At 69.2% G+C, this 225236-nt stretch carries 221 protein-coding genes, 1 tRNA gene and 2 pseudogenes (2 of these 224 cut by a window edge); 135 read left to right on the top strand and 89 right to left on the bottom strand.

Going from position 1 to position 225236, the window contains the following annotated elements; translation table 11 throughout:
* Together drmB and HNR40_RS05450 are read left to right on the top strand one after the other, a co-directional pair.
* Positions 1–565, top strand: partial view of an MrfA Zn-binding domain-containing protein gene (gene drmB / locus HNR40_RS05455; protein ID WP_184958801.1) — the 3' portion only. The gene continues 1301 nt to the left of window position 1, outside the view; 565 of the gene's 1866 nt are visible here — the last part of the coding sequence; its start codon lies off the left edge, out of view; it ends in the stop codon at positions 563–565.
* A gap of 45 nt (positions 566–610) precedes the next feature.
* Entirely contained in the window at positions 611–2692 is a 2082-nt protein-coding gene (locus HNR40_RS05450) for a UvrD-helicase domain-containing protein (RefSeq protein ID WP_184958799.1), read from the top strand.
* Here HNR40_RS05450 and HNR40_RS05445 read toward each other — a convergent pair.
* Positions 2673–4610 carry a DNA translocase FtsK gene (locus HNR40_RS05445; RefSeq protein ID WP_184958797.1) on the bottom strand — a complete coding sequence of 646 codons (1938 nt, stop codon included), beginning with the start codon at positions 4608–4610 and terminating at the stop codon, positions 2673–2675. The genes HNR40_RS05450 and HNR40_RS05445 overlap by 20 nt on opposite strands.
* 202 nt (positions 4611–4812) lie before the next feature.
* Here HNR40_RS05445 and HNR40_RS05440 point away from each other — a divergent pair, with 202 nt between their 5' ends.
* The 3 genes from HNR40_RS05440 (at position 4813) to HNR40_RS54215 (ending at position 8274) form a co-directional block, all read left to right on the top strand.
* Complete coding sequence (locus tag HNR40_RS05440) at positions 4813–5247, top strand: very short patch repair endonuclease (protein WP_184958796.1); 435 nt, start codon at positions 4813–4815, stop codon at positions 5245–5247.
* Positions 5248–5872: 625 nt separating this feature from the next.
* Positions 5873–6826 (top strand): hypothetical protein, encoded by a 954-nt coding sequence (locus HNR40_RS05435; RefSeq protein WP_184958794.1) that lies wholly within the window; start codon positions 5873–5875, stop codon positions 6824–6826.
* Positions 6827–7251: 425 nt separating this feature from the next.
* A complete protein-coding gene (locus HNR40_RS54215) occupies positions 7252–8274 on the top strand; it encodes a pentapeptide repeat-containing protein (RefSeq protein ID WP_312896193.1) in 1023 nt (340 codons plus the stop codon).
* A 118-nt stretch (positions 8275–8392) separates the two neighbouring features.
* Here the strand turns inward: HNR40_RS54215 and HNR40_RS05425 are convergent.
* Positions 8393–8466: transfer RNA gene (locus HNR40_RS05425), tRNA-Pro, on the bottom strand.
* Positions 8467–8538: 72 nt separating this feature from the next.
* A complete protein-coding gene (locus tag HNR40_RS05420) occupies positions 8539–9432 on the bottom strand; it encodes a metallophosphoesterase (protein WP_184958789.1) in 894 nt (297 codons plus the stop codon).
* A gap of 60 nt (positions 9433–9492) precedes the next feature.
* On the opposite strand from HNR40_RS05420, the gene HNR40_RS05415 reads away from it, so the two are divergent.
* Entirely contained in the window at positions 9493–9948 is a 456-nt protein-coding gene (locus HNR40_RS05415; protein ID WP_184958787.1) for a GatB/YqeY domain-containing protein, read from the top strand.
* A gap of 376 nt (positions 9949–10324) precedes the next feature.
* Here HNR40_RS05415 and HNR40_RS05410 read toward each other — a convergent pair whose 3' ends face one another.
* On the bottom strand, positions 10325–12541 hold the full coding sequence (locus HNR40_RS05410; RefSeq protein WP_312896192.1) for a transglycosylase domain-containing protein: 2217 nt from the start codon (positions 12539–12541) through the stop codon (positions 10325–10327).
* 241 nt (positions 12542–12782) lie between these two features.
* Here HNR40_RS05410 and HNR40_RS05405 point away from each other — a divergent pair, with 241 nt between their 5' ends.
* A complete protein-coding gene (locus HNR40_RS05405) occupies positions 12783–13079 on the top strand; it encodes a WhiB family transcriptional regulator (protein WP_148036282.1) in 297 nt (98 codons plus the stop codon).
* A gap of 41 nt (positions 13080–13120) precedes the next feature.
* Here HNR40_RS05405 and bagB read toward each other — a convergent pair whose 3' ends face one another.
* Together bagB and bagA are read right to left on the bottom strand one after the other, a co-directional pair.
* Positions 13121–14251, bottom strand: a complete 1131-nt coding sequence (gene bagB, locus HNR40_RS05400) for an ATPase BagB (RefSeq protein WP_184958783.1) — start codon at positions 14249–14251, stop codon at positions 13121–13123.
* Positions 14248–15249, bottom strand: a complete 1002-nt coding sequence (bagA, locus tag HNR40_RS05395; protein WP_184958781.1) for an ATPase BagA — start codon at positions 15247–15249, stop codon at positions 14248–14250. Before bagA ends, bagB begins: the two co-directional genes overlap by 4 nt.
* A gap of 77 nt (positions 15250–15326) precedes the next feature.
* Here bagA and sp36 point away from each other — a divergent pair, with 77 nt between their 5' ends.
* From sp36 to HNR40_RS05375, 4 genes are read left to right on the top strand one after another with little or no spacing between them, the layout of a single operon-like run.
* Positions 15327–15482: a Sp36 family protein gene (gene sp36 / locus HNR40_RS05390; protein ID WP_181019660.1), complete on the top strand. Its 156-nt coding sequence runs from the start codon at positions 15327–15329 to the stop codon at positions 15480–15482.
* Positions 15479–15940, top strand: coding sequence for a RidA family protein (locus HNR40_RS05385; RefSeq protein ID WP_184958778.1), 462 nt, complete (start codon positions 15479–15481; stop codon positions 15938–15940). The genes sp36 and HNR40_RS05385 overlap by 4 nt, the downstream gene beginning before the upstream one ends.
* Positions 15941–15999: 59 nt before the next feature.
* The gene (locus tag HNR40_RS05380; RefSeq protein ID WP_184959445.1) at positions 16000–16854 is read left to right on the top strand and encodes an NUDIX hydrolase; all 855 of its coding nucleotides are present in this window, start codon (positions 16000–16002) and stop codon (positions 16852–16854) included.
* A complete protein-coding gene (locus HNR40_RS05375) occupies positions 16851–17639 on the top strand; it encodes an MBL fold metallo-hydrolase (RefSeq protein ID WP_184958776.1) in 789 nt (262 codons plus the stop codon). Before HNR40_RS05380 ends, HNR40_RS05375 begins: the two co-directional genes overlap by 4 nt.
* A gap of 5 nt (positions 17640–17644) precedes the next feature.
* Here HNR40_RS05375 and HNR40_RS05370 read toward each other — a convergent pair whose 3' ends face one another.
* From HNR40_RS05370 to HNR40_RS57060, 3 genes are all read right to left on the bottom strand, one after another.
* Positions 17645–18169 carry a hypothetical protein gene (locus HNR40_RS05370; RefSeq protein WP_184958774.1) on the bottom strand — a complete coding sequence of 175 codons (525 nt, stop codon included), beginning with the start codon at positions 18167–18169 and terminating at the stop codon, positions 17645–17647.
* A gap of 124 nt (positions 18170–18293) precedes the next feature.
* Complete coding sequence (locus HNR40_RS05365) at positions 18294–18830, bottom strand: MFS transporter (RefSeq protein WP_184958772.1); 537 nt, start codon at positions 18828–18830, stop codon at positions 18294–18296.
* A 33-nt stretch (positions 18831–18863) separates the two neighbouring features.
* Positions 18864–19805, bottom strand: coding sequence for an Lrp/AsnC family transcriptional regulator (locus HNR40_RS57060; RefSeq protein ID WP_184958770.1), 942 nt, complete (start codon positions 19803–19805; stop codon positions 18864–18866).
* Between the two features lie 117 nt (positions 19806–19922).
* On the opposite strand from HNR40_RS57060, the gene HNR40_RS05355 reads away from it, so the two are divergent.
* Positions 19923–20789, top strand: coding sequence for an NAD(P)H-binding protein (locus HNR40_RS05355; protein WP_184958768.1), 867 nt, complete (start codon positions 19923–19925; stop codon positions 20787–20789).
* A gap of 385 nt (positions 20790–21174) precedes the next feature.
* Here HNR40_RS05355 and HNR40_RS05350 read toward each other — a convergent pair whose 3' ends face one another.
* A complete protein-coding gene (locus HNR40_RS05350; RefSeq protein ID WP_184958766.1) occupies positions 21175–21855 on the bottom strand; it encodes a Crp/Fnr family transcriptional regulator in 681 nt (226 codons plus the stop codon).
* Between the two features lie 62 nt (positions 21856–21917).
* Between HNR40_RS05350 and nth the strand changes: the two genes are divergently transcribed.
* Positions 21918–22619, top strand: a complete 702-nt coding sequence (gene nth / locus HNR40_RS05345; protein WP_184958764.1) for an endonuclease III — start codon at positions 21918–21920, stop codon at positions 22617–22619.
* 54 nt (positions 22620–22673) lie between these two features.
* Positions 22674–23324, top strand: coding sequence for an NUDIX hydrolase (locus HNR40_RS05340; RefSeq protein WP_312896191.1), 651 nt, complete (start codon positions 22674–22676; stop codon positions 23322–23324).
* On the opposite strand, the gene HNR40_RS05335 is transcribed toward HNR40_RS05340, so the two are convergent.
* Positions 23271–23591 (bottom strand): HEAT repeat domain-containing protein, encoded by a 321-nt coding sequence (locus HNR40_RS05335; protein WP_184958762.1) that lies wholly within the window; start codon positions 23589–23591, stop codon positions 23271–23273. The two genes, HNR40_RS05340 and HNR40_RS05335, sit on opposite strands and share 54 nt — an antisense overlap.
* 81 nt (positions 23592–23672) lie before the next feature.
* Between HNR40_RS05335 and HNR40_RS05330 the strand changes: the two genes are divergently transcribed.
* On the top strand, positions 23673–24863 hold the full coding sequence (locus HNR40_RS05330) for a MarP family serine protease (RefSeq protein ID WP_184958760.1): 1191 nt from the start codon (positions 23673–23675) through the stop codon (positions 24861–24863).
* Positions 24864–24868: 5 nt separating this feature from the next.
* Here the strand turns inward: HNR40_RS05330 and HNR40_RS05325 are convergent, their stop codons facing one another.
* From HNR40_RS05325 to acs, 6 genes are all read right to left on the bottom strand, one after another.
* The gene (locus HNR40_RS05325; protein WP_184958759.1) at positions 24869–25483 is read right to left on the bottom strand and encodes a pentapeptide repeat-containing protein; all 615 of its coding nucleotides are present in this window, start codon (positions 25481–25483) and stop codon (positions 24869–24871) included.
* 21 nt (positions 25484–25504) lie between these two features.
* Positions 25505–25951, bottom strand: coding sequence for a DUF309 domain-containing protein (locus tag HNR40_RS05320; RefSeq protein ID WP_184958758.1), 447 nt, complete (start codon positions 25949–25951; stop codon positions 25505–25507).
* Positions 25948–26862, bottom strand: coding sequence for an alpha/beta fold hydrolase (locus HNR40_RS05315; RefSeq protein WP_184958757.1), 915 nt, complete (start codon positions 26860–26862; stop codon positions 25948–25950). The genes HNR40_RS05320 and HNR40_RS05315 overlap by 4 nt, the downstream gene beginning before the upstream one ends.
* The gene (locus HNR40_RS05310) at positions 26852–27307 is read right to left on the bottom strand and encodes a phage holin family protein (RefSeq protein ID WP_184958756.1); all 456 of its coding nucleotides are present in this window, start codon (positions 27305–27307) and stop codon (positions 26852–26854) included. The genes HNR40_RS05315 and HNR40_RS05310 overlap by 11 nt, the downstream gene beginning before the upstream one ends.
* Positions 27308–27338: 31 nt before the next feature.
* On the bottom strand, positions 27339–28565 hold the full coding sequence (nhaA, locus tag HNR40_RS05305; RefSeq protein ID WP_184958754.1) for a Na+/H+ antiporter NhaA: 1227 nt from the start codon (positions 28563–28565) through the stop codon (positions 27339–27341).
* A gap of 144 nt (positions 28566–28709) precedes the next feature.
* Positions 28710–30683, bottom strand: a complete 1974-nt coding sequence (acs, locus tag HNR40_RS05300) for an acetate--CoA ligase (RefSeq protein ID WP_184958752.1) — start codon at positions 30681–30683, stop codon at positions 28710–28712.
* 239 nt (positions 30684–30922) lie between these two features.
* Between acs and HNR40_RS05295 the strand changes: the two genes are divergently transcribed.
* The 9 genes from HNR40_RS05295 to HNR40_RS05255 all read left to right on the top strand — a co-directional run bounded on the left by HNR40_RS05295 (position 30923) and on the right by HNR40_RS05255 (position 39682).
* Positions 30923–31639, top strand: coding sequence for a Fic family protein (locus HNR40_RS05295; protein ID WP_184958750.1), 717 nt, complete (start codon positions 30923–30925; stop codon positions 31637–31639).
* A gap of 674 nt (positions 31640–32313) precedes the next feature.
* Entirely contained in the window at positions 32314–33357 is a 1044-nt protein-coding gene (ssd, locus tag HNR40_RS05290; RefSeq protein WP_184958748.1) for a septum site-determining protein Ssd, read from the top strand.
* Positions 33357–34496: a TadA family conjugal transfer-associated ATPase gene (locus tag HNR40_RS05285; protein WP_184958746.1), complete on the top strand. Its 1140-nt coding sequence runs from the start codon at positions 33357–33359 to the stop codon at positions 34494–34496. The genes ssd and HNR40_RS05285 overlap by 1 nt, the downstream gene beginning before the upstream one ends.
* Positions 34493–35200: a type II secretion system F family protein gene (locus HNR40_RS05280; protein WP_184958744.1), complete on the top strand. Its 708-nt coding sequence runs from the start codon at positions 34493–34495 to the stop codon at positions 35198–35200. Before HNR40_RS05285 ends, HNR40_RS05280 begins: the two co-directional genes overlap by 4 nt.
* Before the next feature lie 321 nt (positions 35201–35521).
* A complete protein-coding gene (locus HNR40_RS54210) occupies positions 35522–36007 on the top strand; it encodes a type II secretion system F family protein (protein WP_312896190.1) in 486 nt (161 codons plus the stop codon).
* Between the two features lie 148 nt (positions 36008–36155).
* Positions 36156–36605, top strand: coding sequence for a DUF4244 domain-containing protein (locus HNR40_RS57055; RefSeq protein WP_221339922.1), 450 nt, complete (start codon positions 36156–36158; stop codon positions 36603–36605).
* On the top strand, positions 36602–36991 hold the full coding sequence (locus HNR40_RS05265) for a TadE family type IV pilus minor pilin (protein ID WP_246508339.1): 390 nt from the start codon (positions 36602–36604) through the stop codon (positions 36989–36991). The genes HNR40_RS57055 and HNR40_RS05265 overlap by 4 nt, the downstream gene beginning before the upstream one ends.
* Positions 36988–37431, top strand: coding sequence for an Rv3654c family TadE-like protein (locus tag HNR40_RS05260; RefSeq protein WP_281395041.1), 444 nt, complete (start codon positions 36988–36990; stop codon positions 37429–37431). Before HNR40_RS05265 ends, HNR40_RS05260 begins: the two co-directional genes overlap by 4 nt.
* A gap of 499 nt (positions 37432–37930) precedes the next feature.
* Complete coding sequence (locus HNR40_RS05255) at positions 37931–39682, top strand: hypothetical protein (RefSeq protein ID WP_184958739.1); 1752 nt, start codon at positions 37931–37933, stop codon at positions 39680–39682.
* 714 nt (positions 39683–40396) lie between these two features.
* Here HNR40_RS05255 and HNR40_RS54200 read toward each other — a convergent pair.
* Positions 40397–43441 (bottom strand): DEAD/DEAH box helicase, encoded by a 3045-nt coding sequence (locus HNR40_RS54200; protein ID WP_512699308.1) that lies wholly within the window; start codon positions 43439–43441, stop codon positions 40397–40399.
* A 169-nt stretch (positions 43442–43610) separates the two neighbouring features.
* On the opposite strand from HNR40_RS54200, the gene HNR40_RS05245 reads away from it, so the two are divergent.
* The 5 genes from HNR40_RS05245 (at position 43611) to HNR40_RS05225 (ending at position 50696) form a co-directional block, all read left to right on the top strand.
* On the top strand, positions 43611–43961 hold the full coding sequence (locus tag HNR40_RS05245; protein ID WP_020542579.1) for an STAS domain-containing protein: 351 nt from the start codon (positions 43611–43613) through the stop codon (positions 43959–43961).
* Positions 43962–43963: 2 nt separating this feature from the next.
* Positions 43964–44392 (top strand): ATP-binding protein, encoded by a 429-nt coding sequence (locus tag HNR40_RS05240; RefSeq protein WP_184958735.1) that lies wholly within the window; start codon positions 43964–43966, stop codon positions 44390–44392.
* Between the two features lie 1024 nt (positions 44393–45416).
* Positions 45417–47699: a sodium-translocating pyrophosphatase gene (locus HNR40_RS05235; protein ID WP_184958734.1), complete on the top strand. Its 2283-nt coding sequence runs from the start codon at positions 45417–45419 to the stop codon at positions 47697–47699.
* Between the two features lie 476 nt (positions 47700–48175).
* Positions 48176–48643: a SixA phosphatase family protein gene (locus HNR40_RS05230; protein ID WP_312896188.1), complete on the top strand. Its 468-nt coding sequence runs from the start codon at positions 48176–48178 to the stop codon at positions 48641–48643.
* A gap of 22 nt (positions 48644–48665) precedes the next feature.
* Entirely contained in the window at positions 48666–50696 is a 2031-nt protein-coding gene (locus HNR40_RS05225; RefSeq protein ID WP_184958733.1) for an FUSC family protein, read from the top strand.
* Positions 50697–50706: 10 nt separating this feature from the next.
* Here HNR40_RS05225 and serB read toward each other — a convergent pair whose 3' ends face one another.
* The 4 genes from serB to HNR40_RS05205 all read right to left on the bottom strand — a co-directional run bounded on the left by serB (position 50707) and on the right by HNR40_RS05205 (position 54571).
* Entirely contained in the window at positions 50707–51927 is a 1221-nt protein-coding gene (gene serB / locus HNR40_RS05220) for a phosphoserine phosphatase SerB (RefSeq protein WP_184958732.1), read from the bottom strand.
* Positions 51928–52241: 314 nt separating this feature from the next.
* Complete coding sequence (locus tag HNR40_RS05215) at positions 52242–52802, bottom strand: DUF11 domain-containing protein (RefSeq protein ID WP_184958731.1); 561 nt, start codon at positions 52800–52802, stop codon at positions 52242–52244.
* A 90-nt stretch (positions 52803–52892) separates the two neighbouring features.
* Positions 52893–53918 (bottom strand): S-adenosylmethionine:tRNA ribosyltransferase-isomerase, encoded by a 1026-nt coding sequence (locus HNR40_RS05210; protein ID WP_184958730.1) that lies wholly within the window; start codon positions 53916–53918, stop codon positions 52893–52895.
* On the bottom strand, positions 53915–54571 hold the full coding sequence (locus tag HNR40_RS05205) for an SDR family NAD(P)-dependent oxidoreductase (RefSeq protein WP_184958729.1): 657 nt from the start codon (positions 54569–54571) through the stop codon (positions 53915–53917). Before HNR40_RS05205 ends, HNR40_RS05210 begins: the two co-directional genes overlap by 4 nt.
* A gap of 92 nt (positions 54572–54663) precedes the next feature.
* On the opposite strand from HNR40_RS05205, the gene HNR40_RS05200 reads away from it, so the two are divergent.
* Both HNR40_RS05200 and HNR40_RS05195 read left to right on the top strand, forming a co-directional pair.
* Positions 54664–55779, top strand: a complete 1116-nt coding sequence (locus tag HNR40_RS05200) for a GAF domain-containing sensor histidine kinase (protein ID WP_184958728.1) — start codon at positions 54664–54666, stop codon at positions 55777–55779.
* The gene (locus tag HNR40_RS05195) at positions 55776–56405 is read left to right on the top strand and encodes a response regulator (RefSeq protein WP_221339921.1); all 630 of its coding nucleotides are present in this window, start codon (positions 55776–55778) and stop codon (positions 56403–56405) included. The genes HNR40_RS05200 and HNR40_RS05195 overlap by 4 nt, the downstream gene beginning before the upstream one ends.
* Before the next feature lie 507 nt (positions 56406–56912).
* Here HNR40_RS05195 and HNR40_RS05190 read toward each other — a convergent pair.
* On the bottom strand, positions 56913–57554 hold the full coding sequence (locus HNR40_RS05190; RefSeq protein WP_184958727.1) for a DUF11 domain-containing protein: 642 nt from the start codon (positions 57552–57554) through the stop codon (positions 56913–56915).
* 79 nt (positions 57555–57633) lie between these two features.
* Here HNR40_RS05190 and HNR40_RS05185 point away from each other — a divergent pair, with 79 nt between their 5' ends.
* Positions 57634–60132 carry a serine/threonine-protein kinase gene (locus HNR40_RS05185; RefSeq protein ID WP_246508335.1) on the top strand — a complete coding sequence of 833 codons (2499 nt, stop codon included), beginning with the start codon at positions 57634–57636 and terminating at the stop codon, positions 60130–60132.
* Here the strand turns inward: HNR40_RS05185 and HNR40_RS05180 are convergent.
* Positions 60119–60841 carry an Rv1486c family protein gene (locus HNR40_RS05180; protein ID WP_312896187.1) on the bottom strand — a complete coding sequence of 241 codons (723 nt, stop codon included), beginning with the start codon at positions 60839–60841 and terminating at the stop codon, positions 60119–60121. The genes HNR40_RS05185 and HNR40_RS05180 overlap by 14 nt on opposite strands.
* Positions 60842–60927: 86 nt before the next feature.
* Here HNR40_RS05180 and HNR40_RS05175 point away from each other — a divergent pair, with 86 nt between their 5' ends.
* The 4 genes from HNR40_RS05175 to HNR40_RS05160 all read left to right on the top strand — a co-directional run bounded on the left by HNR40_RS05175 (position 60928) and on the right by HNR40_RS05160 (position 63793).
* A complete protein-coding gene (locus HNR40_RS05175) occupies positions 60928–61716 on the top strand; it encodes an ABC transporter ATP-binding protein (protein WP_184958725.1) in 789 nt (262 codons plus the stop codon).
* Positions 61717–61805: 89 nt separating this feature from the next.
* The gene (locus tag HNR40_RS05170; RefSeq protein ID WP_184958724.1) at positions 61806–62720 is read left to right on the top strand and encodes an SPFH domain-containing protein; all 915 of its coding nucleotides are present in this window, start codon (positions 61806–61808) and stop codon (positions 62718–62720) included.
* Positions 62721–62776: 56 nt separating this feature from the next.
* Positions 62777–63532 (top strand): sulfite exporter TauE/SafE family protein, encoded by a 756-nt coding sequence (locus HNR40_RS05165; protein ID WP_184958723.1) that lies wholly within the window; start codon positions 62777–62779, stop codon positions 63530–63532.
* 30 nt (positions 63533–63562) lie between these two features.
* The gene (locus HNR40_RS05160; protein ID WP_184958722.1) at positions 63563–63793 is read left to right on the top strand and encodes a DUF8836 family protein; all 231 of its coding nucleotides are present in this window, start codon (positions 63563–63565) and stop codon (positions 63791–63793) included.
* On the opposite strand, the gene HNR40_RS05155 is transcribed toward HNR40_RS05160, so the two are convergent.
* From HNR40_RS05155 to HNR40_RS05135, 5 genes are all read right to left on the bottom strand, one after another.
* Positions 63772–64533 (bottom strand): Rossmann-fold NAD(P)-binding domain-containing protein, encoded by a 762-nt coding sequence (locus HNR40_RS05155; RefSeq protein WP_184958721.1) that lies wholly within the window; start codon positions 64531–64533, stop codon positions 63772–63774. The genes HNR40_RS05160 and HNR40_RS05155 overlap by 22 nt on opposite strands.
* A 33-nt stretch (positions 64534–64566) precedes the next feature.
* Positions 64567–65442 carry a Rieske (2Fe-2S) protein gene (locus tag HNR40_RS05150; protein ID WP_184958720.1) on the bottom strand — a complete coding sequence of 292 codons (876 nt, stop codon included), beginning with the start codon at positions 65440–65442 and terminating at the stop codon, positions 64567–64569.
* Positions 65443–65505: 63 nt separating this feature from the next.
* Positions 65506–66117, bottom strand: coding sequence for an HD domain-containing protein (locus HNR40_RS05145; RefSeq protein WP_184958719.1), 612 nt, complete (start codon positions 66115–66117; stop codon positions 65506–65508).
* Position 66118: 1 nt separating this feature from the next.
* Complete coding sequence (locus HNR40_RS05140; protein WP_184958718.1) at positions 66119–68305, bottom strand: molybdopterin-dependent oxidoreductase; 2187 nt, start codon at positions 68303–68305, stop codon at positions 66119–66121.
* A gap of 158 nt (positions 68306–68463) precedes the next feature.
* Positions 68464–69114 carry a hypothetical protein gene (locus HNR40_RS05135; RefSeq protein ID WP_184958717.1) on the bottom strand — a complete coding sequence of 217 codons (651 nt, stop codon included), beginning with the start codon at positions 69112–69114 and terminating at the stop codon, positions 68464–68466.
* 848 nt (positions 69115–69962) lie between these two features.
* Between HNR40_RS05135 and HNR40_RS05130 the strand changes: the two genes are divergently transcribed.
* Both HNR40_RS05130 and HNR40_RS05125 read left to right on the top strand, forming a co-directional pair.
* Positions 69963–70823: a helix-turn-helix domain-containing protein gene (locus tag HNR40_RS05130; RefSeq protein WP_184958716.1), complete on the top strand. Its 861-nt coding sequence runs from the start codon at positions 69963–69965 to the stop codon at positions 70821–70823.
* Between the two features lie 69 nt (positions 70824–70892).
* The gene (locus HNR40_RS05125; RefSeq protein ID WP_184958714.1) at positions 70893–71108 is read left to right on the top strand and encodes a DUF397 domain-containing protein; all 216 of its coding nucleotides are present in this window, start codon (positions 70893–70895) and stop codon (positions 71106–71108) included.
* A gap of 996 nt (positions 71109–72104) precedes the next feature.
* On the opposite strand, the gene HNR40_RS05120 is transcribed toward HNR40_RS05125, so the two are convergent.
* Complete coding sequence (locus tag HNR40_RS05120; RefSeq protein WP_312896186.1) at positions 72105–72635, bottom strand: tetratricopeptide repeat protein; 531 nt, start codon at positions 72633–72635, stop codon at positions 72105–72107.
* 163 nt (positions 72636–72798) lie between these two features.
* Between HNR40_RS05120 and HNR40_RS05115 the strand changes: the two genes are divergently transcribed.
* Positions 72799–73137 carry a hypothetical protein gene (locus HNR40_RS05115; RefSeq protein ID WP_184958713.1) on the top strand — a complete coding sequence of 113 codons (339 nt, stop codon included), beginning with the start codon at positions 72799–72801 and terminating at the stop codon, positions 73135–73137.
* 171 nt (positions 73138–73308) lie between these two features.
* On the opposite strand, the gene HNR40_RS05110 is transcribed toward HNR40_RS05115, so the two are convergent.
* Genes HNR40_RS05110 through HNR40_RS05095 form a run of 4 tightly spaced genes read right to left on the bottom strand, consistent with a single transcriptional unit; the run spans position 73309 to position 77671 of the window.
* Positions 73309–73977 (bottom strand): TetR/AcrR family transcriptional regulator, encoded by a 669-nt coding sequence (locus HNR40_RS05110; RefSeq protein WP_312896185.1) that lies wholly within the window; start codon positions 73975–73977, stop codon positions 73309–73311.
* Between the two features lie 31 nt (positions 73978–74008).
* On the bottom strand, positions 74009–75730 hold the full coding sequence (locus tag HNR40_RS05105) for an SDR family oxidoreductase (protein ID WP_184958710.1): 1722 nt from the start codon (positions 75728–75730) through the stop codon (positions 74009–74011).
* Between the two features lie 10 nt (positions 75731–75740).
* Complete coding sequence (locus HNR40_RS05100) at positions 75741–76802, bottom strand: CapA family protein (RefSeq protein ID WP_184958708.1); 1062 nt, start codon at positions 76800–76802, stop codon at positions 75741–75743.
* Between the two features lie 50 nt (positions 76803–76852).
* Complete coding sequence (locus HNR40_RS05095; protein ID WP_184958707.1) at positions 76853–77671, bottom strand: helix-turn-helix transcriptional regulator; 819 nt, start codon at positions 77669–77671, stop codon at positions 76853–76855.
* Positions 77672–77743: 72 nt separating this feature from the next.
* On the opposite strand from HNR40_RS05095, the gene HNR40_RS05090 reads away from it, so the two are divergent.
* Both HNR40_RS05090 and HNR40_RS05085 read left to right on the top strand, forming a co-directional pair.
* Positions 77744–79108, top strand: coding sequence for an MFS transporter (locus HNR40_RS05090; protein ID WP_184958706.1), 1365 nt, complete (start codon positions 77744–77746; stop codon positions 79106–79108).
* A gap of 99 nt (positions 79109–79207) precedes the next feature.
* Complete coding sequence (locus tag HNR40_RS05085; RefSeq protein WP_184958704.1) at positions 79208–80656, top strand: catalase; 1449 nt, start codon at positions 79208–79210, stop codon at positions 80654–80656.
* A gap of 86 nt (positions 80657–80742) precedes the next feature.
* Here HNR40_RS05085 and HNR40_RS05080 read toward each other — a convergent pair whose 3' ends face one another.
* The 6 genes from HNR40_RS05080 to dnaK form a co-directional block, all read right to left on the bottom strand.
* Positions 80743–81396, bottom strand: a complete 654-nt coding sequence (locus HNR40_RS05080) for a hypothetical protein (RefSeq protein WP_184958703.1) — start codon at positions 81394–81396, stop codon at positions 80743–80745.
* Positions 81397–81564: 168 nt separating this feature from the next.
* Entirely contained in the window at positions 81565–84144 is a 2580-nt protein-coding gene (gene clpB / locus HNR40_RS05075) for an ATP-dependent chaperone ClpB (protein WP_184958701.1), read from the bottom strand.
* 6 nt (positions 84145–84150) lie between these two features.
* The gene (locus HNR40_RS05070) at positions 84151–84501 is read right to left on the bottom strand and encodes a heat shock protein transcriptional repressor HspR (protein ID WP_184958700.1); all 351 of its coding nucleotides are present in this window, start codon (positions 84499–84501) and stop codon (positions 84151–84153) included.
* Positions 84502–84505: 4 nt separating this feature from the next.
* On the bottom strand, positions 84506–85693 hold the full coding sequence (gene dnaJ, locus HNR40_RS05065; protein WP_184958699.1) for a molecular chaperone DnaJ: 1188 nt from the start codon (positions 85691–85693) through the stop codon (positions 84506–84508).
* 15 nt (positions 85694–85708) lie between these two features.
* Positions 85709–86341 carry a nucleotide exchange factor GrpE gene (gene grpE / locus HNR40_RS05060; RefSeq protein WP_184958698.1) on the bottom strand — a complete coding sequence of 211 codons (633 nt, stop codon included), beginning with the start codon at positions 86339–86341 and terminating at the stop codon, positions 85709–85711.
* Positions 86341–88215 carry a molecular chaperone DnaK gene (gene dnaK / locus HNR40_RS05055; RefSeq protein ID WP_184958697.1) on the bottom strand — a complete coding sequence of 625 codons (1875 nt, stop codon included), beginning with the start codon at positions 88213–88215 and terminating at the stop codon, positions 86341–86343. The genes grpE and dnaK overlap by 1 nt, the downstream gene beginning before the upstream one ends.
* 144 nt (positions 88216–88359) lie before the next feature.
* Between dnaK and HNR40_RS05050 the strand changes: the two genes are divergently transcribed.
* Positions 88360–88896 carry an RNA polymerase sigma factor gene (locus tag HNR40_RS05050; protein ID WP_312896184.1) on the top strand — a complete coding sequence of 179 codons (537 nt, stop codon included), beginning with the start codon at positions 88360–88362 and terminating at the stop codon, positions 88894–88896.
* The gene (locus HNR40_RS05045) at positions 88880–89845 is read left to right on the top strand and encodes a hypothetical protein (protein WP_184958696.1); all 966 of its coding nucleotides are present in this window, start codon (positions 88880–88882) and stop codon (positions 89843–89845) included. The genes HNR40_RS05050 and HNR40_RS05045 overlap by 17 nt, the downstream gene beginning before the upstream one ends.
* A gap of 4 nt (positions 89846–89849) precedes the next feature.
* On the opposite strand, the gene HNR40_RS05040 is transcribed toward HNR40_RS05045, so the two are convergent.
* Positions 89850–90671, bottom strand: coding sequence for an SDR family oxidoreductase (locus HNR40_RS05040; protein WP_184958695.1), 822 nt, complete (start codon positions 90669–90671; stop codon positions 89850–89852).
* An 86-nt stretch (positions 90672–90757) separates the two neighbouring features.
* On the opposite strand from HNR40_RS05040, the gene HNR40_RS05035 reads away from it, so the two are divergent.
* Positions 90758–91234: a MarR family winged helix-turn-helix transcriptional regulator gene (locus HNR40_RS05035; protein WP_184958693.1), complete on the top strand. Its 477-nt coding sequence runs from the start codon at positions 90758–90760 to the stop codon at positions 91232–91234.
* On the opposite strand, the gene HNR40_RS05030 is transcribed toward HNR40_RS05035, so the two are convergent.
* A complete protein-coding gene (locus HNR40_RS05030; RefSeq protein WP_184958692.1) occupies positions 91227–94970 on the bottom strand; it encodes a LamG-like jellyroll fold domain-containing protein in 3744 nt (1247 codons plus the stop codon). The two genes, HNR40_RS05035 and HNR40_RS05030, sit on opposite strands and share 8 nt — an antisense overlap.
* Positions 94971–95089: 119 nt before the next feature.
* Positions 95090–95437, bottom strand: a complete 348-nt coding sequence (locus HNR40_RS05025; protein WP_184958690.1) for a hypothetical protein — start codon at positions 95435–95437, stop codon at positions 95090–95092.
* Positions 95438–95602: 165 nt separating this feature from the next.
* Between HNR40_RS05025 and HNR40_RS05020 the strand changes: the two genes are divergently transcribed.
* The 6 genes from HNR40_RS05020 to HNR40_RS04995 are packed head-to-tail and all read left to right on the top strand — an operon-like array spanning position 95603 to position 102086.
* Positions 95603–96484 carry a proline dehydrogenase family protein gene (locus tag HNR40_RS05020; protein WP_184958688.1) on the top strand — a complete coding sequence of 294 codons (882 nt, stop codon included), beginning with the start codon at positions 95603–95605 and terminating at the stop codon, positions 96482–96484.
* 54 nt (positions 96485–96538) lie between these two features.
* Positions 96539–97333 (top strand): pyrroline-5-carboxylate reductase, encoded by a 795-nt coding sequence (proC, locus tag HNR40_RS05015; protein ID WP_184958687.1) that lies wholly within the window; start codon positions 96539–96541, stop codon positions 97331–97333.
* A gap of 54 nt (positions 97334–97387) precedes the next feature.
* The gene (locus tag HNR40_RS05010; protein ID WP_184958685.1) at positions 97388–98593 is read left to right on the top strand and encodes an MFS transporter; all 1206 of its coding nucleotides are present in this window, start codon (positions 97388–97390) and stop codon (positions 98591–98593) included.
* A 33-nt stretch (positions 98594–98626) separates the two neighbouring features.
* Entirely contained in the window at positions 98627–99976 is a 1350-nt protein-coding gene (locus tag HNR40_RS05005) for an efflux RND transporter periplasmic adaptor subunit (RefSeq protein ID WP_184958683.1), read from the top strand.
* Positions 99973–100905, top strand: coding sequence for an ABC transporter ATP-binding protein (locus tag HNR40_RS05000; protein ID WP_184958681.1), 933 nt, complete (start codon positions 99973–99975; stop codon positions 100903–100905). The genes HNR40_RS05005 and HNR40_RS05000 overlap by 4 nt, the downstream gene beginning before the upstream one ends.
* Complete coding sequence (locus tag HNR40_RS04995; protein ID WP_184958680.1) at positions 100902–102086, top strand: ABC transporter permease; 1185 nt, start codon at positions 100902–100904, stop codon at positions 102084–102086. The genes HNR40_RS05000 and HNR40_RS04995 overlap by 4 nt, the downstream gene beginning before the upstream one ends.
* Positions 102087–102292: 206 nt before the next feature.
* Here HNR40_RS04995 and HNR40_RS04990 read toward each other — a convergent pair whose 3' ends face one another.
* The 4 genes from HNR40_RS04990 to HNR40_RS04975 all read right to left on the bottom strand — a co-directional run bounded on the left by HNR40_RS04990 (position 102293) and on the right by HNR40_RS04975 (position 105803).
* The gene (locus tag HNR40_RS04990; RefSeq protein WP_184958679.1) at positions 102293–103054 is read right to left on the bottom strand and encodes an ABC transporter permease; all 762 of its coding nucleotides are present in this window, start codon (positions 103052–103054) and stop codon (positions 102293–102295) included.
* Positions 103051–103941, bottom strand: coding sequence for an ABC transporter ATP-binding protein (locus tag HNR40_RS04985; protein ID WP_184958677.1), 891 nt, complete (start codon positions 103939–103941; stop codon positions 103051–103053). Before HNR40_RS04985 ends, HNR40_RS04990 begins: the two co-directional genes overlap by 4 nt.
* Positions 103942–104022: 81 nt before the next feature.
* Positions 104023–104676, bottom strand: a complete 654-nt coding sequence (locus HNR40_RS04980) for a response regulator (RefSeq protein ID WP_184958675.1) — start codon at positions 104674–104676, stop codon at positions 104023–104025.
* Positions 104673–105803 carry a sensor histidine kinase gene (locus HNR40_RS04975; RefSeq protein WP_184958673.1) on the bottom strand — a complete coding sequence of 377 codons (1131 nt, stop codon included), beginning with the start codon at positions 105801–105803 and terminating at the stop codon, positions 104673–104675. Before HNR40_RS04975 ends, HNR40_RS04980 begins: the two co-directional genes overlap by 4 nt.
* Before the next feature lie 92 nt (positions 105804–105895).
* On the opposite strand from HNR40_RS04975, the gene HNR40_RS04970 reads away from it, so the two are divergent.
* The 10 genes from HNR40_RS04970 to HNR40_RS04925 all read left to right on the top strand — a co-directional run bounded on the left by HNR40_RS04970 (position 105896) and on the right by HNR40_RS04925 (position 114027).
* The gene (locus tag HNR40_RS04970) at positions 105896–107059 is read left to right on the top strand and encodes an acetoin utilization protein AcuC (RefSeq protein ID WP_184958671.1); all 1164 of its coding nucleotides are present in this window, start codon (positions 105896–105898) and stop codon (positions 107057–107059) included.
* A gap of 7 nt (positions 107060–107066) precedes the next feature.
* Positions 107067–107849: a phosphatase gene (locus HNR40_RS04965; RefSeq protein WP_312896183.1), complete on the top strand. Its 783-nt coding sequence runs from the start codon at positions 107067–107069 to the stop codon at positions 107847–107849.
* Positions 107850–108161: 312 nt separating this feature from the next.
* On the top strand, positions 108162–108365 hold the full coding sequence (locus tag HNR40_RS04960; protein ID WP_026214222.1) for a helix-turn-helix domain-containing protein: 204 nt from the start codon (positions 108162–108164) through the stop codon (positions 108363–108365).
* 184 nt (positions 108366–108549) lie between these two features.
* Positions 108550–108648, top strand: coding sequence for a 30S ribosomal protein bS22 (locus HNR40_RS04955; protein ID WP_018654693.1), 99 nt, complete (start codon positions 108550–108552; stop codon positions 108646–108648).
* A 22-nt stretch (positions 108649–108670) separates the two neighbouring features.
* The gene (locus HNR40_RS04950; RefSeq protein ID WP_184958668.1) at positions 108671–109672 is read left to right on the top strand and encodes an NAD-dependent epimerase/dehydratase family protein; all 1002 of its coding nucleotides are present in this window, start codon (positions 108671–108673) and stop codon (positions 109670–109672) included.
* Positions 109669–110502, top strand: a complete 834-nt coding sequence (locus HNR40_RS04945; RefSeq protein ID WP_184958666.1) for a lysophospholipid acyltransferase family protein — start codon at positions 109669–109671, stop codon at positions 110500–110502. The genes HNR40_RS04950 and HNR40_RS04945 overlap by 4 nt, the downstream gene beginning before the upstream one ends.
* A gap of 63 nt (positions 110503–110565) precedes the next feature.
* Complete coding sequence (locus tag HNR40_RS04940) at positions 110566–111360, top strand: SDR family NAD(P)-dependent oxidoreductase (RefSeq protein WP_184958664.1); 795 nt, start codon at positions 110566–110568, stop codon at positions 111358–111360.
* 58 nt (positions 111361–111418) lie between these two features.
* Positions 111419–112000: an RNA polymerase sigma factor gene (locus HNR40_RS04935; RefSeq protein WP_184958662.1), complete on the top strand. Its 582-nt coding sequence runs from the start codon at positions 111419–111421 to the stop codon at positions 111998–112000.
* 2 nt (positions 112001–112002) lie between these two features.
* On the top strand, positions 112003–113019 hold the full coding sequence (locus HNR40_RS04930; protein WP_184958660.1) for an LCP family protein: 1017 nt from the start codon (positions 112003–112005) through the stop codon (positions 113017–113019).
* Between the two features lie 33 nt (positions 113020–113052).
* A complete protein-coding gene (locus tag HNR40_RS04925; protein ID WP_184958658.1) occupies positions 113053–114027 on the top strand; it encodes an alpha/beta fold hydrolase in 975 nt (324 codons plus the stop codon).
* Here HNR40_RS04925 and HNR40_RS04920 read toward each other — a convergent pair.
* From HNR40_RS04920 to HNR40_RS04910, 3 genes are all read right to left on the bottom strand, one after another.
* Complete coding sequence (locus HNR40_RS04920) at positions 114001–114873, bottom strand: HAD family hydrolase (protein ID WP_184958656.1); 873 nt, start codon at positions 114871–114873, stop codon at positions 114001–114003. The genes HNR40_RS04925 and HNR40_RS04920 overlap by 27 nt on opposite strands.
* A gap of 10 nt (positions 114874–114883) precedes the next feature.
* Positions 114884–115588, bottom strand: a complete 705-nt coding sequence (locus tag HNR40_RS04915; RefSeq protein ID WP_184958653.1) for a DUF5667 domain-containing protein — start codon at positions 115586–115588, stop codon at positions 114884–114886.
* A gap of 62 nt (positions 115589–115650) precedes the next feature.
* Entirely contained in the window at positions 115651–116289 is a 639-nt protein-coding gene (locus HNR40_RS04910; protein WP_184958651.1) for a sigma-70 family RNA polymerase sigma factor, read from the bottom strand.
* A gap of 178 nt (positions 116290–116467) precedes the next feature.
* On the opposite strand from HNR40_RS04910, the gene HNR40_RS04905 reads away from it, so the two are divergent.
* Positions 116468–117925, top strand: coding sequence for an antibiotic biosynthesis monooxygenase (locus tag HNR40_RS04905; RefSeq protein WP_184958650.1), 1458 nt, complete (start codon positions 116468–116470; stop codon positions 117923–117925).
* Here HNR40_RS04905 and HNR40_RS04900 read toward each other — a convergent pair.
* The gene (locus HNR40_RS04900) at positions 117922–118158 is read right to left on the bottom strand and encodes a glutaredoxin family protein (RefSeq protein WP_184958648.1); all 237 of its coding nucleotides are present in this window, start codon (positions 118156–118158) and stop codon (positions 117922–117924) included. The two genes, HNR40_RS04905 and HNR40_RS04900, sit on opposite strands and share 4 nt — an antisense overlap.
* 115 nt (positions 118159–118273) lie before the next feature.
* Between HNR40_RS04900 and HNR40_RS04895 the strand changes: the two genes are divergently transcribed.
* From HNR40_RS04895 to HNR40_RS04860, 8 genes are all read left to right on the top strand, one after another.
* The gene (locus HNR40_RS04895; protein WP_184958646.1) at positions 118274–118951 is read left to right on the top strand and encodes a redox-sensing transcriptional repressor Rex; all 678 of its coding nucleotides are present in this window, start codon (positions 118274–118276) and stop codon (positions 118949–118951) included.
* Complete coding sequence (locus HNR40_RS04890) at positions 118948–120216, top strand: glutamyl-tRNA reductase (RefSeq protein WP_184958644.1); 1269 nt, start codon at positions 118948–118950, stop codon at positions 120214–120216. Before HNR40_RS04895 ends, HNR40_RS04890 begins: the two co-directional genes overlap by 4 nt.
* Entirely contained in the window at positions 120213–121118 is a 906-nt protein-coding gene (gene hemC / locus HNR40_RS04885) for a hydroxymethylbilane synthase (protein ID WP_312896181.1), read from the top strand. The genes HNR40_RS04890 and hemC overlap by 4 nt, the downstream gene beginning before the upstream one ends.
* The gene (locus HNR40_RS04880) at positions 121115–122656 is read left to right on the top strand and encodes a bifunctional uroporphyrinogen-III C-methyltransferase/uroporphyrinogen-III synthase (protein WP_184958642.1); all 1542 of its coding nucleotides are present in this window, start codon (positions 121115–121117) and stop codon (positions 122654–122656) included. Before hemC ends, HNR40_RS04880 begins: the two co-directional genes overlap by 4 nt.
* Positions 122657–122668: 12 nt before the next feature.
* On the top strand, positions 122669–123652 hold the full coding sequence (hemB, locus tag HNR40_RS04875) for a porphobilinogen synthase (protein ID WP_184958640.1): 984 nt from the start codon (positions 122669–122671) through the stop codon (positions 123650–123652).
* Positions 123653–123788: 136 nt separating this feature from the next.
* Positions 123789–124430, top strand: a complete 642-nt coding sequence (locus tag HNR40_RS04870) for a bifunctional DNA primase/polymerase (protein WP_184958638.1) — start codon at positions 123789–123791, stop codon at positions 124428–124430.
* Positions 124431–124463: 33 nt separating this feature from the next.
* The gene (gene hemL, locus HNR40_RS04865; RefSeq protein WP_184958636.1) at positions 124464–125753 is read left to right on the top strand and encodes a glutamate-1-semialdehyde 2,1-aminomutase; all 1290 of its coding nucleotides are present in this window, start codon (positions 124464–124466) and stop codon (positions 125751–125753) included.
* Positions 125754–125806: 53 nt separating this feature from the next.
* On the top strand, positions 125807–126394 hold the full coding sequence (locus tag HNR40_RS04860) for a GNAT family N-acetyltransferase (RefSeq protein ID WP_221339920.1): 588 nt from the start codon (positions 125807–125809) through the stop codon (positions 126392–126394).
* On the opposite strand, the gene HNR40_RS04855 is transcribed toward HNR40_RS04860, so the two are convergent.
* Positions 126319–127209, bottom strand: a complete 891-nt coding sequence (locus tag HNR40_RS04855; protein ID WP_184958635.1) for an EamA family transporter — start codon at positions 127207–127209, stop codon at positions 126319–126321. The genes HNR40_RS04860 and HNR40_RS04855 overlap by 76 nt on opposite strands.
* A gap of 196 nt (positions 127210–127405) precedes the next feature.
* Between HNR40_RS04855 and HNR40_RS04850 the strand changes: the two genes are divergently transcribed.
* The gene (locus HNR40_RS04850) at positions 127406–128305 is read left to right on the top strand and encodes a LysR family transcriptional regulator (protein WP_184958633.1); all 900 of its coding nucleotides are present in this window, start codon (positions 127406–127408) and stop codon (positions 128303–128305) included.
* Between the two features lie 107 nt (positions 128306–128412).
* On the opposite strand, the gene HNR40_RS04845 is transcribed toward HNR40_RS04850, so the two are convergent.
* Entirely contained in the window at positions 128413–129270 is an 858-nt protein-coding gene (locus tag HNR40_RS04845; RefSeq protein ID WP_184958631.1) for an EamA family transporter, read from the bottom strand.
* A 237-nt stretch (positions 129271–129507) separates the two neighbouring features.
* Between HNR40_RS04845 and HNR40_RS04840 the strand changes: the two genes are divergently transcribed.
* The 5 genes from HNR40_RS04840 (at position 129508) to ccsA (ending at position 134006) form a co-directional block, all read left to right on the top strand.
* Entirely contained in the window at positions 129508–130146 is a 639-nt protein-coding gene (locus HNR40_RS04840; protein ID WP_184958630.1) for a histidine phosphatase family protein, read from the top strand.
* Between the two features lie 79 nt (positions 130147–130225).
* Positions 130226–130792 carry a TlpA family protein disulfide reductase gene (locus tag HNR40_RS04835; protein ID WP_184958628.1) on the top strand — a complete coding sequence of 189 codons (567 nt, stop codon included), beginning with the start codon at positions 130226–130228 and terminating at the stop codon, positions 130790–130792.
* Positions 130785–131507, top strand: coding sequence for a cytochrome c biogenesis CcdA family protein (locus HNR40_RS04830; RefSeq protein ID WP_184958626.1), 723 nt, complete (start codon positions 130785–130787; stop codon positions 131505–131507). Before HNR40_RS04835 ends, HNR40_RS04830 begins: the two co-directional genes overlap by 8 nt.
* Positions 131507–133069 (top strand): cytochrome c biogenesis protein ResB, encoded by a 1563-nt coding sequence (gene resB, locus HNR40_RS04825; RefSeq protein WP_184958624.1) that lies wholly within the window; start codon positions 131507–131509, stop codon positions 133067–133069. The genes HNR40_RS04830 and resB overlap by 1 nt, the downstream gene beginning before the upstream one ends.
* Entirely contained in the window at positions 133059–134006 is a 948-nt protein-coding gene (ccsA, locus tag HNR40_RS04820; RefSeq protein WP_184958622.1) for a cytochrome c biogenesis protein CcsA, read from the top strand. The genes resB and ccsA overlap by 11 nt, the downstream gene beginning before the upstream one ends.
* Before the next feature lie 4 nt (positions 134007–134010).
* Here ccsA and HNR40_RS04815 read toward each other — a convergent pair whose 3' ends face one another.
* Complete coding sequence (locus tag HNR40_RS04815) at positions 134011–134322, bottom strand: PLDc N-terminal domain-containing protein (protein ID WP_246508331.1); 312 nt, start codon at positions 134320–134322, stop codon at positions 134011–134013.
* A gap of 146 nt (positions 134323–134468) precedes the next feature.
* On the opposite strand from HNR40_RS04815, the gene HNR40_RS04810 reads away from it, so the two are divergent.
* Together HNR40_RS04810 and HNR40_RS04805 are read left to right on the top strand one after the other, a co-directional pair.
* Positions 134469–135509, top strand: coding sequence for a hypothetical protein (locus HNR40_RS04810; protein WP_184958618.1), 1041 nt, complete (start codon positions 134469–134471; stop codon positions 135507–135509).
* Between the two features lie 10 nt (positions 135510–135519).
* Entirely contained in the window at positions 135520–135762 is a 243-nt protein-coding gene (locus HNR40_RS04805) for a hypothetical protein (RefSeq protein WP_184958616.1), read from the top strand.
* 254 nt (positions 135763–136016) lie between these two features.
* Here the strand turns inward: HNR40_RS04805 and HNR40_RS04800 are convergent, their stop codons facing one another.
* Positions 136017–136238, bottom strand: a complete 222-nt coding sequence (locus tag HNR40_RS04800; RefSeq protein ID WP_157248821.1) for a BldC family transcriptional regulator — start codon at positions 136236–136238, stop codon at positions 136017–136019.
* 277 nt (positions 136239–136515) lie between these two features.
* Here HNR40_RS04800 and HNR40_RS04795 point away from each other — a divergent pair, with 277 nt between their 5' ends.
* Entirely contained in the window at positions 136516–136734 is a 219-nt protein-coding gene (locus HNR40_RS04795; protein WP_184958614.1) for a DUF4229 domain-containing protein, read from the top strand.
* On the opposite strand, the gene HNR40_RS04790 is transcribed toward HNR40_RS04795, so the two are convergent.
* Entirely contained in the window at positions 136731–137942 is a 1212-nt protein-coding gene (locus HNR40_RS04790) for a hypothetical protein (protein WP_184958612.1), read from the bottom strand. The two genes, HNR40_RS04795 and HNR40_RS04790, sit on opposite strands and share 4 nt — an antisense overlap.
* A gap of 109 nt (positions 137943–138051) precedes the next feature.
* Between HNR40_RS04790 and HNR40_RS04785 the strand changes: the two genes are divergently transcribed.
* The 17 genes from HNR40_RS04785 to HNR40_RS04705 all read left to right on the top strand — a co-directional run bounded on the left by HNR40_RS04785 (position 138052) and on the right by HNR40_RS04705 (position 156553).
* Positions 138052–138771 (top strand): demethylmenaquinone methyltransferase, encoded by a 720-nt coding sequence (locus HNR40_RS04785; protein ID WP_184958610.1) that lies wholly within the window; start codon positions 138052–138054, stop codon positions 138769–138771.
* 222 nt (positions 138772–138993) lie between these two features.
* Positions 138994–140232 (top strand): geranylgeranyl reductase family protein, encoded by a 1239-nt coding sequence (locus HNR40_RS04780; protein ID WP_184958608.1) that lies wholly within the window; start codon positions 138994–138996, stop codon positions 140230–140232.
* A gap of 76 nt (positions 140233–140308) precedes the next feature.
* Positions 140309–140704 carry an NADH-quinone oxidoreductase subunit A gene (locus tag HNR40_RS04775; RefSeq protein ID WP_184958606.1) on the top strand — a complete coding sequence of 132 codons (396 nt, stop codon included), beginning with the start codon at positions 140309–140311 and terminating at the stop codon, positions 140702–140704.
* Between the two features lie 2 nt (positions 140705–140706).
* Positions 140707–141258 carry a NuoB/complex I 20 kDa subunit family protein gene (locus HNR40_RS04770; RefSeq protein WP_184958604.1) on the top strand — a complete coding sequence of 184 codons (552 nt, stop codon included), beginning with the start codon at positions 140707–140709 and terminating at the stop codon, positions 141256–141258.
* Positions 141255–141926, top strand: coding sequence for an NADH-quinone oxidoreductase subunit C (locus tag HNR40_RS04765; protein ID WP_184958602.1), 672 nt, complete (start codon positions 141255–141257; stop codon positions 141924–141926). Before HNR40_RS04770 ends, HNR40_RS04765 begins: the two co-directional genes overlap by 4 nt.
* Before the next feature lie 49 nt (positions 141927–141975).
* A complete protein-coding gene (locus HNR40_RS04760) occupies positions 141976–143301 on the top strand; it encodes an NADH-quinone oxidoreductase subunit D (RefSeq protein ID WP_184958600.1) in 1326 nt (441 codons plus the stop codon).
* Positions 143298–143954 carry an NADH-quinone oxidoreductase subunit NuoE gene (gene nuoE / locus HNR40_RS04755; RefSeq protein ID WP_184958597.1) on the top strand — a complete coding sequence of 219 codons (657 nt, stop codon included), beginning with the start codon at positions 143298–143300 and terminating at the stop codon, positions 143952–143954. Before HNR40_RS04760 ends, nuoE begins: the two co-directional genes overlap by 4 nt.
* The gene (gene nuoF / locus HNR40_RS04750) at positions 143951–145240 is read left to right on the top strand and encodes an NADH-quinone oxidoreductase subunit NuoF (protein ID WP_184958595.1); all 1290 of its coding nucleotides are present in this window, start codon (positions 143951–143953) and stop codon (positions 145238–145240) included. The genes nuoE and nuoF overlap by 4 nt, the downstream gene beginning before the upstream one ends.
* Positions 145241–145263: 23 nt before the next feature.
* The gene (locus tag HNR40_RS04745; protein WP_221340071.1) at positions 145264–147612 is read left to right on the top strand and encodes an NADH-quinone oxidoreductase subunit G; all 2349 of its coding nucleotides are present in this window, start codon (positions 145264–145266) and stop codon (positions 147610–147612) included.
* Positions 147609–148946, top strand: a complete 1338-nt coding sequence (nuoH, locus tag HNR40_RS04740) for an NADH-quinone oxidoreductase subunit NuoH (protein WP_184958591.1) — start codon at positions 147609–147611, stop codon at positions 148944–148946. Before HNR40_RS04745 ends, nuoH begins: the two co-directional genes overlap by 4 nt.
* Positions 148933–149448 carry an NADH-quinone oxidoreductase subunit NuoI gene (gene nuoI / locus HNR40_RS04735; RefSeq protein WP_184958589.1) on the top strand — a complete coding sequence of 172 codons (516 nt, stop codon included), beginning with the start codon at positions 148933–148935 and terminating at the stop codon, positions 149446–149448. The genes nuoH and nuoI overlap by 14 nt, the downstream gene beginning before the upstream one ends.
* Positions 149441–150205 (top strand): NADH-quinone oxidoreductase subunit J, encoded by a 765-nt coding sequence (locus HNR40_RS04730; RefSeq protein WP_184958587.1) that lies wholly within the window; start codon positions 149441–149443, stop codon positions 150203–150205. Before nuoI ends, HNR40_RS04730 begins: the two co-directional genes overlap by 8 nt.
* Positions 150202–150498: an NADH-quinone oxidoreductase subunit NuoK gene (nuoK, locus tag HNR40_RS04725; protein WP_184958585.1), complete on the top strand. Its 297-nt coding sequence runs from the start codon at positions 150202–150204 to the stop codon at positions 150496–150498. Before HNR40_RS04730 ends, nuoK begins: the two co-directional genes overlap by 4 nt.
* A 70-nt stretch (positions 150499–150568) precedes the next feature.
* On the top strand, positions 150569–152416 hold the full coding sequence (gene nuoL / locus HNR40_RS04720; RefSeq protein ID WP_184958584.1) for an NADH-quinone oxidoreductase subunit L: 1848 nt from the start codon (positions 150569–150571) through the stop codon (positions 152414–152416).
* Positions 152416–153975, top strand: coding sequence for an NADH-quinone oxidoreductase subunit M (locus HNR40_RS04715; RefSeq protein WP_184958583.1), 1560 nt, complete (start codon positions 152416–152418; stop codon positions 153973–153975). Before nuoL ends, HNR40_RS04715 begins: the two co-directional genes overlap by 1 nt.
* Entirely contained in the window at positions 153972–155555 is a 1584-nt protein-coding gene (gene nuoN, locus HNR40_RS04710; RefSeq protein ID WP_184958581.1) for an NADH-quinone oxidoreductase subunit NuoN, read from the top strand. The genes HNR40_RS04715 and nuoN overlap by 4 nt, the downstream gene beginning before the upstream one ends.
* Positions 155556–155563: 8 nt before the next feature.
* The gene (locus HNR40_RS04705; RefSeq protein ID WP_184958579.1) at positions 155564–156553 is read left to right on the top strand and encodes a polyprenyl synthetase family protein; all 990 of its coding nucleotides are present in this window, start codon (positions 155564–155566) and stop codon (positions 156551–156553) included.
* A 14-nt stretch (positions 156554–156567) separates the two neighbouring features.
* On the opposite strand, the gene HNR40_RS04700 is transcribed toward HNR40_RS04705, so the two are convergent.
* Both HNR40_RS04700 and rarD read right to left on the bottom strand, forming a co-directional pair.
* The gene (locus tag HNR40_RS04700; RefSeq protein ID WP_184958578.1) at positions 156568–156894 is read right to left on the bottom strand and encodes a hypothetical protein; all 327 of its coding nucleotides are present in this window, start codon (positions 156892–156894) and stop codon (positions 156568–156570) included.
* A 2-nt stretch (positions 156895–156896) separates the two neighbouring features.
* Complete coding sequence (gene rarD / locus HNR40_RS04695; protein ID WP_184958577.1) at positions 156897–157811, bottom strand: EamA family transporter RarD; 915 nt, start codon at positions 157809–157811, stop codon at positions 156897–156899.
* Between the two features lie 114 nt (positions 157812–157925).
* On the opposite strand from rarD, the gene msrA reads away from it, so the two are divergent.
* A complete protein-coding gene (msrA, locus tag HNR40_RS04690; protein WP_184958576.1) occupies positions 157926–158588 on the top strand; it encodes a peptide-methionine (S)-S-oxide reductase MsrA in 663 nt (220 codons plus the stop codon).
* Positions 158589–158646: 58 nt separating this feature from the next.
* Positions 158647–159024 carry a hypothetical protein gene (locus HNR40_RS04685; protein ID WP_184958575.1) on the top strand — a complete coding sequence of 126 codons (378 nt, stop codon included), beginning with the start codon at positions 158647–158649 and terminating at the stop codon, positions 159022–159024.
* 474 nt (positions 159025–159498) lie between these two features.
* Here the strand turns inward: HNR40_RS04685 and HNR40_RS04680 are convergent, their stop codons facing one another.
* The 3 genes from HNR40_RS04680 to HNR40_RS04670 all read right to left on the bottom strand — a co-directional run bounded on the left by HNR40_RS04680 (position 159499) and on the right by HNR40_RS04670 (position 161686).
* Positions 159499–159831, bottom strand: a complete 333-nt coding sequence (locus HNR40_RS04680; RefSeq protein WP_184958574.1) for a hypothetical protein — start codon at positions 159829–159831, stop codon at positions 159499–159501.
* A 108-nt stretch (positions 159832–159939) separates the two neighbouring features.
* Positions 159940–161145 carry a helix-turn-helix domain-containing protein gene (locus HNR40_RS04675; RefSeq protein ID WP_184958573.1) on the bottom strand — a complete coding sequence of 402 codons (1206 nt, stop codon included), beginning with the start codon at positions 161143–161145 and terminating at the stop codon, positions 159940–159942.
* A gap of 4 nt (positions 161146–161149) precedes the next feature.
* On the bottom strand, positions 161150–161686 hold the full coding sequence (locus tag HNR40_RS04670; RefSeq protein ID WP_184958571.1) for a flavoprotein: 537 nt from the start codon (positions 161684–161686) through the stop codon (positions 161150–161152).
* A gap of 290 nt (positions 161687–161976) precedes the next feature.
* Here HNR40_RS04670 and HNR40_RS04665 point away from each other — a divergent pair, with 290 nt between their 5' ends.
* Positions 161977–163377, top strand: coding sequence for an AAA family ATPase (locus HNR40_RS04665; RefSeq protein WP_184958570.1), 1401 nt, complete (start codon positions 161977–161979; stop codon positions 163375–163377).
* On the top strand, positions 163374–163850 hold the full coding sequence (locus tag HNR40_RS04660; RefSeq protein WP_221339918.1) for a hypothetical protein: 477 nt from the start codon (positions 163374–163376) through the stop codon (positions 163848–163850). Before HNR40_RS04665 ends, HNR40_RS04660 begins: the two co-directional genes overlap by 4 nt.
* 20 nt (positions 163851–163870) lie before the next feature.
* On the opposite strand, the gene HNR40_RS04655 is transcribed toward HNR40_RS04660, so the two are convergent.
* Both HNR40_RS04655 and HNR40_RS04650 read right to left on the bottom strand, forming a co-directional pair.
* The gene (locus tag HNR40_RS04655; RefSeq protein ID WP_184958568.1) at positions 163871–165265 is read right to left on the bottom strand and encodes a replication initiator; all 1395 of its coding nucleotides are present in this window, start codon (positions 165263–165265) and stop codon (positions 163871–163873) included.
* A 669-nt stretch (positions 165266–165934) separates the two neighbouring features.
* A complete protein-coding gene (locus HNR40_RS04650) occupies positions 165935–167443 on the bottom strand; it encodes a recombinase family protein (RefSeq protein WP_184958567.1) in 1509 nt (502 codons plus the stop codon).
* 29 nt (positions 167444–167472) lie between these two features.
* Between HNR40_RS04650 and HNR40_RS04645 the strand changes: the two are divergent.
* Positions 167473–167580: pseudogene (locus tag HNR40_RS04645) on the top strand (peptide-methionine (S)-S-oxide reductase MsrA); the annotation flags it as partial.
* Positions 167581–167712: 132 nt separating this feature from the next.
* Here the strand turns inward: HNR40_RS04645 and HNR40_RS04640 are convergent.
* From HNR40_RS04640 to HNR40_RS04625, 4 genes and pseudogenes are all read right to left on the bottom strand, one after another.
* Positions 167713–168222: a PIN domain-containing protein gene (locus HNR40_RS04640; RefSeq protein WP_184958566.1), complete on the bottom strand. Its 510-nt coding sequence runs from the start codon at positions 168220–168222 to the stop codon at positions 167713–167715.
* Between the two features lie 34 nt (positions 168223–168256).
* Positions 168257–169354: a helix-turn-helix domain-containing protein gene (locus HNR40_RS04635; protein WP_221339917.1), complete on the bottom strand. Its 1098-nt coding sequence runs from the start codon at positions 169352–169354 to the stop codon at positions 168257–168259.
* Between the two features lie 226 nt (positions 169355–169580).
* Positions 169581–169842 (bottom strand): annotated as a pseudogene (locus HNR40_RS04630) (transposase); the annotation flags it as partial.
* 73 nt (positions 169843–169915) lie between these two features.
* On the bottom strand, positions 169916–170629 hold the full coding sequence (locus HNR40_RS04625; protein WP_184958563.1) for a MerR family transcriptional regulator: 714 nt from the start codon (positions 170627–170629) through the stop codon (positions 169916–169918).
* A gap of 60 nt (positions 170630–170689) precedes the next feature.
* On the opposite strand from HNR40_RS04625, the gene HNR40_RS04620 reads away from it, so the two are divergent.
* Together HNR40_RS04620 and HNR40_RS04615 are read left to right on the top strand one after the other, a co-directional pair.
* Positions 170690–171367, top strand: coding sequence for a hypothetical protein (locus HNR40_RS04620; RefSeq protein ID WP_184958562.1), 678 nt, complete (start codon positions 170690–170692; stop codon positions 171365–171367).
* Between the two features lie 103 nt (positions 171368–171470).
* Positions 171471–171770 carry a helix-turn-helix domain-containing protein gene (locus tag HNR40_RS04615; RefSeq protein ID WP_184958561.1) on the top strand — a complete coding sequence of 100 codons (300 nt, stop codon included), beginning with the start codon at positions 171471–171473 and terminating at the stop codon, positions 171768–171770.
* A gap of 332 nt (positions 171771–172102) precedes the next feature.
* Here the strand turns inward: HNR40_RS04615 and HNR40_RS04610 are convergent, their stop codons facing one another.
* The gene (locus tag HNR40_RS04610; protein ID WP_184958560.1) at positions 172103–172717 is read right to left on the bottom strand and encodes a GntR family transcriptional regulator; all 615 of its coding nucleotides are present in this window, start codon (positions 172715–172717) and stop codon (positions 172103–172105) included.
* A 9-nt stretch (positions 172718–172726) separates the two neighbouring features.
* On the bottom strand, positions 172727–173584 hold the full coding sequence (locus tag HNR40_RS04605; RefSeq protein WP_184958559.1) for a DMT family transporter: 858 nt from the start codon (positions 173582–173584) through the stop codon (positions 172727–172729).
* 81 nt (positions 173585–173665) lie between these two features.
* On the opposite strand from HNR40_RS04605, the gene HNR40_RS04600 reads away from it, so the two are divergent.
* Positions 173666–174043, top strand: a complete 378-nt coding sequence (locus tag HNR40_RS04600; protein ID WP_184958558.1) for a hypothetical protein — start codon at positions 173666–173668, stop codon at positions 174041–174043.
* On the opposite strand, the gene HNR40_RS04595 is transcribed toward HNR40_RS04600, so the two are convergent.
* Positions 174040–174525: a GNAT family N-acetyltransferase gene (locus HNR40_RS04595; protein ID WP_184958557.1), complete on the bottom strand. Its 486-nt coding sequence runs from the start codon at positions 174523–174525 to the stop codon at positions 174040–174042. The genes HNR40_RS04600 and HNR40_RS04595 overlap by 4 nt on opposite strands.
* A 113-nt stretch (positions 174526–174638) precedes the next feature.
* Here HNR40_RS04595 and HNR40_RS04590 point away from each other — a divergent pair, with 113 nt between their 5' ends.
* Positions 174639–175274 (top strand): TetR/AcrR family transcriptional regulator, encoded by a 636-nt coding sequence (locus tag HNR40_RS04590; RefSeq protein ID WP_184958556.1) that lies wholly within the window; start codon positions 174639–174641, stop codon positions 175272–175274.
* Positions 175275–175276: 2 nt separating this feature from the next.
* On the top strand, positions 175277–176056 hold the full coding sequence (locus HNR40_RS04585; protein WP_221339916.1) for a nucleotidyltransferase domain-containing protein: 780 nt from the start codon (positions 175277–175279) through the stop codon (positions 176054–176056).
* 3 nt (positions 176057–176059) lie between these two features.
* On the opposite strand, the gene HNR40_RS04580 is transcribed toward HNR40_RS04585, so the two are convergent.
* Together HNR40_RS04580 and HNR40_RS56080 are read right to left on the bottom strand one after the other, a co-directional pair.
* Positions 176060–177208: an FAD-dependent monooxygenase gene (locus HNR40_RS04580; RefSeq protein WP_184958554.1), complete on the bottom strand. Its 1149-nt coding sequence runs from the start codon at positions 177206–177208 to the stop codon at positions 176060–176062.
* Positions 177209–177260: 52 nt separating this feature from the next.
* On the bottom strand, positions 177261–180299 hold the full coding sequence (locus tag HNR40_RS56080; protein ID WP_184958553.1) for an AfsR/SARP family transcriptional regulator: 3039 nt from the start codon (positions 180297–180299) through the stop codon (positions 177261–177263).
* A 335-nt stretch (positions 180300–180634) separates the two neighbouring features.
* Here HNR40_RS56080 and HNR40_RS04570 point away from each other — a divergent pair, with 335 nt between their 5' ends.
* The 6 genes from HNR40_RS04570 to rfbD all read left to right on the top strand — a co-directional run bounded on the left by HNR40_RS04570 (position 180635) and on the right by rfbD (position 186069).
* Positions 180635–180997 (top strand): MmcQ/YjbR family DNA-binding protein, encoded by a 363-nt coding sequence (locus tag HNR40_RS04570; protein ID WP_184958552.1) that lies wholly within the window; start codon positions 180635–180637, stop codon positions 180995–180997.
* Between the two features lie 89 nt (positions 180998–181086).
* Positions 181087–181437 (top strand): hypothetical protein, encoded by a 351-nt coding sequence (locus tag HNR40_RS04565; protein WP_184958551.1) that lies wholly within the window; start codon positions 181087–181089, stop codon positions 181435–181437.
* 269 nt (positions 181438–181706) lie between these two features.
* A complete protein-coding gene (locus tag HNR40_RS04560; RefSeq protein ID WP_184958550.1) occupies positions 181707–183161 on the top strand; it encodes a sugar transferase in 1455 nt (484 codons plus the stop codon).
* 2 nt (positions 183162–183163) lie between these two features.
* Positions 183164–184234, top strand: coding sequence for a glucose-1-phosphate thymidylyltransferase (locus HNR40_RS04555; RefSeq protein ID WP_184958549.1), 1071 nt, complete (start codon positions 183164–183166; stop codon positions 184232–184234).
* 54 nt (positions 184235–184288) lie between these two features.
* The gene (gene rfbB / locus HNR40_RS04550; protein ID WP_184958548.1) at positions 184289–185218 is read left to right on the top strand and encodes a dTDP-glucose 4,6-dehydratase; all 930 of its coding nucleotides are present in this window, start codon (positions 184289–184291) and stop codon (positions 185216–185218) included.
* Positions 185218–186069, top strand: a complete 852-nt coding sequence (rfbD, locus tag HNR40_RS04545) for a dTDP-4-dehydrorhamnose reductase (protein WP_184958547.1) — start codon at positions 185218–185220, stop codon at positions 186067–186069. The genes rfbB and rfbD overlap by 1 nt, the downstream gene beginning before the upstream one ends.
* On the opposite strand, the gene HNR40_RS04540 is transcribed toward rfbD, so the two are convergent.
* Positions 186051–186626, bottom strand: coding sequence for a dTDP-4-dehydrorhamnose 3,5-epimerase family protein (locus HNR40_RS04540; protein WP_184958546.1), 576 nt, complete (start codon positions 186624–186626; stop codon positions 186051–186053). The two genes, rfbD and HNR40_RS04540, sit on opposite strands and share 19 nt — an antisense overlap.
* Positions 186627–186761: 135 nt before the next feature.
* On the opposite strand from HNR40_RS04540, the gene HNR40_RS04535 reads away from it, so the two are divergent.
* The 12 genes from HNR40_RS04535 to HNR40_RS04480 all read left to right on the top strand — a co-directional run bounded on the left by HNR40_RS04535 (position 186762) and on the right by HNR40_RS04480 (position 198920).
* Positions 186762–187967: a methyltransferase domain-containing protein gene (locus tag HNR40_RS04535; RefSeq protein ID WP_184958545.1), complete on the top strand. Its 1206-nt coding sequence runs from the start codon at positions 186762–186764 to the stop codon at positions 187965–187967.
* Positions 187964–188725 (top strand): glycosyltransferase family protein, encoded by a 762-nt coding sequence (locus HNR40_RS04530; RefSeq protein ID WP_184958544.1) that lies wholly within the window; start codon positions 187964–187966, stop codon positions 188723–188725. Before HNR40_RS04535 ends, HNR40_RS04530 begins: the two co-directional genes overlap by 4 nt.
* On the top strand, positions 188722–189360 hold the full coding sequence (locus HNR40_RS04525; RefSeq protein ID WP_184958543.1) for a PIG-L deacetylase family protein: 639 nt from the start codon (positions 188722–188724) through the stop codon (positions 189358–189360). Before HNR40_RS04530 ends, HNR40_RS04525 begins: the two co-directional genes overlap by 4 nt.
* 1 nt (position 189361) lies before the next feature.
* Positions 189362–190381 carry an NAD-dependent epimerase/dehydratase family protein gene (locus HNR40_RS04520; protein WP_184958542.1) on the top strand — a complete coding sequence of 340 codons (1020 nt, stop codon included), beginning with the start codon at positions 189362–189364 and terminating at the stop codon, positions 190379–190381.
* Complete coding sequence (locus HNR40_RS04515) at positions 190378–191616, top strand: DUF4910 domain-containing protein (protein WP_184958541.1); 1239 nt, start codon at positions 190378–190380, stop codon at positions 191614–191616. Before HNR40_RS04520 ends, HNR40_RS04515 begins: the two co-directional genes overlap by 4 nt.
* The gene (locus tag HNR40_RS04510) at positions 191616–192578 is read left to right on the top strand and encodes a hypothetical protein (RefSeq protein WP_184959429.1); all 963 of its coding nucleotides are present in this window, start codon (positions 191616–191618) and stop codon (positions 192576–192578) included. Before HNR40_RS04515 ends, HNR40_RS04510 begins: the two co-directional genes overlap by 1 nt.
* Positions 192575–194011, top strand: a complete 1437-nt coding sequence (locus HNR40_RS04505; protein WP_312896180.1) for a lipopolysaccharide biosynthesis protein — start codon at positions 192575–192577, stop codon at positions 194009–194011. The genes HNR40_RS04510 and HNR40_RS04505 overlap by 4 nt, the downstream gene beginning before the upstream one ends.
* Positions 194008–194868, top strand: a complete 861-nt coding sequence (locus tag HNR40_RS04500) for a glycosyltransferase family 2 protein (RefSeq protein WP_184958540.1) — start codon at positions 194008–194010, stop codon at positions 194866–194868. The genes HNR40_RS04505 and HNR40_RS04500 overlap by 4 nt, the downstream gene beginning before the upstream one ends.
* A 68-nt stretch (positions 194869–194936) precedes the next feature.
* Positions 194937–195803 carry a 2OG-Fe(II) oxygenase family protein gene (locus tag HNR40_RS04495; RefSeq protein WP_184958539.1) on the top strand — a complete coding sequence of 289 codons (867 nt, stop codon included), beginning with the start codon at positions 194937–194939 and terminating at the stop codon, positions 195801–195803.
* Between the two features lie 72 nt (positions 195804–195875).
* Positions 195876–196790 carry a hypothetical protein gene (locus tag HNR40_RS04490; RefSeq protein ID WP_184958538.1) on the top strand — a complete coding sequence of 305 codons (915 nt, stop codon included), beginning with the start codon at positions 195876–195878 and terminating at the stop codon, positions 196788–196790.
* 10 nt (positions 196791–196800) lie between these two features.
* On the top strand, positions 196801–197505 hold the full coding sequence (locus HNR40_RS04485; protein WP_184958537.1) for a GumC domain-containing protein: 705 nt from the start codon (positions 196801–196803) through the stop codon (positions 197503–197505).
* Between the two features lie 2 nt (positions 197506–197507).
* Positions 197508–198920, top strand: a complete 1413-nt coding sequence (locus HNR40_RS04480) for an O-antigen ligase family protein (RefSeq protein WP_184958536.1) — start codon at positions 197508–197510, stop codon at positions 198918–198920.
* On the opposite strand, the gene HNR40_RS04475 is transcribed toward HNR40_RS04480, so the two are convergent.
* Together HNR40_RS04475 and HNR40_RS04470 are read right to left on the bottom strand one after the other, a co-directional pair.
* The gene (locus HNR40_RS04475) at positions 198875–199915 is read right to left on the bottom strand and encodes a right-handed parallel beta-helix repeat-containing protein (protein ID WP_184958535.1); all 1041 of its coding nucleotides are present in this window, start codon (positions 199913–199915) and stop codon (positions 198875–198877) included. The genes HNR40_RS04480 and HNR40_RS04475 overlap by 46 nt on opposite strands.
* A 13-nt stretch (positions 199916–199928) precedes the next feature.
* A complete protein-coding gene (locus HNR40_RS04470) occupies positions 199929–200474 on the bottom strand; it encodes a dTDP-4-dehydrorhamnose 3,5-epimerase family protein (RefSeq protein ID WP_184958534.1) in 546 nt (181 codons plus the stop codon).
* Positions 200475–200500: 26 nt separating this feature from the next.
* Here HNR40_RS04470 and HNR40_RS04465 point away from each other — a divergent pair, with 26 nt between their 5' ends.
* Positions 200501–201331: a glycosyltransferase gene (locus tag HNR40_RS04465; RefSeq protein ID WP_184958533.1), complete on the top strand. Its 831-nt coding sequence runs from the start codon at positions 200501–200503 to the stop codon at positions 201329–201331.
* 2 nt (positions 201332–201333) lie between these two features.
* Here the strand turns inward: HNR40_RS04465 and HNR40_RS04460 are convergent, their stop codons facing one another.
* A complete protein-coding gene (locus HNR40_RS04460) occupies positions 201334–202524 on the bottom strand; it encodes a glycosyltransferase family 4 protein (RefSeq protein WP_221339915.1) in 1191 nt (396 codons plus the stop codon).
* The gene (locus HNR40_RS04455; protein WP_184958531.1) at positions 202514–203827 is read right to left on the bottom strand and encodes a nucleotide sugar dehydrogenase; all 1314 of its coding nucleotides are present in this window, start codon (positions 203825–203827) and stop codon (positions 202514–202516) included. The genes HNR40_RS04460 and HNR40_RS04455 overlap by 11 nt, the downstream gene beginning before the upstream one ends.
* 108 nt (positions 203828–203935) lie before the next feature.
* Between HNR40_RS04455 and HNR40_RS04450 the strand changes: the two genes are divergently transcribed.
* Positions 203936–204985: an acyltransferase family protein gene (locus tag HNR40_RS04450; RefSeq protein ID WP_184958530.1), complete on the top strand. Its 1050-nt coding sequence runs from the start codon at positions 203936–203938 to the stop codon at positions 204983–204985.
* Here the strand turns inward: HNR40_RS04450 and HNR40_RS04445 are convergent.
* From HNR40_RS04445 to HNR40_RS04420, 6 genes are read right to left on the bottom strand one after another with little or no spacing between them, the layout of a single operon-like run.
* A complete protein-coding gene (locus HNR40_RS04445) occupies positions 204977–205969 on the bottom strand; it encodes a GNAT family N-acetyltransferase (RefSeq protein WP_184958529.1) in 993 nt (330 codons plus the stop codon). The two genes, HNR40_RS04450 and HNR40_RS04445, sit on opposite strands and share 9 nt — an antisense overlap.
* On the bottom strand, positions 205966–206859 hold the full coding sequence (locus tag HNR40_RS04440) for a glycosyltransferase family 2 protein (protein WP_184958528.1): 894 nt from the start codon (positions 206857–206859) through the stop codon (positions 205966–205968). The genes HNR40_RS04445 and HNR40_RS04440 overlap by 4 nt, the downstream gene beginning before the upstream one ends.
* Entirely contained in the window at positions 206856–207512 is a 657-nt protein-coding gene (locus HNR40_RS04435; protein WP_184958527.1) for a polysaccharide deacetylase family protein, read from the bottom strand. The genes HNR40_RS04440 and HNR40_RS04435 overlap by 4 nt, the downstream gene beginning before the upstream one ends.
* Before the next feature lie 48 nt (positions 207513–207560).
* Positions 207561–208406, bottom strand: coding sequence for a Gfo/Idh/MocA family protein (locus HNR40_RS04430; protein ID WP_221339914.1), 846 nt, complete (start codon positions 208404–208406; stop codon positions 207561–207563).
* Positions 208403–209041 carry a class I SAM-dependent methyltransferase gene (locus HNR40_RS04425; RefSeq protein WP_221339913.1) on the bottom strand — a complete coding sequence of 213 codons (639 nt, stop codon included), beginning with the start codon at positions 209039–209041 and terminating at the stop codon, positions 208403–208405. The genes HNR40_RS04430 and HNR40_RS04425 overlap by 4 nt, the downstream gene beginning before the upstream one ends.
* Before the next feature lie 52 nt (positions 209042–209093).
* Positions 209094–209603, bottom strand: a complete 510-nt coding sequence (locus tag HNR40_RS04420) for a carboxymuconolactone decarboxylase family protein (RefSeq protein ID WP_184958526.1) — start codon at positions 209601–209603, stop codon at positions 209094–209096.
* Between the two features lie 133 nt (positions 209604–209736).
* Between HNR40_RS04420 and HNR40_RS04415 the strand changes: the two genes are divergently transcribed.
* Entirely contained in the window at positions 209737–210105 is a 369-nt protein-coding gene (locus tag HNR40_RS04415; protein WP_312896179.1) for a hypothetical protein, read from the top strand.
* Between the two features lie 40 nt (positions 210106–210145).
* Here HNR40_RS04415 and HNR40_RS04410 read toward each other — a convergent pair whose 3' ends face one another.
* The 5 genes from HNR40_RS04410 to HNR40_RS04395 form a co-directional block, all read right to left on the bottom strand.
* Positions 210146–211051 (bottom strand): NAD-dependent epimerase/dehydratase family protein, encoded by a 906-nt coding sequence (locus tag HNR40_RS04410; RefSeq protein ID WP_184958524.1) that lies wholly within the window; start codon positions 211049–211051, stop codon positions 210146–210148.
* 482 nt (positions 211052–211533) lie between these two features.
* Positions 211534–212580 carry a 2-oxoacid:ferredoxin oxidoreductase subunit beta gene (locus tag HNR40_RS04405; RefSeq protein ID WP_184958523.1) on the bottom strand — a complete coding sequence of 349 codons (1047 nt, stop codon included), beginning with the start codon at positions 212578–212580 and terminating at the stop codon, positions 211534–211536.
* Positions 212577–214412, bottom strand: coding sequence for a 2-oxoacid:acceptor oxidoreductase subunit alpha (locus HNR40_RS04400; RefSeq protein WP_184958522.1), 1836 nt, complete (start codon positions 214410–214412; stop codon positions 212577–212579). Before HNR40_RS04400 ends, HNR40_RS04405 begins: the two co-directional genes overlap by 4 nt.
* Before the next feature lie 195 nt (positions 214413–214607).
* Positions 214608–214682 (bottom strand): putative leader peptide, encoded by a 75-nt coding sequence (locus HNR40_RS57800; protein WP_376773454.1) that lies wholly within the window; start codon positions 214680–214682, stop codon positions 214608–214610.
* Positions 214683–214715: 33 nt separating this feature from the next.
* Positions 214716–216176, bottom strand: coding sequence for a polysaccharide deacetylase family protein (locus HNR40_RS04395; protein WP_184958521.1), 1461 nt, complete (start codon positions 216174–216176; stop codon positions 214716–214718).
* Positions 216177–216288: 112 nt separating this feature from the next.
* Here HNR40_RS04395 and HNR40_RS04390 point away from each other — a divergent pair, with 112 nt between their 5' ends.
* From HNR40_RS04390 to HNR40_RS04360, 7 genes are read left to right on the top strand one after another with little or no spacing between them, the layout of a single operon-like run.
* A complete protein-coding gene (locus tag HNR40_RS04390; RefSeq protein ID WP_184958520.1) occupies positions 216289–217635 on the top strand; it encodes a glutamate-1-semialdehyde 2,1-aminomutase in 1347 nt (448 codons plus the stop codon).
* Positions 217636–217654: 19 nt separating this feature from the next.
* Positions 217655–218026, top strand: a complete 372-nt coding sequence (locus HNR40_RS04385; RefSeq protein WP_184958519.1) for an NADH-quinone oxidoreductase subunit A — start codon at positions 217655–217657, stop codon at positions 218024–218026.
* A gap of 18 nt (positions 218027–218044) precedes the next feature.
* A complete protein-coding gene (locus HNR40_RS04380; protein ID WP_184958518.1) occupies positions 218045–219133 on the top strand; it encodes a M48 family metallopeptidase in 1089 nt (362 codons plus the stop codon).
* Positions 219134–219176: 43 nt separating this feature from the next.
* Positions 219177–219701 carry an NADH-quinone oxidoreductase subunit B gene (locus HNR40_RS04375; RefSeq protein WP_184958517.1) on the top strand — a complete coding sequence of 175 codons (525 nt, stop codon included), beginning with the start codon at positions 219177–219179 and terminating at the stop codon, positions 219699–219701.
* Entirely contained in the window at positions 219698–220219 is a 522-nt protein-coding gene (locus tag HNR40_RS04370; RefSeq protein ID WP_184958516.1) for an NADH-quinone oxidoreductase subunit C, read from the top strand. The genes HNR40_RS04375 and HNR40_RS04370 overlap by 4 nt, the downstream gene beginning before the upstream one ends.
* A gap of 5 nt (positions 220220–220224) precedes the next feature.
* On the top strand, positions 220225–221166 hold the full coding sequence (locus HNR40_RS04365) for a complex I subunit 1/NuoH family protein (protein ID WP_184958515.1): 942 nt from the start codon (positions 220225–220227) through the stop codon (positions 221164–221166).
* A complete protein-coding gene (locus HNR40_RS04360) occupies positions 221163–222533 on the top strand; it encodes a hypothetical protein (protein ID WP_184958514.1) in 1371 nt (456 codons plus the stop codon). The genes HNR40_RS04365 and HNR40_RS04360 overlap by 4 nt, the downstream gene beginning before the upstream one ends.
* A gap of 101 nt (positions 222534–222634) precedes the next feature.
* Here the strand turns inward: HNR40_RS04360 and HNR40_RS04355 are convergent, their stop codons facing one another.
* Positions 222635–223822 carry a serine/threonine-protein kinase gene (locus HNR40_RS04355; protein ID WP_184958513.1) on the bottom strand — a complete coding sequence of 396 codons (1188 nt, stop codon included), beginning with the start codon at positions 223820–223822 and terminating at the stop codon, positions 222635–222637.
* Between the two features lie 151 nt (positions 223823–223973).
* On the opposite strand from HNR40_RS04355, the gene HNR40_RS04350 reads away from it, so the two are divergent.
* Together HNR40_RS04350 and HNR40_RS04345 are read left to right on the top strand one after the other, a co-directional pair.
* A complete protein-coding gene (locus HNR40_RS04350; protein WP_184958512.1) occupies positions 223974–225077 on the top strand; it encodes a 4Fe-4S binding protein in 1104 nt (367 codons plus the stop codon).
* On the top strand, positions 225074–225236 hold the start of the coding sequence (locus tag HNR40_RS04345) for an NADH-quinone oxidoreductase subunit J family protein (RefSeq protein ID WP_312896178.1). The gene runs 431 nt beyond the window's last position; 163 of the gene's 594 nt are visible here — the first part of the coding sequence; its start codon is at positions 225074–225076; the stop codon falls past the right edge of the window. The genes HNR40_RS04350 and HNR40_RS04345 overlap by 4 nt, the downstream gene beginning before the upstream one ends.

Raw genomic sequence — 225236 nt, 5'->3', positions numbered from 1 at the left:
GCTGAAGCCGTGGGAACAGCGGCCCGGCCCCCGAGCGCGCGCCCGCAAGATCTGGACCAATCACACTGCGCTCCTGCGTGAGCGGGCTGAGAGAGCCGGCAGTAAGAGGCCACCGTCTGACATCAAATCCCCGGTGACCGCCCGCTACATACTCCTCCACACCCTTGCTCACGTCCTTGTCAACGAGTGGAGCCTGGACTGCGGCTATCCGGCCGCGGCCCTGCGCGAGCGGCTTTACGTCGACAAGGATATGGCCGGAATCCTGATCTACACCGCCACCAGCGACTCGGCGGGTTCCCTCGGCGGCGTCGTCGCCCAGGGGGAGCATCGCAAACTCCACGAAACGCTGGAGGCGGCCTTGGGCCGGACCGAGTGGTGCTCCCAGGATCCGCCCTGCATGGAGTCGGAGGCCAGCGGCCTCGACAGTCTCAATCTGGCCGCGTGTTACGCATGCGTTCTGCTGCCGGAGACGAGTTGTGAGACGAACAACGTCTTTCTGGACCGGGCGATGTTGATCGGCACCCCGGAGGACTCTTCGACCGGGTTCTTCAAGCAAGGCAACTGACTACCGTGGTCTCCCGGGTCCGTGAGACCACATGAGGAGGGGCGCATGCCACGACTGGGTATCCATCAGGATTTCCTGCAGGATCTCATTCGGCTGGAGCGCCCCATCCAAAGCAAGGTGCTCGAAGCGATTAAGAAGTTCGAGCAGAACGCGCACACCGGAGCGCACCTGGAAAAGCTCCAGGACATCCGTGATCCGCGGTTCAAGAGCATCCGGATCGACCTGAAGTACCGCGGTATTGTGCTCGTCCCCGAGCAGGGCGATCACTTCACCCTGCTCAAGGTGGACACGCACGAAGAGGCCTATGACTGGGTACGGCACCGGCGCGCCACGGTCAACATGGCCACCGGCCACATGGAGATTCGCGATGACGCGATCATCGACACAACCATCGAGACACTGACGCACGCGCCGGTGGAGGCCGCCCGCCCGCTGTTCGAGCACGTCGCCGATGCCGACCTGGCCAGGCTCGGCATTGATGACCAGATGCTCAAGTTCGCCAGGATGCTCACGGACGTGGCCATGCTGGAGGCGCTGGACGGCAAGTTGCCCCAGGTCCAGTTCGACGTACTCTTTGGGCTGGCAGCCGGAATGTCGCCGGAGGACGTCTGGGACGACGTGGTTGGCGCAGCCGTACCTGAGAAGATCGATCCGAACGATCTCGCGGAGGCCGCGAAGCGAATGCCACACAAGGTGGCACTCGTGGAGGGACCGGAAGAGCTCATGGAGCTGTTTAACAAGCCTTTCGCCCGATGGCGGGTCTACCTGCATCCGTTGCAACGGGAGGCCGCGTTCCAATCGCACCTAGGTCCGGCGCAGGTCACCGGCGGCCCCGGCACAGGAAAGACCGTGGTCGCGCTGCATCGGGCCAGACACCTGGCCCGGCAGGGCGGCCGGGTTCTGCTCGCCACCTTCACCGCTACGCTCGCCCGTTCGCTGGCCAAATCGCTGCGACTGTTGGAAACCGACGACGAGGTGCTCTCGCGCGTCGATGTGCTCACCGTGGACCAAGTCGCCAGGCGGCACGTAGGTAAGTTCACGCTACTCCGGGACGAGGAGGAGAAAGAACTCTGGCGGCAAGTGATCCGCCGTCGCGAGCTCGACTTCACCGAGAGGTTCTTGGCCGAGGAGTGGAGGCAGGTCGTCCTCGCCCAGGAGATTACTTCGTCCGATGGCTACTTGTCCGCCAGGAGAATTGGACGTGGGCGGCGGCTCGGATCGTTGCAGCGGGCGCAGGTCTGGCGGGCGATCGCCGAATTCGAGCAAGAGCTGGCGGAGAACAACTACCGCACCTTCGAAACGGTCTGCGTGGAGGCGACACGGGCCATGCGGGAACTGGACCTGTGTCCGTACGACCATGTCATCGTGGACGAGGCGCAGGACCTGCACCCGGTTCGGTGGCGGGTAGTTCGTGCGGCGGTGGCCAAGGGAGCGAACGACCTTTTCCTCGCCAGTGACACCCACCAGCGAATCTACGACAACCGCGTCTCGCTGAGTTCGGTCGGTATTCAGATCGCGGGCAGATCCACGCGTTTGAAGATCAACTATCGGACCACGGAAGAGATTCTCGCCTGGAGTTGCGTGATGCTTGCCGGAGAGAAGATCGATGATCTCGACGGTTCCCGGACGGGCCTCACCGGGTGTCGCTCCGAGGTGCACGGTGACAGGCCCAAGCTGTACGGCGCGGCGACCAGGAACGCCGAACTGTCCCGGCTGGTCGAGGAGGTACGCACCTGGCTCGACGCGGGAGTTCTCCCCGAGGAGATCGGCGTCGCGACACGGTCCGAGACCATCGGGCAGGCGGCGGTCGAGGCGTTGCGACGAGCCCGTATCGACGTCGGCTATCTCTCTCGCGACACGGACGGTGCTGAAGGCCAGGTGCGGGTCACCACCATGCACCGGATGAAAGGGTTGGAGTTCCGGTGCGTCGCGGTGATCGGTGTCGGCGTGAACCAACTGCCGGCCCCGAGCGCGGTCACCCCTCGAGAAGAGGACGCGACCCGCCACGCCAACGACCTCCAGCGGGAACGCTGCCTGCTCTTTGTCGCCTGCACTCGGGCCAGGGAGCGGCTCCACGTTTCTTGGCACGGAGATCCCTCATCGTTTCTCAACCTTGCCAGTGGTTGACGATCTCGCTGATCTCCCCGTCAGTGATCATGGCAAGTCTGATCCTGTACGGCTCGGACCCTCGACCCGGCACCAGTAGCCCTTCGTCCGGGCGCAGCGATTCGGCTCCGGCGCGGTCAAGCACGGTGGCGCTTTCCACGGCGGTTGCCATGGGAAGCGCGAGCCTACTCGGTAAGTAGCCCTTGAGCCGTCTGCTGAGCACGTGCGGCTTCTCCGTACGGACAATGACATGAAACCCGACTGCGCGCCCTTCCCTGGCCAGCTCGACGACAGGCTCTGGATCCTCCAACTTGGCCAACTCATCAATGACAACGACCACATCTGGATGCGCCAGGTTCACATCGCCCAACGCGCCGATGGGGACCGGGCTCTGTGAGTCTCGCACTTCCTTGTTGAACTGCGCGGTCGTACGGCACTGCCGCTTACGCAGGTCGGCGTATCGGCAGTCGATCTCGGAAATGGCCCAGGTGAGCGGCTCGCCGACAGCTTGCGGGATGAGGTGAGGGAGATCGGTGAAGGGGTTGTCGCGGGTGGACATCGCCAGACGGAGCTGCTTCGGTGAGCGGCGCACGGCCAACGAGGTGATGATGCTTTTGATCGGATCGAACGGGCCGCGATTCCCGGCAACCAAGAAATGTGGCCACTCGCGCAGGTCGAGGAAGGCGGGCGCGCCATCGTGAGCCCGACCGAGGCCGGCTAACAGATGGTCGCCCTCCGGAGCCTCCCGCAGAAGGTCGCCCAGGCTCAACAGATCAGGGGCGGCGTGCTGCACCTCCAGGCCGACTGCCGACACACCCGGCAGAGGGGAACTCGATCGTTTCATTGACACCAGTCGCGCCGAGCGATGGTTCGCGGCAAGTGCCATTCGATCGAACAGGGCCAGGACTGCGGACTCCGGCGTGACCGGGCCGAGGCGGATCTCGAAGAGAGTCAACGATGGTGTGCGCGTGTATCCGGCGACCCGAGCATCGACTCGGGCCTCCCATAGAATCCGGTCGATTTCCTTCGCCAGGTTGCCGTCGGAGCCGGTGTGTCGACGCTCCGGAGTATCGGACTTCAATAGCTGACGGGGCGGGAGTTGGTCGATGCTTCTCGCAATGAGCTTCGGGGAGCGCGGACGCATCGCTCGAAGCCGATCGGCTACTTCGGTCGCCGACTCAGGGCGATCGGAGGGGTTCTTGGAGAGGAGCTGGAGGATCAAGTCGCTCAGCGGTAGTGGTACCTCGGGGCGGATCTCCTGCGGAGGTCGGGGCTCATTCGTGGCGTGCTGAAACACCAGGTGCCAGATGTTGCCGTGAAACGGCCGGTCGCCGGTCGTCATCTCGAAGAGCACGCAGCCCATTGAGTAGAGATCGCTCCGCTCGCCTGGTGAACCGTCAGACTGCTCCGGGGCGGCGTAGGCGGGCGTGCCCGCCTGAGCGGTGGCCCTGCCGTCCTCGATCACTCTGGCGATGCCGAAGTCACAGACCTTGGGGCGATCGCCGGGCAGGAGCATGATGTTGGCCGGTTTGATATCCCGGTGGACGACCTTCTTGGCGTGCGCGGCGCTGAGCGCCTCGGCCAGCCGAGCACCGATGGTGATGACTCGGCCGATGGGCAGACCACCCCGATGCTCCTTCATCACCTTTGCCAGGTCCTTGCCGTGGAGAAGCTCCATGACGAAAAAGAGCTGCCCGTTGTCCTCGTCGGCATCGTGGACAACGACGATGCCGGGATGTTGGAGCTGTCCGCAGAGTTTGGCCTCGGCGCGGAACCGCTCGACCCGTCGGGGCTCGGGATCGAGGTGGCTCGGGAACACCTTGACAGCTACCTCGCGGGAAAGCCGCAGGTCGTAGGCATTCCAGACCTCGCCCATCGCACCGGCGCCGAGCTTTGAATCCAGGCGGTACCGACCAGCCAATGTGACCCCGGCGAGCACGACACCCTCCTGACTTCCGTCTCTTGAAACGCATCGTAGTTGGATGATGTCTATGCCCATTGTTGCGAGGGGGAAGACCCGCAACTGATGTGGTGCCCGTGGTCGGTTGCCGATCTCTTCGCAACGGCGGGTGGCACGCCGTGCCCAATCTCAACGAATCTCTGGACCTCTGCGTTCGGCAGATCGATATCCTCGAAGGGCCATGAGCACCGACCAGCCCGTTCCCCGTGACGAAGGTGTATCCCGGCGGATGCGCTCTCAGCGTGAGTTCGACACCGGGATCGAGGTTACGCTGCGCAAACTCCTGTGGAACCGGGGTCTGCGGTATCGCGTCCACGCGCAGGTGATACCAGGAACACGGCGGAAGGTCGACCTCGTCTTCCCGAGGGCCAAAGTCGCCGTCTTCGTCGATGGATGCTTCTGGCACGGCTGTCCGCGCCACTACACCGCGCCGGCCAACAACAACAGCTGGTGGCTCAAGAAGGTCACCGTCAACCGAGCGCGAGACATCGACAGCTTCAAGCGGCTACGCGCAGCCAACTGGCGTGTCATACGAGTCTGGGAGCACCAGGATCTTGTGCTGGCCGCCGACAGGATCGAAGTACTCGTTCGTGCGGGTGGGAAGCTTGATATGTAGGCAAGAGTGTCCGCCACCGGGCTGAGTGTGTCACTGGCCGGGTCAGTCCGGCCTCGTTCATGATTGCGTCGCACGTGGGCACCATTCGGGCCGCGGCAACCCTGAATGTGGCGCCTGGTGGTCACGCCTTGAAGAAGCCAAAAGTCGATCAGTGCCCGAGACCACATGATGCGCTGCGGGCAGGGCGCGACAAATCACTGCAACGCCACCTTCATCTCTGAAAGAGGTGCCCTATGCAGTGCTTCTGAGTCAAGGTGGTGGAATCGTGACCCCAATCTTTCGTGCTCATATCAGATGCGCATCAGTGGAGAGGGCTGGTTTCGCAGGGCTGATAGTTGAAGATCCTCTTCGGAAAAATGTTCAACTAGTTGAGAGGGATGTAAGTGCTCAGAATTCGCAAATTAGCCGTCTTCGTCGATGCCACTACCTTGGCCTGCTCCTTACGCTGACCCGTGGCCCGTTCGATGGCATCCCATCCGACAAAGCAGTCAAAGCTATTACTAAACCAGCAGCGTCGATACCCAACTGAAGCCAGATATTCCCGGTGTGATGGATTATCTGGCAGATGCCACCACTATTCCTGTCATAACCCTTCACTTATTGAGTTATGCACAGAACTCCAAAGGTGACGGAAGTCCGACCGCTGGCTGAAGTCTCATGGTTCAAGATCTATGTGGATCGCTCATGCGGAGATACTCCACGCAAGATCATAATTGCGATCAGCGTTAGCCAGGATCAACACGGCTGCTTCATGGATCTGGACCTACAACCAGCACCACATCAACGACGCCAATCCGTGATGGTCATGACGGGCGAGAGGCGGGCATCCATGAAGCAGCATCATGTCCCCGGCCTGATGCTTGTCGCTGCCCTGTTTCTGACCGCCTGCGGCGCCCCTCCGACGCAGGCCACGGAATCGGGACGTCCAGTTGCGGCAGCCGAGCGGATCGGGACTCTCGACGTCTCGCTCCTGCGGGTGTCGGAATCCGACTTCCCCGCGTACGACACGCCCGAGGCGCTCGCGGCGGACAGACCGATCGTCTTCGCCGGTGTGATCGACGGGTGGCAGCAGGGCCCTGCAACGGAGACCTATGCAGGCGGCCCTCTCGACTACCGCGTCATCCTCCGTATTCGCATCACGCAACCACTCAAGGGCGTCAAGGACACCAGTTCCCTCGCGGCCGGTACCGCCTACATCGCGCTGGACCAGGGCGCCGTCATTCGGGATGATTCCCTGCCCGCCGGCCGATGGAAGCCGGGCAAGAGCATCACCGACTTCGAGAAGGCCATGCCCTCCGGCACCAAAATCCTCGCCTACCCCCGGGAGATGCCAAAAGAGGCACTGACCGGCCCCATCAAGCTAGGTGGCGACGGGCTTCCCAGAGGTGCCCGCCTGATGACGGTCCCGCCCCAAGGACTGGTACTCGAAGATCCGGGACTGACGACACAACGGGCCACCGGCCAAACGTCGCTCGTAGGAGGCCGCGAACCCCTCGGAGTCGGAGGCAGCGGTTGGCTGGAGCCGAAGAGCATGGACGAGCTGATCGCCCGCCTGCGGCAACACGGCATCACGGAATAGCGACGCAGAACCGCAAGATGGCTGGTCAAGTTTCGGGCCGACTCTGACGCGCCCAACCCCAGCCGGGCTCCAGCTCAGACTGGCCACGCGAAGGGATCGGGCGAGTCCGTCCAGGCCGGGCGCGCTGGAAAGCGCGTAAGTACCGCCCCGGCCGACTACCACCACGCGGATCGGGTCGTCGGTCAGATAGGCCAGGAGTTGCGGATGCTCCACCGGGTGAAGGAGTGGCCGTCGTGACGATGAAGTCCTCGTAGCCGGAGGTGATGCGGCGGGGGCGGCCTCCCTCTCAGCGGTTGTGTCGAATGCCGTGCGGTGTTAGAACCGCAGGGGTGTCTCGCAGACAACCACGGCAGGCGGCTCGCCGAATTGCCACGGTGGCTGCCAGGGCCAGGGCCAGGGCACTGGTGGGCGGCCCCGGAGCTCAGGTGATCAAGCCTGTTCGTAGGCGTTGGTTGATCCCCCTGGTTGCGGCAATCGCATGCGTTGGCTGGGCTGCTACGAACGCGAGCATTCCGGTTTGGGGCCGCTGGGTTCTGACCGGGATCTTTCTGGCCGGCACAACGGGGCTCGGCATCGGTGTTCTGGTCGGGCCTGCCGCTCGCCGCCTCGCCGGGGAAAGCCGTCCACCTACCGAGGACGAGTTGCGGCAGATGACCGTCAGCGAAAGGGTGGAAGCGGTCAACGCCGCCCGTCATACCCTGATCCAGGCTGCCACCGGCCTGGTCGTCATCGGTGGGGTCGTTTTCACCGGCCTGAGCCTGTGGTTCACGGCACAGTCGCTAGACGCGTCACTTCAAGCTCAGCGAACCGCCGAACAAAGCCAGATCACCGACCGCTACACCAAGGCCGTGGAACAACTCGGCTCGGCAAAGCTCGACGTCCGGCTGGGTGGGCTTTATGCCTTGGAACGGTTGGCCCAGGACTCCACTCGTGACCATCAGACGGTCTACGACGTGCTGGCCGCCTTCGTCCACGAGCACGACCCCAGCGTGAAAGTCCGCGATGACGACCTGCCGCTTCGCCCCGCCACCGACGTTCAGGCCGCGCTGACGATCCTCGGACGTCGGGACACCAGGCAGGACAAGCAGGGGCAGGGGCATTATCTGAAGGGCATCCGCGCCCAGGGAGCGGACCTGCGGAGAGCGAACCTAAGCAAGGCGGACCTGACCGAGGCCAACCTGAACGGCGCGGATCTGGCCGAAGCGCGCCTGACGAATGCGCGCTTGGTGGATGTGCGCCTGTCACCCGCGTTCCTGAACGGAGCCGACCTGAGTGGTGCCGACATGCGCAGTGCGAACCTGACCGGCGCGGACCTTCGCACGGCCAACCTGCGGGGTGCCGATCTGCGTCGAGCTGATATGAGGGGCGCTGACCTGCGCGGACTGCCCGCAGATGTGGTGAAGCAGATCAGGGCGCAAGCGCGTTTCGACAAGGACACTCGCTTCTGACACCACGCGCCCCTGCAAGAGAGGGCTGGGGTCTCGGCCTTCATGAATGGGAGGGCAACTAGCTGCACTGCATGCAAAAAGGCCGCTTCCGATCTTCGGAAACGGCCTTCTAGTTGGGTCGGGGTGGCGGGATTTGAACCCACGGCCTCTTCGTCCCGAACGAAGCGCGCTGCCAAGCTGCGCTACACCCCGGTCGCACGCCGGTCTTGCGCGTGCTTGGGAAAGTCTAGCGGACTTCGCGGGTGCTTGTGACCGCATATTCCGTCAGCGGCGCGGTACCAGGGTGAGCAGGGTCGCCTCCGGGAAGCAGGCGAAGCGGACCGGGGCGTACGGGGAGGTGCCTAGGCCGGCGGAGACGTGGAGCCAGGCGTTGTCGTGTGTGCTCAGGCCCTTGACGCGGGCCCGGTCGATGCCGCAGTTGGTGACCAGGGCGCCGTAGAAGGGGATGCAGAGCTGGCCGCCGTGGGTGTGGCCGGCGAGCAGGAGCTGGTAGCCGTCGGCGGCGAAGCGGGTCATGTTGCGGGGCTCGGGGGAGTGCATGACGCCGAGGCGTAGGTCGGCGTCCGTGGGGGCGGGGCCGGCTACCAGGTCGTAGCGGTCGCGGTCGATGTGGGAGTCGTGGATGCCTGCCACTGCTACGTCCAGGTCCGCGACCTTCAGGCGGGCTGTGGTGTTGTTCATGTCCAGCCAGCCTTCGGCGGCCATGCCTTCGCCCAGCTCTCGCCACGGGAGCGACGGTACGTGCTGGCGGCGCTCGTTGCGGGAGGTGCGCCACAGGTAGCGGGCGGGGTTCTTGAACACGGGCGCGTACAGGTCGTTGGAGCCGTATACGAACAGGCCGGGGCGGGACAGGAGCGGCTCCAGGGCGTGGAGCAGCGACGGTACGGCGTCCGGGTGGGCGATCGAGTCGCCGGTGTTGACCACCAGGTCGGGTTCGAGGGAGCCGAGCGAGCGTACCCAGTTGATGAGTTTTTTGCGGCCGGGCGTCAGGTGCAGGTCGGACAGGTGGAGGATGCGCACCGGGCGCTGCCCCCGGGCCAGGACCGGAACGTCGAATCGGCGCAGCCGGAACCAGTTGCGCTCGACGACCGAGGCGTACCCGAGCCCGGCGATGCCGAGGCCCAGCAGGGACAGTGGTATGGCGGCGGCTTTCCTCACGTACTCATGATGCCCGACATCCGGCACGAGAGGTGCCGCTCAAGCGGCAAGATGGACCGCATGAGCGCATTGAAGGACAAGCTGAAGGCCGATCTGACGGCCTCCATGAAGGCCAAGGACGAGGTCCGCCTCCGCACCATCCGGATGGCCCTGGCGGCCGTCAACGTCGAGGAGGTTTCGGGCAAGCAGGCCAGGGAGCTCAGCGACGACGAGATCGTCAAGGTGCTGACCAAGGAGGCCAAGAAGCGCCGCGAGGCGGCCGAGGCGTTCGGCAACGCCGGGCGCGCCGCGCAGGCCCAGGCCGAGCTGGACGAGCAGGCGGTGCTGGAGGCTTACCTGCCGGCGCAGCTCTCGGACGAGGAGCTCAACGCGCTGGTCGACGCCGCGATCGCGGAGAGCGGCGCGACCGACCCCAAGGCGATGGGCGCGGTCATGAAGGTGCTCAACCCGAAGGTCGCCGGCCGCGCCGAGGGCGGGCGAGTCGCCGCCGCCGTGCGCGCGCGCCTGTCCGGGTGATCAGCGCTTCGTCCGGGTGATCAATGTCTCGTTCGGGTGATCAGCATCTCGTTCGGGTGATCGACGTCGCGTTCGGGTTATCAATAGCCATCCCGTACGGCGAAGCCGCCGCCACCCACCACCCGCCGCCGCCCCGCGGGGCCGCGCTTCCACGCCCGGCAGTCTGACGGGCGGGCCGCCGTGACGTCGCCCCCTTGGCCAGCCGCCCCGGCAACCAGCCCAGCCAAGGCCAGGCCGTACCGGAAAAGACGAGGCCGTACCGGAAGGGCAAGGCCATCTCAGAAGGGGCAAGGGCAGGAAAGGGCGGGCCCGTACCCCGAAAAGGGTCCTGAAACGCGTTGAGAGGCCTCTCAGAGGCCTCTCAACGGTTTGGTGGCTAGTTGCCCGGGGTGATGGGTCCGAAGTCGCCGTCGTCCATGTTGAACATGTCGAACGGATCCCCGCCCCTATCGTCAGGTTCGCCGTCCCCGCCCCGGTCCTTGTCCTTCTTGACCGGTTTGGGCGCGCAGATGTCGCCGCAACCCCCGAAGCGCTCCATGTTCACCGCCTCGAACTCCGCCGGCTCGATCCCCTTCAGCGCCGCCATCATGGACTGCTTCCAGATCGGGCCGGAGATGGAGGCGCCGTAGACGTAGGAGTAGCCGCGGCCGCCGATGGTGACGCCCATGAGGCGGTTGTCGAAGGCGCCGCGCGGGTCGCCGATGCTGACGGCGGAGGAAAGGTTCGGGGTGTAACCGGCGAACCAGGCGGCCGTGTAGCCGTCGGTGGTGCCCGTCTTGCCCGCCGCGTCCCGGCCGATGCCGCCGACGCCGCTCATGGTGCCCTTGGTGAACACGCCGGACAGGATGCCGCTGACGGCGTCGGCGACCTCTTCGTCCATGACCCGCGTGCACTTGGGCTTGAACCGCTTGGCCTTGCCGTAGCGGTCGACGATCTCGGTGATGGCCAGCGGCTTGCAGGACTGGCCGCGCGAGGCGAAGACGGCGTAGGTGCTGGCGACGGTGACCGGGTCGGTCTCGTTGATGCCGAGCGTGAAGGTCTCGAACTCGCGCAGCGGCTGTCCGTCGGCGCGCTTGAGGCCGAGCTTCTTGGCCATCTTGACGGTCTTGCAGAGGCCGACGCGCTCTTCGAGCTTCATGAAGAACGTGTTGACCGAGCCCCACGTGCCGGACTGCAGCGTCTTGAAGCCGCCGCCGCCCTCGCTGGAGTTGCGCACCTGGTGGGACGGCTCGCCGACGCGGTTGCCCTTGCAGTCGCGGAAGGCGCCGTAGCTGGGCGCGTTGTAGCCGGCCGGGGAGGGGAAGCCGTCGCCGTACTTGTAGCCCTCTTCGAGCGCCGCGGCCAGCGTGTACGGCTTCGCCGTCGACCCTTGCTGGAACCCGCCGCCGCCGCCGTGCTTGGCGTCGGCCACGACGTTGTAGCTGATCTCGTTCTTCTTCTTGTTGTTGCCGAACTTGCGGCTGGCGGCCATGGCCTTGATCTCACCCGTGCCCGGTACGATCATGGCCTGCGAGGCGACCGGCTTGTCCTTGGTGCTGACCCAGTTCTTGATCGCCTTCTCGGCGGCCTTCTGCATCTGCGGGTCGATCGTGGTCTTGATCGTCAGACCGCCGCGTTGCAGGAGCTTCTTGCGTTCCTCGGGGGTCTTGCCGAAGTCCTCGTTGTTGAGGATCTCGTACTGCACGTAGAGGCAGAAGTACGGATACGGGCTGGTCTCACAGCCGCCCGGGAACTTCGTGTCCTTGTAGCCGAGCTTGGTGGCCTTGGCGGCGTCACGCTCGGCGGGCGTGATCTTGCCGAGCTGAGCCATCCGGTCCAGGACGATGTTGCGCCGCTCCAGGAGCGCCGCGCGCGACTCCTTGCTGACGTTGGGGTCGGTCCTGTTCGGATTCTGTACGGCTCCCGCCAGCGTGGCCGCCTCGGCGAGGTTGAGCTCGGCGGCCGACTTGCCGAAAAAGCGCTTGGAGGCGGCCTGGACGCCGTAGGCTCCTGCACCGAAGTAGGCGATGTTGAAGTACTTCTCCAGGACCTCGTCCTTGGTGTACTTCTTCTCGATCGCCAGCGCGTAGCGCAGCTCGTTGAGCTTGCGCGAGACCGTCGGCGCGATGGCGGCGGCCCGCTCGGCGTCGGTCTCGGCGGCGTTGAACAGCACCTGCTTCACGTACTGCTGCGTGATCGAGGACCCGCCCTGGGTCACGCCACCGGAGGTCATGTTCTTGAGCAGGGCGCGGATGGTGCCCTCGATGTCGATGGGACCGTGCTCGTAGAAGCGGAAGTCCTCGATCGAGATCAGCGCCGTCTTCATGATCGGAGAGACCTTGTCGAGCGTCACCGACTGCCGGTTCTCGAAGAAGAACTGGGCGATCTGCTTGCCCTTGGCGTCCTTGAGCACTGTGCGCTCGGGAAGCGGAGGTTCGTCGAGTTCCTCCGGCTTGAGGTTGAGATCCTCCATGGCTGACTTGGCCGTCACCCCGGCGCCGCCCACTGCGGGCAGCGCGATGGCGGCCGTCAGCACACCCGCGGCCGCCCCCGCGGCGATGAGCCGGATGACGTTCGTGACTGGTGATGAACGATCTTTGCCCTGAGCTTGCACAGGACCAAGAGTACGTCGAAAGAGTGTCGTTATCGGTAACCGAACCCCATTTCGCCTTGACTGGAAGGGGTGACTAGTCATTCCCGGTCAACACTCGGGCGAGAAATTGGTCCTCTGGGGTCTGTCGGCCCGAACGTCTCGTTGCATACGTTCTCCTCTGCGGCAACTGAATACGGAGGCTCGGCGCCCGCGCCCGTCGGCCCCAAGTGACGACTGACCACCTAAGGGGAGTGGGGTCGAAATGTGGATCACGGATTGGACCTCCCGTGCCGCCTGTCGAGGTGCGGATCCGGACGCGTTGTTCGTCCAGGGAGCCGCGCAGAACAGGGCTAAGCTGATCTGCCGAGGATGCCCGGTCCGTACCGAGTGCCTCGCCGATGCGCTCGACAACCGCATCGAGTTCGGGGTGTGGGGCGGTATGACGGAGCGGGAACGGCGGGCGCTGCTGAGGCGACGGCCAGACGTGGACTCGTGGCGGGAGCTGCTCGAGTCCGCGAAAGAAGAGTACGAACGGACAAACGAGCTGATTGCGGGCTAACCCCGTGTGAGAAGCACGGCCGGCGAGCGTCGGCCGTGCTTTCATGCTCCCGAAGCCAGGAGCTCCCCGATCTGGTGCAGACCCGCCAGGTCGTGGACGTCCTCCGACATGGCGCGGACCTGGACGACAGGCACCGTGGGGTGCGCGGAGACGAAGTGCTCCTGCTCCCGGTGCTCACGGGCCGCGAGCTGCATCCGCCCGGTGTGGAGCCGCAACACGGCGGCGGTCAGCTCGTGCTCGCCCTTGGACTCCAGGTCCTCCGCCGCTGCCGCGCTGCGCGCCGCCGAGATGCCCGCCGCGGGCGAGAAGTGCACGCGGTTGACCACGAGCCCGGCCAGCGGCATGCGTTCCTCCGCGAGCCGTTCGACGAAGTACGAGGCCTCGCGCATCGCGTCGCGTTCGGGCGCGGCCACCACCACGAAGGCGGTGCCGGGCGCCTGCAGGAGCCGGTAGGTCATCTCCGCCCGCTGCCTGAACCCGCCGAAGACGGCGTCCAGCGCGGAGACGAACGTCTGCAGGTCCTTGAGCACCTGCGCGCCCAGCAGCTTGGTCATCGCGCCCGCGACGAGTCCGAACCCGGCGTTGAGCAGCCGGAAGGCGCTGCGGCCTCCGGCCTTGGCGGGCGCGGTGAGCAGCTTGATGAAGCGCCCGTCGAGGAAGCGGCCGAGCCGTTCCGGGGCGTCGAGGAAGTCCAGCGCCGAGCGTGAGGGCGGGGTGTCGACGATGATCAGGTCCCACTCGTCCGAGCGGCGCAGCTGCCCGAGCTTCTCCATCGCCATGTACTCCTGCGTGCCGGAGAAGCTGGACGACAGCGACTGGTAGAAGGGGTTCGACAGGATCTGCCTGGCCCGCTCGGGGTCGGCGTGGGCCTCGATGATCTCGTCGAAGGTCCGCTTCATGTCGAGCATCATCGCGAAGAGCTGGCCCCCGCCCTCGGCGGTGTGCACCAGTCTGGGGGTGTTGTCCAGCTCGGAGAGGCCCATGGACTGCGCCAGCCGCCTGGCCGGGTCCACGGTCAGCACGACCGCCCCCCGGCCGCGCTCGGCGGCCCGCAGGCCCAGCGCGGCCGCGGTCGTGGTCTTGCCCACGCCGCCGGCGCCGCAGCAGACGATGATGCGGGTCCCGCGGTCGTCGAGGATGGCGTCGACGTCGAGGGGGGCGGGCTTCTTCACGCGGCTCCCTGGTTTCGGATGCTTGCGGCCAGCTCATAAAGGCCGGCCAGATCTACACCGTCGGCCAGCAGGGGCAGCTCGTACCTGGGCAGGTCGGCCTGGTCGAGAGAGGCCCGCTCGGCGCGCTCGATCTGGGTACGGCGAGCGTGCTCGACCACCTCTCCCACGAGGGATTCGGCCACCGCCGCAGCGTCGGCCCCGTCGGCCAGCCCGGCCGCCTTGAGCCCCAGTGTGAGTTCCCCCACGTCGAATCGCCCCTTGACAGCGGAGTCAAGTACGGCCTGCGGGAGGAGTGATTCACGGACCATATTGATGAAAATTCCGCCAGGCGGAAGTCCGGCAGAACGCAATTCGGCGAGGCCGTCCAGCGTCTCCTGGACCGGCATCTCCTCCAAAAGCGTGACGAAGTGCACGGCCGTCTCGGGGGACTTCACCACCCCGCTCACCAGGTCGGAGTGGTTCTTGATCGGCCCGACCTTGGCCAGCCCGGCCACCTCCTGGGTGACGTTGAGGAAGCGGGTGATCCGGCCGGTCGGCGGCGCGTCGAGCACCACGGCGTCGTAGACGCGCTTGCCGTTCTTGGCCCGCCTGCGCACGGCCTCGGTGGTCTTGCCCGTGACCAGGACGTCGCGGAAGCCCGGCGCCACCGTGGTGGCGAAGTCGACGATGCCCATCCGGGTCAGCGCGCGGCCGGCGCGGCGCATGCCGTAGAACATCTCCATGTAGTCGAGCATGGCCTCTTCCGGGTCGATGGCCAGCGCGTACACGTCGCCGCCGTCGGGGGCCACCGCGATCTTGCGCTCCTCGTAGGGGAGCGGTGGCAGGTCGAAGATCTGCGCGATGCCCTGCCTGCCCTCCACCTCCACGAGCAGCACCTTGCGCCCGCCCGCGGCCAGCGCGAGGGCCAGCGCCGCGGCCACCGTCGTCTTGCCGGTGCCGCCCTTGCCGGTGACGACGTGCAGTCGCACGCCGTCCCAATCGGTGTCCCGAGAGTCCACGATTCGAGGCTACCTGGCGGTCACTTACTGAAAGCTCCTGCGGGGCCTTTGAGCTCCGTCACACTACGCTGAGCCGCATGAAGAAATGGGAGTACCTCACAGCCCCGCTGCTGATCCACAACACCAAGATGATCCTGGACAACTTCGGCTCCGACGGCTGGGAGCTGGTCCAGATCGTGCCGGGCCCCAACGCCGAGAACCTGGTCGCGTACTTCAAGCGGGAGAAGGCGTGACGACCCCCGAGGAGAGGATCGCCGAGCTCGGGCTGACGTTGCCCGAGGTCGTGCCTCCGCTGGCCGCCTACATCCCGGCCGTGCGCACGGGCAACCTCGTCTACACCTCGGGTCAGGTGCCCATGGTGGAGGGCAAGCTGGTCGGCTCCGGCAGGGTCGGCGCCGACCTGACGGCCGAGGAGGCCGCCGGCCACGCCCGCATCTGCGCGCTGAACGCGATCGCCGCCCTGAAGTCGCAGGTCGGCGATCTGGCGCAGATCGTGCGGATCGTCAAGGTCGTGGTCTTCGTGGCCAGCGCCCCCGACTTCACCGGCCAGCCGGGCGTGGGCAACGGCGCCAGCGACCTGCTGCGCGACGTCTTCGGCGACGCGGGCGTGCACGCCCGCAGCGCCGTGGGGGTGGCCGCGCTCCCGCTGGGGGCCTCGGTCGAGGTGGAGCTGATCGCCGAAGTTTCCTGACGGACCGGATATGTCACCATGACCGAGTGATGTTCTAGTTGGAGGTCATAGTGACTGGTATCCCCCTGCCGAAGGATCTGGCCGAACGCGCTCGCGACATCGCCGCAGGACGCATCGAACCGGTCCCCGCCCGGGACGCCGCCACCGTGGTGATCCTCAGGGAGGGGCCGTTCAGGGAGGGGCCGTTCAGGGAGGGGCCGTTCAGGGAGGGGCCGTTCAGGGAGGGGCCGGAGGTGTATCTGCTGCGGCGCAAGACCACCATGGCCTTCGCCGCGGGCGCCTACGTCTTCCCCGGCGGCTCCGTGGACCCGCGCGACACCGACCACGCGGTCGCCTGGGCGGGGCCGTCCCCCCGGGAGTGGGGCGAGGTCTTCAACGCCGACGAGCGCACCGCCCGCGGACTGGTCTGCGCGGCGGTCCGCGAGACGTTCGAGGAGTCAGGGGTACTGCTCGCCGGACCCGGCACCGATTCCGTGGTCGCCGACACCACCGGCGCCGACTGGGAGGCCGACCGCCTGGCGCTGATCGACAGAAGCCTGGCCTTCGCCGACTTCCTGGCCAAGCGCGGCCTGGTGCTCCGTTCCGACCTGCTGAAGCCGTGGTCGCACTGGATCACCCCGGTGATCGAGGAACGCAGGTTCGACACCCGGTTCTTCGCCGCGGTGCTGCCTCCCGGCCAGCGCACCCGCGACGTGGGCGGCGAGGCCGACCAGGTCGCCTGGAAACGCCCGTCCGAGGCGCTCGAACTGGCCCGCGACGGCGAGATCTTCCTCATGCCGCCGACTTACCACACGCTGAACGAGCTGGCCGCCTTCGCTTCGGTGACGGATGCGCTGGCCGTACAGCGAAAAATCATCACGATTCTCCCGCGAGCGGTAGAAATCGAGGGAGAGATGCGGTTGATGGTGTCATGAGCGGTCTCTACATTCCGATCGACACCCCCGACGGATCCCGTACGGCTCACGCCGAGAACCTCCTCGCCCCCAATCCGGGCATGATGACCCTCGACGGCACCAACACGTGGGTCATCGGCACCAACGAGGTGATCGTCGTCGACCCCGGCCCGTCGGACGAGTCCCACCTCCTCCGCGTCGTCGCCCACCTGGGCGAACGCCGGGTCCGCCACATCCTGCTCACCCACGGCCACCACGACCACAGCGGCGGCGCCAAGCGCTTCGCCGAACTCGTCGGCGCTCCGGTCCACGCCCTGGACCCGTTGCACCGCCTGGGCTCGGAGGGCCTCACCGACGGCGACGTGGTGAAGGCCGGAGGGGTGGAGCTCCACGTGTACGCCACGCCCGGTCACTCCTTCGACTCCCTGTGCTTCTGGCTGCCGGAGGACCGCGCGATGCTGACCGGCGACACCGTCCTGGGCCGCGGCACCACCGTCATCGCCCAGGACGGCGGCCTGACCGACTACCTCCACAGCCTGGACCGCCTCAGGAAGACCGCCGAGGACCTGGGGGCCGACGCCCTGCTGCCCGGCCACGGCCCCGTCCTGGCGAACCCGCTGAGCGCGCTCGACGGCTACATCACGCACCGCCGCGAACGCCTCGACCAGATCCGCCAGGCCAGGAAGAACGGCGCCAGGACCCCGCGCGAGGTCGTCGAAGTGGTGTACGCGGACGTGGACCGCTCCCTGTGGCCGGTCGCCGAGATCTCCGTCCGAGCCCAGCTGGACTACCTGGCCGGCGAGTGACCGCCTCAGGGCTCGATGAGGCCCACGGCGAACGCGTAGTCGTCCAGGGTGAACTGGGTGATGCCGGTCATGCGCAGGGCCTGCACCCGGACGGTGTAGTTTCCGGGGATCAGCGGTGCGGAGAAGCGCTCCAGGGCGTGCGCCTCCTCGGCGTCACCGGGGCTGTCGAACCTGTAGTCCGTGCTCGCGACCGGCTGCAGTTCAGTGGTCGCCCCCGCGGCGTTGACCACGACGATGCGCACGGAGCACCAGCCGGTGGCGGTGCCGACACAGACGGACTCGGCGGTGAAGCGGGCGTCCACGAACCGCGTCGTCCCCGCCGGCACGGTGACGTTGACCGACGCGGTCGGGATATTGCCCCAGGCTCCGACCGTCTGGGCGGTCCAGGGGCTGTTCTCGCCGGTGAAGTGCTGCGCGCTGGTCTGCGTGCCATTCTGGGAACTGGGTACGGCGCCGGCCGACGTGGCCAGCAGCGCGAGCGCACCGGACAGCGCCACCGTGGTGAACGCGGACTTGACGAGTCTGGACAACGGGATTCCTCTCTGCCCGCGCGGAGCCGTGCGCTCCGCGACCGGTCGTTCCAGGAATCACGCTGACAAGAACGTTGTGCCTGGTGAAGCCGCTGCGGAATTATCCGGACAAACCCGTACGCGCTTAGGTCGCGGGACGGGCACGCGGTGTGAAGAGCGCCACCGCCACCAGGGCGATGACGGTCAGCGGCACGCAGATCAGGAGGATCCATCGGAAGGTCGCGTATTCGGCGATGACGGCGCCGATCACGGGCCCGGAGATCAGCCCCAGCAAGGCCACCACCGCCGGGATCGCCACCACCGGCCACCACGTGGTGCCCCGGAAATGCGTCCTGGCGAGCTCGAACCCGGCCCGCAGCACGATCGCGGCCGCCAGCCCCTGCCCGAATCGGCAGGCGATGAGCATGCCGGCGTTCTCCGTGAAGGCGCCCAGGGCCGAGACCAGGCCGAAGGCGGTCAAGCCCCATACCAGCACGTTCAGGCGGCCCTTGGCGGGGATCAGCACGCCCAGGAGAGCCACGGGGTAGGCGTAGGTCAGCATGACGTCGGTCGCCGGGGTCAGGGGGAGGTCCGATCCAGCGGCGTTCAGCACGGTCCAGTTCACCGAGAAGATCGCCACGCATAAGGTCAGCGCCGCGATCATCTGCCATCGTCCAGTCATCGCTGGACCATAATCATGCGCGGTTGACAATCACTAGCAGCCAGGTGGTCCGATCCGTTTGAGTGTGCGCGTCACCGGGGCTGTCTCCATCGTCTGGATGGCGTCCAGACTGGCTATCCGCTCGGTCAGGTAGCGGTAGAGGTCGGCGTTGTCCCGGCAGATCACCTCGGCCATGAGGTTCGTGGCGCCCGTGGTGACGCCGACGAACGAGATCTCGGGATGGGTGGCCAGCGCTTCGGCGACGGCTACCAGGCCCGCGGGCCGTACCGACATCCAGAGCCTGGCCTGCGCCCGGTAGCCCAGAGCGCGCGGATCGAACTCGAGCTGGATCAGCAGCGCGCCGGAGCGGCGCAGATGGTCCAGCCGCCGCCGGACCGTCGACTCCGACCAGCCGGTCGCGGTGGCGAGATCTGCATGGCCCGTGCGCCCGTCGGCGGCCAGCGCGTCCAGCAGCGCGTGATCGGCCGAGTCGGTAGTGACCTGATCTTCGGGGCTGGACGTGAACCTGAGTCGTGCGGCGCGTTCTTCCTCCAGAACGGCCAGCCCCGCCCATCCACCGGGGATCACGAAACCGTGCAGGAGCGAATGCGCGCTCAACCCGAGAACCTTCCCGGTCCGCGGCAACCTGTCCAGCAGCGACGCCTCGCCGGCTTCGAGACGGGCCTGGGTGAAGCAGGAGATCTCGGTGCCGCCGGAGAGCAGATGGACATAAAACGTGTCGGCGCGACCGGCCAGCGCGGTGCCCAGGGCCAGCGCCGCGTCAGGGGTCGTACGCAACCGGATGGTCCACGAGGTGTAGCCCAGCCGCGCTCCGTCGGCGCCGCCCACCACCCGGATCGCTCCGGTGGAGCGCAGTTTCCGGTAGCGGCGGGCGACGGTCTGCTCGGACACGTCCAGGACCTTGGCGATCTGGCTGAACGGCGCTCTGCCGTCCAGTTGCAGAGCGTGTACGAGTCCTTCGTCGACCGAATCCACCGGCCGAGGCTATCAAGATGGAGGAATCCGCCGTCCTTCGCCCTGTCACTGGCGGGGTGGCGATGACGGCGGCGAGGCTTTCGCCCGTTCCCCGAATCGAGGCGAAAGGTGATGAGGATGATCCTGGTGACTGGTGCCGGCGGCAATGTCGGAGGTCAGGTTCTGGCCCAGCTTGCCCGGCGTGGGACAGCCGTACGGGCGATGACCCGCAGCCCGCTGACCGTGAAGCTGCCCGAGGGCGCTGAGGCGATGCGCGGTGATCTCGCCGATCCGGCGAGCCTGGAGGCATGCGTGGACGGGGTGGAGGCGGTCTTCCTCATGTGGCCCTTCCACAACGCCGGGCCGATGGCGGGGATTCTGGAGGTGATCAAGCGCCATGCCTGCCGCCGCGTGGTGCTGTTGTCGTCCGGGGCCGTTCAGGACGGGCCGGCCCCAGAGCGGAACACCAGCCCGGTGGGCCGCTCGCACGCCGAGGTCGAGCGGCTCCTCGCCGAGTCCGGCCTGCCCTGGACCGTGCTGCGACCGAGCACGTTCGCGGCCAACGCGCTGTGGTGGGCCGGCCAGATCCGCGCCGGTGACACGGTCGCCGGGCCGTACGGGGCGGTCGCGATGGCGATGCTGCACGAGGCCGACATCGCCGCCGTCGCGGTACACGCGCTGACCGAGGACGGACATGAGCGGGCTTGTTACCGGCTAACCGGGCCACAGGTGTTGACCCAGGCCGGACAGGTACACATCATCGGCCAGGCACTCGGCCGCCCGTTGCGGTGGCAGGAGTCGTCCCGAGAAGAGGCCAGGCAGCGCCTGCTCGCCGACGACTCCTTCCCGGATTCCTTCGTGGACGTCCTGCTTGACGGCTATGCGGCAATGCTCAACGCGCCCGCGCCCACCCTGACCAGCACGGTGGAAACGGTGACCGGCACTCCGGCACGCACCTTCCACCAGTGGGTACTCGACCACGCCGAAGCCTTCACTCCGCGCTGAGGGGAGTTGGAACCTGGCCTCGCTGGTGCGATCCCTCCGCCAGGTGAGCTATCGGCACTTCGCCGGTTGCCAGGAGGGCAGGATCAACGCTGGGGCTGTTCAGCGCGCGAGGGCGGTGCTCGGAGTCCGGGCATCCCGAAGGCGCACAGCGGTAGCTGGGCAACGCTCGGGGTCCGGGCATCCCGAAGGCGCGTAGCGCCCCTGGTGCCTTTGTGGCGGTGGCTGGGCGGCGCTCGGGGTCCGGGGGCCGGAAGGCCCAGGCTGGGGCTTGGCCCCCCACTTAGAACTGCCCGAGCCTTTTCGCGCGGAGCGCGCCTTTGCGAGGACCTTGCTCTTGCCTTTCGCGGAGCGCGACCCTGGTGAGGACCTTGCCTTTGGGGCTTGGTTAGCGGGAGCGGTTGTGGAGGCGGTCCATATCGAGGATCACTACCGCCTTGGCCTCGATACGCAGCCAGCCTCGCTGGGCGAAGTCGGCCAGGGCTTTGTTCACCGTCTCCCTGGAGGCGCCTACCAGCTGGGCCAGTTCTTCCTGGGTCAGGTCGTGGTGGACGCGCAGGCCGTCGTCGGTCTTGGCGCCGAAACGTTCCGCCAGGTCGAGCAGTTGCTTGGCCACGCGTCCCGGCACGTCCGTGAAGACCAGGTCGGCCAGCACGTCGTTGGTGCGCCGCAACCGCTGGGCCAGGGCGCGCAACAGGTGCAGGGCCACTTCGGGGCGGCCGGTCAGCCAGGGGCGCAGGTCGTCGTGGCCCAGTCCGGCCAGCCGTACATCCGTGAGAGCCGTGGCGGTCGCGGTGCGCGGGCGGGGATCGAACAGCGACAGTTCGCCGAACATCTCGCTCGGGCCGAGCACGCTCAGCAGGTTCTCGCGGCCGTCCGGGGACTGTCGGGAAAGTTTGATCTTGCCTTCGAGCACGACGTAGAGACGGTCGCCCGTCTCGTTCTCATGGAAGAGCGTCTGTCCCTTGGACAGCTGGACTTCGGTGATGCTCGTGCGCAGCGCCGCTGCGCTCTCACGGTCGAGCGCGGCGAACAGGGGGGCCTTGCCCAGCACGTCTTCGGTGTTCACTCTGCCTCCTCTGCTGCCATTGTGACTCACCCCACTCCCCGCCACGCACTTAGGCTAGGGAGATGCCCACTGAGTCGAGACTCGCCCTGGTGCGCAGGGCGCGCCGGATGAATCGCATCCTGGCGGAAACCTACCCCGACGCCCACTGCGAGCTCGACTTCGGTAACCCGCTTGAGCTGCTGGTCGCGACGATCCTCTCGGCGCAGTGTACGGACAAAAGGGTCAACATGGTTACTCCAACCCTTTTCGCGAAATATCCGACAGTGCAGGATTACGCCGCCGCCGACCGTGCCGAGATGGAAACGATCATCAAGTCGACCGGCTTCTTCCGCGCCAAGACCAATTCGATCATCGGCATGGCCCAGGCCGTCTGCGACCGCTACCGAGGCGAGGTCCCCGGCAAGCTCAAAGATCTCGTCACCCTGCCCGGCGTGGGCCGCAAGACCGCCAACGTGGTCCTCGGCAACGCGTTCGGCGTGCCCGGCCTGACCGTCGACACCCACTTCCAGCGCCTGGTACGCCGCTTCGGCTGGACCGAGGAGACCGACCCGGTCAAGATCGAGCACGTGGTCGGGGAGCTCATCCCCAAGCGGGAATGGACGATCTTCTCTCACCGGGTCATCTGGCACGGCCGCCGCATCTGCCACGCCCGCAAGCCCGCCTGCGGCGTGTGCCCGCTGGCCGTGCTCTGCCCCGCGTACGGCACCGGCCCCACGGAGGAGAAGGCCGCCCAGAAACTCGTGAGACCCGGCCCGTTCTCCTGATCGAGAAACAACCCGGTGGGAAGCTGCGAGGGCTCGATCGCGTTGGAGGTGTTCGTGACGCAGGTGCCCGACTGGCTCGACCAACTGGCGGCGAAAGCCGTACAAACTCCACCTCCCCGAGAGATGCACCCGCCCGCCAACGGCGCAGGCAGGCGGGCGGCGGTGCTGATGCTGTTCGGCGAGGGCCCCTTGGGGCCCGACGTGCTGCTGATCCAGCGCAGCTCGCGCGGACGCAGGCACGCGGGTCAGCCCGCCTTCCCCGGTGGCGGCGTGGACCCGGAGGACGGCGGCCCGGTGCGCGCGGCGCTCAGGGAAGCCGAGGAGGAGACCGGACTTATGCCCCAGGGGGTGACGGTCGTGTGCACGATGCCCGAGGTGTACATCTGGCGCAGCGACAACCGCGTCACCCCCGTTCTGGGCTGGTGGCACGCGCCGTCGGCCGTGCACGCGGCGGCCCCCGACGAGGTCGAGTCGGTGGAGCGCGTGCCGGTCGCCGAGCTGGTGGATCCCGGCAACCGGGTGACGCTGCGCCATCCGGGCGGCTACGCGGGCCCGGCGTTCAGGGTGCGCGGGATGCTGGTGTGGGGCTTCACCGCCAGCCTGCTGGACGGGGTGCTGGGGATGAGCGGGTTCGCGCGGCCGTGGGATCCGTCAGTGACCGAGGATCTGCCGCCCGAGGCCGTCAAGCTGGCCCGCCGAGGTTAGGGCGGCGTGCCGTACGCCGGGATCGTCGTCGCCGACGGCCAGGTAGCGCAGGATCGGCAGCGACCGGAGCCTGAACGCGCTCAGGTCGGCCATGATGTGCACCCCCAGCAGCCGCTCAGCCGCGCTCTCCGCCGCGCACAGCCGTCTGGCCAGGGTGAAGGACTCTGAGTCCCCACGCGCTCGCAGCGCGCTGATCGCGCGCCTTCTGACGGGTCCTGCGGGGTCCGGGTCGGTCAGGGCCGCCTCGACGATCTCGCGCACGCTCACGCCGTCACGCTAACCCGGAGGGTAAGCCCGTCCTGGCCGAACGCGTGCACACTTGACCCGGTTGCTGGTTACCTTTGAAGCGTGCGCGGTGATCTGCTTGACCTCATCTTGATCGGCCTCGTGATCGCCTTCGGGATCTCGGGTTACCGGCAGGGCTTCATCATCGGCGTCATGAGCTTCGTGGGGTTCGTGGGCGGGGCCGTGCTCGGGGTGTTCATCGCGCCGCCGATCTCCAAGGCCGTGGTCAGCGGCCCGACCGAGCAGGCACTCCTCGCCATCGTGATCGTCTTCCTGACGGCGACGATCGGCCAGTTCGCCTCCTCGACGATCGGCGCGGTGGTCCGCTCGCACGTCACCTGGGAGCCGGCGAAGCTGGCCGACGCGGTGGGCGGCACGTTCGCCAGCGCGCTGTCGGTGCTGGTCATCGCGTGGCTGATCGGCTCGCTGATCGTCTCGACGTCGTTCACGCCGCTGGTCACCCAGGTGAAGGACTCGCTGCTGCTGACCACGGTCGACGACGCGATCCCGCAGGCCGCGCGCAACTGGCAGCAGCCGTTCAAGCAGTTCATCGACAACTCCGAGTTCCCGCCGGTGTTCGACGCGATCGGCGGCGACCAGCTGGTGAACGTCGAGCCGCCCGACGTCAGCGTGCTGCAGGGCGCCAAGCTCAAGAAGGCCCGCGCGTCGATCGTCAAGGTCCAGGGCAACGCCGAGAGCTGCAACAAGCACATCGAGGGCACCGGCTTCGTCTACGAGCCCGACCGGATCATGACCAACGCGCACGTGGTCGCCGGCGTGACCCGCGACCTGGAGGTCATCGACCAGGGCGGCAACAAGCATTCGGCGACCGTGGTCCGCTACAACCCGCAGCGCGACATCGCGATCCTGCACGTGCCCGGCCTCAACCTGCCCGACCTGGAGTTCGACGGCCAGGCCAAGAGCGGCGACAGCGCGATCATCGCCGGCTACCCCAAGGGCAAGGGCTTCACCGCCGAGCCGGCCCGCATCCGCAGCAAGATCCCCGCCAAGGGCCCGGACATCTACCGCAGCATGAACGTCACCCGGCAGGTCTACCAGATCCGCGGCAAGGTGCTGCCCGGCAACTCCGGCGGCCCGCTGCTCACCGTCGACGGCAAGGTCTTCGGCGTGATCTTCGCCGCGGCCATCAGCCAGGAGGAGACCGGGTACGTCCTGACCGCCGACGAGGTCCGCCCCGACGCGACGGCAGGGCGCGCCGACGTCAGCCCGGCCAGCACCCAGCGCTGCGACTAGCGGAATCACCGCACGTCGAAGCCCAGCGCGGCGGCCACCACCGTCGCCTGGAACGAATCGATGATCGCCTTCTTGACCGTGGTGACCTGCGGGTCGAGCGCGGCCAGGTCGCTGCCGCGCAGGTCGCAGGCGGTCAGGTCGGCGCTGTGGAGCCAGGCGCCCGACAGGTCGCTACGCAGGATCTCGGCCTTCTCCAGCCGCGCCCCCGTCAGGTCGGCCTCGCGCAGCCGCACCCCGTGGAAGGCGCTGCCGCGCAGGTCGGCGCCGGGCAGCCCGACGAACGACCAGTCGCCGCCCTCGACCTTGAGCAGGCCGTAGGTGCAGCCGTCGAACATGCTGCCGGTGAACTTGCACGCCCGGAACGTGGCGTCGAAGAACGAGCACCGCCTGAACGTGCAGTTGACGAAGCTGGAGTCGTCGTGCTCGGAGACGTTGAAGCGCACCTGCGAGAAGGTGCACTCCTCGAACGTGGAGCCGCGGTTGATCATCTCGGTCATGTCGACGTCGACGAACAGCACGCGGCGGAACGTCTCGTGGTCGAGGTCGCGGCCGTCCCACTCGCCTGACCTGATCGCGGACTCGGTGGGCGGGGCGGGCACGCCGTGCTTGCGTTCGGCCATGCCCGTGAGGCTAGCCGCGGGCTACGACAGTTCGAGCTCGCGCAGGATCAGGGCGATGGCCGCGCTCGCGTCGCTGTCCTCGCCGAAGCCGGTGGCCGCCCTGCCCACCTGGTCGTACGGCGGGCCGTACCCCTGGATGCGGGCGGCGCCGCGGCTGAAGAGGGTCAGGGCCCCGCGCCCGTTGCCCCGTTGCAGGTGGGTGAGGCCGACGCAGATCTGCGCCAGGCCCTGCCACAGCTCGCGCTCCTCGTCGGGGGCGCATTTCCAGCGGCCCTCGAACACCTCGTGCGCGTGGAAGGGCTTGTCCTCGGCGAGGAAGCGGCGGCCGTCGTCGAGCGCCTGCTCGGTGGTGGGTGCGTAGTCGTCGGGGACGCGGGCCACCCCGGCCGTGCCGTACGGCATGGGACGGCCGAACTCGTCGCGGGGGCGTGCGTTGCGCGGCCTGCCCTCGCTGTCGCGGTCTCTCATCGATCAGGCTCCGGGTCGGCTAGCCACCCGAGCAGCTCAGCGTCGAACTTCTCGGGGGTCTCCTCGTGGGGGAAGTGCCCCGCTCCCTCGATCAGTCTCCAGCGGTACGGCGCGGCGACGTAGCGGCCGGAGCCCTGCGCGGTGCGCGGCAGGACGCAGGTGTCGAGCACGCCGTGCAGTTGCAGGGTCGGCGACTCGACTGCGGTGCGCATGGCCTTGGAGTAGCGCATGCCGTCGGGCCGCAACTGGGAGCGGCCGAACCAGCGGTGGTACTCCAGGGCGAGGTGGGCCACCGCGGGGATGCGGAAGGCCTCGCGGTAGGTGCGGCCGGTCTCCTCGTCGGGCCAGCCGGGCCGCGACCAGGCGTCCAGCAGGCTGCCGACGAGCGCGCCCCCGTGGGCGACGAGCCGCCGCTCGGGCAGGATCGGCAGCTGGAAGCGCAGGGCGTGGCGGTTGGCCCTGAACTGTCCGGGGGAGAGCAGCGTGCGGCGCAGGCGGCGCGGGTGCGGTGCGCCCACGGTGACCAGCCTGCTGACGCTCTTGGGGTCCATGACGGCCATGGTCCAGGCCATCAGGCCGCCCCAGTCGTGGCCGACGACGATCGCGCGGGTCTCGCCGAGCGCCCTGATCAGGCCGCTGGCGTCGCCGGCCAGGGTGGGCAGGTCGTAGCCGCGCGGCGGCTTGTCGCTGCCGCCATAGCCGCGCAGGTCGACCGCGACCGCCCGGTAGCCAGCGCCGGCCAGGGAGACGAGCTGGCGCCGCCAGGTCCACCAGAACTGCGGGAACCCGTGCAGCAGCAGCACGAGCGGCCCCTCACCGGCCTCCACGACGTGGAAGCGGGTGCCGCCCGCGTGCACGCCGCGGTGTGTCCAGGGTCCCTCGATCTGGACGAACGCCTCGTCAGGTGCCATCTGGCTTCACCGGCTCGCGATGTGTTCCGGTCAGGCCCGCGGTCGGCACCGGCACCAGGCCGTCGTCGGGGTCGGCGATCTCCTTGAGTCCCTTGATCGAGCGCGCGGTGCGCTTCATGCCGGCCAGCCCCTTGAGCCTGCGCATGCCGATGAACACCAGCAGCCCTGCGGCCAGCAGGTAGAAGACGGTCACGATGAGGAAGGCGGCCCACGTCGGCAGCCATTGGTCCAGCACGTACGCGATCGTGAACGAGATCAGGATCAGGCACAGGTGGGCCATGAACGCCGCGGCGGCGAACAGGCCCGCGGCGGTGCCGACGCGCTTGGCGTCGAACCTCAGCTCGGCCTTGGCCAGCTCGATCTCCGAGCGGACCAGCGTGGAGATCTGCTGGCTCGCCTGGGCGACCAGAGAGCCCAGGGATTCCTCTTCCGTGGTCTGCTGCATGAACGTCTCCTATCGGGGCCTGGTGGCCATGTCAAACATCATCCAGCGCCCTGCGGCGATTGCGTACCCGGAGGTTGAGGAGCACCGCTGCCAGAACCGAGGCGATCAGGCTGGCCGCGAGGATCCCCGTGGTGACGGCGTCGGCGCGCTGCGGATCGTGTCCGTAGGCGAGGCCGCCGATGAGCAGCGACACCGTGAACCCGATCCCGGCCAGCAGGGACACCGCCGCCATGTCCCGCCAGTGCAGCTCTTCCGACAGTCTCGCCAGGCCGAGCCGTACCGACAGCCAGGCGCCGCCGAAGACTCCGAGGAACTTGCCGAGCACGAGACCCGCCACCACCCCAAGAACTACCCGATCGGAGAAGATACCGCTCAGGCTCGACGAGTTGAGTTGCACCCCCGCCGACAGAAAGGCGAAGACCGGAACGGCGAAGCCCGCCGACAGCGGCCGGATGTAGTGGTCGGCGGCCTCCGAGGGCGATCGTTCCTCCGAGTCGTCGGTCCACACCCGCGTGAGCAGTCCCAGCGCCACTCCGGCGACGGTCGCGTGCACGCCGCTGACCTCGACGAAGTACCACGCCAGTACGGCCAGCGGCAAATAGATCCATACCCCCTTGACCCGCTTGTACTGCAGGAACCCGTACAAGCAGATCAGCAGCACGCCGATCGCCAGCATGATCAGGTCGAGGTTCTCGGTGTAGAAGATCGCGATGATGGAGATCGCGCCGAGGTCGTCGACGACGGCGCTGGTCAGCAGGAACGCCCGCAAGGCCGCGGGCATCGCGCTGGCGGTGACGGCGAGGACGGCCAGGGCGAACGCGATGTCGGTCGCCGTGGGAATCGCCCACCCTCGGCCGGCATCGGGCGCACCCCAGCTGACCAGCAGGAAGATGACCGCCGGGACGATCATGCCGGCGACGGCCGCGATGATCGGCAGGGCCGCCTTGCGCAGGTTGCTGAGCTCGCCGTGGACGAACTCCTCCTTGACCTCCAGGCCCGCCACGAAGAAGAAGATGGTCAGCAGGCCGTTCTGGGCCCATTTGACGAGTTCGAGATCGAGGTGAAGCGCCACCGGTCCGATCTTGGTGTCGCGGAGGGCGGCGTAGCTCTCGTAGGACACGTTGGCCCAGACGAGCGCGGCCACGGTGGCCGTCAGCATGACGATGCCGCCGATCGTCTCCGCGCGCAACGCTTCGGCGAGCGTGCGGGCATAGCGGACGGTGGGCCGGAACGGCCATACCTCGGCGGCGCGGCGCAACGTGGTTCCCCCTCGGGAGTGGCGGATTTTGGGGTCGGGTCCCCCTGTCGCCGACCAGACTTCCCGGCACACCCGTGATTAATGTACCCGCACGCATGGAGAAGGCCCCCACAGGGACTGTGGGGGCCTTCTTCTACCTCGTGCTCAGTCCTCGCTCTTGGCGGAGGGCAGCTTCTCCGAGATGAGGTTCATCACCGTGCTGTCGGCCAGCGTGGTGACGTCGCCGACGCTGCGGTTCTCCGCCACGTCGCGCAGCAGGCGGCGCATGATCTTGCCGGAGCGGGTCTTGGGCAGCTCGGGCACTACCAGGATCTGGCGCGGCTTGGCGATCGGGCCGAGGGTCTTGGCCACGTGGTTGCGCAGCTCGGCGGCGATGTCCGCGCTCTCCTCCACGCTGCCGCGCAGGATGACGAAGGAGACGATCGCCTGGCCGGTGACCGGGTCCGTCGCGCCCACGACCGCCGCCTCGGCCACCTTCGGGTGGCTGACCAGGGCCGACTCCACCTCCGTGGTGGAGATGTTGTGGCCGGACACGAGCATGACGTCGTCGACCCGGCCGAGCAGCCAGATGTCGCCGTCCTCGTCGCGCTTGGCGCCGTCGCCGGCGAAGTACATGCCGGGGAAGCGCGACCAGTAGGTGTCGATGTAGCGCTGGTCGTCACCCCAGATCGTGCGCAGCATCGACGGCCACGGCTCGCGGATGGCCAGGTAGCCGCCGCCTCCGTTGGGCACGCTCTGGCCCTGGTCGTCGACCACGTCGGCGACGATGCCCGGCAGCGGGCGCATCGCCGCGCCCGGCTTTCCGCTGGTCACGCCGGGGAGCGGGCTGATCATGACCGCGCCGGTCTCCGTCTGCCACCACGTGTCCACGACGGGGGTACGGCCGGCGCCGATGTGCTCCCGGTACCAGACGTATGCCTCGGGGTTGATGGGCTCGCCCACGGAGCCGAGGATGCGCAGGGACGACATGTCGAACTTCGCGGGGATGTCGTCGCCCCACTTCATGAACGTCCGGATCGCGGTGGGCGCGGTGTAGAGGATCGTGATCTTGTACTTCTGCACGATCTCCCAGAACCTGCCGCGGTGCGGGGTGTCGGGGGTGCCCTCGTAGATGACGCTGGTGGCGCCGTTGGCGAGCGGGCCGTACACGATGTAGGAGTGTCCGGTCACCCAGCCGATGTCGGCCGTGCACCAGTAGATGTCGGTCTCGGGCTTGAGGTCGAAGACCGCGTTGTGGGTCCAGGACGTCTGGGTGAGGTAGCCGCCTGTGGTGTGCAGGATGCCCTTCGGCTTCCCGGTGGTGCCGCTGGTGTAGAGGATGAACAGCGGGTCCTCGGCGTCGTGCGGCTCGGGGGCGTGCTGGTCGCTCTGGCGCTCGACGATGTCGGCCCAGAAGACATCGCGGTCGTACGTGGAAATTTCCTGATTTGTCCGGCGGACGACGAGCACGTGCTCGATCTGCGGGCACTCGGCCACGGCCTCGTCCACGGTCGGCTTGAGCGCGGACGGCGCGCCCCTGCGGTAGCCGCCGTCGGCGGTGATCACGAGCTTGGCGTCGGCGTCGTCGATGCGGCTCTTGAGCGCGCTGGCCGAGAAGCCGCCGAAGACCACGGAGTGGACCGCGCCGATGCGGGCGCAGGCCAGCATCGCGATCGGCAGCTCGGGGATCATCGGCATGTAGATCGCCACGCGGTCGCCCTTGCCGACACCCAGCTCCTGGAGCGCGTTGGCGGTCTTGTTGACCTCCCGCTGCAGGTCCGCATAGGTGAGGGTACGGCTGTCGCCCTCAGGCTCGCCCTCCCAGTGGTAGGCGACCTTGTCACCCCGCCCGGCCTCCACGTGGCGGTCGACGCAGTTGTAGGCGATGTTCAGCTGTCCGCCGACGAACCACTTCGCGAAGGGCGGGTTCCACTCCAACGTGGTGTCCCAGCGCTTGGCCCAGGTCAGACGGTCTGCGGCACGCTCCCAAAACCCGAGACGGTCGGCCGCCGCCTCGTCATACGCTTCGGCTGTCACGTTCGCGGCCGCGGCCAGGTCGGCGGGTGGTGCGAACCTGCGGTTCTCGTGCAGCAGGTTCGACAGCGCCTGGGGCTCGGTGCCAGGGGTTTCCGGGGCCACCTGAGTGCTCCTTCTATGGCCAGATTGGTTAGGTCGTGTCCCACTTCACCAGGTGGCGGGCGGCTCACACAAGAGGTCTAGACAGGTCCGTACCAGCCGTGGCGCTTATCGCTCGTCATTACAGTCGCTATTGAACCGTTGTCATCTTGAAATCTCAGAATGATGGAACGGGCCAATTTGTCGGGGTTTATGGGCCCCCTCAGCCGCCCCGCGAGTTACCCACAGGTAAGGTCGGACGCGTGAGTGACCCTCTGGCCGCAGTCGCGCGGCTTCCCGGCGTTCCCGAGGCCGTGGACGAGGCCCGTGAAGCCGTCGACCGCCTTTACCGGCATCGGGTGTTGAGGCGGGCCCGTCCCGCGGTTTCCACCGAGTCGTCCCTGCGTGGTGCGCGGGCCTCGGCGGCGCTGGAGGGCGCGGACGTCACGCTGGACGCGCTGCGCCGCGACGAGGTGTCCGACCCGATCGTCCAGGGCGCGCTGCGGGCCTCCGTCGAGGTCGGCCGGCTGGGCCCGACCTGGCGCAAGGCTCCCCGGCAGGTCATGGCCCGCCTCCACTCGGTGGCCGCGGCCGGCCTCGTCGGCCAGGACGCGCTCGGGCGGCCGTCGGCGGGAGGACCGCGGCTGGACGCCCTTTTCGGTCTGCTGGAGACGCCCACCAAGGCTCCGGCCCTGGTCCTGGCCGCGATCGTGCACGCGGAGCTCGCGGTGCTGCGGCCTTTCGGCAGCGCTGACGGGATCGTGGCGCGCGCCGCCGAACGGCTCACGCTGGTGGAGTTCGGCCTGGACCCGAAGTCGATCGTCGCGGTCGAGGTGGGGCACCTTGAGCAGGACTACGAGGCCGGGCTCAAGGCGTACGTGGACGGCGGGGTGGCCGAGTGGGTACGCCAGTGTGCCGCTGCGGTAAGCCTGGGTGTCCGGGAGACCACGGCGATCTGCGAGGCCATGCAGCGCGGCTGAACATAGCTGACGGCGCCTCGCTAGTGAGACGCCGTCTGCCGCGCATCACACCGGGTTACCAAGCGTGCACCTCAATTCGTCGGATCGGGTCAAGCCCGTCTCGACGCGCCTCCCGCGGCTGGTCGCGCGTGGGTACCCGGCTGACGCACCCGGACAAGTGGTCCGTGTCCCCTTTCTACGTCGGATTCGCCCTGATGGGAACCCCTGGGACCAAGACCTTTACTGCGGCGTGGGGCACCGGTCCGATCTCTGCCTGCCGTACGGGCGGGGTCGCGGGGTGACCTCCGCGGGATGATCACGCTGAGTGATCTCCTTTATGTGATCGTTAGCTTCCGAGGAAAAAACTTAGCGAAAATGCGAGATTGCTCCTCGACGAAACTCGAGTCGATCGGGCAGCATACGGTGGTATCTCCCGAAACTGGAGCGACTGTGCATGGGTTTGCTTTGCAAGTCCCTTGCCATGCTCTGGTTAAGTGTTGAAAGCTTTCTTCTGAAACGGGACCGGCTCTACCCCCCCGGAGCCGGACCGATCAGGCGACCCCCGCTCTCCCCCCCGGCGGGGGTCGCCCCTTTTCCACAGTCGGCGGCCCCATCCACAGAATCCCGCTCGGCTCCCCGCCCCGCCCCCGCCTCCCCGCATGGTTGTCCTCCCAACCCGCCCCGGGAGGCATCCGATGCACCGTCCGCTGGTCATCACCGAGGACCAAGACCTCATCGACGACCTCGTCCGCGTGGCCGCAGCGGCAGGCACGCAGCTCGACGTCGCGCACAACCCGGCCGTCGCCCGCCCCTACTGGGGCATCGCCCCGGTGGTCGTGGTCGGCGACGACCTGGCGGGGAAGGTGGCGGAGACCGCCCCGCCCGCCCGTGAACGCGTCTTCCTGGCCGCCCGCGAACCCGCCGACCCCGGAGCCTGGCGGCGCTGCGTGGAAGTGGGCGCCCAAGCCGTCATCGACCTGCCGCGCGACGAACGCCGCCTGGTGGAGGAGTTCGCCGAGGCCCTGGAGCCGGCCTCCCGCGCGGGCGTGGTGGCCTGCGTGGTCGGCGGCCGAGGCGGCGCCGGCGCCAGCGTCCTGGCCTCCTGCCTGGCCCTGAAGGCCTCGGCTGACGGCCTCGCCACCCTCCTCGTCGACGCCGACCGGCTCGGCGGCGGCATCGACGCGCTGCTGGGCCGCGAGGAGGCCCCGGGCGCCCGCTGGAGCGACCTGCTGGCCAGAGAAGGCCGCATCAACGCCGGCGCCCTCTCCGCCGCCCTGCCCGCCTTCGGCGACCTGGCCCTGCTGAGCTTCGGCAGAGGACGGGCCGCCCCGGTCCCGCCGGCCGCCATGCGCGCGGTGCTCGAAGCGGGGCGGCGCGGCTTCGACCTCGTCGTGGTCGACCTGCCGCGCCACCTCGACCCCGCCGCCGCCGAAGCCCTGGCCAGGGCCGACACCACGTTCGCCGTCGCCACGGCCGACGTGCGCGGCGTCCTGGCCACCGCCCAGGTCGTGCACGACGTGGCCGAACACACCGCCGACATCAGGGCCGTGGTCAGACCGGGCGCCCTCGACGAACGGGCCGTGGCCCACAGCCTCGACCTCCCGCTCGCCGGCACCCTCCCCGACCACCCCGGGCTCTCGGCCGTGCTCAACCGCGGCGAACTCCCGCGCCTCGGCCCGCGCACCGCCCTGGGCGGCCTGTGCGCCACGCTCGTCCACACGCTCGCCCAGGACCGCTGATGGAGTCCCCGCCCACCGACCTCGTCGAGGCCGTCCGCGCCCGGCTGGCGCGCACGGGTGTCGAGCCGAGCGCCGCCCAGGTCGCGCTCGCGCTGCGCGCCGAGAAGTCCGTGTACGGCGACGCCGAGATCCTGGCCGTCGCCCGCGCGCTGTGCGCCGACCTGATCGGCGCCGGGCCGCTGGAGCCCCTGCTGGCCGCGCCCGACGTCACCGACGTCCTGGTCAACGGGCCCCGCGAGGTCTGGGTCGACGACGGCGGGGGGCTGCGCCGTACCCGGGTGGCCTTCGCCGACGACGCCGCCGTCCGCAGGCTGGCCCAGCGCCTGGCCGCCGCCGCGGGGCGCCGGCTGGACGACGCCTGTCCGTACGTGGACGCCCGGCTGGCCGGTGGCGTACGCCTGCACGCCGTCCTGCCGCCCATCGCCTCCGGCGGCACGTGCGTTTCGTTGCGGCTGCCGCCTCGGCGGACGTACACGATGGACGCCCTGGTCGCCGCGGAGGAGGCGGCCGCCGTTCTGCGCCGCATGGTCGCCGCCCGGCTGGCCTTCCTGGTCACCGGCGGCACCGGCACCGGCAAGACCACACTCCTGTCCGCCCTGCTGTCACTCGCCGATCCCGGCGAACGCCTGCTGCTCGTCGAAGACTCCGCCGAACTCCGCCCGGAACACCCGCACATGGTGCGGCTGGAGTCGCGCCCGGCCAACCTGGAGGGCGCGGGCGGGATAGGCCTGCGCGATCTCGTACGGCAGGCGCTGCGCATGCGGCCCGATCGCGTGGTGGTGGGCGAGGTCAGAGGCGCCGAGGTCGTCGACCTGCTGGCGGCGCTCAACACGGGGCACGAGGGCGGTTGCGGCACGCTCCACGCGAACGCGGCGGCCGACGTGCCCGCGCGGCTGGAGGCGCTGGGGTGCGCGGCCGGGCTGAGCAGGGAGGCCGTCCACAGCCAGCTCGCGGCCGCGCTCGACGTGGTCGTGCACCTGGCCAGGAGCCGCGCCGACGGGCGGCGGCGGGTGGCGGAGATCTGCCTGCTCGACCGGACGCCGTCCGGGCTGGTGGAGGCACGGACGGCCATGACGATCTGCGAGGCCGGGCTCGTGCGGCTCGGCCCTGCCTACCGGCGTCTTGAGGAGGCGTTGTGAACGCCCTCGTCGTGGCCGCCCTGGCGGTCGGCGGATATGTCTGGCTGTGGAGCGGGTTCCGGCACGCCGCCGAGGTACGGCTGGCGCGGATTCTGGGGCGGAGATCCGCGGTCCGGCTTCGGTGGGCGTGGATGACCCGGCCGGTCCGGCGGCGGCGTTCGACGGCTGATGAGTGGCATCGGGCCTCCATCGAGCTTTGTCACGCTCTGTCCGCTGAGCTGGTGGCCGGACGCACGCCGGGGGAGGCGTTGGCGCGGGCCATCGCCTCGGTGGAGGTTCCCGGCGACCTGCGTGAGGTCACGGCGGCGGCGCGGGACGGCGGTGACGTCGCCGCGGCCCTGGTCGCCGCCGCTCCTGAGCAGGGTGGTGAGGGGCTGCGGCGGCTGGCGGCCTGCTGGAGCGTTGGGGTCGGGGTGGGCGGCGGGATGGCGGCGCTGGTGGAGCGGGTGGCTCTCGCGCTGCGTGCCGCTCAGGCGCATCGGCAGGACGTGGCCGCCCAACTGGCCGGGCCGCGGGCCACCGCTCGGTTGCTGGCCGGGCTGCCTGTGCTGGGGGTTGGCATGGCGGCGGCTATGGGGATGCGTCCGCTGGACTTCCTGTTCGGTGGGGTGCCTGGGCTGGCCTGCCTGGGGGCGGGGGTTCTGCTCGACATCGGCGGCCTGTGGTGGACCGGCCGCATGGCCAGGGCCGCGCTCGCCTCTTGATCCGTTCTTAAGGAGCTTGATCCGTTCTCGAGGAGCTGATCCGTGCATCTTCTGGCTGTTCTGTGTGCTGCTGTGGCCGTCTGGGTCTGGGTGCCTCCGGACACGGCCGCCCGTCGGCTGTCGCGCCTCCGTCCGCCCGGTGAGGGCTCGGCGCTTGACCCTGCCGAAGAAGTGCCTCGCTGGCATTCCTCCTCGGCCACCTGGCCTCCTGATCGGCGCACGCTTGTGTCCTCGGCTTGCGCCGGGCTTCTGACTGGGCTGGCGGTCGGCGGTGTGGTGGGTGTCGTCGCCGGGGTTCTCGCGGCTTTGGGGGCCGGTTGGGTGTTGCATCGGCAGGAACCTCCCGCCGTCCGGCTGGAACGTCGGCGGATCGCGGCCGACCTTCCCTTCGCCGTGGATCTGATGGTCGCCTGCCTGCTGGCGGGGCAGCCGGTCAGCGCCGCTACGGAGACCGCGGCCGGGGCCGTACCCGGGCCGTTGGCGGCCCGCCTGCTGTGGGTGAGCACCCAGCTGCGCCTGGGGGCGGACGCGGAACCCACCTGGGCCTATCTGGCCCGGGATCCGGCCACCGCGCACCTGGCCCGCGCCATGACCCGGGCCGCCCTCAGCGGGGCGCCCGTGGCCGACGTTCTCACCCGGTTGGCTGACGATGCCCGGGAGGCGGCTCGCGCCGCATCGCTGGCCGCGGCGCGCAGGGTGGCGGTGAAGGCGGTGGCGCCGCTGGGGCTGTGCTTCCTGCCCGCGTTCGTCCTGCTGGGAGTCATCCCGATCATCGCCGGGCTCGCGTCCACGATCGTCCTGCCTTGATCTCGCCGCCCGGTTATCCACAGCTGTGCGCATCCCCAAGGCCGCCAATCCCCAGAACCTCGTTCGGCCGATCGTCACCCACCCCCTCTCGGCGACTCTTGGACTCCCGCGCCGGTCAAGCCCCCAGCGCCCAACCCCAGGAGGCCCGATGAGCACCACAACCATCCAGCGAGACATCGCCGCCAAACCCCCCGCCCCGCCCTACCCCGAACCCCCCGAGGCTCCCCACCCCAACCCCAGCGTCGCTGAACCCGGCGCCCCTGAACCCGGCGCCCCCGACACCCCCGAACCCGGCGCCCGCGACACCTCACACCCCGATCACAGCGCCCGCGACACCCCAGAACCCGATCCCAGCGTTCCCAACATCCCAGAGCAGGCATCGCCAGACCTCAAGGCCCGCTACCGCCGCCTGTGGTCAGAAACCCGATCTCGTTACACGGCAACCAGGCCCGACGCCGGTATGTCCACCGCCGAATACGCGGTAGGCACGCTGGCCGCCGTGGCCTTCGCACTCCTGCTCATCAAGGTCATCAACAGCCCCGAGATCCTGGACGCCCTCACCGCCCTGGTCGACCGGGCACTCAACTCGGCCGGATGACGATGCGTACCTGGTGGCGTCCAACGCAAGCGCGGGCCGCCACCCCCTCCGCGTCGCGCGGCTCGGTAACCGCCGAAACCGCCGCCATGCTCCCCGCCCTGATCGTGGTACTGGCCGCAGCCCTCTGGGCCGTCCAGGCAGTAGGCGCCCAGCTGGAATGCGTAGACGCCGCCAGAGCCGCAGCCCGCGCCGCCGCCCGAGGCGAACCCCTGGACAAGGTCCAAGAAGCCGCCCAATCAGCCACCCGCACCGGGGCCCGGGTCCGCATCACCCGCTCCCAGCAATTGACGAAAGTCGAGATCACCATGGACGTCCGCCCCAGCTGGGCCACCCGCCTGCCCGTCGTCACGGTCACGGCCTCCGCGACAGCAGGCACCGAACAATGACCGACAACCCCCACCAGTTCCCTCCCAACCGCACTCCCAGCGATCACAGCGCCGGCGCCAACGGCAGGGGTGGCCGCGACCAGGGCTCAGCCACGATCTGGGGTGTTGCTCTCATGGCACTGCTCATGTCCGTGGCCATGACCCTGGCCGCGGTCGGCTCCGTCCGCGTGGCCAGGCACCGGGTGTACGCGGCGGCCGACCTGAGCGCCCTGGAAGCGGCCCGCCTGGCCCTGGCCGCCCCGGACCAGGCCTGCACCCGAGCCGAAAAGGTAGCCACGGCCAACGCCGTACGCCTGACCCGCTGCACCATCACCGACGAAACCGCCGACGTCTGGACATCCCTGGAAATCACCCTCCCGGGCATAGGCAAACGCACCCTCACCGGCCGAGCCCGCGCAGGCCCCTCCTGGATCACCGCAGAACCCACAACCCACCCATGACGCCCGCTCCGCCCCAGCCCTCGTCCCCGCGCCCGCCCCTGCAGCGGTCCCGCCCCGGTCCCAGCCTCACCGTGGACAGCTCGCGACCCGTGCTCCGTCCGCGTCGCACCCCGTATCCGCGAACCGTCCGTAAGCCGGACCCGCCAACCGAGTTCTGCCGCATAGCCGTGTCCGGCGCGGTCGTGGCCGCTTTTCGGCTCGGCGTCTGGGGTGTCTCGGGGCCGGGCTTGTGGTCGGTTGCGATGCCGCGTACCAGGGTGGTTTGGGGGTTATGGGTGGGGTTGTGGGGGTTGGTGGGAGGTAGGTCGCAATCGAATCACGACTTCTTGGACGCGGTGTCCAAGAGCTGGATATCTGGCGTAAGGTCGCGCTTACCCTCGGTTCATGCCTTCTGGGATTAGGCCTGGGAACGGCGCATCTCAGTCGCTATGGTCGCCGGGGAACCGGCACTTCCGGCCGCCCTGACAGGCGGCACGAGGCTCTCCTGAAGGGATGCGTCGTGACGGTGGTTGGCAGACTGATGACCGCCACGCTGGTCGTGGCCGGGTCCATCGCGCTTGGCGGCGGTACGGCGCTGGCCCAGGGGCAAGCGTTCGTACAGGGGCAAGGGTTTGCCCAGGCGCAAGGGAACGCGCTGGATGGGCAGATCACGTCGCCCTCCGATGGCCAGGTCGTCAGTGGTGGGTCGGTGCCGATTTCCGCGCGTACCCGGTTGGCGCAGTTGAGCATGGCGCTCTACGTCGAAGGGCCGTCCACGCCTCGGCAGAAGGTAGCCAGTGGGGGCGCGAACCAGACGTTGTCGGGGACGTTCGACGCCGGGGATGCGCCCAACGGGAGCTTCACCGTGACGCTCCGGGGTGAGATCAGCGGCAGCACCTATGAGACGAGCACGTTCAAGCTCCGGCGGGCGGCGGCGGCGCCCAGTGGGGTGGACGCCACGTTGCGGGGCGCGGACAAGGTTGTCGTGACCTGGAGCAAGGGCAGGGAGCCCGATCTCCAGTCGTACGAGGTGGCCACCACCCAGTCCGGGATCGTGGGGCGGATGTCGGCCGACGAGGCGTGCGGTGGGGGCACCTGCAAGGCGACGCTGGCCGTGCCGCCCAAGGCCGCCGGGCAGCGTGTGGGGTTCACGGTGAAGGCGTACCGGGGCGATGGTGACGGTGGCTCGATCGGATCGGGCAACTCGGGCGCGGCCTATGTGAACGTGCCCGCGCCGCCCGCCGCCAAGCCGACCACGAAGAAGGCGACCACCGCCCCCACCACCAAGCCGCAGACCAACAAGAACGGCGTCGACGAACTCCCCACGATCCCTAACAACAAGAAGAAGACCGAGCCCAAGACCACCAACCCCACCGGCAAGGTCACCGCACCCAAGAACGACACCAAGCTCCCGGCGATGCCGGAGACCGACAAGAACGGCAACCTGCCGCTCCCCACCGCCGACGAACAGTCCAAGGACGACGGGCTCGCACCGGCCGCCGACGAGAGCCAGGCGCCTGCCGACAGCAAGGTGACGGCGCAATCGTCGGAGTCGCCGCTGGGCAGTGTGGGGCAGTACGGGCTGTATGTCGCGGCCGGCCTTGTTCTTCTGCTGGTCGCCGTTCACTTCGGCGCTTGGGCACGGCGGCGGTCGCTGGCCAGCGCGGGCGGTCCGGGCGGAGGGTCTGGCGTCGGGGTTGGCGGGGGCGGCGGGGGCGGGTATGACGGGCCGCCGTCCGGTGACAGCGTGCCGTCCGCTACGACTGCGCCTCGTCGTCCGGCTGTGGTTCTGGCGGTGGCCAAGACCCGTCCCAAGCGTGATCAGCCGGGCGACCCGGCCTCATCTCGGGTGACGGGGTCGCCGCAGGTCTCCGGCCTGACGAGGGCGTCCGGTGCGCCGTCAGGTTCGGCCTCGGCGTCCGGTCCATTACCGGATGGACAGGTGCCAGTGTCCGGTTCGGTGGGCGCGGTCGAGGCCGGTCGGGGGGCTGTGGAGCCGCCTGCTGCCTTGCCGTTGTACCTGAGCGCCGATGACATTCGCACCGCGCAGAACCAGGCCGACGCCGCCCGTCACGAGCCGGTCCGTATTGCTCTGCCTAGTTCGGCGGTGACCGTGATGCCGGAGTCGTCGGTGCCTGCGCCTGCCGTACGGCTTGAGGATCGTTGGGATGACTACCTGCCGCCGACTCCCCGGGCGATGGAGGACAGCGGGTTCTGGGAGCGCCCCCAACCAGGCGACTTCTGGACGCCCGACGAGCGCGTGGAGAGCTGACCGCCCACCTCGTCGCTCTGCGGCCTCTTCTCACGTCCGCACCGGCCTCTTCTCGCGTCCGCACCGGCCTCTTTTCGCGTCCGCACCGGCCTCTTTTCGCGTCCGCACCGGCCTCTTCTCGCGTCCGCACCGGCCTCTTCTCGCGTCCGCACCGGCCTCTTTTCGCGTCCGCACCGGCCTCTTCTCGCGTCCGCACCGGCCTCTTTTCGCGTCCGCACCGGCCTCTTTTCGCGTCCGCACCTTTGAAGGGCCCTTTTTCTCTTACGGCCAGCCAACTTGCCCCACCCGCCGCACGGGGCTCGTGGCGTTCCAGGGTGACGGTCGTCGGCCGCGCATGGTCGGCCGCCGTTACGACGCACTGTGGGTCGGTCGCCGTGGCTCCGGATGCCCGAATCGCCCTGCCTTGATCGTCAACTGGTCCGTACCAGAGCGACCTCCGGCGGCTCCCCGGGCAGTCGCCAACTGCCTTGCTCCTGTGCAGGACCCTGGCTCGCTCCTGTCCAGCCGAGCCTGGGCACTCGCCAACCGCCTTGCCCCTAGCAACTGACCGCGCGGCACCTAGTCACCCGCCTCTCGGCTGGGCTCTGGCGGCCGATCTTGGACCGCCTGGACGGGCGGTTGCTCCGGGATGGCTCAACGCTGCTGTTTGTCTGGGATTGCCGGGTAGTGGGTGGGTTGTTGGCTTGCCGTACTGGATGTGGAGGGTTGTGGGGGTTAGGGGTCTAGGAGGGTGTCCAGGAGGCGGAGGGCGCCGGGTTTGCTTAGGGGTTCGTTGCCGTTTCCGCATTTGGGGGACTGGATGCAGGATGGGCAGCCGCGTTCGCACTCGCAGGAGCGGATGGCTTCGCGGGTCGCGGTGAGCCAGTCGGTGGCTCGGGAGTAGCCGCGTTCGGCGAAACCGGCGCCGCCTTCGTGGCCGTCGTAGACGAAGACGGTCAGGAGGCCGGTGTCGAAGTGGAGTTCGGTGGATACGCCGCCGATGTCCCAGCGGTCGCAGGTGGCGAACAGCGGGAGTAGGCCGATTGAGGCGTGTTCGGCGGCGTGGGCGGCTCCGGCCAGGTCGAAGCCTTCTTCCGCGAGGGCGGCGATCGTGTCCGCCGGGAGGGTCCACCAGACGGCTCGGGTGCGGAGGGTGCGTGGGGGGAGCTCCAGGGGCTCGTCGCCCAGCATTTCGCCGGAGTGGAGGCGGCGCTTCAGGTAGGAGACGACCTGCCGGGTGACCTCTACCTCGCCGAACGTCAGGGTGCCCGGGCCGATCGGGGTGGTGCGGAGGGATTTGAGTACGCGGATCTCGGTGATGTCGCGGGCGAACGTCGAGTAGTCGGGCTCGGCCGCGCCCACCAGGGCTACACCGGCCTCCAGGTCCAGCTCTTCCACCAGGAAGGTTTCGCCCTGGTGGAGGTAGACGGCGCCGGTGTGGACGGTGGTGTGGGCCGAGGGCTCGTCCACGGTGCCCAGCAAGCGGCCGGTTGTGGACTCCACGACCTGGACCGGGGCTCCGCCGGCGCCTCTGATGTCGGCTAGGTCGGTGGCGCGTTCGCGTCTGGTCCAGAACCAGCCGGCGGACCTTCGGCGGAGCAGGCCCTGCTCCACGAGGTCGTCCAGGACTGTCGCGGTCGTGTCGCCGAATGTCGCGAGATCCTCCTCCGCCAGCGGGATCTCGGCGGCGGCGGCGCAGAGGTGGGGGCCGAGGACGTACGGGTTGTCCGGGTCCAGGACTATGGCCTCCACCGGGCGGCCGAACAGGGCTTCCGGATGGTGGACCAGGTAGGTGTCCAGGGGGTCGTCGCGGGCGATCAGTACGGCCAGCGCGTCCTGGCCGTCACGGCCCGCCCGGCCCGCCTGCTGCCACAGGGACGCCCGGGTGCCCGGCCAACCGGCGATCAGGACGGCGTCCAGGCCGGAGACGTCCACGCCGAGCTCGAGGGCGTTGGTGGTGGCCAGGCCTATCAAGGTGCCGGCGCGCAGGGCCTTCTCCAGCAGGCGGCGATCCTCCGAGAGGTACCCGGCGCGGTAGGCGGCCACCTTGTCGGGCAGACCGGCCAGATCTGCCCATAGGTCGGCGTGGACAGCTTGGGCTGAGGCGGTGGTGTCTTCGGCCGGGAGGCTGCCTGGGGTGCGGTCTGCCGGGGTGTGGGCCGGGGTGGTGGCTTTCGGGTCGTGGGCCGGGGCGCTGGTTGTGGGGCTGTGCGCGGTGCGTCTTGCGCCGGGCTGCGCCGTCGGGGTGTTCGCCGCACCGGCGCCGGTGCGGCGGGGGGAGGGGACATCGCCTGCGCCCGTCGGCGCGGTGTCGTCTCGGCGCGTCGGGAGGCCGTTGTCCGGAGCGTCTGCAGCCGCGTTGCGCGGGGTCGGAGGGCCGTCGTTCGGAGCGTCTGCAGCAGCGTCGCGCGGGGCCGGGAGGCCGTCGTCCCTTGCGTCTGCAGCGGTGTCGCGCGGGGTCGGGAGACCGTCGCCGGGAGTGGCTGGATCGGTGTCGCTTGGGGTCGTGGGTGGACCGGAGGGTGTTGGGGTGGCCTGCGGAACCGTCCCGGTTGGGGGTGTGGAGACGGAGATTTCAGGGAGGGTGTCGGCGGGAGGGGTTGGTAGGGGGATGTCCTGGAGGGGGTCGGCGGAGGGTGTGAGGGCGGCGATGTCTTGGAGGGCGTCGGCAGAGGGGGTGGGGGTGGAGATGTCTTGGAGGGTGTCGCCTTGGGGGGGTGGGAGCGGGACGTCCTGGAGGTTGGGGAGTTGGGTGGGGAGGGAGGCACCGGGGAGGGGGCCTAGGTGGGCGCCGTGGGGGAGGGTGGCGGCGACGTCGGCCAGTTTTGCGCGGGCCGACAGGGCGACCGTCTCGGCTCCTCGGCGGCTGCGGACGAAGGCGAGGGTTCGGATGTCGGCCAGGACCAGGTCGGCGAGGAGGTCGGCGGTCTCGGCTGTGGCGGTGCGGCGGATCGGGGCGCCGCCCTCGCCCCGTAGCTCCGTCAGAGGCGGTTCCCACAGCGCGAAGGTGGTGGACCCCTTGGGCGAGGCGTCCAAGGTCACCTCGTCCATCTCAAGCCCCGTCAGCCGCCTCCCGAACACCCCCGGCTCACTCGCCGTCGCGGAGGCGAGCATGAAGACGGGCGCGGAGCCGTACCGGCCGCACACGCGGCGCAATCGCCGCAGGATCTGGGCCACGTGGGAGCCGAAGACGCCGCGGTAGCCGTGGCACTCGTCGACGACGATCATGCGCAGGCGGCGGAAGAAGGCGGACCACTGGGCGTGGCGGGGGAGGATTCCGCGGTGGAGCATGTCGGGGTTTGTCAGTACGTAGTTCGCGTGCTGGCGGACCCACGTACGTTCCTCGAAAGGGGTGTCGCCGTCGAAGGTGGCCGGCCGTACCGCGGAGATGCGGAGTTCGCGCACGGAGCGGAGCTGGTCGGCGGCGAGGGCCTTGGTGGGGGTGAGGTAGAGGACGGTGCCGCCGTTCAGGCAGGCGGCGATCGCGGGCGTGAGGTACGCGAGCGACTTCCCGGACGCCGTGCCTGTGGAAATGATCACGTTTCGGCCACGGTGCGCCAGGTCAGCCGCCTCGTACTGATGAGGCCACAAGCCCGTTACACCCTGGTTCGCCAAGCGCGTAACCAGGAGTTCCGGTGCCCATTTGGGCCATCCCACTTGACCCGCCTGACGTGCTGGAACATGCTCCACATGGGTGACGCGCTCATGACGTGCGGGAACGCCGAGCAGGTGCTGGAGGAGTGGACCTGGCCGGTGTGGGGAGGAAGCGGAGGAAGTCACTGTTTCCAGTCTGGCATCCGTGGGCAAAGTCGCCGGGAATCGTGATTTCGTATAGACACAAGGCAGACGCGTGGTTGAATGCCGCGCGTCAGGGTCCGACAGTCGGGAGCCCCGCTCCAGACTGCCAGGCCCGCAAGGGTACTTTCGCAGGCGAGGCGCTGGAGGATCTGTGGATCTGAAGCTGGATCACCACAACGAGGACCGACTCACCATCGTGGAGGTCGAGGGTGAGATCGATGTCTACACCGCGCCCAGATTGCGTGAGCTTCTGATCGACCTGGTCAACAAGGGCAACTTCCACCTTCTCGTGAACATGGAGAAGGTCGACTTCCTGGACTCGACCGGCCTTGGCGTCCTGGTCGGCGGGCTCAAGCGAGTTCGCGCGCACGATGGCTCTCTCGAGCTGGTCTGCACGCAGGAGCGCATCCTGAAGATCTTCCGGATCACCGGTCTGACGAAGGTCTTCGGGATCTACGCTTCGGTCGACGAGGCCAAGGAAGCTCACGGCAAAGACAAGTAGCCATGGCTACCGTCGAGCTGACGTTCAGCGCCCTCCCCGCCCACGTGCGGACCGCCAGGCTGGTCGCCACGGCCATCGCCCGGCGTACCGGTGTGGAGGAGTCGCTGCTTGACGAGGTCAGGCTGGCCGTCGGTGAGGCTTGCTCCCGGGCCGTGGAGGCGCACCGCGCCCACTGCCCGGGTGAGCCGATCCGCATCGAGCTTCGCGACGATTCCGGCCGCTTCGAGGTCACGGTCAGCGACCAGGCCCCGAGCGACGAGATCCAGCAGGAGCAGCCGGTCGATCTGGGCACGCTCTCCGATTCGTTCATGTCGGGTTTCGGCATCGCGGTGATCGCGGGGCTGGCCGACGATGTCGAGGTGTTCCCCAGCCCCAAGGGGATGCGTATCAGGATGAGCTGGCCGGCCTCCCTCAACGGCCGCGCCTCCTGAACTCCGGCGCCTGCCCCGAAAGGGACACGCTTGCCGGACTTGGTCGCTTGTCCTAAAAGGACACGCCTGTGACAGGGGATGCGCGCCCACACCCGTGGGTGCGCGTCCCTGGGCACATCACCGCCAGAGTGGGCACCCGTCTTTACAACGTGCCCTGGCGGTGTTGTGGTGCGCGTCAGGTCCCGGGGCGCGTGTCTTCACGACGCGCCTTAGGGGGACAATGTCCGTGGATGTGCGGTTCAAGCCAGCCCCACTCTAGGGGGTTCAAGCCTGCCCCACCCAAGGATGGAACCCACGCTACGCGGACGCGCAAGCACGTCCCGGCGAGGCCAGGCGGGGGAAGACAGGGCGAGGCAGGGTAGCGGCCGAGCAAGGCAACAGCGGAAGAGGCCCGGGTAGGGCAACGGCAGTCGCGGCCCGAGCAAGGGCGGGATAAGGCGGCCGGGCAAGGGCGGGGCAGGGCGGCGGTGGTAGCGGCTGCCGAGTGAGAGCAGGCGGGGAAGCCCGGCGGTGGTAGCGGCCGAGCCGAATGAAGCGGCGGTGGTAGCGGCCGGGTGGGGCGGTGACTGCCGGGCGGGGCAGGGCGGCGGCGGGTGGCCGCTGGGCGAGGCGGTGGTGGTGGCGGTCGCGGAGGGGTGGAGCGGGCGGAGTCTCCAGGGGGACGGTTCTGAAGCCGCATGTGCCCGGCCGGCGTGACGGGGCCCGGTGACCACCCAAGGCTTACCCTGGTTTCGGACAACACTTTTCTAGAAGTTGTCATGACCGTAAACCCACGGACATAACCCAAGCCAGTTCCCAAATCGGGTCCCAGTCTGGGGCTTACTGGACGTGGGCATAATTGCCCTCCTCAAGAGCCTTCATATCCGCGGAACCCCTGCGTAGACTCCCCCGCACCGGCCAAGGTGATCCGGCGACACTGCGGACTCAACCGGAAGCGGCACCCATTACCCGGATGGTGCCGCACCAACCGAGAACCTTGCAGCACCGCCCGGGCAGGACGTACCGGTCTTGCCGAGGAGAACGGATGTTTAGGCACTACCTGGCTGCCGAGCCAGCGTCGAATCTGACCCTGAGCGGAAGCAATCTGACCATCGTGGTCGTGGTGGCCGCCGTGGCACTCATCGCATTGGCCGTCGCCGGCGGCCTCGTACGCGAGGTGCTGGCGGCCGACCAAGGCACGGAGCGCATGCAGAACATCGCGCGTGCCGTACAGGAAGGAGCAGCCGCCTATCTGAAGCGGCAGTTCAAGACTCTCGCTATTTTCGTCGTCATCATCCCGATCGTGCTGTGGTTCCTGCCCGGGGCCACGGATGTGAAGATCGGCCGCTCGATCTTCTTCATTGTCGGTGCGGGCTTTTCCGCATTGACGGGATTCATGGGCATGTGGCTGGCCGTACGCGGAAATGTGCGTGTGGCGGCGGCGGCCCGAACGAGCGGTGAGAAGCGCGCCATGCGCATCGCCTTCAGGACCGGCGGCGTGGCCGGCATGTTCACGGTGGGCCTGGGCCTGCTGGGTGCTGCCGTCGTCGTGTTCCTCTACCAGGGCGACGCGCCCGGAGTGCTCGAAGGCTTCGGCTTCGGCGCGGCGCTGCTGGCCATGTTCATGCGTGTCGGCGGCGGCATCTTCACCAAGGCCGCGGACGTCGGCGCCGACCTGGTCGGCAAGGTCGAACAGGGCATCCCGGAGGACGACCCACGCAACCCCGCCACCATCGCCGACAACGTCGGTGACAACGTGGGCGACTGCGCGGGCATGGCCGCCGACCTGTTCGAGTCGTACGCGGTCATGCTGGTCGCCAGCCTGATCCTGGGCAAGGTGGCATTCGGTGAGCAGGGACTGATCTTCCCGCTCATCGTGCCGATGATCGGTGTCGTCACCGCCATCATCGGCATCTTCGTCACCGGCCTGCGCGACAAGGACCGCAACGGCATGGCGGCCATCAACCGCAGCTTCTTCATCTCCGCCGCGATCTCCGCGGTGCTCGTGGCCGCGGCCGCCTTCTGGTACCTGCCGAGCAGCTTCAGCGGCCTGGCCGGTTCCTCGGTCCAGTCCGACGCCGACCCGCGGATCATCGCGATCGGCGCCGTGCTCGTCGGCCTCGTGCTGGCCAGCGCGATCCAGCTGCTCACCGGCTACTTCACCGAGACCAACCGGCGTCCCGTCCAGGAGATCGCCGAAAGCTCCCGGACCGGTGCGGCGACCGTCATCCTGTCCGGCATCAGCGTCGGCCTGGAGTCCGCGGTCTACTCCGCACTGATCATCGGCGGCGCCGTCTACGGCGCGTTCCTGCTGGGCTTCGGCAACGTGACCGTGGCGCTGTTCGCGGTCGCGCTGGCCGGAACCGGTCTGCTGACCACCGTGGGCGTCATCGTCTCGATGGACACCTTCGGCCCGGTCTCCGACAACGCGCAGGGCATCGCCGAGATGTCGGGCGACGTCGAGGGTGAGGGCGCCCGCGTCCTGACCAGCCTCGACGCGGTCGGCAACACCACCAAGGCGATCACCAAGGGCATCGCGATCGCCACAGCGGTGCTCGCGGCGACCGCCCTGTTCGGCGCCTTCAAGACCGCCGTCCAGGGCGAACTACCAGATCCGTCCACCTTCGGCCTCGACATCGACCAGCCGAACGTGCTCGTCGGCCTGATCATCGGCGCCGCGGTCGTCTTCCTGTTCTCCGGCCTGGCCATCATGGCCGTCGGACGGGCGGCGATGCGGGTGGTCTACGAGGTCCGCGACCAGTTCCGCAAGAACCCCGGCATCATGGACGGCACCGTCAAGCCGGAATACGGCCGCGTCGTCGACATCTGCACCCGCGACTCGCTCCGCGAGCTGGCCACGCCAGGTCTGCTCGCCGTCATGACCCCGATCGCGGTCGGCTTCGCACTGGGCTACGCGCCGCTGGGCGCGTTCCTGGCCGGTGCGATCGCCTGTGGCACGCTGATGGCGGTCTTCCTGGCCAACTCGGGCGGCGCCTGGGACAACGCCAAGAAGCTCGTCGAAGACGGCCACCACGGTGGCAAGGGTTCGGCGGCGCACGAGGCCACGGTCATCGGCGACACGGTCGGCGACCCGTTCAAGGACACCGCCGGCCCGGCCATCAACCCGCTCATCAAGGTCATGAACCTGGTGGCGCTGCTGGTGGCCCCCGCCGTCGTCCTCTACGCGGGCAACCCGGCCGTGCGTATCGGGGTGACGACGTTCGCTGTCGTGGTGGTCGTCGTGGCCATCGTGATCAGCAAGCGCCGCTCGGTGCCCATCGACACCACCTCCGACAACGACCGCGACCCGGCACCAGTCGCCTCGTAGCGGTTCTGGATTTCCTCAGCCGCTTTTTGCGGTACTGCTCGGAAAGGCGTCCGTCGCTTGCGGCGGGCGCCTTTTCGCGCCCTCAAACCCTTCAACCTCGCCCTTCTGTTACGGCAAAGCCGCCGCCCCCACCCCCCGCCGCAGTGGGCGCGCGCCGATCGTCGGGCGCCGCGCAGGTCGCACGTGGTCATCGCCGCCACGACGCCCGTTGACCAGCCGCCACGGCAAGGAACAGCCCGAGCCAACCCAAGGCCCAACAGCCCGAGCCACCCATAGGCCAACAGCACGAGCCCACGGTCTGACCGGAAACCAGGGGCGGGTGGGTGCCGGGGCGGGGGGGTTGGGTGGGAAACTGGGCGGGTGGAAGAGAAGCGGCCCAACGGTGGCAGGACGCTGGCCCTGATTCTGCTGGCCATGGTGGTGATCCTGGGCGTTCTCGTCGGGCTCGCCGTCTGGGCGTCGAGAGGGTGAGTGGCGTGCGTACCCTCATCGTGCTGAGGCATGCCAAGGCTGCCCAGGTCCCCGGGCTGGCGGATCGGGATCGGCCGCTCACCGAGCGGGGTGAGCGGGACGCCGGGCGGGTCGGTGATGAGATCCGGGCTCTGGGGTACGAGCCTGACCTGGTGCTCTGTTCGCCGTCCCTGCGCACGCGGCGTACCGCTGAGCTTGCCTTTCCCGATCGGAGCGTCAGCTTCGAGCGGGACATCTACGAGGCCTACGCCGATGACCTGCTGGCATTGGTGCGGTTGCAGGATCCGGAGGCGGAGACACTGGTTCTGTGCGGGCACAATCCTGGGGTTCATGAGCTGGCGCTCGGGCTGGCGGGTGGGGATTACGGGTTCCGGCCGGGGGCGTTCGCGGTGATCCAGACGGGTTCGGCCTGGGTAGACCTCTGGCCAGGGGAGGGACGCCTGGTCACGCACTGGGATCCCAAGCAGGCCTAGGAGCTACACCGGGGGCGGATCCATGCGGGGGGCCGTTCGTTCGCTGAGGCGTGGATTCGAGCTGCCCGCCCGGCCGCCCTGGGGGTACGGGCTGCTGTGCGGGGTGGCGATCGCGCTCCCGCTGGTGATCGGGACCGTGGCCGGGATGCCGCAGGCGGGTGGGCTGGCGGCGCTGGGGGCGTATTTCACGGCTTTTGGGGATTCCTACGGGAAGCCGTATGGGCAGCGGGCCAGGAATCTCGCCGTCAAGGTGGGACTGATCGCGGCGGGGTTCTGGCTCGGGACGTTGATCGCGCCGCAGCCGTGGTGGGCGGTCGGGGTGATCGGGCTGGTGGCGGCGGCCGGTGGGCAGTGGCGGACCATCGGGATGCCGCCGGTGCTGGCCGTGGTGACCGGGTTCTACCTGATCCCTCGGGTGGGGTTCGACGGGGCCCTGATGGTCGGGCTCGGCGGGATCGAGTTCTGCGTGCTCGCGCTGGCGCTGTGGCCCGTGCGGCGGCTCGATCCGCTGAAGGACGCCTTCGACGAGGCGGTCGAGGCGCTGGCGGACATGCTGGACGGGCTCGGACGGCCCGAGGAGGACTGGGCTGAGCTGCGGGAGCGCGGGTCCCAGGCGCTGGACGACGCCGCCACCTCCTCGGCCGCGTATCGGGGTGGGGCGGATCTCGACCGGTCGCCGGACGCGTATGTGCAGACGCTGGTGCGGATCTTCCACGAGACGGTGGCGCTGCGGGCGTTCCGGGCCGAGGCGGGTGCGGAACGGCAGGAGATCGACAAGGTCGTCGCGGCGCTGACGGCCGCGTTGCGGCAGGTGGCCGAGGGCAGCGTCGTGGGCGTGCCGGTCGCGATGGCGGCCACGGCCGACTTCGCCGAGCACATCTCGCGGCTGCGGGCGCGGCAGCTGTCCGACCCGGAGTCGCTGCGGACCGTCGCGCTCCTCGGTCAGGTACGGCGCTGCCTCGACCGGATCGCGGTGGCGGTGCGGACGATCGGGGTGTTCACCAGCGAGGGCATCCAGGCGCCCGCCCGGCTGCCGAGGTTCACCTGGCAGCTCAAGTTCGGCGACGAACCCGAGCACGCCGGGCGGCTCGGCATCGCGGTGGCCGCCTCGATGGCGTTGATGGTGGGCATGCACGAGCACTACGGCAAGTGGTTCGTGTTCACCGTGATGATGGGCCTGCGCTCCACCTATGGCGACACCGTGGACCGGGTGGTGCTCCGGGTCGCCGGGACCGTGGTCGGCGCCGGTGCGGCGGCGCTGGTGCTGGCGGCGGTGCCGAGCGAGTACACGATCGTGGCGACGGTGCTGGTGTTCGGGACGCTCGGGTTCGCGCTGCGGGAGGTCAGCTACGGGTACTGGACGGTGTTCGCGACGCCGCTGGCGCTGCTGCTGACGGACTTCTCGACCCGGCTGGACTGGGAGGCCGCCGGAATCCGCCTCGTGCTGACCGCGGGCGGCGGCGTGCTCGCGCTGGTCGCCGCCCGGCTGCTGTGGCCGCGCGGCGAGGCGAGCGGGATCAAGGACCTGACCGTGGACCTGCTCACCGAGCACGCCGCGGTGATCCGCGCCCTGGCCGAGCGCGACCTCGACGCCATGGCCGAGCGCACCGAGGCCGCCGGTCAGGCCGCCGACCGGCTCGGCGCGTCCCTGGACCGGCTGGAGAAGGAACCCCACGGACGGGCGCCCGAGGAACTACGCGTCGCCCTCACCCTGTCCAGGAAGCTGCGCGACGACGCGCTGCTGCTGGCCGCTGTGCTGAGGGGTTCCGAGGTGGGCTCCGACGCCACCACCGCCGTGCTCGACGCGGTGGCCGACCGGCTGGTGGCGAGCGCGCGGGCCGTACGCGACAACACGCGGCCTCCGGAGGAGGACGCCTACGGCGACGGGCTGGACGAGGTCGCCAGCCACGTCGACGAGTTGCTGGAGGAGGCGGCCGAGGGCGAGCCTTCGTCGGTACGGCGGGCGTTGCGCCACGCAGTCACCGCCCACCCGGCGCTGCGCACCCTGAACGCCGACGCCCTCGAGCTCGCCCGATCGGTCACCCGGCGCTGAGCCGCCGCGGTCAGTTCGGCGCCAGGACGTTGTCCTCGGCGTCGGCGGCCTCGACCTCGTCGCGGGAGATGCCGAGAAGGTAGAGGATCACGTCCAGGTACGGGGAGTTGACGGCGGTGTCGGCGGCCTGACGGACGACGGGCTTGGCGTTGAAGGCGATGCCCAGCCCGGCGGTGGCGATCATGTCGAGGTCGTTGGCGCCGTCGCCGATCGCGACCGTCTGGCTGATCGCGATGCCGGCCTCGCGGGCGAAGCGCTCCAGCGCGCGCGCCTTGCCGGGACGGTCGACGATCTCGCCGACGACCCGGCCGGTGAGGTGGCCGTCGACGACTTCGAGGACGTTCGCCGCCGAGTAGTCGATGCCGAGGTCGGCCACCAGCGAGTCGGTGATCTGGGTGAAGCCGCCGCTGACGATGGCGAAGCGGTAGTCCAGGCGCTTCAGCGTGCGGACCAGCGTCCGGGCGCCCGCGGTGAGGACGACCTCCTGGCGCACCTGCTCGAACACCGACGCCGGCAGCCCCTCCAGCAACGCCACCCGGCGGCGCAGCGACTCGGCGAAGTCCAGCTCGCCGCGCATCGCCTCCTCGGTGACCCGCGCCACCTCGTCCAGGCAGCCGGCGTGGGCGGCCAGCAGCTCGATGACCTCGCCCTGGATGAGCGTCGAGTCGACGTCCATGACGATGAGCCGCTTGGCCCGCCGCGACAGGCCCGTGCGCTGGACGGCCACGTCCACCTTCTGGGCGGCGGCCTCGGCGGCCAGCTCGACCCGCAGCGCGTCGGGGTCGGCGCCGGACACGGACAGCTCGATACAGGTGACCGGCCACTGGGCCAGGCGTTCGATGCGGTCGATGTTGGCGCCGGCGGCGGCGATCCGGCCCGCGATGCCCGCGATGGCGGCCGGAGGGAGCGAGGGGCCGAGCACGCTGACCGACAGGCGGCCGCGGCGGCGCTGCTCCTTGGTGAGGGAGCCGGTGGAGAGCTCGACCTCCAGACCGAGGTCCTCCGCGGTGCGCTCGACGGCGGTCCACATGGCGCCGAGCGTGCTGCCGGTGCCGGTGGAGGGGCCGCCGACGTAGGCGACGAGCACGCCGAGGGTGAGACGGCCGCGGATGACGACCTGTTCGATGTCGGAGACGGTGACCGGGAAGCCGGCCAGGACGGAGAACAGGCGGCTGGTGACACCTGGCCGGTCGGGGCCGGTGAGCGTGATCAGGAGGGTGCGCTGGTCCACTTGAGCCACGGTACTGCGCGGCATCCCCTGCGCGCTCACCGGCCCGACTTTGGCGCGCTCTTCAACCTCGCCTATCCGTTACGGCAAAGCCGCCGCCCCCACCTCCCGCCGCAGTGGGCGCGCGCCGATCGTCGGGCGCCGCGCAGGTCGCACGTGGTCCCCGCCGCCACGACGCCCCGTTGACCAGTCGCCGCGGCAAGGAAAGGCAGGGCTGGACAGGCCAAGGGCAGGACAGGAGGGGGGCCTGGAAGGAGCCGCCGGGAAAGGGGCCGCCGGGGCGAACCCCGGTGTCGCCGGGGTTCGCTGGGGTCGTGTCAGCGGACGATCTTGGTCTTGACCTTCTTGCCGTAGAACCAGGACTTGAAGCCGCCGATCCGGTCGATCTCCTCCTTGTCCATGTTCTCCATGCCGATCGGGATGTCGTAGACCAGTGCCCCGAGCTGGGCGGTGGCGGTGCCGCGAGTGCCCTTCTTCAGGGTGACCTGGATGTCGAGCCAGTCGGTGTCACCCTTCTCCAGCTCCCACGGGCCCCAGCACCAGAAGCCGGTCGGGTCCCACTCGCACTGGGTGCCCTTGGGGCCGTTGTAGCGCAGGCCGTTGACGATGCCCTTGGGCAGCTTGCCGCCGACCCAGTAGTAGTCGGCCTGGTGGGGGCCGGTGTTGAGCACGTCGATCCGGTACCGGATCTTGCCGCCGCGCTTCACCGTCTTGGGCGCCTTGACGCCCACCTTCATGATCGAGTAGGGCTCGTCCGCGGCCTTGGTGGCGACGGTCGTGGCCGTGGCGGCGGTGTTGGCGGCCGCCGGGACGGCCGGAAGGATCATGGCCCCCGCGACGAGCGCGAAGGTGGCTACCTTCGTGATGGAGTTGCGCATGCAGCTGTCTCCGTGAGGAAAGTGGGACGAGGAAAACCCCCCGTGAACGTCGGCTGTTCCTATCACGCAGGCAAAATCTATGTAAAGCAATTACTTCTGAATCAAGTGCACATCACCAAACTCATGCCACAAATACCCCTCTCGAAGCGCCTCCGCGTACGCCTCCGCGAGCGTCTCCCGTCCCACGAACGCCGTCAGCATCAGCAGGTGGCTCGACCTCGGTTCGTGTAGCCCGGTGATCAGCCCCGTGACCGCCCGAGGCGGCGTGTCGGGCGTGACCAGGTGCCTGGTCCATCCGCTCGACGCCCTGACCAGGCCGTCGGCGCCGGTCGCCGTCTCCAGTGCCCGCACGACGGTCGTGCCGACGGCGACCACGCGCCCGCCGTTCCGTCGCGTGAGGTTGACCAGGCGCGCGGTGTGCTCGGGCACGTCGTAGCGCTCGGCGTAGGGCGGCTCGTCCTTCTCCGGGGAGGCGACGCCGGTGTGCAGGGTGATCGGCGCGACCCCCACGCCCCGTGACACGAGCGCCGTCACCAGCTCCGCCGTGAACGGCCGCCCCGCGCTCGGCATCTCCGCGCTGCCCGGCACGGTGCCGAACACGGTCTGGTAGTCGGCCAATGGCCAGTCCCGGTCCACGTAGGAGTAGCGGATCGGCACGCCCTTCCCGGCCAGGTACTTCTCCACGTCCTGGTCGAGCCGCGCCCGCCACAGCCGCGGGGTCTCGCGTTCGATCAGCCTGAGCGTCGCGTTGCCCGGCAGCGGCAGCCATTCGCCCGGTTCGCCGCCGCCGTAGGGCTCGGATGCCTTCGCGGTACGGCGCCGCAGCTCCACCAGCCACGTCCCGTCCTCGCGGGCGGTGGAGAAGTGCACCGAGAGCCGGTCGAGCCGCACCGCCGCGGGAAGCGTGGCCGAGTTGTTGACCACCACGAGGTCGCCGGGATCCAGTTGGCCGGGCAGGTCGATGAACGGGTGATGGGTGTGCGCGCCGCCCCTGCTCACCAGCAGGCGTACCCCGTCGCGGGACAGACCGCGGGCCTCGGGCGGCGCGTGGGCCTCCAGCGCGGCGGGCAGCCGGAAGTCGAGACCCGAGTGCCCGCCGTCCAGGGTGGCGGTCATTGCAGGTTCACCCGCCCGCTGGCCGGGCGGCGCTTGATGAGGTCGTGCAGCGCGATCGCGACCCGCGCCGGGTCGGCGGCGCCCGCGGCCTCGTCGGCGCCCACGGCATCGGCCAGCATCCTGGTGTTCATCTCGCCCGGATCGGCCCACCAGACGGCGACGTCGGGCTCTTCCGCGGCCAGGACGTTCGAGAGTTGCTCCAGGGCCGCCTTGGTGGCGCCGTAGCCGCCCCAGCCCTCGTAGGCGCCGGTGGCGGCGTCGGAGGTGATGTTGACGATCGCGCCCCTGGCGGCCCTGATCGCCGGAATGGTCGCCTGGATGAGGGAGAGCGGGGCGATCACGTTGGTCTCCAGCAGGACGCGGAACGCCTCCAGCGGGTAGCCCGCGATCTTGGGTAGCGGTGTGGCGCCGAGTCCGCTGGCGTTGTTGACCAGCAGGTCCAGCGAGGGGACCGCCTTGGCCAGCCGTTCGCGGTGCTCGGCCTCGGCCACGTCGCCGGGTATCGCGGTGGCGCCGATCTCGGCGGCGACCTTCTCCAGGTCCTCGGCGCCGCGTGCGGTGAGGACGAGGTTCCATCCCGCACCTGCCAGGGACCTCGCGAGGGCGAGGCCGAGACCGCGGGAAGCGCCGGTGATGAGTGCGGTGTTCGTCATGGTTCGACGCTAGAAAGGCGCGGCCCGCCGTACATCGGGCTGAAGTCCCGCCCGGGACTGGGCACATCGACCTAGGACCATAGAGTGGTCGGGTGACCCCCGATCGCGACGAGATCCTGCAGGCCGTGAGCTCGGCCGTGCTGGCGGTCACCCGTCACCTGTCGGTGCGCGAGGTGCTGCAGGTCATCGTGCGCTCGGCGCAACGCCTGCTCGACGCCCGTTATGCCGCGCTCGGCGTGCCCGACGAGGACGGCTCGTTCGCCGAGTTCGTCGCCGAGGGACTGACCGACAAGCAGTGGGACGCGATCGGCCCGCTGCCTCGCCAGCATGGCATGCTCGGCGCGATGCTCCAGGAGGGGACCCCCGCGCGGCTGCCCGACCTGCGCGAGGACCCCAGGTTCGAGTACTGGCCGAAGGCGCACCCGGTCATGAAGGACTTCCTCGGTGTCCCGATCCGCGACGGCGACGAGGTGCTCGGCATCATCTTCCTCGCCAACAAGCGCCAGCCCGGCGGTTTCACCCAGGACGACCAGGACCTGCTCACGCTGTTCGCCGCGCACGCCGCGATCGCGCTCACCAACGCCAGACTGTACGAGCAGGGCCGCGAGCTGGCCCTCGTCGAAGAGCGCAACCGCATGGCCCGCGAACTCCACGACGCCGTCACCCAGAAGCTGTTCTCCCTGCGGTTGACCGCCCAGGCCGCGGCCACGATGCTGCGCACCGACCCCGACCGGGCCGCCGCCGAGCTCGACCGCGTCCAGAAGCTGGCCGGTGAGGCCATGGCCGAGCTCCGGGCGGTCATCGTCGAGATGCGCCCGGCCGAGCTCGACCGCCACGGCCTGAGCGAGACGCTGCGCAAGCACGTACGCATGCTCGACCGGCTACAGCCCGCCGCCATCACCTTCGACAGCGACGAACTACCGCCGCTGGACCCGGCGGTCGAGGTCGTGGTGCTGCGGGTGGCACAGGAGTCGCTGCACAACGCGCTCCGCCACTCGGGCGCCACCCAGGTGTGGGTGCGGCTGGCGTACGACGGTGGCAAGCTGGCCCTCTCGGTGGCCGACAACGGCACCGGCTTCGACCAGGCCGACTCCAGAGGGCTCGGGCTGGCATCCATGAAGGACCGGGCGGAGTCGGTCGGCGGCACGCTGACCGTCGGCTCGTCCCGGGACGAGGGGACCACGGTCCTGGTGGAGGTGGGGATTTGATCAAGGTGCTGATCGCCGACGATCATCCGGTGGTACGGCAGGGCCTGCGCACCTTCCTCGACCTCCAGGAGGACATCACGGTCGTGGGCGAGGCCGGAGACGGGCAGGAAGCGGTCGACCTGGTAGGCGAGCTCAAGCCCGACGTGCTGCTGCTCGACCTCAAGATGCCGGTGCTGGGCGGCCTCGGCGCCCTGGAACGCCTGACCGGCTCGCCGACCCGGATCGTGGTGCTCACCTCGGTCAGCGACCGCTCCGACGTCGGCCCGGCGATGCGGGCGGGGGCGGCGGGCTTCCTGTACAAGGACGTGGACCCGTCGGCGCTGGTCCAGGCGGTCCGTGCGGTGCACGGCGGCCAGGTCCTGCTGGCCCCCGAGGCGGCCGAGGCCATGCTCGGCGCCGGCCCGGCCACCCCGGAGATGCACGTCCCCGGCCCAGTCCAGCTGACCGAACGCGAACGCGAAGTCCTCACCCTGATCGCCGCCGGCCGCTCCAACCGGGAGATCGCGCGGGCGCTGACGGTGGCGGAGAAGACGGTCAAGACACACGTGTCGAACGTCCTCATGAAACTCGGCGTCCAGGACCGCACCCAAGCCGCCCTCTACGCCGTCCGCCACGGCCTCGCCTAACCCACCCCAACCACCCGGCCAACCGCCACCGCCGGAACCCGGGCACAGCTACCCGGTCGGCCGTCATTGCTGGATCCGGGACGCAACCACTGGACCTCTTGGCGAGACCCCGACCCGACTACCCGGTCGGCCGTCATTTCCGAACTCGGCCGCAACTACCCGGCCAGACCTCCATGTGGGACCCCGGCCCGACTACCCGGTCGGCCGCCACCGCCGGAACCCGGGCCCAACTACCCGGTCGGCCGTCGTCGCCAGCTCCCGGGTAACTGGCCAGACCTCCTTGGCGGGCTCTTGGGTGTGCACATCTCGCAAGCTCGGGGGAAACGAGGGGTTGGTCGCGCGCCGGGGAACGGGGGTCGGTGCCCGGTGACCGGGCGCCGTTGCGGCGCCCGGCCCTGTGCGGGTCCAGTGGCGTCTTCCTGGAGGCCGCCGGCCATGGTCGGCGGGTGGCGGCTCAGTCGGCTTGCCGTAAAAGAAAGTGACGCCCTTAGAGGTCCTTCTTGTGGGTTATGTGTCCTTCTTCTTGTTGGACTCCTCGTGCACCACCGGCGGGTTGTAGTCCTTGACGACCGGGGGAGGCGTCCAGCCGCGGGTGGGGCGTTTGGGGGGCCAGACGATCTTGGTCTTGGTGGTCTTGAGCCACTTCCAGCCCTTGATGCCGATGCGCTCCAGCTCTTCCTCGTCGATGTTCTCCGCGCCCAGCGGCACATCGAAGGCGATCACGCCGAGCTTGGCCACGGCGGTGCCCTTGGTGTTCTTCTTGAGCGTCACCTGGAAGTTGAGCCATTCGGAGTCGCCGACCTCAAGGGCGTAGCGGCCCCAGCACCAGAAGAATTGGCCTTCCCAGTTGCACTTGGTGCCCTTGGCGGCGCTCCACCGCAGCGTCGGCACGACGCCCTTGGGGACCTGGCCGCCGACCCAGAAGTAGTCGGCGTAGTGGGGGCCGAGGTTCTTGGCCTTGATCTTGTAGAGGATCTTTCCGCCGCGCTTGGTGCGGGTGCTGTATTTGACGCTGACCTTGAAGTTCGAGTACGGCTCGCGGGCGGTTTGCGGAACAATGGTGGCGTTTGTAGTTGCCTGGGCGGGTATGGCGGTCAACCCGGTGACGGCCAGGCTCGCGCCTAAGAGCATGCTGAGAGACTTGCGCATATGCGGCTCCCCCTACGGTGCTGGAAATCCCAGATTCTTCAGCTGACTATTGCCGAGGGCAAATATCCCACAAAGAGTGATGATCTTTCGTGATCTGGCGGTGCTTGCGCGGGTTTGGGGTTGCTGGCCAGGCTTGTCTTGGGGGTTTCTGCGTAAGGGGGAGGGATACGTGCCGGATTTGCACCCCTTACAGCAGGGTGATCCAGTATCGCTGGGGAACTATCGGCTCTTAGGCCGGGTGGGCAAGGGCGCGCAGGGAGTCGTTTTCCAGGGCCAGGGCCCTGACGGCGAGATGGTCGCCATCAAACTGCTCAACACCCGGCTCGACCGTCCGGGCATCGACGGCGAGCGGTTCATGCGCGAGGTGGCCGCCGCCCGCCGCGTCGCGCAGTTCTGCACCGCGCAGGTCATCGGGGCGAACATGGACGGCGAATGGCCGTACATCGTCTCCGAGCTGGTCGACGGCGTCTCGCTGCAGCGGCTCGTCCAGACCGAGGGACCTCGGCGGGGCGGCGCGCTTTACCGGCTGGCCGTCGGCACCGTCACCGCGCTGGCCGCCATCCACCGGGCCGGAATCGTCCACCGCGACTTCAAGCCCAGCAACGTGCTCATCGGCAGCGACGGCCCCCGGGTGATCGACTTCGGCATCGCCAGGGCGCTGGACTCGGCGATCACGATCAGCAGCGGGGTCGTGGGCACGCCCGCGTACATGTCGCCCGAGCAGATCTCCGGCGAGCGGGTGGGACCGGCCGGCGACATGTTCAGCTGGGCCCTGACGATGACCTTCGCGGCCACCGGCCGGCCCGCGTTCGGCCAGGACAGCCTGCCCGCCGTCATCTACCGGGTGATGAACGAGGAAGCCGACCTCTCCGCCCTTCCCGACAACCTCCGCACGATCGTACGATCCTGCCTCAGCAAGCGCGCCGACGAACGCCCGACGGCCGCCGACACCCTCTTCGCCCTCCTGGAGAACGAGGGCCCCATCCCGGAGCGCGACGCCGACGTGGCCATGACCACGGGCTCCCAGGTCGCCGCCGACCCGCCCTCCATCCCACCCGCCCATGCGCCGCAGGGCCCGGCGGGCTTCCCGCCACCCGTGGCACCGACCGTATGGGCCAACCCTTCCGGCGGGTACGGCCGGCCGTACTCACAACCAGCCGCCCAGCCCACCCCGGGCCGGCACCCCCACGCCACACCACCCACCCAAGGCCCGCGCCCCAACGCCGCGCACCCGAACGCCGCGCAGCACCAAAGCCCAAGCCCGCACCCGAGCCCACACCAGAACGCGCACGCGAGCGCGCACCCTCACCCGGGCCCGCAGCAGGCCGGTCCGCCACGGCCTCCCTCGCTGCCTCCGGGTGACAATGACGCGTTCTTCAAGGGCGTCCCGCAGAGCCCGGCCACGCGCAAACGCACCGGCCTGGTCACCGCAGCCCTGGTGATCGCCCTGGCCATGAGTGCGACGCTGCTGGTCGTGGTGCCGAGGTGGTTCGCCTCCGGCGAGCCAGAGCCGGACAAGCAGAGCGTCGCGGGCGTCACCACCTCGATCACTCCGACGCCAACCCCAACCCCAACGCCGACACCGACCCCAACGCCCACACCCACGCCGCCACCGCCCCAGGTGGTCCCGGCCCTGGGCAAACAGGACGGCAAGTCGCTCAAGGGCCACTCCAAAGCCGTTCAGACCGTCTCCGCGATCACCATCGCCGGCAAACTGATGCTCGTCTCCGGCGGCCAGGACGGCCAGGTGCGGATCTGGAACGCCAAGAACCACAAGTACGTGGCCAGGCTGAAGGGCCACAGCCAGGAGGTGTACGCCGTCGCCTGCCTGACCATGGGCAAGACCCCGATGGCCGTCTCCGGCGGGTACGACGGAACGGTCCGCCTCTGGAACCTCAAGACCCGCAAGGGCAAGGTCCTCGGCTACCACGGCGACTCCGTCTACGCGGTAGCGGTCGGCAAGGCGGGCGGCAAGTGGTACGCGGTGAGCGGCGACGCGAACGGCATGCTGAAGTTCTGGGACCTGGGTAAGAAGAAGCAGGCAGGCAAGACCGTCCGCGCCCACTCCCGATCGGTCAACTGGCTGGGCGTGGGTCGCGTCGGCGAGCGCGTGGTCGCCGTCTCGGCCGGTGAGGACAGGACGCTGCGGCTGTGGGATCTGGCCAAGCGTAAGAAGTACGGCAAGCCGTACAAGGGGCACACCAAGGGCGTCTACTCGATCGCGGTGGGCGCGCTGGACGGCCGCCCGGTGGTGGCCTCCGGCGGCAAGGACAACAAAATCCGCCTCTGGGATCCGAAGACCGGCAAGTCCATCGGCAAGCCGATGACCGGGCACAAGAAGATCGTCTACTCGCTGTCGTTCGGCGTGGTGGGCGAGCGGGTGGTGCTGGTCTCGGGCAGCACCGACGGGACGATGCGGCTGTGGGATCCCAAGACCCGCAAACCGCTCGGCAAGCCGGTGAAAGCCCACAAGAAGGGCGTCCTGCTGGTCGCCGTGGTGACGATGTCGGGCAAGCCGGCCATCGTCACCGCCGGGAAGGACAAGCAGATCCGGCTCTGGAAGCTCACGGGTTCCTGATCGGCTCGAAGATCGCGTGGTGGGCGGCCACGGTGGCCCGCCGTACCGCGTGGTCGAGCTGTCGCAGGGCCGCGGACCTGGTCGCCATCTGCGCGGAGGTCAGCCCGAGGCCCTCGTCGGCCAGCCGGAGCATCACCGCCAGCCGCGCGGCCAGCGCGGACACGCGGTGGGCGCGGCCCGGGTAGCCGGGCGCGAGCTCACCGCCCGCGCGCTCCAACTGGCCGGGGTGGGCCTGGCCCGGCCCTTCGACCGAGGTGAGCGACTCGGTGGCGGTCCGGATGGCCTCGGCCAGATCGCGTTCGGCCTCGGCCACGGAGGGCAGGTCGGCGCGGACCGGCCCGGCCGGGTGCACCGTGAACGCGGTGCCCTGGTAGGAGGAGCCGCGCAGGTCGGGCTCCGGGACCAGGCCGACGTTCCGCTCGGCGAGTACGGCTATCGCCGCCTGCCCGGCGTCCACCGCGGCGGCGTTGAAGTCTGGCGGCCCGGACAGCCCCAGCGGGTCGCCGGGGGCCGGGAGGGCCAGCCGTACCTCGTGGAGACCTTGCGAGCGCAGGTCGGCGAGGTGCACACGGAGGGGGACGGTGGCGATCAACGTGGGTCCTGCGACGGACTCCACCTGGTCGGCGGCCTCGTCGAGGCCCACGTGACCGGCAAGCCAGGCGTTGCCCCAGGCCACGAGTGCGGGGGAGACAGGTGATTCAGCGCGCACTGATCCACGATATGTGCTCGCCCTGCAATAGGTTTGTCCCGTGCGTTCCGGCAACCGGGACAATCGGGCGCGAGGAGGTACCGGGGATGGGCGGTCAGGTGCTGCGGCTACAGGATGTCGCCGTCAGACGCGACGGCGCGACTCTCCTGCGTGGCATCGACTGGACGGTCAACGAGGACGAGCGCTGGGTGGTCATCGGGCCGAACGGCGCGGGCAAGACCACGCTGCTGCAGGTGGCGGCGACGCTGCTGTTTCCGAGTGAAGGTCTGGTCGAGGTTCTGGGCGAGCGGCTGGGGCAGGCCGACGTCTTCGACCTGCGTCCGCGGATCGGGCTGGCCAGCGCGGCGCTGGCCGAGCGCATCCCGGGCGAGGAGAAGGTCATCGACCTGGTGCTGACCGCGTCGTACGCGATCCTCGGGCGCTGGACGGAGGAGTATGACTCCAACGACGTCACCCGCGCGGTCGAGCTGATCGACATGATGGGCGCCGCCCATCTGATCCGGCGCAGGTTCGGCACGTTGTCGGAGGGCGAGCGCAAGCGGGTGCAGATCGCCCGCGCGCTGATGCCGGACCCCGAGATGCTGCTGCTCGACGAGCCGGCCGCCGGGCTCGACCTGGGCGGGCGCGAGGACCTGGTGCGCCGGTTGTCGTTGCTGGCCGGGGACCAGCGCTCGCCGACGCTGGTGCTGGTCACGCACCATGTCGAGGAGGTGCCGAGCGGGTTCACGCACGGGCTGCTGCTGAAGCACGGCTCGGTGGTGGCGCAGGGGCCGCTCGACGTGGTCATGACCGCCGACAACCTCTCCCGCACCTTCGGTGTGCCACTGTCGCTGGACCGCAGCGCCGAGGGCCGCTGGTATGCGAGAGCGCACTAGATCGTATTTGTGCGGTTACCGACCGCCTTCGGATAAAACCAAATAGGATCTCCGTGGTCGGGACCCCCACGACTTTCCGGGAGCGTGCCATGGCCACGGAGCTCATCGTCATCCTTGTCGTGGTCGTGCTGGTGGGCCTGGCTCTCTACCGGACCGTCCGGATCATCGGGCAGGCGACCGCGGCGATCGTCGAACGGCTCGGCCGCTACCACCGCACGCTCGGTCCCGGCCTCAACCTGGTGGTGCCGTTCATCGACCGGATCAGGGACGAGATCGACCTGCGTGAACAGGTGGTCTCCTTCCCGCCGCAGCCGGTGATCACCTCCGACAACCTGGTCGTCTCCATCGACACCGTCATCTACTTCCAGGTCACCAACCCCAAGGCGGCCACCTACGAGATCGCCAACTTCATCGTCGCCGTCGAGCAGTTGACCGTCACCACGCTCAGGAACGTGGTCGGCGGCATGGACCTCGAAAGCACGCTGACCTCCCGCGAGGAGATCAACACCGAGCTGCGCGGGGTGCTCGACGAGGCGACCGGCAAGTGGGGCATCCGGGTCAACCGGGTCGAGCTCAAGGCGATCGACCCACCTTCCTCCATCCAGGACTCGATGGAGAAGCAGATGCGCGCCGACCGCGACAAGCGCGCCGCCGTGCTGACCGCCGAGGGCCAGCGGCAGGCGGCGATCCTCACCGCCGAGGGCGAGAAGCAGGCGGCGGTGCTGCGGGCGCGCGGCGAGGCGGAGGCGGCCGTGCTGCGCGCGCAGGCCGACGCCGAGGCGCAGGCGATGCGGGCCAAGGGGCAGGCCGACGCGATCGGCATGGTGTTCAAGGCCATCCACGAGGGCAATCCGACCCAGCGGCTGCTGGCCTACCAGTACCTGCAGACGCTGCCCGAGATCGCCAAGGGCGACGCCAACAAGGTGTGGATCGTGCCGTCGGAGATGGGCAAGGTGCTGGAGGGCCTGGGCGGTCTTTTCAGCCCACCGAAGGACCCGACGTAAAAAGAAATCTCCCAGGTCTCTAAGCTCGGGAAACGAGTTCTGAGCGAGGAGGGGCAGTGACGCCGTGGGAGGTGGCCGCGGTGTGCGCGGCCGGGGTCGGGGCCGGAGCCATCAACGCGGTGGTGGGGTCGGGGTCACTGATCACCTTCCCCGCGCTGGTGGCGGTAGGCGTGGACCCGGTCGTGGCCAACGTCTCCAACAGCATCGGCCTGGTGCCGGGCTCCTTCACCGGCGCCTACGGCTACCGCGCCGAGCTGGCCGGGCAGCGGCAGCGGCTGGTCAAGCTGGGCGTGGCCTCGCTGATCGGCTCGCTGATCGGCGGCCTGCTGCTGCTCTGGCTGGACCCGGACGTCTTCCAGATCGTGGTGCCGATCCTGATCGGGCTGGCCTGCGTGCTCGTGGTCATCCAGCCCAAGCTGAACGGCTGGCTGTCGGCCCGGCGTGAGCACGCGCACCCCGACGGCGGCGTCGTCCTGTGGCTGGGCGTGCTGGGCGCGGGCGTCTACGGCGGCTACTTCGGCGCCGCCCAGGGCGTGCTGCTCATCGGCCTGCTCGGCAGCTTCCTCGCCGACGGCCTGCAGCGGGTCAACGCCGCCAAGAACGTCCTGTCCCTGATCGTGAACGGCGCGGCCGCCGTGCTGTTCATCCTGGTGGCGGAGGTCGACTGGTGGGCCGTGGCCGGGATCGCCGTGGGCGCCACGATCGGCGGCTACATCGGCGCCAAGGTCGGCAGGAAGATCCCCGCTCCGGTGCTGCGCGGCATCATCGTCTGTGTCGGAATCGCGGCGATTATCAAACTAGTGTACGCCTAAAAATAGGTCTTTCTGGGTATAAATCCAGACATGAAGGGTGACTGGGTAGAGATCGTCATCGACGCCGGGGGAACCCCGCGCACCTACGAAGTCAAGGCCACCCGCGCCGGCCGCAGGGTCGAGGTGGCCACCCGCCGGGGTCTGGTCGAAGTCAGCGAGGTGACCAGGAGCGGCAGCGCCGTACGCACCGCCCGGTTCATGTCCAGCCGCATCCTCGCCCTGGTCGAGCACCCCGCCGATCAGCGGAAGGCGTCCGCGTGATCGCGTGCCCACTCCCGGAATGACCGAGGCTCCCGGCCGGTCAGCACCCGCACGGTGTTGGTGACCGGCTCCGGTGAGTCCGCGAACTCGCCCCACGCCTTGAGCTCCGCGTCCACGTACTCCTCGTCCCCCCAGGCCCGCAGCAGGTCCGGCCGCGCCACCTCGGGCGCCAGTTCCTCCCACCGCACCTCCCTGCCCACCGCCTCGCCGAGGACGCGCACCTGCTCGACCTGGGTGAGCGCCTCGGGCCCGGTGAGCGCGTAACGCACGCCGCCGTGCCCCGCCGAGGCCAGCACGTGCGTGGCGACCGCCGCCACGTCCCTCTCGTGGATCAAGGACCTCCTGGCCATCCCGTACGGCCGGCGCACCACTCCGCTCCGCACCTGATCGGCCAACGCCAAGGTGTCGGCCGCCAGGCCGCCGGTCCGCAGGAATGTCCAGGAGGGACCGGAATGCTCGATCAGCCGCTCGATGTCGGCGTGGAAGCCGTGGGTGTGGGTCGAGAGAAAGACCACGCGCCGCGCGTGCCTGGCGATCAGCTCGATCACCGGTGCCGCCCGCTCCGCGTTCGGCGTCGGCCACACGAGGAAAACCGTCTCCACCCCGTCGAGGCGTACCGGATCGAGTAGGTCGACGTCCTTCCCGGACAGCCCCCGCACGGGCACTCCCGCCGCGCTCAGCGAGGCGAAGACGTGCCGGCCGACATGGCCGGAGGCTCCGGTCACCAGAATCTCGCACATAGATGGACCGTAGAACCTCAAGTAAGCTTTAAGTCAACCTCCCGGGCGCACCTGGATGGTCCCGTCGCGCCTGATCCGGGTCTCGAACGTGGGCGCGGGAGCGGTCGCCGGGCCGTGCTTGACGGTGCCGTCGCCGAGGCGGAAGGTGCTGCCGTGCCAGGGGCAGACCACGCAGGCCTCGCCGTCCTCCACGACCAGGCGGCCCTGGTGCAGCGGCCCGGCCAGGTGCGGGCAGCGGTCGGCCAGCACGGTCACCGACTCGCCGGTGCGCAGCACGAACAGCTGGATGTAGCCGAGCCGGCGCGCGACCGGCCGCCCGCTCGGCAGGTCCTTGAGCAGGCAGAGGTCGTGCCAGCCGAGCGGCACCAGGTGCGAGACCTGCGGCGCGTGGTTGGCGCCCGCCGCCTGCCGGTAGGCCAGGTGGCCGCCGAGATAGCCGCCCACGCCCGCCGCGCCCAGCCCGAGGAACGACAGGATCCGCCCGCCGCGCTCGTGGCCGCGCAGCCGGGCCAGCAGGGAGGCGGAGAACAACCCGAGCGCGCCGACGTTGGCCAGCAGGTGCACGAACCCGACCCGCTGCTGCTCCCGGTGGAGCGAGGACCAGTCGGTGAGCCCAGCGGCGGCGGTCGGCAGCGCGCCCGCGAGACCGGCCGCCAGCAGCAGCCGGACGGCCCGCCGGTCGGCGTCGGCCACGTCCAGGACACTCGCCGACAGCCAGCAGCCGAGCGTCACCGTGGCCAGCGGAGGGTGCAGCGGCTTGCCCGTGGGCACGCCGTGAAGCAGATCGCGCAGCCGCCCGGGGCGGACCTTCTCGCGTACGGCCTTGGCCAGCACGCGGATCGGCTCGTCCAGGGCTCTGGTCTTCTCCAGCCGGTCGGCCAGGTCGACCGGCCCCACGAAACGCCGCAAGTGCCGACGTCTCGCGCGTACTGTCTCTTTCACGACAAGTGCCCTACCCCGGGCATGGGCCGGTCACTCGGACAGGTGCCCTCTGGCGACCGACAGCTCCACCAGCTCCAGCGCGTACACGCCCAGCGAGGCCGAGCCCTCCTCGATGATGCGCACCTTCTCCCGCACCTGCGACGCCTTCACCTTGAACAGCGGCCAGGTGCCGCCCTCGGTGTGGTGGTTGGCCAGAATCGGCGCGAACCGGTCGAGCGCCTTGGCGAAGCGTGACTCCACCGTCTGCCTGGCCTCGAACTCCTCCCACAGCGCCCGCATCTGCGCGCCCTGCTCACCCGGCAGCATGGAGAAGATCCGGTCGGCGGCGGCCCGCTCGGCGTCGGCCTGCGCCGCCACCGCCTCGGCGTCGTAGATGAAGGTGTCACCCGCGTCGATCTCGACCAGGTCATGGACGAGCAGCATCGCGACCACGCGCTGGATGTCGGTGCCCGCCGGGGCGTGCTCTCCCAAGATCATGGCCAGGAGTCCGACATACCAGGAGTGCTCTGCGTCGTTCTCCCTCCGCGAACCATCCATGAGATGGTTGCGGCGGATCACCCGCTTCAACTTGTCGATCTCGACGGCGAAGGCGATCTGGGCGTTCAGGCGGTCCTCTTCTGGCGCGATAGTCACGCGCGACACCCTAATGTGCGGTGATCACACCGGTTGGCAAAATCGTGACCGGAACCCCGTTGAACACTGCGTTTCCGGACGGCAAATCCACGGTGGACTCGTCGGTCAGCGTGTTCGCGCTCACTCCCGGGTGCTCGGCCGCCACGCTCTGTGTACTGCCCGCGTGCCCCCAGCCATGCGGCAGGCTCACGACGCCCGGCATGATCGTGTCGGTCGGCTCCAGCGGCACGGTCAGCTCGCCGGTCGCCGACCTGACCCTGGCGTAGCCGTCCAGGCCGAGCCGGTCCACGTCCGCCGGGTTGATCTGCAGCGTGCACAGGTTGCTGCCGCCGACCAGCGGCGCGACGTTGTGCATCCAGCTGTTGTTCGAGCGCAGGTGCCGGCGCCCGATCAGCAGGAAGCCCGGCGGCTCCGCGCCCAGGCCGTCGCGCAGCCGTTCCACGTCGTCGATGAGCTGCGGCGGCGCCAGCTCGACCCGCCCCGACGCGGTCGTCAGCAACTCGGGCAGCCGGGGCTCCAGCGGGCCCAGGTCCAGGCCGTGCGGGTTGTCGAGCAGCTTGCGCAGCGACAGCTCACCGCGCCCCGACCACTCGCCGTAGGGGCCGAGCCGCAGCATCATGTCCAGCCGCCGCTCGGCGCCTGACTCGCCGTCGAGCAGCGCCGCCAGCTCGCCGGCGTCCCTGCCCTCCACGCCGGAACCCGGCGTGGACACCGCCTTCTCCAGCGCCTGCCCGATGATGAACGCGTCCAGATCCCCGTCCAGCCCCGACGCGATCACCGCCAGCCTGGCCAGGATCATGCCCTCGGACGGCCGGTCCGCCAGCGGCAGCAGCGGCCGCGAGTACCTCGTGTAGTTGCGCACCGCGAACCCCAGCAGCGCGAAGTCGTAGTGTCCCGCCTGCAGGACCCTCGGCGGCGGCAGGATGACGTGCGCGTGCCTGGTCGTCTCGTTCAGATACGGATCGACGCTCACCATGAACGCGAGACCGCCCAGCGCTCCGTCCAGCCGCCCGCCGTTCGGCGCGGACAGCACCGGGTTGCCGGCCACCGTCACCATGCAGCGGATCTGGCCCTGCCCCGGCGTCTCGATCTCGTCCGCGAGCGTCGCGACGGGCAGCTCGCCGTTCGCCTCCGGCAGGTCTCTGACGCGACTGCGCCACCTTCCCGTCTGGTACGGCTTGCGCCGCCGCCCGCCCTCCGTGGCCGGCATCGGGAACATGACGCCGCCCGGCCGGTCGAGGTTGCCGGTCAGCACGTTGACCACGTCCACCAGCCACTGGGCCAGCGTGCCGAACTCGGCCGTGCACGTGCCGATGCGCGCGTAGACCGCGGCCGTGGGGGCACCGGCCAGCTCGCGGGCCAGCCGTACGATCACCTCGGCCGGAACGCCCGTGCGGCGGGCCACGACGTCGGGGGCGAAGTGCTTGGCGGCCTGCGTGAGCTCGGCCAGCCCGTTGATCTCCTGCCGCACGTCGGTCAGGTCCTCGGCCAGCAGCGTGTGGACGATGCCGAACAGCAGGTACGCGTCGGTGCCCGGACGGATGAACACGTGCTCGTCGGCCAGCGCCGCCGTCCGGGTGCGGCGCGGGTCGACGACGACCAGGCGGCCGCCGCGCCCGCGCAGCGCCTTGAGGCGGCCGGGGAAGTCCGGGGCGGTGCAGAGCGAGCCGTTGGAGTCCAGGGGGTTGGCGCCGAGCATGAGCAGGTAGTCGGTGCGGTCGAGGTCGGGCACCGGGATGCTGAGCGGGTGGCCGAACATCAGCCCGCTGGACACGTGCTTGGGCATCTGGTCGGCGGTGCTGGCGGAGAAGACGTTGCGGGTGCCGAGCGCCCGGATCATCGGCGCCGCGTAGAGCGCTCCGGCCATCGTGTGGGCGTTGGGATTGCCCAGATAGACGCCGAACGCCTCCCGCCCGTGCTCCTCGGTGACCCTGGAGAAACCCTCCTGGACCGCCGCGAAAGCCTCGTCCCAGCCGACCTCCCGCCACAACTCGCCCTCGCGGACCAGCGGCCGGGTCAGCCGGTCCGGGTCCTCGTCCAGCTTGCCGAGGCTCGCGCCCTTGGGGCAGATGAAGCCCTTGCTGAACGGATCCTCCTTGTCACCGCGCACGCTCGTCACGTGCCCGCCGTCGTCGAGAGTCAGGGTCAGGCCGCAGACGGCTTCGCAGAGCGGGCAGGTACGGTGCACGGTCGTCATGAGAACTCCTGAGTTCGCTATCCAGACTCATCTTGACCTTTTGCCGTCCCGTCGTGAAGACCCCAACTCGCGACCGCGAAAGCCCCACAAAACCCTGGCTGGGCTTTGTGGGGCGGAAGCCCCGGAGCCCCCGCGGTCTCCGGGGCTTGCTCGGTGTTTCAGCCCACTAGGGGCACGAGGAGCGTCTGGGGAAGATCAGGCGGCTCCTCGACGTCGGGCCTGAGGCTGACCCAGGCCCTTCGGCCGTAGAAACGGTCAAGTCCGGGGGAGGCGGCGCCCGGGACCCCGTCTCTGCGTACGGTCTCCACGATGAGCAGGCTGGCCCACTTGCGGTGCCGGTAGACCCGCGAGCTGCGTGCCCAGCAGGCTGCCGCGATCTCCTCGGCGTAGGCCTCGAACTCCTCGGCGGAGATGCCCGCCCTGGTCATGATGAGCGCCTTCTCGCCGGTGACGGTCGGCGTGATCCACAGAACCAGGGGGATGCGGCCCGACCTGGTGTGCATGGTGGTCTCCAGGCAGGTCCGCTGCAACCGGTGCCGGGTGATGACGCACCAGAAGTGGCCGACGAACCAGCCGCGCCCGTAACGGGTGGCGGCCGGAAAGGAGACCGCGCTGCTCAGCATGATGAAGGGGAGCCAGACGCCGTCCTGGGTGGCGGCGACGACCGCCAGGACGAACAGGGCGAGTGCGGCGATCAGCAGGAGCTCGGTGCGGATGCGCCACAGGGCGGTGAGGATCCCGGGGCGACCGGCCGGGGGAAGGTCCTCGTATCCCGGGTAGATCTGGTTCCTGGGGTTCCTGGGGGACATCTAGGACACCTCCTCGGGAACTCGGGCTGTGACCTTGAGCTGGTCGAAGCGTGGGTCTCGGTAGCAGCGTGCTCCGAAGCCGGTTCTTGCCACGGTCCAGCCTCGCCGGTGGGCGAATTCGTCTGGCTCCATACAGATTTCCCGGTCGGCCCACGCGATGAGTTCCTGGATCCGGGACTTGATTCGGCTCAGGCCCTTGGTACCTTGTGAGTACATAGAAGACCCCTTTCGCGGCATTACTCGAGGTGGCTTCTTTCGCCGGGCCGAGTGCTGCAGCCGGGTCGTCGCAGGGTGGCAGCCCTTGAGCGGCGGGTTGGCAGTCAGCTTCGGTCCGGCATTTCTGTGCTCGAACGAGCTACGACGCGGCGCTACTTTCTTTTGGTGTCCTTCCGGCAAACGGCCTCCCTGGTGTTGTTGCACGTATCCGGGACGGCGACGTTGCCGGAGGAGCGGCCGTGGCCGCACGCGGTCAGCGGGAGATGCGGGGTGCGGGGCCGTATGTCCACTTCGGCCTCCCTTTTCCCTCGTCATCTCCTCCTGGCCTGATCGTCCTCCCGGGCCGTGCATGCTGCAATACTCTAAGCAAGAGAAGATTTACATTTCTTCGCATCTTGCTACCTGGCTTGCGGTGCAACTTGCATCAGAACTGTCAGAGGCTTGCCAGGTGCACTCCGGGTAGCACCAGCGAAGGTTCTTGCCTCCACCGTCCTCCCGTGGAACTCTTTGAGCAAGCCCAAGTGGCACTACACGTGCAAGTTGCAGTGTAAGATTGGGTGGACGGCCCAGAAACCCGGGCTCCAAACGGTCCTTTACCGCTACACCTTCATTCCCGATGAGGAGAGTGGACGGTGCCATCAGAGCAGGGCAGCCCGACTGTCCGCAGGCTCAGGCTAGGCCAGGAGCTGCGCCTACTTCGTGAGCGCCGAAAGCTGACCGGGGCCAAGACCGCCGAGCGCCTCGGCTGGTCGCCCAGCAAGGTGTCGAGGATCGAATCCTCCAAGACCATGCCAAGCACCGAGGACATCGAAGCGATGGCCCGGTTGTTCAAGGTCGACGACGAGAAACTCGACGAACTGCTGGGGCTCCTAAGGGATGCCGACCAGCGCGGCTGGTGGGAGGATTACGAGGACGCCCTGCCCTCGGAATACACGACATTCCTTGGGCTGGAAGCAGAGGCCATCGCTCATCGCGGCTGGGAACCCCAGCTGGTGCCGGGCCTATTGCAGACCGAGGACTACGCCAGGGAAGTCATCCTGGCGACCCGGGGCATCGCGCGGATCACGCACAGCGGTGTCCGGAGTCGTGTCGAGGCCCGCCTCGACCGGCAGCAGCGTGTCCTGCACAGATCCGATCCGGCCGAGGTCTCCGTCGTGCTGGACGAATCCGTGCTCACGCGGCGTTTCGGTGAGCCCTCGGTGATGCGTGAGCAGCTCGGACACCTACTGGAGATGTCCCTGCTTCCTCACGTGAGTGTCCAGGTGCTGCCCTTGGACGGCGAGCATCCTGTCAACACCGGTGCCTTCGTCCATCTCAAGTTCGTGGACCTCGACGATGCTGTTTACTTGGAGCTGCTCTACGGGGCTCGCTTCGTGGAAGCGCTTGAACTCGTGGCTGACTACGAGCAGGCATTTGAGCATCTTCGAGCCACGGCCCTGTCCGAGGACGAATCTCGGGTACTGGTCCAACGCAAGATCATGCAGTGGCGGTAGGGCCACTACAAAAAGCGCAATCAACACCAAAGGGGCTGTTGAAGCGCTATTCAGGATAAGGAACAACCAATGGACGTCACGCCCGCCTGGCGGAAAAGCCGTTTCTGCAACGGCAATTCCGCGTGTGTTGAATTCGCTCGCCTGGCCGACGGCAACGTCGCGCTGAGGGACAGCAAGGAGCAGGACGGACCGGTCCTGGTCTTCACTCCTGAGGAGTGGGACGCCTTCACCCTCGGTGTCCGTGCCGGCGAGTTCGACATCGACACGCTCGCCGTAGGCGCATAGATCAGAGCGGCCCGTGCACGTTGCTGACCACAACTTACAGGACCGCTCCGATAAGGGCTCTGACCAGCCCATTCGTTGTCTCCGACCAGCCCTGCACGAAGACGAAGACAATCATGGCACAACCAAGGTCATCTCTGGCAATGGGTGCTGGTGATCCGTTGCCAAGCTTCCACCCTGATGGCCACGCGAACCCCTGACCGCCGCCACCATGCCCGCGCCCTGGTGGCTGGCGAGGAAACACCCACGCGGCCCGAGCCCCTCATCGTGGCGCTCCAACCCCTTATCTCGTTATCTCGTTATCTCGCTCGCGAGCCTGCGCGCCGCCGCACGACCTCGCGTACCCCTCGTGACGAACGCGGGCTCACCCATGACATCTGCGCGCTCTTCGGTACTGCGCCGCCACCCACCCCCGAAACCACCCCAGTCCCCCCGCCACCCCACAACCCCGCCAACTCCCCACACCCCCAAGCCCTAACCCGGCCCCTTCGCTCCGGACCGGTGTTGACCCGTCCCGGCGTTTGCCTGTCTCACGGGATCGCGTTGCCAGAGCCGCCGCCCGCCTTGCCACGCACCACGCGACGCGGCCCGGCCACCTCCACGAGAGCCCCGCGCCACGCCAGCCAGGCCACACCGAGCCGCGTGCCTCTGAGTCGCGTGCCCATGCGCCGCCCCGCTCGCCAGAGGGCCCGTGCCGCCACCCGACGCCGCCCAGCCACCGCGCGCCACCGCTTGACGCTCCGTGGGCCGCGTCGATGCGCTCACGCGGAGCGCCGTGCCGGTGCACCGATGCTGTGCCGCCCGCCCTGACGTCCTGGTGGGCGGTCGTGGGTTGGGGGCATGCCGCAGTGCCCGGGGGCGAGGGGCTGGGCACTGCCGGAGGGGAGGTCTGTGCCCACGGCAGAGCATGGCCGGTGAGGTCCGGGGCCCATGGCAGGGCGCGGACAGAGGGGGTCGGGGCCCGGGGTGGGCGCGACCGGGTGGGGGTCGTTGGTTGGGTTAGGACACCAGGGCGTCCAGGTCGTCTTCTGGGAGGCCCAGGTCCACCCTGATGCGGTACCGGGTGCGCAGGAGGGCGACGTGTTCTGGGTCGTCCTTGTCGCACGACAGCACCGCCTGCGTCGCCCACTCCAGGCCGCCCCTCAGGTCGCCATAGGCCACCAGGGTTTCGGCGATGTTGTGGGCGGTGGCCGGCTGGATGGCCGGCTCGGCACGCAGGGCTTCGATGATCTCGCGGGCCTCGTCGGGACGCTCCAGTTCGAAGAGCGTGTCGGCGATCCCGGCGCGCGGATCGATGCTGGCCTCGCCGCCGTCTTCCAGCGCGCGCTGGAAACAGTCCATCGCGCGCGCCGGCTGTCCGGCAGCGCGCCACTCCTCAGCCGCAAGGACCAGGATGGACGCTCGGGAGACGTCGCCCTCGGAGTAGTCATGGGCGAGATCGTCGAGCTGCCTGGCCAGCGAGCTGTGGTCGTCTGCCAGGAGGGCCCGCTCCAGCAGGCGATCAAGGTGCTCACGGGTCACATACGCCACACCGCCGAGACTACCGAGCGACCAGGTGTCTTTGCTGGGCAATACGCAGGGCGAGACACGCACAGATTGAGTAACGCCTGGTACAACTCTGGTCACAGTCCGCGTGTTGTCCCAGGCGGCAGGGCATATAGCCGTCGCGCGAACCGCGACGGAGGGGGCTGTGATGGGCTTGTCCAAGCAGGTGACCTTCTCGCTGGCGTGTGCGGTGGTGCTGTCCGCGCTCATCCCCGGAGCCGCCGGCTACCTGTCCGCCCGCGTCGAGTCGATCGAGGCGGCCGAGCGTAATCTGCACGCCCAGGAGGCGCGGCTGAACGCCCGGCTCGCCCGCGAGACCAGACCGGTCTCCTACCCGGCGCCGTGCGACGTCCAGCCTGCCAGGCCGATACGCGAGCAGCCTGCCCCGGCGGCGTTCGTCCCGGCCCCGGAGTACAAGCCCGACTTCAAGCCCAGAAAGCGCGAACGCCAGCCGGTGGTGGTGCCGCCCGCATGGCTACCCGAGTGACGACGGACGAGGGGCAATGCGGGAAGGAAGGCTCCCTAGCGGGGAGTGAGCGGCGGTCGGAGGGGCTGAGATCGCTCCGAAGGGGCCGCGTGGAGGTGGGTGGCGTGTGGTGGGGGCCGGGGTTGGTGGCCGGGTGGACGCGACCCGCACGACTGATGCTCGGGTGGTGAGTTAACTGTCGCTCTGGGGTGACAGGTGGCGGAGCTGGCGGGAGAGGTAGCCGCGGACCATCTGCTTGGCGGCGTCGATCAGCTCCGGTGACCCGTCGGGGTCGCGGCGGAAGGCCAGCTTGAGCACCGCGTCCCCGGCCTCCACGGCGACCAGCACCCCGATGTCCAGTTCGTCGCTGTCGGCCAGGCCGTACTCCTTGAGCAGGAGGCCGCGCAGCCGTCCGGCGATGACCGCGTTGTTGTCGATGTCGACGTCGAGCAGGTTGAGGTCGACGGCGTCGCCGAAGTGCAGGCTTTTGAAGCCTGGAACGGTCCTGTGCATGTCGACGTACTCGTCGATGATCGCGTCGACCGCCTCCCACCAGCCGCGGTAGTCCTCTTCCATGAACCTGCGGCCCACCCTGGAGACGAACTGCTCCACGTTGCGCCTGGTCAGCTCCTGGGTGATGGCCCGCTTGTCGGGGAAGAACTGGTAGACCGAGCCGATCGCGACTCCGGCGCGTTCGGCGATGCGGGTGGTGGAGAGCGCCTCGTAGCCGATCTCGTCGAGCAGCGCCGCGCAGGCGTCGAGCATCCGCTCCACGCGGCGCGTGCTTCGTCGCTGGGTGGGCCTGCGGCGCAGCGGCTGGGGCTGCGAACAGTCGTCGTCGTGAATTTCGGGGGTGGACACGAAATCCATCTTCCCCCGAAGCGGGCGATCGTTACCGTCCAACGACGGGATTTCTCACGACACCGGATAACCGGGCGAAAGCCCGCATCGCCGAGGGCGAGATCCGCGACATCGCATATCCGATTTTCCCCTCCACATTGACCGGGACAACCGCCTCATTCCGGTGTACGGCCCGCAGGATGTGCGCCGCCACCCGCTCCGGCGGATACCCGCGCCGCTGGAGCCCCAGCTCGGCCAGCTCCCGCAGGTCGGACCCGACATAGGTGGCGTTGCGGGCGATGGCCGTGGACACGAAGCCGGGGCAGACCGTGGTCACGCCGATGCCGTGGCCGGCCAGCTCCGCCCGCAGGCAGTCGCCGAGCATCTTCACCGCCGCCTTGGACGTCGAGTACGCCGGCAGTTCCCGGGTCGCCACGAAGGCGGCCAGCGAGGCGATGTTGACGATGTGGCCGCCCTCGCCGCGTTCGACCATCTGGCGGGCGAAGAGCCGGCAGCCGTGAATGACGCCCCAGAGATTCACGTCGAGCGTGCGCCGCCAATCGTCGAGGGAATGGTCAAGGAACGGTCCGGCCACCGCGATTCCCGCATTGTTCACCACCACATCCGGCACGCCATACTGTTCCGCGATATTTCCGGCGAACTCCTCCATGGCCGTGGTTGAGGCGACGTCGAGTTGGACGGCGTGAGCCGTACGCCGGAAATCTTTGCCGATGTCCTCCGCGACCCGCACGGCCGACTCGTGGTCGAGGTCGGCGCAGACCACCTCGGCGCCGTGTGCGGCGAAGGCGCGCGCGGTCGCCCGCCCGATGCCGCTGCCGGCGCCCGTGATCACCACCAGGCGATCCTGGTAGGCGCCGCGGCCCTCGCGCACACGGTCGCGGCGCAGCGAGCGGGTGGAGGCGCCGCCGTCGACGTGCGCGGAGAACTCGGCGATCATCCTGGCCACGGCCTCGGGGTGGCTGCGCTGCGCCCAGTGGCCGGCCGCCAGCCTGCGGTGCCAGAACTCCGGCGCCCACTGGCGCATCGAGGCCAGCAGTCTGGGGGAGACGAAGATGTCGCGGCTGGTCTCGATGAGCTGGACCGGCACCTCAACGCCGGGGTCGGCGGGGGTGCGCAGGCGGGTGAGGAAGTTCTGGCGGTAGAGGCCCAGGCCGTTGCGGCCGTCGCGCTTCAGGGTGTCGGCCGGGTGTCCCTGCCTCGGCTCGATGCCCTCGGCCAGCCGCATCGAACGCGCCAGCGCGCGGGGCAGCGGGCCGCGCCAGGCCAGTTCGGGCAGGACGGGGAGCTGGAAGGCGCCGATGTACCAGGACCTGGCGAGCTGGCCGGCGACCTCGCGGCGGCCGCCGTAGCGCAGGAAGTGGGCGGCTTGATCGAGGCCGGGACCGCCGAACGTGGTGAAGGAGGCGGCGCGCTCGCGGATGCCGGGGCGGCCGATCGCCTCCCAGCACTGCAGCGAGCCCCAGTCGTGTCCGACCAGGTGGACACGCGGCTTGCCGATCTCGTCGAGCACCGCGCCGAGGTCGGCGGCCAGGTGGTCGAAGGAGTAGTGCCGCCGGTCGCGTGGCGCGCCGGAGCTCCCGGCGCCGCGCACGTCGTAGCGGACCACGTGGTAGCGGTCGCTGAGCAGCCCGGCGACCTCGTCCCAGACGCGGTGGGTGTCGGGGTAGCCGTGGACGAGCAGGATCGTGGGGTTCTCCCGCTCGCCTTCCTCGAAGAGCGCGAGCCGTACATCGCCAGACGGTATTAGACGCACGGTCCAATGATTAACGGGCGGACAGTCCTGTGCAAGAGCGGAGCGCCTTCCAGCTCGTGACGGCCTGGGTGCGGGCGGTGCCGGTCAGGGGGATGGGGGTGCCGCCCTGGATGGAGGCGGGGGTCCACTGGTCCTTGATGACCTTGCGGCCGTTGATCGTCAGGGTGAGGACGCCGCTGGGGCTGTTGCCGTACCAGAGGAAGTTGCCCAGGCCGTAGTTGACGTAGGACCTGCCGAGGTAGCCGCTGCCGAGCAGGACGTGGGCGTGGCCGCCGACGATGACGTCCGCGCCGGCCTTGGCCAGCTTGGGGGCCAATGAGCGCTGCGCGGGGTTCGGGCAGGTCATCCGCTCGGTGCCCCAGTGGAGGTAGACGATCACCGTGTCAGAGGTACGGCGGGCCTTCCTGACCTCCTGGATCAGCCGTTCCTCGTTCTTGGCCGAGGCCAGGCCGCCCTGGGTGTCGGTGGCCGTCCACGCCTGGATGAACTCGGCGTCCAGCACCTGGGTGGCGCCGATGATCGAGACGCGGTTGCCGTTCACCGTGGTGCGCCACGGCTTGTAGGCGGCGGCCGCGTTCCTGCCGATGCCCACGACCGGGTACTTCGAGCGCTTGATCGCGGCCAGCGAGTCGGTCAGGCCGGTCTGCATGTAGTCCATGCCGTGGTTGTTGGCCATGCTGACCACGTCGATCCCGGCCGCCTTCAGCGCGGAGAACGCGGTGATCGGCGCCCGGAAGGTGAACTGCTTGCCCGGCGCCTTGGTCCCGCCGGTCGTGATCGCCGTCTCCAGGTTGACCATGGCCAGGTCGGCCCGGCTCAGCACCCTGGCGATCGGGCCGAACGCGGTGCGCGGGTCGCCGTCCAGGCGGGCGCGTAAGACGCCCTCGAAGTGCACGTCTCCACCGAAGGAGATCGTGTACGGCTCCCGCTCCGCGGCGGTCTTGGTCGGCACCTCGGGGGAGGTCGGCATCGACTTGCGCGCGGGGGACTTATCCGGGTCCGACTGGGCTGCGGAGCATGCGGCCACGGTGACGGCCACGGCTAATGCCAGGAGGGCAGGGCGGTGTCTCATCTATGGCTACTTCTCCTCGATCCCACACTTCAGGGATTGAGCATGCCATGTCAGACGGATTCGCGGGTGTGTGCGGTCAACCACACCACTCCGGAGCGGGTGGTCTCGTTCGCGGGGGTATAGATGATCATGCGGGTTTCGGTGGCCGCGTCGCAGCTGAAGTTGGTGGTGGTGAAGTGGAGCTCGCCGACGGCGTCGTTGACGAAGACCTTGTCGCGGCGTCCGGGGTCGGCCACGTCCTGCCGCGCCCACATCCGGGCGAACTCGGGGCTGGCCGCGACCAGCTTCTCGGCGAACTCCTTCCAGCAGGGGTCGTGCGCGTGCCTGCTGTAGGCGCCGCGGAAGACGGCGACCGCCCGCGCCAGATCCTCCTCGCGGTTGACCAGTCGGGTGAACAGGTCGTCGCGGGTGAAGGTGAGCCACAGGGTGTTCGGCTCACTGTCGACGATCTCGGGGAAGATCGCGGCGTACGCGGCGTTCCAGGCGAGGATGTCGTGCCGGCTGGTGGCGATGCAGGCGGCCATCGGGCTGAGCTGGTGGAGGATCTGCCGCATCTCCGGGGTGACCCGGCCGGAGTCGGCGACGGGCACCGGATCCTGGTGTCCGGCCAGCCTGAACAGGTGAAGGCGTTCGGCGGGGTCGAGCTGGAGGGTGCGGGCGATGGCTTCGAGCACCTGGATGCTGGCGTTGATCGGCCGTCCCTGCTCCAGCCACGTGTACCAGGTCACGCCCACCCCGGCGAGCTGCGCGACCTCCTCGCGGCGCAGGCCGGGGGTGCGCCGGCGGGTGCCGGGCGGAAGGCCGGCCATGTCGGGGGTGATGCGCTCGCGGCGGCTGCGGAGGTAGGCGGCGAGGTCGGTCCGCTTCATAGCCAGGTACCTCCAATACCAGGATAAATGGGCTCTCGTTACTGGTATCCAGTGTGTCGCAATCTGGTAGTCATGACTACTGCCACCCTTGCTCCCCAACAGGAAAGGACGAAGACCAGCGGAATCCTCCTGGCGATCATCCTCGTCGGGCAGTTCCTGGCCATCCTGAACGTCAACATCGTCAACGTCGCCATTCCGACCATCGAGCGCGACCTGCACTCCTCCGGCGCGGGCCTGCAGATGATCGTGGCGGGCTACACCATCGTCTACGCCGTCCTGCTGATCACCGGCGCGCGGGTCGGCGACCTCTTCGGCTACCGCAACACCTTCCTGGCCGGGCTGGCCTTCTTCACCGTGACCACGCTGGGCTCCGGCCTGGCGCCCACCACCGGGTGGCTCGTGGTGTTCCGGTTCGCGCAGGGCGCCGGCGCCGCGCTGATGATGCCCCAGGTGCTCACGCTCATCCAGCGCAACTACCACGGCGCGGCCAGAGGCCGGGCGATGGGCCTGTGGTCGGCCGTCGTCAGCGGAGGCATCGTGGTCGGCCAGGCGCTCGGCGGCATCATGCTGGGGCTCGGGCTGGGCTGGCGGGTGCTGTTCCTGGTGATGGTCCCGATCGGGGCCATTTTGCTGATCGCCGGACTGCGGGTGCTGCCGGCCGACGGGGGCGGCGGGCGTACCGGCCTCGACCCGCTCGGGCTGGTCACGCTGTCGGTGGCCGTCCTGTTGTTCGTGGTGCCGCTCGTGCTCGGCCGCGACCTGGGCTGGCCGGTGTGGGGCTGGATCTCGATGGGGCTCAGCGCCGTGGTCTTCTACGTCTTCGTCCGCGTGGAGCGCTGGGTGTCGGGCCGCGGGGGGCGGCCCCTGGTCGATGCCTCGGTACTGCGGGCGCCGGGCATGCGGCCCGGACTCGGGGTGCTGTTGTTCGGGCCTGCCACGTGGGGCGCCTTCTTGTTCACCTCGGCGCTGCACCTGCAGGGTGAGCTCCGCCTGACGCCGTTGCAGTCTGGGCTGATGCTGGTGCCGTGCGCGGTGGCGTTCGCCGGGGTCGGGCTGCTGTGGCCGCGGCTGCCCGCCAGGTTGCAGCGGACGCTGCTGCCGTTCGGGTACGTGGTGGCGGCGCCCGCCTACTTCGGGCTCGGGCTGGTCGGCGGGGGCGGCTGGCCGTACGCCGTGCTGAGCGCGCTCATCGGCGCCGGGCTGGGCGTGCAGATCGCGGTCACCAACCTGGCCACGCAGTCGGTGTCGGACGAGTACGCCGCCGACGCCAGCGGCGCGCTGCTCACGGTGATGCAGTTGGGCCAGGTGATCGGGGTGGCGACCGTGGGGACGTTGTTCATGGCGCAGGGCGAGGGAGCCACCGCGGTGGCGCTGGCGGGGCTGGCCGTACTGGCCGGCTTGTCCTCTCTTTTCCTCGCCAGACCAAAACTTGGATGACTCCTTTACTTGAATCATTCGTGTTTGGGGCATAGGTTGCGAGGAGAGGGGCACCCGTCAGGGTTCCCGTCCACGTCCGGATTTCGGGAGGACCTCGCGATGACCACCAGGCCAATCAGCACCGACGGCGCCGGCATCCCCGCGCCGAGCGACGAGCACTCGCTCTCCGTCGGACCGAACGGCCCTCTGCTGCTTCAGGATCACTACCTGATCCAGAAGATGGCGCACTTCAACCGCGAACGTGTCCCGGAGCGAGTGGTGCACGCCAAGGGCGGCGGCGCCCACGGCGTCCTGCGGATCACCGAGGACGTCAGCCAGTTCACCAAGGCCAAACTTTTCCAGCGGGGCAAGGAGACGCCGCTCTTCCTGCGCTTCTCGACCGTGGCCGGTGAACTGGGCTCCGCCGACACCGCGCGCGACCCCCGCGGCTTCGCGATCAAGTTCTACACCGAGGACGGCAACTACGACCTCGTCGGCAACAACACGCCGATCTTCTTCATCCGCGACCCGCAGAAGTTCTCCGACTTCATCCACAGCCAGAAGCGCCGCGCCGACAACCACCTGCGCGACAACAACATGCAGTGGGACTTCTGGACGCTCTCACCGGAGTCGGCGCACCAGGTCACCTTCCTCATGAGCGACCGCGGCACCCCGGCCAGCTGGCGCAACATGCACGGCTTCGGCTCGCACACGTTCCTCTGGTACAACGCCGCCGGCGAGAAGTTCTGGGTCAAGTACCACTTCAAGACCGACCAGGGCATCAGGAACCTCACCGCGGCCGAGGCTGACGCCATGGCCTCAGCCGACCCCGACCACCGCATCCGCGACCTGCACCAGGCCATCAAGACGGGCCAGCACCCGTCGTGGACGGTCAACGTGCAGGTCATGCCGTTCGAAGCGGCGGCCGACTACCGGTTCAACCCGTTCGACCTGACCAAGGTGTGGCCGCACAGCGACTACCCCGAGATCACGATCGGCACGATGACCCTGAACCGGAACCCGGACAACTACTTCGCCGAGGTCGAGCAGGCCGCGTTCGAGCCGTCCAACCTGGTGCCGGGCATCGACACCTCACCGGACAAGATGTTGCAGGGCCGCCTGTTCTCCTACCCCGACACCCACCGGTACCGGATCGGGCCGAACTACCAGCAACTGCCGATCAACGCGCCGGCCGTACCGGTGAACAGCTACAACTTCGACGGCCCGATGACCTTCCGCAACCAGCAGGACCCCGTCTACGCGCCCAACAGCATGAACGGCCCCGCCGCCGACCCGGCCCCCTACGCCGGAGCGAACTACAACGTCGCCGGCGAGATCATCCGATCGGCCTACACGCTGCACGCCGATGACGACGACTACGGCCAGCCGCGCGCCCTGTGGGAGAACGTGCTGTCGGAGACCGACCGCGAGCACCTGGTCGGCAACATCGTCGGCCACGCATCCGCGCCCGAGGTCACCGCGGAGACGAAGAAGCGCGTCGTGGAGTACTGGAGCAACGTCCACAAGGACCTCGGCCAGGGCGTCTCCCAGGGCCTCGGCCTGTCCTGACCCCCGGCACGAGCGAAGGGCCGCGACCTGGCAGGTCGCGGCCCTTCCCATGGCTCGCGGACGGCGGGCGCGCGCCGCCCGCGCGGTCAGCTCAGCCTGAGACCGTTGAGCAGGTCGGCGATCCCCCCGGTCACCGGCTCGCTCTCGGGCACCGGCACCGCCTCCAGCGCCTTGCCAGGCGCCTCGGGCAGCTTGCCGGTGATCTCGTCCGTCACGGCCTCAGCCGGCTGCGGCAGGGAGATCGGGGCTTCCACGCCGGCCACCAGGCCGGACGCGTCGGGCAGCGCGGGCACCTCGCCCGCGACCGGCGCCGGCGGCAGCGCCGCCAGCGTGCCGGGAAGCGCCGGGGTGTTGGGCAGACCCGGCAGATCGGGCGCGGTGGGCACGCTCGCCACGCTCCTCAGGCCCGCCACACCCGGCGTGCCGGCGGGCATCGACGGCGCGCCGGCGGCCGCGGCAACGCCGCCCAGGTCCGCCAGGCTCAGGACCGCCGACGCCTTCGACAGGCCCGGCAGGCCCGCCTTCCTGGCCAGCGTCTCGGCGGACATCGCCAGGTCGCTGTCCTTGGGCGCGGTCATCCGCTCGCCGTAGTTGCCGCTCATCCGCAGGTCGAGCACTTCCTCGCAGACCGAGGCCACCGTGGTGGGCGCCCGCAGGGCCGCGACCCTGTCGGTGCAGTAGTCCGCACCCAGCGCGGGGCCCGCGACCAGCCAGCTCACCCCCGTGGTCAGAGTGGCCACCGCAAGGATGCTCCGGATGCTCCGAGATACCACTTCACGTCCCCCTGATCGTTTTCGGTGATCCGACGAACGCTGAAGCTAGTCACGCGGCCGGGGCAGGGAGGGGTGCTTGCCCGAAGGGTGGGCCAGACCTTACCCGGCCGCCCCGGCCGGAGATCGGCTTTGACCTCAGGCGGCGCGCTCCACGGTGAGCTCGTCGTCGCCCAGGTCCACCCGGACCGTGTCGCCGTCGACGACCGCCCCGGCCAGCACCTGCCTGGCCAGCTTGTCGCCGATCGCCGACTGCACCAGCCGCCGCAGCGGCCGCGCGCCGTACATCGGGTCGTAGCCGGTGAGCGTGAGCCACTCGCGGGCCGCCGCGGTGACGTCGAGGCTGATGCGCCGGTCGGCCAGGCGATGGGCGAGCCGGTCGATCTGCAGGTCGACGATCCGGCCCAGCTCCTCCGAGCCGAGGGCGTCGAACAGGATCACGTCGTCGAGCCGGTTGAGGAACTCCGGCTTGAACGCGTTGCGCACCGCGCCCATCACGGCCTCGCGCTTGGCGCCGTTCTCCAGCTTGGGATCGACGAGGAACTGCGAGCCCATGTTGGAGGTCAGGATGAGGATCGCGTTGCGGAAGTCGACCGTGCGGCCCTGCCCGTCGGTCAGCCGGCCGTCGTCGAGCACCTGCAGCAGGATGTCGAAGACCTCGGGGTGCGCCTTCTCGACCTCGTCGAGAAGCACCACGGTGTACGGCCGCCGCCGCACCGCCTCGGTGAGCTGCCCGCCCTCCTCGTAGCCGACGTATCCAGGAGGCGCGCCGACCAGCCTGGCCACGCTGTGCTTCTCGGAGTATTCGCTCATGTCGATCCGGGTCATCGCCCGTTCGTCGTCGAACAGGAACTCCGCCAGCGCCTTGGCCAGCTCGGTCTTGCCGACGCCCGTCGGGCCCAGGAACATGAACGAGCCCGTGGGCCGGTCGGGGTCGGAGATGCCGGCGCGGCTGCGGCGTACGGCGTCGGAGACGGCCCGGACGGCCTGGGCCTGTCCGATGAGGCGGCGGCCGAGCTCCTCCTCCATGCGCAGCAGCTTGGCGGTCTCGGCCTCCAGCAGGCGTCCGGCGGGGATGCCGGTCCAGGAGGAGATGACCTCGGCGATGTCGTCGGCGCCGACCTCCTCCTTGACCATCGGCTGGGACTCGGCCTCCTGGGCGGCGGCGCCGGCGATCTCCAGCTCCTTCTCCAGCCTCGGGACCTCGTCGTAGAGCAGCTTGGAGGCCTCGGCGTAGTTGCCGTCGCGCTGGAAGCGCTCGGCGGTGCTGCGGGCCTCGTCGAGCTGCTTCTTCAGGTCGCCGAGCTTGTTGAGCCCGGCCTTCTCCCGCTCCCAGCGGCCGACCAGGGCGTTGAGCTCCTCCTGGCGGTCGGCCAGCTCCTTGCGCAGGCGCTCCAGGCGCTGCTGGCTGGCCTCGTCGGTCTCCTTGGAGAGCGCGAGCTCCTCCATCTTCATCCGGTCGACGTTGCGCTGGAGCTGGTCGATCTCGACGGGCCGCGAGTCGATCTCCATGCGGAGCCGGGAGGCGGCCTCGTCGACCAGGTCGATGGCCTTGTCGGGCAGGAAGCGGTTGGTGATGTAGCGGTCGGACAGCGCCGCGGCGGCGACCAGCGCGCTGTCGGCGATCACGACCTGGTGGTGCGCCTCGTAGCGGCCCTTCAGGCCGCGCAGGATCGCGATGGTGTCCTCGACGGTCGGCTCGCCGACGTAGACCTGCTGGAAGCGCCGCTCCAGCGCCGGGTCCTTCTCGATCCGCTCGCGGTACTCGTCGAGCGTGGTCGCGCCGATCATCCGCAGCTCGCCGCGGGCCAGCATCGGCTTGAGCATGTTGCCCGCGTCCATGGCGCCCTCGGCGGCCCCGGCGCCGACGACCGTGTGGAGCTCGTCGATGAAGGTCACGACCTGCCCGTCGCTCTCCTTGATCTCGGAGAGCACGGCCTTGAGCCGCTCCTCGAACTCGCCCCGGTACTTGGCGCCGGCGACCATCGCGCCCAGGTCGAGCGAGATCAGCCTCTTGTTGCGCAGCGACTCGGGCACGTCCCCGGCCACGATGCGCTGGGCCAGCCCCTCGACGACGGCGGTCTTGCCCACGCCCGGCTCGCCGATCAGGACCGGGTTGTTCTTGGTGCGCCGGGAGAGCACCTGGACGACGCGCCGGATCTCCGAGTCGCGGCCGATGACCGGGTCGAGCTTGCCGGTCCGGGCCCGCTCGGTCAGGTCGACGCCGTACTTCTCCAGCGCCTTGTAGGTGTCTTCCGGGGTCTCGCTGGTGACGCGGGCGTTGCCGCGTACCTTCTCGAAGGCGTCGAGCAGCGCGTCGGGCGTGGCGCCCTGCGCCTTGAGCAGGTCGGCGGCCTGGCCGCCGTCGGCGGCGAGCGCGACGAGCAGGTGCTCGGTGGAGACGTACTCGTCCTCCAGCCGCTTGGCGCGCTGCGCGGCCGTGTTGATCACGGTGAGCAGCTGGCGCGAGCTCGACGGCGCCGACACCGTGGCGCCCTGCGCCTTCGGCAGCGCCGCGAGCAGCTCCTCCGACTTCGCGCGGATCGCCTTCCAGTCGGCTCCGACGGCCTCCAGCAGAGGTACGGCGGTGCCGCCCGTCTGGGCCAGCAGCGTGGTCAGCAGGTGAGCCGGCGCGATCTCCGGATTGCCCTCGGCGGCGGCGCGCCGCATGGCCCCCGAAAGCGCCTCCTGGCTCTTCTGGGTGAGCTTGTAGTCCATGTGTTCTTACGCCCCCGGTGGCAGCTCGTAGCGGATCAACGCCCTCACCATCTGCATCTCGGCCCTGAGCCGGTGAACCTCCTCACGCAGCCGCAGGGCCTCGTTCTCCAGCTCGAGGATGCGCTTGATCCCGGCGAGGTTGATGCCCTCTTCCTGGGACAGGCGCTGGACCTCGCGGAGCATGATGATGTCGCGCGTGGAGTAGAGGCGGCCGCGTCCGGCCGTGCGGCCGGGGCTGACCAGTCCGAGCCGGTCATACTGCCTCAGCGTCTGCGGGTGCAGTCCCGAGAGCTGCGCGGCCACCGAGATGACGTAGACGGGGGTGTCGTCGGACAGGTCGAAATAATTGGCGTCCATCGGCTTACTCGCTTCTGGCTCGCTGGATGAGTTCGGCGCGCGGGTCGTCGCCCGCGGTGGCCGTGCTGAACTCCGTCAGCAGATCGCGCGACTTCTCATCGAGCGTCTCAGGAACGAGGACTTCGACGCTGGCGAGCAGGTCGCCCTTGGTGCCGTCCTTGCGGGTGACGCCGCGGCCCCGGACGCGGAACGTGCGCCCGTTGGGCGTGCCCGCGGGGATGCGCAGCGTGACCGGCAGGCCCTTGAGGATCGGGACCTTGATCTCGGCGCCCAGCGCCGCCTCGCTGAACGTCACGGGAACCGTGATGGTCAGGTTGTCGCCGGTCCTGCCGAAGACGGCGTGCGCCTTCACGTGGGTGACGATGTAGAGGTCGCCGGCGGGCCCGCCGTTCTCGCCCGGCGCGCCCTTGGCCTTGAGCTTGACCCGCTGGCCGTCGCCCACCCCCGCGGGGATGCGCGCCTGGATCGTGCGGGTGCTCTTGGCCCGGCCGCTGCCGTCGCAGTCGGGGCAGGGGTCGTCGACGATCAGACCACGGCCCTTGCAGTCGCGGCAGGGCTCGGAGAAGGCGAAGTTGCCCAGGTTGCGGCTGGCCGCGCCGGTGCCCTCACAGGTCGGGCAGACGCGCGGCGTGGTGCCGGCCTTGGCCCCGGTGCCGGTGCACGACTTGCACGCGGCCGAGCTGGTCAGCCGGAGCGAGACCGTGCTGCCCTCCACCGCCTCGGTGAAGGTCAGCGTGACCTCGGACTCGATGTCCTGCCCGCGCCGCGGCCTGGTCGTGCTGCTGGTGCGGCCGGTGCTGGAGCCACCCCGGTTGAACAGCCCGCCGAACAGGTCGCCGAGCCGCTCGCCCGCGCCACCGCTGCCGCCGCCCTGCTGGCCGGCGGTGCCGCCGAACAGGTCGCCGAAGTCGAACGGGAAACCGCCACCGCCCGGACGCTGGCCGCCGACGCCGGACCCGAACAACGTCCGGGCCTCGTCGTACTCCTTGCGGCGCTTGGTGTCCGACAGGATGTCGTTGGCTTCGGAGATCTCCTTGAACTTGGCCTCTTTGACGGAGTCACCCTGGTTGGTGTCGGGGTGATACTGCCGGGCCAGCTTCCGGTAAGCCTTCTTGATCTCGTCTGCGGTGGCGGTCTTGGGCACACCAAGGACGGCGTAGTAGTCCTTCTCCAGGTAGTCCTTGGTGCTCATCGATGGCCCTTCGTCCTAGTTTTCGTCGATGTTGTCGTCAGCCGATGAGTCGTCCGGCTCCGCCACGGCCACTCGCGCCGGGCGCAGCACCCGCTCTCCGAGGCGGTACCCGGACTGCAGCACCTCGATGGCGGTGGGTTCGGACACTTCCGACGAGTAGCTGTGCATCAGCGCCTCGTGGATGGTCGGGTCGAAGGGGTCGCCCTTCTGCCCGAACGAGCTGAGCCCCAGCTTGGTGACGGCCGCTTCGAGCGACTCGGCCACCTTCGCGAAGCCGCCGGTGAGCTCGCCGTGGTCGCGGGCCCTGCCGATGTCGTCGAGGACCGGCAGGAACTCGGCGAGAATCCCGGCCATGGCCTGCTCGCGGACCGCCACGCGATCGCGCTCGACCCGGCGGCGGTAGTTGGTGTATTCCGCCTGGAGCCGCTGGAGATCCGCGGTGCGCTCAGCCAGCAGGATGGTGTCGGAGCCGGGGGCGCCGCTTGAGCTCGACTCGGCGCCGCCGTTGGCGGAGCCCGCGCCGGGCGCGGGGCTCGTGCCCGCGCCGGCGGCGTCCTGGGAGTCGGACCCGGCGCTCTGGCGCGCCTGGCCCGTCTCGGGGTCGATCTTGCGGTTGTCGCGGATCACCGGCTCGTCTGCCCCCGGCATCACTTGTCCTTCTTCGGCTGGTCGTCGTCGACGATCTCGGCCTCGACCACGTCGTCGTCGTCGCTCTTGTCCTGCTCGGGGCCGGGCGTGGCGTCCTGCGGAGCGCCCTCGCCGCCCTGCTGCTGCTGGTTCTGGGCGTAGATCGCCGAGCCCATCTTCTGGCTGACGGTCGCCAGCTTCTCGGCGCTCGTGCGGATGACGTCGGTGTCGGTGCCCTCAAGAGCCTTCTTCAGCTCGGTGAGCGCCTCGTTGACCTCGGTCTTGATCTCGCCCGGGACCTTGTCGTCGTTCTCACGCAGGAACTTCTCCGTCTGGTAGGCCAGACCGTCCGCGTTGTTGCGGACCTCGGCCTCCTCGCGGCGCTGCTTGTCCTCTTCGGCGTAGGACTCGGCCTCGCGCATCATGCGCTCGATGTCGTCCTTCGGCAGCGCGGAGCCGCCGGTGATCGTCATCGTCTGCTCCTTGCCGGTGCCGAGGTCCTTGGCGGAGACGTTGACGATGCCGTTGGCGTCGATGTCGAAGGTGACCTCGATCTGCGGGATGCCGCGCGGCGCCGGGGCGATGCCGGTCAGGTCGAAGGTGGCCAGCTTCTTGTTGTAAGAAGCGATCTCACGCTCGCCCTGGTAGACCTGGATCTGCACCGACGGCTGGTTGTCCTCGGCCGTGGTGAAGACCTCGGAGCGCTTGGTCGGGATCGTGGTGTTGCGCTCGATGATCTTGGTGAAGATGCCGCCCTTGGTCTCGATGCCCAGCGACAGCGGGGTCACGTCGAGCAGCAGGACGTCCTTGACCTCACCCTTGAGCACACCGGCCTGCAGGGCGGCGCCGATGGCGACGACCTCGTCCGGGTTCACGCCCTTGTTGGGCTCCTTGCCGCCGGTCAGCTCCTTGACGAGCTCGGAGACGGCGGGCATGCGGGTCGAACCGCCGACGAGCACCACGTGCGCGATGTCGGCGACCTTGATGCCGGCGTCCTTGATGACCTGGTGGAACGGGCCCTTGGTCCGCTCGAGCAGGTCGGCGGTGAGCCGCTGGAACTCGCTGCGGGTCAGCTTCTCGTCGAGGTGCAGAGGCCCCTCGGAAGAAGCGGTGATGTAGGGCAGGTTGATGTTGGTCTCGGACTGGCTGGACAGCTCGATCTTCGCCTTCTCCGCGGCCTCGCGAAGACGCTGGAGAGCCATCTTGTCCTTGGCCAGGTCCACGCCGTGGGCGTTCTGGAAGCGCTTGACGAGCTCGTCGACGACGCGCTGGTCCCAGTCGTCGCCACCGAGGTGGTTGTCACCGGAGGTGGCCTTCACCTCGACGAAGCCGTGGCCGTCCTCCTGGCCGACGTCGAGCAGGGACACGTCGAACGTGCCGCCGCCGAGGTCGAAGACGAGGATGGTCTGGTCCTGGTCCTTGTCGAGCCCGTAGGCCAGAGCGGCCGCGGTCGGCTCGTTGATGATGCGCAGGACGTTGAGGCCCGCGACGGTGCCGGCCTCCTTGGTCGCCTGACGCTGGGCGTCGTTGAAGTACGCCGGGACGGTGACCACCGCGTCGGTGATCTTCTCGCCCAGGTACGCCTCGGCGTCCTGCTTGAGCTTCTGCAGCACGAACGCGCTGATCTGCTGGGGGGAGAACTTCTTGCCGTCGATCTCCTGGGACCAGTTGGTGCCCATCTCCCGCTTGACGGAGCGGATGGTCCGGTCCACGTTGGTGACGGCCTGTCGCTTGGCGACCTCGCCGACCAGGACTTCGCCGTTCTTCGCAAAGGCGACCACGGACGGCGTGGTCCGCGAGCCCTGCGCGTTGGCGATGACGGTGGGCTCACCGCCCTCGAGGATCGAGACGACAGAGTTGGTCGTCCCCAGGTCGATACCTACCGCACGTGCCATGAGTACGTCCTTGTAGTCAAAGTTGAGTCCGTTAGGCTCAACTTACGAAGCCGAGTGGCCTTTGTCAAACGAGTTGAGCCTACCCGACTCAACCCGAATGAGCGTGAAAGCATTCCGCGGCATCGGGCAAGAACGGGTGTGATCGTGCACAACACGCGTAACGGGGCAGATCGGCTGGGGGTTCCACCCGATCTCTTCGCCCGATACTTCGGCGAGATCCACCGCTACATCGCCCGCCGCCTGACCGAGGACGTCGCCGACGATCTGGCCGCGGACGTCTTCGTGGCGGCGCTGCGCGGCGGCTACGACCCGGCGGCCGGCGAGGTCAGGCCCTGGCTGTACGGCATCGCCACCAACCTGGTCGCGCGGCACCGCCGTACCGAGAGCAGGAGGTGGAAGGCGCTGGCCCGCGCGGCCGAGCGCGACTGGGACGACCGGGAGGACGCCCTCCTCGACCGGATCGACGCCGCGCGCTACACCGGGCCGCTCGCGGGGGCACTGGCCGGGCTGAAGCGGCGCGACCGCGACGTGGTGCTGCTGGTCGCGCTGGCCGGGCTGAGCCACGCCGAGGTGGCCGCGGCGCTGGACATCCCCTACGGAACCGTCGCGTCCCGGCTCAACCGGGCGCGCAAGCAGCTGCGTGAGGCGCTCAAGGAGGAGTTCGGTGGAGTCGATGGATGAGCTTGAGTTGCTCGCGCGTGCCCTGCCCGACGCCCGGCCGCCGTCGGACGAGGTCGTGGCGAGAGGTCGCGCCAAGGTCGCGGCCGCGCGGACCCGGCCGCGGGCGGGCCGGCTCGCGTCGCGAGGGAGCTGGGTGCGGAGGAGCTGGCTTTGGGCGGGGCTGGCGACGGCGGCGGTCGTGGCGGTGGTCGTCGCGCTGGCCGCGAACCTCGCGTTGGCGCCCGCGCCGGTGCTGGCCCCGCAGCCCTCTCCGAAGCCGGGGCCGAACCAGGCCATGCTCGACCTCGCCGCGCGCATCGAGAAGCTGCATGAGCCACCACGACGGTACTGGCGGACATCCCGGATGTTCAGCAACAAGACGCTGAACGAGCAATGGGTGCCGCGGTCGGCCGGTGATCAGACCGTGTTGTGGCGGATGGGCGGCGGCAAGTGCGTGTGGAGCTTCAGCCGCGACCAGGGTGGCAAGTACGGTGACGCGAGCGTCGCGGACTTCACCATGGCCGATCTCGCGGCGCTGCCGGCGGAGACCGAGGCTCTGGAGCGGAAGCTCCGGGAGTACCACCGGATCTGGAACGAGCGGGGTTTCCGCGACTCCTTCGCGGAGTTCGCCCCCGTGCTCGGCAACATGTTGTACATGCCGATCAGTCCCCAGGTGCGGGCGGGGGTGCTGCGCGTGCTGGCCGGGCAGCCCGGCACCAGCGTGCACGGCACCGCGATCGATCCGCTCGGCCGCGAGGGCCTGGTCGTGGACCTGGGCAGGGAGGGCGGGACCGTCAACGACGTGCCGGTCCGCTACCGCCTCTTCATCAACCTCCAGAACGGCGCCTGGCAGGCCAGGGTCGCCTACGCCGTCAAGGGCGGCAGGATCGTCTCGTACGACGCGACCACCGTGAGCGGCTGGACGGACGTCCTTCCGCGGATACCGAAGAGCTGTCCGCGCAAGGGTTGAGCCGTCAGCGCACGAAGTCGGCGGTGTGGGTGCGGGCCCAGGTTTCGAAGGGGCGGGCGGGGTGGCCGGTCAGGTCTTCGACGGCCGTGGTCAGGGAGGCGGGCACGCCGTCGCACGACTGCCACCAGTCGAGCAGCGCGTCGGCGTAGGCGCCCCGGACGTACTGGGACACCTCGGCCTTCCACTCCTCGCGGGTGACGTGCTTGACGGCGATCTCCCGGCCGAGCGCGCGTCCCAGGATCTCCAACTGCTCGGTGAAGGTGATCGACTGGGGTCCGGTCAGCGTGTACGCGCGGCCGCCCAGCCCGGGATCGGCCAGCACCGCCGCGGCGCAGGCGGCCACGTCGTGCTCGTGGATCGCGTCGCTGTGCGCGCCGGGGTACGGCAGGCTGACCGGCTCGCCGGACTTGATGGCCCACGACCATGCCGTCGCGTTGCCGGCGAACGCTCCGGGGCGCAGCAGCGTGGCCGGGATCGGGGAGCGGAGCAGCGCGTTCTCGGCGTCGAGGTGGGAGACGGCCAGGGGGTTGGCGGTGGGGTCGTCGGCGAGCACCGAGGAGGAGGAGAGCAGCACGATGTGCCGCACGCCCGCCTTGGCGGCCTCGGCGGCGAAGGCGTCGGCGTGGGCCGGCTCGGCGTAGAGGAAGACGGAGCTCACGCCGTCGAGCGCGGCGGGAAAGGTGTCCGGGTCGGTGAGGTCGCAGCGGACGGTCCGGGCGCTGTCGGGCGCGCTGGAGGCCGCGCGGACCGGCAGGCCGCGTTCGCGCAGCATCGGGATGAGGGCGCGGGCGACGGCGCCGCGGCTTCCGGTGACGAGGGTGGTCATGCTGGGGTGTCCCTTCAGGACGATAGGATGAGTGCGTGGCGCAAACATTGCGCCACGCACGTAATTTAGCCGAGTGGAGGCGCACGGTGTCAAACCGCGCGGAGTTGTTCGACGTCCTCGTCGCCGAGAGCCAGCGGCACTACGCGGCGTACGTGCTGTTCAACCAGGCGCTGGCCGACAGCCTCGGCATTCACCCCACCGACCTGCAGTGCGTCGTGCTGCTCGACCTGGAGCCCGGTCCGGTGACCACGGGCCGGGTCGCGACGCTCACCGGGCTGACGCATGGGTCGGCGACCCGGCTGGTCGACCGGCTGGAGAAGGCAGGCCTCGTCGTACGGCAGGCCGACGAGCATGACCGCAGGCGCACGCTCGTCGCGCTGGCACCCGCGGCCAGGGAACGGATCGGAGCCGCCTGGACCGAGCCGGGCACCGACTTCGGCCAGGCGCTCACCGGCTACTCCGAGAGCGAGCTGGAAGTGATCGTCGACTACCTGCGCCGCACCGGTGAGGTGGGGCGCAGGCAGGCCGAGCGGCTGGCGGCCGGCAAGCGGGCCGTCAGGTGATGGGGGTGTTCATGTCGGTGGTGAGCTGGGCGGGGGTCAGCGCCCTGTTGTAGATCCGCACCTCGTCGATGAGGCCGTTGAAGTGCTCGCCCCAGACGGCGTTGCCGCCGATGCGCAGCACGCCGTTGTCGGTCCGGATGTTTCCTGACGCGGTGACGGAGCTCACCTCCGTCCCGTTGACGAACAGCTTCAGGTTGGCGCCGTCGTAGGTGGCCGCGACGTGGGTCCAGGTGTTCAGGGGCAGGGAGGCGGGGCCGTAGAGGCCGCGTTCGGAGGTGGTGTGGATGGTGCTGTGGGCGCGGTCGTTGAGGTCGAGGGTGTACGCGAGGTCGTTGCCGAACTGCTTCATCACGATCGTGCGCCAGCCGGTGCCGACCACCGGCCTGACCCACGCCTCCACGGTCATGCCGCCGGTCAGGCGCAGGCCCGGGGAGTCGGCGACCGTCACCCAGCTGCCGGTGCCGTTGAACGACAGGGCGTTGCCGTACTTGCCGGTGGTGGTCCAGGAGGTGGCGGTGGAGGCGCCGTTGTTGCCGCTGCCCGAGGAGTCGGCGACGGTGACGCCGGTGCCCTCGTTCATGGCGTACGCGGCCACCAGGCCCTGGCCGGTCGGCGGCGCGGTCACGGCCGCGCTCACCTCGCCGGACGAGGCGCTGGTGTTGGGTACGGCGTCGAAGGCGCGCACCCGGTAGTAGTACGTGCCCGCGGCCAGGCCCGAGTCGGTGAACGACGTGGACGGCGTGGAGCCGACCTGGTTCGCCCCGGACGGGGTGAAGTTCGGCGTCGCCGAGCGGTGGATCGTGTAGCCGTCCACGCCCACGTTGTCCGTGGAGGCGGTCCACGACAGGGAGGCGAAGCCGGCGCCGCCGGTGGCCGCAGGGGAGCCGGGCGCGCTCGGGGCCTCGGTGTCGGGCGGTTGCGGGGTGCCGATCGGAGTGTTCATGTCGGCGACGAGCTGGGCCGGGGTCAGCGCCCTGTTGTAGATGCGGACCTCGTCGATGAGGCCGTTGAAGTACTCGCCCCAGACGGCGTTGCCGCCGATGCGCAGCACGCCGCCATCAGTCCTGATATTTCCTGACGCGGCCACCGATCCGGCCTCGGCGCCGTTGACGTACAGCCTGAGCGTGGTGCCGTCGTAGGTGGCCGCGACGTGGGTCCAGGTGTTCAGCGGCAGGGAGCCGGTGCCGTAGAGCCCGCGTTCGGAGGTGGTGTGGATGGTGCTGTGGGCGCGGTCGTTGAGGTCGAGCGAGTACGCCAGGTCGTTGCCGAACTGCTTCATCACGATCGTGCGCCAGCCGGTCGTGGTGGTCGGCCGGATCCATGCCTCCACGGTCATGGCGTTGGTCAGGCGCAGGCTCGGGGAGTCGGCGACGGTGACCCAGCCCGAGGCGAACGACAGGGCCTTGCCGTACTTGCCGGTCTGGGCCCAGGTGGTCCCGGTCGTGGTCCCGTTGTTGCCCGAGGGCGAGGCGTCGCCGACGGCCGTGCCCGTGCCCTCGTTCATCGAGTACGCCGCCACGAGGCCCGGCTGGCCCGTCACGGTCTGGTAGGTCGCGGTGTAGGTGGCCGCGCTCGCCGGGGCGGTGATGTTGTGGGCCGCGGCGCCGCCGTCCGACCAGGAGACGAAGCCCTGGTCGCCCTGGGGAGAGGGCGCGGACAGGCCGACGCTCGAACCGACGATCACCGTCCGGGTGAACGGCGCGACCGTCTGTTCGGCGTTGAAGCCGAGCAGCAGGCCGGGCGGGTTCGTCTGGAAGGTCAGGTTCACCGTCTTGGGCTGCAGCAGCACGCTCTTGGTGTCGGTCAGGCCGTGCGCGTCGGTGACGGTGAGCTTGAGCTCCAGGTGTGACGGGTACTCGTGGTCGGGCGCCTGGAAGGAGCCGGAAGCGCCGGTGAACGTGGTGATCTCGTGCTCGTGGCAGCCGCCGGGGCAGTGGTGCATGATCAGCGACCAGTGCATGCGGGAGCCGGGGATGGTGCCGTCCTGGGCGTCGGTGCCGGTGCCGGAGAACCCGATCGACTCGCCCACCGCCCAGGTCGTCGCGGCGGTCGGGGTGGTGATCGCCGCGGTGGGCGCCGTGTTGCTGACGTTGATCGTCACCGTGGCGTCGCCCTGGCCGCCCCTGCCGTCGCTGACGCGCAGCCGTACCGTGTGGGAGCCCGGCTGGGTGTAGGTGCGCGAGGGGGTGGCGGAGGTGGAGTCGTCGAGCTCGCCGTCGCCGTCGAGGTCCCAGGCGTAGGTGAGCGGGTCGCCGTCGGGGTCGGAGGAGCCGGTGCCGGAGAAGTTGACGGCCAGCGGGGCCTCTCCCGAGGTCGCACTCGCCGTGATCGCGGCCGTCGGCGGGTTGTTGTCGTACAGGTAGCGCACGACCGTGCCGGCGTTGTAGTCCACCGCGAACAGGTCGCCGTTCGGCCCGGTCTCCAGCTCGACCGAGCCGACCCCGGAGTCGAACGTCGTGATCGTCGCGGGGTCGGGCAGCCCGTTGGCGCCCTTCGTCATCACCCACACGCACGAGCGGCTGTAGTCGGAGAAGAACAGCGCGCCGTCATACGCCGGCGGGTACGGCCCGCCCGGGTAGAACGCCACCCCGCTGGCCGAGGAGTTGCCGCTGGGGCAGGGGTCGTTGGGCGCCGGCCGGGTGCTGTGGTTCCAGCCGAAGTACGGTGCGGCGTGCGCGGACGGGCCGGCCGCGTAGTAGTTCTCGCACAGGGTCAGGTTGAGCGCGTCGTAGCCGCCCTGCCGGTTGGCGCCTTCGTAGCAGGGCCAGCCGAAGTTCGTCACGCCCGAGGTCGGGGAGGCGACGCGGTTGATCTCCTCCCACGTGGTCCAGCCGACCTCGCCCAGCCACATCTCCGGGGTGCCCGGCCGGTTGGTCAGCCGGAACGGGTTGCGCAGGCCATTGGCGACGATCCTGGCGGTGTTCTGGTCGGCGCTGCCGGCGTTCGGGTTGCCCGCCGCGGCGGCGCCGGTATCGGGGTTGACGCGGATCATCGTGCCGTCGAGGCCGCTCGGGTCGCCGCTGGTGCGCACGTCCTGGGCGCGCAGCGCGCCGCCCTCGGCCGACGGGGGCGACAGGGCGGTGCCGACCGAGTTCGGCGGGTCGCCGCAGGGGTTGTCCGGGGTGATGTCGGAGCTGGGCTGGTTGTCCTGGCCGTAGTCGGCGAAGTTGAAGCTGGCGCCGTCGCCGCCGGTCGCGTAGAGCATGCCGTCGGGGCCGAACTGCAGGTCGCCGGTGGAGTGGCTGGGGTGCTGCTGGCACCAGTCGGTGATCAGCGGCGTCTCCGCGCCGGCCGGCGAGATGACCGAGAGGCGGCCGGTGATCAGGCAGCCGTCACCGGTGGGTCCCGGCGGGCTGGGGCAGGGGTCGTCGGTGGCGCCGGCCGTACCCCATCGTGGAGCGTTCCCGCCGGGGACGGCGTCGCGGGCGTACAGGACGTACAGGCGCGGGTCGGCGGGGAAGTTCGGGTGGAGCGCCATCCCGAGCAGGCCGCGGTCCCAGAAGTTGTGCACCTGGGTGCGCAGGTCCGCGTAGACGGTGGGAGTGGTGTCGGTGAGAGAGTCGAAGACCTTGATGATCCCGCTCTTCTCGGCCACGAACACGCGGCCGTCGGCGGCGAACTCGATGTTCGACGGGCGCGTCAGGCCGCTGAAGACGACCTGTTTCTGGAACTGGGCCGGCAGGGCCTGCGCGGGTGGCGCGACCAACGCGACGATGCCGGCGGCGAGTAAGAGCACGGACGTGAGCGCACGTAAGAGCCGTGTCAAGACAAACCCCCCAGTGACCGTTTGTCTTGATCTATGCAATAAATCGCTTGGAAGTCACTGGGGATGTCCTCATCTGGACATGTCGTGAATTATCGGAGCTTGGCGCCGTCGACGATCTTCCGCTTGCCCAGCGGCGCCTTGAGCTTGACGGTCGTCGTCTTCTGGATGGCGATCATGATGCAGGCGACGTCCTTGGCCTTCCTCGGCGTGCCCTCGTACAGCGTGATCGTGACCTTGCCCCGCGTCTCCTTCACCTTCACCCGGGCGAGCACCGTGCACGGAGCCACGCCCGACTCCCAGGTGAGCCTGACCTTGCGGCCCTTGTCGAACGACTTGGCCTTGGCGAAGGGAACCTTCCTCGTGTTGATCGTGTCGGCGACCGGCTTGACCGGCTCCGGGCCCTTGGCCGGGGCCTGTTCCACGGGCGCCGAACTCACCGGGGCGGCCTTCGTGCCGCCGGGGGCTGCCGTCTGGGGCGGCGCAGCCGTACCGCAACTCGTTACCAGAACCAGGCATCCAGCCAGGAGGATTGTCCGCATAACCTTTCGACGGATCCCGCGTCGTACAGGTTCAGCGGTGGCGCTGAAGTTAAGGTGAGGGACGTGCTTCGTCAGGCCCTCATCGCCGTCTCCAAGAGCGAACGCGCCGAGCGCGTCGTCGCCTCCTCGCCGCTGACCAGGGATCTGGTCCGGCGCTTCGTCGCCGACGACATCGGCGCCGTCGTCACCGAGCTGACCGACCGGCGGCTGCTGGTCACCGTCGACCATCTCGGGGAGGAGGTGCGCGACCGGGCGCAGGCCGACGGCGCCGTGCGCGCCTACCTTGCCGTGCTCGACCGGCTGCCGCCCGGCGCCGACGTCTCGGTCAAGCTCACCGCGCTCGGCCTGCGCCTGTCCGAGCAGCTCGCGCTCGACAACGCCGCGACCATCTGCGACGCGGTGGCGGGCCGGGGCATCACGCTCACGCTCGACGCCGAGGAGCACGACACCATCGCCGGGCTGGAGTCGGTCCACGCCACGCTGCGCAAGGAACATCCCGGCGTCGGCATCGTCGTCCAGGCGTACCTGCTCGACGCCGCCGAGCGCTGCGCCCGCCTCGACGGCGCGCGTGTACGCCTGTGCAAGGGCGCCTACACCGCCCCCGGCGCGTACACCTCCGCGCGGGAGATCGACCGCTCGTTCGTGCGCTGCCTCAAGATCCTCATGGCCGGGAGCGGCTACCCGATGGTCGCCACGCACGACCCCCGGCTCATCGAGATCGCCTCCGCCCTCGCCGTGCTCAACGGCCGCGACGCGACCGCCTTCGAGTTCCAGATGCTGTACGGCGTGCGTCCCGCCGAGCAGGAGCGGCTGGCCGGAGTCGGCGCCCAGGTCCGCGTGTACGTGCCCTACGGCTCCGACTGGTACCCGTACCTGATGCGCCGCCTGGCCGAACGGCCCGCGAACCTCGCCTTCTTCGCCCGTTCCCTGCTCTCCAGAAGCTAGCTGCGGCCCGCCCGGTAGGCTGCGGCCAGCGTCTACACCAGCGAGGGACCTGACATGATCGCGATTCTGGGCACGGGCAAGATGGGCGAGGCCCTGCTGTCGGGGCTGCTGCGTGCCGGGTTCAAGCCGGGCGACATCGTGGCCACCGCGCGCCGGTCGGAGCGTTCCCAGGCGTTGCGCGAGACCTACGGCGTGCAGACGGTCGCCAACCCCGAGGCGGCCAAGATGGCCGACACCATCATCCTGGCCGTCAAGCCGCAGGACATGGCGGCCCTCCTGGCGGAGATCGCCCCCTACGTCGCGGCCGACCGCCTGGTCATCTCGGCCGCCGCGGGGATCACGACCTCCTTCGTCGAGGAGCGGCTGGACGTGGACGTGCCGGTGGTCCGGGTCATGTCCAACACGCCGATCCGCTTCGACGAGGCCATGAGCGTCATCTCGGCCGGCGCCCACGCGGGCGAGGAGCACCTGCGCCGCACCGAGGACCTGCTCAAGCCCGTCGGCAAGGTCCTGCGCATCCCCGAGTCGCAGCAGGACGCCGCCACCGCCCTGTCCGGCAGCGGGCCCGCGTACTTCTTCTACCTGGTCGAGGCCATGGTAGACGCCGGCATCCTGCTCGGCATGCCCAGGGCGGCCGCCCTCGACATGGTCACCCAGTCGATCGTCGGCGCCGCCATCATGTTGCGCGACTCCGGCGAGCACCCGGTCATCCTGCGCGAGGCCGTCACCAGCCCCGGCGGCACCACGATCGCGGCGATCGCCGAACTGGAGCGCCACAGCGTGCGCGCCGCCTTCCTGGCCGCCATCGAGGCCGCCCGCGACCGGGGCCGCGAACTCGCCTCAGGCTGAGCGCCCACCCCCCACTAACAGGAAACTTTCCTGTGTGGGGCAGGATGGGCGGCCATGTGGACCCGGGACTTCCGTCTCTTCTTCGTGGCCAGGACGGTCTCCATGGCCGGATTCGCCATGATGCCCGTGGCCACCGCCCTGGGCATGCGCCAGGCGGGCCACGGGGCCACCGGCGTGGGCCTGGCGCTGGCCGCCACCTCGGCGCCGATGGTCGCGCTGATCCTGTTCGGCGGCGTCCTGATGGACCGTTTCACACCCCGCCGGATGATGATCGGCGCCGACGTCGCCCGGGTCGCCACCCAGGCCACCACCGCGGTCCTGTTCATGACCGGCAAGCCCGCCCTGTGGCAGATCCTGGTCCTGTCCGCGGTCAACGGCGTCGCCACCGCCATGTACAGCCCCGGCGTCGCCGGAACCATCCCCAGGATCACCGCCGACATCCAGAAGGCCAACGCCTCGCTCCGCGTCTCCGAGTCGATCATGATGCTGGCCGGGCCCGGCCTGGCCGGCGCGCTGGTCGGGCTGGCCGGCGTCGGCACCGTGTTCGTGCTGGACGCCGCCGGGTTCGCCGTCAGCGCCGTCTGCCTGCTGCTCATGCGGGTCCGGGTGCCCCGTGTCGAAGCCGCCCGGCCGATGCTCCACCAGCTCAGGGAGGGCTGGCAGGAGTTCCGCTCGCGCACCTGGATGTGGAGCGTCATCCTGATGTGGATGATCTTCGGCATCACCCTGTTCGGGCCGCTCATCCCGCTCGGCTCCGAGCTCATCACCGGCGCGCACGGCGAGACCGCCTACGGCCTGGTCCTGTCCGCGGGCGGCGCCGGCACCATCGTCGGCGGCCTGGTCGCCATGCGGGTGCGCCCCGCCCGCCCGCTGGCCGCCGGCGCGACGGGCATGCTGCTGTTCGCCCTCGAACCGCTCACCATCGCCCTCGGCGCCCCGCTCCCCGTGATGATGGCCGGACACCTGCTCGGCGGCGCCGCGTGGGGCTTCTGGTCGGTCATGTGGGCCACCAGCATCCAGACCAACATCCCCGGCGACGCGCTCAACCGGGTCAGCGCCTACGAGATCGGCGGCTCCGTCATGGCCATGCCCATCGGCAACGCCGTCGCCGGGCCGGTGGCCGGCTTCGTGGGGGCGGAGAGCGTGCTCGGGTTCTCGGCCGCGATCGCGGTGTCGGGGTGTCTGGCGCTGCTGGCCGTACCGGCTGTCCGGGGGGTACGGCAGGCAGCTCCCCGACCGGTCGAGGCGGACGCCGTGTGAGGGGCGCGTGACCCTCTCTTTACGATGGGCCGGGTGACGATCCGTCGCGGATTACCCCCGCTGCTCGTCCTTCTCGCTCTGACCGGCTGTTCGGCTGACGCGCCGCCCGCCGTACAGCTCGCGGAAGTCAAACGCGCGCCCGTCACCGAGGTCGTCGAGGCCCCGGCCACGATCGGCGCGCGCGCCACCGCCACCCTGCGCTCGCCCGCGCAGGGCACCGTCGCCAAGCTGTACGTCAGCGACGGCGACCACGTGAAGAAGGGCCAGATCCTGGCCAAGATCCGCTCCCCGCAGGCCGAGGACCAGCTCAAGCAGGCCAAGAAGGCCGCCAAGCCGGCCCGCACGCCGTCGATCGGGATGCCGCGGATCCAGCTCGCCGCGTTCGACACCTCCGCGCTCGACCGCAAGGTCGGCGCGCACTTCACCAAGGCCGCCCGCGAGGCCAGGAAGATCGACGACCCGCGGGCGCGCAAGCAGGTGATCGCCGCCGTGGACCTGGCGCGCACCCAGTACCGGGCCCAGTCGAAGGCGCTGGCCGGCATCACCGCGCAGCTCGGACGGAGCATCTCCCAGGTGCTCGCGCAGACCGCCGGCGGCCTCAGCGCGTCGATGTCCTCGCTGCAGGCGGCCTCGCTGACCCAGGCCAGGGTCGCGGTCAAGGCCGCCGAGGGGACCGTCAAGGCACTCACGATCAAGGCCCCGTTCGCGGGCGTCGTCACGCTGGGCCGCGCCTCGGGAGAGAGCGGCGCCGCCACCCCCGGCCTGAGCGATCTGCTCAGCCAGCTGCCCGGCGGCGGGCAACCACTCCCGAACCTGCCCTCCAACGGCGCCGGGACCGCCGTCGCCACCGGCGTCCCCGTCTCGTCCGGCGACTCGATCATCACCGTCACCGACATCTCCAAGCTCACGATCTCCGCCGACATCGACGAGACCGACATCCTCCTCGTGAAGGAGGACGCCGAGGCCGAGGTCGAACTCGACGCCGTCCCCGGCGCCACCTACACCGCCGGGGTCGCCGGGATCGGCGTCACGCCCATGCAGTCCAGCACCGGCGGCGTCAGCTACCCCGTACGCCTCAGCCTGGGCGCCGGAACCTTCGACGACGGCACCAAGGCGCCCGCCCCCAAACCGGGCATGAGCGCCGTGGCCCGCCTCATCGTCCGCGAGTCGCCCGAGGCCGTCTCGGTGCCCGCCTCGGCGATCGTCAGCAGCGGGCGCGAGAGCGTCGTGTGGGCCGCCGCCGGCGGTGTGGCGCAGCGGCGCGTGGTCAAGCTCGGGGCCCAGGGCGAGGCCGTGGTCGAGGTACTGAGCGGGCTGTCGGTGGGCGAGCGCGTGGTGGTGAAGGGCGCTGATTCCGTACGGCAGGGCCAGCAACTGCCATGACGGACCCGGCGTTGGAGGCCATCGACCTCACGCGGCGCTACCAGCTCGAAGGCGTGTCCGTCGAGGCGCTGCGCGGCGTCACGCTCCGGATCGACCAGGGAGAGTTCGCCGCCATCATCGGCCCGTCGGGCTCCGGCAAGTCGACGCTCATGCACCTGCTCGGCTGCCTCGACCGGCCCTCGTCCGGCCAGCTCCGCGTGAACGGCGTGGAGATGTCCGGCCTGTCCGACACCGAGCTGGCCGAGCTGCGCAACCGGACCATCGGCTTCGTCTTCCAGTCGTTCCATCTGCTGGCCAGGACATCGGCGTTGGAGAACGTGGCGCTGCCGCTGGTCTACCGGGGCATGGGCAAGGCGGAGCGGCGCGAACGCGCACGGGCCGCGCTGGAGGCCGTCGGCCTGGCCCACCGGCTCGACCACCGCCCGTCCCAGATGTCCGGCGGCGAACAGCAGCGGGTCGCCATCGCCAGAGCTTTGGTAGGCGAGCCCACGGTATTGCTGGCCGACGAGCCCACCGGCAACCTCGACACCCGCAACGGGGCCGAAGTCATGGCCATGCTCGACCGCCTGAACTCCGACAGCGGAGTCGCCATCGTCCTCGTCACCCACGAACCCGAAATCGCCGCCCACGCCCGCCGCCAGATCCACGTCCGAGACGGCCTCATAGAACTGGACACCTCCACCCCCTCCCCAGCCCCCCACCCCGAGACCAACCCGCATCCCAAGAGCGCCCACCCCAAGCCCACCACCCACCCCGAGCGCGCCCACTCCGAGGGCGGCGATGCTGAGAGCGGCCGCCCTGAGGGTGACCACCCTGAGCGCGATCGCCCCGAGGTTGACCACTCCGAGCGCGACCATTCCGAGAGAGGTGCATCTTTCGGGACCGGGGGTTCTGAAACCGGGGACCGTTCGAGGGAGGAGGGGCGGTGAGGGCGCGTGAGGCGTTCGGGATGGCGTTGGAGGCGCTGCGGGTCAACCGGATGCGCAGCCTGCTGACCATGCTCGGCGTGATCATCGGTGTGCTCTCGGTCGTGATCCTCGTCTCCGTGGGCACCGGCGCGAAGGACACCGTCGAGCGGGAGATCTCCGGCCTGGGCAGCAACATCATCCTGATCGTCCCCGGCCGCCTGAACGTAGGCGCCGCCCCCACCCAGAGCCGGTTGGACCTGACCGACGTGGCATACGTACGCCGCGTGGTGGGCGATCCGGGCAAGGTGACCGTGTCGCTGCAGTCCGGCGAGACGGTGCGCGTGGGCAGGGCAGAGGTGTTCTCCACCATCGTCGGCACCGACGAGAACCTGCCCAAGATCTTCGCCCGCCCCCTGGACAAAGGCCGCTACCTCAGCGAAACCGACGTCGACACCCGCCGCCGCGTCACGGTCCTGGGCTCAGAGGTGGCGAACAAGCTCTTCGGCGACATCGACCCGATCGGCCGCCAGGTCTCGATCTCCGGCGCCCGCTTCCGCGTGGTAGGCGTGTACGCCCAGCTCGGCTCCGCCTTCGGAGTGGCCAGAGACCAGGAAATCCACATGCCGGTCACCACCGCGCAACGCCTGCTCGGCATCCCCCGCATCAACGGCATGGCGGTCGGCGCCAGCGGCCCCGACGAGATCGAGCCGCTGCAGCAGAAGGTCGTGGACGCGCTGGTGGACCGCTACCCGGGAGAGCACTTCTCGGCGGTGACCCAGACCCAGCTCCTGGGCACCATCGGCACGGTGATCAGCATGCTCACCGGAGTGCTGGCGGCCATCGCCGGCATCTCACTCCTGGTGGGCGGGGTGGGCGTGTCCAACATCATGCTGGTGAGCGTCCGCGAACGTACCCGAGAAATCGGCCTCCGCAAGGCACTGGGCGCCCGGCAGGGCGACATCCTGCGCCAGTTCCTGATCGAAGCGGTCCTCCTGACCACGATAGGCGGCCTGATCGGCATAGCCCTGGGCGTGGGCGGCGCCCTGGCCATAGCCACCTTCACCCCCGTCCCCGCCTCCATAACGTGGTGGTCGGTGGCACTGGCCTTCGGCGTCTCGGCCGCGGTAGGCGTCTTCTTCGGCGTCGCCCCGGCCCGCCGAGCCGGCAAACTCGACCCCGTAGTAGCCCTGCGCGCCGAGTAACCCACCCACACACCCCACCGCCCCGAGACGGCCGCCCACCCCTGTCCCCGCCGCTCACCCACAGCTGTCGCCCCACTGCCCTCACGCCCCGGCTGCTCCGCTCGCCCTGCTTGCGCGGGCTACACGCGTGGGTTGGTCCGCCCGCTCATGGGTGTGGGACCGCTGCCCTCACGCCGCGCTCGCGCTGTCCGGCCGGGGGGTGGGCGCTAGGCGTCGCGGCGGCGGAGGAGGGCGGTGCCGGCCAGCAGGATGACGGCCACCCAGATCAGGTACACCGCGAAGCCGGTCCATGGGGCCAGTCCGGCGGCTCGGGGTTCGACCATGGTGAGCTGGAGGCCGGCGTTGGAGGTGAAGTGCTGGGTGACGATCTCCCCGACCCTTCCCGGCAGCAGGCTGGTGAGCTGGGGCAGGACCAGGGTGAGCGTGATGACCGCGACGATGGCGCCGGGGGTGTGGCGGATCAGGGAGCCCAGGGCCAGGCCGAACAGGCCGCTGGCCGCCAAGTACAGGCCGGCGCCGGTTACCGCTCGCAGCACTTCCGGGGCGGTGATCGAGGTGTGAAGGTCCTTGATGGACAGCACGCCCTGGCTGACGAAGAAGGCGGCGTAGGCGGTCACCAGCCCCACGACCAGTGCGGCGATGGTGAAGACGACGGCTTTGCCGTACAGGAAAGTCAGGCGTTGCGGTACGGCCTGCAGCGACGTCCTGATCATCCCGGTGCGGTATTCGCCGGAGATGACCAGCACCCCCAAGGTAGCCATCGCGATCGCGCCGAACGGCAGCGCGACCAGCGCGATCATCACCGCCTGCGCCGCGGAGCCGGTGGCGCCGGCCGAGGCGTTGGACACGGCGCCCCAGGCGATGAGCGCGCCGAGGCCGACCATCATCAGGAAGGCCGCGACCAGCGTCCAGACCGTGGAGCGCAGCGAGCGCAGCTTGGTCCATTCGGAGCGCATCACGTCGATCATGAGGTGTATTCCAGGCTGTCCTTGGTCAGCTCCATGTAGGCCGCCTCCAGCGTGGGCTGGACGAAGGTGAGCTCTTCGAGCGGCAGTCCGGCGCGGGCGGTGAGCGTGCCGATCTCCAGGGGCTGCATGCCGGTCACCCGCAGGTGGTCGTGGTGGAGTTCGCCCACCTGGAGCAGCTGGGCGACCTCGGCCAGGCGCGGCGAGCGTACCTTGACGAAGCCCTGGGAGCTGCTGCCGATGAAGTCGGCCACGCTGGTGTCGGCGATCAGCTCGCCCTTGCCGATCACGATGAGGTGGTCGGCCGTCTGGGCCATCTCGCTCATCAGGTGGCTGGAGACGAAGACCGTGCGGCCTTCCGCGGCCAGTTTGCGCATGAAGGTACGGATCCACAGGATGCCGTCCGGGTCGAGCCCGTTGACCGGTTCGTCGAACAGCAGGATCTCCGGGTCGCCGAGCAGCGCGGCGGCGATGCCGAGCCGCTGGGACATGCCCAGCGAGAACCCGCCGATCCGCCGCTTGGCCACCTGGCTGAGCCCGACGCTCTCCAGGACCTGCTCGACCCGCGAGGCGGGCAGGCCGTTGCTCTGGGCGATGGCCAGCAGGTGGTTGCGCGCGCTGCGCCCGCCGTGCACGGCCTTGGCGTCGAGGAGCGCGCCGATCTTGCGGAGCGGGTGCTTGAGCTGTTGGTACGGCACGCCGTCCACCACCACGGAGCCCCCGCTGGGATGGTCGAGCCCGAGGATCATGCGCATCGTGGTCGATTTGCCGGCCCCGTTCGGACCGAGGAAGCCGGTCACCTGGCCGGGCTCCACGGTGAACGACAGGCCGGAGACCGCGGTGGTCTGCCCATAACGTTTGGTCAGGCCCGTGGCCTTGATGGAGGTCATGGATTCAAGGGTGCCGGGGAGATCGGCGGGGGGCGTCCTGCCGGAGGACCGTTCGTCTCGGCGTGAGGTAGGAGCCTGGTCCTACTCCCCGGGGCTGACCAGGCCCGCTTCGTAGGCGAGGATGACGGCCTGCGCCCGGTCGCGTACCCCCGTCTTGCCGAACAGGCTCGTCACATGGTTCTTGATCGTGGACGGCGAGACGTTCAGCCGGTCGGCGATCTCGGTGTTGGAGCGGCCCTTGGCGATGAGCACGAGCACCTCGCGTTCGCGGTCGGTCAGCTCGGGCAGCGCGGCGGGCGCCGGGCGGGGACGGGAGGCGCGGACGAACGTGCCGATCAGCCGGGTGAGCAGCCGGGGCGCGACGGCGGACTCGCCGCGGTGGACGACGCGCACGCCTTCGACGAGCTCTTCGGGCGAGATGTCCTTGGGCAGGAAGCCGCCGGCGCCGGCGCGGAGGGCGGCCACGACGTTCTCGTCGAGGTCGAAGGTGCTGAGCGCGAGCACCCGCGTCCCGGGGAGCTCGGCGGAGATCAGCCCGGTGGCTGTCACGCCGTCCATGACGGGCATGTGCAGGTCCATGAGCACGACGTCGGGCTTGAGCTCGCGGCTCCACGCGAGCGCCTCCTGGCCGTCGGCCGCCTCGGCGACGACCTCGATGTCGGGCTGTGCGTTCAGCATGAGCTTGAAGCCCGTGCGCACGAGCGCCTGGTCGTCGACCAGCAACACCCTGATCATGCGTTCTCCAGCGGCAGCAGCGCGTACACCCGGAACCCGCCTCGCCCGCGGGGCCCCGTCTCCAGACGACCGCCACACAGTGCCACACGTTCGGCCATACCGCCCAGTCCGAACCCGGATCCGGCGCCCGCGGTCCTGACCGGCGAGCCGTCGTCGAGCACCTCCACCTCGACGGCCCGGCTGAGGTAGGCGACCCGGACGCCGGCCCGCGCGCCGGGGGCGTGCTTGCGGGAGTTGGTGAGCGCCTCCTGGACGACCCGGTAGACCGCGTGGTCGACGGCGGTGGGCAGCGTCACCGGCTCGCCGTCCACCCGCAGCGAGGCGTTGCCCGACTGTTTGACCAGCTCGGGCAGGCCGGCGGCGCCCACGCCTGTGGCGGCGTCCGGGCCGTCGGTGGTGTCGGCGCGCAGGACCTGCAGCAGCTGGCGCATCTCCGACAGCGCCTGGCGGGCGCTGTGTTCGGCTGCCTCCAGGGCCTCGCGGGCCGGGGTCGGCTCGGGCGGCAGCACGGTGCGCGCGCCGCCGACGAGCGCGTTGATCACGCTCAGGTGGTGGGCGACGACGTCGTGGAGCTCGCGGGCGATACGGCGCCGCTCGCCGTGGATCGCCTCGTCGCGCATCTCCCGCTGCCTGCGCTCCTTCAGCTCGCGGCGCAGCCGTACGAACTGGCCGAGGCCCAAGCCGAGGAACGGGCCGGCGAAGCCGGTGATGACCGGCGCGACGGCGGAGCCTGGCTCGGCGGGGTTGTACTGGGTGAGCAGGCCGGTGACCGCGTAGGCCGTGCTCGCGGCCAGCCCGGTGAGCAGCACGCTCCGGCCGGCGCGATGGCGGCCCACGGAGTAGAGCGCGATCAGCGACGCGATCCCGAGAAGGACGTCGGAGGCGATGAGGATCGGGACGGCGGCGTCCAGCCCGATCACGATCGCGGCCACGGTGAGGGGGTGGCGCCGCCGCCAGATCAGCGGCAGGGAGCTGACCAGCAGCAGCATCGGCGCGACCCGGTCGACCTGCGGGATCGAGTACGCCACCCCCAGCGCGAACAGGCTGCCGACCACGAGCGGGGAGACCAGCGCGATGTCCCGCACCCAGGGGTTGCGCGCGAAGCGGACCAGCCGGGGGAAGCGCATGCCGCGGAGGATACCTCGCGATTTCCAGATCATGACGATGGGCGGTGGCGTGCGCCTGCGGTAACGTCGGCGAAAGGCTAGGAGGGAGACTCATGTCTGGTGCGGCGAGGGTGATCTGGGACGATGCCCTGACCTCCTACGACTTCGGCCCTGATCATCCGCTCGCGCCCGTCAGGGTCGAGCTGACGATGGCGCTCGCCCGCGACCTCGGCGTGCTGGAGCGGGTCGAGCTCGCTGGCTGCGCCCCGGCCACCGACGACGAGCTGGCGCTGGTGCACAAACGCGGCTACATCGAGGCGGTCAAGCGCGTCTCGGTCGCGGGCGAGCCCGACGTGTCCGCCGGGCTGGGCACCTCGGACAATCCGGCCTTCGCGGGCGTGCACGAGGCCTCCGCGCTGATCGCCGGCGCGACCCTGGCCGCCGCCCGCGCGGTCTTCGACGGTACGGCGGAGCACGCCGTCAACGTCGCCGGCGGCCTGCACCACGCCATGGCGGCCACGGCCAGCGGCTTCTGCGTCTACAACGACCCGGCCGTGGCGATCGCCTGGCTGCTGTCCAAGGGCGTATCGAAGATCGCCTACGTCGATGTTGACGTGCATCACGGCGACGGCGTGCAGGCGATGTTCTACGACGACCCGAGGGTCCTGACGATCAGCCTGCACGAGAGCCCCCGCACCTTGTTCCCCGGCACGGGCTGGCCGGAGGAGACCGGCGCCGAGGGCAGCGCGGTGAACGTGGCGCTGCCGGCCGGCTGCGGCGACGCCGGGTGGCTGCGCGCCTTCGACGCCGTGGTGCCGCCGCTGCTGCGCGAGTTCCGCCCGGAGATCCTGGTGACCCAGCACGGCTGCGACAGCCACGCCCTGGACCCGCTGGCCAACCTGATGCTCAGCCTGGACGGCCAGCGCACGGCGTACGCGGCCCTGCACCGGCTGGCGCACGAGACGGCGGGCGGCAAGTGGATCGCGACCGGCGGCGGCGGCTACGAACTGGTCCAGGTGGTGCCCAGGGCCTGGACGCACCTGATGGCCGAGGCGTCGGGCAGCCCGGTCGACCCGGCCACCAAAACCCCCGAGTCCTGGCAGCGTTTCGTCCGCGAGCGCACCGGTGAGACACCCCCGTTGACCATGACGGACGGCCGAAACCCGGAATTTCGTGACCTTTCCGGTGGTTATGATCCTGCGGATCCCATCGACCGTGCGATCATGGCGACGCGTAACGCGGTGTTCCCTCTGCACGGCATCGACCCGCTGCCCTAGGAGAGCTGTGCAGACCCGCGACGAACTCCGCGAGCACCTGGTTCGCACGCGCATCGCCGGTGACGTCGCGACCCCTCGTGAGAACAACCTCGACCACTACAGTTCGCTGGCCAACCGGGACCCGCACTACACGCTGGGCCTGACCGTCGCGCAGCCGTGGTCCTACCGCGACATCCTGGGGCTCATGGCCAAGTCGGCGGGCGTGGTGGCCGACGTCAAGCACCGGTTCGGGCAGGACACCATCGATCCGGAGCGGACGATCGACGCCCTGGACGCCATGGCCGACCGGATCGCCGCCGCGCTGGCCAAGCCGTCGCCCCGGCTGCTGTTCGCCACGGGGCATCCGACGGGGCTGCTGGCCGTACACCTGCCGCTGGCGCGGTTCGCGGTCGAGCGCGGCGCGCGGCTGCTGACGCCCGCCGAGGGCTGGACCTACTGGGGTCAGGGCTTCGGCCGCAAGCGCAAGATCCGCTACCTGCAGGACGTCGCGATGCTCGACGACCGCGGCGGGTTCGTGCACAGCCACGACCCGGCGCCGATGGTCGCGATGATCGCGGAGATGGGCGAGGAGCGCCCCGACCTCGTCGTCGCCGACCACGGATGGGCCGGCGCGGCGGGAGAGGCGGGCATCCCGACCGTGGGCTTCGCCGACAGCAACGACCCCGCGCTGTTCGTGGGCGAGGCCGAGGGCAAGATCGACGTGGTCGTCCCGCTCGATGACAACGTGCTTCCGCGCTATTACACACCGTTGACGGACCATCTGGTCACACGGGTCTCACGAGCCCTTTGAGTCGAATTCGGTCATCCCCATACCGTCTTTTCGCGCCTGCATTCCAAGAGGCTCGTCGTCCCTTTGCCAACTTTTGATGGGCCTGGGGCGACTCTTATGTGTACGAAGTTGGACAGTTCCAACGTCCTGGCGAGGTGCTCTGCCCGGCTGCTGGCCAGCGAGTTTGCTGGTTCGGCTGACAGATGGCTCCGCGAACTGAGAAAATAGGGGGTTTGCGCACTCGGAGTCCCGACTTACGCTGACGGCAGTAGACGTGCGTGAGCAATGGCACCAGTGGGGATAACCCGGAAACACGTGCGGAAGAGGCGTCCGATGGGTGCAGGCGAAAGACCTCTCAGCGAGGTGAAGTTCCTGACGGTGGCAGAAGTGGCCACGGTCATGCGAGTGTCCAAGATGACGGTGTACCGGCTGGTGCACTCGGGCGAACTGCCGGCCATTCGCGTCGGCCGCTCGTTCAGGGTGCCTGAGCAGGCGGTACACGACTATCTGCGAGAGGCCTACATCGAGGCCGGATGAGAGTTGGAGTAGCGGCGCGTTCGTACTCACGCCGTGAATACACGCCGTGGGACATGGCCCGGTCGCACGAACGCGGCCGGGCTCCCACCCCCGAGGGGCGATCTACCACCGATCGCCGGTAGTCTGTGAGCCGGCGTGCGCTCGCACGTCGATTCAGACTTGCTATCAGTTAACTGGGGGTCCCGTGGGCTCTGTGATCAAGAAGCGCCGCAAGCGGATGGCCAAGAAGAAGCACCGCAAGCTGCTCAAGAAGACGCGCATCCAGCGGCGTAACAAGAAGTAGTAGACGCAGCTGTGAGGCGCTGATGACCCGCACCGTGCTCGTCACCGGGGTCTCGCGCCACATCGGCGCCCGGGTGGCGAGCGTCCTGGCGACCGACCCGGACATCAGCCGCGTCATCGGAGTCGACACCGTTCCGCCCTCGTCGCCACCGCTGCCCTCGCTGACGCGAGACGGCGGCGGCTCCCTCGGCCGGACGGAGTTCGTCCGGGTGGATCTGCGCAGCCCCGACATCGCCCAGGTGATCGCGGCCGCGGACATCGACACCGTTGTGCACATGAGCCTGGTCAGCGCTCCTTCGCGGAGCACGGGCCGGGCACTGATGAAAGAGCACAACGTCATCGGCACCATGCAACTGCTCGGTGCCTGCCAGCGGTCGGCGACCGTGCGCCGCGTGGTGGTCCGTTCCACCACCGCGGTCTACGGCTCGTCGCCCAAGGATCCGGCGGTGTTCGACGAGGACGTGGAGCCGCACGACGGCCCCGGCCACGGCTATGCCAAGGACGCGGCCGAGGTCGAGGGCTACGTGCGCGGGTTCGCCCGCCGGCGTCCCGACGTGACCGTCTCCATGCTGCGTTTCGCCAATTTCATGGGTCCCGGCGTCGACTCGCCGGTAACCCGCTATTTCGCCCAGCCGGTTCTGCCGACGGTGTTCGGCTTCGACCCTCGGCTGCAGTTCATCCATGAGGACGACGCGGTCGAGGTGCTGCGGCGGATGGCCACAGAAGACCACCCCGGCACGTACAACGTGGCCGGGGCAGGCGTGCTTCTGCTCTCACAGTGCGTACGCCGCGCCGGCCGGTTCTCGCTGCCGCTGCCCTCACCCGCCTTCCGCGTGCTGGGCGAGATGGCCAGGAGCGCCGGGCTGGTCGAGTTCTCACCCGAGCAACTCCGGCTGATGAGCCACGGCAGGGCCGTCGACCCCGCCAAGCTCGCCGCCGAGCTCGGCTGGAAGCCGAAGTTCACCACCGCGGCGGCCTTCGACGACTTCCTCCACTCCCGCGGGCTTGGAGCCGTGCTGACATGAGCGAGCCCGATCGGGCGGCCGAGATCCTGGCCTTCCTGCGCCGGCGTCTCAACGGCGAATACGAGGTCGACGAGTTCGGCTACGACCCCGAGCTGACCGACAAGGTCCTGCTCGAACTCCTGCGGCCGATCTACCACCACTGGTTCCGGGTGGAGACCGTCGGCGTCAAGAACGTCCCCGAGGACGGCGGCGCCCTCGTCGTGGCCAACCACTCCGGCACGCTGCCCGTCGACGCGCTCATGACCCAGGTCGCGCTGCACGACGAGGCCGGGCGGGCGCTGCGGCTGCTCGGCGCCGACCTCGTCTACCAGCTCCCGGTGCTCGGCCACCTGTCGCGCAAGTCCGGCCACACGCTGGCCTGCCGCGAGGACGCCGACCGGATGCTGCGCAAGGGCGAGCTGGTCGGGGTCTTCCCCGAGGGCTACAAGGGGCTCGGCAAGCCGTACGCCGACCGTTACAAGCTCCAGCGCTTCGGCCGGGGCGGCTTCGTCGCCTCCGCGATCCGGGCCGGGGTGCCGATCGTGCCCACCGCGATCGTGGGCGCCGAGGAGATCTATCCCAAGCTCGGCGACATGAAGACGCTGGCCAGGGCGCTCGGCCTGCCGTACCTGCCGATCACCCCGCTCTTCCCGTGGCTGGGGCCGCTGGGGCTGCTGCCGCTGCCGTCCAAGTGGATGATCGGGTTCGGCGAGCCCATCCGCACCGACGAGTACGAGCCGGGCGCGGCCGACGACCCGATGCTCGTGTTCAACCTCACCGACCACGTGCGCGAGGTCATCCAGCAGATGCTCAACGAGCTGCGGCTGAGAAGAGGCCACGCCTTCGTCTGAGAAGGCTGCAACCGATCCTGCCCGGCGGGTGTTCACGAGGCGTAATCCAAGAAAGGAACCCTCGTGGACCTGCAGCTTTCCGGCCGTGTGGCCGTTGTCACCGGCGCTTCCAAGGGCATCGGCCTGGCCGTCGCCCGCACCCTCGCCGAGGAGGGCGCCCACGTCGTGGCGGCCTCGCGCACCCGCACCTCCGAGCTTCCGCCCGAGGTCGTGCACGTGCCCGTTGACCTGATGGATCCGCAGGCGCCCGCGCACGTGATCGCCACCGCCGCCGAGCGGTTCGGCGGGCTCGACATCCTGGTCAACAACGCCGGAGGGCCGCCGCCCGGCGTGACCCTGCCGCGCTTCGGCTTCCTCACGCCCGGGGACGACGACTGGCGGGCGATGTTCGAGTTCAACCTCTACTCGGCGGTGCGGGCGATGCGCGCGGCCGTACCTCTGATGCTGGAGCGCGGCGGCGGCTCGATCGTCAACGTCTCCTCGGGCGGCGCGCGGCAGCCCGCGCCGATGAACGTCGACTACAACGCCGCCAAGGCGGCGCTGAACTCGGTGGGCAAGGCCCTGTCCGAGGAGTACGGCCAGCGGGGCATCCGGGTCAACACCGTCTCGCCCGGCCCGACCCTGACCGCCTGGTGGACCAAGGAGGGCGGCGCGGCCGAGGTGCTGGCCGGGGTGACCGGCGGCGACACCGCGACCGTCATCGAGCGGACCGCGCCTGAGATGATGCGGCTGGCCACCGGACGCCTGGTGGAGCCGCAGGAGATCGCCGACGCCGTCGCGCTGCTGGTCTCGCCGCGCTCCGCGAGCACGACCGGCGCCGACTTCGTGATCGACGGAGGCTTCCTCAAGGAGCTGTGAACCTGATGGGCGGGTTGCGGCAAGACATCCCTGACTGATTCCCCACAGAAGGGCGGAGATGATCACGCAACCCGCCACCAGGGCCGCTGACGCAGAGCTCGTCAGCGCGTCCTGGACCGATCCGGAGGCGTTCGCCGAGCTGTTCGACCGCTACTCCGGCATGCTCTACAGGTACGTCGTGAAGCGGCTGGGCCCCGAGCCCGCCGAGGACCTGGTGGGCGAGACGTTTCTGGTGGCCTTCTCCCGCCGGAGGAGCTACGACACGGGCTACTCCGACGCCCGGCCCTGGCTGTTCGGAATCCTGACCAAGCTCATCTCCCGCCACCACCGCAGTGAGGCGGCCCGCTACCGCGCGATGCGGCGCGCGCCGCTCGACGGCGACGTGGAGTCCCCGGCCGACCGCGTGGCGGCCGGGGTCAGCGCGCAGGCCGCCAGGCCCGAGCTGGCCGCGGCCCTGGCCAAACTGCCGGCGAAGGACCGCGACGTCCTTCTGCTCATCGCGTGGGGCGATCTGACCTACGACGAGGTCGCACGGGCGCTCGACATCCCGATCGGCACCGTGCGCTCCCGCCTCAACCGGGGCAGGCGGAAGGTACGCGCGGCCCTGGGCGACACCAACCCGATGATCGAGGAGGAGTGACGATGGACGATCTGAAGTTGCTCCGCGACTTCGGCAGGGAGCTGGAGCAGGAGCCGCCCGCCACGCTGGTCCGCCAGCGGCGCAGGTACATGGGGACAGCGCCCAGGCGGCGCGGACGTGCCGGCTGGGCGATGATGGGCGCGGTGGCCGTCGCGACCGCGCTGGCCGTCGCGGTGCCCACGCTGCTGCTGAGCAACCGGGACCGGGCGCTGCCGATGGGGTCGGGGGACCGTCCGGTGAACGTCTCCGGCGTCCGGAACATCCTGCTCATCGGCTCCGACACCCGCGAAGGCCCGGGGAACGAGGATTACGGCCCGCGGGAGGCGCGGCAGGGGTCCAAGGCGCGGGCCGACACGATCGCGCTCGTGCACCTGCCTGCCGACCGGGGCAAGCCGACGGTGGTGAGCGTGCCGCGTGACTCGCTCGTGCAGATCGCCGCGTGCGAGGGTTCGCCCGCGCGCCGCGACATGATCAATGCCGCCTACACCACGGGCGGCGTCGAATGCCTGGTCAAGACGCTGGAAAAGCTGACCGGCGTCCGCGTCGACCACTACGCGGAAGTTGATTTTTCGGGATTCAAGAAGGTCGTTGACGCCCTCGGCGGCGTCGAGGTGACGATCAAGCAGCCCATCGAGGACCCGAAGGCGAAGCTGAGCCTGCCCGGCGGCCGCAGCACACTCGACGGCGAGAAGGCGCTCGGCTACTTCCGGCTGCGCCACACGGGCGACGGCTCCGACGTTCAGCGCATCAAGCGGCAGCAGAGCCTGCTCTACGCGATGCTGGCGAAGGCGAAGACCGCGCTGGTGACCAACCCGGCCGGGTTCCGCGAGTTCCTGGGCGCGGTGACGGCGGCGACCACGACGGACCTGAACGTGGAGGAGATGTACCAGCTGGCCACCAGCCTGCGGAAGAGCAAGCCGGTGTTCGTGACCGTGCCCTGGGCGCCCGCGCCCGACGACCCCAACCGGCTCGTCTGGAAGCAACCCGAGGCCAAGGAGCTCTTCGCGAAGCTCCGATAGTCTTATTAGACAAAAAGTCCTATAGTCGCGGGCATGCGGTACAAGGTGCTCGTGACCGGGCTGCTCCTCGGCGTCGCCGTGGGACTCGTCGCCCGGAAGAGGTCCAGCGAGACGCTCGGCGGCCAGCACGGCCGCCGGCTGCCCGTCGAGACGGACGACGGCGCCGTCATCGACGTCGACGTCAGGGAGTCCGGCACGCCCGCCTACGCCGTGGTCTTCGCCCACGGCTGGGTGCTCAACCGGCACAGCTGGCACTACCAGCGGGAGGTCCTCCCCGATGAGGCCATGCTGGTCGGCTACGACCAGCGCGGGCACGGGGCCTCCACGGCCGGCCCGGCAGGACCCTGCTCGATAGAACGGCTCGCCGCCGACCTGGAGGCCGTGATCGACGCGGCGGTCCCGCCGGGCCTGCCGATCGTCCTGGTCGGCCACTCCATGGGCGGCATGACCATCATGGGGCTGGCCGCCCGGCGGCCCGAGCTGTTCGGCGACCGGGTCGTCGCCGTGGCGCTCATCAGCACCTCGTCGGGAAGGCTGGCCGAGGGGCTCGCCGGCAGGACGGCCCCCGTGCTGCTGAACCGGCTGAAGGCCAGGGCGGCGCTCATCGACGCCAGCCCGGCGCTCCTGCGCGCCGGGACCAACTGGCCCGTCACCCGGCTGGCCGCCTTCGGGCCGAAGGCGCGCGGCCACCACGTGCGCTTCATCAACAAGATGGTCGCCGCGACGCCCACCGAGGTCATGGTCGGCTACTTCCACGCCATCCTGGCGCACGACAAGCTCGCCGCCCTCCAGGCGCTGAGCCGGGTCGAGACGCTGGTCATGGTCGGCGAGCGCGACCGGCTCACCACGCCCGCGCACGCCCGCAGGATCGCCGCCGCGCTGCCGGACGCCACGCTGGTGGTCGCGCCCGGCGCCGGTCACATGCTGGGGCTGGAACGTCCCGAACTGGTCAACGCCGCGCTCAAGGCGCTGATCCGGCGCTCACTTGGACCGGTAGTGGCGGCGTAGCGCGATCCCGGCCGCGATGCCGCCGGCGACGGCGCCCAGGCCCGCCGCTATCGGCAGCGCGGCCATCGTGGCCTTCCTGCCGGTGCGGAAGTCCTTGATCGGCCAGCCGTGCTTCCTGGCGTGCTCGCGCAGCTCGGAGTCGGGGTTGATGGCCACCGCCTGCCCGACCAGCGACAGCAGCGGCAGGTCGTTGGCCGAGTCGCTGTAGGCGGTGCAGCGGGTCAGGTCGAGCCCTTCCCTGCGGGCCAGCGCGCGCACCGCCTCCGCCTTGGCCGGGCCGTGCAGCAGGTCGCCCACCAGGTGGCCGGTGTAGACGCCGTCGCGGGTCTCGGAGACCGTGCCGAGCGCGCCGGTGAGGCCGAGGCGCTGGGCGATCACGTGGGCCAGCTCGACCGGAGTGGCGGTCACCAGCCAGACCCGCTGGCCGGTGTCCAGGTGCGACTGTGCCAGTGCCCTGGTGCCCGCCCAGATGCGGTCGGCCATGACCTCGTCGTAGATCTCCTCGCCGAGCCGTACGACGTCGTCGACCTTGCTGCCGGCGACGAAGGCCAGCGCGGTCTCGCGGGCGACCGCGATGTGCTCGGGGTTCTCGTTGCCGCGCAGCCGGAACGCGGCCTGCCCGACCGCGAACTTCAGCAGGTCGGAGGTGGTGAACAGACCGCGCGTGGCCAGGCCCCTGGCGAAGTGGTAGATGGAGGCGCCACGCATCATCGTGTTGTCGACGTCGAAGAACGCGGCGGCCTCGGGGTCGGGGTCGGCAGGTTGCGTCACGACCGCCGCCGCGGCGGCGACCTCGCCGGCGACCTGGGCTTCTGTCTCGTGTCGTCGTCGAAGTAGCCGCCTCATGCACAGCAGCTTACCTAGGCACCGCAAGGCCTTCGATGTAGTGCAAATAGGTATTCGCCTGGTCCTGCTCGGGGCCGTTGAGCTGCTCCAGCATGGGCTCGACCATGTCGCGCTGGTCCTGGGCGAAACTGTTGACCTTGGGGGAGCGCGGCTCGACCCGCTCCATCCGCTTGATGGCCGATTTCGTGGATTCGGCCATGTCACTCAGAGTAGCCGAGACGAGGGGCCCGTCGCCGGAGCCGCCGAGCAGCGCGGCCACCTCGGCGGCGCGTTCCTTGGCCGAGACCATCTCGCGCTCGGCCCGCTCCCTGTCGTCGGTGCTGAGACGTACCAGCGTGTGCTCCGCGGCCCGCTTGAGCGGGTAAAGCGTGTCGCCGGGCACCGACTGGTAGGTGAAGAAGGCCGACATCATCATGCCCGCGGCCAGGCCGAGCGTCGCGAGCTGCGACGGCCACGACAACCGCACCCTCCTGGTACGCCTGGCGTGCCGAGCCCTGCCAGGCGGCGCCTGAGCCTCGGGCACGGCGATCGCGGCGGCTTCGGCTTCAGCTTCGGCCTCGGCCGAGATCAGCCGTGTTCTCAGCCGCTCGCGGAAGTCGCCGTCCGGCCCGCCGCCCTGAGGCAGCCTGCGCAGCTCGTCAAGCTGGCCGAGAAGCCGCTCGTGCGACCCTTGCGCGGCTCCGAACGGCCATCGGCGAGGTCGCGCCCTACCCATGCCTGCTCCCTGTGGCCCCCGTCCGGTGTGACACCTGCCTAACGAGGCGCCGCGGGCGGAGGTTACGCGAGGTCGTGTTTGAGAGCCCTGGCCAGCGCCCGGATCGCACGGAACTGCAGGGCTTTGATCGCTCCACTCTTCTTCCCCATGATCAACGCGGTCTCCGCGAGAGACAGGCCGTGCAGGAAGCGCAGGACCACGCACTCCTGCTGCTCGGGATTGAGGTCTCGGACGGCGCGCAGGACGCGGTCGTTGATGATGGCCGTGACCACCGCGTTCTCCGGGATGTAAGCCCCGTCGAGCGGTACGTCGAGCACCTCGCCGGTAGTGATCTCCAGGCGGTAGCGCCCGGACTTGAAGTGGTCGGTGACGAGGTTGCGGGCGATCGTCACCAGCCAGGCGCCGAAGTCGCGGCCCTGCCAGGTGAAGTCGGCCACACGACGGAGGGCACGTAAGAATGTCTCTGAGGTGAGGTCCTCGGCCAGGGGGTGGGAGCCCACGCGGAAGTAGATGTAGCGGTAGACAAGATCGACGTAGCGGTCATAGAGCGTGCCAAAGGCTTCCGTGTCGCCGGTCTTCGCCCGCAACACCAGCGTACGCACGTCATCTGGGATCTCTTCGCGCACGGCAAGCTCGCTTGTCCGGGTGTTGCCAGCGACCGCTGGCGACAGAAGCCCGGCGAACGGCCACGAGTCAGGCATCCGGTGTCCCTGGGGGTAGGGGCTGCGGCGTGCTCGAACACTCTAGAAATCAACCGGAAATTCCACAATCCGCTTCAGGGTGGCGTCACTAGCCGTAATCGGCGGATACGGTGTGGACCGACCCGTTCCCTCTTCGGCTACCGGCTGGGAGGCATCGTCAGGCAGCATTGGAGTCACCATGGAGATCCTTGTTGCTGTCATCGCGTTCGCGGGCGCGCTCCTCGCCGCGATCGCAACCGGTGCCCTGATCCGTAGTCTTCGTGAGGAGCGCGAAGGGTGGCTGATCGCCTGGACGGTCGCCACGGCGATGCTCTGCATCGCGCTGGGCGCGATCGGCACGGGCTACCTTATCGGCTTCGGCGAGGGCACGTTCCGGATCTACCAACTGGCCGGATCCTTGATCGCCCCGCTGTGGATGGCGATCGGGCTCATCCAGTTGCTGGCGGAGAAGACGCCGCCGAAGTTCCTCGCCTGGCTGTTCGGGGTCGCGTTCACCATCGTCAGCTCGGTGGTGATCGTCTTCGACCCCGTGCTCAAGGCCACGGAGATGGCCAAGGCGCTGCCGCCCGGCTCGTCCCACTGGAGCCTGATCGCCAGCTCCGTCCTGCTCGGCTCGCACGTGATCGCCGCGCTCATCCTGCTCGGCTGTGTGGTGGTCGCCGCCCTGCGCTGGCGCAACGGCGACGACTACGACACCGACAACCTGCACGCCGCCGCCGTCATCGCGCCCTCGGCGCTGGCCCTGATCGGCGCGGTGCGCTTCGCCGTGCCCGGCGTCTTCACCACCGCGCTGCTCGTGGTGGCCGCCGCGGCGATCTGGTATGCCGTGCTGCGCCCGCTCGCGCCGTACGAGGACGAGGAGGACGACATCAAGAGCGAGAGCTGGGAATCCGCCTCCGCGGGCCGCAGAGCCGTGCCTGAGCGCACGCCGGCCCGCATGGAGGCGCAGGCGCCGCTGGAGCCCCCGCGGCCCAGGCCCTCGGGCCTGAGCGACCTCGTCGCCGAGTACCGCGCCGGTGACCAGGACGTGGGCTACAACCCGATGAACCCGGCAACCGGCCACATGAACCCGATGAACCCGATGAACTCGGCCACGGGCCACATGAGTCCCGCACCCGCGATGGACCCCGGCCCCTCGACCGGCTACATCATGAACGGCGGCGAGCAGGCCCTCGGCCGCCACAGCGGCGGCCCGCCCCAGCCCCAGCAGCCCGACAGCTACAACATGCCGAACACCGGCGTCGTCTACCCGGGCGCCGAGGTCTTCCAGCCCAGCGCGCCCCAGCCGGCCGTCGGCGGACGCCCGTCGCCCAGCATCTACGGCCTGCTGACCGTCTTCACGCTGATGGACGGATCCGGCGAGATGTTCGACCGCCTGGCCGACATGACCGTCGAGGCCGTGCGCCGCGGCGAGCCCGACACGCTCGTCTACGCCTGCCACGCGGTGAAGTCCGCGCCCCTGCAGCGCATCGTCTACGAGCTCTACCGCGACGAGGTGGCCTTCCAGGACCACCAGCGCCAGCCCCACGTCGAGCGGTTCGTCAACGAGCGCCAGGCCATGGTGCTGGCCACCAACATCATCGAGCTCAACGTCAACGCCGCCAAGGTCGTCCCCCTGCCGACGGCGCTCTTCTAACCTCCCAGGGCCGCCCGCAGGCGTTCCTCCGACACGCGCCAGAAGTCGTGCTGCACCCCGTCCACGAGCGTGACCGGAATCATGTCGTTGTACTTTTCCCGGAGCTCAGCGGAGCTGTCGATGTCCACCTCGGTCCACCTGACCCCCAGCTCAGCCGCGACTTTCGCGATGACGGCGCGGGCGTCGTCGCATAGGTGGCAGCCTTGCCGGCCGTACAGAGTGATCTCGTGCATGGGGTCAACGGTAGTGGCGACTTTGTGCGTCGGTTCACAAAGGGATTAACCTGAAAGACGGTTCGATTCCCATGACGCGGTCGAGAGGCCGCCCGTTCCCCTGGAGCTCCGGCACGTGAAGAGCCCGTCCCAGCCCCGTGACCGAGGCATACCCGAGGCAACGGTCGCACGGCTCCCGCTATATCTGCGGGCGCTGAACGGGATGGCCGAGCGCGGCATCGCCACGGTCTCGTCCGAAGACCTGGCGGCCGCCGCCGGCGTCAATTCGGCCAAGCTCCGCAAGGATCTGTCGCATCTGGGGTCCTATGGCACGCGGGGGGTGGGTTACGACGTTGAATACCTCGTGTACCAGATCTCGCGGGAGCTGGGCCTGACCCAGGACTGGGCCGTCGCCATCGTCGGCGTCGGCAACCTCGGCCGTGCCCTCGCGAACTACGGCGGTTTCGTGTCCCGGGGGTTCCGGATCGCCGCCCTGCTCGACGCCGACCCCGAAATCGTGGGCGACGACATCGCGGGGTTGAATGTTGAACACATCGACGAACTGGAAGCCGTGATCGGGCGGCGCGGGGTCTCCATCGTGGTGCTCGCCACACCTGCCGTGGCAGCTCAGGAGGTGTGCGACCGGGTGGTGTCCGCGGGCGTGACCAGCATCCTGAACTTTGCTCCTGTCGTACTTTCAGTGCCGGACAGCGTCGATGTCCGTAAGGTTGACCTATCAATAGAACTGCAGATCCTTGCGTTCCATGAGCAACGCAAAGCTGGGGGGCCACTCATGGCCGTGGACAGTCAATGAGTGTTCTGACGATCGGACTCAGCCACCGGACGGCTCCGGTGGCCATGCTCGAACGTGTCTCGGTGTCGGGGGACACTCTTTCCAAGCTCCTCTACGACGTGCAGCAGGACGTCTGCGTCGCCGAGGCGATGGTGGTCTCGACCTGCAACCGGGTCGAGGTCTACGCCGCCGTGGACCGCTTCCACGCGGCCGTGACGGCGGTCAGCAGGCTGCTGAGCGTCCATACCGGCGTGCCCGTCGACGAACTGACGCCGCACCTGTACGTCCACTATGAGGATCGCGCGGTCGAGCACCTGTTCTCGGTGGTGTGCGGCCTCGACTCGATGGTGGTCGGCGAGGGCCAGATCCTCGGCCAGGTGCGCAGGGCGCTCAAGCTCGCCCAGAAGCACGGCACCGTCGGCGCCACGCTGAACGAGCTCGTCCAGCAGGCGCTGCGCGTGGGCAAGCGGGCCCACGCCGACACGGGCATCGACCAGGCGGGCGCGTCCCTGGTCTCCGCGGGCCTGGCCTTCGCCGGATCGCTGGAGGGCAAGCGGGCGTTGATCGTCGGCGCGGGCTCGATGAGCTCGCTCGCCGCCGCCACGCTCGCCCGCGCGGGCGCCGGCGAGATCGTGGTCGCCAACCGCACCTTCGAGCGAGGCGTACGGCTCGCCGAGACGGTCGGCGGACGGGCGGTGACGCTGCGCGAGGTTCCCCAGGAGCTCGCGACGGCCGACCTTGTGATCACGTGCACCGGCGGAGGGTCGCACGTGGTCACCCCGGCCATGCTCACCGGCGGGCCGGCCGCAGAGGTGTTCCTGCTCGACCTGGCGCTGCCCCACGACGTGGACCCGGCGGTGCGCGAGCTGCCCGGCGTCACGCTGGTGGACCTGGAGACCATCCAGGAGTCGGGCATCGGCTCGCGGGAGGGCGACGCCGTACAGACGGTGCGCGCGCTCGTCGCCGACGAGCTGGCGGCCTTCCTGAACGCCGAGCGCGCGGCCAGGGTCACCCCGACCGTGGTGGCGCTGCGCAGCAAGGCGGCCGACGTCGTCGAGGCCGAGCTGGGCCGCCTGCTCATGCGCCTGCCCGAGCTCGACGACAGGGCGCGCGGCGAGGTGTCGCTGACCGTGCGGCGCGTGGTGGACAAACTCCTTCATGAGCCCACTGTGCGTGTCAAACAGCTCGCCACCTCCCCAGGGGGCGATCATTATGCGGAAGCTCTGCGCGAGTTGTTCGACCTGGATCCGAAGATGCCCGAGGCCGTGAGGGAGGTGGAGCTGTGACCCTGAAGCTGGGAACGCGCAGGAGCCTTCTGGCCATGACGCAGTCGCAGATGGTCGCCGACGGCTACACCGACGCGACCGGCCGGGCGATCGAGATGGTCGGCATCACGACCTTCGGCGACGTGACCAAGGCGCACCTGGCGCAGCTCGGCGGCACCGGCGTGTTCGTCAGCGCGCTGCGCGACAAGCTGGTCGATGGCGAGATCGATTTCGCCGTCCACTCGCTCAAGGACCTGCCGACCAAGCGGGACGAGCGCTTCACGCTGGCCGCCCTGCCCACCCGCCACGACCACCGCGACGCGCTGGTCGGCGCGCACAAGCTGGCCGACCTGCCGTCCGGCGCCAGGGTCGGCACCGGCTCGCCGCGCCGGGTCGCGATGCTGCGCGCGCTCAGGGCCGACCTGGAGTACGTCCCGATCCGCGGCAACGCCGACACCCGGATCGGCAAGGTAACCTCGGGCGAGCTCGACGCCGTCGTACTCGCCTCGGCGGGTCTGACCAGGATCGGGCGCGACACGGAGATCGCCCAGATCTTCGAGGTCGAGGAGATGCTGCCCGCGCCCGGCCAGGGCGCGCTGGCGGTGGAGTGCCTCGCCGACCGCGCCGACCTGATCGCCTTCCTCGGCGTGCTCGACGACCCGCGGACGCGCTCCGCGGTCGCGGCCGAGCGCGCCGTTCTGTCCGCTCTCGAGGCTGGGTGCTCCGCTCCGGTGGGTGCCTTCGCCGCTGATGACGGGCAGACTTTGAACCTGACCGCCGCCGTCGTCTCGCTCGACGGCCAGGCTGCGGTCCGCAAGTCCGCCGCCGGCTCCTCCTCGGACGCCGATCGCCTGGGCCGCCTGCTGGCGGCCGAGATGCTCGCCGAGGGAGCCGACAGATTGATGGGGGAGCATTCCCATTGAGCGCCGATAGTCCCACCTCCGGTTTCGTGGCGTTCGTGGGTGCGGGTCCAGGTGACCCGAACCTGCTGACGTTGCGTGGTGCCGAGCTGCTAGGCAAGGCCGACGCGGTGGTCCTCGACGAGGACCTGTTCGGCCCGTTGCTCAAGCACTGCCGCGAGGGCGTCGAAGTGGTCGAGGGCGACTACCTCAAGCGTGCCGGTGACGGCGGGCTGGTGGTACGCCTGTGCGAGGGCGACCCGATGCTGTTCTCCTCGATCACCGAGGAGGTCGCCGCCTGCACCGCCGCCGGGGTGGACTTCGAGATCGTGCCCGGTGTGCCGCCCGCGACCGCGGTGCTCACCTACGCGGGCATCCCGCCGGCGGACGATGTGCCGGAGTTCCGTGTGGTCGACGCCGCGCAGGACCAGGACTGGGCCTCGCACGCCGCCTGTCCCGGCACGCTGGTGATCTACAACGGCATCGGCGACGCGGTGGCCATCGGCAAGGCGCTCATCTCGGGCGGCAAGCCCGACAGCACGCCGGTCGCGGTCAGCAGCAGCGGCACCACCACCGAGCAGTTCACGGTGGCGACCACGCTGGGCAGGCTGCAGCCCGACCTGAAGCACGCCGGGTTCACCGAGCCCGCGCTGATCGTCGTCGGCGATGCCGTCGGGCTGCGCGACAAGCTGTCGTGGTTCGAGACCAAGCCGCTGTTCGGCTGGCGGGTCCTGGTGCCGCGGACCAAAGAGCAGTCCAAGGCGCTGTCGGAGCAGTTGCTCTCCTACGGCGCGGTGCCCGACGAGGTGCCGACCATCTCGGTCGAGCCGCCCCGCACGCCGCAGCAGATGGACCGGGCCATCAAGGGCCTGGTCACCGGCCGCTACGAGTGGGTCGCCTTCACCAGCTCCAACGCCGTCAAGGCGGTGCGCGAGAAGTTCGAGGAGTACGGGCTCGACGCGCGGGCCTTCGCCGGGCTCAAGGTGGCCGCGGTGGGCGAGGCGACCGCGCGGGCGCTGGTCGAGTTCGGCGTCAAGCCCGACCTGCTGCCCTCGGGCGAGCAGTCGTCGGAGGGCCTGGTCGCCGAGTGGCCGCCCTACGACTCGATGCTCGACCCGATCAACCGGGTGCTGCTGCCCAGGGCCGACATCTCCACCGACACGCTCGTGGCCGGGCTGACCGAGCTGGGCTGGGAGTGCGACGACGTCACGGCGTACCGGACCGTGCGGGCGGCGCCGCCACCCGCGCCGATCCGCGAGGCGATCAAGGGCGGCGGGTTCGACGCGGTGCTGTTCACCTCGTCCTCGACCGTGCGCAACCTGGTCGGCATCGCCGGCAAGCCGCACAACGTCACCGTCATCGCGGTCATCGGCCCGCAGACGGCCAAGACGGCCGAGGAGTTCGGCCTGCGCGTGGATGTCATGGCGGACAAACCGTCGGCCTCCGCGCTGGCCGCCGCCCTCGCCGAGTACGGTGCTAAGCAGAGGCAGGCGGCGATCGCCGCGGGTGACACCCCGCGTAAGCCCTCGCAGAACCGCCGTGGGGCACGCCGCCGCAAATAGGAGTTTCGTCACATGAGTGCTGAGTTCCCCGTCGCGCGTCCGCGGCGGCTTCGCCGTACCCCTGTCATGAGACGGATGGTCGCGGGCACGCGCCTGCACCCGTCGCAGCTGATCCTGCCGGCCTTCGTGAAGGAGGGCATCGCCGAGCCGCAGGCCGTGGCCTCGATGCCCGGCGTCTATCAGCACACCCGCGAGTCGCTGCGCAAGGCCGCCCACGAGGCGGCCGAGGCGGGCGTGGGCGGGCTGATCCTGTTCGGCATCCCGGCGGTGAAGGACGCCCGCGGCTCGGCGGGCGACGACCCCGACGGGATTCTCCAGCAGGCGCTGCGCGAGGTGAACGCCGAGGTCGGCGACGCGATCGTGGTGATGGCCGACACCTGCCTGGACGAGTTCACCGACCACGGGCACTGCGGGGTGCTGACGCCCGGCGGTGAGGTCGACAACGACGCCACGCTGGAGCGCTACGCCTCCATCGCGGTGGCGCAGGCCGAGGCCGGCTCCCAGATGGTCGCCCCGAGCGGGATGATGGACGGCCAGGTGGGCGTGATCCGCGCCGCCCTGGACGGTGCGGGCTTCTCCCACATTCCGATCATGGCCTACACGGCCAAGTACGCCTCGGCGTTCTTCGGTCCCTTCCGCGAGGCGGCCGAGTGCGCACCGCAGTTCGGCGACCGCGCCTCCCACCAGCAGGACCCCGGAGGGCCGCTGGAGGAAGCCATGCGTGAGGTACGGCTGGACCTCGCGGAAGGCGCCGACGTGGTCATGGTCAAGCCGGCGATGTCCTACCTCGACGTCATCCGCCAGTTCCGCGACAGCGTGGACGTGCCGGTGGCGGCCTATCAGGTCAGCGGCGAGTACTCGATGATCGAGGCGGCGGCGGCCAACGGCTGGATCGACCGCGAGCGGATGATCATGGAGTCGTTGATCGGCATCCGGCGCGCCGGAGCCGACCTGATCCTCACCTACTGGGCCACCGAGGTGGCTCGGCGTCTCTAGGTGGGGGTTTCCCGCTCACCCCTGCGACCTGTGCGTTAGAGTGCGATAACAAGTGCTGGTGTGTCCCAGGTGGTGCGTTGGAGCCCCGGGGTCAGGGACCTCCTCAGGCGCGCGGGAATTTCGAACGGGAGTCACCATGGTCGGGGTACCACTCGCTCGGCGTACGCGGAAGCGGGCCGCGAAACTCACGCGCCCGACCAGGATCGACACGGTGCTGAGCTATGCCGCTCTCGGCTGGCCCAGCGCGCCGGGGGCGCACCCGCTGCGGCACGGGCCGCGCGCGTGCTCCTGTGACCGCCTCGGCTGTCCGGACCCCGGCGCGCATCCGCTCTCCCCGGCCTGGCATCTGCAGGCCACGACCGACGCCACCCAGCTCACCCGCTGGTGGCAGCACGAGCCCGACGCCAATGTGATTCTCCCCACGGGACGCGTCTTCGACGTCTTCGACGTACCCCTGGCGGCCGGACTCGCCGCGCTCACGCGCATCGACGAAGCCGGCTCCCGCTCAGGCCCGGTCGCCGCCAACGGCGACCGGGTTCTGTTTTATGTGGCCACGCGCGGCAACCCGGACGACGAGGACGAGTGGTGGTCCTGCCATCTCGACTGCGACCCGGCGACCATCGACGACACCCCGGGGCTGCGCTGGCACTGCCGCGACAGCTACGTGCTCGCGCCGCCGTCCACGCTGCCGACCGGCCAGCCCGTCTCCTGGCTGCGCCCGCCGGACGGCCGCCCGCTCCCCGACCCGCTGCGTGTTCTGGAGCAGCTCACCGACTGACCGGGCTCGGGTGCCGGCCTCTACCCTGTAGGGGTGAGCCGTACTGACAAGTCTGAGAGCCTGTTCGACCGCGCCAGGACCGTCGTGCCCGGTGGCGTCAACTCGCCCGTGCGCGCCTTCGGCGCCGTCGGCGGCACGCCGCGCTTCATGGCCGACGGCCAGGGCCCCTACATCACCGACGTCGACGGCAACCGCTACGTCGACCTGGTCTGCTCCTGGGGGCCGATGATCCTGGGCCACCGCCACCCCGCCGTCGTCGAGGCCGTCTCCGCGGCGCTCTCCCACGGCATGTCGTACGGCACCGCCACCCCGGGCGAGGTCGAACTGGCCGAGGAACTGGTCTCCCGGATGGCCCCGGTGGAGAAGATCCGGCTGGTCAGCTCCGGCACCGAGGCCACGATGAGCGCGGTGCGCCTGGCCCGCGGCTTCACCGGCCGTTCCAAGGTGGTGAAGTTCGCCGGCTGCTACCACGGCCACGTGGACGCCCTGCTGGCCTCTGCCGGCTCCGGAGTGGTGACGTTCGGGCTGCCCGACACCCCCGGCGTGACCGGCGCGTCGGCGGCCGACACGATCGTGCTGCCGTACAACTCGCGCGAGGCGGTCGAGGAGGCCTTCGCCGCCGCCGAGATCGCGTGTGTGATCACCGAGGCGTGCCCGGCGAACATGGGTGTGGTGCCGCCCGCGCCCGGCTTCAACGCGTTCCTGAAGGAGATCTGCGCCCGCAACGGCGCCCTGCTGATCGTCGACGAGGTGCTGACGGGCTTCCGCGTCTCCCGCTCCGGCTGGTACGGCCTGGACCCGGTCGACGCCGACCTGATGACCTTCGGCAAGGTGATGGGCGGCGGCCTGCCGGCTGCGGCCTTCGGCGGGCGGGCCGACGTGATGGCCAACCTGGCGCCCGAGGGCCCCGTCTACCAGGCGGGCACGCTGTCCGGTAACCCTCTGGCCTGCGCCGCGGGCCTGGCCACGCTGCGCAACCTCGACGAGGACGCCTACGCCCGGGTTGACGCCGCGGCCGCCACGGTCGCCCAGGCGGCCGCCGAGGCGCTGTCGGCCGAGGGCGTGCCGCACCGGCTGCAGGCGGCGGGCAGCCTGTTCTCGATCTTCTTCACCGACCGCGAGGTGAACGACTTCGACGCGGCCAGGAGCCAGAACACCGCCGCGTTCACCGCCTTCTTCCACGCCATGCTCGACCGGGGCGTCTATCTGCCGCCGTCGGCGTACGAGGCGTGGTTCCTGTCGGCGTCGCACGACGACGAGGCGCTCAACCGCATCGGCGACGCCCTGCCCGCCGCCGCCAAGGCCGCCGCCGCGGTGGCCTGACCCGGCCGGATATTCGGAGGCGGCGAGCAGGCTCGTCGGCTACTGTCGAAGCCATGGTGATCACCTGGCGTCGCCTCACCGAGGACGACTTCCCGCTGGTGAAGCAGTGGCTGGAGCGGCCGCACGTGGCCCGGTGGTGGAACCACGAGACCTCGGCGGAGGCCGTCGCGCGCGACTTCGGCCCGGCGGCCCGGGGCGAGGAGCCGTCGGAGGACCTGCTGGTCTTCCTCGACGGCCGCCCGCTGGGTCTGGTGCAGCGTTCCCGCTACTCCGACTACCCCGAGTACGCCGAGGAACTGGCCCCGATCCTCGAGGTGCCCGGCGGCGCGGTCAGCATCGACTACCTGATCGGCGACGAGGAGCAGGTGGGCAAGGGCCTGGGCCCGTCGATGATCCGCGCGATCGTCGAGTTGACCTGGGCGGACCCGGAGGCGACGTGTGTGATCGTCCCGGTGTCCAAGGCCAACAGGGCCTCGTGGCGGGCGCTGGAGAAGGCGGGCCTGCGCCGGGTGGCCGAGGGCGAGCTGGAGCCGGACAACCCGGTCGACGACCGGGACCACGTCATCTACCGGCTCGACCGCCCGGCCAGTGCCGGTGAGGGCGCCGGCGAAGGGGCCGAGCGGGGCCGCGTACCGGCGTAAAGGACGCCGCAGACGATGAGAACGGCCGCGCCCGCTTTGACCCAGCCGATGGGCTCGCCGACGAACAGCGCGGCCGAGGAGATCCCGAACACCGGGATGAGCAGCGTGTAGGGGGCGACCACCGAGGCGTCGTAGCGGTGCAGCAGCCAGCCCCAGACGCCGAAGCCGCCGAGCGTGGAGATGAACGCCACGTAGCCCAGCGACAGCCAGCCCTCGAGCGGGGCGCTCAGCACGGGCACGCCTTCGACCGCGAACGACAGCAGGAACAGCGGCGGCGTCGACAGCGCGCTCACCCACACCATGAAGCGCAGCGAGTCGGGCGGCGCGGCCCGGCGCTGCATGATCGTCCCGACGCTCCACGAGGCGGCGGCGGCCACGCACAGCATGAAGGCGCCGAACGGGCCTGATGCGCCGAAGTCGACGGCGACGAGGACGAGGCCGCCGAGCGCGAGGGTCAGCCCGGTGATCCGGCGGCCGGTCAGCCGTTCGCCCAGCAGGGTTACCGCGAAGACGACGGTGAAGAGCGACTGGGCCTGCAGCACCAGTGACGCGAGTCCGGGCGGCATCCCCGCCCGCATGCCGATCAGCAGAAAGCCAAACTGACCCACTCCAACCGCCGCCGCGACACCCGCGACCCAGCGCCACGGTACGCCCGGCCGTCCCACGAACAAAAGCGCGGGGAAGGCGGCCAGGGCGAACCGGAGCGCCGCGTACAGCAGAGGCGGGAAGTGGCGCAGGCCCACTTCCATGACGACGAAGTTGAAGCCCCACACGGCCGCGAGGCCGACGGCGAGGGCCAGATGGCGCGGCCTCACTACTTGGAGGCGGGCTTCTGGGCGCGGATGCGCTGCTCGCGGGCCTGCTCGGCGAGCTTCTTGAGGTAGGAGGTCTCGGTCTTCTGTGCGGTGTTGTTTCTCATGCATATATTTTCTCTCGCTACACAATCAACCACAAGCGAGACTTTCTACGCTAAACCCTTTAGGATGGCTTACGAGAGGAGGCTCACATCGGATGCTGGATCTGAATCGGCTCAAAGCCCTGCACGCGGTGCACGTCTACGGCTCCGTGGGCGCCGCGGCCGACGCCCTCATGGTCACGCCCTCCGCGGTGTCGCAGCAGATCGCCAAGCTGGAGCGGGAGACCGGCTCGCGGCTCATGGAGCGCAACGGGCGCGGGGTGCGGCTCACGGACGCCGCCGGACTGCTCGCCGAACACGCCGAGCGCATTCTGGCCCTGGTCGAGACCGCCGAGGCCGACTTCGAAGCGCTGCGCGGCGAGGTCGTCGGCAAGCTCCACGTCGGCTCCTTCCCGACGGCCGCCCGCGGCCTGATGCCGCCCGCGCTCGGCGCGCTGCGCGAGCGCCACCCCGACCTTCAGGTCCTGCTCAACGAGCGGGAGCCGGAGCGCGTCGTGCGCGAGGTCGCCAGGGGCGAGCTCGACCTGGGCGTCGTCCAGGACTGGCTCAACCGGCCCATGGCCATCCCCGACGGGCTGTCCAAGGCGATCCTGCTCGACGACATCGCCGACGTGATCCTGCCCGCCGACCACCCCCTGGCCGACCGCAGGGAGATCGAGCTGGCGGAGCTGAGCGGCGAGCGGTGGGTCAGCTCCTCGCCTGGCACCATCTGCCACGACTGGCTGGTCTACACGCTGCGCAGCGCCGACCTCGAACCGGAGATCGTCTCGATGGCCGACGAGTACCCGACGCAGATGGCGCTGGTCGCCGGTGGCCTCGGCTGCGCGATCGTGCCCAGGCTGGGCCGCGACTGCATGCCGTCGCGGGTGCGCGCGATCCCCACCCTGCCCCGGCAGACCCGCCGCATCTACGCCATCTGGCGCACCGACGCGGCCCGCCGTCCCGCCATCCGAGCGATGGTCGAAGCCCTGAAAGAGGCCGGAACCCTCAACTGAGCCCTCAGCCCGGGCTCAGCTGAGCCCTCAGCCCGGGCTCAGCTGAGCCCTCAGCCCGGGCTCAGCTGAGCCCTCAGCCCGGGCTCAGCTGAGGGCTCACGCGGGGATCAGCTGAGGGCTATCGTCACCACGCCGCCGAGGATCACCCCGGCGGCCAGGAGCCTGCGGCGCAGGTCACCCTCGGCCAGCAGCCTGCCGCCGAGCAGGACCGCGATCAGCACGCTGATCTCCCGCGTCGGCGCCACCACGCTGACCGGCGCCATCGTGAACGCGAACAACACCAGCAGGTAAGAAAGCGGGATCAGCACGCCCGCACCCAGCACGTGCCAGCGGTGCTCGCGCCAGATCCCCCCGATCAGCCGCCGCCGACCGCCCCTCAGCATCGCCGGGGTCAGCGCCAGCGCCCGCCCCGCCTCACCCAGGTAGTTCAGCACCAACGGCGCCACCGCGAACGCGCCGACCACCTGCGCGTCCCACACCGTGTACGCGGCGATGAACACCCCCGTCCCCAGCCCGAACCCGAGCCCACGGGCGTCGGCCCGGCCACCGCCGCTCATCATGAACACCCCGATCCCGACCAGCGCGATCCCCGCGACCCCGGCGATCCCTGGCCGCTCGCCCAGGAACAGCACCGCCACCAGGCTGGCCAGCATCGGCCCGGTGCCCCGCGCCACCGGATACACCGTCGACAGGTCGCCGTACCGGTAGCCGCGCTGCAGCAGCACGAAGTAGCCCAGGTGGAGCGACGTGCTGACGCAGACCACCGCCACGTCGCTCCACCGCACCGGAGTGCCCGTGACGAGCAGGAACCCGGCGAACACCGGAGCCCACATGACGGTCGAGGCGACCGCGACCAGCCAGAGGAAGATCAGGCCGTCGGCCTGGGAGGCCTTCTTGCTGAGGAGGTTCCAGGTGGCGTGCGCCACGGCGGCGACGAGGACGAGAGCGAGGGCCCAGGCGTTCAAGCGGTGAGCTCCTTCCGGGTGTGCGGATAGGAGCCTCCAGGCTTTTGTCCCGTCAGCTGTACGGCCCAGGGCCGCGGCGCCGCTCGGACCTGTCCGCCGGCCCTGGTTGTGTGTCATCAGGACGGACCGGAACGCGGAACCCTAGGCGCAGTCAAGGCGACTTTACCGTCGGTGCCCTTTTCGGACGAGACCGGGTCGCCTATCGGCGCCATCGAAACGGATAGGCTGTCCCACACCATGGCTGAGACCACCGTCGTTCACCTGCTGCGCCACGGTGAGGTGCACAATCCCCACGGCATCCTTTACGGCAGACTTCCCGGCTACCACCTGTCCGAGACAGGTCAGCAGATGGCCGAGATGGTCGCCAAGGCCGTCGCCGGCCGCGACATCGTGGCCCTGTACTCCTCCCCGCTGGAACGTGCCCGCGAGACCGCAGCGCCGCTGGCCACCGCGTTCGGCCTGACCGTGACGGCCGACGACCGGCTGGTGGAGGCGGGCAACCTCCTGGAGGGCCGGACCGTCGGCGCCGGCCTGGCGATCCTGCGCAGCCCGCGTAACTACCGCTACTTCTACAACCCGTGGAAGCCGTCGTGGGGCGAGCCGTACCTGGAGATCGTGCAGCGCATGCGCGGGGTGATCGAGGACGCCCGCGCCGTCGCGCGCGGGCACGAGGTGGTGCTGGTCAGCCACCAGCTCCCGATCTGGGCGATCCGGCTCGCGGCCGAGGGGCGCCGGTTGTGGCACGACCCGCGGCGGCGTCAGTGCTCCCTCGCCAGCATCACCAGCCTCACCTTCGACGAGGACCGGCTGATCAGTGTCGGCTACAGCGAGCCGGCCGGGTCTCTGCGGAAAGGTCAGCGTCCGCCGGGAGCCTGAGCCCTGGTGTTCGGGGCGTGTGACCTCGCCGGTAGAGTTGCAAGCTCTACCGGTTGTAGTACAAGGAGATCATCCTCCCGTGCGCGCGACGTCCCTCGCCCTCGCCCTGCTGACTGTCCTGGTCGCGGGGTGTGCGGTCAACCAGAGCGGCCAGCCGCAGGCCGGTGACACCCGCTTCATCGCCGGCGACGGGAGGATGCAGGTCTTCCCCGCCGCCGAGCGCAAGCCCGCCCCCGCCGTCGAAGGACCGACGCTCGACGGCGGCACCGCCTCGCTGGCCGGGCACAAGGGCAAGGTCGTGGTGATCAACTTCTGGGCGTCGTGGTGCGGGCCCTGCCGGGCCGAGGCGCCGGTGCTCAAGGACGTCGCGGCCAAGACCAAGGCGAGCGGCGTGGAGTTCCTCGGCATCGACTTCAAGGACCGCAAGGCCGACGCGATCGCGTTCGAGCGCACGGAGCAGTCCGGCTACCCGAGCATCTTCGACCAGCCCGGCGAGGTGGCGCTGTCCTTCCAGGGCACGGTGCCGCCGGCGGCCATCCCGTCCACGCTGATCATCGACAAGCAGGGCAGGATCGCGGCCAGGGCGCTGGGCGCGGTGAAGTTCACCGACCTGATGAACACGGTCACCAGGGTCCGCGATGAATGAGGTCGTGGCCTCGGGGTCGCTGCTGCTGGCCGTGCCGATCGCGGTGCTCGCCGGGATCGTGTCGTTCCTGTCGCCGTGCGTGCTGCCGCTGGTGCCGGGCTACCTGTCGTACGTGACCGGGATGAGCGCCGACCCCAAGCGCGGGCGGCTGGTGCTGGGCACCGTGCTGTTCGTGGCCGGGTTCGCGGTGGTGTTCGTGCTCAGCGGGGCGCTGTTCGGCGGGCTCGGCTCGCTGGTGCTGGGCAACGCCCAGGTGATCACGCGGGTGCTCGGGGTACTGACGATCGTGCTCGGGCTGGCCTTCCTCGGACTCGTGCCGGGCTTCATGCGGGACGTGCGCATCCACCGCAAGCCCGCCGCGGGGCTGGCCGGGGCGCCGCTGCTCGGCATCGTGTTCGGGCTCGGCTGGACGCCGTGCATCGGCCCGACGCTGGCCGTCGTGCTCGCGCTCGGGCTGAACGAGGGCAGCGCGGCGCGCGGCGCCACCCTGGCCGTCTTCTACGCGCTGGGACTCGGGCTGCCGTTCGTCGGGGCGGCGCTGGCGTACAGCAGGGCGTTGCGGACGTTCGCCGCGATCCGTAAGCACTCCCAGCTCATCACCCGCATCGGCGGGGGCATGATGGTCGCCGTCGGAGTCCTTCTCGTCACCGGGTTGTGGGGACAGATGATCGCGAGCCTGCAGGGGCTCATCGGCGGATTCCAGCCGGTGATCTGATGGCCGTTCAGGAGATGGAGAAGCAGGCGCCCACGCCGCCCGGGTTCGGCCCGGTGGCCTGGCTGCGCTGGACGTGGCGCACGCTCACCTCGATGAAGACGGCGCTGCTCCTGCTGTTCCTGTTCGCGCTGGGCTCGATCCCCGGCTCGCTGATCCCGCAGCGCGGCGTCGAGCCGGACAAGGTCGCGCAGATCTACCTCAACGACCCGGTCCGCGCCGAGTGGTACCAGCGCTTCCAGCTCTTCGACGTCTTCAACTCGGTCTGGTTCGCCGCGATCTACCTGCTGCTGTTCACCTCGCTGGTGGGCTGCATCGTGCCGCGTACCACGACGTACTTCAAGGAGCTGCGGCGCAGGCCGCCCGCCGCGCCCCGCCACCTGTCGCGCCTGCCCCACCACACGGTCCTCGACGAGGGGCTCACCGTGGAGGTGGCCGCCCGCCGGCTGCGCAAGCTGCGCTTCCGCGTCGAGACCGGCGACGGCTGGGTCTCGGCCGAGAAGGGCTTCCTGCGCGAGACCGGCAACCTGCTCTTCCACGTCTCCCTGCTCGGCCTGCTGGTCGCCGTGGGCATCGGCGCGGTGTTCGGCTACCGGGGCAACGTGCTGGTCGTGGAGGACGAGGGCTTCGCCAACACCGTCGCCGCCTACGACCGGTTCATGCCGGGCAACCAGGTCTCGGCCGAGTCGCTGGAGCCGTTCTCCTTCACGCTCGACGAGTTCAAGGCCTCCTACCAGGTCGGCGGCGACCCGACGAAGATCGGCCAGCCGCTCGACTTCTCCGCCCACCTCAAGGTCAAGGACGCGCCCGGCGCGCCCCAGCGCGACTACGAGCTGAAGGTCAACGAGCCGCTGGAGATCAACGGCACCCAGACCTACCTGATCGGCAACGGCTACGCGCCGTTCTTCCGCATCACCGACGGAAAGGGCCAGGTCGCCTTCGAGGGCGCGGTCCCGTGCCTGATCGAGTTCCCGGCCACCCGCGTCTCCGGCTGCGTGCTCAAGGCGCCCGACGCACAGCCGGGTCAGCTCGGCTTCCTCATGCGCTTCCTGCCGACCGTCGCGCCCGCCCAGGGCGGCGGCTTCACCTCCAGCTTCCCCGGCGACCTCATGCCGAGGGTGCAGGTCCTCGGCGCCTTCACGGGCGACTTCGGGGTGCGCTCAGGACGACCTCAGTCGGTGTACGAGCTCGCGCCGCCCGAGATCATGAAGAAGCTCAAGCCGCTGGTCATGGGCTCCACGGCTCCCAAGCCGCTGGCCCCCGGCCAGTCGTTCGACCTGCCCGACGGGCTCGGCAAGCTGGAGTTCGTCGCGGTCAAGGAGTGGATGACGCTCCAGATCGCCTACGATCCGGGCCGGGTGCCCGCCCTGCTGGCCGCCGGGCTCGCCACCGTGTCCATCGTGTTCTCGCTGGTGATCCGCCGCCGCCGGGTGTTCGTCCGGGTCAAGGACGGCACGGCCGAGGTGGGCGGCCTCACCCGCACCGAGGGTTCCGCAGCGGGCTTCGCCGAGGAGTTCGCCGACATCGTCAAGGTCCTATCAGCTGGAGACAAGGATGTCCGCTGAAGTACTGGCCGAGGCGAGCGACCAGCTCGTCGTCGGTGCCGTGCTCCTCTACCTCGCCGCCATGATCGGCTTCGCTCTGGAGCTGGCCTACGGCAGGGCCCGCACCGACGCGCCCGCCAAGGGCCGCGTCAAGCAGCCCGTGACCGTCGGCGCCCCGCAGGACGAGGCTCCCGGCCAGGTCGCGGTCCCCGCCGACCCCGAGCCGCCCGCCTGGGCGGGCACCGCCGGCAAGGTGGGCATGGCCCTGGCCTGGGTCGGCTGGGCGGCCAACGCCTCTGCCATCGTCACCCGGGGGCTGGCAGTGGAGCGCTGGCCCTGGGGCAACATGTACGAGTTCGTGGTCGCCATCTGCCTGGCCGCCGTGACCGCGTTCCTGGCCACGCAGCTGCGCACCAACGTGCGCTTCCTCGGCCCGTTCGTCATGGTCGTGGCGGTGCTCGGGCTCGGCGCCGCGGTGAAGTTCCTCTATACCGCCGCCGGTCCCGTGGTGCCCGCGCTCAACTCCTACTGGATCGCCATCCACGTCTCCGCCGCGATCCTGGCCAGCGGCCTGTTCATCGTGGCCGGCGCGGCCGGGGTGCTCTACCTCATCCGCGGCGACGGCCTCTCACGCCTGCCCACCCGCTCTGACCTGGAGCGGGTCGCGCACCGCGCGATCGTCGTGGCCTTCCCGATCTGGACCTTCGCGGTGATCGCCGGCGCGCTGTGGGCCGACAAGGCGTGGGGACGCTACTGGGGCTGGGACCCCAAGGAGGTCTGGTCGTTCATCACGTGGGTGGCCTACGCCGCCTACCTGCACGCCCGGGTCACGGCCGGATGGCGCGGCAGGGCCGCCACGATCGTGCAGCTGGTCGCCTTCGCCTGCCTGATGTTCAACCTGGTCGGCGTCAACATCTTCCTCGGCGGCATGCACAGCTACGCCGACGTCGGCAACTAGCGGCTCATTCCTCCCCGCGCATCCGCTTGTCGAGGTCGCGCAGGAAGTCCGGGTCGTCCTCCGGTCCCTTGGGTGGATCCTGGCGCGGCGGCGCCGGGGGCCGAGGCATGCGCAGGGGACCGTCCTCGGCGGCGCCACGGGTGGGCCTGCCGAGCAGAAACCACAGAAGCCCGCCTACTACGGGGACGAGGATGATGACGAGCACCCAGAGGGTCTTTGGCACGTTCCGCACCTCGTCCTCCGGCGTCGTGATGACGTCGAACAGGGAGTAGAGCCAGAAAGCCAGCACCGCCAGGGTGACCAGGACACCTGCCATGCCCGAACTGTAAGCCATCCGAGGCGTGATCGTGCTTGCTCGGTGTCCCATTTCGGATGACTCGGGAAGATCGGCCGCGTACCGTGGAACCGGATCAGGTGGAGCGGAGGGGTTTCACCTGATGGGCAGGGTGGTCTAGGGGTGAGATGGCCTTCTCCAGCGACAAGGGCCGGCATCGACGTGGACGTTGGTGGCGGCGCGGGTCCTACCTCTTCTCGCGCCGCGGTGACGCGCCGCCGGAGGCGGACCGCTCGTTCTGGTCCCGTGACACGCCCGCTGAGGGCTTCCGCGAGGCCGAGCGGCAGCATGCGCAGCGGCCGCCCGGGGGAGACGCGCCGTCCTTCCGTGGACAGCCTCAGGCCGAGCGGAGCGGGTGGCCGTTTCGAAGACGCGAGCGACGCGAACGCGTCGAGCGTGCGGAAGAGGCGGAGCAGGCGCGGCGGCCCGAGCGGGCCGACGAGCCCGGCTGGCGGCGCGAGCGGCTGCCCGCCGCGGTCGTGGAGCGGCCGCAGTACACCTGGCACGACTTCGAGCTCACCGACCTGCCGCCGCGCGCGCAGCCCAACCGGCCCGAAGCGCCCGTCCAGGCGGACGGCTTACGGCACTGCGGCGAGCTGGAAGCCGTCCTGCACCGCCAGTGGGACGCCCGGCTCGGCCCGCCCTCACCGGAGGCCGTGCGCGCCGTGGAGAGCCTCGCCCGGCTGCCCGAACGGCTGAAGCGCAAGCTCGCCATCGGCCTCGAAGGCATCTACGTCGGCGCCGGCGGCGTCCCCGACCTCGACGACATGGGCTACCTGCGCGGCGCCCCGCTGCCCTCCGGCAAGGCCTCCTGGGACATCTGCGCCGGCGCGTACGGCGACCGCAAGATCGTCGTAGGAGATCGGCCCTCTCCCACACCCGACGTGATGATGCACGAGGTCGGCCACGCTCTGGACGACATCGACTCCCCGCATGGCGATTGGGTCTCCGACTCGCCCGAGTTCGTGGCACTCTACGAGAAGGCCGCTCCCATGCTGGCCTCCGCTTTCCACCGGCAGGGCGGGGGACTGGGCCGCAAGGAGTTCTTCGCGGACGCCTTCGCCGCCATCTCCTCGCGCCAGCGTCCCGCGCTGGTCGACATGCTGGGCGGTGACACGCGGATGGCCCTCGACGTCATGTTGTTCTTCAACCGGCGCTACGGAATCTAGGTGATGAGCGATGTACGTCATCCGGCTCGCTGACGGGACCCTGCGCGTGCCGCAGAGCCTGACCAGTGAAGACGGGCGTCTCATCGGCAACGCGTATGTGGAAGTGGAGCCCGGGGATCCCGACTACGAGCGATGGCTGCCGGAGTCGTGCACCGAGGAGGAGGCGGCCGAGCGGCGTGCGCGCTGGGCGGCGGAGAACGACGAGCTGGAGCAGGAGTTCCTGGCCTTCAAGGCTGAGCAGGAGGACGCCTGACATCGGGGGACAACCCTGACCGACGGGGGGTGGTGGTCACCGCGACGGCCTGAGGGGTGGAGGCCGGGTCGTGGTTCGGGTCGTCCGGGCAATGTACGTAGAGGGCGTGGGCACGCGTGCCGGGATTCAGCGCGGGGTGGGGCGCTCGTTTCGGTCCTCGGCCACTGGGGGCCGGGCCGTACCGGCGAGAAGAGCGTGCCTGTGGGATCCGTGGCGGTGATCCTGCGGCGCAGGATCACCGACCTGACGGAACGTCAAACGCGCGGGGACTCACCTGCCGGCCGTTCGGCCGTAAGAACATCCTCGCCTCTAAGAAGGGCGTGCACTTCCGACTCGCGGAAGCGACGGTGCCCTCCGGGGGTGCGGATACTGCTGATGCGGCCTGCCGCAGCCCAGCGTGTAACCGTCTTTGGGTCTACCCGGAAGAGGGCGGCAACCTCTCCTGGGGTCAGCAGACGCTCGCTGCTACTCTCCACCAATCTCTCCCCCTCGCATCCCGCTTCCTGCCAGCGGGCGGACAGGTAACCAGTGTGTCGAGCGAAGCCTGATTTATCCGTGGTTTTCGACAAAGATCACGGGTTGTTATCGGCTGACTGCCCGATTGTTATATGATAGAGCCTCTTTGGGGCTCTCGTGGGTGTTTCTTTACGAAACACCCTGACTGGGAACAGTAGCAGTGCTCGCGCCCGATGCGAAGAGCGGCAGCGGGTACGGCCCGCAGGGGCACGACCAGGGGCGAGTAACCTCTGACCTGTGCATCCCGTTCTCGTTTACACCGCGTCGCGCATCGGCTTGTTCATCGTGACCCTCGGTGTCCTGTACTTGCTCGGACTGCAAAATCCGCTGGTGCTGATCCTGGTGGCTTTCCTGATCAGCGGTGTGGCCAGCTACGTCCTGCTGTCCAAGCAGCGTGACGCCATGAGCGCCCGCATCAGCGACAAGATCGACCGGCCTAAGCCGCAGGACGACTAGGGCAGAGGGAACATGCCAATCCGGGCATGGTACTCCCGTCCGAGTCGAGTTGTGTCACTACCAACGAGTAGTCCGCGGTTGTACGCCAGAAATGCCTTGACGCCGATACCGCGTTCACGTCCCGGATTCCACCCGAGCGCCTTTCCGGTGCGCGGATCGAGGGCGGCGATGCCCTCTCTGGGCGCCGCGCCGGGGCCCGCCGAGTCACGGCCGCGCGGGTTGTCCATCCAGCGCTGATGCCCGCCCACGTAGACGGCAGCGCCGGTCGCCGCGACCGAGTAGAGCGAGTCGCCGCCGGTGTAGTTCACCCAGGTCGGCCTGACCCGCTGGCTCCTGGTGTAGGTCTCGAACCTGGCCGCGCTGTCGCACAGGCGGCGCGTGTCCCCGTTGCCGCCGGTCGTGACGACCACGAAATAGTCGCCGCCGGGTGACAGGTCGAGGCCGCGGACATAGCTGGGGAAGACGTCCTGGCACTGCGGCTCGTACGCGGCCGTGCGCCAGTTGGCCACCCGGGGCGTCGGCGTGGAGATGTCGATCACGCCCAGTTGGGGCCGGGGCTCGCCGTCGAGCGTGGTGAAGCTGCCGTCGATTACCAGCCGGTCGGCGCTCGCGGCCAGCGCGTGGACCTTGACCTTGGGGGTGCGGGGCAGGCCCGGTTCGATGGTGAAGCGCGGGTCGGCGGCGCCGGTCGTGGCGTCGAGCCTGGCCAGCGCGGTTCTCGGCGAGGTGAAGTCGCCGCCGGTATAGAGGTGGGCGCCGCGTCTGGCCAGCGTGGTCACGGCGCCGCCGGACACGCGCGGGGCGAAGCCGCGTACCGTCGAGCCGTCGGACAGGCTCAGGCGGGTCAGCGCGCGCGCCCGCGTGCGGTTGACGGACGGGAAGTCGCCGCCGACGTAGACGGTGCCGTCGGCGCCGGCGGCCAGCGCGTGGACGGGACCGGCGACGACCGGGGCGAAGTCGGCCAGGACGTCGCCGGTGGCCAGGTCGAAGGCGAAGAGGTTGCTGCGGGGGAAGGTGGTCGTGCGTCTCGCGTCGGCTACCTCGCTGAACGAGCCGCCCACCACCACGGTGCCGCCCACCAGGGCGATGGTGTTGACGATGCCGTCGAGGACGTGGGGGGTGGTGTCGGCCGGGTTGGCGGACACCACGCGGGTGTGCGTGACAGGGGCCATCGTGATGACCGCTGCAAGGGTGACACGCGCGAACATTCGCCAAGTTCTAGCAGACAGTGCGTTATGGAGCGGCTACTTTCCGTTCATTGTCGGGATAGGGCACACGCGATGAGGGCCTTACGGGCGGGGGCAATAGGCTTGCCGCATGACCCGCGCTCAGTTGGACAAGCAGCCGCACGAGGTCGCCGCGATGTTCGATCGCACGGCCCGGCGCTATGACCTCGTCAACGATGTGATCTCGTTCGGTCAGGTGCGCTACTGGCGCAAGGCGGTCGCGGCGGCCGTGGACGCGGGCCCCGGGGAGGTGGTCCTCGACCTGGGCGCGGGCACGGGCACCTCCACCGACAGCTTCACCACGCTGGGCGCGCGGGCGATCGCCTCCGACTTCTCGCTGGGCATGCTGCAGACCGGCGTGCGCCGCCACGGAGGCAACGCGCTCAGCGGCCCCGGCATCCCGTTCGTCGCGGGTGACGCGATGCGACTGCCGTTCGCTGACGACAGCTTCGACGCGGTGACGATCTCGGTGGCGCTGCGCAACGTGCACGACACCCCGGTGGCGCTGCGCGAGATGCTGCGCGTCACCAAGCCGGGCGGCCGGCTGGTGATCATGGAGTTCTCGCACGTGACCGTGAAGTCGTTCGACCTTTTCTACCGGGAGTATCTGATGAAGATGCTGCCCAAGGTGGCCAAGGTCCTCGGCTCCAACGACGACTCCTATGAGTATCTGGCCGAGTCCATCAGAGACTGGCCGGATCAGCCGTCGCTGGCCAGGATCATTCAGGAGGCGGGCTGGGAGCGTGTCGCCTGGCGCAACTTGAGTCTCGGCATCGTCGCCATGCACCGCGGCTTCAAACCCGCCTCATGATCGGGACCCCCGGCTGCCACTTTGCCCCGTAAAAGCGTTAGACTGCGGGCCGACAAGTTTGTGAAGGGGTTCACAAAGGAACGAAGGCGCCATACCCCACGGCCTTCGAGCGTGTAGGACAGGACAAAGTCCAGTGACCGTGCCAGCAGCCGTACGCCAAGCGCAGGAGCTCGCCACGAGAGAGCGAGGCACGATGCCAACGAGTGGTGAGCGGGCGCGACCATGAACACAGTTGACGCCGACGTCATCGTCGTCGGCGCCGGTCCCTCAGGCTCCGCGACCGCGTTTTACCTGGCCCGCGCAGGGCTGGACGTGCTCCTCCTGGAGAAGACGCGTTTCCCCAGGGAGAAGGTCTGCGGAGACGGCTTGACCCCACGCGCGGTCAAGCAACTGCAGAACATGGGCGTCGACATCGACGGACCCGGCTGGATCAGGAACAAGGGCCTGCGGGTCGTCGGCGGCGGGCTCCGCTTCGAGCTCGACTGGCCGCGGCTCGACAGCTTCCCCGACTTCAGCCTGGTCCGCACCCGCCAGGACTTCGACCAGATCATGGCCGCCCACGCGGTCAAGGCCGGGGTACGCCTCATGGAGGGCGTCAACGTCACCGGCCCGATCCTGGACGACCGCAGCGGGCACGTGACCGGTGTCACCACCAAGGACGGCGCCACCTACCGCAGCCGCCTCGTCGTCGCCGCCGACGGGAACAGCACGCGCATGGCGCTCGGGATGGGGCTGCACAAGCGCGAGGACCGTCCGATGGGCGTGGCCGTACGCACCTATTTCCAGAGCCCGCGCCACGACGACGACTACCTGGAGACCTGGCTCGAACTGTGGGACCAGGACACGCTGCTGCCGGGCTACGGGTGGATCTTCCCCGTCGGCGACGGCACCAGCAACGTCGGGCTCGGCCTGCTCAACACCAGCGACGCCTTCGGCAAGATCGACTACCGTGAGCTGCTCAAGCGATGGTGCAGGAACATGCCGGCCGAGTGGGAGTTCACCGAGGAGAACATGACAGGGCCGATCCGCGGCGCGGCCCTGCCGATGGCCTTCAACAGGCAGCCGCACTACACCCGTGGCCTGGTGCTCGTCGGCGACTCCGGCGGCGCCATCAACCCGTTCAACGGCGAGGGCATCGCCTACGCCATGGAGACGGGCGAGATCGCGGCCGAGGTGATCGCGAAGTCGCTTCGCGGTACCACTCCCGCGCAGCAGGAACGTATCCTGCGCACCTACCCGCAGGTCCTCAAGGACGCGTATGGCGGATATTTCACCTTGGGCAGATTGTTCGTCGAAGCGATCGGGAAGCCAGGTGTGATGAGCTTCGGTACGAGGCACGGGCTGCCTCACCCGAGGCTGATGCGCTTCGCGCTCAAACTCCTTGGTAATCTCACCGACCGGCGAGGCGATGCGTCAGACAGGATCATCAACGCACTCTCGAAGGTCGCCCCACCAGCATGAACCGCAGACCCACCCGGCAAACTTATAGGTCAGACTGCGCGCCCGCGCGCGTTGCGACAGAAGAGGAGGCGTAGCGATGGACCTTTATGTGCCCATCCTGGTGCTCGCCATTCTCGCGGGAGGCTTCGCGATCTTCTCGGTCGCGGTCGCTCCGTTCACCGGTCCCAAGCGCTGGAACCGCGCCAAGCTTGACGCCTACGAATGCGGCATCGAGCCGACGCCCCAGCCTGTCGGTGGCGGACGCTTTCCGCTGAAATACATGATCACCGCGATGCTGTTCATCGTGTTCGACATCGAGATCATCTTCCTTTATCCGTGGGCGGTCTCCTTCGCCCCGCTGAAGGGCGCCGACGGCCAGGTGATCGCCTCGGGCCTCGGGGTGTTCGCGCTGGTCGAGATGGTGCTGTTCATCGTCACCGTGCTTGTCGCCTATGCGTACGTGTGGCGCCGCAAGGGTCTGGACTGGGACTGATTATGGGACTTGAAGAGAAACTCCCCAGCGGGTTCATCCTCACCACGGTCGAGCAGGCCGCCGGCTGGGCGCGCAAGAACTCCGTATGGCCGGCCACCTTCGGCCTCGCATGTTGCGCCATCGAGCTGATGGCCACCGGTGGCCCCCACTTCGACCTGGCGCGCTTCGGCATGGAGCGCGCTTCGGCGTCTCCCCGCCAGGCCGACCTGATGATCGTCGCCGGCCGCGTGTCGCAGAAGATGGCGCCGGTCGTGCGCCAGATCTACGACCAGATGGCCGAGCCCAAGTGGGTCATCTCCATGGGCGTGTGCGCCTCCAGCGGCGGCATGTTCAACAACTACGCCATCGTGCAGGGCGTCGACCACATCATCCCGGTCGACGTCTACCTGCCCGGCTGTCCGCCGCGGCCGGAGATGCTGATCGACTCGATCGTGAAGCTGCACGACAAGATCCAGAACATGAAGTTCGGCGCGCACCGCAAGAAGCAGATCGACGAGCTCGAACTGCAGGCCCTGCGCACCCTTCCGCTGATCGACCAGGGGGCGGGGAAGTGAGCGACAACCTTCCCGAGGTACCAGAAACCGAAGTGCCGCAGACGCCCATCGCCCGGCAGGGCATGTTCGGCGCCCACGACACCGGCGACACCTCCGGCTACGGTGGCCTCGTCGTACGGCGAGCCCCCGAACTGTCCACCCCCCGCCCCTTCGGCGGCTACTTCGACGCCCTGGTCGACACCCTCGACCTGGACGACGCCATCGAGCGCGTCGTCGTCGACAGGGGCGAGCTGACCCTCCACGTCAAGCGCGAGCGCCTGGTGGAGGTCCTGCGCAAGCTGCGCGACGACGCCGACCTGCGCTTCGAGCTGTCGCTCGGCGTGACCGGCGTGCACTACCCGCACCTGCAGGGCGAGGAGCTCCACTCGGTCGTCCACCTGGCCTCGATCACCCACAACACCCGGGTGCGCGTCGAGACCTGGGCGCCGGACGCCGACCCGCACATCCCGTCGACGGTCGCCGTCTACCCGACGCACGACTGGCACGAGCGCGAGGCGTACGACTTCTTCGGCATCGTCTACGACGGCCACCCCGCGCTGACGCGGATCATGATGCCGGACGACTGGGACGGTCACCCGCAGCGCAAGGACTACCCGCTGGGCGGCATCCCGGTCGAATACCGCGGCGCCACGATCCCCGCGCCGGACGAGAGGAGGTCCTACGCATGAGCGAGCTACGTCGAGCTTCATGCGTTGACGACCCAAGGGAGGATCACTCGTGAGCACGGGTTATGACGAGGCGACCGAAGGCAAGGTCTACTCGGTCAGCGGCGGCGACTGGGACGAGGTCGTCACCAGCGCGCGCGACTCCGAGGAAGAGCGCCTGGTCATCAACATGGGCCCGCAGCACCCGTCCACGCACGGCGTGCTCCGGCTGGTCCTGACCCTCGACGGCGAGACGGTCACCGAGGCGCGCGGCGTCATCGGCTACCTGCACACCGGCATCGAGAAGAACATGGAATACCGGACGTGGACCCAGGGGACCACGTTCGTGACCCGCATGGACTACCTCGCGCCGATCTTCAACGAGACCGCGTACTGCATGGGCGTGGAGAAGCTGCTCGGCATCACCGACCAGGTCCCCGCGCGGGCCCAGGCCATCCGCGTGATGATGATGGAGCTCAACCGCATCGCCTCGCACCTGGTCGCGATGGGCACGTTCGGCATGGAGCTGGGCGCGACGACGCCGTTCCTGTTCGGCTACCGCGACCGCGAACTGATCATGGATCTGTTCGAGTACATCACCGGCCTGCGCATGAACCACGCCTACGTACGGCCCGGCGGCGTCAGCGTCGACCTGCCCGCGGGCGCTGTTGACAAGGTGGGCGAGTTCCTCAAGGAGATGCCCAAGCGGATCAAGGACGTCCGCAAGCTTCTCGACGAGAACCCCGTCTACGTCCGCCGCACCAGGGACGTCGGCTACCTGGACCTGACCGGCTGCATGGCGATGGGCGTCACCGGCCCGATCCTGCGCGCCGCCGGTCTGCCCTGGGACCTGCGCAAGTCGCAGCCCTACAGCGGATACGAGACCTACGACTTCGAGGTCGCCACCGAGCGCGGCTGCGACGTCTACTCCCGCTACCTGGTGCGCATGAAGGAGATGGAGGAGTCCCTCAAGATCATCGAGCAGGCTCTGGACCGGATCGCCGGTCCGCTCAAGGGCAAGCCCGTGATGATCGAGGACAAGAAGATCGGCTGGCCGGCGCAGCTCGCGCTGGGCCCCGACGGCCTCGGCAACTCGCCCGACCACATCGCGCACATCATGAGCAGCTCCATGGAAGCCCTGATCCACCACTTCAAGCTGGTGACCGAGGGCTTCCGGGTGCCGGCCGGCCAGGCGTACGCCTCGATCGAGTCGCCCAAGGGCGAGCTCGGCGCGTACGTGGTCAGCGACGGCGGCACCCGGCCTTACCGCGTGCACTTCCGCGAGCCCTCCTTCACGAACCTGCAGGCCTTCCCCGCCATGACGGAAGGCGGACAGGTCGCCGACGTGATCGCCGCGGTGGCTTCTATCGACCCGGTTATGGGAGGTGTTGACCGGTGAGCTTTTCACCGGAGGTCCGCGAACGTCTTGAGCGGGACGCGAAGGAGATCATCGGGCGTTACCCGAAGACTCGCTCCGCGCTGCTGCCCCTGCTGCACCTGGTGCAGTCGGAGGAGGGTTACGTCTCCGACGACGGCCACGAGTTCTGCGCGGAGATCCTGGGCCTGAGCAAGGCCGAGGTGGTGGGCGTCTCGACGTTCTACACCATGTACAAGCGCCGCCCGGCCGGAGACTTCCACGTCGGCGTCTGCATCAACTCCCTGTGCGCCGTCATGGGCGGCGACCAGATCTGGGAAGAGCTGTCGGAGCACGTCGGCGTCGGTCACGAAGAGGCGACCGCCGACGGCAAGGTCTCGCTGGAGCGCATCGAGTGCAACGCGGCCTGCGACTTCGCCCCGGTCATGATGGTCAACTGGGAGTTCTTCGACAACCAGACGCCCGACTCGGCCAAGCAGCTCGTCGACGACCTGCGCGACGGCAAGAGCATCTCGCCGACCCGCGGGCCGAAGAAGCTCTGCACCTTCAAGGAGGCCTCGCGCGTGCTCGCCGGGCTGCCCGACGAGCTGGCGGGCGACGGCCCCTCGGCCGCCGGAGCCTCGCTGGAGGGCCTCAAGGTCGCCAAGGCCAACGGATGGAAGGCCCCTGAGGCATGAGCACTACGCTGACGCCGGTCCTGACGGCAAACTGGGACCAGCCCAACTCCTTCACGCTGGAGGGCTACGGGCCCTACGACGCGGCGAAGAAGGCCCTCGGCATGGACCCCGACGCGGTCATCCAGGCGGTCAAGGACTCCGGGCTGCGCGGTCGCGGCGGCGCGGGCTTCCCCACCGGCATGAAGTGGGGCTTCATCCCGCAGGGTGACGGCAAGCCCCACTACCTCGTCGTCAACGCCGACGAGTCGGAGCCGGGCACCTGCAAGGACATCCCGCTGATGATGGCCAACCCGCACTCGCTGGTCGAGGGCATCATCATCACGTCCTACGCCATCCGCGCCAACCACGCCTTCATCTACGTGCGCGGCGAGGTGCTCCACGTCATCCGCCGGCTGCACGCGGCCGTGCGCGAGGCGTACGAGAAGGGCTACCTCGGCAAGGACGTCTTCGGCTCCGGCTATGACCTCGACCTGGTCGTGCACGCGGGCGCTGGGGCGTACATCTGCGGCGAGGAGACGGCGCTGCTCGACTCGCTCGAAGGGCGTCGCGGTCAACCTCGGCTCAAGCCCCCGTTCCCGGCCGTGGCGGGCCTGTACGCCTCGCCTACTGTCGTGAACAACGTGGAGTCGATCGCCAGTGTTCCCTCGATCGTCACCAACGGCGCCGACTGGTTCGCCGGGATGGGGACGGAGAAGTCGAAGGGCTTCGGCATCTTCTCGCTGAGCGGGCACGTCACGCGGCCCGGCCAGTTCGAGGCGCCGCTGGGCATCACGCTGCGCGAACTTCTCGACATGGCCGGCGGCATCCGCGCGGGCCACGAGCTCAAGTTCTGGACCCCGGGCGGCTCCTCCACGCCGATCTTCACCGCCGAGCACATGGACGTGCCGCTCGACTTCGAGCAGGTCGGGCTCAAGGGCTCGATGCTCGGCACCCGCGCGCTGCAGATCTTCGACGAGACCACCTGCGTGGTCAGGACCGTGCTGCGCTGGACCGAGTTCTACGCCCACGAGTCCTGCGGCAAGTGCACGCCCTGCCGCGAGGGCACCTACTGGCTCAAGCAGGTGCTCAAGCGCCTGGAAGCCGGTCAGGGCACCGAGGAGGACCTGTCCACGATCACCGACATCGCGGACAACATCCTCGGCCGGTCCTTCTGCGCCCTGGGCGACGGCGCGGCCAGCCCGATCCACTCGTCGGTGAAGTACTTCCGCGACGAGTACCTCAAGCACTTCGAGGTCGGCGGCTGCCCGTTCGACGCGAAGAAGTCCACTGTCTGGGGTGACCAGTGACGACCACCGCTGTAGAAACCTCCCTGGTGACCCTGAGCATCGACGGCTTCCAGGTCAGCGTCCCCAAGGGCACCCTGATCATCCGGGCCGCCGAGCTCCTGGGCATCCAGATCCCGAGGTTCTGCGACCACCCGCTGCTCGACCCGGCGGCCAACTGCCGCCAGTGCCTGGTCGACATCCCCGACGCCGGCAACGGCCGCGGCTTCCCCAAGCCGCAGCCCTCCTGCGCGATCGAGGTCGCCCAGGGCATGGTCGTGCAGACCCAGCTCACCTCGCCGGTGGCCGAGAAGGCGCAGCGGGCGGCGATGGAGTTCCTGCTCCTCAACCACCCGCTCGACTGCCCGGTCTGCGACAAGGGCGGCGAGTGCCCCCTGCAGAACCAGGCGATGTCCAACGGCCAGGGCGAGTCCCGCTTCCACGAGCACAAGCGGACCTTCCCCAAGCCGCTGCCGCTCTCGACGCAAGTCCTGCTCGACCGCGAGCGCTGCGTGCAGTGCGCGCGCTGCATCCGCTTCTCCGACCAGATCGCCGGCGACCCGTTCATCGACTTCTTCGAGCGCGGGGCCAGGGAGCAGGTACGGGTGGCCGACGGCCAGCCGTTCGAGTCCTACTTCTCGGGCAACACCGTCCAGATCTGCCCGGTGGGCGCGCTGACCGGCGCCGCCTACCGCTTCCGCGCCCGCCCGTTCGACCTGGTCTCGACGCCGAGCGTCTGCGAGCACTGCGCCTCCGGCTGCGCCCAGCGCACCGACCACCGCCGCGGCCGGGTCACCCGTCGGCTGGCCGGTGACGAGCCGCAGGTGAACGAGGAGTGGAACTGCGACAAGGGCCGCTGGGCGTTCACCTACGCCACGCAGCCCGACCGGCTGAAGACGCCGCTGGTCCGCAACGAGGAGGGCGTGCTCGTCCCGGCCTCCTGGCCGGAGGCGCTGGCCGTCGCGGCCGAGGGCCTGGCCGCGGCCCGGGGCAAGACCGGCGTCCTGCTCGGCGGCCGGCTGACCGTCGAGGACGCCTACGCCTACTCCAAGTTCGCCAGGCTCGCGCTAGGCACCAACGACATCGACTTCCGCGCCCGGCCGCACTCGGCCGAGGAGACCCAGTTCCTCGCCCACGCCGTCGCCGGCAAGGGCATCGAGGTCTCCTACACCGACCTGGAGAAGGCCCCGGCCGTCGTCCTGGTCGGCTTCGAGCCCGAGGAGGAGTCGCCGATCGTCTTCCTGCGCCTGCGCAAGGCCTGGAAGAAGCACGGCCTGAAGGTCACCTCGATCGCGCCGTTCGCCGCCAAGGGCCTGGCCAAGATGGGCGGCACGCTCATCCGCACCGCCCCGGGCGCCGAGGCCGAGGCCATCGGCGACCTCATCGGCACGCTGGCCGAGGGCACGATCGTGCTCGCCGGCGAGCGGCTCGCCACCGCCCCCGGCGCCCTGTCGGCTCTGGTACGGCTGAGCGCCGCCACCGGTGCCAGGGTCGCCTGGGTCCCGCGCAGGGCCGGTGAGCGGGGCGCCATCGAGGCCGGCGCGCTGCCGAACCTGCTGCCGATCGGCCGTCCGGTCGAGGACGAGAGCGCCAGGGCGGAGATCGCCAGGGCGTGGGACGTCGCCTCGCTGCCGGCCACGCCGGGCCGCGACACCGACGGCATCCTGGCCGCAGCCCTGGCCGAGGAGATCGACGCGCTGGTCATCGCCGGCGTCGACCCCTACGACCTGGCCGACCCGGCCGCCGCGCTGGCGGCGCTGGAGAACACGCCGTTCATCGTCAGCCTGGAGATCCGGGCGAGCGCCGTCACCGACCGCGCCGACGTGGTGCTGCCCGTGGCGGCCGTGCAGGAGAAGTCCGGCACGTTCGTCAACTGGGAGGGCCGCGGCCGCTCGTTCGAGGCGCCCATCAGGGTGCCCGGCCTGCAGAGCGACCTCCACGTGATCGGCAACCTGGCCGACCGCCTGGACGTGCACCTGGGCCTGCCCGACGCCAAGGCCGCCCGCCGCGAGCTCGGCTCGGTCGGCGCCTGGCACGGCAGCCACGTGGCCGCGCCCAACGTCGGCGGCGGCGCCGCCGGCACGCCGCAGGCGGGTCAGGCGCTGCTGGCGACCTGGCACCTGCTGCTCGACGACGGCCGCCTGCAGGACGGCGAGCCCTACCTCGCGGGCACCTCCCGCGCGGGCGAGGCGCTGGTCTCCGAGAGCACCGCCGCCGAGATCGGCGTGGGCGACGGCGACAAGCTCGTCATCGGCGACGCGATCACGCTGCCGGTGCGCATCGCCGAACTGCCCGACCGTGTGGTGTGGGTGCCGGCGAACTCCGGCGGCAGCTCGGTCACCCGCGACCTGCGCGCGGTGTCCGGCGACATCGTCACGATCGGGAGCGCTTCATGATCCTCCTCGCCACGGAACCGACCCTGGCCGACTTCGGCAAGGATCCGCTCTGGATCACCATCGTCAAGGCGCTGATGCTCTTCGTCTTCCTGATGCTGGGGATCCTGTTCGGCGTCTGGTACGAGCGCAAGCTCATCTCCAAGCTGCAGAACCGCATCGGCCCTAACCGGGCGGGCAAGTTCGGCCTGCTGCAGTCGGTGGCCGACGGCCTGAAGATGGGCCTCAAGGAGGACCTGTTCCCGAACACGGTGGACAAGGCGCTCTACCTGATGGCTCCGGTCATCATGGTGATCCCCGCGTTCCTGGCCTTCTCGATCACGCCGTTCGCCGGCATGGTCAACCTGTTCGGGGTCCAGACGCCGCTGCAGCTCGTCGACCTTCCGGTCGCGGTGCTGTTCATGCTGGCCATGGGCGCCATCTCGGTGTACGGCGTCGTGCTGGCCGGGTGGTCGTCGCGCTCGCCGTACGCGCTGCTGGGTGGTTTGCGGAGTGCGGCTCAGGTGGTCTCCTACGAGATCGCCATGGGACTGTCCTTCGTCGGCGTGTTCCTGTTCGCCGGGACGCTGTCCACCTCGGAGATCGTCAAGGCGCAGGCCACGGGCGGGGAGTTCTGGGGCATCCCGATGCCCTCCTGGTACGTGGTGCTGCTGCTGCCGTCCTTCCTGATCTTCGTGATCTGCGGCTTCGGCGAGGCCGCGCGTATCCCGTTCGACCTGCCCGAGGGCGAGGGTGAGCTGGTCGGCGGTTTCCAGACCGAGTACTCGTCCTCGCTGAAGTTCGCCCTGATCATGATGGGCGAGTACCTGCACACGTTCACCGCGTCCGCGATGGCGATCACGCTGTTCCTTGGCGGCTGGCAGGCGCCCTTCGGCCTGCCGGACGAAGGCTGGTGGGGGCTGCTCTGGTTCTTCATCAAGTTCGTCCTGGTCTTCTCCTTCGTGGTCTGGGTACGCGCCTCACTGCCGCGGGTCCGCTACGACCAGCTGATGTCGCTGGGCTGGAAGGTCCTCATCCCGCTGAACCTGGCATGGATCATGCTCGTGGCCTCGGTCCGGGCGATCATGTACGTCAGGGAGGGACCGACCTCCGGCTTCGAGGGCAGCATGGCGGTCGTCCTGACGATCACCGCCATCGTGGTCCTCGGCGCGCTCGGCATCTGGGCCCGGTTCGACACCGTCAACCAGCGCCGCAAGGAAGCCGAGAAGGCCAAGATCGCCGCGGAGTTCGAAGAGCTGGACCGCGAGCCGACCGCCGGCGGATTCCCGGTGCCGCCGCTCGATCTGCCGCACTACCACGGGGTGCAGCACAAGGAGGTTCCCAGTGGGACTAACTGATTGGCTGAACCCCGTCAAGGGCTTCGGCGTCACCTTCCACACGATGTTCAAGAAGCCCGTCACGGTGAACTACCCGGAGGAGAAGCGGCCGACGGCCCCTCGCTTCCACGGTCGCCACCAGCTCAACCGCTGGCCCGACGGGCTGGAGAAGTGCGTCGGCTGCGAGCTGTGCGCATGGGCCTGTCCGGCCGACGCGATCTACGTCGAGGGCGCGGACAACACCGAGGAGGGGCGTTTCTCCCCGGGCGAGCGCTATGGGCGCACCTACCAGATCAACTATCTGCGGTGCATCCTGTGCGGTCTCTGCATCGAGGCTTGCCCGACTCGCGCGCTGACCATGACCAACGAGTACGAGCTGGCCGACACCAACCGTGAAAGCCTCATCTACACCAAGGAGATGCTGCTCGCACCGCTGACGCAGGGCATGGAGCAGCCGCCGCACCCGATGCGGCTCGGTGAGACCGAAGAGGACTACTACCGCCTGGGACGGACCAATGGGTGAGCAAGTCACTTTCTGGGTGCTCGCCGTCGTGTCCGTGGCGGCAGCCCTGGGCGTGGTGTTCAGCCGCAAGGCGGTCTACTCCGCGCTGATGCTGGGCGGCGTCATGCTCTGCCTGTCGGTGCTGTACGCGGCGCAGGACGCGCCGTTCCTCGCCGCGGTGCAGATCATCGTCTACACCGGCGCCGTCATGATGCTCTTCCTGTTCGTGCTCATGCTGGTGGGCGTCGACTCCTCCGACTCCTTCGTGGAGACGTTGAAGGGGCAGCGCTTCTGGGCCGCGATCGCCGGGATCGGGTTCGCCTCGCTGATCATCCTGGCCGTCGGCAACGTCGTCTTCGGCAACGCCAAGGGCCTGGCGGCGGCGACCGGTCAGGGCGGCTACATCCGCTCGCTGGCCGGGCAGATCTTCACCCGCCACGTGTTCGCCTTCGAGGTGACCTCGGCGCTGCTGATCACCGCCGCGCTCGGCGCGATGGTCCTCGCCCACCGCGAGCGGCTCACCGCCAAGGCCACGCAGAAGGACCTCTCGCGCGCCCGGTTCCAGGGCGACCAGCCCTCGCCGCTGCCCGGCCCGGGCACCTACGCCCGGAGCAACGCCATCGACATGCCGGCGCTGCTGCCCGACGGCTCGGTCTCCGAGAAGTCGGTCAACCGCTACATCGCGCGCTACGACGTCGAGCACGGCCACCTGCCCGCCGACCCGAAGCTCGCCGAGGCGATCAAGCACTCGGTCGAGGTCGAGGAGGAGTCGAAGTGACGACGCAGTACCTGATCCTCTCGGGGCTGATTTTCGCCATCGGCGCGCTCGGTGTGCTGATCAGGCGTAACGCGATCGTGGTGTTCATGTGCGTGGAGCTGATGCTCAACGCCTGCAACCTCGCGTTCGTCACCTTCGCCAGGCAGAACGGCAACCTCGAAGGCCAGATCATCGCGTTCTTCGTGATGGTGGTGGCCGCGGCCGAGGTCGTGGTCGGTCTGGCCATCATCGTGACGATCTTCCGAACCCGCAGGTCGGCGTCCGTGGACGACGCGAACCTGCTGAAGTACTGAGGGGTGACTGGTGGATCCCGTTAAGATCACCGATTACGTCGGTACCGGCGTAATCGGTGTGTCATGGCTGATGATCGCCTTGCCACTCCTCGGCGCCGCGATTCTGCTGGTTCTCGGCCGGATCACGAACAAGTGGGGACACCTGCTGGGCGTGGCGATGTCGCTCGCCTCGTTCGTCGTGGCGGTGCTCGGGTTCGTGGAGTTGCTCGGGCTTTCCGAGGACGCGCGGCGGCAGGCCGTACATCTGTATGAGTTCATCCCCGGCATGGTTGACATGGGGCTGTTGATCGACCCCTTGTCGCTCAGCTTCGCGCTGCTGATCACGGGTGTCGGATCGCTGATCCACATCTACTCGATCGGCTACATGTCGCACGACCCCGACCGGCGCCGGTTCTTCGCCTACCTGAATCTGTTCGTCGCGGCGATGCTGCTGCTGGTGCTGTCCGACAACTACGTCGGGCTGTTCATCGGCTGGGAGGGCGTGGGTCTCGCGTCCTACCTGCTGATCGGGTTCTGGCAGTTCAAGCCGTCGGCCGCGGTGGCGGCGAAGAAGGCGTTCATCGTCAACCGCGTGGGCGACTTCGGCCTGCTGGTCGGCATGTTCATCATCTGGACGTCCTTCGGCACGCTGGCCTTCGGCGACCTGCAGGGCAAGGTGGGCGAGGCCTCCTCGGGCACGCTGACCGCGATCGGGCTCCTGCTGCTGCTCGGCGCGTGCGGCAAGTCGGCCCAGCTGCCGCTGCAGTCCTGGCTTCTGGACGCGATGGAGGGCCCGACCCCGGTCTCGGCCCTCATCCACGCCGCGACCATGGTCACCGCCGGCGTCTACCTGGTCGTCCGCTCGGGCGCGTTCTTCGAGGCATCGAGTACGGCTTCGCTCGTCGTCACCATCGTCGGTGTCGCGACCCTGCTGGCCGGCGCGATCATCGGTTGCGCCAAGGACGACATCAAGAAGGGCCTGGCCGGCTCGACGATGTCGCAGATCGGCTACATGATGCTCGGCGCCGGCCTCGGCCCCGCCGGGTACGCCTTCGCGATCGCGCACCTCATCGCGCACGGCTTCTTCAAGGCCGACATGTTCCTCGGCGCCGGTTCGGTCATGCACGCCATGAACGACGAAGTGGACATGAGGAAGTACGGCGGGCTGCGCAAGCTCATGCCGATCACCTTCGCCACCTTCATGGTGGGCTACCTGGCGATCATCGGCTTCCCGTTCCTGTCCGGGTTCTACACCAAGGACGGGATCATGGAGACGGCCATGGAGCACGGGCAGTGGATGGGCTGGCTGGCCGTGCTGGGCGCGGGCATCACCGGCTTCTACATGTCCCGCATGATCTTCATGACGTTCTTCGGCGAGAAGCGCTGGGACAAGGACGCGCACCCGCACGAGTCGCCCTCGGTCATGACCGTGCCGCTGATCCTGCTGTCGCTCGGCTCGATCGGCCTGGGTTACTACCTGATCAGCGACAACCGGTTCATGAAGTTCCTGGCCCCGGCGGTCGGCCTGCCTGAGCGGCTGCCCGAGTTCCACCTCTTCAGCACCACCACGGTGGGGCTGTCGTCGCTGGCCCTCGTCGCCCTGGGCGCGGGCTTCGCCTGGTACAAGTACGGCAAGTCCGAGGTTCCGGTCCTGGCGCCGCGCGGTTCGTTCCTGACCGTGTTCGCCCGGCGCGACCTGTACGGCGACGCACTCAACGAGTCGCTGTTCATGCGCCCCGGCCAGTGGCTGACCAGGATCGCCGTCTTCTTCGACAACCGCGGCGTCGACGGCCTGGTCAACGGGCTGGCGGCGGCGATCGGCGGGACCTCGGGCCGCATGCGGCGGCTGCAGACGGGCTTCGCCAGAACGTACGCGCTGTCCATCCTGTTCGGTGCGGCCCTCCTGGCCGGCGCCCTGCTCCTCGTTGGGAACATCTGATGTCACCCTGGCTCCCCATCCTCATGGCGGTGCCCGTCCTGGGCGCGGTCGTGGTGGCCCTTCTTCCCAAGGGCAGCGACAAGCTGGCCAAGCAGGTGACCCTGCTGGTCTCCCTGGTCGTCATGGTGCTGACGCTCGTCATGGCGGTGCAGTTCAGCCCGCGCGGCGACCGCTTCCAGTTCGTGGCCGAGTACAACTGGATCCCCAGCTTCGGGGTCAAGTTCGGCGTCGGGGTGGACGGCGTCGCGCTCGTGCTGATCGCCCTGTCCGTGGTGCTGGTGCCGATCGTGGTGCTGGCCTCGTGGAACGACGCGGACGGCGTGAAGACGGCGGACGGCACGGTCATCGCGCCGAAGAGGTCGGTCAAGACCTACTTCTCGCTGTTGCTGGTGCTGGAGACGATGATGATCGGCGTCTTCGCGGCGACCGACATCTTCCTCTTCTACATCTTCTTCGAAGCCATGCTGATCCCGATGTACTTCATGATCGGCTCCTACGGCGGCGCCCAGCGGTCCTACGCGGCCGTGAAGTTCCTGCTGTACTCGCTGTTCGGCGGCCTGCTCATGCTGGTCGCGGTCATCGGGCTGTACTTCGCGGCGGGCAAGGGCACGTTCATGTTCCCCGAGCTCGTCGGCGCCATCCAGGACCCGGCCACGCAGAAGTGGCTGTTCGCCGGATTCTTCATCGCCTTCGCCATCAAGGCGCCGCTGGTGCCGGTGCACACGTGGCTGCCCGACGCGGCGGCCCAGGCTCCGGCGGGCGCGGCCGTGCTGCTCGTGGGCGTGCTCGACAAGGTCGGCACGTTCGGCATGCTGCGCTTCTGCCTGGAGCTCTTCCCCGAGGCGGCCAAGGCGTTCACGATGCCGATCGTGGTGCTGGCGGTGATCAGCATCATCTACGGCGCGATCGTGGCCATCGGGCAGACGGACATGAAGCGCCTGATCGCCTACACCTCGATCTCGCACTTCGGCTTCATCGTCATGGGCGTCTTCGCGATGTCCCAGGTCGCGCAGTCCGGCGCCGCGCTGTACATGGTCAACCACGGCTTCGCCACCGGCGCGCTGTTCCTGGTCGCGGGCTTCCTCATCTCCCGCCGCGGCTCGCCGTACATCGCCGACTACGGAGGCGTGCAGAAGGTCGCGCCGGTGCTGGCCGGGTTCTTCCTGGTCGCCGGTCTGGCCGGGCTGTCGCTGCCGGGGCTGTCGTCGTTCGTCAGCGAGTTCATGGTGATGGTCGGCACGTACTCCAGCCAGGCGTTCGGATCCGGCGGCCTCGCGGTGGCGGCGATCGTCTCCGCGGTGGCGGTCATCCTGGCCGCCGTCTACATCCTGTGGATGGTCCAGCGGGCGCTGAACGGCCCCACGGCCGAGTCCGTCAAGGGCTTCAAGGACCTCAACGTCCGCGAGGTCGTGGTGCTCGCCCCGCTGGTCGCCCTGATCATCGGGTTCGGCTTCTTCCCGAAGCCGCTGCTCGACGTGATCACCCCGTCGGTGCAGCACACGCTCACCAACGTGGACGTCAAGAACCCCGCCATCGCTGAGAAGGGGGCCGGAGAGTGAACGGCTTCGAGGCGCCGACCATCGAGTACGGGCAGCTCGCGCCGCTGCTGCTCGTCTTCGGCGCGGCCTGCATCGGCGTCCTGGTGGAGGCGTTCGCGCCGCGCTACCTGCGCAAGTCCATCCAGGTGCCGCTTTCGCTGCTGAGCCTGATCGGCGCGTTCGCGCTGGTCATCGTGCAGGTGGCCAGGGGCGGCGTGCCGACCACGGCATCGGCGATGGGCGCCGTCGCGGTGGACGGCCCTTCGTTGTTCATCTGGGGCGTCATCCTGGTGCTCTCGCTGGGCGCCGTGCTGATGGTCAACGACGACGGGCACTTCGTCGCGTCGGCGGCGGCCGTACCCGGAAGTGCGGATGAGGAGGAGGCGGAGACGAGCGGTGGCGCGCACACCGAGGTCTACCCGCTGGTGCTCTTCGCCGTCGGCGGCATGCTGCTGTTCGCGGCATCGCACGACCTGCTGGTGATGTTCGTGGCCCTTGAGGTCATGTCGCTGCCGCTGTACCTGCTGTGCGGGCTCGCCCGCCGTCGCCGCCTGCTGTCGCAGGAGGCCTCGCTGAAGTACTTCCTGCTCGGCGCGTTCTCCTCGGCCTTCTTCCTGTACGGCATGGCCATGATCTACGGCTACGCCGGAACGGTCAGCCTGCCCGGGATCAGCCAGGCGATGTCCACCGGCTCGCTCATGGATCCGCTGCTGCTGCTCGGCTTCTCGCTGCTCGGCGTGGGCCTGCTCTTCAAGATCGGTGCGGCGCCGTTCCACGCGTGGAAGCCGGACGTCTACCAGGGCGCCCCGACGCCGATCACCGCCCTGATGGCCTCCGGCACGCTGGTGGCGGCCATGGGCGCGGTGCTGCGGGTGTTCTGGGTGGCTCTGGGCAACCTGGACTGGGACTGGCGTCCGGTCATGTGGGTGGTCGCGGCGCTGACGATGATCGTCGGCGCGATCCTGGCGATCACGCAGACCGACATCAAGCGCATGCTGGCCTACTCCTCGATCGCGCACGCGGGCTTCCTGCTCATCGGCGTGATGGCGACGTTCGAGGCCGCGGAGAAGAACGCCGCCTCGCTGTCGGCGATCCTGTTCTACCTGCTGGTCTACGGCTTCACCACCGTGGGCGCGTTCGCCGTGGTCACCATGGTGCGCGACCCCGGCGGCGAGGCGGGTCATCTGTCCCGCTGGGCCGGACTCGGGAAGAGATCTCCGCTGCTTGCCGGTGTGTTCGCTTTCTTCCTGCTGGCTTTCGCTGGTATCCCTCTGACCAGCGGGTTCTTCGGAAAGTATGCCGTGTTCGCGGCTGCCGTGAGCAGTGGCACACAGACCGGAGACTCGATGGGCGCGTGGATGACCGGCCTGGTCGTCGTGGGTGTCATCGCCTCGGCGATCGCGGCCTTCTTCTACGTCCGCGTCATCGTGCTGATGTTCTTCAGCGAGCCTGCCGCCGACGGCCCCACCGTGGTCGCGCCCAGCATGGGCACCGCGGTGGTCATCGGCGTCGCGCTGCTGGTTACGGTAGGAGTCGGGCTTTTCCCGCAGCCCGCACTCGACATCGCCAACCAGGCTGCGTCCGGCCTGTTCATTAGATAGGGGTATCTATGTCCGCGCCACCGGTTGTTGATCTGCCCATTGAGGACGAGCGGTTGGCGCAGGACATCGCCAGTGGGCTGAACGCGGTCGAGAAACTGCTGCGCTCGTCGGTCGAGAGCGAGGACGCCTTCGTCACGGAGGCGTCCAAGCACCTCATCGAGGCGGGCGGCAAGCGGTTCCGCACGCTGATGCTGCTGCTGGCGGCCCAGTTCGGCGATCCGTCCGCGCCCGGCGTCGTGCCGGGCGCGGTGGTGATCGAGCTCACGCACCTCGGCTCCCTCTACCACGACGACGTCATGGACGAGGCTCCGGTACGGCGCGGCTCCCCGTCGGCCAACGCCCGGTGGGACAACACCGTGGCCATCCTGACCGGCGACTACCTGTTCGCCCAGGCCTCCGACCTCCTGGCCGACCTCGGCCCCGACCTGATCAGGGTCCAGGCGCAGACGTTCTCCCGGCTCGTGCAGGGCCAGATCAGGGAGACGATCGGCCCGCGGGCCGGCGACGACCCGGTCTCCTTCTACATCAACGTGCTGGCCGACAAGACCGGCTCGCTCATCGCCGCCTCCGGGCGGTTCGGGGCGCTGCTGTCGGGCGCGCCCAGGGGCGTGGAGGAGCGGCTGAGCCGGGCCTGCGAGGCGATCGGGGTGGCCTGGCAGCTCGGTGACGACCTGCTCGACGTGGCCTCGACCTCGACGGAGTCGGGCAAGACGCCCGGGACGGACCTGCGCGAGGGCATCCGCACGCTGCCGGTGCTCTACCTGCTGGCCTCGCCCGAGGACTCGCGGCTCAAGACGCTGCTGTCGGGGCCGGTGGCGGAGGAGGACCTTGAGGAGGCGCTGACGCTGCTGCGGGCGCACCCGGCGATGGCCCAGGCCCGTGCGGAGCTGGACGCGTGGGTGGACCGGGCGCGGGCCGATCTGTCGGGCCTGCCGAACATCCCGGCGAAGGACGCGTTTCTGGCTCTGTGCGACTACGTGGTGGAGCGCTCGGGCTGATTTTTCGGGTTATTTCAGGGAAAAATACGGTCGAAGCGTAGGTTGCGGCGCGGTCGACCGCCGTCGCGGCGGTCGACGACCAGATGGTCCTTTGCCTTGGTGACCTGGACGACGACCTGCTCGTCTCTGAGGTGGCCTCTGGTCTCGAAGGTGTACGCGCCGCCGTCGCGCGTGTAGCGGGCCGTGTGGACGCTGGCCGGAGGGTCTTCCCGGCGGAGCCAGGTGGCGATGAGCGCTCCGCTCTGGGGGGTGGCGGCGGGCCGTACCAGAACATCCAGGACGAGACCGTCGGGATAGAAGCGGAAGACCTGCTCCTCTCCGGCGTAGATGCCGTCGAGCACGGTCAGGCCGCCGTCTTGACCAGCTCGGCGGCCCGCTTCCGGTTGGCCCGCGCGGCGCTGATGCTGTCGTAGGTGAAGACCGACAGGGCCAGCCACACGATCGAGAACCCGATCCAGCGGCTCGGCGGCATGGTCTCCTTGACGATCAGCACACCGCACAGGAACTGCAGGATCGGCGCGATGTACTGCAGGACGCCGATCGTGCTCAGCGGCACCCTGATGGCCGAGGCGGTGAAGAACAGCAGCGGCACCGCGGTGATCAGTCCCGCTCCGGCGAGCAGGAGCGCGTGGCCCGGGTTGGTGTGGCCGAACGTGGCCTGGCCCGAGGCCTCCAGGTAGACCAGGTAAGCGAGGGCGGGCGTGAGCAGCACCAGGGTCTCGACGGTGAGGCTCTCGGCGGCGCCGACGTTCGCCTGCTTCTTGACCAGCCCGTACACGCCGAAGCTGACGGCCAGCGTGAGCGCGATCCACGGCAGCCGTCCGTAGTCGAGCGTGAGCACGACCACGGCCAGCATGCCGAACCCCACCGCCGCCCACTGCAACGGCCGCAGCCGCTCGCGCAGCAACAGCACACCGAACAACACGCTGACCAGCGGGTTGATAAAGTACCCCAAGGCTGCCTCGACGACGTGGCCGGTGTTGACGGCGTAGATGTAGGTGCCCCAGTTGACCGTGATGATCACGGCGGCCAGGGCCAGCAGGGTGAGCTTCCTGGGCTGCTTCAGCAACTCCCTGAACCACGACCAGTGCCGCCTGACCGCGAGAATGACGACCACGGCCACCAGTGACCAGGCCATGCGGTGGGCGAGGATCTCAAGCGCCCCCGAGGGCTTGAGGAGCGGCCAGTAGAGGGGGAACAGTCCCCACATCGCGTAGGCCGCGACCCCGAACAACACACCACGCTTCTCGTCAGGCATGTAGCCCATTTTCGGACATTACATGCTTAAACACAAATGCGTACTACTATGTGGGACTATTTAGGCGGTCTTAACTGTTGGCGTCTCTGTATCGTGGAGACCAGGAGGTGCACCATGGGTTGGCTGTTCGGCAGCAACAAGACATCTATGGTCCGTCAGGAGGACGCCCTGCCGGGGCGCTCCGCCCGGATCCCGGTGCCCTCGCGGCACGCCGTACTCGACGCTCCGCTGGCTCCGCCGTACCCGGAGGGGCTGGAGATCGCCGACTTCGGCCTCGGCTGTTTCTGGGGCGCCGAGCGCAAGTTCTGGCAGACCGAAGGCGTCTACACCACCGCGGTCGGCTACCAGGGCGGCTACACCGAGAACCCCACCTACGAAGAGGTCTGCACCGGCGCCACCGGCCACACCGAGGCCGTCCGCGTGGTGTACGACCCGGCGAAGGTGTCGTACGAAGAGCTCCTCAAGGTTTTCTGGGAGAACCACGACCCGACCCAGGGCATGCGCCAGGGCAACGACGTCGGCACCCAGTACCGCTCGGCGATCTACTACCACTCGCCCGAGCAGGAGAAGTCCGCACTGGCCTCCAGAGACGCCTACCAGGCCGTCCTGAAGTCATCCGGCTACGACGAGATCACCACCGAGATCGCCCCAGCCCCCGAGTTCTTCTTCGCCGAGGACTACCACCAGCAGTACCTCCACCGCAACAAAAACGGGTACTGCGGGATAGGCGGGACTGGGGTCGCCTGTCCGGTGGGGCTGACGTCTGGTGAAGCCTGAGTCCAGGTTTCCGCAAGAACCCCGCGAGCACTTGGAGAGCATTCGTATCCGTCCGGGGATGTACGGCTTGGACGGCTCATATCGGCTGCTCACCACGTACGTCGCGGGGTTCGACGCGGGCAGTGACGGCACACTGCTGCAAGGGTGCAGGGAGTGGCTGATCGTCCAGGTCGGCGGGGGTAACAACCTTGTCTGGCAGGCCCTGGTTCTCATGCTCGCCTTCCCCGACTCGGCGAGCAGACCCTGTTTCTGGCCGACGAATGAGGAACAGAACGCTGTTGCCGTCGAGGCACTGTTCCTAGCGTTTAAGCGGTTCTTCGCCGATCGCGATGATCGGGTGAACGGCCTGGAGCTGATCCAGGCCGACTACGATCAGTGGCTTCTGCGACAGCCCTGGGCCGCTCCTCCTGAGCGCCAGGCCGGTAGCCCCCAGTAGCTGCGGCGACAATCTTCTCTACAGGGTCAAGGGCTCGCTGCGCTCGCCTCGGGACCGCCCGCCCGCTTAGCGGCCTGGCGGGCTTGCGCATGCGGCCCTGGGGGGCCGTACGCGCCCGCCGCCGCACACGGGCGGTCGGTCCCGAGCAGCGGGCTTCCTATGTCTTGAAGAGCTCTGCCGCCCCGCTTCCGGTGCTCGGGCCTGGCGGCCCTGTGCTCCGGGTCGGGTTGCCATCGAGCACCTCGGGTGACGGGTCGCGATCCTTTCGGGCCACGCCGCGCAGTCTGTTCACGCGAAGAGGCCAGCGGGTTTCAGCCGCCAGGTGCTTGCTGAGTTCCTCCAGGGTTCGCCCACACCGGACGTTCGACAGACCAGTGTGCTGTGGGGCAGGGACGGCACGGAGTGCATACCAGCCACCGCCAGCGGCATCCTGGATCTCCCAATCGGGGAATTCTCTGGCCAGCTCACCAGCGGTCATCGACATGCTGGTTCTTCGGTTTCCGAGAAGGTGCGCGAGGCCCGCAGGTCGGCGTATCGCAGCGCCACACGATGAGCGGTTCGGACTGGCTCCAGGGTTGAATGCCAGGCATAGATCGCCCGTCTGCCCTTGGGGGCCCAGCCTGTGCGCCACCAATAGAGGCGCTCATCGCACCAGACGAGCAGACCCGACCAGACAGACAGCACTGCGAGGCCGTAACCGTCGTTCACGTCGGTGGGGATTCCGTGGCGGTCCAGCGCGTGTTGAAGGTCCTGGGCTGCGCTGAGTGCCTGCGAGGGTAGCGGGGGTTGCGGCTCCATCACCAGCATGATTGGCCTCCTGACCTGCGGTATCGCGTGTCAGGAAGCACCGTAGGCGGTCAGAGTCAGCGGACCCCGCACTCTTGTGGAGCCAAGGAAGCCGCACAAAAGTGCGGGTCAGATGATGCCTGCGCGCTGGGCCAGGGGGCGAAGTTGCGGTGTGCTGGCGCGGTGTTCGCGTTTGAGGAGTTGGGTCAGCAGGTCGCGCGGGCGACCGCCGTACCTGACGAGTTCAGGAGAGAGGCGCTCTGCTTCCAGGAGCATGTTGACCGAGGCGGCGTCCTTACGTTGGACCGCGTATGCCCGGGCGAGGTCGAGGTGGATCTGAGAGCGGCGTCCAACAAGGCCAGGTGCGAGGGTGGAGAGGTCGAGGCGCTCGCTTGCGGCGATTGCCGTACGCGAGTCGCCGGAGTCCGCTGCCGCTGAGATCTCATGGATGATCACGTTCGTCATTCCGAACGCGGTCCAGAAGTCGTTGCGATCTTCGCCGAGGGTTTCTGCTACCTGCCGTGCTTCGTCAAGATGCTGCCGTATCCCGGCTTGGTCGTAGGCCGCTGCCGCAGCGGTGACGGCGACGAGGTGAAGGCCGCCGAGGACCGGACGTGTCCTGGCTCCTGGAGTTCTGCGCAGTGCTTCGCCAGCCCGGCGGACCACCTCCAAAGCCTTGCTGATCTCGCGCAGCCGTACGAGGACGTATCCCAGCCGGTATGCACTCACGGCAGCGAGGAGTGGTCGCTCTGCCGCCTGCGCAGCAGCCAGTGACCGATCGGCTGCTACCCAGGCAAGTTCGGGTTCCCCGACACGGCGGAGCGTGGTCGTCGTGCAGTGGTAGGTGAGGGATCTCAGGGAGTGATAGGCCCGCCGACCCCGCGAAGGTGCGTGCCGCGAACCGAGCTCGGTAGCGATGATCAAGCGGGGGAGGCGCTTGCCCACCTCGTCGTAGCGGGTTGCCTGGTAGAGGCGGTTCACCTGGCGGATCTCATGTCTCAGCCACAGGATGCTCTCGACGGACCCGCCTGCCAGCCGATGATCGATCATCGCCGAGAGCCCGTCGTATCCGAGCATGGCTTGGCGGATGCCGGTTGCCGCTTCGTAGCGTGTCATGGTGGTGCTCTTCTTCGTGGCGAGGTCATCGACACTCAGCCCGAGGATCTCGGCCAAGGCGGTAATGACCGCGTGGTTGCTCACATCCCGCTGCCCGCGCTCTACCTGGCTGAGCCAGCTCTCCGATCGGCCAACCAGGCCAGCGAGTACGGCTTGCGACAGACCCCGACGACGGCGGGCACGGGCGATCTTCTCGCCGATCTCTCGCCGGGCATCCATGGCATCACTCCTGCGCCTGTCGCCCCCCGACTACGGCTTGCAGCTCTTCCATCACCTGTTCCCAGGATGGCATGCGCGCATCCGAAGGGGCATCGGGATCGAACATGACCTGGACGCCCATGTCCCGGAGTGCTTCCACACTGCGAGCGAAGGCCGAATGCCGCGCGAGTGCGGTCTTGAGCATCGGGACTGCCAGGATCGGCACGCCGAAGCCCATGACCTCGCAGAGGAGCCCGACGGCGAAGGTGTCGGCAATGCCGGTAGCCCATTTGTTGATCGTGTTGAATGTGGCGGGCGCCACGATCACGGCATCGGCGGGAGGCAGCCCCTTGGGTTCGCCGGGCATCCGGTAGGTGCTACGCACCTGGTCGCCGGTGAGCCGCTCAAGGTCGGGCACGTTCACGAACCGCTCACCCATCGGTGTCGTCACCACGTGGACCGTCCACCCTGCGTTCTGAGCCAGGCTGACAAGGTTGTGGAGGCCGGCAGCCGGAGGCGCTGCGCACGCGACGACGTAGAGGACACCGGCGGTGGGTTCCATATGGCGTGATCCTAGCCAGCAATATCTCAACCCTCCAGCAAGCTGGGCAGTCAGCCATTCGGCACTGGCGGGGGTCGCCGCTCGGGGTTTCGCAAAGGTGTTTGAGCAGCTCAGTAGGACGTCTTGTGAGAGACGCGGTCCACGCCGGTCAAGATCAGAGTCGCTTCCGCCCGAAGGTTGGGCATGGGGCCGCCACGACGACAGATCAGTGACGGTGCGATCTCCAACTACTAGAGTACTGATCTGTAATACCATGGGCGCTCTCCATGGGCACTGGAGGCGAAGGTCGGATGATAACGAATCTCAGGCTTCAAAATTTCAAGGCATGGGAAGATAGTGGTTTCATCAAATTTGGCCCAATAACTGCCTTCTTTGGCAGCAATTCTTCTGGGAAGACTAGTTTTCTGCAGAGTTTGTTGCTACTCAAACAGACCGCCGAGTCTGCGGATAGAGGCCGCGTCTTCGACCTGGGCGGACCGGCCTCTCTTGTCAGCCTCGGAACCTTCAATGATATTACCTTTCAGCATGATTCCGAGCGTACAGTTGGTATCGACATTGGCTGGCAAGAAGATTCGGATTTCGAGATCCGAAATACCGAGACGAAGAAGCGAGATGCCATCGCCGCTAGTCGCGACTTGAGTCTTTCAGTCCTAGTTCGAGAACTGAGATCTTTCCCTGTTGTGCAGCGTGTCGAGTATGGTCTCGGCGACCTTCGCTTTTCACTGACGCGCAGGGGCGGAAAAGATGAATACTCGCTAGATTCTAATAGCTACCCATTCAAGCGCGTGTCTGGTAGGCCTTGGCCATTGCCGTCGCCCGGAAAATTCTACAGTTTCCCAGATCAGGTGCGAGCGTATTATCAGAATGCCGCCTTCCTGTCTGATCTAGAGCTTCAGTTTGAGAACCTCTGCGGCAGGATTTTCTATCTCGGTCCCCTAAGGCAGGATCCGGCGCGGCAGTACATCTGGTCGGGTGGTAGACCTGTCGATGTAGGTAGGAGAGGCGAGCTCGCGGTCGAGGCTCTTATCGCCTCCCAGTCTGACGGAAAAACAAATGCGCGCGGCTTTGCAATTCGCAAGGACGGGCCTCGTCGCACTAAGTTGATCACTGTCGAAGAGCATGTGGCTATATGGCTTCAAGAGCTCGGCCTAATCCATTCCTTTGCAGTGGAGTCTGTGGATGACAGAAGTACTCTCTATAGAGTGCAAGTAAGACGGTCTCAGGGCAGTACGCCAGTGCTTCTCACGGATGTAGGCTTTGGGGTTAGCCAGGTGCTACCCGTGTTGGTCCTCTTGGCATATGCGCCGGAAGGCTCTACCGTTCTTCTTGAGCAACCCGAGATCCATCTACACCCAGCAGTACAAAGCGGGCTAGCAGATGTGGTGATCGAGGCCGCAAAGGTTCGAAACATTCAAGTAGTGGTAGAGAGTCATTCCGAGCATTTTCTCATGCGCCTGCAACGCCGACTCGCTGAAAAGGAGATTGGCAGAGGAGTGACACTAGAATCGGAAGACTGTCTCCTCTACTTCTGTCATGCTGATGGGTCTGCTTCTACGATCAGCCAGTTGACGCTGGACTTGTTTGGAAACATCACGAACTGGCCGAAGGATTTCTTCGGGAACCAGTTCGAGGAAGCCGCTGCGATGAGTCGAGCAGCGCGGAGGCGAGCAATCGAAGAGAAGTCGGCTTGAAGCACCCAGACCGTGTCGTGATCGACACTAATGTGCTCATCGTTTCCAACGGGAAGGCTGAGCATGTTACGGACGCATGCGTGAATAGTGCAATCGAATTTCTGGAGCACGTGGAAGCGCACGGGGTTGTCGTTCTCGATAGCTCGTGGCACATCTTTGATGAATACGAGAAGTATTGCTCGTTCAAAGGGCAACCGGGGGTTGGCGATCGCTTCTTTCTGCACCTGCATCGCACTCAGGCTGATCCCCGTCACGTGCAAAAGGTTGAGATAAGCAAAGATGATCAGGGTTCCTATTTGGAGATTCCGGACGGCTTACGAGCGTTTGATCCCTCTGATCATAAATTTGTGGCTGTAGTTATCTCGGACGAACACAAGTCGGTCATTGTAAATTGCGCCGACTCGGATTGGAAGGAGGCGGCGCAGGAGCTAAAACAGCATCGAATCGTGGTCGTAGAATTGTGCGATATTTAACATGTGATAATGGTCCGCAATTAGGTATTGAGGACTGCTTCTGAGGGACTTCTGCCGGCTGCACACTCCGCCATGGTCAAAGCGGGGTCGGTCTCTCGTTGGCGAGCGATCAACCGGGCGGTGGCGATGCGTTGTCGGGCTACCTTCGTCCAGAAGGGTTCACCGTTGCGGAGGCCGTTTCCGGCGTAGCGCCACTCGGCAACTGTGAGCGTCTCGGCGGGGAGCGTCAGCCCGGTCAGGAGGCGGGCTTGTTCGGCTCGGAAGTCCGCGCGTGCCTGCCGTAGGTCTCCGAGTCTGATCGAGTAGTGGCGGGACTTGGTGGAGAAGTGGCCTCGGTAGCCGAGCATGTGAGCCCACTGCCGCAGCAGCAGGTCCCTGTGGTCGGGAAGTTCGGCCAGGCTGAAACAGGTGTAGATCATGCGACGAGCATGCTCGGTGACGGGAAGCCGGGCGATCTCCCAGGACTGGCGAATTGGGCGATCTACGGTCCCTGCCGACTCAGCCCCCTTGGTGGCGTACTTGGCGACATAGGCAGCCACGCGCTGATCGCTGACGCCGTCGAGTTCGTTGAAGACGTACACCGGGCGGATATCGAGTTGCCTGCCCCACTGAGCGTCCTGTGCGGCTGTCTGGCGGATGGCTTGGTCGAGCAGCTCGACCGTGAGCTCTTCGGGAGGGCGGTCGGTCGGGCCGTCCGGTCCGTCGAGGCGGATCACCGCGTGGAAGTGGACCAGGCCGCGAGCTTGGTACTCGGCGACCTTGGCGTACGACAGCCGAGCCGTACGGCGGAGCTCGGCGCGAGTGATGCTGAGCAGGCGGGCCAGGGTGGACGGCATGGCCTTGGTGAACTCTCTCCAGAGCGCACCGGCGCGGGCGTTCCACAGCACGGCCCCGATGTAGTCGTAGCAGTCGACGCAGAGCGGCTGCCCCACTTGCGGATCGTCGCGGTCATGACGTTGCCCGCACCCCTCAGGCCGCCCGTGTGGACAGACCGGTCGATCGCGACGCGGACGGCATGGCGCGGACTGCCGGTGAGCGTGGACTGCGCCGAAGGAGGGGGCGGTGAAGGTGGCGAAGACGCGGGGGTGCTGGCTTACCTCCTCTGGCACGCCCTTGCCGCCGCGTAGGCCAGAGATGATCAGGTGGTAGGTGTCGTCCTTGTAGGTCGCCGAGCAGGCCGGGCAACGGGAGGCACGGCGGTTTCCGCAGGCGGTGAGCAGGTATCCGGTCGGCTCATCAGCGGTTCGGTACACGTCGAGCACTTCACCCGTGCGGCGGTCCAGAGTGAATCGCTCTCCGTGCAACCGCACAGGCTGTGCACAGCCACCCGTGGCGTAGACCATGCGTTGCCAGCGGGCGAAGTCAGGCATGGCCGCACGGTGCAGCGCGGCCATGATGTCCGGCGACAGGGTCATGCGGCATCCCTCCCGCGTGTGTCGTCGGGCCGGGTGCCAGGGGCGACGCTCACCCCGAAGATCGTGGCGATGCGTTGCCATTTCTCCTCCGACCAGCGAGGAGAGCGGGTGGCTTGGCGTCTGCCCCACTCCTGGGCAGACGCGAGGGTTTCAGGGTCCAGGTGGCCTCCTTCCCGAGAGGGTGGAGTCACCGATCGCCGGACGATCGCGACGAGCACACCGACGCCGGGCAGCAGAAAGTGAGCTGTCGGCGTGGTGCGCAGCAGCGAGAAGATCAGTGGTGGAGTGCGGCGAGAGTGTTGGTGGCGCGCTCTACGTGTGGACACCTACCGCCGGGCCGGGGCCCTCCGACGGATCATCGGTATTCAGTAAGTCGTGTTGTGCCCGGAGTCTTGATGCGCCTGAGACGGTTCGCCGAGATGCTCGCTGTGTCGTGCCGTGCGGGGAACGGAGACTTTGTGCGTAGATCGGTTCTACCACCATCATCGCCTGGGTATGCGGGCCACATGCCCGACGGGGGCTCCTGAGGAGACGTCCCTTGGCATCCAGTGGCGTACGGCGGTGTCCGTAGACGTCCGGCTACATGCGGCTGCACAGACAGAAAGGTAAGTGAGCTGTGGCCGACGAGTAAGGCCACAGTTTCTCGAAGACGTCCTGGACGTCCTGTGGTCAGCCCTCGCGCCAGACCGGCTCAAGCAGGTCAGGGTTAAACTTCGCGCGACCCTTACCGCTGGGATAAATGATCACCGCATGCAGTGCCTCGCGGACGTACGTGCGCTTCACGGTGAGAGGCAGTCCACCCTCTTCCTCGGGCAAGAACCAGCGCCGTCGAATCTCGCTGACATCGGTGTGCGAGCGGCTTCGCTGCCTCTGGATCGATGCGGTGAAGTTCTGGGCTTCGGTCCGAAGACGGGCGATCTGCTTCTCCAGTTCCGCAGCGGTGGAGAAGAACAGGTCGTTGCTGACCTTGCCCATCGTCCACTGCGTCCTGAGCACGTCCAGGCGGTCTTTCGCGCCGTCGTACTCGTCCTGCTTCGGCCAGTCGGACGGCTCATCGGAGGAAGCGAGTTGGGCCTCTTCGAGCTTGGCCAGCACCGCTTCTGAGATGTAGAGATCCACCATGTCACCGCGCCGCCCGAGCCCGCCGCAGCCGCCCACGGTCTTGCCCGGGCAGATGTAGATGTGCTGCACACAGTCCTTGCTGTGGGTCACGCGGAGGGACGTGTTGCAGAGCGAGCCGTCATCCTTGGCGCGACCGCACCGGAGGAAGCCGGTCAGCAGGTAGTTGGGCTCGCGGAAGTCCCGCGCGAGCACGTGGCCGATGCGTCCGTCGCGGTGGATGTAGTGGCCTTTGCGGGCATCGAAGATGCTCTTGACGGCCATCCACTGTTCGGGAGTGACGATCGCCTCCCATTGCCCAACGACTGGGTTGCCGTCGGCCCCACGCACCAGCTCCTTGCTGATCTCTCGCCAGCCGCAGATGCGCGGATTGTTGACTGTGATCTTGAGTGAACTCGGCGTCCAAGCGTTGCCGAGCGACGTCTTCACTCCGTCTCTGCGCCACTGCTCGGCGATCGAGTAGAGCGAGCGGCCGGAGATCAGATCGAGTACGGCTTGCCGTACCAGAGGCGCTTCGACGGGGTCCAGCGTCAGGCGGTCAGGCTTCCAGCCGAAGGGCCGAGTGCCGCCGACGGGCATGCCTTGCTCGGCGCGGGTCCGGTGCGAGCGACGCATGCGGCGCTGCATCTTGCGGACCTCCATCTTGGAGATCACCGCACCGAACAGGCCCATGCTCTCGGCGTCCTCGTTGTAGAGGTCCTTCGCACCACGGGCATCGGCGAAGACTCGCCCGTCCTGGTAGGTGATCGCTTCCGCGAAGCGCTCGTAGTCGCCGGGGCGACGGGCCAGCCGGTCTTCGGCAACGATGACGACGCCTTGCACCGCCGTGCCGTCTGGCAGTTCACCGGCTCGCAGTGCCTTCAGCATCGCCTCGAAGTCGTCACGGACGACGTCCGCCTTCGCTGCCGACTTGTCATTGTCGGTGTACTCGTGGACGACCTTCCATCCGAGCCGGGCAGCGGTCTCGCGGTTGAGCTTGTGCTGGTCCTGAACTCCGTGTTCATCCCGCCTGACGTCGGCGGAGATGCGAGCGTAGGAGACGACGGGGATCTGCGCCATGGTGACCTCCGCAAGAATTATTGCGCCAAGCAAAGGTCTATCACCAGCAGTACCTGTTCAAGGTCCCGAACGGCTACTGCGGCATCGGCGGCACCGGCGTATCCTGCCCGGTCGGCCTGACCTCCGGCGAGGCGTAGACACGTGTAGCGGCTGGCTTCTGCGTAGAGCCGGTTGACCGGCGACATCTCGTCGCGGGTCGCCGGCGTCTCCTGCCCTGCTGGCCTGACGTCCGGTGGGGCGCTGATGATCGAGGGGATGCGCGTGCTCGGTTAGAGAAGCCCGCGCTCGCGTGCCCACCGGACAAGGTCGCGGCCGGTGCAGGGAAGACGCATACCGGAGTGTCGCAAGGCGTCCACGTGGCCGCAGATTTCAACAAGGGTCATTTTGCCCAGCCGGTGGAGTCGCGTCAGAAGCCAGACCGTGCCGTGCACCTCAAGCCCGCGTTTTCGGCCGACCTTGGTCGCGTCGCGGTCATCGGTGATGGCGATCAGGCGCTGTATCTCGGCAGCGGTGAAGACGCTGGCTTCGCCCAGGTTGTGGTCACCCGCACCAAGCACATCGACCCATTGCCCAAAGGCGATCAGCTCCTCGTCGGTATCTTGCGGCAGGATGCGCAGCCATTCGAGATCGGTAATGGATCGCAGCGACGGATACTCGCTGGAGTACTTGTCGACCTCCCTGGCGACGATGTGTGTGGTCGACATGGTGGAGACGCTGACGCCGAGCACGTCGAGACGGTCGGACTTGGCGAAGTGGTGGAGCACCATGGCGTCGACCACCAGCGGGGGAGCGGGTCATCCGATGTCGCGGCCGTCACGGAGTCTCATCTTCTTCGAGCCTCGGTGGTAGGTCCGTGGAATTTCTGAGCTGCCCGTGCATTAATTCCAGTGCTCGATCGCTGCTGATGTGACCAAGTCGGTACGCCGTCATCACGGCGTGCGCGAGGCTCGGAGGCACACGGATGGAATCGAGGTCGGGCTGCGGCGCCCAGCCCAGGGAGTCTCGGAACTCCGCGAAGGTGGGTAGGCATGGTCGCAGCTTCTTCTCCTCGCTCGGCGTTATGGCCTCCGCGGCTCGAGCTTGCCGAAGGGTGAGGCTCCAGGAGGTGCGGTATTCGGCCGCCAGCCGTACGAGCATGGACCGATCTGGCGCGTCTCTGCCGCCGACGGCATGCCTGATCGCTTCCACCGGCAAAAGCAGCTCTGCGGCGAAGGTGTCGACCATGTTTTCGCGTTCCACCCGGGAGGCGCTGACTGCTATATCTGTCGAGTATTCGTCGCCCAGTATGAGATGACCAAGCTCATGGGCGGCGGTGCTGCGTCGACGGCCGGGGTCGCCATTGAGGCTTACCACCGCTGCGGCTATGTCGCCGTCCACTGCCGACGCCCCGTCTCCCGGCAGGTCAACTACCAGAATGTACTGACCGCACCTCTCGCTGAACTCGGCCATGGAGTCGATGGGGCTGCTTCCCAGGTTGAGCTCGGTTCTCAGCCACCGCGCGGCCGCCGCGGCCGTAAGAGGTCCGTCGACCTTGCCTGGGTACTGCCTGATGGGATTCGGCTGGAGCATGTTCAGCGAGATGAGAAGCCGGATCTCTCTTATCCACGAAGCCAGTGTGCTGTCGATGCGATAGGAGGCTTGCGTGGCGACTGTCGTGGTGTCCTCGGCCAGAGGTGTTCGATGGGACATCACCGCTGGTGGCGCATTGAGAAAATGACCCAGAGGCAAGTCCAGCGCACGTGCGAGCCGAGAGAGCTCCAGTGCGTCAAGCCGCCTCGTACCGGCCTCGATCTTGCTGATCATGGTTCTGTCGAGGTCGGTCTTCTGGGCCAGCTGTTCCTGTGACAACTGCATGGCCAGCCGAGCTTCGCGAACCCGATCCCCGATGTCGTTCCAGTCGAGGGTGCTCATGGTGCGATAATCGCACACCCGAGGTGGCGGGTACACGGTTGGGCGGAGGTCTGGGGATAACTTTGCTCGGGGTGGTGCGAGGCTGGATCGATCGTGTGGGGAATGGCTTTTGGGGGAGATTGATCTATTGTGCGCGGTGAGGGATTACTACCTTTCGTGCTTTTTCCGTCCTGGAGGATTGTCGGCCTTTCGCCCCCGAAGTGGCTGAGTGGGCGGCCACCCGTGTGTAGCGGCGGGCTTCGTTCCCTTCATCGGTCTGCTCGGCCTGCACGGAGCCGACCAGGCGGATGATGGCGGGCCGGTCGGGCGGCGCGGTGACCGATCTCCTTGTTCAGCCGTTCCTGTGGATAGATCTGTTTCTCGATCTCGCGGAGGAAGGCGGCGAACGGCAGCAGATCCTCGCTGGTGGCGTCCAGATGCTTGTACGCGGCTGGATACCTGGCCTCCAACGCGCCGATCATCCAGGCGTGCTGGGCTGACACGTACTGCCTTTGAGTCAACCGGGTTTGAGGTCTCGGCTTTTGGGCTGAGCGGCTCGGTCGATCGTGGGTCTGGGCAGGGTTACGGGGTGGCGGCGGTGACGGGTATCTCGAGCACTGTGGCTTGGGTGCCGTCGGCGTCGGTGAGGTGGTCTTCCAGGGTGGGGCCCGCGATGGTGAGGCTGTGGCGGTTTAGCCAGGCGAACAGGTCTTGCCCGGCGCGGACCACGTCTGCTGAGGATGGGACGACGGCTCGGACCACGGTGCGAGTGGGCAGGGTGATGACGTCGCCGACCTGATCGGTGGTTACCGCGGCGTGGAAGGCGCCTGTGGGTTGTTCTCGGAGCCAGGTCAGCAGGGTTTCGGGTGGTGATGGGCAGAGGGTGGTTAGTTCGGATGGGTGGTTGAGGTGCAGGTGGCGGACGCGTAAGTGGCGTGGGGGGACTTTCGCTTCCTGCGGCAGGATCGACATTGGGGTGGTGAGGTGGTCTTCGGCTTGGGCTGCGGTGGCGGCTAGGGCGGCAATGTCGTGGTGGATGTTCGTCACTATGTCGGTCAGCGCTTGACGCAGCTGGGCTTCGGGGGCTTCCAGGAGGTCGGCTATCTGGCGTAGGGGGAGGCCGAGGCGTTGTAGACCGCGGATGCGTTCGAGCCGGGACAGCTCGGCCACGCCGTACCAGCGATAGCCGGTTGTGCGGTCGACTGCGGCGGGGATGAGCAGGCCGATTTTGTCGTAGTGGCGCAGTGTGCGTTCGGAGACGCCGACCATGCGTGCCAGTTTGCCGATCCGCCACATGGCGTTGCCTCTCCCGGCTTGTTGACTCTGTCCCTGCGGCAGAGTTTTACCGTCACCGACATGACCGATTCGAACGCTCGCGGCCGGCTCATTGGCGCGCTGTTGTTGGCCTCGTTGGTAGCCATGGTCGCTGGTGCGGCTGTTGTGGTGCCATCGGGGTTGTCCCTGAGTCCGGCTGACCCCGCTGGTGTGCTTCACGCCGTACGCATGCAGGTTGGGTTGCATCTGGCTGAGCTGGCTCTTGATGTGCTGGGCTGGCTGGGCTTGTTCGCGGCGGGGCTGGTTGTGGCGGCTGGTTCGGCCCGGACGTATTTGGAGATTCTCGCTGGTGGTCTGCTGGCGGGTGCGGGGCTGGCGGGGTTGCTTCATGACGGTGGGAACCTGGCCATGACCCAACTGGCCGCCCGCCCTGCGGCTCCGGGCGTTGCCACTGTGGCGTTCGCGGTGCTGCTTACTGCCAAGTGGATGGTCAACCTTGCCGGGCTGCTGTGGGTTGCTGCCACTGTTGCTGGGGCTGTGGGGCTTGCTATGCCTGCTTGGCTTCGGGTGGTTGGCGTGGGGGCGGCGGTTGCCGGGCTGGTCGCGGTTGCGCTTCCTTGGACGACCGGGGTTGGCGGGCCTACGGTGGCGCTGGAGCGGGTTGGGTATGTGCTTCTCCTGCCGATCATGATCTGGTACGGGATCCTGGGCTGGCGGTATCTGGCTGTTCGTCCCGGGAGTGCCGCTGGGCTGGGTTGAGCGTTACTGAGGCGGCCCAGATTGCCTGCCTGGCGGTGCCAGCACCTTCGGGGGAATGTGCGCACGAGCGAAGTGAGGCTCACTCGGCGGGCGAGAAGTGGTGATGACTGAGCGGATCGCTTGGGCTGATCTGCGGGAGCGACGGCTGTCTGAGCCTGGGGCGGCGGAAGCCTACGACGCTGCCCGTCTCGCCTTTGAACTTGGTCGGGCGGTGAGAGAGATGCGGGAATCTCGTGGGTGGAGTCAGAGTGAACTGGCTCGTGCGGCGGGCCTGACACTGTCTGTCGTGGCCCGGTTCGAAGAAGGGGGCACCGTTCCGACGTTGCCGGTCCTTGGGCGGCCGGCTTGGGCTCTGGATGCCAATTTGGAGGTACGGATCAGTCCGCGCGCGTCCGCAGGTTGAGCTTGTGTTTATCGCGCGACATGAAGAGCTGTCGGCGGGAGTGCCTGGGCCGAGGTGTCTAAAGGGGTCTCGTGCCTTCGGCGGTGGTGCTTGGTTCTTCGACCCATGAACGTGATGGCGGAATGCGCAAGCCGCGCGCCGGAGGTGCGCACGATCAAGGCGTCCGAGCGGAGCGAGGCCCATTGGATCAGGGTGGGGTCCAACTGGCCAACCACCTAGCTGGGCAACGGGTGGGCCTGGGCAGGGCGTCCGACCGGAGGGAGGTCCTTCAGGGGTCGGGGCTTGGCCCGACTGGAAGAGCGCGCGGAGCGGAGCGGAGGACCTTGCTTTTGTTAGGTGCCACAGGAGTGGCTGAGGTGGGTGGCTACTGCGGCTTGGGCTGCCTCTGCTGGGCCGTTCGCTATTGCGTCCAGGAGGGCTCGGTGTTCGGTGATCAGGCGGTCGCGGTCCTTGTAGACGTCGCGTAGGCGGACTACTCCGAGCTGGGTTTCTGCGGCCAGGGCGTTGTATAGGCGGTCCAGGCGGGGGCTGCCTACTGCTTCTATCAGTGCCTGGTGAAGGGCCATGTGTTCGGCGACTATGGCCGACCATGGGGCTTCTTCTGGGAGGGACTCCAGCTTTGCCAGTGCGGATTCGGCGGCCTCTACTCTCTTGCCTGCCAACGCCTTGGCCATCAGGTCTTCCAGGGGGCGGCGGACGTACATCAGGTCGTTCAGGTCGTCGAGCGTTACCGTGCGGACTTGGGCGCTGCGGTTGCGTTCGCGGCGGAGCAGGCCCTCGTGGACCAGTACGGCCAAGGCCTCGCGAACCGTTGGGCGGGCCACGCCATATGTGGCGGCGATTTCCTGTTCGGGGAGTGGGGTGCCGGGTTCGAGTTCGCCGGACAGGATTCGGCTGCGTAGCGCTCCGGCCAGCGCGTCGACGGTGGACACGGGTCTGAACGGCACCCTGGCACTCTAGCGGCTCACCGGACGGGGTTCGGGGAGGGCTACGGTCACCAGGCTGATCGCCAGCAGGGCCAGGCCGAGGATGGAGAGCAGGGCCAGGCGTTCGCCCAGGACCACCACGCCCAGGAGGGCGGCTACGGCAGGCTCGGCCAGCGCCAGGGTGGCGGCTGTGGCTACCGGGGTGGTGCGGAGGCCTCTGCCGTACAGGAAATAGGCGAATGCGGTGGTGCCCAGGCCCAGGTAGAGGACGGCGGCGAGGCTGCTTGGGGTGGTGAGCCAGCCGACGCCCTGCCACAGGAGGATGGGGAGGACGATGACGGCGGCGCCGCCGAACATGACGCCCATCACGGCGTTGGACGGCAGGCCCTGGGAGATGGCGCGGGCGGCGGTGACCGCGTAGTACGCGTAGATGAGGCCGCCCAGCAGGGCGAACAGGATTCCGGAGAGCACCTGCCCGCCGGCCTGGGCGCCGCCGCCGGCGATGAGGGCGGCGCAGCCGGCGATCGCGGCGGTCGTGGCGGCCGACCAGCGTGCGCTGGGGCGCTGGCCGTGGAGCAGCCACGAGAGGAGGCCGGTGAAGACTGGGCCGCTGCCGATGGCGACGACGCTTCCGATCGCGACGCCGGTGCGGCTGATGGCCGCGAAGAAGCACAGCTGGTACGCCGCCACCGCCACCGCCCCCAGCAGAAGGCCCGGACGCAGGGCGGATCTCAGCTCCGACGAGGCCAGCAGGGCCAGCGCCGCGCCGCCGATGACCAGGCGGGCGGCGGCCAGGGCCACCGAGTCCGCGGAGATGAGGAGGCCGGCGGTGCCTGCCGTACCCCAGAGGACGGCGGCGCCGACAACGGCGGACGGACCATTGCGCATACCAGGATTGTCTGACAAACAGACAATCCTGTCCAGGGGATCAGGTGGCGGGAGTGACGGCGCTGATCTACGCTCGGGTGCGTGGACAGCGAGAGTCTGGCCGCGGCCGCCCTGCTCTCGGCGCTGAGCCGGGCCGCGGGAACCCTCGCCGAACTGCGTCATCCGTTCGTGCGGAGCGCCCCGTTCACCTATCTCGCCCCACCCGCCGGCGCGGTCGCGGGCACCGTGTTCACGCTGCCCGACGGGCGGGAGGTGCGTTTCGCCGTCTCGGTCGCGGTGGCCGACGGCGTGTATCGCGTGGACGGCGAGGCGATCGTGGAGGACGAGCCGCTGGTCGAGCTGCCGCGCGAAAGCGTGCCGACGGTGGAGGAGGCGCTCGTCCTGCTGGATGAGTACACGATCGAGGTGGCCGGGTCCGCGGTGCGGCTGCTCGACCGGTTATTGGAGGATCTGCGCTAGTCGGTGGCCAGGCGGGCGTGGCGTTCGACGTCGTAGCGGACGCCGTCGTAGCTGAGCTTGGCGCGCTCGATGCCCTCGGCCAGGAATCCGGCCTTGAGGGCGACCTTGCAGGAGGCGGGGTTGTTGACGCGGTGGCCGAGTTCGAGCCGGAACAGGCCGCGCTCCTTGAACGCCCACTCGGCCAGCATGGAGGTGGCGATGGCGGCCACGCCCCTGCCGCGGGCCTCGGGGACGGTCCAGTAGGAGACCCAGCCGTTGAGGTGGCGGTCGATGCCGGTGACGGCGACGTTGCCCGCGACCTGGCCGTCCAGTGTGACGGCGAACGCGTGCCCGACCCCCTCCCAGGCGGCGATCCAGCCCTGGGCGTCCTTGAGGGTGATCATCGGCCAAGGCGCCTGCCTGCGCATGTCCTCGGACTGAAAGGCTTGGAGCACCGCGGCGGCGTCCGCGTCCCGCCACTCCCGCAGCTCTATCCCTGTCAAGAAATATCCCCCCTACTGCCGACTTATACGGATATACCCCATCACAGGCGCTGACTTGAGCGGTCGCTCAGCCCCATCTACCCTGGGAAACCCACAGAGGAGTGCCGCTGCCGATGTCCACCACCACCCGCGCCAAGCTGCTCGACGCGGCCCTGGCCACGCTACGCACCCAGGGCATCGCCGGCGTCTCCGCCCGCACGATCGCCACGACCGCCGGAGTCAACCAGGCGCTGGTGTTCTACCACTTCGGCAGCGTCGACCAACTGCTCGCCGAGGCGTGCGAGACCGGCTCCACCGAGCGGGTGGCCCACTATCGCGAGCGCTTCGCCGCCGTGACGACCCTGGGCGAGCTGCTCGAACTCGGCCGCGCCATCCACGACGAGGAGCGGGAGTCCGGCAACGTCGCCGTGCTCGCGCAACTGCTGGCCGGCAGCCAGACCGACGACAAGCTGGCCCCCGCGACCGCCGCCGGCCTCAACCTGTGGGTCGTGGAGCTGGAGCTGACACTGGCGCGGGTGCTGCGCGAGACGCCGCTGGCCGAGCTGGTGGACGTGTCCGGGCTGGCGCGCTCGGTCGCCGCCGCGTTCATCGGACTGGAACTGTATGAGGGGGTCGACGCCGACGGCGCCGCGAAGGCGCTGGACTCGCTCGAACAGCTCGCCGTGCTGGTGAGCGTCCTGGACGAGATGGGCCCTCTGGTACGGCGGGCCGTACGCGGCAGGCTGCGCAAGGCGGCGGCGCGCGGATGATCGTGCCGGAGGTCCGACGCTACGTCTCGATAGCCGACCGCCTGCTCCCCGGCCGGATCACCGGCTTCTACGTGGTCGGTTCCACCGCGCTCGGCGCCTTCCGCCGGGGCCGCAGCGACATCGACTTCGTGGCCGTCACCGAGGGCACGGTCAGCCTCCCCCGCCTGCGCGCCCTGCAATGGACGGCCAACACCCCGGACGGCCTGCGCCAGCTGGCTCGCGGAAACTGGGCGATCCCGGGCACCGTCAACGGCGTGTTCGTCCCCCGCGAGGAACTCACCCGGCCGGTCACCCTGATCAGGCCCGTCGCCTCCCACAGCGGCTCCGACTTCAGGGCCGGCGCCGCCTTCGACGTGAACCCGGTCACCTGGAAGATCCTGCGCGAACACGGCATCCCGGTACGCGGCGCCGAACCCGCCGAGCTGGGCCTCGACCCGGAGCCCGCGCGGCTGAAGGAATGGAACCTGGCGAACCTGCGCGGCTACTGGAAGGGCCTGGCGGAGCGGACGGCCCGCCGCGCGAAGCCGTCGCTGGTCGCGCGGAAGACGGGCATGGCCTGGACGGCGCTGGGACCGCCGCGGCTGCACCACACGATCGCCACCGGCGGGGTGATCTCGAAGGAGGCCGCGGGCGAGTACGCGCTGGACGTCTTCGACGCCCGCTGGCACCCTTTCCTGCGCGACGCCCTCGCCTATTGGCGCGGCGGCCCGCCCGCCGCGGTGCGCCACCGCGAGGCCGCGGAGTTCGTCCTTCACGTGATCGCCGACGCCGAGCGCCTGTGAGGCTTAGACCAGGCTGGAGTAGTCCTTCAGCTCGATGTCCGTGGCCGCCTTGTCGCCCATCTTCGTCATGGCCGCCAGCAGGAAGCGGTACTTGAAGATCCAGTTGCGCATCCTGATGCCGCGCCTGGTGGCCGGCGCCAGGTATCGCCCGGCGTTGCCGTTGCGCGCGATCTTGGCGTAGTCGCGGAAGGCGTCCTCATAGGCCTGGTAGGCGGTCCGGTGGTCGCCGCCGGCCGAGGCCAGCTCGCCCGCCAGCACATACGCCGCGACCATCGCCAGACCGGAGCCGAATCCGCCCAGCGTGTTGCCATAGGCGGCGTCGCCGATCAGCACCACGCGGCCCTTGGCGTAGTGGTCCAGGCGGACCTGGCTGATCGAGTCGAGGTAGACGTCCTCGGCCGCGGCCAGGACCTCCGCGCTCCGCCAGCCCATCCCGCGGCAGTTCTCCCGCAGCACCCGCTTCATGTCCGCGGCGGAGTGGCGGTCATAGGTCAGTTCGCCCGCGGCGAAGACGAACATCGCCCCGGCCTTGGGCCCGCCCGTGGCCAGCATCCGGCCCGGCTCGTTGTACATCTGCCCCGGCCCCTCGAACCGCTCCGGCAGGTCGGCCAGCGCGTAGTAGTGGCCCAGATGGGTGACGTAGTCGGACTCGGGGCCGAAGGCCAGCCTGCGCACGTTGGAGTGGATGCCGTCCGCGCCCACGACCAGGTCGTAGGTGCGCGGTGCGCCCCGCTCGAAGGTGACGTGCACGCCGCCCCCGGTCTCGGTCAGCGAGGTGATGGAGTCGCCGAAGACGTACTGCGCGCCGGCCTTCGCGCTGATGTCGTACAGGATGCGGGCCAGGTCGCCACGCTTGATCTCCAGGTCGCCGCCGGTGAACGAGCCGGGGATGACCGCCAGCTCGCGGCCGTTCGCGTCGACGATGTGCTGGTCGGTGCCGCCGGTCTGCTGCCGCCGCACCTCCTCCAGGATGCCGGTGCGCTCCAGCACGAGCAGGTGCGTGTCGCCCTTGAAGTCGACGGCCTGGCCGCCGGAGCGCAGTTCGGGCGACTTCTCCACGACGGTGACGTTGAAGCCGTAACTAGCCAGCCAGTAGGCGAGGGCGGGGCCGCCGATGCTCGCGCCGGAGATGAGGACGTTGGTGTTCTTCATGTCCACGAGCTTCGGCGGGGGCGCTGACAGTCCGGCGACGGCCGGCTGACGGTCACGACAGCACTGTCAGCGCCTCGTCCCTGCTCAGCGCCGCGCCCTTCGCGTACTGCGTGGCGAACCGCTCGGCGCCGATCGCCAGCGTCGCCGCCGCGGCCACCTCGGCCACGGCGCGGTCGCCGGTCACGGCCATGCCGCGCAGCGCCACGGCCGCGCCCAGGAGGTAGGCGGCACGCTCCGCCGTACCGTCGAGAAGGGCGAGGCCGGCGTGGCCCTCGACCACGGTGGCCAGGTCGCCGGCCAGCGAGCGCGAGATGCCGGTGAGCGCCTCGGCGTGCAGCGCGCGCGCCCGCTCGGGGTCGCCGTCCCGCACGGCCAGGCGCGCCAGAGCGGTCTGCGCGAACGGCCGCAGGCCCTCGGTGACGTAGACGCCGGGCTGGGTGACGGTCAGCACGCTTTCGTAGTGTGCGCGGGCCGCGGCCAGGTCGCCGCGCACGTCGGCCAGCTCGCCCAGCGTGAACTCCACGGTCGCCGGCCGCCCGGTCGTGCGCGCCAGCTCGGCGGCCCTGGCCAGGTCGGCGGCGGCCGCGTCCTGGTCGCCCTCGCGCAGCAGCCCGCCGGCCCGGCGGCACAGGATGTCCACGACCTCGTCGTCGGCGCCCAGCTCGCCGAGCAGGTCGAGGGCCCGCTGCCACAGCTCGCGCGCCCGCGCCCATTCGCCGCGCCAGCTCGCCAGCGTCGCCAGCGACTCCAGGCCCTGCGCCATGCCCCACCGCTCGCCCACGGCGGTGAAGCTGGCCAGCGCCGACTCCAGCCCGCGCTCGGCCTCGGCCAGCCGCCCGTCGAGCTGGTGGATCAGCGCCTCGCCGAGCACGGACACCGCCCTGCTCCACGGCTCGGGACCGAGCATCCGCTCGCGCCGCCGCCGCTCGACGCCGGCGCCGCCGGGCCCCGCGACCATGCCCCACAGGACGGTGCCGAACGGGTAGCGCAGCGTGCGGTCCAGCGTGTTCATGATCGCCTCCGCCCGCGCCCACTGCTCCTGCCGCACATCCGGTACGGCCAGCAGCACGCACAGCACGTACTCCTCACCCAGCTCGGCCGGAGGCTCACCCACCTGGTCCAGCAGCTCCCGCGCCGACGCGGCTGCCTGCCCGCGCCGCCCGCTCAGGAACCAGTAGGCCGCCTGCGCCCCGGCCAGCCGCAGCCCCATCCCGGGATCGTGGTGGACGGCATGCCGCAGCGCCGCCTGCAGGTTGGCCTGCTCGGCGGAGAGCCGGGCCAGCCAGTCGAGCTGCTCGGCCCGCAGCAGCCAGGGGTCGGCTTCCCGCACCAGTTCCAGAAAATAGGCGGCATGCACGTCCCGGGCGGTATCGCCGGCCTCCTCCAGCTTCTCCGCGCAGAACAGGCGGACCGTCTCGTACATCCGGTACCGCCCGTCGGCCGCCTCCACGAACGACTTGTCCACCAGGTCGGCCAGCACCTCGCCGTCGCCGCAGACCCGCTCGACCGCCTCCAGCCCGGCCCCGCCCGCGAACACGCTCAGCCGCCTGGCCACCACCTGCTCCTCCTCGCTGAGCAGGCTCCAGCTCCAGTCGACGACCGCGTGCAGCGTCCGGTGCCTGGCCGCGGCGGTCCGGTCGCCGCGCGAGAGCAGCTTGAACCGGCCGTGCTCGGCCAGCCGCGCGGCGATCTCCGCCACGGTGAAGGAACGCAGGCGCGCCGCGGCCAGTTCGATGGCCAGCGGCGAGCCGTCGAGCGCCGTGCAGATCTCCACGACCTCGGGGCCGGGCTCGAACCCGGGGCGCACCGCCGAGGCCCGCTCGGTGAACAGTCGCACGGCCGGGGCCCGGGTCCACTCGCCGGGCGCCGCCCCGGCGGGCGGCAGCGCCAGCGGGGCCAGCGGGACCAGCACCTCACCGGTCAGCCCGAGCGGCTCGCGGCTGGTGGCCAGCACGGACAGCTTCGGACAGGCGTCGAGCAGCCGCCTGGTCAGCAGCGCGGCCGCGGCGACCACGTGCTCGCAGTTGTCCAGGACGAGCAGCAGGTCCCGGTCGGCCAGCGCGGACACGATCCGCTCGACGGGGTCCTGCGGCTGGAGCAGCCCCAGCCCGGTCTCGCGCACGCCCAGCGCGCCCATCACCGCGTGCGGGACCAGCCCGTCGTCGGCCACCGCCGACAGGTCGACGAAGCAGACGTCCCGGCCGCCCCGCCGGGCGGACTCCAACGCCAGGCGCGTCTTGCCGGTGCCACCAGGGCCGGTGATCGTGACCAGCCGGTCGGTGAGGGTGGCGAGCCGGTCCAGTTCGGCCTCGCGGCCGACGAAGCTGGTCAGGGGAGCGGGCAGCCTGCGGCTCGCGCGGGGGGCGACGGCGCGCAGCATCGCCAGGTGGAGTTCGGCCAGCTCCGGCGAGGGGTCGGCGCCCAGCTCGTCGGCCAGCAGCCTGCGTCCCTCCTCGAAGACCTCCAGGGCCGCGGCCTGCTGGCCGCCCGCGTGCAGCGCGCGCATGAGCTGGCCGCGCAGCCGCTCGCGCAACGGGTGCGCGGAGACGAGCTGCCGCAGGGAACCGACTGACGTGCCCGCGGGGAGTGCCAGTTCGGCCTCGATCAGGTCTTCCGTCGCGGCCAGCCGTACCTCGTCGAGGCGGGCGACCTGCGCGCCGGCGTGGGCCACCTCCGGCAGGGCGGGGCCGCGCCACAGCGCGAGGGCCTGCCGGAGCGTGGCGGCGGCACGCTCGGGCTGGGCGGCGGCCAGCAGCGCGCGGCCCTCGGCGGCCAGGTGCTCGAAGCGGTGGGCGTCCACGTCGTCGGGGTCGACCGCGAGCCGATAGCCGCTGCCGTGGAACTCGATCAGGTCGGGCGGGAGCTGCCGCCGCAACCGGGAGACCTGGGCCTGGATCGCGTTGACCGCGCCGGCCGGCGGGTTCTCGCCCCACTGGCCGTCGATGAGCCGCTCGGTGCTGACCAGCCTGCCCGCGTCCAGCAGGAGAAGGGCCAGCAACGCTCTGGGACGCGGGCCGCCGAGCGCGACGGGTGCGCCGTCCTCGCCCCTGACCTCCAACGGCCCCAGGACTCCGAACCGGGGAGCCGACATGCCCCCAGCCTACTGACTGCCATAAATCCCCAATGGCGAAGTTCGGGGTGTCGCGCGGCTCGGGCTCTACCGCGTCGTGGCCCCGTGCCGCTGGCGAACCTCCGCCCACCGCAGGTCGACCAGCTTGAGCTCGCCACAGGCCGGGATGCGCCAGGCGCACCAGGAGTCGGCGCTGGCGTGGACGACGTGCTAGCCAGGCGGTCGCGGTCGCCGGTCCGGTCCCAGGCTCGCCGGTGGGCCAGGCTCGGGGCATCTACCAGGGGGCTCAGGGTGACAAAGGGTGCTTCTCGCCTTCGATCCGGCAAATGTCGGGCGGCTCTGCTAGACCTGTGGGCATGGGCGTAACCGTTGACGAGTTCCTGGAGTTGCTCCATCGGCTGCCCGAGCACGAGCTCGGCGACGGCGGCGAGTGGACGAGCACGAAGGTCCGCGGGCGCGGTTTCGGCTACCTGTGGGAGCGCACGCGGACGGTCGGGCTCAAGGCCACCATCGAGGAGCAGCTCGCGCTCGTGGCCGAGCGGCCCGAGGTGTTCGAGGTGCAGTTCACGGCCGGGCGGTTCGGCTGGGTCGTGGTGCACCTGGACCGGATCGACGCCGACGAGCTGTGGGAGCTGGTCGCCGAGGCGTGGTGCCTGACGGCGCCGCAGGAGATGGTGACGGCGTTCGAGGCCACGCTGGGGCTGGTCGACAGCCCATGATCGCCGGCACACGGTTCACGATGGCCCCATAAGCACGTATAAGCGCAGACCCTTGCGGGACGAGGTCCCGAGTCGCGAGAATCGCGCCCATGCACGGCAACCCGATGCCGGACTCCTACGTGTACGTAACCGAGGAGGGCGTCACCCGTCACTACGCCGACGGCAGCGTGGAAGCGCTGGCGTGGGAGGACGTGGTCGAGGTGAGGGTTGTCACCGAGCCCGGGGCCGACGTCCTCTATATCCTGCTGGATCGTGACGGCGAGGGCTGCGTCGTGCCGAGGTCGGCGACCGATGCCACGTTCCTTGCGCGCCTGCGCTATCTGCCGGATTTCGATCTTGACCGACTGACCGTCGCGGCCGAGTCGGTGCACGACGGGGTTGTGGTCGTGTGGCGCAGTCCGGATCCGCCGTCCGCATTGCCAGATCTTGAGTATGACTAGATCCTGAATTCTGGCCCTATCGCTGGGTTTCCAGTGGTCAAACAGACATTTCTCCTGTTCCTCGCTGCATCTTTGGACCGTTCCGTCAAGGTCTGAAATCTGCGCCCTGGCGTCCGATTGTGGACATAGTGCGTTATTCCCCAGCATGGAATCGATCTTTACTCTTTAGTGGGGGCCGCCGCCCTTGAGTTCATGTGGGATGTGGGTAAACCCATGCGCTTCAAGGAACGTCACGTTATTGCGGTGCCGAGAGTTGCAGGTGGGGTGTTATGAGGGTGGGGATAGGGGAGTCCGATGTCGTGCTCCTCCATGCCGTGCCGCGTCACGCATCCAGTATCTGGACGCGGGCGTATCTACGGCTCTTATTACTGGGCGACGTCGCCTGCGCGGTGGTCTGCTGTGCCTTCGTGTTCGGGGTACGGCTGGGCTTCGGCGCGTACATTCCGGCGGAGGAGTTCGCGCTGGGCGTCGGGCTGCTGGTGGCCTGGCCACTGGCCCTGATGCTGGGCGGCGCGTACCGTCAGCGAGCCCACGGCGAGGGCACTGACGAGTTCCGCGCGGTGTTCAACGGCGGTGTCGGGCTGATGGCCGCGGTGGCCATCGGCGCCTACGCCACCCAGACGGCCGTCGCGAGAAGCTTCGTCATGGCCACGCTGCCGCTGGCCATCATGGCCACGCTGTTCTTCCGCTACCGGATGCGCAAACGCCTGCACAGCAGGCGGGCGGTCGGCGACTACATGCGCCACGTCGTCGCGGTCGGCCACCGGGAGGCCGTGATCGACCTGGTGGTGACCTTCCGCCGCCAGCCGCACCACGGCATGGTGGTCGTGGGCGCGTGCCTGCCGCCGGGCGCGATGGACGCCGACCTCGAGGGGACGCCGGTGCTCGGCTCCTTCTCCGACGTGGCCGACGTCGTGGCCAAGGTCGGGGCGGACGCCGTCGCGGTGCTGGCCTGTCCCGAACTCGACGGGACCACGCTGCGCAGGATGGCGTGGAGCCTGGAGACGGCCAGGACCGATCTGTTCGTGGCTCCGGCGCTCATGGAGGTGGCCGGCCCGCGCATCAGCATCCGGCCGGTCGCCGGGATGCCGCTGCTGCACCTGGAGCATCCGGAGTTCGGCGGGGCCAGACGGGTGGTGAAGAACGCCTTCGACCGGGTGGTCGCGGCGCTCGCCGTGCTGCTGCTGTCGATTCCGCTGCTGGGCATCGCGCTCGCGATCCGGCTTACCAGTCCGGGGCCCGCGTTGTTCCGCCAGACCCGGGTGGGCAGGGACGGCACAACCTTCCAGGTCCTGAAATTTCGGACCATGGTGGTAAATGCGGAACAACTCAAAGACACGCTTCTCGACGAGAACGAGTTCGACGGCGTGCTCTTCAAGATTAGGAACGATCCACGGATCACCCGGGTAGGCGCTTTCCTGCGCCGCTACTCGATCGACGAGCTGCCCCAGCTGCTCAACGTCGTCGCCGGGGACATGTCGCTGGTCGGCCCGCGCCCGCCGCTGCCGGAAGAGGTCGCCAGGTACGGCATAGACGTACGCCGGCGCCTGGTCGTCAAGCCGGGTATGACCGGATTGTGGCAGGTCAGTGGCCGTTCCGACCTAACCTGGGAGGAGTCGGTACGGCTCGACCTCAGGTACGTCGAGAACTGGTCGCTCATCCTCGACCTGCAGATCCTCTGGAAGACCTGGTCGGTCGTCACCCGTGGAGAAGGGGCCTACTAGCCGTGAAAGCACTCGTCCTCGCCGGAGGGTCGGGGACCCGGCTCAGGCCGATCACCCACACCTCGGCCAAGCAACTGGTGCCCGTCGCCAACAAGCCGGTCCTGTTCTACGGGCTGGAGGCGATCGCCGCGGCGGGCATCCGGGAGCTGGGCATCGTGGTCGGTGACACGCACGCCGAGATCGAGGCGGCCGTCGGCGACGGCTCCGCGTTCGGGCTGGAGGTCACCTACCTTCGGCAGGAGGCGCCGCTCGGGCTGGCGCACGCGGTGCTGATCGCCCGCGACTTCCTGGGCGACGACGATTTCGTCATGTACCTGGGCGACAACTTCATCGTCGGCGGCATCAGCGACATCGTGTCCGGATTTATGGCCAAAAAGCCGGACGCGCAGATCATGCTGACCCGGGTCGGCGACCCCCGCCAGTTCGGCGTCGCCGAACTCCACCCCGACGGCGGCGTCAAGAGCCTGGAGGAGAAGCCGCAACACCCCAAGAGCGACCTGGCCCTGGTCGGCGTCTACCTCTTCACCGCCGCCGTGCACGAGGCGGTGGCCGAGCTCAAGCCGTCCTGGCGCGGTGAGCTGGAGATCACCGACGCCATCCAGTGGCTCATCGACCGGGGCTACCACGTGGAGTCCACGACCATCACCGGCTACTGGAAGGACACCGGCAACGTCGAGGACATGCTGGAGGTCAACCGGCTGGTGCTGGAGTCGATGGAGCCTGCCGTACAGGGGGAGAGCCTGGACAGCGAGCTCATCGGACGGGTGCGGCTGGAGCCCGGCGCCCGCGTGGAACGCTCGCGCATCGTCGGGCCCGCCGTCATCGGGGCGGGCGCGCGCGTCGCCGACAGCTACGTCGGCCCCTTCACCTCGATCGGCGCCGACTGCGTGATCGCCGACAGCGAGATCGAGTACTCCATCGTGCTGCCCAGGGCCTCCATCGAGGGCGTGCGGCGCATCGAGGCCTCACTCATCGGCCACGACGTCCAGGTCACCCCCGCCCCGAACACCCCCCGAGCCCACCGCCTCGTGCTGGGCGATCACAGCAAGGTCCAAATCCATGATCGAACGTAGTGAGAGAATAATTAGACACAGCATGAAATTCATGAGCTCGATGGAGTCGAGCTCATGAAGATTCTGATTACCGGGGGAGCGGGGTTCATCGGCTCGGCGTACGCGCGCATGTGCGTGGACGACCGGGCCGAGATCACCGTCCTCGACAAGCTCACCTACGCCGGCGACCGGCGCAACCTCGACGAGGTGCGCCACACGTTCGTGCACGGCGACATCTGCGACGGCGCCCTGCTCGACGAGGTGGTGCCCGGCCACGACCTGGTGGTGAACTTCGCCGCCGAGTCCCATGTGGACCGCTCTATCGACGGCGCCGCCGAGTTCGTGCGCACCAACGTGCTCGGCACCCAGGCGCTGCTCGACGCCTGCCTCAGAGCCGGCACGCGCAAGGTGGTCCAGGTCTCCACCGACGAGGTCTACGGCTCGGTGGACATCGGCTCGTGGACCGAGGACGCGCCGTTGCAGCCCCGCTCGCCGTACGCGGCGGCGAAGGCCGGCGGCGACCTGATCGCCCGCGCCTACGCCATCACCCACGGCCTGGACGTCTCCATCACCCGCTGCGGCAACAACTACGGCCCGCGCCAGTACCCGGAGAAGCTCATCCCGCTCTTCGTGACGAACCTCCTGAAAAACCAGAAGGTCCCGCTGTACGGCGACGGCGGCAACGTCCGCGACTGGGTCCACGTGAGCGACCACTGCGCCGGCATCCGGCTCGTGGCGGAGAAGGGCGAGGCGGGCGAGGTCTACCACATCGCCGGCACCGCGGAACTGACCAACGCGGAGCTGACCGGCCGCCTGCTCGAAGCCTGCGGCAAGGACTGGGACATGGTCGAGTACGTGACCGACCGCAAGGGCCACGACCGGCGCTACTCGCTCGACGACTCCAAGCTGCGCGCGCTCGGCTACCGGCCCGAGGTCGCCTTCGACCAGGGCCTGAAGGACACCGTCCGCTGGTACGCCGAGCACGGGAGCCGGTGGAGCGACTGATGCGCTGGCTGATCACCGGTGGCGGCGGCATGCTCGCCACCGACGTGCTGGAGCGGGTCGCGCTCACCGGGGAGCCGGTGATCGCCCTCACCCGCGCCGACCTCGACCTGTCCGAGCCGCGCGCGGTGCGCGACTTCGTCTGCGCCTACCGGCCCAGAGTGGTGGTCAACTGCGCCGCCTGGACGGCCGTGGACGACGCCGAGAAGCACGAGGACGAGGCCCTGGCGGTCAACGGGACGGCGGTCGAGGTGCTGGCCGACGCCTGCGTGCGGGCCGGGGCCCGATTAGTCCAGCTCTCGACGGACTACGTCTTCGACGGGCGGTCGGCGCGGCCGTACCGGGAGGACGACGAACCGAATCCGCTCAACGCCTACGGGCGCGGCAAGCTCGCCGGCGAGGTCGCCGCCGCAGGCCACTACGTGGTCCGCACCGCCTGGTTGTACGGCGCGGCCGGCCGTAACTTCGTCAAGACCATGATCCGCCTGGCCGGTGAGCGCGAGTTCGTGAACGTGGTCGACGACCAGCGCGGCCAGCCCACCTGGACGGCCGACCTGGCCGACTACCTCGTCCGGCTGGCCCAGTCCGACCAGCCGCCGGGCGTCTACCACGGCACCAGCGCCGGCGAGACCACCTGGTACGGCTTCGCCCGCGAGATCTTCACGCTGCTCGGCACGAGCCCGGATCGGGTGCGGCCGATCACCACGGCCGACTACCCGATGCCCGCCGTGCGCCCGGCCAACAGCCTGCTCGCCAGCACCAGAGGCGAGCAGCTACGCGACTGGCGAGCCGCGCTCCACGCCGCCTGGCCGGTGCTGGCCACGAGAGCTGGTCATCAGTGCAGTCCCGCGTAGAACTTCTGGCACGCGGCGTAGGAAGGCAGGAGCCCGGACTCCAGCGCCGCCTTCAGCGTGGGCGCGGCCGCGTCCTTGTCCGACAGCAGCGGCTCGTCCACCGGCCACGTGATGCCCAGGTCGGGGTCGAGGGGGTGGACGCCGTGCTCGCCGCCCGGGTTGTAGCCGGAGGAGCACAGGTAGAGCACCGTGGCCTGCTCGCTGAGCGCGAGGAAGGCGTGGCCGAGCCCTTCGGCGATGAGCACGGCCCGGCGCTCGTCGGAGTCGAGCCGCACGGCCTCCCACCGGCCGAAGTCGGGGGAGCCCTCGCGCAGGTCCACGACGACATCGAGGATCGCGCCGGACACGCACATCACGTATTTCGCCTGTCCGGGCGGCACGTCGGCGAAGTGCACGCCCCGCAGGACGCCCGCCTTGGAGACCGAGCAGTTGACCTGCACGGTGTCGAAGGGTCTGGGCAGGTCGGCGGTCCGGTAGGCCTCCAGGAAGGCGCCGCGAGGGTCGGCGTGGACGCGCGGGGTGAACTCCCACGCACCGTCGATGCTCAGGGGCTTCATGGGGCGCAGCATCACACAAACACTCCTGAAAGGGCTAGGTCGAAATGACCACCGTCTTCTCCACGGGCAGCTGTAACGATCTGCCCGCCAGGCCCGACGAACTCGCGGTGGACCACGAGGCGGGAGTGAGCTGACATGATCGTTTGCCGACTCTGCGGGTCGGGTGCGATGGCCGGTGTCGTGGATCTCGGCGCGACGCCGCCGTGCGAGCTGTTCCTCACCGCCGACCGCCTGGACCAGCCCGAGCAGACCTTCCCGCTGCATCTGCGGGTGTGCACGGACTGCTGGCTGGCCCAGCTTCCGCCGCTGATCACCCCCGAGGACACCTTCACCGAGTACGCGTACTTCTCCTCCTACTCCTCCTCCTGGGTGGAGCACGCCCGCCGCTTCGTGGACGGGCTGACGCTCTGGCCGGACTCGTTCGTGGTGGAGGTGGCCAGCAATGACGGCTACCTGCTGCAGCACGTGGTCGAGCGCGGGGTGCGCTGCCTGGGCATCGAGCCGTCGGCCAACGTGGGCGCGGCCGCGGTGGAGAAGGGCGTGCCGACGCTCACCGAGTTCCTCTCGCCCGAGGTGGGGCGGCGGGTGCGCGAGGAGCACGGTCCCGCCGACGTGGTCGTCGCCAACAACGTCTACGCGCACATCCCGGACGTGGTCGGCTTCACCCAGGGCCTGCGGGCACTGGTCGCCGACGACGGCCTGGTCGCGATCGAGGTGCAGCACCTGCTCACGCTCATGGAGCTGAACCAGTACGACACGATCTACCACGAGCACTTCCAGTACTACACGGTCGCCTCGGCGCAGCGCGCGCTGGCCAGTGGCGGGCTGACGCTGGTGGACGTGGAGCTGCTGCCGACGCACGGCGGCTCGATCCGGCTGTGGGCGAAGCCGTCGGGGGAGCCGTCGGAGCGGGTGGCGGACGTCCTGGCGCGGGAGAAGGCCGCCGGACTGCACGAGATCTCCGGGTACGCGAACTTCGCCGCCCGCGTCGCCAAGGTCCGGCGCGACCTGCTGCGCTTCCTCATCGACGCCGCCGACGCGGGCAAGACCGTCGTCGGGTACGGCGCGCCGGGCAAGGGCAACACCCTGCTCAACCACTGCGGCATCCGGCCGGACCTGCTGGCGTACACGGTGGACCGCAACCCGTACAAGCACGGCAGGTTCACCCCCGGCAGCCGGATCCCGATCCTGCCGCCGGAGGCGATCGAGACCGACCGGCCCGACTACGTGCTGGTCCTGCCGTGGAACCTGCGTGACGAGCTGGTCGAGCAGCTCTCCTTCGTCCGTGAGTGGGGTGGCCGGCTGGTCTTCCCGATCCCCAGGCTGGAGGTCGTCGAGTGAAGGTCGTCCTGTTCTGCGGAGGGCGCGGCACGCGCATGCGGCACGAGGGCGTGGGCGGCGACATCCCCAAGCCCATGCAGCTCGTCGGTCCCCGGCCGCTGCTGTGGCATGTGATGCGCTACTACGCGCACTTCGGTCACAAGGACTTCATCCTGTGCCTGGGCTACGGCGCCCAGCACATCAAGGACTTCTTCCTGACCTACCAGTTCGCGCTGCGCGACGGCAGCATCGAGATGCTGGAGACCGACATCTCCGACTGGCGCATCTCGCTGGTGGACACCGGCCTCGACTCGCCGATCGGCGAGCGGCTGCGCCGGGTGCGCGAGCGCCTGGACGGCGATGAGATGTTCCTGGCCAACTACGCGGACGTGGTGGCCGACGCGCCGTTGCCCAAGATCATCGACAGCTTCGCCGCCTCCGGCGCGGGCGCGTCCATGATGGTGGTTCCGCCGACGTCCAACACCTTCCACGTCATCGAGATGGGCGAGGAGGGCCTGGTCGGCGGCATCACCCCGGTCAGCGAGATGCCGCTGTGGATCAACGGCGGCTTCTTCGTGCTGCGCCAGGAGATCTTCGACCACATCCCCGAGGGCGGCGACCTGGTCGCCGACGGCTGCATGGAGCTGGCCAAGCGCGGCCGCCTCCTGGCCTACCGGCACCGCGGCTACTGGCGGCCGAGCGACACCGTCAACCAGCGCCTGGAGCTGGACAGCTCGTGGAGCCGGGGCGAGCGTCCGTGGGCGCTGTGGGAAGCATGATCGGACTCAGGCCGGGCCGGTCCGGACGGATCGTGGCACTCGGCGCCCATTGCGACGACCTCGCGATCGGCGCCGGCGCCACGCTGCTCACGCTGGGCGCGACCCGCGTGGACGCGCTCGTCCTGTCCGGCGGCGGCACCTCCAGGGAGGACGAGGAGCGGGCCGCGCTGAAGGCGCTCTGCCCGGAGGCCGAGGTGCACGTCACCGTCCTGGACATCCCGGACGGCCGGCTGCCCTCCCACTGGGAGCGGGCCAAGAACGCGCTGGAGGAACTGCGCGCCGCCACCGACCCCGACCTGATCCTGGCGCCCTGGACGGGCGACGCCCACCAGGACCACCGGGGCCTGGCCCAGCTGGTGCCGACGACGTTCCGCGACCACCTCACGCTCGGCTACGAGATCGCCAAGTGGGACGGCGACATGGGCCGCCCCAACGCCTACCATCCGATCGCGCCCGAACTGGCCGAGCGCAAGATAGACCTGCTCCACCTGCTCTACCCCTCGCAGCGGCGGCGCGCCTGGTTCGACCGCGAGGCCTTTCTCGGCCTGATGCGCCTTCGCGGCATCGAGTGCAACAGCCGCTACGCCGAGGCCTTCCATGTGAACAAGCTGACGATCGACCTGTCTGGAGACTGACATGCGGGTACTTCTGACCGGACACCAAGGCTATCTGGGCACCGTGATGGCCCCGGTCCTGCGCGCTGCGGGACATGAGGTGACCGGCCTGGACTCCGGCCTGTTCGCCGACTGCGTGCTCGGCCCGGCGCCGGACGACCCGCCCGGCCACACCGTGGACCTGCGTGACGTCGGGCCCGACGTCTTCACGGGCATCGACGCGGTGGCCCACCTGGCGGCGCTGTCGAACGACCCGCTCGGCTCACTGGCGCCACAGCTGACCTACGACATCAACCACCATGCCTCGGTACGGCTGGCCGAACTGGCCAAAGCCGCCGGCGTGCGCCGTTTCCTCTATGCCTCCACCTGCTCGGTCTACGGCGCCTCCGGCGGCGACGGCCTGGTCAACGAGGACGCCCCGCTGAAGCCGGTGACCCCGTACGCCGAGTCGAAGGTGCGCGTGGAGGAAGATCTGGCCAAGCTGGCCGACGACGACTTCTCGCCGGTGTACATGCGCAACGCCACCGCCTTCGGCTTCTCGCCCAGGCTCCGGGCCGACATCGTGCTGAACAACCTGGTCGGGCACGCGTTCCTGACCGGGGAGGTGCGCGTGCTGTCGGACGGCACGCCGTGGCGGCCGCTGGTGCACGCGCTGGACATCGCCCAGGCGTTCGCCCTCGCGCTGGTCGCGCCGCGCGGGGCCGTACACGATCAGCCCTTCAACGTCGGCACCGAGCGCAACAACGTGACGGTGGCCGAGATCGCGCGGGAGGTGGCCGGCGCGGTGCCCGGCTCGCGGCTGACGATCACCGGCGAGGCGGGCAACGACCCGCGCTCCTACCGCGTGGACTTCGCCAGGATCCGGCAGGCCATGCCCGATTTCGAGGCGGGCTGGACCGTGGCCGCCGGAGCGGTCGAGCTGGTCGAGGCCTATCAGCGGCACGGCCTGGACAAGCACGCCTTCGAGCGCCGTTTCACCCGCCTGGCCCGCCTGGCCGACCGGCAGGGCGCGGGCACGGTGGACGGGACTTTGAGGCCGTGAGAGAGCTGGTCGAGCGCCTTTATCCGATCTGCCGCAGCATCACCGGCGACGGCGTCCGCGAGACGCTGGCGATCATCGGCGAACACCTGCCGCTGACGGTCTCCGAGGTGCCGACCGGCACCCAGGTGCTCGACTGGAACGTGCCGCAGGAGTGGAACATCCGCGACGCCTGGATCAAGGACGGGTCCGGCCGCAAGGTGGTCGACTTCCAGGAGCTCAACCTGCACGTGGTCGGCTACAGCGTGCCGGTGCGCGGCACGTTCACGCTGGAGGAGCTGCGCCCGAGGCTGCACACGCTGCCCGGCCTGGTGCCCTACCGCACCAGCTACTACAACCAGACCTGGGGCTTCTGCCTCACCCAGGAGACGCTCGACGCGATGGACGAAGGCCCCTACGAGGTGCTCATCGACTCCACGCTGCGCGACGGCAGCCTGACCTACGCCGAGCACGTCGTCCAGGGCGAACTCGACGACGAGGTGCTGATCTCCTGCCACACCTGCCACCCGTCGCTGGCCAACGACAACCTGGCCGGCGTCGCGGTCGCGGTGGAGCTGGCGAAGAGCCTGGTCAGCCCCCGCTACACCTACCGGTTCATCTTCGCGCCCGGCACCATCGGCGCGATCACCTGGCTGGCCCGCAACCGCGGGCGGACCGAGCGGATCAAGCACGGCCTCACCCTGGCCTGCGCCGGCGACCCCGGCCCGCTCACGTACAAACGCAGCAGGCGCGGCGACGCCCCGATCGACCGGGCCGTCGCCCACGTGCTGCGCGAACGGCCGCACACCCTGCTCGACTTCTCGCCCTACGGCTACGACGAACGCCAGTACTGCTCGCCCGGCTTCAACCTGCCGGTCGGCGGTCTGACCAGGACCCCGTACGCCGGCTACCCCGAGTACCACACCTCGGGCGACAACCCGGGCTTCGTCACCGAGGAGGCCATGGCCGACACCCTCGACACCCTCAAACAGGTGGTCGAGGTCCTGGAGGGCAACCGCGCCTACCTCAACCTCAGCCCGTACGGCGAGCCGCAACTAGGCCGGAGAGGCCTCTACGCATCACTGGGCGGAAGGAGTGACACGAAACAAGCCCAGATGGCGATGTTATGGGTGCTGAACCTCTCCGACGGCGAACACACCCTGCTCGACATCGCCGAGCGCGCGAACCTGCCGTTCTCGGCGGTGGCCCAGGCCGCTGTCGCGCTGCATGGCGCGAGTTTGTTGAAGGAGAAGACGTGATGGAGCTCCGGGTCGGGGACCTGGTGGAAGTTCGGAGCGAAGAAGAGATCCTGGCCACCCTGGACGATCGGGGCGAGCTGGACAGCCTGCCGTTCATGCCGGAGATGCTCAAGTACTGCGGGCAGCGCATGACCGTGCACAAAGTGGCGCACAAGCTCTGCGACACGATCGAGAAGGGACGCATGCGCAGGATGGAGCATGCCGTACATCTGACCGGGGCGCGCTGTGACGGCGGCGCGCACGGCGGGTGCGGGACGGCCTGCTCCATCTACTGGAAGCACGACTGGCTGAAGAAGGTCACGCCCGCGGATCCGGTGGGGGAGGCCAGGCCGGCGCCGAAGCTGCTGCCGCTGCTGGACGCCAACACGCTGAAGGGCCCCGACCGCTTCGCCTGCCAGGCCACCGAGCTGCTGCGGGCGGCGCCGACGTGCGTGCGCTTCAGCGACGTCGGCCAGTACGTGACCGACGTGAAGAGCGGCAACGCGGGCGTGCTCGCGACCGTGCGCACGATCACGGTCGGCCTGTTCAACCACTGGCAGCGCTTCTCCCGCAAACTGCCCAGGCCGTTGCGCATCAAGAACGGCATCAACTGGGGTTTCGTGCCGCCTGGCACGCTCAAGCGCACCCCGTCCGGCGAGCTCGACCTCAAGCCGGGCGAGCTCGTGCGGGTGCGGCCGAAGGCCGACATCCTCGCGACGTTGGACGCCAACCGTAACAACAAGGGCCTGGGTTTCGAAGAGGAGATGGCCAGGCACTGCGGCAAGGTGACCAGGGTCCGCTCACGGGTGGAGGTCTGCGTCGACGAGCGTACAGGCGAGTTGCTGACCATGAAGAGCCCGTGCATCACGCTCGAGGACATCGTCTGCGCGGGCGCTTACAGCGTCAACTGCCCGCGCGAGTTCGTGCCGTTCTGGCGGGAGATCTGGCTGGAACGTGTCAACGAGAGCGAGAACCATCAGTGACATCCATAGGTCAGCAGGCCGGTCGCGGCTTGCGCTGGGGCCTGGTCGGGAACCTGATCACCCGGGCCGGGTCGTTCACCATGGGCCTGGTTCTGGCCCGCCTGCTGACCCCCGAGGACTTCGGCGTGTTCGCGGTGGCCATGGCCGCCACCGCGTTCGTCATGACGGTCAAGGACCTCGGCATCATGGCCGCGGTCGTGCAGTGGCGTGGCAAGCTCGAAGACGTCACGCCGACCGCGACCCTGCTCTCGTTCGTCTCGGCGATCATCCTCTACGGGATCTTCTGGCTCGGCGCCCCTTACTACGCGGCCGCCTCGGGCGCGCCCGAGGCCACCGGCGTGGTCCGGCTGCTGACCGCGATCATCCTGGTGGAGGCCTTCACCGCGGTACGCAGCGCGGCCATGCTGCGCCGCTTCGAGCAGGACAAGCTGACCACGGCCATCGCGATCGGCTTCGTGGCCAACGCGGCCGTGGCGATCTCGCTGGCCAAGGCGGGCGCGGGCGCGTACAGCTTCGCGTGGGGCCAGGTCGTGGCCGCGGTCATCACCGGCGTGATCGTCTTCTTCTGGGCCAAGCTGCCCGGCAGGATCGCCTTCGACCGGCCGATCGCGGTCAAGCTGATGAAGTTCGGGCTGCCCTCGGCGGCGGGCGTCGGGCTGGAGAGCGTGCTGCTCAACGCCGGCTACATCGTGGTCGGCGCGGTCATGGGCCCGGACTGGCTCGGCTACTTCCTGCTCGCCTTCAACGTCTCCAGCTGGGTGCCCGGCCTGATCGGCAACGCGATCAGGAACGTGGCCATCCCCGGGTTCTCCCGCATGGCCGAGGACGGCGGCAAACGCCTGTCCGACGGGGTACGGCGGGCCACCCCACTGCTCTACACCGCGATCCTCCCGTTCGCCGTGATCATGGCCACCCTCGCGCACCCGCTCATCGACCTGCTCTACGGCGAGAAGTGGGGCCAGTCGGCCGGCGTGCTGCGCTGGCTGGCGGTGGTCATGGTGGTCAGGATGCTGGTCGCGCTGACCTACGACATCCTCACCGCGCAGGGCGCCACCAAGGCGACGGTCTGGATGAACCTCGGTCACGCCTTCGTGCTGCTGCCCGCGCTGATCGTCGGCGCGCACCTGGACGGGATCAGGGGCGCGGCCATCGGCCAGGCGGTCGCCTCGGTCGCCGCGGCCATGCCACTGGCCGTGTTCTACCTGCGCAGAGCGGGCGTGGACCTGCACGGCATCCTGCCGTCGCTGCTGCGTCCGACGCTCGCGGCCGTGCTCGCCACCGCCACCGCGTTCGTGATCGAGCGGCTGGTGAGCGGACCGGCGGTGGTCGAGCTGATCACCGCGGGCGGCGCCGCCATGCTCGTCTACACCCTTGTCGTCGTGCCCGTTCTCAGGAAGATGCCCTCTTTCGGGAAGAAGGAAGTCGCGTCATGACCGTCTCCATCGGCCTGCCCGTATACAACGGCGCCGAGCATCTGGCCGAGACCGTGCGATCGATCCTGGCCCAGGATCACACCGACATCCAGCTGGTCATCTCCGACAACGCCTCCACGGACGGCACGCAGGAGATCTGCCGTGAGCTGGCGGCGGGCGACGAGCGCGTGCTCTACCACCGGCAGCCGCGCAACCTGGGCACCATCCCCAACTTCATGACCGCGATGGAGTTGTCGACGGGCGACTATTTCCGCTGGATCGGCGATGACGACCGGATCGAGCCGAACTACGTCTCGCGCGTGCTCCGCGAGTTCGAGCGGGACCCGAGGGTCATCCTGGTGACGCACCAGACCGCTTACACCACCGAAGGCGTGACCACCACGGCCCGCTACGAGGGCGCCGAGCTGGGTTCCGACGATCCGGTCGAGCGCTTCGCCGAGCTGCTGCGGCTGCTGACCGAGAGCTACACGATCATCGACCCGCTCTACGGGCTCATGCGGCGCGACGTGGCGGTGAGCATTCCGCGGCCGATCCTGGTGCGCGAGGACGAGCTGGCGGCGGCCCGCTACGCGCTGGCCGGGCCGTGGGCGCACGTCAACGAGGTGCTGGCGGCGCGGATCTGGATTCCGGCCCGCATGCTGAAGATGTCCCAGCGGCACGAGCTGCCGACCTGGCGCGGCGTCTTCGCCAACGTGATCTTCACCCGCGAGCTGCTGCGCGCGGCCGAGGAGGCGGGGCTCGACGCCGATCAGCGCCGCCGGGCTCGGGCCGCGGTCTACAAGCACTACGCGGCTCGGCAGCGGATGTTGTTGCGCCGCCGTACGCGCCGTCTCATGCGCCTCATTCCGGGCATGTAACGGATCGCCCCATATTGCCGAGATATATAGCAATTAATTGGGGCGGGGAGCACGAGAAAGTTCAACCCATGACGTCAGTCTTCGCATGTAGCACCTTTGACGACGACGCTCGCCGGGATCTCATCTTCAAGGGGGAGATCTTCACCTTTCCGGCCACGGCCGCCTCGACCGAGCTGATCGCGTTCGCGCGAGAGCTGATCGAGGAGGCGTTCGCGGGCAGGAACCCGGAGACCGCGCAGTTCGAGATGCCCGTAGAGGAATTCGCCGGACTGCTGTCCGACCTGAAGCCGCGGTTCATCCACCACCGGCGGTGCAAGGAGATCCTCCCCAAGATCTTCGAGGAGATGGGCATGAACCTGGAGCGTACTTACTACGACGTCCCCCGATTACGGACGTCCACCTCCGACCACTACCTCGACTCGGGCATCTCCTACGCCTACCACGCCCACCGCGACTGCTGGTATTCGGCGCCCTTCAGCCAGGTCAACTGGTGGATCCCGGTGTTCGAGGTGGTGCCGGAGAACGTCATGGCCTTCCATCCGCGCTACTTCGACCGGCCCGTGGCCAACGGCAGCGCCCGCTACGACTACGGCGAGTGGAACCGCGTCGGTCGGCCCACGGCCGCGCGCCACATCCACTCCGACACCCGCGAGCAGCCCAAACCGGAGGAACCGCTCGACCTGCTGCCCGAGATCAGGATCGTGCCCGAGCCCGGCGGGATCCTGATGTTTTCCGGCGCCCAACTGCACTCGACCGTGCCCAACACCTCCGGGCGCACCAGGTTCAGCATCGACTTCAGGACGGTGAACCTGGACGACGTGCTGGCCGGAAGAGGCGCGCCGAACGTGGACGCCGCGTGCAGCGGCACCACACTGGGCGATTTCATGCGGGCGAGCGACCTTGAGCGGATACCGGAAGCCGCGCGTGCTATGTAACGACAAGCCCCATTGGAACGATGAAATCGTGTTGGGGGCCAGCGTCCCGGGCACTGAGGGGGAGACCGGCACGTGAATTTCTGGAAGGCGCTCCTGCGCCTCCTCCTGCAGAAGCGCATTGGGATCCCGGTCGCCTTGGCCGCCGTAGGCGTCGCGGCGGCGACCTTCGCCGTCATCCCGGTCCGCTACATGTCGAGCACCATCATGATGGTGTCCCCGCCGGTCAACGGCGGCATCGTCAACCGCAACGCGGTCAACCCGGGCGGCGGCGGCAACCCGCTGCTCATCCAGACCGAGGGGCTCAGCACCGCCGTCGCCACGCTGGTGCTCGCGCTGAGCGTCGAGGAGACGCGGGTCGAGCTGGGCGCGCCCAAGGACGGGCCCACCGAGCTGGTCGTCAACGACGGCAGCACCAGCCCCCGGCTCATCGGCATGGACGGACCGTTCCTCTACGTGGAGGCCACCAGCACCTCTGCCAAGGCGTCGGCGGACGTCGTGGCCAAGGCGCGCGAGCGGCTGATCCGCGAGCTCGACGGCCGGCAACGGGAGCTGGGCGCGCCGACCGCCACGTACGTGGTGCTCATGGACATCGTGCCGCCCACACCGCCCGAGTCGGACGCCATGGACAAGTTCATGGGCGCCGCGATGGGCTTCGTGATCGCGATGTTCCTCGGGATCAGCATCGTGTACGGGCTGGAGCGCCGCCGTGCCCGGAGGCGGGTGGCGCGGGCGCCGGCCGTACCGGAGAAGGAGCTTCCGCGAGAAGAGCTTCCGCGAAAAGAGCTTCCGCGAGAAGAGCATGTCGTCCACGCGCAGATCCCCGAGAAACGCCCGGATCCCGCGGCCGACGAGGACGACATGCCGACCGACTCCTTCCCCGCCGTGGTCGCCGAGGAGACCTCCAACGGCAACGGCAAGGCCAAGGCGGAGGAGCCCGAGGACGAAAGCGAGCCCGAGGACGCCGTGGCCACCGAGCGCGGCGGCTGACGGGAGCGTCATGGACTTCTGGAGCACGATCGGCGTGCTGTTCCGGCGCTGGTATGTGGTGCTGCCCGCGTTCGCGCTGGCGGTCTTCGTCTCGCTCGCGGTCTACCGCACGGTGCCGGTGCAGTACGCGTCGAACGCCGTGATCGCGCTGACCTTGCCCAAGAACGGCGGGGTGCTGCCCTACAACCCCAAAGAGCCGAACCCGGAGCTCAACCCGCTGATCGTCACCGAGCGCGGGCTGACCGCCACGGCCTCGATCCTCATCGCCGCGCTCAACTCGCCCGACGTGGCCACCGACCTGGGCGCGCCGCCCGGTGGCGCGGTCGAGCTGAGCGTCAACAACGGCAGCAGCAACCTGGAGGCGATGGCCAACGGGCCGCTGGTGTACATCGAGGTGGAGAGCCCGTCGCCGGACCTGTCGCGCGAGCTCGTGCAGCGGGTCAGCGCCCGCGCGCGGGTGGAGCTGCGCGAGCGGGAGATGCAGGTCGCCGCCCCGGCCACGACCTACATCGTGGTCACCGACGTCGTGGCGCCCACCGCGCCCGAGCCCCGGCTGGCCCGCAAGTCGCGGGCCATGGTCGTGGCGCTGGCGCTCGGCGGCATGGCCGCGCTGACCTCCGCCTACGCCGCGGAGAGCTTCGCGCTGGCCAGGCGCAGACGGGTGGCCAAGGACACGGGCCTGCCCGAGGTGGTCATGCCCGAGCGGGTGCCCTGAGCATGGCCATCGACTTCCGGCCCGCCGGGCTGCCCAGCCTCAACGGGCACCGGCCGGTGAAGGTGGCCGACATCGACGGGATGTTCGCCGGCCCGCGCGCCGACGGGGCCACGATCGCCTGCATCTACATCGTGATCCTGTTGATCACGCCGGCCGCGCTCATCGTGCGCGGGCTGCCGCTGTCGGTCACGCCCGCGGCGATCGTCGGCATGATCGGGCTGGTGCTGTGGCTGATCACCCAGCTGACCACCACGCTCGGGGCGGCCAAGGGCCGCAACATGGCACGCTCCGGCCTGTTCCTCTTCTTCACCGCGAACCTGGTCAGCTACGGCTACGGCACCTACCACTGGCTGCCGTCCGACGAGCTGAACCTGGCCGACCAGAACCTCTTCCTGCTGCTGGCCAACCTGGGCATCGGGCTGCTGGTCTGCGACGGTGTACGCGGGATCGAGCGGCTGAACCTCGTGCTGAAGGCGGCGGTGGCCGGTGGCGCGATCATCGGCGTCATCGGCGCGATCCAGTTCGTGACCGGGTTCGACATCACGCGCTACCTGGTGCTGCCCGGTCTCCGGCTGAGCTGGGAGGACCTCTACGTCTTCGAGCGCGGCTCGGTGCGCAGGGTCGCCGCGACCACCGCGCACCCGATCGAGTTCGGCGTGATCAGCGCGATGCTGCTCCCGATCGCCGCGCACTACGCGCTGCGCGCCAAGACCCTGGGCCAGCCGTTCCTGCGCTGGTGGGCGTGTACGGCGATGATCGGGGCCGGGCTGATGTTCTCGGTCTCGCGCTCGGCGGTGCTGAGCCTGGTGGCGATCGGCGCGGTGCTGGTGTGCGGATGGACGTGGAAGCGGCGGCTGCGGGCGCTGGCCGTGCTGGCCGGCTTCCTCGCGGTGATGAAGGTCGCGGTGCCCGGCCTGCTGGGCACCTTCCTCGACCTGTTCGTCAACTTCTTCACCGACTCCAGCGTGCAGTACCGCACGCACGACTACGGCATCGCCATCGCCGAGATCGAGCGGCATCTGTGGCTGGGGCGCGGCACCGGCAGCTGGTATTTCCCGAAGTATCAGGTGTTCGACAACCAGTACATGCAGACCGCCATCGACCTGGGCCTGATCGGCACCGCCATCTACGTGATCATGATGGCCCTGGGCATCGCGGCCGGGATCTGGGCCAGGCGGCTGAGCAGGGACCCGCACGTCCGCGACCTCGGGCTCACGCTGGGCGGTGTCATGCTGGCCCCGATCGTGGCCTCGGCCACCTTCGACCTGCTCGCCTTCGCCACCGTGACCGGCCTGATGTTCCTGCTGATCGGAGCGTGCGGCGCGCTGCTACGCGTCGCCAGACAGGAGGCTCGGCAAAGACAGGAGGCTCAGCCCATGCAGGCCAGCGGCCCGACCACCCCGGTCACCCGGTAGGCGTCGTCGATGGTCACGAGCTTGTTGTCGCGCCAGTCGACGTTGGCGCACTGGACCTCCGCCGGTTTGTAGTCCCAGGTGTTGTCGACGAGCAGGTTGTTGCGGAAGATCACGTACCCGCCGATGTCCCAGAGCTGGATGCTGAACGTGCCGCCCATCAGCAGGTTGTTGGTCATCACGATGTTCTCGGCGTCGGGGTTCTGGGTGCGCGGGATGAAGATCGGCGCGTTGTGGTCGACGACGCCGCGCTGGTCGATGGTGTTGTGGTCGAAGACCAGGTTGCTTCTGCCGTAGTAGCCCTGGATGCCGTCGGAGTGGTCCTTCGGGTTGGAGCACAGGTCGATGAAGGAGTCCTGGACGACGATGTTGTCGCCGGAGAAGCGGATGCCGTCGCCGTGGTTGCGCACGTGCACGCGGACCGCGGTGAACTCGCCGTCCCCGATGCCGGGCAGGCTGTCGCAGCCCTGCTCGGGACCGACCGTGCTGTCGCTGATCGTGAAGCGCTTGAGCTTCCTGTCCTTCTCGTTGAGGATGCGGCCGTCGATCACGCTGTTGGTGATCACCACGTCGTCGGCCAGGACGACCAGATCGCCCTTGATGTGCACGCGGTCGAGCCGCCGACCGGCCACGTCGACCCGGTGGGCCTGGCCGCTGTCGTTGAGCACCGCCTCGGTGAGCTTGGTGCCGGGCGGCACGCCGGTGCAGGCGGCCGTCGGGTGGTCGGGACAGGCGCGGCCATCCGGGGCGACGACCTGGCGCGGGCCCAGCGCGGTCGGCTTGCTCGTGGACTTGGGCGTCGGCTGCGGCTTGCCGGTGCTGGTCAGCTGGGAGGCGCTCGGCGACGGGTTCGCCGAGGCGGTCACCGTGACGGTGACCGTCGGCCCGCCTTGCGGGGTCAGGGCTCCGCTCGACGGCACCTGGCCGCCGGCGGCCGAGCACGCCGCCGTCATCACCAGCGCGGCGAGCACGGGCAGGCCCTTGAACAACCGTCGCATCGCAGCCACTCCTTCAGGTCAGGCGGTCGAGCAGCCGCGCCCACGATCCGGCGGCGAGGTCACGCGCGCTGACCGCCGCGGGAGGCAGCGGCCAGTCGATCTTGAGGTCCGGGTCGTCGTAGCGGACCGAGAGGTCCTCGGACGGGTCGTGCTCGCGGTCGATGCGGTAACAGACGTCGGTCTGCTCGGTCAGGGCCTGGAAACCGTGCAGGAATCCAGCGGGCACGTAGAGGGTCAGGAAGCTCTCGTCGTCGAGCGTGACCGCCAGGCTCCGGCCGAACGTCGGCGAACCCGGGCGGATGTCGACGAGCATGTCACGGACCGCCCCTCGCGCACATCTCACCAGTTTGGCCTCCCCGCGCCCCGCCCGCCCGTGCATTCCGCGAATCGTGCCCTGGCGCGAGCGCGACTGGCTGTCCTGGACGAACGCGGCCGGGTCGATGCCGTGCTCGGCCGCGAGCACCGCGTCGAACGTCCGCGTGAACAGGCCCCGATCGTCACGGTGCGGTGTCGGAACGAACAGCAGGACCCCGTCCAGGGCGGTCCGCTCTACTCTCATGGTCGGCCTTCCGAAGGGAACGACAGGTGAATCCCGTCGCCAGCATCGTCATCCCCGCGCACAACGAGGAAGCGGTCATCGCGGCCGGGCTCGACCGGCTGCTCGACGGCGCGGCTCCGGGCGAGTTCGAGGTGATCGTGGTGGCCAACGCCTGCGCCGACGCCACCGTATCGGCCGCCGCCCGCCCCGGCGTTGTCGTGCTGGAGACGCCGGTCGCGGGCAAGGCCAACGCGCTGCGGATGGGCGACGCCGCCTGCGGCGTCTTCCCGCGCGTCTACGCCGACGCCGACGTGGGGCTCGACGCGGACTCCGCCCGCGCGCTGGCGGCCGTGCTGGCCCGCCCTGGGGTGCTGGCCGCCGCGCCCAGGCCCGTCTGGGACCTGGACGGGGCCACGTGGGTGGCCGGGCGGGTGCACCGCGTGCACGACGCGCTCGTGGCGCCGCACCGGGCGCTGGCCGGCGTCGGCGTCTACGCGCTGGGCAAGGAGGGGCACGCGCGCGTCTTCCCGCTGCCTGACGTGCTGTCCGACGACGGCTGGGTGCACGCCAGCTTCGCGCCGCACGAGCGCGTGGTCGTCGACGGCGCGACCTCGCTGGTGCGTCCCGCGCGCTCGGTCCGCGCGCACCTGCGCCGCCGCGTGCGGGTGCGGCTGGGCAACCGGCAGCTCGCCGAGCTCGGCCGGCCGGTCAACGCGGTGCCGCTGCGGCTGGGCGATCTGGGCGCGCTGCTGCGCGCCCGCCGGGTGAGCGTGCTCGACGCCGGCTGCTACCTCGCCGTCCTCCTCGCCGACCGTCTCCTGACCCGGGTACGGCGCGGCCGCCCCGCCGACTGGGGCACCGACACCAGCAGCCGCTGAGCTCATGACGAGGCGACGGCGGCCTCGTAGGCGGCCAGCAGAGCGGTGCGCGAGTTCGCCCAGGACAGCGGGCCCGACACCCGGGCCTGCCCGATCTCGCCCATCCTGCGGCGCTCGTCCGGGTCGTCCAGCAGCAGCGCGATCAGCTTGGCGAACTCCGACTCGTCGTTGGGCGGCGCGTACCTGGCCGCGTCGCCCGCCGAGACCCTGGCCTCGCGCAGGTCGAAGGAGACGATCGGCCGGGCCATCGCCATGTACTCCATGATCTTGTTCATCGTGGAGACGTCGTTGAGCGGGTTGAGCGGGTCGGGCGCCAGGCAGACGTCCGCCGTGGACAGGTAGCGCAGCAGGTCCGCGTCGGGGATGCGGCCGGTGAACTCGACCACGTCGTCCAGCCCGAGCGTCCTCGACAGCTCGACCATGGCCTCGAAGGTGTCGCCGCCGCCGACGAAGACCGCGTGCCAGTCAGTACGGCCCAGCTCGTCGCGGAGCTTGGCCAGCGCGCGCAGCGCGTAGTCGACGCCGTCCTGCGGCCCCATGACGCCCAGGTAGCACAGCAGATGGGGGCGGCCCTTCTTGAGCTCGGGCTCGGGCGGCACCTCGTGGAAGCGCTCGACGACGGGGGCGCTGCGGACCACGAAGACGTCCTCCGGCCGCTTGCCGCCACGGGTGAGCGCCACCTGCCGGTAGGACTCGTTGGTGGCGATGACGACGTCGGCGACCCGGTAGGTGGCCCGCTCCAGGGCGCAGACCGCCCGGTAGAGCAGGTCGCGGCCGCGGGTGAAGCGGGACTCGTACAGCTCGGGGATGAGGTCGTGCTGGTCGAAGACGTAGCGGCTGCGCCAGCGCAGCTTGGCCAGGAGGGCGACGAGGAAGAAGAAGTCGGGCGGGTTGCAGCCGTGCACCACGTGGACCGGGCCCACGCGCCTGGACAGGCGTAACGTGTGCCACAGGGCGGTGCCGTACTCCTTGAGATAGCCCTTGGGGCCGCCGGTCGCGGCGGTCAGCGGGTAGCGGTGGATGGTGATGCCGTCGATGACGGCGTACGGCTCGGTGTCCTGCTTGGCGCCCTGCGGGCAGATGACGTGCACCTCCCAGCCCGCGTCGCGCAGCGTCGTGCTCTCCTGCCAGACGCGCCGGTCCATCGGCACGGAGAGGTTCTCGACAAGGATCAGCGCTTTCCTACCAGCCAAGGCCCACATATCCAGGTTCAGCCCGCCGCTGCTCGGCGTCGGGCAGGCGGACGAGGTCGATGACCGGGCGGTCCCCGGCGCGCGTGAGCACGTCGAGCACGGCCTGGTCCTTGCAGCCGACCACGCACACCTCGGCGTGGTCGAGCACCTCCTGCGCGGAGTCGGTGAGCAGGTCGGCCAGGTGCGGCAGGCGCTGCTCGACGTAGGCGCGGTTGGCGCCCATCAGCCGCGACAGGGTGACGTTCGCGTCGTAGATGCGCAGGTCGTAGCCCTTGCCGAGCAGGCGCTCGGCCATCTCGACGAGCGGGCTCTCGCGCAGGTCGTCGGTGCCGGGCTTGAACGACAGCCCGAACAGCCCGACCTTGCGGCGGTCGGCGCCGATGACCAGGTCGATGGCGCGCTGCAGGTGCGCCTCGTTGGCGGGCAGCACGTGCGACAGAAGAGGCACGGACACGTCGGCCCGGCGCGCGGCGTAGACCAGGCCGCGCAGGTCCTTGGGCAGGCAGGAGCCGCCGAAGGCGAAGCCGGGGCGCAGGTACGCGGGGGAGACGTTGAGCTTCCTGTCGGCCAGGAAGATGTCCATGACGCGGTGGGAGTCGATGCCGAGGGCCTGGGCGACGGCGCCGATCTCATTGGCGAAACCAATTTTCACCGCATGGAATGCGTTGTCGGCATATTTCGTCATCTCGGCGACGGGAATCGGGACGCGGAATACCTCACCCGGTAAATCCCGGTATAACGCGGCGACCAGATCTCCCGTCTCACGATCGGATTCCCCGATCACCGTTTTCGGCGGATCGAAGAAGTCGCGCACGCTGGTGCCCTCGCGCAGGAACTCGGGATTCACCGCCACCCCGAAATGAGTCCCCGCCTTCAGGCCCGAGGCCCGCTCCAGGATCGGGATGAGCAGGTCCTCGCAGGTGCCCGGCAGCATGGTGCTGCGGAAGACGATCGTGTGCCTGCGCGTGCCGTCGAGCGTCCGCCCGATCTGCTCGGCCACCCGTTCCAGGAAGGCCGTCGACAGGCTTCCGTTCGCCGCCGACGGCGTTCCCACGCAGATCAGCGAGAGGTCGCTGGCCGCCACGGCCGCGACCGCGTCGGTGGTGGCGCGCAGCCTGCCATCCTGCACCACCTCCCGCGTGAGCTCGCCGATCCGCTCCTCCACGACGGGTGCGAGCCCGCGGGAGATGAGCTCGGCCTTTTCCGGATTGACGTCCACTCCGACGACCTCGTGGCCCATCGAAGCGAGACACGCGGCCGAGACGCAGCCGACGTATCCGAGGCCGAAGACGCTGATCCTCATCTGCCCTCCAGACAAGCAAGGGCAGCGCATCCCCCCGCCCACGTCTCGGATATCGATACCTGCGCTTGGAACGTTACGAGAGCCCGCAGGTCGTGATATTTACGGGTGATGAGCGAGCTCGTAGTAACTCGCAAGAGGCTGGATTCACTGACCGGGTTACGGTGGATCGCCGCCTTCGCGGTCTTCGGTTTCCATATCCACGCGGCCGGGCTGACCAGCGACCCGGCGCTCAAGGCGGTGCTGTCCGCCCTTTTCTCGGCGGGCGCCGCCGGTGTCCCCTTCTTCTTCATCCTGTCCGGGATGGTGCTGACCTGGTCGGCGCGGCCCGGCACCTCTCCCGGCGTCTTCTGGCGGCGCAGGGCCGCGCGGGTCCTGCCCAACCACGTCCTGACCTGGCTCGCCGTGCTGGCATTGCTGGCCGTCTCCGGCGCCGCCGTCTCGGCCGGCCCGGCGCTGAGCGGGCTGGTGCTGCTGCAGAGCTGGGTGCCGGTCGAGGCCTACTACTTCGGCGGCAACACCCCCGCCTGGTCGCTGTCGTGTGAGCTCGCCTTCTACGCGGTCTTCCCGGTGCTGCTGCCGTTGCTGCGGCGCGTGCCCGCGCGTCTGCTGGGCTGGGTGGCGGGCGGGATACTCGCCGGCATCTGGGCGGTGCCGCTGCTCTCCCAGCCGATGGGTGATGACATCGCCTACTGGTTCGTCTGGATCTTCCCGGTCACGCGGGCGCTGGAGTTCGCGCTGGGCATCGCGCTGGCGTTGCTGGTCGCCTCCGGGCGCTGGCGGGGGCCCGGCCTGCCGGTCGCGGCGGTGATCGCGCTCGCGGCCTATGCCACGGTGCCGTTCGTGTGGGAGCGCTGGGGGTGGGTGGCCTGGACGGCGGGGCCGTTCGCGCTGCTGATCGCGGCCGCGGCGACCAGCGACAACCTGGGGGAGCGGGTGTCCTTCCTGGCCTCGCGGCCCATGGTGTGGCTGGGCGAGATCTCCTTCGCCTTCTACCTCGTCCACCAGCCGGTGATCAGGGTGGCGGGGCGGCTGGTCGGCGGCGACCGGCCGGTTCCCCTCGTGCTGCTGGCGGTCGCGGGCATGCTCGCGCTGGCGCTCGCCGCCTCGTGGGCGCTCTACCGGTATGTCGAACGGCCGCTGGAGCGGCGGCTACGTTAGGCGGCGCTTCATCCGGCTCAGCGTGGGCCTGGCCCGCTCCAGCGCGGTGCGGGCGGCCCGCCGTACCGGATTGCGGGTGACCAGACCTTGACCCACGGTCGTCTCGCCCGTCTTGGCGCGGCGCTTGTACTCGTCGTCGCCGCGCCCGAGGTCGATGCGCTCCACCCCCAGGGACGGCGCGGCCAGCACCAGCTCACGCAGCAGGATCCAGCCCGGCGCCAGCTTGGCGTGCTCGGGGTCGTAGACGGGGAACCACCAGTGCAGCACCCCGCCGGACCTGATCCCGAAGTGCGCGGCCAGCAGGTGCGGGCCCGCGTGCAGGGTCGACAGGATGCCGGAGAAGTCCGGCTCGCGGGTGTGCAGGAGCAGCTTGAGCAGGTCCGTGCGGTCGGGCTCGGCGAAGTAGTCGCGCGCGCCCGTCGCCCGGTACTGGGCCCGCTTCAGCTCGATCACCCGCGCCAGCGCGTCCTCGTTCACGCTGTCGGCGGCGAAGCGCACCGGCCCCAGCTCGCGCCCGGCCTTGGCGGCGCGCCTGCGCGCCTGCCCCATGTTGTCCTTGCCCGCCTTCGACGCGCGCGCGAGGTAGCCGTCGAGCCCGCCCTCCACCTCCACGTACGGCGAGGCCCGCCGGGTGGCCGTCCACCGGTCGAACCCGGCCACCCCCTCCACCAGGTGGTCGAACTCGAACGCCGTCACCCCCTTGCCGAGCAGCCGCAGCGGCTCGAAGGCGGTCCCCGGCGCCAGCAGCGGCCCCTGGAAGTCCACTCCGGGCCACCCGGCCGGACGCAGCGTCGAGCCGATCAGGTGGCAGGCCAGCAGCGCGTCCTCGCCCACGGCCACCTGTACGGCCCGGCCGCTCGCGTGCACCGCGGCGGCGAAGCGCGGATGGAAGAAGGGACTGTCCAGCGCCGGATTGGCCGCGCGCAGCCCGTGCCAGGTGTCGAGCTGCTCCAGCGTGAGCTCGTGGAACGGCAGCAGCCTCATTGCGGCAGGCTCTTCCAGCGCCGCGCGGGCCGCAGCAGCCAGGCCACGCACTCGCGCGAGGTCTTGCGCCCGGTCAGCGCCCGCGCCACCTCGCCGAGCAGCACGATCAGGAAGTACAGCCCCCCGGCCAGCGGGCCGCGCCGGCGCCTGAACAACGTCACCTTGTTGATCATCAGCAGCGCCGCCAGCGACGGGTTGACCGCCGAGTCGCCGCCGATGTGCTCGATGACCGACGCCGGCTCGTACCAGGTGGTCCAGCCGTGGTCGGCGGCGCGCAGGCAGTACTCGGTCTCCTCGCTGTAGAGCAGGAACGACTCCTCCCACGGACCGAGCTCGGCCAGCATCCGCGCCGACATGCACAACGCCGCGCCGGTCGCCCAGGCGACCTCGCGCGCCTCGGCGTACTCGCTCGGGTGCGTCACCAGCTCGCCCAGCCTGCCGAGCCGGCCCGCCCTGATCCCGCCGATGGCCGCCTCCACCACGGCCCGGCCGATCGACGGCAGCCGCCGCAGCGACGGCTGCAGCGAACCGTCCGGATTCACCATGTACGGCGCCGCGATCCCCCGCCAGGCCGCCTCGGCCAGCGGCAGGATGGACCCGGGCCGCAGCCTGCAGTCCGGGTTGATCAGGTAGACGGCGTCCAGTTCGCCCAGGTCGAGCGCGGCAACAGCGGCGTTGAAGCCCGCCGCGTACCCCGCGTTCGAGCCCACCTCCACCACCCGCGCCCCGCCGGCCTTCGCCAGCGCCACGCTGTCGTCCTTGGAGGCGTTGTCGGCCACCACCACGTCGATGAGCTTCACGCCCTCGGAGCCCGCGACGATCGAGCGCAGGCAGCCCTCGATCACGTCGGCGCTGTTGTAGGTGACGATCACCACCGCGACCCGCTTCATCCGCGCGTCCTTTTGTAGAGGCGGGCGCCCAGATCGCGCAGCGACGTCCCGGCGTGCAGGACCCGCTCGATCCACGCGCTGTCCAGATCGTGCTTGAGGCTCGTGCGCGCCTGCAGCCAACCGCCGGCCCTGGCCCGCCCGCCGTCGCTGGTGTACGCCCGGCTCACCCCCGCCCGCCTGAGCCTGGCCAGCACGCGGCGGTCGTAGGAGCCGAACGGGATCGCCACCCGCGACACCCGGCGCCCGGACACCTCGCTCAGCACCGCGTGCGCCTGGGCCAGCTCCTGATCGGCCTCGCGCGCCGAGACGCGCCGCCAGTCGCGGTGCGCCCAGCCGTGCGAGCCCACCCGCATCCCTGAGGCCACCAGCGTCCGCACCCCGTCCTCGTCCAGGCGGCCCGGCTTGCCGAGCTCGCCGGCCAGCACGAAGAACTCCGCCTGCAGTCCCCGCTCCAGCAGCCTCGGCAGCGCGATCTCCAGGTCGGAGTCGTTGCCGTCGTCGAAGGTGATCCGCACGTCGGGCCGGTTCACCACCGCGTCCATGACCTGCTCGAACCGCTCCACGCTCACCCAGGTCAGATCCTCGCCCGGATCGAGCGTCCGGCAGGTCTCGCCGATGCCGTGCACGGTCAGGTTGACGACCGAATCCCCCACATGCCCCTCCCAGGTCAGCTTTAGGTAATCGGGCGGTGGATGACCCCGTTACACCGCGGCCAGCAGCTTTTGCAGGTGCAGGCCCCTGTTCACGTCGATCTCATGGGGACGCCACTCGCGCACCGCCGCGGCGAACTCCGCGCGCAGCGCCGCCCTGGTCGGCTCGGAGTCGCCGGCCAGGGCGGCCAGGTCCAGGCGGAGCTCGCCGTGCGGGCCGTACATCTCGTAGATCGTGCGCTTGCCGACGCCCGGCACCTGGCCCGAGAGCGTCAGCTGGCTGACCGCGCCGCCCTCGTGCAGGCAGGTCAGCATGTGCACGGCCGAGCCGGCCGCGCTGACCTCCTTGATCGTGCCGAGGGCGGCGTCGAGCAGGTCGAGGCCGTGCGGGCCGGTGTTGTAGAGGACGCCGCCCGTGGTCCGCCAGGGGCTGTGGGCGAACGTGCCGTCGCGGAACTCGTTGGTGAGCTGACAGGCCCGCCCGCCGTACAGGCTGGTCTCGGCGCACGCGCGCAGGAACGCGCGCACGCCGGGACGGAAGCGGTTGGTGAGCGTCAGCATGCTCGGCACGCCCGCCCGCTCGATCTCCGCCGCCACCCGCCCGGCCGCCGCGACGTCGAGCGCGAGCGGCTTTTCGAGGAGTACGGCCCGGCCCGCCCGCGCCGCCCGGACCGCGAGAGTCGCCTGCACGTCCGGCGGCACAGCGAAGACCACGGCGTCGCAACGTTCCAAAAGCTCGCCGAACGTGGCGAACACCGGCGCGCCGACCCGCGCCGCGTTGCCGGGATCGCGCGACCAGACTCCCGCCAGCCGCGTCTCGGGACCCGCGGCGAACGTCGGCGCGTGAAACGCCCGCGCCCACGGCCCGGCGCCGGCCAGCCCGACCGAGACCGTCACGCCTTGATCGCGATCAGCGATTTGGTGAGCCCCGCCACCCTTTCGGCCCTCATCCGCGCGGTGGGGAAAAGCAGCGCCATTTCCGCGCGGCCGATCAGCTCGATTTCCAGCGCGTCCTGGAGCGCGGCCGACCAGTCGGGGGACTTGGTGTGCACCAGCGGCCAGCGCCGGTTGATCCGGGCCCGGACGTTCAGCGGCAGGAATTGGTAGAAAGGAAAAAGCACATGCGGCTCGACCGGAAAGTATCTGTAGGGCGTCTGGACCCAGAACCGCCCGGCGAGCGAGTGCACCGCGTCCGCGAACGCCTGCCGCCTGGCGTAGCCGCCCACGTGCTCGATCACCGCGTTGGAGAAAACCAGGTCGTAGTCGTCGCCCAGAATACGTTTGGGCAGGTCACAGGCGTCGCCCACTTCCGTCCTGAGCCAGCTCGGCAGCTCCTGGTCGTCGTGCGCCAGGTTGATGACGTGGACGCTGGCCGGTTTGATCGGGGCGCGCATCCAGGCGGTGGCGGTGCCGCCGAGGTCGATGACGTTCATCTGTCCCAGGTCGGGAAAGCTTTCGGCCACCCAACGCCAGCGGCGCGCCCGCGCCTTTGCCGCGACGGAATTAGGTCCGTCGACGAATAAATTCCGCAAGGGAGATCCCACCGCGTCATCTTCGCCTACGGACTGCCACCGCGCCAGCGTTCTACCCAGGTAGGCCACCTTCGGCCATCTTGCTGTAGTTCTTTCCGAGAGGGCGGCCGGGGATCGGCTTGGCGATGAGGGCGACCGGGATGAAGAAGCAGATCTGGCCGATCGTGAGGATGAGCGTCCAGAGCGCCTTGTCGTCGTAGAGTGCCGCCGCCCTGGAGTACAGCTCGTCGGGGACGCGTTCGCCTGACGGGTTCGGGGTGAGGACGGCCTCCACGAGTTCCAGCGCGACCCGTTCGGCGTCGGTGAAGTAGGGGGCGTCCCGCCAGGACGGCAGGGCGGCGATGCGCTCCTCCGTCTCCCCGGCCTTGCGGAGCAGTTCGGTCTGCCGGACGGTGTGGTACGTGCTGCCGGCGATCTGCCCGGCGCGCAGCTGGACCAGGATCACGGTGACGGCCGGGATCGAACCGTTGTGGGTGGCCTTGTTCATGGCGCCGGCGACCGTACCCACCTCGGGGAAGAACTGCATGGGGTCGGGCAGGCGCGACTCGAAGGATGCGGACATGGGCTTCTCCTTTTTCCCGGCGGACGTCTCGGAGTACCGACGGGACAGCTGCCGGGAATGTGAGGCCTCACATTTCGGCTGGCTACGTCGTCGGATTGATGACAGATCCGTTTTGGCCGTCGAGGAGTCACCCGTGTTCCTGCGTTTCGCGATCATCCTGCAAGCCGTGACCCTCTTCAGCGCCCCGATCACCGCCGGGCTGCTGCTGACCACGCCCAGCGGACGGGCGCTGCACAGCGTCTCCGCGTACTCGGTGTTCGCCGCGGGGCTCGTGCACCTGCTCGCGGTGATCCTGGTGTGGCGGCGGGGTGGCGGCGCGCCCAGGCCAGTCCTCTATTCGGCCGGGTTCTTCGTGCTCGTGCTGGCGCAGATCGCGCTGGGCATCGCGCAGGCGGTGACCCTGCACCTGCCCCTGGGCGTGCTGTTGTTCGGCTACAGCGTCGTTCAGCTCAGCCAGCTGCCGTCCTTCCGGCGTATGCGCGTGGCGCCCGACGGCCTCTGAGTGGTGGCAGGCCGGTGTCACCGGTCTGCCACCCCCTCGATCAGGACTTTCTTTGCTGGTCGGCGTACCAGGCGATCGTGTTCTTCAGCCCGTCGACGAGTGACGTTCTGGGCTGCCAGCCGAGTGCCGTCCCCGCCGGGCCGACGTCGGCGATGTGGGCACGGTCCAGCCGCCGGTCGGGCAGCGCGCCGTACTGGGGCGTGATCGGGCTGGCGGCGAGACGATGGAGCAGTTCGATCGTGTCCCTGATGGACACGCCCACCCCGCTGCCCACGTCGTACATGCCGCCGGCGGCCTTCTCACTCTCCGCCGCCGCGACGAACGCCTCGATCACGTCGTCGATGTAGATCCAGTCGACCAGCCTCGAGCCGCTGCCGATCCGGGCTGAGCGCCCGTTGAGCAGCTCCGTGGTCACGTACGGCACCAGCTTGGCGGTGTCCCGCTGGCCGGGGCCGTACACCATCGCGATGCGCAGCACGGACACGTCCACCGACCAGAGATGGTGGAAGAGCCGTGCGTATACCGTCGCCGCGGACTTGGCCGCGGAGTACGGCGAGTGCGGCACGCTCTCCTCGGAGCGCATCTCCTCGATGGACCCGGCGAAGACCAGCTTCATGGGCTGTCCGGCCGCGGCCGTGAGCAGGTTGACGGCGGCGATCAGGTTGCCGTCCAGCATGGCTCTGACCATGCCGACGTCCCTGATCCCGGTGACCTCACTGGCCAGGTGGAAGACCAGGCCGGGCCGGATCGTGCCCAGGAGGTCGGCGGTGGGCCCGGCCTCGCGCAGGTCGCACTGGTGCCAGATCTCGGCTCCGACCTGGGGCTGGGGCTGCCTGCTTACCGCGTGCACCTCGGCGCCCAGCAGTTCGAGCCTGCGCGCGAGGTGCGATCCGATGAACCCGCTGGCGCCGGTGACCAGCGCGCGAGTCCCTAACCATTGCCGCATTCTCTTTTCCCTCCTTCATGACATGTCGGAACGTGCCTGAACGGAGGGGCGGCGGCCCCCTCGGACTTGGCGGGGGGTGGCCGGGATTATGAGGGTCGGGGTCGGGCCCGGCCCTGGCGAGCCGCCGGCGGCATCGTGTGCGGCGTCGCGGGACGTACCTGCGGATCTCCCTGCGCCGTCGTTGCGGCCGCGCGGCGGCGGTGGCCGTGGTGATGGGCGAGGAGCGCTTGGGTGAGCAGTGCGCGGGCTGGGCGTGCCGTGGAGTCCTGGACAGGCGGCACGGGTGGCCGCCGCAGTCGGGTTCGACCGGCGCCTGCTCGGACTCCACGACGGAGACGTACGCGGATACCGCCGGCGGGAGTGTTACCGCCGGTAAGCCGAGGAATGCGGCTGCCAAGAGCAAGATGGCAGATAGCACGCTCTTGGCAGCCAAATGAGTCTCCGCGACAGGGGTTCTGCTACGGAGTTATTGTCGGCTCGGCTCAGCCGATGCGCCAGGTGTCGCCGCCCAGCAGAAGCTCGCTGAGATCGCCGGGGCCCTTGGCGGACGCCGCCTGCTCCAGCTGCTCGGCCATGAGCACGTCGTAGGCCGGGCGGTCCACCTGCCGGAAGATGCCGATCGGCACGTGCTCGAACGCCGGCTCGTCGAGCCTGCTGAGCGCGAACGCCAGCGACGGGTCCGGGTGGTGCGCGTCGTGGACGAGGATCTGGTCCTCGCTCACCGAGTCGCGCGCGACCACCTCGATGCCGCCGTTGGCCGCCCTGACCACGGCCTTGGACGTGCTCACGATCGGCTGGTCGTGCTCCAGGCGCAGCGTGATGTCGTCGCGCAGCTCGGGGTCCTTGAGCGGCTCGAAGGCGTTGTCGTTGAAGATGTTGCAGTTCTGATAGATCTCCACCAGCGACGTGCCCCGGTGCGCGGTGGCCTCGCGGAGCACCGCCTGCAGGTGCTTGCGGTCGGAGTCGATCGTGCGCGCCACGAAGGACGCCTCCGCGCCGATGGCCAGCGAGATCGGGTTGAACGGCTTGTCCAGCGAGCCCATCGGCGTCGACTTGGTGATCTTGCCGACTTCGGAGGTGGGCGAGTACTGGCCCTTGGTCAGCCCGTAGATCCTGTTGTTGAACAGCAGGATGTTCAGGTTGACGTTACGGCGCAGCGCGTGGATGAGGTGGTTGCCGCCGATCGACAGCGCGTCGCCGTCGCCCGTGATCACCCACACCGACAGGTCGGGACGGCTGGCCGCCAGCCCCGTCGCGATCGCCGGCGCGCGGCCGTGGATCGAGTGGAATCCGTAGGTGTTGAGGTAGTACGGGAACCGCGAGGAGCACCCGATGCCGGAGACGAAGACGATGTTCTCCCGCTTGAGCCCCAGCTCGGGCAGGAAGCTCTGCACCGCGGCCAGGATCGCGTAGTCACCGCAGCCCGGGCACCAGCGCACCTCCTGGTCGGACTTGAAGTCCTTCAGCGTCTGCTTCACGTCGGTCTTGGGGATGAGGTTCAGCCCCTTGCCGTTGACCAGCTCAGTCATTTCTCGATCACGTCCTGAATGACTCCGGCCAGCTCCTCGGCCTTGAACGGAAGCCCGCGTACGCGGTTGTAGCTGATGATGTCCACCAGGAACTTCGCGCGCAGGAGCAGGGCCAGCTGTCCCAGGTTGATCTCGGGCAGCAGCACCTTGTCGTAGCTCTTGAGCACCTCGCCGACGTTGGCGGGCAGCGGGTTGAGGTGGCGCAGGTGGGCCTGGGCGACCTTGCCGCCGGCCTTCCTGATCCGCCGCACCGCCGCCGCGATGGGCCCGTACGTCGAACCCCAGCCCAGCACCAGCACCTTGGTGCCGTCGTGGACGTCGTCGACCTCCAGATCGGGGACGTCGATCCCGTCGATCTTGGCCTGGCGCAGCCGGACCATGAGGTCGTGGTTGTTGGGGTCGTAGGAGATGTTGCCGCTGCCCTCGGCCTTCTCGATGCCGCCGATGCGGTGCTCGAGACCCGGCGTGCCGGGGACGGCCCAGGCGCGGGCGAGCGTCTCGGTGTCACGCTTGTAGGGCAGGAACTCCTCGTCGTCCGTCTTGACGGCGAACTCGGTGGAGATGTCCGGCAGGTCGGAGACCTCGGGCAGCCGCCACGGCTCGGAGCCGTTGGCGAGGTAGCCGTCGGACAGCAGGTAGACCGGCGTGCGGTACTTCACCGCGATGCGCGCGGCCTCGATGGCCGCGTCGAAGCAGTCGCTCGGCGAACTGGGCGCCACGATCGGCACCGGCGACTCGCCGTTGCGGCCGAACATGGCCATCAGCAGGTCGGTCTGCTCGGTCTTGGTCGGCATGCCGGTCGAGGGGCCTGCCCGCTGCACGTCCACCAGGATCAGCGGCAGTTCGGTCATGACCGCGAGGCCGACCGTCTCACCCTTCAGCACGACGCCGGGACCCGACGTGGTGGTCACGCCCAGCGCGCCGCCGAAGGCCGCGCCCAGGGCGGCGCCGACACCGGCGATCTCGTCCTCGGCCTGGAACGTCCGCACGCCGAACTTCTTGTGCTTGGACAGCTCGTGCAGGATGTCGCTGGCCGGGGTGATCGGGTAGGAGCCGAGGAACAGCGGCAGCTTGGCCTGCACGCTCGCGGCGATGAGGCCGTAGGCGAGCGCCTGGTTGCCGGAGATGTTGCGGTAGACGCCCGGCGCCAGCTTGGCCGGCTTGATCTCGTAGGAGACCGAGAACGACTCGGTCGTCTCGCCGAAGTTCCAGCCCGCCTGGAAGGCCGCGATGTTCGCCTTGGCGATCTCCGGCTTCTTCGCGAACTTCTGCTCCAGGAACGTGATCGTGTGCTCGGTCGGCCGGTGGTAGAGCCACGACAGCAGGCCCAGCGCGAACATGTTCTTCGAGCGCTCGGCGTCCTTCTTCGACAGGTCGAAGCCCTCAAGGGCCTTGACCGTGAGGGAGGTCAGCGGCACCGCGTGCACCCGCCACTCCGCCAGCGAGTCGTCCTCGAGGGGGTTGCCCGTGTAGCCGACCTTCTGCAGGTTGCGCTTGGTGAACTCGTCGGTGTTGGCGATGATGTCCGCGCCCCGGGGAAGATCGCCGAGGTTGGCCTTGAGCGCGGCGGGGTTCATCGCCACCAGGACGTTCGGAGCGTCCCCCGGCGTGAGGATGTCGTGGTCGGCGAAGTGCAACTGGAAGCTGGACACACCCGGCAGCGTTCCTGCGGGGGCGCGGATCTCGGCGGGGAAGTTGGGCAGCGTGGAAAGGTCGTTGCCGAACTCCGCGGTGCCCGCGGTGAAGCGGTCGCCGGTGAGCTGCATGCCGTCGCCGGAGTCACCGGCGAATCTGATGATCACACGGTCGAGTTGCTGAACCTGCTTCGTCACGGCGCCTCCTTGGCGGGCGCGGTGTGCTCGCTGGTGCCCTCGCTACGCTCGGTCACGAGTCCTCCTCGACGCGCCATTGCGCGGGAGCGGGCGCGGTCTCTGTTTCCATGCTAGATCCTCGGGAGGGTCAAGACGTTTCCTCGCCGCACAATGCGGGTAAACGCGTTGAAATTTAGGGGTGGCGGGGGAGAACGACTAAGGGTGACACAGCCCGGACGCGAGCCTGCCGAGATCGACGTGCAGGCGGGCGAAGAGGGTGGTTCGGGTCACGAGCGCCAACTATACGTCCCCCCAAAGCTTGGGCTACGTCAGGGGCTGCTTGCGTGAACCGCTCGCCCCCGACAGATACAGGCGTCCGGCCTGCATCCCAGCAGAGCCGTACAACTCTGGAACGGTGACGAAGGTGTAACCCTTCCCGCGCAGTCTTTTGAGGATGTCCGGAACCGCGTCAACGGTCGTGCGGTGAATGTCGTGCATCAGGATGATCGCCCCAGGGTGCGCGCCCTTGACAGCCCGCCCGGCCACGACCCCCGCCTTCCTGTCACGCCAGTCGCGGGTGTCGACGTCCCAGTTGACAAGCGAGACCCCGAGCTCTTTCGAAACCGCCAGAACATCCTTACTGATCGCCCCGTACGGCGGCCGGACCAGCGTCGGCCGCTCACCGAGCGTGGCCGTCAACGTGTCCTGGGTCCGGATCAGCGAGTCGGTGATCTTGCTGCTCGACAGCTTCGACAGGTCGCGATGAGCCCAGCTGTGGCCGCCGACCAGGTGTCCCTCGCCGCTCATCCGGCGCAGGAGGTCGGGCCGGGCCGCCGCGTTGACGCCGACCGTGAAGAACGTCGCGCGCGCCCCCGCGTCGCGCAACGTGTCCAGCAGCTGCGCCGTGTGCGGCCCCGGCCCGTCGTCGAAGGTGAGCGCGACGCACTTCGTCTTCGCGCAGTCAACCGTTCCCGCCTGGTTGCTGGTCGCCTCCGGGCTGTGCGTGGGCGTCACCTTCGGCGTGGTCTCCGGCGTCGGCGGCGCGGCCGCGCGGGCCGCCTCCCGCGCCCGCCGTCCCGCCGCCGACAGCAGCGGCTCCACCTCGGCAGCCGGTACGGCTTCCGCCACCCTCCCCAAGGAGCAGGCGCCGACCTGGCAGTCGTCGAACTCCACCACGAGATCCCCGTCGCGGTTGAAGGCCATGGAGTCGAACAACTCGGGGTCGGCCGCCACCCCGCCCGCCCCGCGGGACTCCAGCAGCCGGTTCACCTTCTCCGCCAGCGCGCCCAGCGCCGCCTCGCCGCCGAGCAGCCCGGTGGAGGGGAAGGCCTGCTTGCTCCGGCCGTCGTACCAGAACGTCCGGTTGGCGTTGCCCCAGTCGGCGCCGTAGAACTCGCCGGTGCGCAGCCGTACGGCGATGGCGGCGTCGGAGGCGACGGGCAGTTGCCAGTCCACGTTGAGCTCGGGCCGGGGGGCCGGTCCGTCCTTGGCGGTGGACTCGCGGAAGGCGCGCAGCTGGCGCTCGGCCTCCTGCCTGACCTTGTCGTTGAGCGGGTCGGCGCCCTTGATCTCGGGGTAGGTGATGTGCACGTAGCGGCCGCCGCCGTCCCCCTCGGAGAGGGTCTTGGTGACGAGCCCGTTGACTGCCGACGGGGTCACGAAATCGATCTTCGTCGGCTCGGCGGGGACCTTGTGGTCGCCCTCGGGGGAGGCGGTGGCCATGCCGCAACCGGCGACGGAAGCGGCAATCAGCGCGATTCCTCCGAAGAATCGCATTCTGTGCATGCGGGCCAGGCTATGGGGGCTCTTTTAGCGCTTTACCTTCCCTTGGGAATCTTGGAGTCGAGCCTTTAGCGGGGTATGTACGTAAAGGAGTTGCGTGCCTACGATGTGATGGGTGCGGGATCTAGGACCGTCTACGGGGTTCATCCAGTCGACTCTTCTGCAGCGCAAGCTCCATGACCTGGTGCCGGGCGGTGCGCACACCTACGCGCGCGGCGACGACCAATATCCGGAGGGCATGGCTCCGGTGCTCGTGCGCGGCCGGGGCGCGCGGGTGTGGGACGCCGACGGCAACTGCTTCGTCGAGTACGGCATGGGCCTGCGCTCGGTCACACTCGGCCACGCCTACCAGCCGGTGCTCGACGCCGTCCGCGACGTGCTCGACCAGGGCCTGAGCTTCAGCCGCCCCACCGAGCTCGAACTACGGGCCGCCGAGGACTTCCTCGCCCCGCTGCCCGGCGCCGACATGGTGAAGTTCGCCAAGAACGGCTCCGACGCCACCTCCGGCGCCGTCCGGCTGGCCCGCGCCTACACCGGCCGCGACCTGATCGCCGTCTGCGCGCAGCCGTTCTTCGCCACCGAGGACTGGTTCGTCGGCGCGCTGGAGATGAACGCCGGCGTGCCCGAGTCGACCAGGAAGCAGACACTCCGCTTCGCCTACAACGACCTCGGCTCGCTGCGCGCGCTGTTCGACGAGCACCCCGGGCAGATCGCCTGCGTCATCATGGAGGCCGCCACCGCCCTGGCCGAGCCCGAGCCCGGCTTCCTCGAAGGCGTGCGCGCCCTGTGCACCGAACGCGGCGCGCTCCTCGTCTTCGACGAGATGATCACCGGGTACCGCTGGGCCTACCCCGGCGCCCAGGAGTTCTACGGCGTCCGCCCCGACCTCGCCTGCTGGGGCAAGGCCATCGGCAACGGCTTCCCCATCTCCGCGCTGACCGGCCGCCGCGAGGTCATGGAGCTCGGCGGCCTGCGCACCGACCGGGCCCGCGTCTTCCTGCTGTCGTCCACCCACGGCGCCGAGACGGTGTCGCTGACCGCCCTGCGCGCGGTCATCCGCGCCTACGCCGAGCACGACCCCGTCGCGGTCATGGAGGAACGCGGCCGCGCGCTGGCCGACGGCGTCAACTCCGCCGCCCGCGAACTCGGCCTCGCCGACCACGTCGCGGCCGTCGGCCGCCCCTCCTGCCTGATCTTCACCACCAAGGACGCCGAGGGCCGGCCGTCACAGCCGTTCCGCACGCTCTTCCTGCAGGAACTCCTGCGGCACGGCGTCCTGTGCCAGTCGTTCGTGGTCTCCGCCGCGCACACCCCCGACGACATCGAACTCACCGTCGAGGCCGCCCGCGCAGCCATGCTCGTGTACGGCAAGGCCCTGGAGGACGGCATCGGCCGCTTCCTGAACGGAGCCCCGGTCGCCCCCGCCCTCCGCAGCCGCGCCGCCCCTCGCCGGGTGCGCTGACGACGGTTACGATCAGCCCATGGACAGCTACTACGGCAACTACGCTCTGGTCGCCGCGCTGCTGCTCATCGGCGTGGCCATCGTGGCCGGCGCGCTCATGGCCAACCGCCTCCTGCGCCCGACCCGGCCGACCGCCGAAAAACTCACCACCTACGAATGCGGCGTCGACCCGGTGGGCGACGGCTGGGCCCAGTCCCAGATCCGCTACTACGTCTTCACCTACCTCTATGTGGTCTTCGCCGTCGACGCCGTCTTCCTGTTCCCCTGGGCCACCGTCTTCGCCGCCCCCGGCTACGGCATGACCACGCTCGTGGAGATGTTCGTCTTCCTCGGCTTCATCGCCCTCGGCATCCTGTACGCCTGGCGCAAGCGCGTCCTGACCTGGACCTAGCCCCGGATAGAGTGCCCCATGACGTCATGGCGGGACCGGCTGCGCACGCGGCTGGCCGAAGGGCTCCACGACGAGGTCACCAACGGTTCCGCCACCGGCGGCCGCCTCGTCCGGCTGGCCTCCTACGCCGCCGCGCTGCTGGTGCACCTGCTGACGCTCGCCCTCGTCGCCGCCGGGATCTGGCTGATCACCCGGCCCGGGTTCATCGGGATCATCCTCGGCGCCGGGGCGCTCGGGCTGGCCTGGCTCATGGCGCCGCGGCCGGGGAAGCTGCCTGACGGGGTGGCGCTGGGCCGTACCGACGCGCCCGAGCTCTTCCGGCTCGTGGACGAGATCGCCGCGGCACTGCGCGCGCCCCGCCCCCACATGATCGTGGTGACCGGCGAGGTCAACGCCGCCTACGGCACCTACGGCCCGCTGCGCCGGCGCTTCCTGGAGCTCGGCTATCCGCTCTGGCTCGCGCTGACCCCGCAGGAGCGGATCGCGGTGCTCGGGCACGAGGTCGCCCACTCGGTCAACCAGGACACCCGGCACGGATTCGTCGTCGGCTCCGCGCTGGGCGCGCTGGCCGAACTGCGCGAGACCGCCCGGGTGGACGGGGACAACCTCACCTTCGGCAAGATCGTGGTGGCTCCGCTGCGGCTGGTCGTCGGCTGGTTCCACACGGCGCTCGAACTCATCACCTACCGGGCCACGCAGCGAGCCGAATACCGGGCCGACCTCATCTCGCTGCGCGTGGCCGGGTCGGAGGCCGCGCTCGCCTCGATCGACAAGGGGTTCTGGGCGCTGCCCCACCTCACCGACTACCTCGGCACCCAGGCCCACCAGGTCCGCGGCGACCTGTGGGCGGCGGTCAGGTCCTACGTGGCCGACGTGCCCGAGGACGAGCGCGAGCGGCGCCGCTTGGCAGCGCGCCAGCGGGAACTACGCGTGGACACCACCCATCCGCCCACCCACCTGCGGCACGACCTGCTGGCCGGCCGGCCGTACACCGAACCGACGGTGCGCGCGCCACGGATGGAGCCCATCGACCGCGAGCTCGACGAGGCCGCGCGGCGGATCGCGAACGAGATCGTCGACAACGCGCGCGCCGCGCTGTACATGTAGGGGGCTCTACTCTTCCGCCGCCACCCGCGCGAGAATGGTCAACATGGCCGATCTTCCGATGCCCACCGTGGGGCCGATCTCGCGGCTGGCTCCCAAACCCATGCGGTTCATACTCAACTGGGGGCGGCGCTACTCCCTGTGGGTGTTCAACTTCGGCCTGGCCTGCTGCGCGATCGAGTTCATCGCCACCTCGACCAGCCGCCACGACTTCATCAGGTTCGGCGTCATCCCGTTCGCCAACGGGCCCAGGCAGGCCGACCTCATGATCGTGTCGGGCACCGTCACCGACAAGATGGCGCCCGCCGTCAAGCGGCTCTACGAGCAGATGCCCGACCCCAAGTACGTGATCTCCTTCGGCGCCTGCTCCAACTCCGGCGGGCCCTACTGGGACTCCTACTGCGTCACCAACGGCGTCGACCAGATCATCCCCGTCGACGTCTACGTGCCCGGCTGCCCGCCCAGGCCCGAGGCGCTGCTCTACGGGATCATGAAGCTTCAGGAGAAGATCGCGGGGGAGAAGCTCAGCGACCGCTACATCTGGTCGCGCGCCCACCAGGAGGACGTGTGAGCTTCTCTTCGTGGGGCGAACGGGCCCAGCTCAGCGAGTCGTACGGCGAGCACACCGTCGACGTCGCCGCCGCCGACTGGACCGAGGCCCTCACCTACGCCCGCGACGAACTCGGCTACGAGTTCTTCGACTGGCTGACCGGCGTCGACGACCCGCCGGAAGGCTTCTCCGTCGTCGCCCACGTCTACAACCCCGCCGAACGCGCCCGGCTCCTGCTGCGCACCTGGGTGCCCCGCGCCGAGCCGCGCCTGGCCTCGGCCGTCGGCGTCTACCGGGGCGCCAACTGGCACGAGCGCGAGACGTACGAGATGTTCGGCGTCACCTTCGACGACCACCCCTACCTCGTGCCGCTGCTCCTGCCCGACGGCTTCGAGGGCCACCCGCTGCGCAAGGACTTCATCCTGGCCGCCCGCGTGGCCAAGGCCTGGCCCGGCGCCAAGGAACCCGGCGAGTCCGCGCCCAGCCGCCGCAAGACGCTCCCGCCTGGAGTACCCGCCGACTGGGGCACTGGAGGTTAGGCCACATGCTTGACGTGATCTTGCGCTTCGCCGTCATCCTCGCGGTGTTCCTGCTCCTGCCGCTCATCATCGGACAGACCGAGCACAAGGTCATGGCGCACATGCAGTCACGGCTCGGGCCCATGTACGCCGGAGGCTTCCACGGCTGGGCCCAGCTCATCGCCGACGGGGTCAAGTTCGCCCAGAAGGAAGACGTCATCCCGGCCGCGGCCGACCGCCGCATCTTCATGATCGCCCCTGGCGTGGCGCTGGTGCCGTACCTCGTCGTGCTGATCGTCATCCCCATCGACAAGAACGGCTTCGGCGTCAACCTCGACCTCGGCCTGTTCTTCGTGCTGGCCGTCATGGGCATCGGCGTGCTCGGCTCGATCATGGCGGGGTGGGCCTCGGCCAACAAATACTCCGTGCTCGGCGGCATGCGCTCGGCCGCCCAGCTCATGTCGTACGAGCTGCCGCTCGTGCTGGCCGCCTCCTCCGTCGCCATGGCCGCCGGGACCCTCTCGCTGCCCGGCATCCTGGACCAGTGGCAGTGGTGGTGGCTGCCCTGGCAGGCCATCGGCGGCGTCGTCTTCTTCCTGGCCGGCCTAGCCGAACTCCGCCGCCCGCCCTTCGACATGCCGATCGCCGAGTCCGAGATCATCATGGGCCCGATGACCGAGTACACCGGGATGCGCTTCGCCCTGTTCATGCTCGCCGAGTACGCCGGAATCGTCGTGCTCTCCTTCCTGACCACCGTGTTGTTCCTCGGCGGCTGGCACGGCCCCCTCCTGGCCGGCTGGATCTGGACGCTGATCAAGGTGTTCCTGCTGGCCTTCCTGGTGATCTGGATGCGCGTCAGCTTCCCCCGGCTGCGCGAGGACCAGCTGCAGAAGCTGGCCTGGGTCGGACTGGTGCCGCTGGCCCTGGTCCAGCTGGCGCTGACGGGGGTCGTGAAGGTGCTGCTTTGAGCTCGCTGCGCTCCGGTCTGACCGTCCTGTCCTGGTCCTCGGGCGAACTGCTCATCTCCCCTTCGTCGGTACGGCTCACGCCCGCCGCCCTGTTCCACTACCGCTACGAGCAGACCACCATCGGCGCCAACGGCCTGCCCACCTACGAACTGACCGTGACGGGGCTGGCGGTGCTCGACCAGGACGGCCTGGTCCTCGCCGACCTGCCCGGCGACTGGGAAGGCGTTGCCGCCTTCGCCCAGGAAGGCGGAGTTCCCGTACACGCGGCGCTCGACGCCCCCGCCGCCCGGGTCCGGGCCGTGCTGGCGGCCCGCGCGCCTGGCTGGAGACGCATCGTCGGCGTTCCGCCCGCGCCGCTGGCTCCCTGGCGTAAGCCGGTGGCGATCGGGCTGGGGGTGGTGGCCCTCGGGGTCATGATCTACCTGACGTCTACCGGGTTCTGGTACGTGTGGCGAGGGTTCTCGACGATCGGCCGGTTGCTGATCGATGTGGCCGAGATCAAGTGGCTGATCTTCTTGTTCAGCCCGCTGCTGTTGTTCCTGGCCCCAGTGCGCGAACGCCTAACCCGCCGCAGTGTCCACAAGGGCCTGATAGTCGGATCGACAGGCGGCCTACACCTAAAACTCACCTCCGGCACCCTCTACATCAACCGAGGCCCCCAAACCCTCGCCGCCCTCCCCACAACCCCCCACCACCCCCTCCCCACCCCAATTACCCCCACGCCCTCCTCACCGACTCCCCCCACACCCGCCCCGTCCACGCCCGCTCCCCTCACCCCGTCCCCACCAGCTCCTCCCACACCCGCCCCGTCCACGCCCGCCCCGTCCACGCCCGCCCCGTCCACGCCCGCCCCGTCCACGCCCGCCCCGTCCACGCCCGCCCCGTCCACGCCCGCTCCCCTCGACCCCTCCACGCCCACTTGCCCCACGCCCGCAGAGCCGCTACTTTCTCCGGTCGCGGAGTCGCCGCCCTCTTCGGTCGCAGAACTGCCACCCAGTCCTGCAGCGGAGGCCCGCAACGCGCAGCTTCCCGAGGCGCTCCCACCATCCACACCCGCGTCCGCTTCGCCCGCAGACCCGGCGCCGATCCCCGATGCCCAGGCGCCGTCGAATCCCGTGGACAGGCCGGAGCCCGAGGGCAGGGCTGAGGGGCTCGCCGCCCGGCTGTTCCTCTACCGCTACCGGGACCTGGCGGGTCTAGTAGTCCTGGACGCCGATGGACACCCGGTCCACCACCTCCCGGGCCCCTGGTCACCCGAGCACGTCAACCGGTTCGCCGCCCGCCACAACCTCCCCCTGGAGATCCGCACCCTCACCCACGACGAATACCTGGCCCTGACCACCCAGTCCACCGACGCCACCACGTAACCCACTCACACCCACCAGCACCCGCTCACACCCACCAAGTAGCCCGGTCACACCCACCCAGCACCCGGCAACCCGCTCACCACCCCCACACAAGCACCCAGTCAGTGCACGATCGCCAGCATCACCTCTGAGGCCGACGGCCGTTCCCCGGGGGCCTTGTTCAGGCACGACCCGATGACCCCGCGCAACGCAGGCGGCAGCGGCGACAGATCCGGATGAACCGTGAGCACCCTGTTGAAAACCGCAGGAACCGTGTCCTCGCCGAACGCCGGACGCCCCGTGGCGGCGAACACCATGGTCACCGCCCAGCTGAACACGTCGGAAGCCGGACCCACCGCCTCACCCGTCAGCTGCTCGGGCGACATGTACGGCGGTGTCCCGACCATCTTCCCCTGCGTCACCGTGACCTGGTCCAGCGCTCTGGCGATGCCGAAGTCGATCACCCGGGGACCGTCCGAGCCGATCAGGACGTTGCTCGGTTTGAAGTCCCTGTGGACGACGCCCGCCTTGTGGATGGCCGCCAATGCACCGGCTGTGGATAACGCGAGCCGTACCAGACTGTCCTGATCGCGCGGACCGTGCTTCTTGACCAGCTGTTCCAGGGACGGTCCCTCGACGTACTCACTGACGATGTAGGCGTGCTGGCCGGTGATGTTGACGTCGAGAAGCCGAGCTGTGGAGAAGGTCGCCACCCTGCGCGCCGAGTCGACCTCGCGGGCGAACCGCGCGCGGGCCGTCTCGTCCACCAGATCGTGCAGGACCTTGACCGCGACCCGGTTGCCGTTGGGCGCCGTCGCGAGATACACCGCGCCCTGGCCGCCGCGGCCCAGCAGGTGGAGGACGCGGTACGGCCCGATCCAGCCGGGATGTCCGGGCTGGCTCTGGAAGCCGGTGTGGCCGGGCGGCGGCTGGTAGGTGGGGGTCGTGACCCGATGGTGCAGGTCCATCGGGGGCTTGACGCGGGCCTTGGCCATGAAGGGGACCAGGATGCCGCTGTGGATCACGCCGCCCAGCCAGCTGATGCCGAAACCGATGGTGATCAGCGAACGCATCGGCTCGGGTATCTGCTCGAACTCCTCGTATCCCGCGATGGTGATCAGGAACGAGCCCACGAACACCGTGTAGACGACGGCGGCGATCGCGTGGAAGGTGCTGCGCAGCCAGAAGGCGGCGAAGCCGATGGTGAACGGAGTGGCCAGGCCGCAACTGATGAAGGGGAGGATCGCCCAACCCACGAAGGCAGCCCAGATCCCGGCGCTGGGGCGGGGGACGGGGTGGGGGTGTGGCATGCCGGAACACTATCGGTCGGGGGTGACAGGGCGAGGGGGAGCGGCTCTCCTGTGGATAACTCGGGGACAGCCTGTGGATGTCTGTGGAAAAACTGGGGACAACAGTCTGGCTCATTCACCTCAGACGCATAGTGCGTCATGATGTTGAACCATGGTGCGGATACCGGGAGTAGGACTGGCAAAGGGGCTGTCCATCACCCTGCGCCACATGCTGCGCAGATCAGTGACGCAGCAATACCCCGAGGTCAAACCCGCCCTTCCAGCGCGCAGCCGCGGGGTCATCGCGCTGGTCGAGGAAAACTGCACCTCCTGCATGCTGTGCGCCCGCGAATGCCCCGACTGGTGCATCTACATCGACTCCCACAAGGAGACGCTCCCCGCACCGGAAGGCGGCCGCCCCCGCCAGCGCAACGTTCTCGACCGTTTCGCCATCGACTTCGCCCTCTGCATGTATTGCGGCATCTGCATTGAGGTGTGCCCGTTCGACGCGCTGTTCTGGTCGCCCGAATTCGAGTACGCGGAGGGCGACATCCGCAACCTTCTCCACGAGAAGGAGCAGCTCGGGACATGGGTCGAGACCGTCCCGCCGCCGCCGGCCCACGACGCGGGCGCGGAGCCTCCCAAGGAACTGACCGCCGCCCCCCGCCGCCCATCCGGTACGGCAGGCCCCTCCGCCAGGCAGGCGCCCTCAGACACCCCCACACCCCGCCGAACCCCCAGAACCCGCGACACCCCAGAGGCGAAACCGCCCCCAGAAGGCTCTACGGAGGCAACGCCCACAGATAGCTCGTCCACAGATGGCTCGTCCACAGCGAAACCACCCGCTGACCGGACACCCCCAACCGCAACGCCCCCACAGACTTCACGTGCCGAGGCAACACCCCCAGAGGCTTCACTCCCCGAGGCAACGTCCCCAGAGGCGACCCCCACAGAGGGATCGCTCACCGAGGCGACGCCCACAGGCGCGAAGCCTACGGCGGAACCGCCCGCAGGAACGGCTCCAGAACCGGCGGAAGAGCCCACACCCCCCGCTAGCGCGCCCAAGACAGAGGCCGAGGGCGGGCAGTTGTCCACAGGCGAGCAGTCCGGCGACAAGTTGTCCACAGGTTCGGGCGAGTCGTCGCGGCCGCCCGATTCGGGGGAGCAGACTTCTGCCGCGAGCCCGCGCAGGCGGCGGATGGCCGATCCACGGTCCATCCGTCCACCTGGGCAGCTGCAGTCCGGCGAGACACAGGAGTCCGAGGAGGATTCGTGACCGAGGCGGCGCCCTTCCTGCCACCCACCACGCAAGAAGTCGTGTTCTTGCTCCTGGGCGCGGTGGCCGTCGGATCGGCGCTGCTTGTCGTCACCACCAAGCAGCTCGTCCACGCCGCCCTGTGGCTGGTCCTCTGCTTCGGCGCCCTGGCCGGCGGCT

The organism is Nonomuraea endophytica (assembly GCF_014203235.1).
Classification (GTDB): Bacteria; Actinomycetota; Actinomycetes; order Streptosporangiales; family Streptosporangiaceae; genus Nonomuraea; species Nonomuraea endophytica.
The sequence above is the reverse complement of the archived record's forward strand: the minus strand, read 5'-3'. Positions and strand labels throughout refer to the sequence as shown.

Coding starts and splice junctions, on each gene's coding strand:
- HNR40_RS04665 (WP_184958570.1), top strand. CDS start 161,977: ATGATAACGAATCTCAGGCTTCAAAATTTCAAGGCATGGGAAGATAGT.
- HNR40_RS04840 (WP_184958630.1), top strand. CDS start 129,508: ATGGCTGAGACCACCGTCGTTCACCTGCTGCGCCACGGTGAGGTGCAC.
- HNR40_RS04485 (WP_184958537.1), top strand. CDS start 196,801: ATGGACTTCTGGAGCACGATCGGCGTGCTGTTCCGGCGCTGGTATGTG.
- HNR40_RS04775 (WP_184958606.1), top strand. CDS start 140,309: ATGGACCTTTATGTGCCCATCCTGGTGCTCGCCATTCTCGCGGGAGGC.
- HNR40_RS05440 (WP_184958796.1), top strand. CDS start 4,813: ATGAGCACCGACCAGCCCGTTCCCCGTGACGAAGGTGTATCCCGGCGG.
- HNR40_RS04930 (WP_184958660.1), top strand. CDS start 112,003: ATGGACGATCTGAAGTTGCTCCGCGACTTCGGCAGGGAGCTGGAGCAG.
- proC (WP_184958687.1), top strand. CDS start 96,539: ATGATCGCGATTCTGGGCACGGGCAAGATGGGCGAGGCCCTGCTGTCG.
- HNR40_RS05135 (WP_184958717.1), bottom strand. CDS start 69,114: ATGTCCCCCAGGAACCCCAGGAACCAGATCTACCCGGGATACGAGGAC.
- nuoL (WP_184958584.1), top strand. CDS start 150,569: ATGATCGCCTTGCCACTCCTCGGCGCCGCGATTCTGCTGGTTCTCGGC.
- HNR40_RS04625 (WP_184958563.1), bottom strand. CDS start 170,629: ATGTGGCGGATCGGCAAACTGGCACGCATGGTCGGCGTCTCCGAACGC.
- HNR40_RS04920 (WP_184958656.1), bottom strand. CDS start 114,873: ATGAGGCGGCTACTTCGACGACGACACGAGACAGAAGCCCAGGTCGCC.
- HNR40_RS05365 (WP_184958772.1), bottom strand. CDS start 18,830: ATGACTGGACGATGGCAGATGATCGCGGCGCTGACCTTATGCGTGGCG.
- HNR40_RS04350 (WP_184958512.1), top strand. CDS start 223,974: ATGGTGCGGATACCGGGAGTAGGACTGGCAAAGGGGCTGTCCATCACC.
- HNR40_RS04450 (WP_184958530.1), top strand. CDS start 203,936: ATGAGCGAGCTCGTAGTAACTCGCAAGAGGCTGGATTCACTGACCGGG.
- HNR40_RS05070 (WP_184958700.1), bottom strand. CDS start 84,501: ATGGACGCCAATTATTTCGACCTGTCCGACGACACCCCCGTCTACGTC.
- HNR40_RS04455 (WP_184958531.1), bottom strand. CDS start 203,827: ATGAGGATCAGCGTCTTCGGCCTCGGATACGTCGGCTGCGTCTCGGCC.
- HNR40_RS04675 (WP_184958573.1), bottom strand. CDS start 161,145: ATGGATGCCCGGCGAGAGATCGGCGAGAAGATCGCCCGTGCCCGCCGT.
- HNR40_RS04520 (WP_184958542.1), top strand. CDS start 189,362: ATGCGGGTACTTCTGACCGGACACCAAGGCTATCTGGGCACCGTGATG.
- HNR40_RS04475 (WP_184958535.1), bottom strand. CDS start 199,915: ATGCGACGGTTGTTCAAGGGCCTGCCCGTGCTCGCCGCGCTGGTGATG.
- rfbD (WP_184958547.1), top strand. CDS start 185,218: ATGCGCTGGCTGATCACCGGTGGCGGCGGCATGCTCGCCACCGACGTG.
- HNR40_RS04905 (WP_184958650.1), top strand. CDS start 116,468: ATGGAGATCCTTGTTGCTGTCATCGCGTTCGCGGGCGCGCTCCTCGCC.
- HNR40_RS04580 (WP_184958554.1), bottom strand. CDS start 177,208: ATGAAGAACACCAACGTCCTCATCTCCGGCGCGAGCATCGGCGGCCCC.
- HNR40_RS04850 (WP_184958633.1), top strand. CDS start 127,406: ATGCTGGATCTGAATCGGCTCAAAGCCCTGCACGCGGTGCACGTCTAC.
- HNR40_RS04605 (WP_184958559.1), bottom strand. CDS start 173,584: ATGCGCAATGGTCCGTCCGCCGTTGTCGGCGCCGCCGTCCTCTGGGGT.
- HNR40_RS05085 (WP_184958704.1), top strand. CDS start 79,208: ATGACCACCAGGCCAATCAGCACCGACGGCGCCGGCATCCCCGCGCCG.
- clpB (WP_184958701.1), bottom strand. CDS start 84,144: ATGGACTACAAGCTCACCCAGAAGAGCCAGGAGGCGCTTTCGGGGGCC.
- HNR40_RS04380 (WP_184958518.1), top strand. CDS start 218,045: ATGACGTCATGGCGGGACCGGCTGCGCACGCGGCTGGCCGAAGGGCTC.
- HNR40_RS05450 (WP_184958799.1), top strand. CDS start 611: ATGCCACGACTGGGTATCCATCAGGATTTCCTGCAGGATCTCATTCGG.
- HNR40_RS04510 (WP_184959429.1), top strand. CDS start 191,616: ATGGAGCTCCGGGTCGGGGACCTGGTGGAAGTTCGGAGCGAAGAAGAG.
- HNR40_RS05000 (WP_184958681.1), top strand. CDS start 99,973: ATGACGGACCCGGCGTTGGAGGCCATCGACCTCACGCGGCGCTACCAG.
- HNR40_RS04985 (WP_184958677.1), bottom strand. CDS start 103,941: ATGACCTCCATCAAGGCCACGGGCCTGACCAAACGTTATGGGCAGACC.
- HNR40_RS05140 (WP_184958718.1), bottom strand. CDS start 68,305: ATGACGACCGTGCACCGTACCTGCCCGCTCTGCGAAGCCGTCTGCGGC.
- HNR40_RS04570 (WP_184958552.1), top strand. CDS start 180,635: ATGGGCGTAACCGTTGACGAGTTCCTGGAGTTGCTCCATCGGCTGCCC.
- HNR40_RS05185 (WP_246508335.1), top strand. CDS start 57,634: ATGATCTTTCGTGATCTGGCGGTGCTTGCGCGGGTTTGGGGTTGCTGG.
- HNR40_RS56080 (WP_184958553.1), bottom strand. CDS start 180,299: ATGTCGGCTCCCCGGTTCGGAGTCCTGGGGCCGTTGGAGGTCAGGGGC.
- HNR40_RS04980 (WP_184958675.1), bottom strand. CDS start 104,676: ATGATCAGGGTGTTGCTGGTCGACGACCAGGCGCTCGTGCGCACGGGC.
- HNR40_RS05170 (WP_184958724.1), top strand. CDS start 61,806: ATGGCCACGGAGCTCATCGTCATCCTTGTCGTGGTCGTGCTGGTGGGC.
- rarD (WP_184958577.1), bottom strand. CDS start 157,811: ATGCCTGACGAGAAGCGTGGTGTGTTGTTCGGGGTCGCGGCCTACGCG.
- HNR40_RS05405 (WP_148036282.1), top strand. CDS start 12,783: ATGTGGATCACGGATTGGACCTCCCGTGCCGCCTGTCGAGGTGCGGAT.
- HNR40_RS04910 (WP_184958651.1), bottom strand. CDS start 116,289: ATGCCTGACTCGTGGCCGTTCGCCGGGCTTCTGTCGCCAGCGGTCGCT.
- HNR40_RS04385 (WP_184958519.1), top strand. CDS start 217,655: ATGGACAGCTACTACGGCAACTACGCTCTGGTCGCCGCGCTGCTGCTC.
- HNR40_RS04375 (WP_184958517.1), top strand. CDS start 219,177: ATGGCCGATCTTCCGATGCCCACCGTGGGGCCGATCTCGCGGCTGGCT.
- HNR40_RS04620 (WP_184958562.1), top strand. CDS start 170,690: ATGACCGATTCGAACGCTCGCGGCCGGCTCATTGGCGCGCTGTTGTTG.
- HNR40_RS04680 (WP_184958574.1), bottom strand. CDS start 159,831: ATGCTGGTGATGGAGCCGCAACCCCCGCTACCCTCGCAGGCACTCAGC.
- HNR40_RS05225 (WP_184958733.1), top strand. CDS start 48,666: ATGCGGGGGGCCGTTCGTTCGCTGAGGCGTGGATTCGAGCTGCCCGCC.
- nth (WP_184958764.1), top strand. CDS start 21,918: ATGCCCACTGAGTCGAGACTCGCCCTGGTGCGCAGGGCGCGCCGGATG.
- HNR40_RS04525 (WP_184958543.1), top strand. CDS start 188,722: ATGATCGGACTCAGGCCGGGCCGGTCCGGACGGATCGTGGCACTCGGC.
- HNR40_RS04440 (WP_184958528.1), bottom strand. CDS start 206,859: ATGAAGCGGGTCGCGGTGGTGATCGTCACCTACAACAGCGCCGACGTG.
- HNR40_RS04535 (WP_184958545.1), top strand. CDS start 186,762: ATGATCGTTTGCCGACTCTGCGGGTCGGGTGCGATGGCCGGTGTCGTG.
- HNR40_RS05175 (WP_184958725.1), top strand. CDS start 60,928: ATGGGCGGTCAGGTGCTGCGGCTACAGGATGTCGCCGTCAGACGCGAC.
- HNR40_RS04730 (WP_184958587.1), top strand. CDS start 149,441: ATGGGTGAGCAAGTCACTTTCTGGGTGCTCGCCGTCGTGTCCGTGGCG.
- HNR40_RS04705 (WP_184958579.1), top strand. CDS start 155,564: ATGTCCGCGCCACCGGTTGTTGATCTGCCCATTGAGGACGAGCGGTTG.
- HNR40_RS05235 (WP_184958734.1), top strand. CDS start 45,417: ATGTTTAGGCACTACCTGGCTGCCGAGCCAGCGTCGAATCTGACCCTG.
- HNR40_RS04420 (WP_184958526.1), bottom strand. CDS start 209,603: ATGTCCGCATCCTTCGAGTCGCGCCTGCCCGACCCCATGCAGTTCTTC.
- HNR40_RS04770 (WP_184958604.1), top strand. CDS start 140,707: ATGGGACTTGAAGAGAAACTCCCCAGCGGGTTCATCCTCACCACGGTC.
- resB (WP_184958624.1), top strand. CDS start 131,507: ATGGCCGTTCAGGAGATGGAGAAGCAGGCGCCCACGCCGCCCGGGTTC.
- HNR40_RS04935 (WP_184958662.1), top strand. CDS start 111,419: ATGATCACGCAACCCGCCACCAGGGCCGCTGACGCAGAGCTCGTCAGC.
- HNR40_RS04860 (WP_221339920.1), top strand. CDS start 125,807: ATGGTGATCACCTGGCGTCGCCTCACCGAGGACGACTTCCCGCTGGTG.
- HNR40_RS04655 (WP_184958568.1), bottom strand. CDS start 165,265: ATGACCCTGTCGCCGGACATCATGGCCGCGCTGCACCGTGCGGCCATG.
- HNR40_RS04945 (WP_184958666.1), top strand. CDS start 109,669: ATGAGCGAGCCCGATCGGGCGGCCGAGATCCTGGCCTTCCTGCGCCGG.
- hemB (WP_184958640.1), top strand. CDS start 122,669: ATGAGTGCTGAGTTCCCCGTCGCGCGTCCGCGGCGGCTTCGCCGTACC.
- HNR40_RS04650 (WP_184958567.1), bottom strand. CDS start 167,443: ATGGCGCAGATCCCCGTCGTCTCCTACGCTCGCATCTCCGCCGACGTC.
- HNR40_RS04870 (WP_184958638.1), top strand. CDS start 123,789: ATGGTCGGGGTACCACTCGCTCGGCGTACGCGGAAGCGGGCCGCGAAA.
- HNR40_RS04950 (WP_184958668.1), top strand. CDS start 108,671: ATGACCCGCACCGTGCTCGTCACCGGGGTCTCGCGCCACATCGGCGCC.
- HNR40_RS05265 (WP_246508339.1), top strand. CDS start 36,602: ATGACGATGCGTACCTGGTGGCGTCCAACGCAAGCGCGGGCCGCCACC.
- HNR40_RS05310 (WP_184958756.1), bottom strand. CDS start 27,307: ATGCAGCAGACCACGGAAGAGGAATCCCTGGGCTCTCTGGTCGCCCAG.
- ssd (WP_184958748.1), top strand. CDS start 32,314: ATGCACCGTCCGCTGGTCATCACCGAGGACCAAGACCTCATCGACGAC.
- HNR40_RS04635 (WP_221339917.1), bottom strand. CDS start 169,354: ATGAGCACCCTCGACTGGAACGACATCGGGGATCGGGTTCGCGAAGCT.
- dnaJ (WP_184958699.1), bottom strand. CDS start 85,693: ATGAGCACCAAGGACTACCTGGAGAAGGACTACTACGCCGTCCTTGGT.
- HNR40_RS05160 (WP_184958722.1), top strand. CDS start 63,563: ATGAAGGGTGACTGGGTAGAGATCGTCATCGACGCCGGGGGAACCCCG.
- nuoF (WP_184958595.1), top strand. CDS start 143,951: ATGAGCACTACGCTGACGCCGGTCCTGACGGCAAACTGGGACCAGCCC.
- HNR40_RS04780 (WP_184958608.1), top strand. CDS start 138,994: ATGAACACAGTTGACGCCGACGTCATCGTCGTCGGCGCCGGTCCCTCA.
- HNR40_RS05355 (WP_184958768.1), top strand. CDS start 19,923: ATGATCCTGGTGACTGGTGCCGGCGGCAATGTCGGAGGTCAGGTTCTG.
- HNR40_RS04495 (WP_184958539.1), top strand. CDS start 194,937: ATGACGTCAGTCTTCGCATGTAGCACCTTTGACGACGACGCTCGCCGG.
- HNR40_RS04405 (WP_184958523.1), bottom strand. CDS start 212,580: ATGACTGAGCTGGTCAACGGCAAGGGGCTGAACCTCATCCCCAAGACC.
- dnaK (WP_184958697.1), bottom strand. CDS start 88,215: ATGGCACGTGCGGTAGGTATCGACCTGGGGACGACCAACTCTGTCGTC.
- HNR40_RS05210 (WP_184958730.1), bottom strand. CDS start 53,918: ATGACCGCCACCCTGGACGGCGGGCACTCGGGTCTCGACTTCCGGCTG.
- HNR40_RS04975 (WP_184958673.1), bottom strand. CDS start 105,803: ATGCGCTTCCCCCGGCTGGTCCGCTTCGCGCGCAACCCCTGGGTGCGG.
- HNR40_RS05285 (WP_184958746.1), top strand. CDS start 33,357: ATGGAGTCCCCGCCCACCGACCTCGTCGAGGCCGTCCGCGCCCGGCTG.
- HNR40_RS04915 (WP_184958653.1), bottom strand. CDS start 115,588: ATGGGTAGGGCGCGACCTCGCCGATGGCCGTTCGGAGCCGCGCAAGGG.
- HNR40_RS04815 (WP_246508331.1), bottom strand. CDS start 134,322: ATGGCAGGTGTCCTGGTCACCCTGGCGGTGCTGGCTTTCTGGCTCTAC.
- HNR40_RS04890 (WP_184958644.1), top strand. CDS start 118,948: ATGAGTGTTCTGACGATCGGACTCAGCCACCGGACGGCTCCGGTGGCC.
- HNR40_RS04500 (WP_184958540.1), top strand. CDS start 194,008: ATGACCGTCTCCATCGGCCTGCCCGTATACAACGGCGCCGAGCATCTG.
- HNR40_RS04560 (WP_184958550.1), top strand. CDS start 181,707: ATGAGGGTGGGGATAGGGGAGTCCGATGTCGTGCTCCTCCATGCCGTG.
- HNR40_RS04990 (WP_184958679.1), bottom strand. CDS start 103,054: ATGATCGACGTGATGCGCTCCGAATGGACCAAGCTGCGCTCGCTGCGC.
- HNR40_RS05100 (WP_184958708.1), bottom strand. CDS start 76,802: ATGAGACACCGCCCTGCCCTCCTGGCATTAGCCGTGGCCGTCACCGTG.
- HNR40_RS05415 (WP_184958787.1), top strand. CDS start 9,493: ATGAGCGCATTGAAGGACAAGCTGAAGGCCGATCTGACGGCCTCCATG.
- HNR40_RS05010 (WP_184958685.1), top strand. CDS start 97,388: ATGTGGACCCGGGACTTCCGTCTCTTCTTCGTGGCCAGGACGGTCTCC.
- HNR40_RS05095 (WP_184958707.1), bottom strand. CDS start 77,671: ATGAAGCGGACCGACCTCGCCGCCTACCTCCGCAGCCGCCGCGAGCGC.
- HNR40_RS05155 (WP_184958721.1), bottom strand. CDS start 64,533: ATGTGCGAGATTCTGGTGACCGGAGCCTCCGGCCATGTCGGCCGGCAC.
- HNR40_RS04445 (WP_184958529.1), bottom strand. CDS start 205,969: ATGAGGCTGCTGCCGTTCCACGAGCTCACGCTGGAGCAGCTCGACACC.
- HNR40_RS04395 (WP_184958521.1), bottom strand. CDS start 216,176: ATGCACAGAATGCGATTCTTCGGAGGAATCGCGCTGATTGCCGCTTCC.
- HNR40_RS04790 (WP_184958612.1), bottom strand. CDS start 137,942: ATGTTCGCGCGTGTCACCCTTGCAGCGGTCATCACGATGGCCCCTGTC.
- HNR40_RS57055 (WP_221339922.1), top strand. CDS start 36,156: ATGAGCACCACAACCATCCAGCGAGACATCGCCGCCAAACCCCCCGCC.
- HNR40_RS05205 (WP_184958729.1), bottom strand. CDS start 54,571: ATGACGAACACCGCACTCATCACCGGCGCTTCCCGCGGTCTCGGCCTC.
- HNR40_RS05115 (WP_184958713.1), top strand. CDS start 72,799: ATGGGCTTGTCCAAGCAGGTGACCTTCTCGCTGGCGTGTGCGGTGGTG.
- HNR40_RS05215 (WP_184958731.1), bottom strand. CDS start 52,802: ATGCGCAACTCCATCACGAAGGTAGCCACCTTCGCGCTCGTCGCGGGG.
- HNR40_RS04470 (WP_184958534.1), bottom strand. CDS start 200,474: ATGAGAGTAGAGCGGACCGCCCTGGACGGGGTCCTGCTGTTCGTTCCG.
- HNR40_RS04410 (WP_184958524.1), bottom strand. CDS start 211,051: ATGCGGCAATGGTTAGGGACTCGCGCGCTGGTCACCGGCGCCAGCGGG.
- HNR40_RS04960 (WP_026214222.1), top strand. CDS start 108,162: ATGGGTGCAGGCGAAAGACCTCTCAGCGAGGTGAAGTTCCTGACGGTG.
- HNR40_RS05325 (WP_184958759.1), bottom strand. CDS start 25,483: ATGGCCGAACGCAAGCACGGCGTGCCCGCCCCGCCCACCGAGTCCGCG.
- HNR40_RS04565 (WP_184958551.1), top strand. CDS start 181,087: ATGCACGGCAACCCGATGCCGGACTCCTACGTGTACGTAACCGAGGAG.
- rfbB (WP_184958548.1), top strand. CDS start 184,289: ATGAAGATTCTGATTACCGGGGGAGCGGGGTTCATCGGCTCGGCGTAC.
- HNR40_RS05320 (WP_184958758.1), bottom strand. CDS start 25,951: ATGAGAGACCGCGACAGCGAGGGCAGGCCGCGCAACGCACGCCCCCGC.
- HNR40_RS05190 (WP_184958727.1), bottom strand. CDS start 57,554: ATGCGCAAGTCTCTCAGCATGCTCTTAGGCGCGAGCCTGGCCGTCACC.
- HNR40_RS04900 (WP_184958648.1), bottom strand. CDS start 118,158: ATGCACGAGATCACTCTGTACGGCCGGCAAGGCTGCCACCTATGCGAC.
- HNR40_RS05375 (WP_184958776.1), top strand. CDS start 16,851: ATGAGCGGTCTCTACATTCCGATCGACACCCCCGACGGATCCCGTACG.
- HNR40_RS05315 (WP_184958757.1), bottom strand. CDS start 26,862: ATGGCACCTGACGAGGCGTTCGTCCAGATCGAGGGACCCTGGACACAC.
- HNR40_RS04365 (WP_184958515.1), top strand. CDS start 220,225: ATGCTTGACGTGATCTTGCGCTTCGCCGTCATCCTCGCGGTGTTCCTG.
- HNR40_RS04480 (WP_184958536.1), top strand. CDS start 197,508: ATGGCCATCGACTTCCGGCCCGCCGGGCTGCCCAGCCTCAACGGGCAC.
- HNR40_RS04805 (WP_184958616.1), top strand. CDS start 135,520: ATGTACGTCATCCGGCTCGCTGACGGGACCCTGCGCGTGCCGCAGAGC.
- HNR40_RS05040 (WP_184958695.1), bottom strand. CDS start 90,671: ATGACCACCCTCGTCACCGGAAGCCGCGGCGCCGTCGCCCGCGCCCTC.
- HNR40_RS04355 (WP_184958513.1), bottom strand. CDS start 223,822: ATGCCACACCCCCACCCCGTCCCCCGCCCCAGCGCCGGGATCTGGGCT.
- HNR40_RS05260 (WP_281395041.1), top strand. CDS start 36,988: ATGACCGACAACCCCCACCAGTTCCCTCCCAACCGCACTCCCAGCGAT.
- HNR40_RS04925 (WP_184958658.1), top strand. CDS start 113,053: ATGCGGTACAAGGTGCTCGTGACCGGGCTGCTCCTCGGCGTCGCCGTG.
- HNR40_RS05090 (WP_184958706.1), top strand. CDS start 77,744: ATGACTACTGCCACCCTTGCTCCCCAACAGGAAAGGACGAAGACCAGC.
- nuoH (WP_184958591.1), top strand. CDS start 147,609: ATGATCCTCCTCGCCACGGAACCGACCCTGGCCGACTTCGGCAAGGAT.
- HNR40_RS04590 (WP_184958556.1), top strand. CDS start 174,639: ATGTCCACCACCACCCGCGCCAAGCTGCTCGACGCGGCCCTGGCCACG.
- HNR40_RS04540 (WP_184958546.1), bottom strand. CDS start 186,626: ATGAAGCCCCTGAGCATCGACGGTGCGTGGGAGTTCACCCCGCGCGTC.
- HNR40_RS04810 (WP_184958618.1), top strand. CDS start 134,469: ATGGCCTTCTCCAGCGACAAGGGCCGGCATCGACGTGGACGTTGGTGG.
- grpE (WP_184958698.1), bottom strand. CDS start 86,341: ATGCCGGGGGCAGACGAGCCGGTGATCCGCGACAACCGCAAGATCGAC.
- msrA (WP_184958576.1), top strand. CDS start 157,926: ATGGGTTGGCTGTTCGGCAGCAACAAGACATCTATGGTCCGTCAGGAG.
- HNR40_RS04830 (WP_184958626.1), top strand. CDS start 130,785: ATGAATGAGGTCGTGGCCTCGGGGTCGCTGCTGCTGGCCGTGCCGATC.
- HNR40_RS05240 (WP_184958735.1), top strand. CDS start 43,964: ATGGCTACCGTCGAGCTGACGTTCAGCGCCCTCCCCGCCCACGTGCGG.
- HNR40_RS04670 (WP_184958571.1), bottom strand. CDS start 161,686: ATGGAACCCACCGCCGGTGTCCTCTACGTCGTCGCGTGCGCAGCGCCT.
- HNR40_RS04685 (WP_184958575.1), top strand. CDS start 158,647: ATGTACGGCTTGGACGGCTCATATCGGCTGCTCACCACGTACGTCGCG.
- ccsA (WP_184958622.1), top strand. CDS start 133,059: ATGTCCGCTGAAGTACTGGCCGAGGCGAGCGACCAGCTCGTCGTCGGT.
- HNR40_RS04785 (WP_184958610.1), top strand. CDS start 138,052: ATGACCCGCGCTCAGTTGGACAAGCAGCCGCACGAGGTCGCCGCGATG.
- HNR40_RS04615 (WP_184958561.1), top strand. CDS start 171,471: ATGACTGAGCGGATCGCTTGGGCTGATCTGCGGGAGCGACGGCTGTCT.
- HNR40_RS05125 (WP_184958714.1), top strand. CDS start 70,893: ATGGACGTCACGCCCGCCTGGCGGAAAAGCCGTTTCTGCAACGGCAAT.
- HNR40_RS04970 (WP_184958671.1), top strand. CDS start 105,896: ATGTCTGGTGCGGCGAGGGTGATCTGGGACGATGCCCTGACCTCCTAC.
- sp36 (WP_181019660.1), top strand. CDS start 15,327: ATGAAGAAATGGGAGTACCTCACAGCCCCGCTGCTGATCCACAACACC.
- HNR40_RS04715 (WP_184958583.1), top strand. CDS start 152,416: ATGTCACCCTGGCTCCCCATCCTCATGGCGGTGCCCGTCCTGGGCGCG.